We start from the raw sequence: 230,686 nt of genomic DNA on the forward strand, positions 1-230,686 counted from the left end.
GCTTGAACTTGCCCGCGGAATTGAAATTGGCCACGTGTTCCAACTTGGGCGCAAATATGCCGAGGCGCTTGGTCTGCAGGTGCTCGATGAAAACGGCAAACTCATCACAGTGACCATGGGCTCATACGGCATTGGTGTAACTCGTTTGGTGGCCGTGCTTGCCGAAGCTAACCACGATGAAAACGGCCTAATCTGGCCAGCCGCGGTCTCACCGGCAGATGTTTACCTCGTCGCCGCCGGAAAAGACGAGGTGGTTTATGAAACCGCCGAAAAGCTCGCCGCCGAACTAGAAGCAAAAGGCAAGAGCGTGATCTTGGATGACCGCCTCAAAGTGAGCCCGGGAGTGAAGTTTGGCGACGCCGAGCTTATCGGTGTTCCAAATATTGTCATTGTGGGTAAAGGTCTAGAAAACGGTGAGGTGGACCTTTGGAATCGCCGATCTGGAGAGCGCCGGTCTGTGCGACTAGAATCGGCTGTAGCAGAAATTGTAAAAGGCTAAAAAACTTAAGACCCGCCAAGGAGGCAACTAATGGACATCGATCTAAGTGTTCTGAAAGTCCTTGAGCGCGAAGCCGAAATTCCGTTCAATGAACTAGTCAGCGTTATTGAAGACGCGATCCTTGCCGCCTATCACAAGATGGTTGCCAAATCCGAGCCTGCGGCCGGAGCAGCCGCGAAAATTGGACCAAAAACTTTTGATCGCGATGCGCCAAAGGTTCCTGAGGCCAGAGCTGAACTAAACAAAACCACCGGTCACGTAACCATCTACGTTCCAACTTTTGACGAAGAGGGCAACAAGATTGGCGAGACTGAGGCAACTCCAGAAAACTTTGGGCGCGTTGCGGCCGGAGCTGCAAAGCAGGTAATTGCCCAGCGCATCCGCTCAATCAACGATGCGACCTTGCTAGGCGAATTCAAAGGCAAAGAGGGTGACATTGTTGCCGGTGTGATTCAGCAGGGGCAAAAACCTTACATGGTTTACGTTGACCTGGGCACCATTGAGGCGATCATGCCTCCCGAAGAGCAGGTCCCAGGTGAGGACTACTCTCATGGCAAGCGCATTCGTGTTTATGTCACCGCGGTTAACCAGGGTGCCAAAGGTGGTCCAATGGTCACGGTTTCTCGCACCCACCCTTCGTTGGTTCGCAAGTTGTTTGCCATGGAGGTTCCAGAGATTGCCAGTGGCGTAGTTGAGATTGTCTCGCTCGCTCGCGAGGCCGGTCACCGCACCAAGATCGCGGTTCGAGCCCATGAGCCGGGCGTCAACGCCAAGGGCTCTTGCATCGGCGAGTTGGGCCAAAGAGTTCGCGCGGTGCAGACCGAATTAAACGACGAAAAAATCGACATTGTTGATTTTTCTGAGGACCTACCGGCATTTGTGGCCCAGGCGCTATCACCGGCCAAGGTATCCAGTTCATTCATGCTCGATGCCGCTACCAAGTCGGTTCGCGTGCTTGTTCCAGACTTCCAGTTGTCGTTGGCAATCGGAAAAGAGGGCCAAAATGCCCGCTTGGCAGCCAAATTAACCGGTGCCAAGATTGACATTCAGCCGGACAGTATCCTCGAGGACGATTAGCCCTATCGGAGTGGGCTATTCAGGGGTTAGAATGAATCGAACCTGCGTTGGTTGTCGCCAGCGCTCTCAGCGTGCAGAACTCTTGCGAATAGTCTCAAATTCCAATCTTTTGGCTTTTGATCACCTAAAGAATATGCCCGGCAGGGGAGCGTGGATTCATCCAAGTTCAGACTGTTTAGCACTAGCTATTCAACGCAACGCCTTTGGCAGAGCTTTGAAACTTACTAATCAGGTTGATTCATCAGGTCTTGTATTCACTAAAGAACAGGCAGAAACGATGTTGGCAAAAAATGAGTAACTCGAAATGAGTACCCAACAGCTTTAACGGCCTGACCTGTCTAGGGAAGGCCCCAGACAGGAGAAACAAGTGGCGCTTCCACGCGTATACGACATCGCCAAGGAACTTGGAATTGATTCCAAGGTTGCTTTGGCCAAACTTGCAGAACTCGGAGAGTTCGTAAAGAGCGGATCATCAACGATCGCTCCACCGGTTGCAAAAAAACTTCGCGAGGCGTTCCCGGATGCCAAGCCAAAAGAAGAGGCGCCTAAAAAGGCCCCGGCAAAAAAGACAGCCGCAAAAACAGAGGCAAACACCGATGCTCCGGCCGAGGCCGCCGCACCTGGTGCACCGTCACCTAAAGACCCGAACGCTGCTGCGACAGAACCGGTAGCCGCACCGTCGGCACCGGCCGCTCCTGCACCAGCTGCACAAGTACCTAGCGCGCCGGCAGCCAAAGCCTCTCCGGTTTCTCCTTCGCCAACTCCGGGTATTCCACGTCCGGGTAACAACCCGTTCGCGTCTGCACAGGGAATGGGCATTCCTCGCCCGGTATCGCGTCCAGGTAACAATCCTTTCTCACCATCGCAAGGAATGGGTCGCCCAGGTGCACCTCGTCCGGGTGGTCCTCGTCCTGCTGGTGCAGGCGGTCCTGGTGGAGCTGGTCGCCCTGGTGGCGCCGGCCGTCCGGCAGGTGCCGGAGCCCCGGGTCGCCCGGGTGGTTTCTCTGGTGCACCTCGTCCAGGTTTTGGCGGCGGTGCTCCTGGTGGAGCTCCGGGTGCCGGTGGCTTTAGTCGTCCGGGCGGCGGTCCAGGTGGTGGTCGTGGTCGTGGCGTTGGCGGTGGAACCGCTGGTGCTTTCGGTAAGGGTGGTGCTCGCGGTCAGAGCAAGGCTCGTAAGTCAAAGCGCGCAAAACGCGAAGAGTTCGAACAGCGCACCAACGCGCCATCACTTGGTGGTGCAATCGTTCCACGCGGTGACGGTACAACCGTTTTGCGTTTGCGTCGCGGTTCATCGATTCAGGATTTCGCCGACAAGATTGACACCACAGCTGGCCAGCTGATCACCGTGCTTTTCGCACTTGGTCAGATGGCAACCGCAACAGCCTCGCTCGACGAAGAGACTTTTCAGATTCTGGGTGAAGAGCTTGGCTACAAGATTGAAGTTGTCTCTCCAGAAGACGAAGAGCGCGAGCTATTCGAAGGATTTGGCCTTGACGTTTCTACCGATTACGACGACGACGAGGCAGATCTAATTGCTCGACCTCCAGTCGTAACCGTGATGGGTCACGTTGACCACGGTAAGACTCGTTTGCTGGACAGCATTAGAAACTCAAACGTGATCGCTGGCGAAGCCGGTGGAATTACTCAGCACATCGGTGCTTATCAGGTTCACGTTGAGCACGAAGGCGTTGATCGCGCGATTACCTTCATTGATACTCCGGGTCACGAGGCGTTTACCGCCATGCGTGCTCGTGGTGCCCAGGTTACCGACGTAGCAATTCTTGTTGTTGCGGCTGATGACGGCGTGATGCCGCAGACCATTGAAGCATTGAACCACGCTCAGTCTGCCGGTGTGCCAATCGTTGTTGCTGTAAACAAGACCGATAAAGAAGGCGCTAACCCTGCCAAGATTCGTCAGCAACTAACCGAGTTCAACTTGGTTGCTGAAGAATACGGTGGCGATGTGATGTTTGTTGATGTATCCGCGCTCACCGGTAAGGGCATCAAGGATCTTCTTGACGCAGTGCTTTTGACTGCCGATGCAGCTCTAGATATGCGCGCGAACCCAAACAAGGACGCTCGTGGTGTTGCCATTGAAGCCAATCTTGACAAGGGCCGCGGATCGGTTGCAACAGTGCTGATTCAGTCCGGTACCTTGCGCGTTGGTGACTCAATTGTTGCCGGTGCTGCTCACGGTCGCGTGCGTGCAATGTTTGACGAAAACGGTATCGCTGTTGAAGCAGCCGAGCCTAGTCGCCCAGTGCAGGTGCTTGGTCTACAGTCAGTCCCTCGCGCGGGTGACACCTTTGTGGTAACCGAAGACGAGCGTCAGGCGCGTCAGATCGCCGAAAAGCGTGAAGCCGCTGACCGCAACGCATTGCTTGCCAAGACTCGCAAGCGCGTTAGCCTTGAGGACTTCACCAAGGCTCTCGAAGATGGCAAGGTTGAGGCACTCAACCTCATCATCAAGGGTGACGTATCGGGTGCTGTTGAAGCACTTGAAGATTCATTGCTCAAGATTGAGGTTGATGACTCAGTACAGTTGCGCATCATCCACCGAGGTGTTGGTGCAATTACCGAGTCAGATGTAAACCTTGCAACCGTTGACTCAGCAATCATCATTGGATTCAACGTCAAGCCAGATAACAAGGCTAAGGAACGTGCCGACCGCGAGGGCGTGGACATTCGTCAGTACTCAGTTATCTATGCAGCGCTTGACGATATCGAGAAGGCGCTCAAGGGCATGCTCAAGCCAGAGTACGAAGAGTTCCAGTTGGGTACCGCTGAGGTACGCGAGCTGTTCAAGTCTTCAAAGGTTGGCACCATTGCAGGTTCGATTGTTCGTTCAGGTTCAATCAAGCGAAACTCTTCAGCACGCGTTCTTCGCGATGGCAAGGTCATTGCAGACAACCTAAAGATTGAATCGCTAAAGCGCTTCAAAGACGATGCAACCGAAGTCAAGACCGACTTCGAGTGTGGTATCGGTCTGGCTGGTTTCAACGAGCTTGAGCTTGAGGACATCATCGAGACATTTGAAATGCGTGAAAAGCCACGCGTTTAGTTAGCAAACAGGATTAGGTAATGGTTGACGCAGCCCGCGCTAGAAAACTAGCGGAAAGAATTAAGGTACTTGTTGCCGAGGCGCTTGAGCGCGCGGTTAAGGATCCAGATTTGGGCTTCGTCACCATTACCGATGTCAAGGTGACTCCTGATTTGCAGCACTCAACCATTTACTACACCGTTTACGGCAGTGCCGAAGATAAGGCTCGCAGTTCTGAGATCATTGAGCGAAACCGAGGAATTATTCGTCGTGAGGTTGGCCACAAGCTCAACATTCGGCTAACCCCAACCGTTGAATTCGTGCTGGACGAAATTCCAGAAACCGCTGCCCACATGAACGACCTGCTAGCCGAGGCCCGCAACCGCGATGCCGAGGTGGCGCGTCTAGCCGCGGAAGCTAAATTTGCCGGCGATGAAAATCCATATAAAGAACCAAAGATTATCGTTGATCCTGAGGACGCCGACTTGGCAGCCGAAGATGTTTACGATGACGAGGCTGACGAAAAATAAATGATTTCTGGGCTAGCGCTGATTGACAAGCCGCAGGGCTGGACCAGTCATGATGTGGTGGCCAGGCTTCGCAAAGTAGCTGGAACCCGCCGGGTGGGTCACGCCGGAACCCTGGATCCAATGGCAACCGGTCTGCTCTTGATCGGCATCAACTCCGCCACCAAATTGCTGACCTTTCTAGTTGGCGAAGACAAAACATACTTTGCAACCATTCGCTTAGGTGCATCCACTATCACAGATGACAAAGAGTCCGATGTCTTGGTCTACGGTGACGAGACAAAAATTGCTGAATTGAATGAAGCAGCCATTGAGCATGCACTTGAACAGTTTCGCGGTGACATCATGCAGGTTCCCAGTTCCGTAAGTGCAATAAAAGTTGACGGCGAGCGAGCTTATGCAAAGGTTCGCTCTGGTAACGAAGTTAAGTTAGCCGCCCGAGCCGTTGAAATCAAAACTTTTAAAATAATCAAACCGGTTGGACTAACCGAGCAAGACGGACACAAATACTTTGACATAGAGGTTCAGGTTGACTGCTCATCTGGAACCTACATCCGCGCTCTTGCCAGAGATCTTGGTGCAGCGCTTGGCGTTGGCGGTCATCTCACTGGATTACGTCGCACCCGAATCGGGAATTACAAGATTGAGCAGGCACAGGAGTTAGAAGGACTGACCGAGGAAACGCTATCGGTGCTTGATATTTCAATCGCTGCAAAGCAGCAGTTTGAAATCCGAAACCTGAGCGATCAAGAAGTTATTGATTTGCGTCATGGAAAAAGATTGAAAGCTAGCGGAGAGGGAGCGCAACCATTTGCCGGAATTGATGCCGATGGAAAGCTAGTTGCCATGCTTACCGTTTCCGGCAAAGATCTTAAATCCTTGGTTGTGTTTGGAGTGGAATCATGATTGCGTGGCTTTACAGCGCCCAACTCTTCCTGGCGACCGCAGTTGGATTGATGACTATCGTTATGGGGCTTGCCAAGCGCAAGCCCAGTGGTATTTCCATTGGAGCGATTGCGCTGGTTCAGGTGGGTTTGCTGGTGCAACTCGTGGCTTCGATAGTGCTTGTGATTTCAGGGGAGCGGGCCAAGCAGGACACCGTGGAGTTTTTTGCCTACCTAATCGTGGCCCTGATGATTCCCGTGGCGGCGGCCTTCTGGGCGCTGATTGAACGTTCTAGGTGGTCAACCGTGGTGCTTGGGGTAGGGGCGCTCACCGTGGCGGTGATGCTGGTGAGAATGAGCCAGATATGGACCGGAAGCTATTGAATTAGGGCAATTCTAAAAATACTTGGCCAAGTTATTCACCTGCCGTTAACCTCCTGAAAAGGTCTTCTTCATACGGCTTCTTGAAGATTGAGCCATGACCACCGACCTCGCTGATGTGATTCCACCAAAGCGCAAGCTGTCGGTGAAGGCCACCTCAACGCCGGATCGACTCTTCTACGGGATAGCCACGGTGGCCGCATATTCGACCATCGTTTTAGTCGTTGCAATCATGTTCTTCCTTAGCCTGCGGGCATGGCCAACTTTCGAAAAATTTGGTTTCTTTGATTTTGTTTTTGGCTCAGGCTGGGACAACACAATTGACAACCCAACGTTTTCAATCGGTCCGATGCTCTACGGATCATTCCTGATTGCAGCTATCGGTGTGACTCTGGCAGTGCCAATGGCGATTTCTATCGCCTACTTCATTGAATTCATGGCACCAAAGCCTTTGGCTAAATCCACCGCATTGCTAGTTGACTTGTTGGCTGCCATTCCATCGGTGGTGATTGGCCTTTGGGGGCTATCCGTATTTAGCCCGGTTGGTGCACACTGGGGTGAACTTTTGCACAACTCACTTGGCTTTTTGCCAATGTTCGAGAACGACGCCGATAACTTCTTGCGCACTCCGTTCATCGCCGGCTTCATTGTTGCGGTCATGATTGTGCCGATCATCGCGTCTATCACTCGCGAAATTTTCAGTCAGATCGATCAAGACCTCATCAAGGCGTCGCTTGCCCTGGGTGGAAATCGCGAATCAACATTCCGCAAAGTAATTTTGCCAACTGCAGCCGGCGGTATCGTCGGCGGGGTATTACTTGCCCTTGGCCGTGCGGTCGGTGAGACCGTAGCGATTTTCTTCGTGTTGAACTTGGTATTCGATGAAGTCAACTGGTTCCGAATCGTGCTACCTGAGGGTGGTGCAATCGCGTCACTAATCCTCTCCAAGTTCGCCGAGGCAACTGCTGACGAAGTATCTGCGCTTTTAGCCGCCGGTGTCGTGCTATTTGGTTTCACACTGCTGATCAACACTCTCGCCTCGTTCATCGTTGTAAAGGCTCAGCCATGGAGAAAGTAATCGACTTAAACCCGGTTAGCAGACCAAAAACTGCAGCACCGTGGTCAAGAATCAGTGTTCGCTCTAGAATCATTCTCTTTGTCACCAGCGTTATTCCAGCTGCGGTTTTTCTTTTGCTACTAGTGACGCTACAACTGGACTTCATGGCCGGTTTGCTTTTGGCATTTCTGCCAATGCAGGCAGTTTCTTCGGCAATTGCAGGCGTGTTGATTTACGGACGTCGTGGAATTCTAGATGGCCTTCTTGTAGTCGCCACAATGTTCCTTGGTTCTTTCGTATTTGTGTTGCTGGTCTCTGTGCTCTGGTCAGTTGTGCAAGCTGGATTCTCAACACTGAGTCCGCAATTCATCTACCAGAATGACCGATACGTCACTCCGACAACAGGCCTTGAGATAGGTGGTGTTGGCCACGCGATTCTAGGAACCTTGTTGATCGTGGGCTTGAGCACAATCATCACGGTTCCGTTGGCATTGGCAACGGCGGTTTACCTGACTGAGACTCGCGGTAAGAGCCGCGGCCTGATCAGAATGTTGCTTCAGGCCATGTCTGGTTTGCCATCGGTGGTTACTGGATTGTTCATTTATTCAATGCTTATTCTTTCTGGCTTCACCGCCTACGCGGGTTGGACCGGGTCCTTGGCTTTGATTCCGCTCATGCTGCCTACGGTTGCCCGTGTTGCCGAAGAATCCCTCCGCTTGGTGCCGGCCGAACTTAGAAATGGTGCCCTTGGGTTAGGGGCTTCTGCCTGGAGCGCGTTTTCGATGGTGACTCTGCCCGCGGCAAAGTCAGGGTTGGTCACTGCGGTTCTTCTGGGTGTAGCAAGAATCATTGGTGAAACTGCTCCGCTGCTGCTCACCACTTCATTGGCAAATACAACCAACTTGAACTTGCTTGAAGGTGGAATCTCAACAATCCCTACTTACCTATACGGGTACGTCAGCTTGGGATACGACACCAGTATTCAGCGCGCCTGGGGAGCGGCGTTGGTGCTACTGATGTTGGTTGGAATTTTGTTTATTGCTGCCCGAGTTGCTTCAAGCCCAAAATCCGCTAAGAAAACCCCAAGATCAGAAGTTAAAGGAAAGTAGCCCCAATGTCGACTTCAAATTTCTATCTAGAATCCAAGGACATTAACGTCTGGTTTGGGGAACGTCACGTTCTAAAGAATGTATCGCTGCAGTTTCCTTCCAATGAGGTAACAGCACTCATTGGCCCGTCGGGTTGCGGCAAGTCAACCTTTATCCGCACCCTCAATCGCATGCACGAGCTAATTTCGGGAGCTGGGCTTGCCGGCAGTGTTTTGCTTGATGGCCAAGACATCTACGGTGAAGAGGTTGACCCAACCTCAGTGCGCCTTCGTGTGGGCATGGTTTTTCAAAAGCCAAACCCGTTTCCAACTATGTCCATCAAAGAAAACGTACTTTCTGGGCTCAAGCTTTCTGGCCGCAAAAATGAAATCTCTGATGACTTGGTGGAAACATCTTTGAAGCGCGCCTCAATGTGGACAGAGGTAAAAGACCGTTTGAACGATCCCGCGATTTCGCTATCCGGTGGCCAGCAGCAACGTCTATGTATTGCACGATCCCTCGCCATGAATCCAGAGGTGTTGCTTATGGATGAGCCTTGTTCAGCTCTTGACCCTGGCTCTACCCGTCGCATCGAAGAAACCATCTTGGAGCTCAAGGAGTCAATGTCAATCGTCATTGTTACTCACAACATGCAGCAGGCACAGCGAGTCTCAGACAAGACTGCATTTTTCCTTGCGGAAGATGGAAATCCCGGCCGTGTAGTTGAGTTTGGTGACACTGAGGATGTGTTCAACAAACCAATCGATCCACGCACAAACGATTACGTAAACGGCCACTTTGGATAACCAACTGTTAACCTTCGCTTCGCCTGACGTTTCAAAGGTTAAGCGGGTTAGTTAACTTCATAACTCTTGAATAAGAGTGTTCTGAAGCAGAACTTAAACAAGGAGAAAAATACATGCGCAAAGTTAGCGGAATTGTCGCTGCAGCAGCCCTAGTAGCATCGGTTGCTCTAGTTGGACCTGCGGCACACGCGGGCGAGACCATCGCCGGATCAGGATCGTCATACATGGGCGCGATTCAGAAGACCTGTGCGGCTGCCTACACAGCACACACCGTTACTTACTCACCAGATGGTTCTGGCACAGGAAAGACAAAGTACACCGCAGGAACTGTTCAGTTCGCCGGCAGTGACTCTCTATTTGCTGAGGGCAAGGAGCCTTCAAACTTCACCTATGTGCCGCTTGTAGGTGGACCAGTTGGTGTCTTGTTCAACATTCCGGGTGTAAAGAATTTGAACCTCACTCCAAAGTTGATTAGCGACATCTTCCTTGGCAAGATCACCAAGTGGAACCACAAAAACATCGCTGCCGTAAACAAGGCGATTGCAAAGAAGCTTCCGAATGAGACCATTCAGATTACCTACCGTTCTGACGGCTCTGGAACCACAAACAACTTTGCAAACTACATGTCACAGACTGTTGGTAAGCCCTGGGTAGCTAATGACGCCTGGGCAACTGCGTCTGGCAGCTCCAAGGGAACCGGTGGCGCAAAGTCTGCCGGTGTAATCGCAGCGATGAAGTCACTGCCCTACTCAATTGGATACGCCGACCTAGCTGATGCCGCTACTGCTGGACTTAGCTTTGCTGCTGTGCAGAATGGCGCCGGCCAGTTCATCAAGCCATCGGTTAACGCCGCTAAGTTGTTCCTGTCAAAGCAGCTCGTAAACCCTCAGGGTGTTGTGTTGTTTGACTACAACGAAGTTGTAAAGGGTGGCTACAACCTGACTCTTCTTGCTTACGGCATTGCCCCAACTAAGGCTGGCACCGCAAAGGCCAAGGCAACTGGCGAGTACCTAAAGTACTTCTTGAACACCTGTTCACCTAAGGAAGCTGCAAAGTTGAACTATGTTTCACTTTCAGGTGGATTGTTGAAGACCGCAAACTCACTGGTAGCAAAGATCAAGTAACGAGTCTGTTTGCAAAAAAACTGAAAAGCATTTCAGGGGTACGACCTTATTGGGATCGTACCCCTGATTTGCGCATAAAAAGGAAGCACAAATGCAGGTAGTCAAAAAAATTTCGGCAATTGCTGTGGCAATAGGGTTGAGTTTCACCCTAACCGCCTGTGACCCACCCATGCCTGAAGACCTAAAGGTTGCCCTCGCAGAGCAGAATGTGCTTTGTGAGCCTGGGGTTGTAGAACTGCAACTTCCTGAAGCTATTGCCGACTTAGGCCTGGGCTGGGCTGACGCCATGGCTGTTGGCTGCACGGACATGCAACTTTCAGTTGCCGACACTTTGACAAACCAGAGTGGGCTGATGATTACTTCTGAGAAATTGAATTCCCAGCAAGGCGCTTTTCTGAGTGTTCCTTTTGCTCTGGACGCTGCGGTTCTGGTGGTCAACATAAGTGATGCCTATGAAATTTACCTGAGCGCTCAAACGGTGGCAGAGATTTTTGCGGGAACAATCACCAAATGGAATGATCCAAAAATTTTGGCTGACAACTCCGGAATTGATTTGCCAGACCTAAAAATAATTCTGCCAAAGCAAGCTACCCCGGCAGCAAAAGCCAGCCTGTCTAGCTGGATTGAAACTATCACCGGAAGCCCGCTAGAGCTTTCATCGGTTGCAGATTCTAAAGTCACCGATATCGAACTTGCGACTCCCACCGAAAACGGTTCAATTGCAATTGCTGCCTACAGCGCGGCCACCTTCAGCGGTTCAACCATCGCGGCAATCCTGACCGAACCAGGAAACATCGACACCGCGGTGCTACCGGCCACAGAGACTATTTATTCGGCCTCGACTCAGCTGGTTGCAAAAATGGATGGGGACCAACTAAAGATTTCCCTTGATCCAAAGGTGAAGCCCACAGCGCCCGAGGGAAGCATTGAGGCAGCCTTCCCTTATCAGGCAATTTATTCGGTTTACCTTGATTTCATGGGTGAAGAATCTGCTTTAGTTCGCACGGCCGGACGGTATCTGCTCCGTCAGGAGTCCCAGGGCGTAATCACCTCTGGAACCATGCTTCCAACTCCAGAGAGTGTTCGAATTCTGGCCGTGAAAATTGTAGAAAAAGGGCTACCAAAGGCCACTATTCCTGACCCTCAGTAGTTGGGCTTCCGGTCTTGTTAGGCTTGGGGACATGTCAACCCCGCAAAAGAACTTAGGTGTCGGCCGCCTGCTAATCGCGGTTTACGCGGTATTTGCCATATCTTCATCGGCTCGAGCCACCTATCAGTTGGCCACCAAGTTTGAAGAGGCACCGCTAGCGTACTCACTCTCGGCACTTGCGGGTCTGGTTTATATCGTCGCCACAATAGCCTTAGCCCGGCCAAAGTTTCGCCGTCTTGCATTGATCACGATTGTCTTTGAGCTAGCCGGTGTGATCGCAGTTGGCCTTTTGAGCTTTACCCTTCCAGAACTATTCGCACATCCATCGGTGTGGTCAAAGTTTGGTCAAGGATATGGATACGTTCCACTGGTTCTTCCGGTGCTTGGTTTGCTTTGGCTTAGAAAGACGCACAAAAACTGATGCACTCAATCACCGCTCTAGATCAGGTTGCAGGGGGCTTTACCGGTTCCGCCGTAACGATAGGTAAATTTGATGGCATTCACCTGGGCCACCAAAAGTTAATTCAGGAATTATCCTCAGCTGCTCAGGAGCACGCCATTCAATCAGTGGTCGTCACCTTTGATCGTCACCCAGATGCCCTGCTGAAACCAGGACATGCAAAATTACCTTTGATTGGTCCCACACAAAAACACGACTTAATTGAGGCGCAGGGCGCAGACATCTTGGTCACGTTGCCTTTTGACGAGAAGCTGGCTCAGCTTGACCCAAAGCAGTTTGTGCAACTTATTCTGGTTGACAGCCTCAGGGCAAAGATAGTTTTAGTTGGCGAAGACTTTAGATTTGGAAACAAGGGTGCTGGCGATGTTGATCTTTTGCGTGAGTTAGGTCAGCAACTTGGTTTTGAAGTTCGGGTAGTTTCCAGTGAAATGCTTGATGGTGTAAAAATTTCCTCGAGCGCAATAAGAGAAGCGCTAGACAGGGGAGATGTCACCACGGCAAACAAAATGCTGGGGCACGTTCACAGCTGTGTCGGCATGATCGAACACGGACTAAAAATCGGGCGCAGCATCGGCTTTCCAACTGCAAACATGGCGCGCGACTGCGAGGGCTACCTGCCGCTCGATGGCGTTTACGCCGGCTGGCTAGTGGTCGACGAACACCGATACCCCGCCGCCCACTCAGTTGGAATTAATGAGACATTCCAAGCGGTGCCCCGATTAGTTGAATCACACATACTTGATCGTGACGATGTGGATCTCTACGACAAGATTGTGACGCTGGAGTTTATTGAGTTCATTCGCCCGGCGGCAAAGTTCAACGGTGTAGAAGATTTGGTTGAAGAAATAAATCGCGATTTGGCAAAGATTCGAACCGTTCTTGCGGTCTAGTCGACTTATTGATTCACAGGTAAAACTCAGGGCTTTTTGCCACTTCGCTCAAGCTGCGGTGCAAATCTAATGACATGGAAAACAACGACAGCCCATATCTCTACGAGAAGCCAATCCGCACCCGCAAGCAGTCTCGCGGCACTCGAGTCGCCGGCCTAACTGCGCTAGGGCTGGTCGGCGCGGTGGGGCTTTTTGGTGGAACCGCTATTGCCAGCACCATCGTTGCGAACAACCTGACCGCCGATGACCTAACCGCCGGAAATCTTTCTACCCTGAACGGCGGGCAAATTCTTGGTGCTGCAAGTCCACAGGAATATTCGGCCGGGGCACAGTCTGAGTCTTTTGATTCGTCCGATTTGGCTGCTCAAGCAGCGAATCAAGCCGTCATTACTTTTCCTGTAACTGCAACAGAGCCAAAGCCAGATTCGATCAAGGTTCAACTTCCTGATCCCTCTAGCTTGAGTTTTGGAAACACGTCCAGTGCAACCCCATCCGCTGGTTCATATGGATCCAGCTCCAATTCCTGGGACTCAATAGGAAAAGATTCTGCTTACGAGGAACGTGAGGATCATCATGACGAACGCGAGGACGATGATGATGACAACGAAGACGAGGACCATTAGCGACGAGGCTAAAACCCAAATTTCAACAAACCGTCCCCAACCAGCTCTTCCCCCTAGCTGGTTGGGGACTTTTGCGCTCTAAACTATGGACATGAGCTCAGAAAAGATTTCCTTTGCGGCAGCCGTAGGCGTGGCCTTCAAAAAATACTTCAACTTCAGGGGAGTCGCTACAAGACGCGAATACTGGTTTTTCATTCTGTTTTTTGTCTTGCTTAGCCTGGTGACAGGTCAGCTTGATCAAATCCTTTTTCCTGAACTGTCCCGTCGCGCTACCGAGTCAGCCAACGAACTTTTCGCCTACATTGAAACGAATCCCACCGTTGCCGACTGGTCCATGTTTGAAAGGGCCCTGGCTGACGCCACGGCGGCTACTCCAATCGGAAACCTGGCTAGCTTTGCCACATTTTTCCCACTATTGACGGCCACGGTTCGTCGCATGCGAGACGCCGGATTTGGTGGCGCGTGGTTGCTGCTGATTTGGCTACAGCCCTTCGTCTTCATTGTTGCGCTAAGGCCCTCAAAGACCCCAAAATAGTGCGCCCACCTAAGCTTTTAGAGGCCTGGGCTGGCATCGGTGTTTGAATTCCATTAGACTCGTGAGGTTGCCGTGTATCGGCCGCGGATAAAGAGAGCCAAAACAACCCGTTTTGAGCGCCGCGCAGTTAGTTCTTGAAAGGGACCAAATGGCATTAGATGCAGCAGTAAAAACCGCAATTATCAACGAGTATGCAACCAAGCCAGGCGACACTGGTTCTCCTGAGGTTCAGATCGCAGTTCTGACTCAGCGCATCAAGGACCTAACCGAGCACCTAAAGGAGCACAAGCACGACCACCACTCACGCCGTGGTCTATTGATCCTGGTTGGTCAGCGTCGTCGTCTACTTGGCTACCTACAGGGCGTAGACATCAACCGCTACCGTGCTCTAATCGAGCGCCTAGGGCTTCGTCGCTAATTTTGGCTTCGCGCTGTTCAGCTCGTTCGGCTGCGCCAAAACGCCGCTAATTTGAACTTCGGAAGACCCCGCTTCGGCGGGGTTTTTCTTTATCCCTAGCCCTTTTGACGGGTGGCTGATAGCCTAGAGGGGTACCAAGACGGCAGGTTTGCTGGTCTTCGGTTGTAGACCTTGATTCAAGAAAACGCTTCGATTCAAGTTTTATTACTGCAGACCAGGGCATCCCTCAAAAAAATCACGGGCAATCTCTTGCCGTCTTCGTTCGCGCACAATTTTTGTGCAATGAGGATAAAAGAGGAGGGACCATGGAAGGTCCAGAAATCAAAGCAACAGAAGCCGTTATCGATAACGGCAAATTCGGTAAGCGTGTTATTCGCTTCGAAACCGGTCGACTAGCTCAGCAGGCACAGGGTGCGGCTGCGGTTTACATCGACGAAGAGACCATGCTGTTCTCGGCTACCACTGCAAGCAAGCAGCCAAAAGATCAGTTCGACTTCTTCCCACTAACTATCGACGTTGAAGAGCGCATGTATGCAGCTGGTCGAATTCCAGGCAGCTTCTTCCGTCGCGAGGGTCGTCCATCAACTGAGGCAATTCTTGCTTGTCGTTTGATCGACCGTCCACTACGCCCATCATTCGTTGATGGTCTTCGCAACGAAATTCAGGTTGTAGTTACCGTTTGGGCAATTGAGCCTGACGAAATGTATGACGTAGTTGCAATCAACGCAGCTTCAATGTCAACTCAGCTTGCTGGTCTGCCATTCTCTGGTCCTATCGGTGGTGTGCGCGTTGCACTTATCGACGGTCAGTGGGTTGGTTTCCCTAAGCACTCTCAGCTAGAGCGCGCAGTATTCAACATGGTTGTTGCTGGTCGCGTAATCGTTGAGAACGGCGTCGAAGACGTTGCAATCATGATGGTTGAAGCTGAAGCATCTGAAAACGCAATGGACCTAATCGCTGCTGGTGCAAAGGCTCCTTCAGAAGAAGTTGTCTCAGAGGGTCTAGAGGCTGCAAAGCCATTCATCAAGGCTTTGGTTAAAGCTCAGGCCGACCTGGCTGCAGTTGCTGCAAAGCCAACTGCTGACTACCCAACCTTCTTGCCATACACCGATGAAGTTTTCGCTGCGGTTGAGTCATCAGCTGGTGCGGAACTTGCAAAGGTTTACCAGATTGCTGACAAGGTTGAGCGTCAGGATGCCGACGATGCACTGAAGGCTGCAACCAAAGAGAAGTTGGAAGCTCAGCTTTCAGAAGAGCAGATGGCTCAGTTCTCTGCTGCTTACAAGTCAGTAACCAAGAAGATTATGCGTACTCGCGTGCTGAAGGAAAACATCCGTATCGATGGCCGTGGTCTTCGTGACATTCGTACCCTTGATGCAGAAGTTGCAGTTATTCCTCGCGTTCACGGTTCAGCAATCTTCCAGCGCGGTGAGACCCAGATTCTTGGTATCACCACCTTGAACATGTTGAAGATGGAACAGCAGATTGACTCACTGAGCCCAGTGACGTCAAAGCGCTACATGCACAACTACAACTTCCCGCCTTACTCAACAGGTGAAGTTGGCCGCGTGGGTACTCCAAAGCGTCGCGAGATTGGTCACGGTGCTCTTGCTGAGCGCGCGTTGGTTCCAGTTCTGCCAAAGCGCGAGGACTTCCCATACGCAATACGTCAGGTATCTGAGGCTCTTGGTTCAAACGGTTCAACCTCTATGGGTTCTGTTTGTGCTTCGACTCTTGCACTTCTAAACGCTGGTGTGCCACTTCGCGCTCCGGTAGCAGGTATTGCAATGGGTCTGATCTCTGACACCGTTGATGGCAAGGTTCAGTACGCAGCAATCACCGATATCCTTGGCGCCGAAGATGCACTTGGCGACATGGACTTCAAGGTTGCCGGTACTCGCGACTTCATCACAGCGATTCAGCTAGACACCAAGCTTGACGGTATTCCTGCATCAGTTCTTGCTGGCGCACTTACCCAGGCTAAGGAAGCACGTCTAACCATTCTTGACGTAATGGCACAGGCAATTTCTGAGCCAGACGAGATGGCTCCTACTGCTCCTCGCGTTATCGCGGTGAAGATTCCAGTTGACAAGATCGGTGAAGTCATTGGTCCAAAGGGCAAGATGATTAACCAGATCCAGGAAGACACTGGCGCTGACATCTCTATCGAAGACGACGGTACCGTTTACATTGGTGCAACCGATGGCCCATCAGCAGAAGCTGCTAAGGCTGCGGTTAACGCAATTGCAAACCCACACGTCCCTGAGATTGGCGAGCGTTTCCTAGGAACCGTTGTGAAGCTAGCTACCTTTGGTGCTTTCGTTTCACTAGTTCCGGGCAAGGACGGTCTACTACACATCTCTGAACTAAAGAAGATGGCTGGCAAGCGCGTTGAGAATGTTGAAGACGTTCTTGAGGTTGGCCAGAAGCTACAGGTTGAGATCACCAAGATCGATGACCGCGGAAAGCTTTCACTAGCCCCGGTTGTTGAGGGTGATGCAGCCGCATCAGATTCAGACGAAGAGTAAAACGCTTAACAAGAAAGTTCCGGTTTAGCCATGAGTGAAGTTCTATTTCCGCTAGACCAGAGCGACCTTTCGTTCACCGCTTCGGGAGGTAGCACGGTTCGCCGTTCTATCCTCCCAAGCGGTGTTCGCGTTTTAACGGAACACATGCCAGGTGCGCAAAGCGTATCGGTGTCGTTTTCAGTTGCGGTTGGTTCACGAGACGAAACCGATGGCCACTTTGGCTCCACTCACTTTCTTGAGCACCTGTTGTTCAAGGGCACCAAAAAGCGCAGCGCACTAGAAATTGCAGTTGCGTTTGATTCCGTCGGTGGCTCATCCAATGCCTCGACCGGTAAGGAACACACCAGTTACTACGCGCGCGTTCAAGACAAGGCGCTACCGCTGGCGGTTGATGTCATCGGCGACATGCTTGCGTCTTCGCTGATTGACCCCAAAGAATTTGAAAACGAACGCACCGTAATTCTTGAAGAGCTCGCCATGAATGACGACGATCCGCAAGACGTGGCGCACGAAGCTTTTGCCCAGGCCGTACTTGGCGACCACCCGCTGGGCAGGCCTATCGGTGGTACCAACGAAACAATCTCTGCCGTTACTCGCGATGCGGTTTGGGGACACTACCAAGACAACTACCGCCCACAAGATTTGGTAATTGCGGCAGCCGGTGGGGTAGAGCACGGTCAGCTAATTCATTTGGTTGAGACTGCACTAATTGAGGCTGGATGGGACTTGAACAAACAAGCCAACCCGGTAGAGCGCCGGTTGCTGCACCCGGCAAGAATTTCACGCGGAACTGAACTAAAAGTGATTCAGCGTCCAATCGCGCAGGCAAATGTTTTGCTTGGCATGCAGGGGTTGGTTGCTGACGATGAGCGTCGCTACGCCATGGGAATTCTAAACACCGTGCTTGGTGGCGGAATGAGTTCTCGCATGTTCCAAGAAATTCGCGAAAAGCGCGGCCTGGCTTACTCTGTCTACTCTTTCAACCAGGGGTATTCAGATGGCGCATACTTTGGTTTGTACGCGGGTTGTTCACCAGCCAAGACCGCAGAGGTGACCCGTCTAATGGTGGCCGAGCTTGAGAAAATTGCCACCGATGGCATTCGCCAAGACGAACTAGAACTTGCCAAGGGAAACATCTCTGGCAGCCTGGCCCTGAAATATGAGAGCACCATGGCTCGCATGAACCGTTTGATCAGCGCCGAAATCGTAAATGGTGAATTTTTTGATCTTGACGATTCTTTGCTTCACGTAAATGCCGTGACCTTGGCAGACGTTCAAAATCTGGCTACAGATTTGATTAGGCGGGAGCGTTCTATCGTGGCGGTAGGCGATCTAGATGAGTCAACTTTCGCAGAGTTTATCTAGGATTAAGGCATGTCAATCAAAGTAGCTGTAGTCGGTGCAACCGGACGTATGGGCAAGCTTGCCATTGAGCTAATCGATGCCGCCCAGGACCTGCAACTTCACGCTGCTCTAGATTCAAAGAGCGAACTTACCGAGGCGCTTGGTGCCGACGTAATTTTTGAGGTAACTCGCCTTGAAGTAAGTGAACGAGTTGCAGACTTCGCTATTGCAAATGACTTGAAACTAGTCATTGGCACCAGCGGTTGGTCTGCTGCAAAAATTGCAGAACTACAAAGGAAACTTGAGTCAAATTCAAATGCTGCCGTGCTGGTGATTCCAAATTTCTCAATCGGTTCCATGCTGGCTAGTTCTTTCGCGGCACAGGCCGCAAAATTCTTCGACTCAATTGAAATTGTTGAGGCCCACCACGCCGGAAAGATTGATTCGCCTTCTGGTACTGCGGTAAGAACCGCCGAGATGATTGCCGATGCGCGCAAGGGTTTGACTCAACCACTGATTCCAGGTGTAGGTCAGGAGGCACGCGGCGAGGTAGTTGCCGGCGTTCCGATTCACAGCATTCGACTATCCGGAGTTTCAGCCAAGCAAGACGTAGTCTTTGGCGGCGAAAGCGAGGTCCTAACTATCAGTCACGAGGTTTCGTCGATTCGTTCTTACGTTCACGGAATCTTGTTAAGCATTCGTCTCGCAGCTCAAAGTCGCGGCTTGACCGTTGGTTTACAGTCGGTCGTTGACGCAAGCTCGCAGAAATAGCAGCCACGTGTCAAGGGCAAAAATAGGCGCACTTGTAATGACTGCGCTACTGCTTCTCTACGTCGTGCTGTTAGCTAACACCGGCATCACGCTGCTGTTTACCGGTGTCCTGATTGGTCAGGTAATGGGAGCCTTGATTCTTGCTTTTCCACTGCTGGCGGTTTGGGCAACAATTGTTGAGCTCAGGTTTGGCTTGGCCGCAGAAAAACTTGTTGCCCGCATCGAGGCCGAGGGAACCTGGCCTGATCTAGGGATTGAAACTCGTCCCAGTGGTCGCGCTATTCGATCTTCAGCAGACGCGGCTTTTGCAAAGTGGAGCGCCCTTGCCGAAGAAAATGAAGAAGATTTTCACTCGTGGTTCAACTTGAGCCTTGCCTATGACGCCTGCGGTGATCGCAGACGAGCACGCGCAGCCATGCGCAAGGCCATCGGTCTTGCCAAGTAGCTCTATTCCAAAATAAAGCGACGACTAGTGCTTTTTGATTAGCCCAATGCGCTGCAGGCCAACATACATTTGGCAGCCAAGGCAAAAGGCAAATGCAGCGTTAAGAAAGGCTGCAACAAAAGCCGCACCAGCAGCAAATACCAAGGCTCCCTGAGCCCCAGCAATGTAAAGCACAACTCCGGTACCTGCAACTAGCAGGCCAACTAGTTGCGCAAACTGCGGCGGGCGAGGGTCCTCAAGTTCTTTTGGCGCCGCAAGACGCGGACGAATCAGTTTTTTGAAAATCAAACCGTAGGGGTGCTTTGAGTTACCCAAGAAAGCCCCGATAGCAAAAGATACGGTGACTAAGACCAGTAGACCGAAGGCCGCACCAAGGGTTGCTGCATCAAGTGCCAGAAACACAGTGATCAACAGCAACACCGATGTGATGGTTGCTCCAAAGCGCGGACCGCGGGGATCGATTCCTGCAGGGGTGTTATTTGATGTGCTCATTAGATTTCGAAACTTCCTATTTCGTCTTGAATGGTTTGTTGCTTTACGGCGCCACCAATCCTTGAAGTCACGCGACCGCGGGAATCCAGGACCAGAGTGGTTGGTGTTTGAAGAATGTTGAATTTATTGGCCAGGTCAACTCGGTTTGTTATGTCCACCTCGATGTGCAAAATTTCTGGATGAACTTTTTCTAATTCGCTGTAAAGTTTTGCAGTTTGACGACAAGCGGTGCAGAACTCGCTCGAGAACTGAAGAAAGGTGACCTTTTGTCCAAACTTGGTTACAGGTTGTCCGTTTTTGACGGCCCCGATTTCGGCAAGATTAATTATTTCGCCTTTGGTTACCTGCTTTGCCCGGCCCGTTCTGGCTCGCCAGATTAAACCGGCGGCGACAGATAAGGCCAGCAGGCCAATGATCAGGGCGACGCGGGTCTCGATGGGCATGAAATAAGGCTAAACCTGCCGGGCCATGCAGTTTGAACCGTTACCCTCTATTACACGCAATTTTGGCGGTCAATTATCGGTGGTTGAAAAGGGCACAGCGCCTAAACGACTAGGCTGTAGGGGTGTCAGACATCATTTTTCGAAGCGACGTAACCGTTGAACTAGTGCGCTCCAGCGCCTCAGACTCAGACGTGCTCTTTGCAGCTCGTGTTTCGACTCAGGGGGAGCAGACTCTGGAGGCAGCCGCTGCCCACACCGATGCGGCTGAAGACGAAAAGCGCAACAAGGGCCTAATCAACTACTTGATGCGCGATCGCCACGGCTCACCGTTTGAGCACAACTCAATGACTTTTTACGTTCAGGCACCGATTTTTGTGTTCCGCGAGTTCATGCGTCACCGCATTGCCAGCTACAACGAGGAATCTGGCCGTTACAAGGAGCTTTCTCCGGTTTTCTATGTGCCAGCCCCAGACCGCAATTTGGTTCAGGTTGGTAAGACAGGGCACTACGAGTTTTTGCCAGGTTCTGCCGAGCAGATTGCCTTGGTTGAGCAGGAGTCACGCACGGCATCTCAGCACGCGTACGAATCGTATAAGCGCATGCTCGAGGCTGGCGTGGCCCGTGAGGTTGCTCGCATCGTCTTGCCACTCAACATTTACTCCAGCATGTACGTCACCATGAACTCTCGTGCATTGATGAACTTCTTGAGTCTTCGCACCCAGCGTGAAGGTACTCACTTTCCTTCATTCCCTCAGCGTGAAATCGAAATGTGTGCTGAGAAGATGGAAGATTTCTGGGCGCCGTTAATGCCATACACCTACGAGGCATTTAACAAGAATGGCCGCGTAGCTCCTTAGTCGCCAAGAGTCTCGTTCGCATCGACGGGCGGATATCGTCTATCTATTTTTGCAAGCCTTGTTTTGCGCAGGGCAAGGGCAAGTACCAAGCCAATAATTACCGCCGATATTAGATCGATGAAAATCGTGGCCAGAAAAGTGGCCACCAAAACCATGGCATCCAGTCGCGTTTCTTGAGCAAGCTGCACAAGCTCCCGCGGCTTTATCATTCTTGCTGTGGTGGCCAGCAGCACTCCGGCTAGAGCAGCCAAAGGGATCTTCGCCACCCAGGGTGCGAAAAGCAGCACCACCAAGGCAAGAATAATTGCGTGGCTCAGCGCCGCTAGCTTTGATTGTGCGTGAGACTTCACGTTTACCGCGGTTCTTGCCAGTGCTGCAGTGGCTGGTACTCCGCCAAAGAACGGGACAGCCAGATTGGCCAGGCCTTGACCAAATAACTCACGATTGGAATCATGCTTTTCGTTATTGCCGTGCATTTTGTCGGCAACTTTTGCCGAGAGCAAACTCTCCAGCGCTGCGAGTGCGGCAACTGCAAATGCCGACGGCAAAAGTGCCAGGTAATTTTTTGAATTTAGAAAATCAAAACCCAGCAGGCCAATTCGAGCCGGCAACTCGCCAATCGTCTCAACCTCAAGGCCAAACAAATATGCCGCAGCCGCAGCGGTAGCCACGGCAAGGAGCGAGAAAGGGATTCTAGGCCACCGGGCAGAGAACACCAGGATTCCAACCATCACGGCAAAGGCCATGGCCACCGGAGCTGGGTTGAAATCTGCGAGCCCTGAGACGAGGTTTTCAAAAGCTCCAGCCCAGACTTTTTCTGAGTCGCTTGGGCTAACCCCCATTATGAATGGCAGCTGCTGCAGCGAAATAACCACTGCGATTCCCGCGGTGAAACCTTCAATCAGCGAGGTAGGTAATCGGTGTACGTGCTCACCGATTTTTGCAAAGCTAGCGATAATCAAAATCAGACCAGCCAACAGACCAACGAGCAGTACGCCGCTAATTCCAAATTGATGCACTATCGGCACCAGAACAACGGTCATTGCCCCGGTTGGACCTGAAACTTGCAATCGGCTTCCGCCAAATACGGCAGCTATCGCCCCAGCAATAATCGCGGTGGTGAGTCCAGCCTCAGCCCCCATGCCGGAAGCGATTCCAAAGGCAAGGGCCAGTGGCAGGGCAACAATCGCAACCGTAAGACCAGCGACTAGGTCTGTGATTGGAGCTCGCTTAGCATCGAGCCAATCAGCCTTCGTTGGCAACAGGTTCACAGCCCCAGCCTACCGATAGGCTTGTAGCCATGTCTCAGAAGAACATTTTTGGCCAGACCCTGGTAGCTCTTGTCACCCCGATGACCGCCGACGGCGAAGTTGATTGGGCCGATACCGAGAAGCTGATTGACTACGTAATCACCAACGGAGCCGATGGTGTTGTGGTTACCGGAACTACTGGTGAGACAAGCACACTAACCGACGCAGAGAAGATCAAGCTGGTCGAGGTTGGCAAGTCGGTCTCTGGTGGCCGTGCCAAAATCATCACCGGTGGTGGTTCTAACGAAACTGCTCACGCGATGCAACTTTACAAAGCTTCTGAAAAAGCAGGGGCTGACGGCATCATGATTGTGACGCCTTACTACAACAAGCCAACTCAGGCTGGTGTGCTGACCCACTTCCGCATGGTTGCTGATTCAACAGATCTTCCGGTAATCCTTTACGACATTCCTGGCCGAGCTGGAATTGCAATTTCCATGGACACATTCCACCGCGCTTCAAAGCACCCAAATATCGTTGCGGTGAAAGATGCTAAGGGTGATCTTGCGCAGGCGACTCGCATCATGAATGAGACCGGTTTGTTCTATTTCTCTGGTGATGATTCAAATCTTTTGCCTGAGCTTGCGATTGGTGCGGTTGGTTGTATTTCGGTTACTGCAAATATCGCGCCAGCTGCCTATCGCGAAATGATTGACGCAGCAAACCGCAATGATTTCCACCACGCGCTCACCGTGCACAACAGTCTTGATCCACTGCAGCGCGCCGCAATGACTCATGTGCCTGGCACAGTTGCCGCCAAATACATCTTGAACGGCCTTGGAATTATCTCTAGCCCACGTGTTCGCCTGCCGCTGGTTGGCCCCGAAGACGCAGAAGCCGCCCGAATTGAGGCGGACATCGATTTGGTTGGCTCAGTGACGGGAGTAAGTTTTGATAACTTCCGCCCTGATCGCAATGCAGCTGCCGGTGGAGCACTGCCGAAGGTTGCTGGAACCACAAGATAATCGCGTCGTCGCGAAGGATTAAAAAGTGGGCAAGAGCTCACAACAACAGAATAGAAAAGAGAACCTTTGGTTCAGACACTGCCACACCCGGCTCCGTTACGTCCGGGAGTAATGCGCATCATTCCACTTGGTGGAATCGGCGAAATTGGTCGAAACATGACCGTATTCGAAATCGACGGCAAAATCTTGATTGTGGATGTTGGCGTGCTTTTTCCTGAAGAGCACCAGCCTGGCATTGATGTGATCTTGCCGGACTTCAGCTACCTCAAGGATCGTCTTGACGATGTAGTGGGAATCGTTTTGACTCACGGTCACGAGGACCACATCGGTGGTGTTCCTTATCTATTGCGCATGAAGCAGGACATTCCGCTGCTTGGTTCGGCGCTCACCTTGGCCTTCGTTGAGGCAAAGCTAAAAGAGCACCGCATTACGCCGTATTCAATGGTGGTCGCCGAAGGTCGCAAAGAAACACTCGCTGGATTCAACCTTGAATTCATCGCGGTAAACCACTCGATCCCCGATGCGCTTGCTGTGGTAATCAGAAGCAAAGCCGGAAGCATTCTGCACACCGGTGACTTCAAGATGGATCAGCTGCCGCTCGATGGCCGCCTAACCGATCTGCGCGCCTTCGCCAGAGTGGGCGAAGAGGGACTTGACCTTTTCATGAGCGACTCGACCAACGCCGATGTTCCCGGATTTACTCCGCTTGAAAAAGAAATCGGCCCGGTTATTGAGAATGTTATTTCTCGCTCTAAAAAGCGCGTAATTGTTGCGTCGTTTTCTAGCCATGTGCACCGCGTCCAGCAGGTCGTTGATGCCGCTAAAGCCAATCATCGCAAGGTCGCCCTGGTTGGTCGGTCGATGGTCCGAAACATGCAAATTGCAATTGAGATGGGCTATCTAAATGCCGAAACAGAGGATTTTGTAGATCTCAAGCAAGCGGCCAACATGCCCGATGACAAAGTGGTTTACATGTCCACCGGCTCTCAGGGTGAGCCAATGGCGGTGCTTTCGCGCATGGCCAAGCTTGAGCATGACATCGAGATCGGCGAGGGCGACACAGTAATCTTGGCCAGCTCCTTGATACCAGGGAACGAAAACGCCGTTTACCGGGTGATTGACGGGCTTACCAAGTTGGGTGCCAACGTGGTGCACAAGGGCAACGCCAAGGTACACGTTTCAGGTCACGCCGCTGCCGGTGAATTGCTTTACTGCTACAACATTCTGAAACCAAAGAACGTGATGCCGGTTCACGGGGAGTACCGCCACCTAATTGCCAATGGCAAGCTAGCCGAACAAACCGGTGTGCCCCAAGAGCGAGTCTTGATCACTGAAGACGGCTGGGCTATTGATTTGCAAGATGGAATTGCCGAAGTTGTTGGCGCCGTTGAATGCGGTCTGCTTTATGTTGATGGTAAAAATGTTGGCACAATCACCGATGATGACCTACACGATCGCCGCGTTTTGGCTGAGGAGGGTTTCATCTCTATCTTTGCGGTGATTGATAAAGATACCGGTCGAGTAATTAACGGTCCTGAAATTCGCGCTCGAGCATTCGCCGAGGGAGATCATGTCTTTGACAATGTGAAGCCACTTATTGAACGAGCGCTTGCTGAAGCTGCCGGTGAGGGAGTGCGTGACACCTATGCGCTGCAGCAGGTGATTCGTCGCACAATCGGAACCTGGGTCAACAAGGCCCACCGACGTCGCCCCATGATCATCCCGGTGGTCATCGAGGGCTAACTTCGCCGTGCCTAAGGGCATCTGACGGTGCTGGCTGTTAGTTTTGAACCATGGCTACGCGTAAACCAACCCCTCGTAAACCCGCTTCAAGGGCTACGGCAGGTTCGCGCACCCGCACCAATGGGCCTCGCGGGGCCATCACGCCCAAGGCACCCGCATCCCCTCGTGCTCGTCAGGCAAACTCACGCTCAACTGGATCAAGCGAATCAGGCTCGGCCCTAACCGCTATCTACATGTTTTTTGCCCACGCGGTGGGAGCCGGTGCAAGAGCTCTAAGCCCAGACAAAATGGCAAAAGAAGATCGCCGCGATGGCTTGCCATTCTTCCTGTTTTTACTAGGCATTATCGGTGCAATTTTTGGTTGGGTTCTAATCAAGCAAGACTGGGCTCACGGAGTCCACGTCTGGACAATGGGTGCGCTTTTTGGCAGAGTCTCGTTTGCCCTTCCGGTCGTGATGATCATTTTTGCCATTTACCTGATGCGTCACCCTTCCACGATTCGTGACAATGGCCGAATCGGCATTGGCCTTTTCTTGTTTATCGTTTCGATCAGCGGTTTCTTTCACGTCTTTTTCCTGCAGGACGGCAAAGTCGTCCAGCCTTACGACGGTGAATGGACACTCGCCTACAGCGGCGGTATTTTTGGCTGGCTAATATCGGTGCCTTTTTATAACACCATCACAATCTGGGGAACCGTCCCTGTTTTAGCCGCGTTCACATTTGGTTCGCTGCTGATCATGACTAAAACTGCACCCAACCGCATAACCGAGCGACTTCGTGAACTTGCCACCTATTTATTTGGTGAATCTAAGCGGCGCGAGGCCGTTGAAGTTGTGGAAGATGAAATACCCGATGCCTTCGACGGCACCAAGGTTCCCTGGTGGCGACGTGGCAAGGGTGCCGAAGACAGTGCCTTTGACAGTGCGATCGTTCCAGCGGACGACGACGCACTCGATGGCCTATTTGGTGACGCTCTGCAGTCCACCCAGTTGGATATTCCCTCTGTGGACACTGCTAATCAAAACAGCACAGCAGTTGTAGACACCACCGCAACTGCGCCCATAACCATTCCAGCAGCCGAATTCGTAGCACCACCTGCAGCCCAAGTTTCCCCGGCTGCGGCGGCACCGGCTTCAACTCCGGCGGCACCAAGGGTAAATCGACCATACGTGTTGCCGCCGCTAGCGATCCTAGCCCCGGGCACACCACCCAAGGCAAAGTCGGCAGCCAACGATCAGGTGGTTACCTCAATCACCAGCGTGTTCAAAGAGTTTGGCGTAGAGGCTGCGGTAGTTGGTTTCTCACGCGGACCAACCGTGACTCGCTACGAGGTGGAGCTGGCTCCAGGTGTAAAGGTTGAAGCTGTTACGCGTTTGGCCAGCAACATTTCTTATGCTGTTGCGTCAAATGAAGTTCGAATTCTGGCTCCAATTCCAGGCAAGTCACTTATCGGTATTGAAATTCCAAACACCGATCGCGAAACCGTCTCACTGGGTGATGTGCTTCGCTCGGATGTGGCAGCTAAAAGCGCACACCCGCTGACTATTGGAATTGGTAAAGATGTTGAGGGCGGTTACGTAATCGCTAACCTTGCCAAAATGCCTCACCTGCTAGTCGCCGGTGCAACCGGTGCTGGTAAATCAAGTTTTGTAAACTCCATGATCACCTCAATTCTGATGCGGGCAAAGCCAGCAGAAGTTCGCATGGTTTTGATTGACCCCAAGCGAGTAGAGTTGGCCGCGTACCAGGGCGTACCTCACCTCATTACTCCAATCATTACCAACGCAAAAAAGGCCGCCGAGGCTTTGCAGTGGGTCGTTAAAGAAATGGACATGCGCTACGACGACCTTGCCAGTTTTGGTTTCAAGCACATTGATGATTTCAACCGTGCGGTAGTTGCCGGCGAGGTGAAAGTTCCCGAGGGCTCACAGCGCAAGCTGCAGCCTTACCCATACCTATTGGTAGTGGTTGATGAGCTCGCCGACTTGATGATTGTTGCGCCGCGGGATGTTGAAGATTCGATTGTTCGTATTACTCAGTTGGCTCGTGCCTCTGGTATTCACCTTGTGCTCGCAACCCAGCGACCATCGGTTGATGTGGTGACCGGTCTAATTAAAGCGAACGTGCCAAGCCGTTTGGCATTCTCGGTGACCTCGGTAACCGACTCTCGAGTTATCTTGGACCAGCCAGGTGCCGAAAAACTTATCGGTCAGGGTGACGCTCTATTTTCGCCGATGGGAACCAACAAGCCAATGCGTGTTCAGGGTGCCTGGCTGGCCGAGGCGGAACTTCAGCGCATCGTTGATCATGTGAAGCAACAAATGGAGCCTGAGTATCGTCAGGATGTTGATGCCCCGGTTGCTGCAAAGAATATGGTCGATGCTGACATCGGTGATGATCTAGATGTTCTTCTCCAAGCAGCCGAGCTAATCATCAGCTCCCAGTTTGGTTCCACCTCAATGTTGCAACGCAAGCTACGAGTTGGTTTTGCGAAGGCCGGTCGCCTCATGGATCTTCTGGAATCCAGAAATATTGTCGGCCCAAGTGAAGGCTCAAAAGCTAGAGACGTGATGGTAAAACCAGAGGACCTGCCTATGGTGCTGGCTCAGCTAAGGGGTGAGCCAGGCGCATCCGCCTCGCCCGCAGTTGCCGCAGCAGCTGCAGTTATCGATGCTGAACCCGCCGCCAGCAATTTAGCAGCCGGAGATTTTGAAGACTTCATTCCTCGCGAGAACGTGGACCGTTCAATCATCACCGGCGGTAATGGCTTTGGTGATGATGAAGACGGCGACGAAGATGCCTGGAAATTGACGGGTCGTCAATAATGTCTCAAGCAGCTGACAAGTCAAACCTGATTGAAAAATCAGCAAAATCAATTTTCAATCTGCCAAATATCATCACCATGGCCCGCATTCTTTGCGTTCCATTTTTTGTTTGGTCGCTTTTTGCGATTGAGCCAGAGTCAAATGCTCGGTGGTTTTCCGTATTAATTTTTATCGTCATCATGATCAGCGATGGTGTTGATGGTGCTATCGCTCGCAAGCGCGGACTCATCACCAATCTCGGAAAGCTGCTAGACCCAATTGCCGACAAGGCCCTTCTAGGTGGCGCATTAATTGCGCTTTCGATTCACAATGAGTTTCCCTGGTGGGTGACCATCGTTATCTTGGTTCGCGAGCTCGGCATCACCGTCTACCGCTTAGTCGTCGTACAGCGTGAGGTAGTGGCTGCATCATCGGGTGGCAAGTTAAAGACAATCTTGCAGAGCGTGCTAATTGGTTCGCTAGCTTCTCCGCTTGAATTCGCATTTGCACCCTGGTACCTAACGGTCGAGTCCGTCCTCACCGCAGTGGTGCTAGTCATCACCGTTTCCACCGGCCTGCAGTATTTGATCGCCGCCGGCCGCGCTCGTCAACAGAGAATCAAAGAATAAATGTCGGCCGCTGAGATTTTGAAGAATCTGGAATTCAGGGGCTTCAAACTTGCGATTGCAGAATCGCTAACCGGCGGCCTGCTCTCTGCAGAATTTGTGTCCGTTGCCGGGGCTTCCAAAGTTTTACTCGGTTCAATAGTTGCTTATCAAACTTCTTTGAAGCACGAACTCTTGGGCGTCTCACGTACCCTCTTAGAAAATCAAGGTGCGGTAGACCCAGAGGTTGCGGCTCAAATGGCAGCCGGAATCAGAACAAAATTGGCCAACAAAACCAACACCGATGAATCTCAGGTAATAGGAATTGCCACCACTGGAGTTGCCGGTCCGGACTCGCAAGACGGCATTGAAGTGGGAACGGTTTACGTGGCTATTTCTGGTCCCGGGTCAATCGGGGACGCGGTCTTCGCGCACCAGTTTTCGGGTGGCCGCGAGGCGATTCGCACCGCAACCGTGAGCGAAGCTATCGCTGCCCTGGGGGAATGCCTGGCCCAATAATTCAGTTATCTTCTATGTGGCATTCAGGGAATCCTCAGCATCTTGGATTTATGTTTGTCACAACGAACCGGTAGATTACCTGTGAGAAGAAGTTAGGAGGCCAACGTGGTACTAGTCCGCCAAGAAATCGGTGATGTTCTGCGCGACTTCCGTCTGCAAAAGGGTCAGACTTTGCGTCAGGTTGCCAGCCGTGCCAGCGTGGCCCTGGGCTATCTGAGCGAGGTTGAGCGAGGCCAAAAAGAGGCTTCTTCAGAAATTCTTGGCTCGTTAGCCGATGCTCTAGAAGTACCAATTTCGGTGATCATGCGCGAGGTCAGTGACCGCCTGGCCCTGGTTGAGGGTGTGAACCTAGAGGCAGCCTTTGCCAACGAAGGTCTTCAGTCTTACATCCCAGGCCGTGTTGATTTTGTGCCGGAATCTTATATTCCGGACACTATTCCTGCGGCGTTTTTGGCCGACAATGATCCAAGCCTGGCCTCAAGCCGCTAAGGCGAATGCGACTTAGCCAATTCCAAGCCCTAATGACCGATGAATTCGGTCCGGCCTATGCCCAGGTAATCTCCAGAGACCTAGTTCTTGGTGCCCTTGGTGATCAAACCGCTGAAGCCGCCCTGGCTGCCGGCGAAGACCCAAAGGTGGTCTGGTTAGCCTTGTGCGAGGCCAATCATGTGCCCAGAGAGCGCTGGGCAGGAAAACCACAGGCCAAAAAGCCCACACCCAGCTAAATCCACTGCTGAACAAAACACCGAAAATTCGACACGCCGTTTGAATTGACTATCGAAATCTTGTTCGAATGGTGTTAGGTTATTCACAGCAGGAAGTTGAAGGCATTTATCAACAACCTGCTTGACCGAGGGTCGATCGTCGACTGCCTCGAATACGGTCAGCAATAACTAGAGATTCAGAAAGCAGAGGAAAAAATGCCATCTCCATCAGATCGCGAAAAAGCGCTAGACACAGCACTAGCTCAAATTGACCGTCAGTTCGGCAAGGGTGCAATTATGCGCCTGGGTTCAGATGAACGTGCTCCGGTAGAAGTCATTCAGACTGGTTCCATTGCTCTGGATGTTGCTCTAGGTATTGGCGGACTTCCAAAGGGCCGAATCGTTGAGGTTTACGGCCCAGAGTCTTCAGGTAAGACCACCGTGGCGCTTCACGCCATCGCAAACGCTCAGCGCAATGGTGGCATCGCAGCCTTCATCGACGCCGAGCACGCCCTTGACCCTGAATACGCCAAGGCACTTGGTGTAGACACCGATGCCCTTCTCGTCAGCCAGCCTGACACCGGTGAACAAGCTCTTGAAATTGCCGACATGTTGGTTCGCTCAGGTTCAATCGATCTAGTGGTTATTGACTCGGTTGCCGCCTTGGTGCCACGTGCCGAAATCGAAGGTGAGATGGGTGATTCACACGTTGGTCTTCAGGCGCGTCTGATGTCACAGGCCCTTCGCAAACTAACCGGTGCGCTAAACAACACCGGAACCACAATGATTTTCATCAACCAGCTGCGCGAGAAGATCGGTGTGTTCTTTGGTAGCCCAGAGACTACTGCCGGAGGTAAGGCCCTTAAGTTCTACGCATCTGTTCGCCTAGACATTCGCCGCATCGAAACCTTGAAAGACGGCACCGATGCAGTTGGTAACCGTACTCGCGTAAAGGTTGTTAAGAACAAGATGGCTGCACCGTTCAAGCAGGCCGAGTTCGACATCATCTACGGTGTTGGTATTTCACGTGAAGGTAGCTTGCTTGACTTTGGTGTTGAGCAGGAAATCGTAAAGAAGTCTGGCGCCTGGTACACCTACGAAGGTGAACAGCTTGGCCAGGGTAAAGAAAACTCTCGTAAGTACTTGATCGATAACCCTAAGGTTGCCGACGAGATCGAGAAGAAAATCAAGACCAAGCTGGGCATTGGCGTGCCTCGTGCGGTTGCAGACTTACCAATGGATTCAGAAACTGAAGTTTCTGAATCGCCTATTGGCGAAGTGGCTGCTTCGGCAGTCAAGACTCCAAAAGCGGCAAGCGCATAGTTCTTAACTAATGGCTTTCCAACGGGGCAGATCAAAGAGCTCTAGATCATCTTCTCGCCGGCCCATACCCGGTGATGGTGATTCATCTCTTGATCAGCCCCGTTTGCTTTCTCCTGAGAAATTAGAAACCCGTGCCCGCAACGTGCTACTTCACCAGTTGGCACGCAGTGCCAAGTCAACTTCGCAGCTGCGCAAAATTCTTGAGCAACGAGAGATCCCATCCGAGATTGCCGAGAAGGTTCTTGAACGCTTCACCGAGGTTGGTCTGATTGATGACGCCGCCTACGCCGAGACCATCGTCAATAGTCGGCGCAACTACAAGGGCTTAGCCAAGTCGGCCATCAAGCGAGAGCTCAACGAAAAGGGTGTCAGCCAGGAGCTTGTCGAAGAAGCAATCTCTGTCATCACCGCCGAAGACGATTTTGAATCGGCCAAGCAGCTGGCCATTCGTCGATACCGCCAAATGGCCCATCTAGAACGTGATGTTCGCACGCGCCGCCTGGCCGGCTACCTGCAGCGCAAGGGCTACGGCAGCACATCGGTGTTTGCGGCAATCAAGTTCGCTGAAGAGTCCTACAGCCAAGAGGCTGACGCTAATCAATAGCCCTAAGTAAACTGGTTGATTATGACCACCACACAGCAGGCGCCACGCACCTACGAGGTGCGCACCTATGGCTGTGCGATGAACGTCCACGACTCAGAGCGCCTTACCGGCTTGCTCGAGGGTGCCGGATACGTGCCAGGGGAGCCAGGCAACTCCGACATCGTGGTCTTCAACACCTGCGCGGTTCGCGAAAACGCAGATAACAAACTTTACGGAAACCTGGGCATCCTGAATGAAAAGAAGATGGAAAACCCAGACATTTTGGTTGCCGTCGGTGGCTGCCTAGCTCAGAAAGATCGCGAGACCATCGTAAAAAAGGCCCCATGGGTTGATGTAGTTTTCGGAACTCACAACATCGGGTCTCTACCGGCTCTGCTTGAGCGCGCTCGTCACAACAACGAGGCACAGGTGGAAATTCTTGAGGCCCTCGAGACTTTCCCAAGCGATTTGCCAACCAAGCGCGACTCAACTTATTCAGGCATGGTTTCGATTTCCGTTGGTTGCAACAACACTTGCACCTTTTGCATCGTGCCAAGTTTGCGCGGTAAAGAAAAGGATCGTCGCCCCGGAGAAATCCTTGGCGAAATAGAGGCTTTGGTTGCCGAGGGCGTTGTAGAGGTCACACTGCTTGGTCAGAATGTAAATACCTACGGTGTTGAATTTGGCGACAAGGGCGCATTTGCCAAATTGCTTCGCGCGTGTGGGGGCATCAAGGGTCTTGAACGAGTGCGCTTTACCAGTCCGCATCCAGCTGCCTTCACCGATGATGTCATTGACGCCATGGCAGAGACTCACAATGTTATGCCGCAACTACACATGCCGCTGCAATCGGGCAGTGACAAGGTGCTCAAAGATATGCGCCGCAGCTATCGGAGTGAAAAATACCTTGGAATTTTAGATCGTGTTCGTGCGCAGATTCCGAACGCTGCAATTACCACAGACATCATCGTTGGTTTTCCCGGCGAAACTGAAGATGACTTTTTAGATACCATGCGGGTTGTTCGCGAATCTCGTTTCGCGGCTGCCTACACCTATCAGTACTCAAAGCGCCCTGGCACTCCGGCTGCCGAAATGGCAGATCAGATTCCCAAAGAAGTTGTGCAGGAACGATACGAGCGTTTGATGGCTTTGGTCAATGAAGTTGCCTTGCAAGAGAACCAGAAACAAATTGGTACTCAGGTTGAAGTTTTGGTTGCCTACGAGGGCCGCAAAGACGATGCCACGGCCCGAATGAGTGGTCGTACGCCTGAGAATCGTTTGGTTCACTTTGAGGTCCCTGCCGGTGCTGAAACTCCGCGACCAGGTGATATGGTCACCGTGGTCATAACCCAGGCTGCGCCGTACCACCTGCTCGCCGATAATCAAAAGAACTATTCTGTGCGCAGAACCATTGCCGGTGATGCTTGGGATCGCGCCGAAGCCGCAGCCTGCGCCGTGCCAAGTTCAGATAGCGGCGCCAAGTCAGCGGTTTCACTTGGACTGCCCACAATGGGGCAACCTAAGGCCAATCAAGAGCACGCGGGTCACTCGCACCACTAATGCAAAACAAGTTAATTGCGGTTGTTGGGCCCACCGGCGCTGGTAAATCTGATCTTGGGCTGGCCATCGTGGATCAAATTGTGGCTGGTGGTGGCAAGGCCGAAATCGTCAACAGCGATTCCATGCAGTTCTATCGAGGCATGGATATCGGAACGGCAAAACTTTCTGTGGCAGAGCGGCGTGGAATCTACCACCACCTAATTGACTGGTTGGAAATCACCGATGAATCTACCGCTGCCGAGTACCAGACTGTAGCTCGGCCGTTAATTTCTGAACTGCAGCAACAAGGAATTACCCCGGTGTTGGTTGGCGGTTCTATGCTTTACATCGCCGCGGTACTAAACAACTTTGAATTTCCGGCACGTGACGCCGAGCTGCGTCTTCAACTAGAGGCTGATCTAGAGGAATTTGGACCGCACGAAATGCACCGCCGACTAAAAGCTCTAGATCCAATCGCGGCCAGCCGCATCATTCCAGAAAATGGTCGTCGCTCGGTGAGAGCAATAGAAATCATTACGCTCACCGGTGAGCCATTCGCCGCAGCACTTCCAGAGCATCCAGAAGATCGGCAACCGGTGCTAGAAATCGGTGTGAATGGTCCGCGTGAGGATCTGGTTCAGCGACTTGAAAAACGCGTTCACACAATGTGGAATCTGGGTCTGGTTGAAGAGGCGCGGTCGCTGATTCCGCTGGGAATTCGAGAGGGTAAGACTTCAAGTCGCGCGATTGGCTACAGCCAGGCCCTGGCGCAGATTGATGGCGTAAAGACTCAAGACGAGGCCATCGCCGACACCGTTCGACTCACTCAAAAGTATGCCCGCCGACAAATGTCTTGGTTTCGACGAGATAACCGAATTCACTGGCTTGACTATCAAGATCAAGACATGAACTCTAAAGCGGCAAACCTAGTAAGCGCGTGGCTTGGGCTTTAGGCTTGTTGAATGACCAAGATTAATTTCACCAAAGGGCACGGCACGGGCAACGACTTTGTGCTGGTGCTCGATGCTGACGGCGAAATTAATCTGACCCAGGAACAGATTGCACAAATTTGTGATCGTCACTTTGGAATTGGTGCCGATGGATTTATTCGCGTCATCAAGTCGGTAAATCATCCGGATGGTCAGGCAATTCTGGCCGAAGAGCCAAATGCGGTCTGGTTCATGGATTACTACAACGCCGATGGTTCCACAGCAGAGATGTGTGGCAACGGCACACGTGTATTTGCCCGCTACCTCACTCAGCGTGGTCTGGTTGAACTTGCCGATGGCGAAACTCTTTCAATCGGTACTCGAGCCGGCGTCAAAGACCTGCAGCGCAATATGTCTGGCTTTGCAGTTGACATTGGTCGCTGGAAGCTAGACGGCGCAGAGGCATTAATTCACACCGATGGCCTTGAGGTTGCCAGACCGGGTATCGGGATTAATGTTGGCAACCCACACTATGTAGTTGCTTTGGCTTCAGGTCGCGAACTTGCCGATTTAGACCTTCACGAAGCTCCCGGAATTGAACCGGCTCCAGAAAACGGAGCGAACGTTGAATTCGTGGTACCGGCGGAACCAATGATCAAAGATGGCGTTGGTCACATCAACATGCGTGTTTATGAACGCGGAGTGGGTGAGACCCTGTCCTGCGGAACCGGAATTTGTGCAGCTGCTTTGGCAACCCGTCACTGGGCAGGTGCGGGCGCCCCTAACATTTGGCAGGTTCGCGTTCCCGGCGGAGTTCTAGGTGTGCGCATGTTTGCAACGGAAGACGGCGAACATGTTGGACTCAGCGGTGCCGCAGAGTTGGTTTACGACGGTCAGTTAGATCTCAACCAATTGAAGTCGGTAGTTCGCTAACTTTCGTTCAGCAATTATTTATTTCGAACTCGCAAAACCCTGAAAGATTTTGCTGTGTCAACTCGAATGGTTGAAAAATTCTCTGGCAGCTCGGCCTCTAGCCATCGGTGCAATGAATCGGCACCAAGATTCTTTTGCACAACCAGATAGGCGTCAGCCTCTGAACGCAACCTAGGTAGCCAGGTAAGCAAAATTTCGTGCAACACTTCTTTGCCAACGCGAATAGGCGGGTTTGACCAAATTCCGCTGAACTGCAAATCGCTTGGAACATCCTCTGGCTTAACGCATTTGACATTATTAAGACCAAGGCGAGCAGCATTGGCTGCAGTTAATTCCAATGAGCGCTCGTTCACATCAATGGCCCAAATGGTTGCCTTTGGCGAGTTCGAGGCTAGGGAAAGTGCGATAGGGCCCCAGCCACAACCAATGTCAAGAATGTCACCACCTGCCGGTGCCTCATCCAAGTGAGCGAGCAACACATTCGTACCCTGATCAATGTGATCTGGGCTGAAGACTCCGCCTGCAGTGATAACCGTAACATCGTGACCATTGATCGTGACGTTGATTTCTTTTGGCTTGTAATTGCTGCCGGGAGTCTCAGAGAAGTAGTGTTCCGAGGACATAGCGAAACACTATTACAGATAGGCAAACTAGTGTTAGTTGCGTGAAGAACAAAGACAACCACGAGGAGTTCGGCGAGGATGATTCGCCAACTTTCACCCACGGGTCATCCCGCGGTGACGAGGTTGTTGAGCGCATTCTGCGTCGTGGTGAGCGCGCTGCAGCGTTAGGCGCTGTCGAGACTCACGGCTATAGCGACACAGATGGCGATCAATACGATCTTGAGGATCGCTCCGCTCTAAAACGAGTTGCTGGGCTGTCCACCGAACTGCAAGACATCACCGATGTTGAGTATCGCCAGCTGCGCCTTGAGAAAGTAATTCTGATTGGCCTGTGGGGTAACAACACGCTGCTGGATGCCGAAAACTCGCTTCGTGAGCTGGCCGCTCTCGCCGAGACAGCCGGCGCGACTGTGCTGGACGGCCTGTTGCAACGCAGAGCTAACCCAGACCCGGCTACCTTTCTTGGAAAGGGTAAGGCCCAGGAGCTAAAGCAACTGGTGCAGGCCGCAGGCGCCGATACGGTCATCGCCGATACGGAGTTAGCACCCAGTCAGCGTCGAGCCCTTGAAGACGTGATCAATATCAAGGTGATCGACCGCACCGCAGTAATCCTGGATATCTTCGCCCAGCACGCCAAGAGTCGCGAGGGTAAGGCCCAAGTGGAATTGGCGCAGCTTGAGTACCTATTGCCTCGACTTCGTGGTTGGGGTGAGTCAATGTCGCGTCAGGCCGGTGGTCAAGCTGCCGGTGGTGTGGGTATGGGTTCACGTGGTCCAGGTGAAACCAAAATCGAACTTGATCGCCGCCGCATTAATACGCGCATGGCAAAGCTTCGTAAACAAATTTCGGCCATGAAGCCTGCGCGTGAAACCAAACGCGCTAATCGTGAGCGCAACGCGATTCCGGCGGTAGCTATCGCTGGCTACACCAATGCCGGGAAGTCCTCTTTGCTTAACCGAATGACCCAGGCAGGTGTGCTGGTGCAAAATGCTTTGTTCGCCACCCTTGATCCCACGGTGCGAAAAGCAAAAACACCCGATGGTCGGGACTATACGCTGGCAGACACCGTTGGTTTCGTGCGCAACCTTCCTCATCAGCTAGTTGAGGCGTTTCGTTCGACGCTGGAAGAAATTGCTGGCAGTGATTTGATTGTGCACGTGGTTGATGCATCTCATCCGGATCCATCTGGTCAGATTGCCACCGTTCGAAATGTAATTGGTGAAGTTAGTGCGCGAGACATTCCGGAATTGATCGTTTTCAACAAGATTGACCTAGCCGATGAAACTCATCGCATGGCGCTTCGGGGCATGGAACCGAACTCAATCGGTGTTTCAGCGCGCACCGGTGAAGGCATCGAAGAGTTAATGCAAATTATTGCTTCGCTTCTTCCAGAGCCGAACGTTGAAATTGCTGCGCTGATTCCTTACGACAGGGGAGACCTGGTTTCGCGTCTACATTTGAACAGCAGAATTATGGTCTTGGACTATCGCGAGAATGGAACTTTCGTGCGAGCAATGGTCAAACCCGAGATGGCAGCGGAACTAAGTGCCTATCGCGTAGTCGTTTAAGATTTTTTCTCTTTGCGTAGCGCAAGAGCTACGCAACGCAATAAGTTAGACGCTACGCAGTACCGCTACAACCTTTCCAAGAATCACGGCGTGATCACCAAGGATTGGTGCGAACGATGAATTGCGCGGCAGCAACCAAGTGTGACCGTCTTGCTGCTTGAAAGTTTTTACCGTGGCTTCGTCTTCAAGTAATGCGGCAACGATGTCACCATTTTCTGCAGTCTGTTGTTGACGAACCACAACCCAGTCGCCATCGCAAATTGCCGCGTCAATCATCGACTCACCCACAACTTTGAGTAGGAACAGGTCACCCTTGCCGACAAGTTGGCGTGGCAGCGGAAAAATCTCTTCAACGTTTTGCTCCGCGGTGATTGGGCCACCGGCAGCAATGCGGCCAACCATTGGCACCATGGCAGCATCGCCAATCGGTGTTGGATTCTCGGCTACCTGACCGTCCTGACCCTCCCAACCAGCGACCTCGATCAACACATCGATAGTGCGTGGGCGCTTTGGGTCGCGGCTTATGTAGCCGGCAAGTTCAAGCTGGTTGAGCTGGTGGCTAACACTGGCAGGGGAAGACAAGCCAACTTCAAGGCCGATCTCTCGCATGCTCGGCACATAACCGCGTTCAGCCTTAGAGCGCTGAATCGTCTGAAGGATGCGCTCCTGCATTGGGCTCAAACTGGAGGCGCGACGGGTAGGGCGCTTCTCGTCTTTTTCTTCCATTGCGGGCCTTTCCTGGAGTTTTGCCTTTATTGTCGGAGGCCTCTGTTATGGGACCTTTATCGAAACTGTATTCGCTATTTTGGGCAAAATCAAACACATTTTCGAAAAAAAGAGAAATATCTTGACAAAATGTCGGACTATGGGCGTATTCTTGTTCTAAAGACGAACAGTTGTTCGAATAGAAAGGCAAAAAGATGTCTCAGACCCCAGCAGCACGAAAGTTCTTCCGTACCGCCGTCGTTGTGGCCCTTGCTACAACCAGCATCTTTGGTTTTGTAAACACCGCCACCGCAAATGGGCAAGCCAGCAGCTCAGCTGCCAAGTTCGAATACATCACGGTGTCAGCCGGGCAAACTCTTTGGGACCTTGCCGAGCAAGTTGCCCCAAATACCGATCCACAGGACTGGATGCAGGATGTTGTAAACCTAAACGGCCTTACCTCGACTGATCTAAAGCCAGGACAGCGCATTGCCATTCCACAATAATTTTGATTTCAAATGGCAAGCCATTTGAAATGGCATAAATCTCGTTTCAAGGCTCAGGGTAACCTTGGGTGGTGGCTAAACTCGATGACCTCCCAATCCGCGACGACCTAAAAGGTCGTAAACCATATGGCGCGCCTCAGTTGGCAGTGCCAGTTGCGTTGAACGTCAACGAGAACACCCATCGCATCCCAGAAGAGGTAGCCGTAGACATCATCGGTCGCCTAGCGGCAGCAGTACTAGACATCAATCGATATCCAGATCGGGAATTCCTCGCACTGCGCAACGCTCTTGCGAATTACCTAGGCGCCGATCTAAAGGCAGAAAACATTTGGGCCGCAAACGGTTCGAACGAAGTTTTGCAGCACATCTTTCAAGCTTTTGGTGGCCCAGGTCGTAGCTCGCTTGGCTTTGGTCCCACCTATTCCATGTATGCATTAATCGCCCAGGGCACTGGCACAATTTATGTCGATGCCCCCCGGTTGGATCGCTACGAGCTTTCACCTGAACTCATTCGCGAAGCGATTTTGGAACACAAGCCAAATATCGTGATGCTTTGCTCACCAAACAACCCAACCGGAACCCCGCTAAGTCTTAGCTGCATCGAAGCCGCGTATGAGGCAGTTACCGAAGCAACCGGAGGAGTGGTTGTGGTCGATGAGGCTTATGCAGAATTCGGTGGCAACACAGAGGTAAGTGCAATTAATCTGCTTGAGGGTCGCGAGCGCCTATTGATTTCTCGAACCATGAGTAAGGCGTTTGCCTTTGCCGGTGCACGCGTTGGCTACCTTGCCGCCGATCCCGCAGTCATCGACGCTCTTCGCCTAGTGCGCCTTCCGTATCACTTGAGTTCTTTCACTCAGGCGGCTGCTGAGGCAGCACTGGATCACGCAAGCACCATGCTGGCCACCGTGAATGACATTCGTTTCCAGCGTGACCGCATCATGCTTGAACTCAAAGACTTGGGCCTAGATCCTTATCGTTCCGATTCAAACTTTGTCTTGTTCGGTGGACTTGAAGATCCAAACGGGGTATTCGAAGCACTGTTAGCAAAGGGTGTCTTGATTCGCAACGTAGGAATCCCAGGCACACTTCGCGTGAGTGCCGGTACAGAGGCGGAGACCTCAGCTTTCCTTGAGGCGCTTCGTCAGGTGCTCAAAAAGTAGTCCTTCGCTAAGATTGAGTAATCATCCATCGCATTCGCGAAAGGCAACTTCATGAGCCGTACTGCAACTTTGCAGCGCAAGACTTCTGAATCATCGATTGAGCTAACCCTCAGCCTCGATGGCACTGGTCGCGCCGACATTTCTACCTCGGTGCCATTTTTCGACCACATGCTTACCGCCTTTGCAAAGCACTCACTCGTTGACCTAACCGTCAAAGCAACTGGCGACACCGATATCGACGTGCACCACACAGTCGAGGACACCGCGATCGTTTTGGGTCAGGCAATCAGGCAGGCTCTCGGCGACAAGGCAAAGATTGGTCGCTACGGCGATGCAACCGTTCCCCTAGACGACGCTTTGGCTCGTGCGGTAGTTGATGTTTCAGGTCGTCCTTACCTTGTTCACACCGGGGAGCCTGAAGGCTTTGAGTATCACCTAATCGGTGGTCACTTCACCGGTTCGATGGTGCGTCACGTTTTTGAGGCAATCACTTTGAACGCCGGAATCACCGTGCACCTAACCGTGCTCGATGGCCGTGACGCCCACCACATTGCCGAGGCAGAGTTCAAGGCTTTTGCTCGCGCGTTCCGTAAGGCCGTTGAGGTTGATTCACGCGTTGAAGGAATTCCTTCGACCAAGGGTGCACTGTAAGTGGTCGCACCCCGCGTAGTCGTTCTCGATTACGGAAGCGGTAACGTTCACTCGGCTGCAAAGGCGCTCGCCGAAGCCGGAGCCAATGTTGAGTTAACTCGCGATCGTGATTCTGCATTAAAAGCAGACGGGCTTTTGGTCCCGGGGGTTGGAGCATTCGCGGCTGTCATGGAACAGCTAAATGCAATCAACGCGGGTGAATTAATCGACAAGCGTCTAGTGTCTGGAAAACCAGTTCTAGGAATTTGCGTTGGTCTTCAGGTGATGTTCGAACTTGGTGTTGAACACGGTCTAGAAACTCCTGGTCTTGGCCAGTGGCCGGGCACCGTAGAAAAACTTGACGCACCAGTTTTGCCGCACATCGGCTGGAACACAGTTGAGGCTGCAAAGAATTCAAAAATATTTAGCGGCGTTGAGCACGAGCGTTTTTATTTCGTGCACTCATACGGAGTTAAGAAATGGGAGTTGGTTGTTGATGGCCCGCTTGCCGCACCAAAAGTAACCTGGGGTGACTACGGGGGCAAGTTTGTAGCAGCGGTTGAGAACGGACCACTTACCGCAACACAATTTCACCCAGAAAAATCTGGTCAAGCCGGAATAACGTTGCTAGGCAACTGGCTCGGAACTTTTTAAGTAAGGAAACAAAATGTCAAAGTATCTAGAACTTCTCCCTGCAGTAGACGTTGCCGATGGAAAAGCCGTTCGACTCACTCAGGGAGAGGCAGGTTCGGAAACAGATTACGGGAGCCCGCTCGAAGCTGCTCAAACTTGGATCAACGCTGGAGCAGAGTGGATTCACTTGGTAGATCTAGATGCAGCCTTTGGTCGCGGCGACAACCGTGCAATCATTCGCGAAGTTGTTGATTCGGCAAAGACCGAGCTTGGTCGCGGAGTAAAGATTGAACTATCAGGTGGGATTCGTGATGACGCTTCCCTTGAAGCAGCGCTAGAGGCAGGCGCAAGCCGCGTAAACCTTGGCACTGCGGCACTTGAGAACCCAGAGTGGACTGAAAAAGTTATCGCAAAGTTTGGCGATGCCATCGCAGTTGGTCTTGATGTTCGAGGCACCACACTAGCTGCCCGCGGTTGGACTCGAGAGGGTGGCGACCTGTGGGAGGTCCTTGCTCGTCTTGAGGATGCAGGTTGCCCGCGCTACGTCGTGACCGACGTCACCAAAGACGGAACGCTAAAAGGTCCAAACATCCAACTGCTTCGCGAAGTTATGCAGCGCACCAACAAACCAGTTGTTGCATCCGGCGGTATTTCGTCACTTCAAGACATCACCGATCTTCGCGCATTGGTAAATGAAGGCCTGGAGGGTGCGATTCTAGGTAAGTCGCTATACGCGGGCAAGTTCACTCTCGAAGAAGCACTAGCAATCGCAAACGCGTAATTGATGAAGAGCCACAATCACCAACACATCAACAAGAATCCGCTCGCGGATTCTGCTGGTGTTCCCTGGGATGGCCGTGCGTTCAGCGAAAACCCGTTTGCGAATGATGATGGTTCTGCACGCCCAGAACTTGTGAATGCAATTCATGAATTCCACGAAACCGGTGACGCCTCAAAAGTCTTTTCCGAATTTTCGAAATCTCGTTTGCTTATTCCGCTTCTCGCCGATCTTGGCGAATCAGAAGAAGGTGCGCACGGACAAACCGTGGATAAAAGTGCCGACCTTTCAATCGTTAATGTTGAAACTCCCGATGGACAAGTCGGCCTGCCGGTGTTTAGTTCCGTCGAAGCAATGCAGCGTTGGAATGCCACCGCACGACCAGTGCCAAGTGATGCGATCAGGGTTGCGTTAGCAGCTGCAGGCGAAGGCACCACCAGAATTATTTTGGATCCGGGGTCAGAAACTGAATTTGCCTTCAGGCGCGCAGCGATTGCCGCTATGGCTCAGCAGCAGAACTGGAAGCCACCACATCTTTCACCTGAAGTTGTTTCGGCATTTGAGAACGGTGTTGCCGCCGAAGGTGCAATTGCCAAAGTTTTAGTAAGTTCACTAGACCCGCAGTCAAGACTTGCGGGGCCTGAGGTCAAAGTTGAGTTACAAGTTGTAGCCGGGTTATCCAAGGAACAGCTAGAAGAGATTCTTCATCGGGTTACTCAGACCTGGGCCGCGAGCGGTGTCATCTCGAGTTCGGTTGATTCCATGGCCTTAGTGGTAAAGCCAGCGACAAATTGAGTGTTAATTAACCGGGCCGGTGAATTTTTCACCAGGGCCGGCACCAGGAGCATCCTTAATTGCAGATGCTTCGCGGAACGCCAACTGAAGCGACCGCAAACCATCGCGAAGTGGGCGAGCGTGGTGGTCACCAATGTCGGCTGCGGCCGCGGTTACCAAACCAGCGAGCGCAGTAATTAGCTTTCGCGCCTCATCAAGGTCGCCCTTGGCGCCATCTTCACCTAGGCCACATTGAATTGCGGCGGCACTCATCAAGTGCACTGCGGTGGTTGTTATTACCTCCACAGCGGGAACTTCTGCGATGTCACGCACCTGGTCGGCTACATCCTTGAATTCTGCCAAGGGGGTTCTCCTTTTGAATGGTTTCTGCTAGGCTAACCCATGGCTCCAAGGTTCGTCCTTGGTCAGAAGTGGATTCAATTCCCACCCGCGTCTACCGATTCAAATAGGTTGCCGGGTAAAGCTTTGAAACTTACGTTTCTGCACGTAATCAGGCTCCCGCCTGTGATGTGGCCATTCATGTCATGTCCAGAGGAGTAACAGATCAGCGATCCCCGTATCAATGAGCGCATCCGTGTGCCAGAGGTTCGCCTCGTCGGCGCCCAAGGTGAGCAAATTGGCGTTGTAAAAATTGAAGATGCCCTACGTATGGCTCAGGAGCAAGACCTAGACCTAGTCGAGGTAGCTCCAACTTCAAAGCCACCGGTTGCAAAGCTAATGGATTTCGGCAAGTTCAAGTATGAAGCTGCCCAAAAAGTCCGTGAGGCCCGCAAAAACCAGGTCAACACCATTCTCAAGACCGTCCGTTTTGGTCTAAAGATTGATGACCATGACTACGGCACAAAGCGCGCGCAGATCGTAAAGTTCCTCAAGGCCGGTGACAAGGTCAAGGTGATCGTGGTTTTCCGCGGTCGCGAGCAGTCTCGCCCAGAAATGGGCATCAAGTTGCTTCAGAAGCTTGCTGAAGAAGTCGCTGAGTTGGGTGTTGTCGAATCGAATCCTTCGATTGACGGCCGCAACATGGTGATGGTCATCGGTCCGCTGAAGAACAAAGCCGATGCGAAAGCAGAAGCAAAGAAAGCAGCAGACAAGGCTAAAAAAGCCGAATCTGAAGAACAGCCAAAGAAGTCGGCAGCCGTAGAAGCTGCCGAGTAGAAAAACAGGAGATAGCAATGCCAAAGCAGAAGACCCACTCGGGCGCCAAGAAGCGTTTCCGCTTCACCGGTAGCGGCAAGATCATGAAGCAGCAGATCAACATGCGCCACAACCAGGAGCACATGTCAAACCGTCGCAAGCGTCGCCTAAATGTCGACCAGGTGGTTTCACCGGCCGACTACAAGACCCTCAAGACCCTACTCGGCAAGTAAGCCCAATCAAACTTTTTAGGAGCAACAAATGGCAAGAGTAAAAAACGCGGTTAACGGTGCCAAGAAGCGTCGTACCGCTCTAGAGCGCGCCAAGGGCTACCGCGGTCAGCGTTCACGTCTTTACCGCATGGCAAAGCAGCAGATGCTGCACTCGTTGGTTTACGCATACAACGACCGTCGTGCACGCAAGGGTGATTTCCGTCGTCTGTGGATCCAGCGCATTAACGCTGCATCACGTGCAAACGGTATGACCTACAACCGCTTTATCCAGGGTCTAGGCCTTGCAGGTATTGAGGTTGACCGTCGTATCCTTGCTGACCTAGCGGTAAACGACCCTAAGACCTTCACTAGCTTGGTTGCATCTGCAAAGGCAGCTTTGCCAGCAGACACCTCAGCTCCAAAGGCTAAGTAGCTTCAAGTGCTAATCGATCCCAAGGCCGCCAAGGTCCGTGGGGTTGCCAAGCTAACTAAGAAAGACGCCCGGTCATCGACCGGGCTCTTTCTGCTTGAGGGACCTCAGGGCCTAAAAGAAGCTTTAGACCGCCCAAAGTTAATCGTCGAGTTGTACGCAACCGATGACGCGGTCGAGCGCTATCCAGATCTATTCGAGCGCGCCGAAAGCGCCCGTATTCAGGTCCAATTGGTTAGCGAGCCTGTACTGAAGGCCCTAACCGACACCACCACTCCGCAAGGTGTGGTTGCCGTTTGCGAGCAAATAGACGTCACCCTGCAAGACATAATCGACGCCAAACCGCGGCTGGTTGCACTGTTGGCCAATATTCGTGACCCGGGCAATGCCGGCACAGTGCTACGAGCAGCCGACGCAGCGGGTGCCGATGCCGTGATTTTTAGCGCCAACAGCGTCGACGTGTACAACCCAAAGGTTGTCCGCTCAACAACCGGCTCGCTTTTTCACCTGCCTTTTGCCGTGGATGTAGAGATCGAGGATGCCATTTCGGCCCTAAAAGCCGCCGGTTTACAGGTTTTTGCGGCCAACGGCGGGGGAGAGCAAATCCCCGACCTGCCAGCAGAGACCTTGGCTAAACCAACCGCCTGGGTATTTGGGAACGAGGCCTGGGGCTTTGAGCAAAGCACCCTGGACCTGGCAGACCAAGAGGTTGCCGTGCCGATTTACGGTGCTGCCGAGTCGCTGAACCTGGCCACCGCCGCCAGCATCTGCCTTTACGCCTCGGCCTTCGCTCAAAACCGCTAATCACCGCTATTTAGAGCCTTAAAAGGTAGACTTGAGCCCTATGTCTGCCGAAAATCCAATTACCCAGCCGGCCGTCGAAGCAGCAGTTAACGAGGCTTTGGCGGTCATTTCCGCTGCCACGGACCTGGCCAGCCTAAAAGCAGCCCGTCAGAACACCGTTGGCGAGCAGTCGGCTATTGCCAAGCTAAATGCCCAGATGAAGAGCGTTCCAAACGAGTTCAAAGCTGAGGCGGGTGCCCTAATCGGCAAGGCTCGCGGCACCCTAAACGAGGCCTTCACTACCAAAGAAGCAGAATTCTGGGCAGTTGAGCAGGCTGCCAAACTAGCCGCCGAAGCGGTGGACATTACCGCGGCTCCAGAGCCGGCTCGCATCGGTGCTCGACACCCACTTTCACTCTTGCAAGACACCATCGCCGATGTATTCGTAGGTATGGGTTGGGAAATCGAGGAAGGCCCTGAGGTAGAGAGCGAATGGTTCAACTTTGACGCGCTCAACTTTGATGCTGATCACCCAGCGCGAGCGATGCAAGACACTTTCTTTGTCGATCCAGTTGAATCTCATCTAGTCCTGCGTACCCACACATCTCCGGTGCAGGTACGTTCCATGCTGACTCGCGAAGTGCCGATTTACGTGTTGTGCCCTGGTCGCGTTTTCCGCACCGATGAACTTGACGCAACTCACACACCTGTTTTCCACCAGGTTGAGGGACTTGCCGTTGACAAGGGCCTAACCATGGCTGACCTTCGCGGAACGCTGGAACACTTCGCGCGGATCATGTTTGGCCCTGATGCACAAATTCGTTTGCGCCCATCGTTTTTCCCTTTCACTGAACCTTCTGCAGAGCTTGATGTTTGGCACCCGGGTGCCAAGGGTGGCGCTCGCTGGGTTGAGTGGGGCGGTTGTGGCATGGTAAATCCAAACGTGCTGAAGGCCGCTGGAATCGATCCAGAGGTGTATTCCGGGTTCGCATTTGGAATGGGTATCGAACGCACGCTCATGTTCCGCAACGACGTGCGAGACATGCACGACATGGTTGAATCTGATGTTCGATTCAGCGAGCAGTTTGGAGTGTCAATCTAATGCGCGTCCCATTGTCATGGCTGGCCGAGTACGTTGACTTACCAGGTGACGCTACTCCTGAAAGCGTGATGGCCGAACTCGTCAAGGTTGGTCTTGAAGAAGAAGGTTCACACGGCTTCGACGTAACCGGCCCGCTAGTGGTCGGCGAAGTTCTTGAATTTGTTGAAGAGCCACAGACCAACGGAAAAACAATTCGCTGGTGCCAGATTCGTGTTGCCGCTGCCGGTCAAAAGGCGGCTGACGGTGGCGATGACGTTCGCGGAATTGTTTGCGGCGCAAGCAACTTTGAAGTTGGCGACAAGGTTGTCGTGTGCCTGCCAGGTGCCGTCCTTCCTGGAGATTTCAAAATTGCCGCACGCAGCACCTATGGTCACATCAGTGACGGCATGTTGGCTTCAGGTCGTGAGCTAAACCTCAGCGACGACCACTCCGGAATTATTCGTTTGCACGAGTTAGGTCTGGATCCAAAAATTGGCACCGATGCAGTTGAGCTGCTGCAACTTTCTGAACAGGCTGCCGAGGTTAATGTCACCCCTGACCGCGGTTACTGTTTCTCAATTCGCGGAATCGCGCGTGAATTCGCGCACGCAACCGGTGGGGAATTCCGAGACCCAATTGGAAACGCACAGCCCGAGTCAACCAGTGGTTTCAATCTGAAAATTGAAGACCACGCGCCGATTCGCGGAAGTCAAGGCTGTCACCGTTTTGTATTGCGTTCCGTTAAGGGAGTAGACACCAAGCGACCAACTCCGCCTTGGATGGTCGCCCGATTGAAGCTCGCAGGTATGCGTTCAATCTCCCTAATCGTTGACATCACCAATTACGTCATGTTGGAACTCGGTCAACCGCTGCACGCTTATGACGCTGACAAGTTGCAAGGTGGCATCACAGTCCGCCGTGCCAATGCTGGTGAAACTATCAAGACCCTCGATGGCCAAGAGCGCAAGCTGCACCCAGAAGATTTAGTGATTGCCGATGACGCCGGTGCAATTGGTATCGCTGGTGTGATGGGTGGGGAGCGTACTGAGGTTTCTGACACCACAGTCAACGTAATGATCGAAGCTGCAAATTTTGATCCGGTTTCAATTGCACGCTCTGCAAGACGCCACAAACTTCCTTCTGAAGCATCCAAGCGCTACGAGCGCGGGGTAGACAATAACGTTGCTGAGTTTGCCGCGGCTCGAGTTGTCCAGTTGCTTGAAGTACAGGCCCTTGGCACGAGTGAATCATTCGGGGCAGACTTCCGTGAGCACTTTGAGCCAACTCCAATTTGGTTGCCTGCAAATTTTGCCAGCGAGCTCGTTGGTGTTGACTACACTCCTGAAGAAACCGTTTCAATCTTGAATCAGATTGGTTGCGTGGTCGCAACGGTTGATGGCGGCTTCGAGGTTATCGTGCCAAGTTGGCGCCCTGACCTCACCCACAAGACCGATCTAGTCGAAGAGATTGCTCGCATCGGTGGCTACGATCGCATTCCTTCGCGTTTACCGGTAGCTCCTCCTGGTCGTGGTCTAAATCCAAAGCAGAAGCGTCGTCGCGCGGTAGTTAATTCTTTGGCTGGCTCAGGTCACGTTGAGGTGCTGACCTACCCATTTGTATCCGCTGACCAGAACCAGTTGTTTGCCGCCCAGGAAGTCGCAACTGTGAAGTTGGCCAACCCGCTGCAGGGTGATGTCAACGAGATGCGAGTTTCACTGCTGCCTGGCCTGATGGATGCAGCCAAGCGAAACCTGTCGCGCGGTCTTACTGATCTGGCAATTTTTGAAGAGGGTTCCGTCTTCTTGCCCGCAGGAAAAGTTGGTGCTAACCCAGAGCTTCCTGTAGGCAATGCGCGGCCAAGTGAGACTCAGCTCAATGAGTTAAACGCAACCGTTCCAGCGCAGCCGCACCACGTGGCTGGTCTATTTGCTGGCAATCGAATTGCTCAACAAGTGGGAGTGCGTTCCGTTGAGGCTGGCTACGCCGATGCCCTGCACGCGGTTCGAGTCTTGGCAAAATCGGTTGGCGTTGAGGTTGAATTCCAGCAGGCAGCGCCAACTGGTTTCCATCCTGGTCGCACAGCAGAAGTTTTGGCCGAGATCAATGGCGTAAACACCGTTATCGGTGTTGCCGGTGAACTGGATCCAACCTTGGCGACCAACCACGACTTGCCTCGCCGTATCGGCGCCTTCGAAATTAATCTCGAGAAACTTTTCGAAGCGGCTCCGCAGGTAGTCCAGGCAGGCCAGTTATTGACCATGCCAGCTGCAACTCAAGATCTTTCACTGGTGGTACCTGTTGATTTGGCCGCCGCAAAACTTCTTGAAGTGATTCGCGAAGGTGCCGGAGAACTTCTAGAACGAGTCGTTCTAGTTGATGACTACCGCGGGGCAAACGTTGCCGAGGGCCACAAGTCACTTACTTTCGCGCTGAGATTCCGAGCAGCCGATCGCACACTCACCCAGGCGGAAGCATCAACTGCAAGAGATGCAGCGGTAGCTCTCGCCAATCAAAGATTCGGTGCAACCCTCAGGGCTTAGCGGCTCGAGCAATAACGATAGGAACGCAATGACATTTTCAGTTGCCGTAGCCGGCGCCAGCGGCAACGTCGGCGGGGAACTACTGCGTCTTATTGCCGAGCACCCGCAGCTTGAACTCAAGACCGTCACCGCCAGCAGCATGGTTGGTCAAAAAGTTTCTACACTTCACCCGCACGTTCCTAAATTTGCCGACGTAATTTTTCAAGAAAATACAGCAGAGGTATTAGCGGGACACGACATTGTTTTTCTTGCGCTGCCTCATTCAAAGTCCGCCGAAGTTGCTGCCTGGCTTAGCAAAGATTCGCTGGTGCTGGATTGCGGTGCCGACTTCCGTTTGGAGTCAGAGGCTGACTGGAAAAAGTTTTACGGCGGGGAACATGCAGGAACCTGGACATACGGAATGCCTGAGTTGCTTATCGGTGGAAACCGCAAGCAACGCGAACTTTTGAAAAACACCAAGCGCATTGCGGTACCTGGCTGCAACGTCACCGCAATCACCTTGGGTCTTGCTCCTGCGCTTGCAGCCGGGCTGGTTTCAAACACCGATATCGTGAGCGTGCTAACCGTTGGCACATCTGGTGCTGGTCGTGGCGCCACCGAAAAACTTTTTGAAATCGAACCAACCGGTTCTGCTGACGCCTACCAGGTTGGTGGCATTCACCGTCACACTCCAGAGATCGAGCAAAATCTTTCGAAGTCTGCCGGTGCACAAGTGCAGGTTAACTTCACACCTGTTCTTGCGTCAATCGAACGCGGAATCCTGGCGGTGAATACCGCAGTGCTGAAGCCTGGTGTTGATTTGCAAAAGATTCGTGCTGCGTTTGAAGCTGCCTATGTGGGGGAGCAGTTCATCAAGATTTCCGCCACCGGAGAATTCCCAAGCACCGCAGACACCATTGGTGACAATTTTGCGCTGGTTGGACTTGCCGTGGATTCACACGCCAACCGTCTGATTACTGTTTGCGCAATCGACAACCTAGTCAAGGGCACCGGTGGCGCCGCGATCCAGTCAATGAATATTGCTCTCGGACTTCCAGAGCAAACCGGACTCGAGCAAATCAGTCTTGCTAAGAAAGGCGCCCAGTAATGACAGTCACACTCGCTAAGGGTTTCGTTGCTGGCGCGGTTCACGCGGGACTAAAAAAGTCAGGAAAGCTAGACCTTGCTCTGGTTGTAAACCAGGGCCCGCTGAATTCTGCTGCAGTTGTTTTCACCACCAATCGCTGCCAAGCAAACCCAATCATCTGGAGTAAAGAGGTAATCAAAGATGGCCAGGTTTCGGCAATCATTTTGAATTCGGGTGGGGCCAATTGCTACACCGGTGCACAGGGTTTCCAAACCACTCATGCAACTGCCGAAAAGGTTGCCGAGGAGCTTGGCGTTAGCGCTGGCGATGTTCTGGTTTGTTCAACCGGACTTATCGGCGACCAACTTGATCGCGAAAAACTTCTAGCTGGAACATCAGCGGTAGCCGCAAATCTAAACACCACCAACGGTGCAATTGCAGCTCAGGCAATCATGACCACAGACTCAAAACCAAAGACCGCAGAGTTCACTCACGCCGATGGCTGGTCTATCGGTGGTATGGCAAAGGGTGCGGGAATGTTAGCCCCAGGTCTTGCAACAATGCTCGTAGTTATCACCACCGATGCCTCTCTCGACAGCAAGTCGCTCGATCAAGCTCTTCGCGCAGCCACTCGCGTTACTTTTGATCGCCTCGATTCCGACGGCTGCATGTCAACCAACGATCAGGTCACGCTGATGGCTTCTGGCGCCAGCAATGTCACACCAAGTCAAGATGACTTCACTGTCGCCCTAACTCAGATTTGTATTTCTCTCGCAACGCAACTGCAGCAAGACGCAGAGGGTTCATCGCACGACATCACCATCACGGTGCAGGGCGCAGCCTCAGAAGCAGATGCCGAAGAAGTTGGTCGTTCCGTAGCGCGAAACAATTTATTCAAGGCGGCAATCTACGGAAACGATCCAAACTGGGGTCGCATTCTTGCCGCGGTTGGGGTTACTAAGGCACAGTTTGACCCATACAACATCGATGTCTCGATAAACGGAGTTAGTGTTTCTCGTAAGGGGCAGCCAGATCAACCGCGTGAGTTGGTTGATCTGTCGCCACGCGCGGTTGACATCACCATCAACCTAAATTCCGGAACTCACTCAGCTGCCATTTACACCAATGACCTTACTCACGAATACGTGACAGAGAACAGCGAGTACTCAAGCTGATGATTCCCTCAGAACAGCAAGACCAAGCGATTGCAGCCATCAAGGCAAAGACGCTGATTGAGTCTTTGCCTTGGTTGCAAAAGTTTCACGGCAAAGTTGTAGTCGTTAAGTTTGGTGGCAACGCAATGGTTGATGCTGAACTGCAAAAAGCCTTTGCCGAAGATATGGCGTACTTGCGCTGGGTCGGCATTCGTCCGGTAGTGGTTCACGGTGGCGGACCACAAATCTCGGCTCGCCTTGCTGAGCTTGGTATCCAGAGCGAATTCCGCGGCGGCTTTCGCGTCACCACAGACGAAACCATAACCGTGGTGCGTGATGTTTTACGCGAAGAAATTTCTGCGCAACTCGCTGAGCTGATTCAAGACGCAGGTGCAGAGTCTGTCATCATGTCAGGTGAAGACGGAAATCTTTTCCGCGCAGAGAAGACCACCCTTGAAACCGGTGAAGGACCAGTGGACATTGGTCTAGTTGGCGAAGTCACCCAGGTTAACCCGCGCATCGTGCTTGAGGCACTTGAGGCTGGTCGCGTTCCAGTTGTTTCAACTGTCGCACCAACCACCGGAGGCGAATTACTTAACGTGAACGCGGACCTTGCCGCCGCAGCCCTTGCTGTGGCACTTGGTGCCGAAAAACTCATGGTGCTTACCGATGTGCCGGGTCTCTACAGCGACTGGCCAAACCGCGACTCGCTGGTTTCAGAAATCACCGCCCAAGAACTTGATGAACTGCTGCCAACTCTTGAATCAGGCATGATTCCAAAAATGCAATCCTGTCTCAAGGCTGTTCAAGGCGGTGTACCAACCGCGCACGTAATTGACGGTCGAACCCCACACAGCATTCTGCTAGAAATTTTTACAGTTACCGGTGTTGGTACCATCGTGCTTCCCTAATAAAAACCAAGAAACGGATAAAAAATGGTTCGCCACTTTCTGAAAGACGATGATCTGACTCCAAAGGAGCAGGCAGAGATTATTCGTCGCGCAATCGAACTCAAGAAAAATCCGTATTCTGAAAAACCTTTTGCTGGGCCAAAGACTGTCGCCTTGATTTTTGACAAGACATCAACTCGCACCCGAGTGTCATTTGCAGTTGGCGTTGCCGACCTTGGTGGTTCGCCGCTAATTATCGACAGCCAAACGAGTCAAATGGGTGCCAAGGAATCCGTTGCCGACACCGCACGTGTACTAGGTCGTCAGGTAGCGCAGATCGTCTGGCGTACATATGCGCAACTTGGTCTAGAAGAAATGGCCGAGCACGCTGGCGTGCCAGTAATCAACTCGCTTAGCGACATGTACCACCCGTGCCAAATCCTTGCTGACCTAATGACCATTCAGGAACACAAAGGAAAACTTGCTGGCCTGAAGCTCGCCTACGTTGGTGACGCAAGCAACAACATGGCAAACAGTTACCTAATCGGTGGTGCAACGGCTGGAATGCATGTAGCGGTAGCCGGCCCGGCGAACTACCTGCCTGATTCGCACATCGTTGCACGCGCAGAGCTAATCGCAGAGCAAACCGGGGGTTCAATTGCTGTGCACGGCGAACCATTAGCGGCAATCGCAGATGCCGATGTCGTCATCACCGACACTTGGATCTCGATGGGGCAGGAGGACGAGAAAGAACAGCGCCTGCGTGATTTCGCCGGGTACACAATTGATCAAGAACTTTTTGCCAAGGCAAAGCCTGATGCAATATTCATGCACTGTCTTCCTGCGTATCGTGGCTACGAAGTTGCCGCTGAAGTTCTTGACGGTCCCCAATCAGTTATTTGGGACGAGGCAGAGAACAGATTGCACGCACAAAAAGCACTAATGGTTTGGCTCGCCGAACAGGCCTAACCCAAACCCCAAAAAACTCTCGAAAGTAAGATTTATTTCATGAACGCAAACCCCGAATCAGGCACAGGATCAAACGCTCTTTGGGGCAGTCGTTTTGAGGGTGGCCCTTCGGATGCGCTCGTCGCGCTAAGTCGTTCGGTTCACTTTGATTGGCGCCTCGCGGCCTACGACATCGCCGGCACCCGGGCTCACATCAAGGCGCTGCAATCCGCCGGCTACCTATCGGTCGCTGAACTCGAAAAAATCGATCGCAGCCTGGTTGAACTCCTAGATCGAGTAAACAAGGGAAGCTTCCAGGCAAAACCAACCGATGAAGACGTTCATTCAGCTCTCGAGCGTGGACTCATCGAGATTGCCGGTGTCGAACTCGGCGGCAAGGTCCGAGCCGGCAGAAGCCGCAATGACCAAATCGCCACATTAATCCGCACCTACCTCCTCGATCAGGCAGTGATAATTCGCGAACAGGTCACCCAATTGATCGAGGTCCTGGTTTCCCGCGCCGAGGAGCACCTGGGCGTAGCCATGCCAGGTCGCACCCACTTCCAACATGCCCAGCCGGTCCAGCTTTCTCATCACCTGCTCGCTCACGCCTGGCCACTTGTCCGCGACCTAGAGCGCCTCGAGGACTGGCGTAAGCGCGCCAATCTTTCTCCGTACGGCGCCGGAGCCCTAGCTGGAAACACCCTTGGCCTAGATCCAAACCTGGTGGCCCGCGAGCTTGGCCTAGCCGGCCCTACCCAAAACTCGATTGATGCCACAGCCAGCCGAGACGTGGTTGCCGAGTTTTCCTTCATCACCACTTTGATTGGCATCAACCTGTCTCGTTTTTCAGAAGAAATCATCATTTGGGCCAGTGCCGAGTTCGATTACGTAAAACTACACGACGCCTACTCAACCGGCTCGTCGATCATGCCGCAAAAGAAAAACCCCGATATCGCGGAGCTTGCTCGCGGTAAAGCCGGCCGACTGATTGGTGACCTAACCGGGCTGCTGGCAACTCTAAAGGGTCTACCGCTTGCCTACAACCGGGACCTGCAAGAAGACAAAGAGCCGGTTTTTGATGCTGTCGATACCCTTACTGTTCTGCTGCCTGCCTTTACCGGAATGGTCGCGACCCTTCAGTTCAATCGCAACCGCCTAGAGTTGCTGGCCCCGGCTGGATTCTCACTGGCCACCGATGTAGCAGAGTGGTTGGTCAAGCAAAAGGTTGCCTTCCGTGACGCTCACGAAATCACCGGAAAACTAGTTTCTTATTGCGAACAGCACAATCTTGAACTCCACGAGGTACCCGATGCCGAAATGGCGGCGATCTCTCCGGCCTTGACCCCAGATGTCCGCGATGTGCTCACCGTTGGTGGCTCCATTAAGGCCCGCGCTGGTGCCGGCGGTACCGCCTTGCCAAGGGTTCTCGAACAAATTGCGGCTCTGCGCAAAATTGCCCCAAAGCGTGAGGGATAAACCATGTCTAACCAGGCTCTAAAAACTCAAAGCAACGACCCAAGTTTCAAGGATCTGCTCGACGAGCTCAAGTGGCGAGGGCTAGTTGCCCTCAGCACCGATGAAGCTGCCCTCCGCACGGCACTGAATGAGACCAAGATCACCTACTACATTGGCTTCGATCCAACTGCGCCCAGCCTGCACCTCGGCAATTTGGTTCAGTTGCTGATCATGCGTCGCCTCCAGCTCGCCGGGCACAAGCCGCTTGCCCTGATCGGTGGTTCAACCGGTCTGGTTGGCGACCCGCGTCCAACCGCCGAGCGCACCCTAAACACCAAAGAGACAGTTGTCGAGTGGGTAGAGAAGTTGGGCAAACAGGCGTCACGATTCCTATCTTTTGAGGGGGAGAACCCGGCCCGCCTAGTCAACAACCTGGACTGGACCGCCCCGCTAAGCGCTATCGACTTTCTGCGCGACATCGGCAAGTACTTCCGGGTTGGCACCATGCTCAGTAAAGACGCGGTTTCTGCCCGCCTGAACTCAGAGCACGGCATCAGCTACACCGAGTTTAGCTACCAGATCCTGCAGGGCTACGACTACCTAGAGCTCTACCGACGCTACGGCTGCACCCTGCAAATGGGTGGCAGTGACCAGTGGGGCAACCTAACCTCGGGCACCGATTTGATTCGCAAGGTCGAGGGTAAATCTGTACACATTCTTGCCACCCCGCTGATCACCAACAGTGATGGCCAGAAATTCGGAAAGTCAGAGGGCAACGCGGTTTGGCTAGACGCCGAGTTCACCAGCCCTTACGCCTTCTACCAGTTCTGGCTAAATGTAGACGATGCCGATGTGATCGATCGCCTCAAGGTTTTTACCTTTTTAACCAGGGCTGAAATTGAAGATCTTGCCAAGCAGACTGCCGAGGCCCCGCACCTTCGTGCTGCCCAAAAGCGCCTGGCCCTTGAGGTCACCACCCTGGTTCACTCGGCTCAATCTGCCCAGGCAGCAATCGATGCCTCGGCAGCTCTCTTTGGCCAGGGCGACCTAGCTGCACTAGACGCGGATACTTTGGCCTCCGCTCTGGGGGAGTTGCCTAAGACAACGGCTTCCGTTGGCACACCGATAACCCAGCTCCTTATTGAAACCGGGTTGGTTGACAGCATCTCAGCGGGCCGCCGCGCTATTAAAGAGGGCGGCGTTTATCTAAATAACGAGAAAATTATCGACGAAGCAGCCGTTTTGACCGACTTATTGCACTCAAAATTTGCGGTTTTGCGCCGTGGCAAGAAGACCTTAGCGGGCGTATTCAGCGCGTAAACACTGGGTTTCTGGGCCATGGCGCAACTATAGGCCGCAGGCCGAAAAATATTTAAAGTTTTTTCGCAAAAAGGCCCATTTGGATTTGACTTCATCGTTATATGAACGTAATGTAGACACTCGTTGCCCAAAGTTTGGAATCTTCTGATTAGAAGTCCGGCTCAAGAGCAACAAATCCTATGAAATAAAGGCTTTCAGGCCTTGTTTGCCTGAGCTTTTATATCTAAGATTTAAGGCTAATACCACGGAATTTTCATTGTGCCTATTTGACACGCTGGAAATCTATGGTAAGTTTGTGAAGTTGCTCTGTAGACCATCGAAAGAGAAGTCCGCAGAAGCATCCGATCCTTGAGAACTCAACAGTGTGCACTATGTCGATACCAAGAACCTCTTGGTTATTTAGGCTTGCCTAAATAGTCAGAGAAAATATTGGATTAGACAGATTGTCAGACAATCTGATTTAGTCAGATCAAACTAATGCCCCCATTTTCCGGGGGTTTTGTTAAGTTTGTCTCTTGCTTGCAAGTGGCGTTTAACTTTTACGGAGAGTTTGATCCTGGCTCAGGACGAACGCTGGCGGCGTGCTTAACACATGCAAGTCGAACGATGAAGCCGGAGCTTGCTCCGGTGGATTAGTGGCGAACGGGTGAGTAACACGTGAGCAATCTGCCCTTGACTCTGGGATAACTGCGGGAAACTGTAGCTAATACCGGATACGACACCTTGGGGCATCCCAGGGTGTGGAAAGAATTTCGGTCAAGGATGAGCTCGCGGCCTATCAGCTAGTTGGTGAGGTAATGGCTCACCAAGGCGACGACGGGTAGCCGGCCTGAGAGGGTGACCGGCCACACTGGAACTGAGACACGGTCCAGACTCCTACGGGAGGCAGCAGTGGGGAATATTGCACAATGGGCGAAAGCCTGATGCAGCAACGCCGCGTGAGGGATGAAGGCCTTCGGGTTGTAAACCTCTTTTAGCAGGGAAGAAGCGAAAGTGACGGTACCTGCAGAAAAAGCACCGGCTAACTACGTGCCAGCAGCCGCGGTAATACGTAGGGTGCAAGCGTTGTCCGGAATTATTGGGCGTAAAGAGCTCGTAGGCGGTTTGTCGCGTCTGCTGTGAAAATCCGAGGCTCAACCTCGGACCTGCAGTGGGTACGGGCAAGCTAGAGTGCGGTAGGGGAGATGGGAATTCCTGGTGTAGCGGTGGAATGCGCAGATATCAGGAGGAACACCAATGGCGAAGGCACATCTCTGGGCCGTAACTGACGCTGAGGAGCGAAAGCGTGGGGAGCGAACAGGATTAGATACCCTGGTAGTCCACGCCGTAAACGGTGGGTGCTAGTTGTGGGCCACATTCCACGTGGTCTGTGACGAAGTTAACACATTAAGCACCCCGCCTGGGGAGTACGGTCGCAAGACTAAAACTCAAAGGAATTGACGGGGGCCCGCACAAGCGGCGGAGCATGCGGATTAATTCGATGCAACGCGAAGAACCTTACCAAGACTTGACATATAGTAGAAAAGCGTAGAAATACGCTCCCCGCAAGGCTGCTATACAGGTGGTGCATGGTTGTCGTCAGCTCGTGTCGTGAGATGTTGGGTTAAGTCCCGCAACGAGCGCAACCCTCGTCCTATGTTGCCAGCACGTAATGGTGGGAACTCATGGGAGACTGCCGGGGTCAACTCGGAGGAAGGTGGGGATGACGTCAAATCATCATGCCCCTTATGTCTTGGGCTTCACGCATGCTACAATGGCCGATACAAAGGGCTGCGATACCGCAAGGTGGAGCGAATCCCATAAAGTCGGTCTCAGTTCGGATTGGGGTCTGCAACTCGACCCCATGAAGTCGGAGTCGCTAGTAATCGTAGATCAGCAACGCTACGGTGAATACGTTCCCGGGCCTTGTACACACCGCCCGTCAAGTCACGAAAGTCGGTAACACCCGAAGCCGGTGGCCTAACCGTAAGGAAGGAGCCGTCGAAGGTGGGATCGGTGATTGGGACTAAGTCGTAACAAGGTAGCCGTACCGGAAGGTGCGGCTGGATCACCTCCTTTCTAAGGAGCATCTCGAGAAGCTTGCTTCTCATAAGAGATCCAGTTCTAGAACAAACGTTTCTAGCTGGGTAGCTCAAGGGTGGAATATCGAATAGTAAGCAGCCGAGTTTAGCGGCTTAAGTACGACCCTTGTGGTCTGGAACGAGCTTCTCTAGGAAGTTGCTTTTGCACACTGTTGGGTCCTGAAGGATCGGGTAAAACCGCCTTCAAGGCCGATTGCATTTTAAGTAATGCAGCGGACTGGACCACACAAGCTAGTGAACCAGCGCCCAAAAGCGCCAGGCCTAGTCTCTGGAGTGGTACCGCCCGTACTTTGAGAACTACATAGTGGACGCGAGCATCTTAAAAATTAAAGATCTCTGAATCAATTTCATTATTGAAAATGTTCAGTGGTCTCTTAGATATCAAGTTCTTAAGAGTAAACGGTGGATGCCTTGGCATTGGGAGCCGAAGAAGGACGTAGTAATCTGCGATAAGCCTCGGGGAGTCGATAAACAGACTTTGATCCGAGGATCTCCGAATGGGGAAACCCAGCTGGACTCGATCCAGTTATTCCTGCCTGAATATATAGGGCAGGTAAAGGGAACGTGGGGAAGTGAAACATCTCAGTACCCACAGGAAGAGAAAACAAAAGTGATTCCGTTAGTAGTGGCGAGCGAACCCGGAAGAGGCTAAACCGATCATGTGTGATAGCCGGTAGGCGTTGCATGGTCGGGGTTGCGGGACTTTTCAGTTGTTCTACCGAACAGCAACAGTAGAAAGCAATGTAGACGAATGGTCTTGAAAGGCCAGTCATAGAGGGTGCCAACCCCGTAGTCGAAACGTTGTGGACGCTGGAGAAGTATCCCAAGTAGTACGGAACCCGTGAAATTCTGTGCGAATCTGTCGGGACCACCCGATAAGCCTAAATACTACCCAATGACCGATAGCGGACAAGTACCGTGAGGGAAAGGTGAAAAGTACCGCGGGAGCGGAGTGAAATAGTACCTGAAACCGTTTACTTACAAACCGTTGGAGCCAGCTTGTTCTGGTGACAGCGTGCCTTTTGAAGAATGAGCCTGAGAGTTAGCGATATGTGGCGAGGTTAACCCGAGTGGGGTAGCCGTAGCGAAAGCGAGTGTGAATAGCGCGTTGAGTCGCATGTCCTAGACCCGAAGCGAAGTGATCTACCCATGGCCAGGTTGAAGCGACGGTAAGACGTCGTGGAGGACCGAACCCACTTCAGTTGAAAATGGAGGGGATGAGCTGTGGGTAGGGGTGAAAGGCCAATCAAACTTCGTGATAGCTGGTTCTCTCCGAAATGCATTTAGGTGCAGCGTTGCGTGTTTCTTATTGGAGGTAGAGCTACTGGATTGCCGATGGGCCCTACAAGGTTACTGACGTAAGCCAAACTCCGAATGCCAATAAGTGAGAGCGCAGCAGTGAGACTGTGGGGGATAAGCTTCATAGTCGAGAGGGAAACAACCCAGACTACCAACTAAGGTCCCAAAGCGTGTGCTAAGTGGAAAAGGATGTGGAGTTGCATAGACAACCAGGAGGTTGGCTTAGAAGCAGCCACCCTTGAAAGAGTGCGTAATAGCTCACTGGTCAAGTGATTCCGCGCCGACAATGTAACGGGGCTCAAGCACACCACCGAAGTTGTAGCATTTGTACCATTGCCAGGCCGTAAGGTCCAGGCGTACAGATGGGTAGGAGAGCGTCGTGTGGCGAGCGAAGCGGCGGAGTAATCCAGCCGTGGACGCCACACGAGTGAGAATTCAGGCATGAGTAGCGAAAGGCGGGTGAGAAACCCGCCGTCCGAAAGACCAAGGGTTCCAGGGCCAGGTTAATCCGCCCTGGGTAAGTCGGGACCTAAGGCGAGGCCGACAGGCGTAGTCGATGGACAACGGGTTGACATTCCCGTACCGGCGAAGAACCGCCCAAACTAATCAAGTAATGCTAAGGCAATAAAGCAGCTCTGAAGTCCTTCGGGATGGATTTGTTGTGGAGTTTCCGACCCTATGCTTGTGCGGTTAACGTATTAACAGGTGTGACGCAGGAAGGTAGCCTCCGCGGGGCGATGGTTGTCCCCGTTTAAGGATGTAGGGCGAGTCATAGGCAAATCCGTGACTCACATAGCCTGAGATCTGATGATGAGACCGCAAGGTCGAAGTGGGTGATCCTATGCTGCCAAGAAAAGCATCGACGTGAGGTTCTAGCTGCCCGTACCCCAAACCGACTCAGGTGGTCAGGTAGAGAATACTAAGGATATCGAGAGAACCACGGTTAAGGAACTCGGCAAAATGCCCCCGTAACTTCGGGAGAAGGGGGGCCAGAGTGGTGTAGGAATTTACTTCCGAAGCCATGCATGGCCGCAGAGACCAGTTGGAAGCGACTGTTTACTAAAAACACAGGTCCGTGCGAAGTTGCAAAACGATGTATACGGACTGACGCCTGCCCGGTGCTGGAAGGTTAAGAGGAACGGTTAGCCGTAAGGCGAAGCTGAGAATTTAAGCCCCAGTAAACGGCGGTGGTAACTATAACCATCCTAAGGTAGCGAAATTCCTTGTCGGGTAAGTTCCGACCTGCACGAATGGCGTAACGACTTCCAAGCTGTCTCAACCGTGGACTCGGCGAAATTGCATTACGAGTAAAGATGCTCGTTACGCGCAGAAGGACGAAAAGACCCCGTGACCTTTACTATAGTTTGGTATTGGTGATCGGCGTTAGTTGTGTAGGATAGGTGGGAGACTTTGAAGCTTGGACGCTAGTTCAGGTGGAGTCGTTGTTGAAATACCACTCTGCTAACTCTGGTTATCTAACCGCGAACCGTGATCCGGTTCCGGGACAGTGCCTGATGGGTAGTTTAACTGGGGCGGTTGCCTCCCAAAAAGTAACGGAGGCGCCCAAAGGTTCCCTCAACCTGGTTGGTAATCAGGTGTCGAGTGTAAGTGCACAAGGGAGCTTGACTGTGAGACTGACAAGTCGAGCAGGGACGAAAGTCGGGACTAGTGATCCGGCAGTGGCTTGTGGAAGCGCTGTCGCTCAACGGATAAAAGGTACCTCGGGGATAACAGGCTGATCTTGCCCAAGAGTCCATATCGACGGCATGGTTTGGCACCTCGATGTCGGCTCGTCGCATCCTGGGGCTGGAGTAGGTCCCAAGGGTTGGGCTGTTCGCCCATTAAAGCGGCACGCGAGCTGGGTTTAGAACGTCGTGAGACAGTTCGGTCTCTATCCTCTGCGCGCGCAGGAATTTTGAGAAGACCTATCCCTAGTACGAGAGGACCGGGATGGACGAACCTCTGGTGTGTCAGTTGTTCCGCCAGGAGCACCGCTGATTAGCTACGTTCGGGAAAGATAACCGCTGAAAGCATCTAAGCGGGAAGCTTGCTTCAAGATGAGAATTCCATGGCTTAGGCCGAGAGACTCGCAGCTAGATTACTGCGTTGATAGGCTGGATGTGGAAGTGGGGACTAAAGACCCATGGAGCTGACCAGTACTAATAAGTCGATTACTTGATAACTTTTTGCTTGCGTCCACTATGTGGTTCCCGAGGTATGGGAACCAAAAAATCACACTTCAATGTGTGCTTTCGAAACATAACTCAATAGTGTTTCGGCGGCCATAGCGGAGGGGAAACGCCTGGTTACATTCCGAACCCAGAAGCTAAGACCTCCTGCGCCGATGGTACTGCAAGGGTGACCTTGTGGGAGAGTAGGACACCGCCGGACTTAATTTAACAAAATGGCCACCTTTCGAGGTGGCCATTTTGGTTTAACTTTCATTTGTCGAGTAGATAGATGTTGGTTTATCTGGCATTTGTAGAATGCTTACAGGAGATAAATATGCGTGAACGTGATTCGGGACAAGGTTCTGGCCGAGGAGGCCGGGATCGTCGTCAGGATGCACCGAGTGGTCGTGGCAGCAGACCAAACTCAGGGGGTTCACGCCCAGCTTGGCAAGAGCGCGTAGCCAGACCAATTGACTACGACAAACCAAAGAGCCCGCCGATTCCAGACGAGATCACCGAAAAGGATCTTGAACTTGGCATTCGTGTGCAGCTGAAGACTCTTACACCTGAAAATGCCGAAAAGGTAGCCCGCCACTTGGCGATGGTTAGCATTTTGCACGACCAGGACCCAGAACTTGCTCATCGGCACGCACTCGCTGCTGCCGAGCGAGCCGGACGCATCGGTATGGTTCGCGAGACCGTTGGTGTAACTGCCTACGGCATCGGTGATTTTGCACTTGCCCTTCGAGAATTACTTACTTACCGCCGAATTTCTGGCTCGAACGATCAAGTTCCTCTGATGGTGGACTGCGAACGTGGCCTTGGTCGTCCTGAACGCGGGCTGGAGTTGGGTCGCGAGGTTGATCGAACCAAACTGTCGCCCGAAGTGCGGGTTAACCTAGCGATTGTGATGTCTGGCGCCCGTCTTGATCTTGGGCAAAATGAGCTGGCGCTTGCAGAACTTCAGATTCCCGAGCTGAACCCAGAAAAAGTCTTTGACTACTCAGCACCACTTTTCCACGCCTACGCCGAGACTCTATCGGTGTTGGGACGTGATGAAGAATCTAAACGTTGGCGCAGGTTGGCCGAGCGTGCCGAACAGGCATATTCTGGTTACAGTTCCCCTGAGGATGAAGTTTTCTCTGTGCTTGAAGAAATTGAAATTCCAGAATTTGTAGAGAAGCCAGTAGAGCGCGAAGCATGGAAGCGAGAGGCGAGAGATGACCGATAAAGCAAAGGACCAATCAGAAGCCAAGGTGGCAAAACCTGCTGATGAGAAACCAGCGGCAAAAGACCAGGCGGCCTCCGAGTCTGCCGAAAAGAAGCGACCTTCGCTTGATGAGATTCGCAAATCTCGCAACACTTTTGGCGGCGGCGGTGCATTTGGCGGCGGAAAAATCGGTGGCGGAAACAGTCGTGGTAAGGGTGGCGGCTTGAGTCGTCCGGGCGGAAGCGCGCGCGGTCGCTAAGGCGAACGTAGTTTTTGTTCACCCAAGATCTGATACCTACGCGATTAATACGTGATGAATTGAATCTTCTGACTATGTTTGGCAAAAAGAGCGCGACCGTTTGGGGCAAGTACGACACTGTGCTTTGCGACCTGGATGGCGTGATCTATGAGGGAACCGATGCGATAGTTGACTCGGTTGAGACCATCAACACCTTTATTTCGCAGGGAATCCCGGTTGGTTACGTGACAAACAATTCATCCCGCAAGCCAGAAACAATCACAGATCAGCTTGCCGGTTTTGGAATTCACACCGCACCAGAAAACGTGATTGGTTCTGCCAAGACTGGCGTGGATATTTTGGCAACCTTAATTCCGGCCGGGTCAAAAGTTTTGGTGGTTGGCGGCGAAGGCTTGCGTTCACGTGTGGTTGAAGCTGGTTTCGAACTCGTTGGTAGCTCAGACGAAAAGCCAGCCGGTGTAATTCAGGGTTTTGACCCAACCGTTGCTTGGACCGATTTGGCCGAGGCATCGTACTCGATTGCCAACGGCGCCAAGTGGGTGGCGACCAACCAGGATTGGACCATTCCTCGCGAAAAGGGCATTGCACCAGGAAACGGAACTTTGGTGTCGGCGGTGCACACCGCCGTAGGTCAGCTGCCAATCGTAGCTGGCAAACCTGAACCGGCGATTTTTAAAACTGCTGTCGAGCACTTTGGTGCCAAGCAGGCGATTTTCGTTGGTGACCGGATCGACACCGATATCCGCGGTGCAAATCGCGCGGAGATTGCATCGGTGTTGGTAATGACTGGAATCAGCACTCGCAAGGAAGTTTTGGGTGTAAAAAAGGAAGATCGCCCAATTTTTATCATCGAGACAATGGCCGAATTGCTTGCCGACTATGACCAGCCGAAGAAGACCAAACACGGCTACTCGTGCAGGGGAGCCGAGGTTGAGCTGCTCGGTAACAAGGTGATGGTAACTCAGGGCGACCCAAAGAGTATCGGTGCGTTGCGGGCTGCTTGCGCAGTTATTTACAACTCGGAAACTCCAATTTATGCGCTGGATGTAGAACCAGCGCTTTACGAATAGGCTTAACGCATGTCTGAAGATCTAACCCAGCAGGTAAAAGAAGAAGTAGCTCGAGTTTCGGCCTTGCCGCTTGAGGAGCAGCCGGCAGCATTTGCGGCGATTCGTGACCAGCTTGAGCGCACCTTGAATTCAGACGAGGACAGCTCTTCTTCACGCCAGGGCGAATAAGTGCGCATTGACGCAATCACGATTTTTCCGGACTACTTTAAGGCTCTGGATTTATCGCTGCTAGGCAAGGCTCGCGAAAAGAACCTGATTGATCTTCACGTTCGTGACCTTCGTGACTTCACCTTTGACAGACACAAGACCGTTGACGACAGCCCCTACGGTGGTGGTGCCGGAATGCTAATGAAGCCAGAACCCTGGGGATTGGCTTTTGATGAGATTCTTCCGGAAGACGGCGATTGCACCGTAATTTTCACATCACCTGCTGGTGAACAATTCAAGCAGGCAACCGCGCACGAGCTTGCATCGGCCCAGCATCTGGTTTTTGCTTGTGGTCGCTACGAGGGGATTGATCAGCGAGTGGTTGATTACGCGCAAACTAAGGCCAAGGTGCGATTGATCAGTCTTGGTGATTATGTTTTGAATGGTGGCGAAGTTGCCGCGCTGGCGATGATTGAGGCAATTGCCCGTTTGATTCCCGGAGTGATCGGCAATGCCGAGAGCTTGATCGAGGAATCACACTCTGATGGTTTGCTGGAGTATCCCAGTTACACCAAGCCTGCCTCTTGGCGAGGCTTTGATGTTCCAGAGGTTTTGACCAGCGGAAACCATGCGGCAATTGCCGCTTGGCGACGCGAACAGCAAATCGAGCGCACCAAGCGAGTGCGCCCGGATCTGCTATCCGAATAAAACTCTTCCAAAACCCAGATAAATACTGGGTTTCCAGCCTGTTGGCTTGTGGCACAGGTTGCTCACATCGGTGTTTGACAGGTAAACTAAACAGGTTATTCGCCTTAGATGCTCTGCCGCAGGGGAGTTAGGCAAATGAATGACAAAACATCAATTACTTACCCGTTGTTGACCTGCGCGCAGTAACAGAAGGCGATACAAAAATGCACATTCTTGACTCAGTAGACGCAGCCTCTCTTCGCTCAGACATTCCTGAGTTCCGCGTTGGTGACACAGTGAACGTTCACGTAAACATCATCGAAGGTAACCGCAGCCGTGTTCAGGTTTTCAAGGGAATCGTTATTCGTCGTTCAGGCGAATCAGTTCGTGAAACCTTCACCGTTCGCAAGATTTCATTCCAGGTTGGTGTTGAGCGTACTTTCCCAGTCCACTCACCAGTAATCGAGAAGATCGAAGTTGTAACCCGTGGTGCCGTTCGCCGCGCGAAGCTTTACTTCCTACGCGATCTTCGTGGCAAGAAGGCAAAGATTCAGGAAAAGCGCGACAACGCTTAAATCTGGTTAGAAATCCAGTTTTAGCATCTAGCCTTAATACATGACAGACCTAGGGCAGTTTCCAAGCCCAACAAGAAAAGCACCACGCCGCCGCAGCAAATGGCGCAGATTTAGAAAAAACATTTTCGTTTCTTTCTTCATAGATCTGCTGGTAATTGCCGGTACCGCGTTGGTGCTTTCTCTTTTAATAAAGACATTTTTGATTCGGTCATTCTTTATTCCTTCGGGTTCAATGCTCGAAACGCTGCAGATTGATGATCGGATTATCGTGAATCAACTGGTGCCAGATCTCGTTCCGCTTGAGCGCGGTGACGTAGTGGTTTTTAAAGATCCAGGTGGTTGGCTTGGTACTGCAGACGAGACGCAGCTTGATCCAATTACCGCGGCGTCTGACTGGTTACTCTCGGCATTTGGCATCACCGCACCGGACAGTAGTCAACATCTCGTTAAGCGAGTCATCGGTGTTGGTGGTGACCGAGTGATCTGCTGTGATGCAGATGGAAAAATCACCATCAACGGGGTTGCAATAACTGAAAGATATTTGGGAGCAGATAAAAATCCCTCCGATATTGATTTTGACGTGACCGTTCCAGCAAATTCATTTTGGGTCATGGGCGACAACCGTGACGGTTCGGCCGATTCCAGATTCCATACCGATTTACCAAGCAAGGGATTTGTTTCAAAAGAGTTCGTGGTTGGACGCGCGTTTATGGTTTCCTGGCCATTCAGCAACTTCACTTGGTTAGATAACTATCCAGATGTCTTCAAAAACATTCCCAAGCCTTAACCTCGAGCAAGAGTTGTGGGCTGCGGGAGCCCGTTTCGTTATCGGTATGGATGAAGTAGGGCGTGGCGCAATCGCCGGACCGGTGGCCGTGGGAGTTGCCTTACTTGACCGCCAAGATGCCCGAGTTAAAACCAGCTGGCCAGACAAGCTCTGCGATTCAAAATTAATAAGTGAAAAAGTGCGCAATGAAATTGTGGGGCCCGTCACAGAATGGGTCTCAGCTTCGGCCGTTGGAATGGTCTCAGCCGCAGAGATTGATGACCGTGGAATTGTGGCAGCCCTTGCCCAAGCAGGGTCAGGGGCCCTCGCTCAAATCCTTGAGAATCAGGAACTGCGTACACAAATAATCCATGACGGTGCTGTGATTATTCTTGATGGCTCGCACAACTGGCTGGGGCCTAAAGCAAGTGGAATAGATGTCATGGTGCGAACCAAGGCTGACCGCGACTGTGTTTCAGTTGCAGCGGCATCTGTGATTGCCAAGGTTGCCCGGGACGACCTGATGATCGAACTGGGTAAGCGAATTACAGGATACGAGCTTGAGGGGCATAAGGGCTATGCCTCTGCCGCCCACATTGCAGCTGTCCGCAACCTTGGGCCGAGCAGCGAGCACCGGGTGACTTGGCTAGGTAAGATTTTGGCCGACGAATCCACAACCAACGCGGTTTCGGATTAGTTGGTCGGCCTAGGGGAATAGACTTTCAGCAATGGATGAGAACGAATTCGAGGACTACGACAGAGAGGCCGAACTGGCCCTTTATCGCGAGTATCGCGACGTCGTGGGAACCTTCAAATATGTAATTGAGACTGAGCGCCGTTTTTACTTGGCCAATGAGGTCGAGATGCAGCGGATTGATACGGTCAACGACTTTTATTTTGAACTGAACATGAAGGATGTTTGGGTTTGGGACATCTACCGCACCGATAGATTCGTGCAGAGCGTTCGAGTGTTGACCTTCAAGGATGTCAATGTTGAAGAGTTAACTGGGGCCAGCTTCAACCTGCCTAAGGAATTCGCAGTCGGCGAGTAGCTACTTCTCCACAGATTCAGCCAACGCATCGAAGATTGGCAACAGTCATTAGATGCTATCTGCATGGCGCAAAATCAAATTGTTGGAAAATACGGTGAAGACCTTGCTGAGCAGTACCTTCGTGATCGCGGCTACCAAATTGTTGACCGAAACTGGCGTTGTGCTTCAGGTGAGATTGATTTAGTAGCCAGTCATCATGGGCGATACATATTTGTAGAGGTCAAAACTAGAAATGGATCAGGATTTGGCCACCCGTTCGAGGCAATTACGGCGCAAAAAGTTGCAAGGATGCGAAGGTTGGTATCGCAGTGGTGTCTCGCAAATCAAAAATCCGGCGTCGACGTGCGACTTGATGCAATTGCTGTTCTTATCAGTGGCGGACGAGTAGCCGTTGAGCACCTCAAGCAGGTTTTTTGATGCCCGGCAAAAAAATGTTGGCCAAGGCCTATGCCATCAGTTTGATGGGCCTGGCCGGAACTGTTGTAGAGGTTGAGTCAGAGATTTCCAGCACACTGCCGGGATTCATCTTGGTTGGTCTTCCGGACGCCTCACTAAGTGAGGCAAAGGATCGGGTCAGGGCTGCGATTCAAAACTCCAGTTTGAAAATGCCAGATCGCAGGGTCACCGTCAATCTGTCTCCCGCGTCGGTGCGGAAACAGGGTTCTAGCTTTGACCTAGCAATTGCCGTGAGCGTGATGGCTGCGGCCGGGAGCCTTAGGGCCGACTCAGTTTCCCAGTGGATTCACATAGGTGAGCTTGGGTTGGATGGTTCGGTACGTCGAGTAGCGGGTATCCTTCCGGCGTTGCTGGTTGCGAAGGCTGCGGGAATTGAAAATGCAGTTGTGCCATCTTCCAACTTTGCCGAGGCGAGCCTGGTTGATGGCATGAACATAGTTCCGGTGGATCATTTTCTGCAGGTAGCGCAGATGCACGGTTCCATAGCTGTTGGTGATGTTGATGCAATTCCCAAAATGTTGCCTAGAACCCCTGAGCAAAGTGACGAATTGAAAGACCCAAATAATTTTGTGAATCTAGACATTGCGGATGTGCTTGGGCAGGAAGAAGCCATTGAAGCCCTGGTTGTGGCTGCAGCCGGGGGTCATCACCTGTTGATGGTTGGCCCACCGGGTGCGGGAAAAACCATGATGGCTGAGCGGCTGCCTAGTCTTTTGCCGGACCTGAAACTAGATCAGGCATTAGAGACAACCGCAGTGGTTTCTATTGCTGGCAATCGAAGAATTTCCGAAGGTTCGCTACTATTTCGTCCGCCGTTCGAGGCCCCGCATCACACAGCATCGGTTTCGTCGTTGGTAGGCGGCGGCCTTGGCATGCCAAGACCCGGTGTTATTTCTCTGGCAAATCATGGTGTCCTGTTTTTAGATGAAGCTCCCGAATTTCAAAAACCGGTACTGGAAGCTTTGCGGCAGCCACTTGAATCGGGTGAGGTGGTAATAAATCGTTCCGCCGGTACAGCAAAGTTTCCGGCTAGGTTCCAACTCGTCTTGGCGGCTAATCCTTGCCCCTGTGGGTACGCAATTGGATCAGGAAAATCCTGCCGTTGTTCCGAGCAGCAGCGACAAAAGTATCTTGCTAAATTGTCTGGCCCGCTATTAGATCGCGTAGATATTCGACTCCAAATTGAATCGGTTAGCCCAGCACAAATGGCAATTGCGCGAAACAAGGCCAGTGGTGCAACCACCGGGTCGCGACAACTGCGCGATTGCGTGGCGATTGCTCGCCAGCGCGCAGAAGCACGGCTTGCAGGCACACCGTGGCGAACTAACTCTCAGGTTCCTGGTTCGTACCTTCGTAAACACTTTCCTTTATCTACATCTGTCAGCGAAAGGCTAGAGAAGGCATTGGATCATGGCCGAATAAGTATGCGCGGCTACGATCGTTGCCTTCGAGTGGCTTGGTCAGTAGCCGATTTGGCGGGGCGTGATTTACCGAATGAGTTCGACATCGCAAAAGCAATTTTCCTTCGGGGCAGTGATGATCTGGCAGGAGTGAACAATGGCTGAATTAAGAATATCTGAGCAAGAGTTGCATGCTTTGCTTCCTAACGTTGTTGAAGATGAATTAGAGGATAAGTTTTCGCGAAGTGCCTGGAGCGTGATTTGTGAGCCGGGTGACGGATTTGCTGGTTTTTTGATTTCCATGATGGGAGCTTCGGCAGCTTTGGAAGCCGAGATTAATGGGCTCTCTAGTAAGCAACTTAAGCAGAATCTAATTTCGCTCGGCTTTGCTCCGGATAATTTAGATTCGTTTGGTGTCTTTGAGAAATTACATGCTGAGGCACGGGAGCGGTGGCGTCCAAGGTTGAATCTGGAACTAATTCGAACTGCACTATTCAAAATCACTAAAGTAGGTGGTTTTGTGATGACTCCGTCGGACCCGGACTGGCCGGAGCAATTAGGTGATTTAGAAAACCATGCTCCGTTTGCACTTTGGGTTAGGGGCAGTGGCGCGGCACTTCGCAAACTCGAACATTCAATTTCAATCGTTGGATCACGAGGCGCCACAAAATATGGTGAATTTGCAACTGACTCAATGGTGTCAGCACTGGTGCCAAAGGGGTTCTCAATAGTTTCCGGCGGAGCCTACGGAATCGATGGAATGGCTCATCGATCCACGCTTGCGCTAAAAGGCAACACCGTTGCGGTAATGGCTGGCGGGCTCGACCGGTTCTATCCAACGGGAAACAGCGATCTGCTGAGGCGAATCTCGCAGACCGGTGCGGTAATTAGCGAGGTTCCGCCCGGCACGGTACCTAGCAAATGGAGATTCTTACAAAGAAATAGATTAATTTCGGCTCTAGGGCAAAGTACCTTGGTGATTGAAGCCAACTGGCGATCAGGGGCACTAAACACAGTGTCGCATTCCGAACGATTAGAGCGACCGATTTACGCCGTGCCTGGCCCAATAACCTCACCCAAGTCGGCCGGCACGAATAAATTGATTGCCGAAGAACGCGCCAAATTGGTAGTTGACGGTGATGACCTACTTGAGCGATTGGGTGAGACGATTCGAATCACCAGCCAATCGGAACTTGACGGGCTGGGTGCAATCGAAAAACGAGTTTTTGACGCAATTGGTTTTGACGTCTTGGAAATCGCAGAGATTTGCAGTTCAGCAGGCCTCACTCGAGACGAAGCCAGATTTGGGCTTTCCAGTTTGGAATTAGATGGTTTGGTGCTGAGGCGTGCCAACACCTGGACCAAAAGCCAAACTAAAGTTTGATATGTGAGCACAAGTTTTGCAGAGGCGATTGTTGGGTTCGAAACGCACCTAGACGCCGGTCGCGGATACTCGGCAAACACTGTGAAGGCTTACCTAATCGATGTGCAAGACCTTGCCGCTTATCTTGAGAAACAGAAGCTTTCCAATCTTGAGGATCTTGAGTTGGAACATATCCGGGATTGGCTTTGGCAAGTCACCCAAAAGGGCGCCACAAAGGCAACCGTTGCAAGAAAGAGTGCGGCAGTCCGGTCTTTTACCGCATGGGCCCTAAAGAGTGGATTAACTAATTCTGACCCAGGCTTGCGACTGCGGTCTCCGAAGGCTAGCCGCACGCTACCTAAGGTGGTCTCGCGTGAGAGCCTTGCCTTGGTTTTTGATGTCCTTCAAGAAAAAGCCACCGCGGACAATCCGCAAGGGGTGCGGGATCTGCTTGCAGTTGAACTTCTTTACGCCAGCGGCGCGCGTGTGAGCGAACTAGTTGGATTAGATCTGGAAAGTATCGACTACAGCCGGAACATAATGCGTGTGATGGGCAAGGGGGCAAAGCAACGAATGATTCCTTTTGGCCAGCCTGCACGAGATGCTCTGGATACCTGGATTCGAATCTCTCGGCCAATGCTGGCGAATGAAAAGAGTGGCCGAGCTCTGATTCTCAATTCGCGCGGCCAAAGAATCGGTGTGCGTCAGATTTACAGTTTGGTTGCGAATATCTTGGAAGCTACGCCAACCGGTTCCGCAGGCCCCCACTCTCTGAGGCACAGCGCGGCTACTCACTTACTGGATGGCGGTGCGGACTTGAGGGCCGTTCAGGAATTGCTTGGCCACGCGAGCCTGGGAACAACCCAGATTTACACCCATGTTTCGATTGAGCGGCTTCGCGATGGTTACAAAAATGCCCACCCTAGGGCCTAGGCAGTAGCCTGCTTGGGTTGAGGCCTCCGATAAAAATCAGCGGCGAGAGATAAGCCCCAGCACTTCTAAGTGAAAAATGCATACACTGAGCTCCCGGGCAGTGGTTCAAATAACTAACGCCGCCCTGGCAAACCTGTGCCACCGCTTGACCAGCAAAAACTCTCTTGCCGCGAGCAAGATCCGTGCAGACCGGCTCAAATTCCGTCAGGTAGCCACCATCGTGCAACAGGGATAACAAGGGCCGATTTGCCACTCGGCCAGAAAACCAAACCTGCCCGTCCGCGGGCGCCAGTACTGCTTGCCCATCTGAGACCAGATAGTCAACCCCACGATGGCCGGCTGAGTAGTCGCTATTGGGCTGACGATACTGATTTACCAAGCGGATCGGTGCTTCAAGTGGGGGATTCCAGATGCCGACCGGTAGCTGATTTGCCGCCAGAGCTGAGGCCTGGACCCAGACAATCAACCCGATAGCCATCAGGCTGATTAGGGTCGTACTTCGCCGTAAATTTCGCATGGCATTAGGTTGATGTATTGCATTCGGGGCCAGTTAAACATTGGAAAAACGGTGGATAACCCCGATATCCCGCTGCTAGACTGTCAGATAGCGGCAAGCTCGCGAAATCCCCAATTCTGAGGCCTTCAAAAGCATGCCGACTTCGCGTGTCGAATCAGATTTACCTTTCACTCAGTCCAAAGCAATTTGGCGAAAGGGATCCGGCACTAGGTGTGTCAATCAACCGATTGAAACAGTAAAACTGAGTGGCGCCTTCGCGCGCCAAAAAGGAGACACTGCTCATGGCAGTAGTAACAATCCGCCAGCTGCTTGACAGCGGCGTGCACTTCGGGCACCAGACCCGTCGTTGGAACCCAAAGATGCGTCGTTTCATTCTGACCGACCGTTCAGGCATCTACATCATTGACCTTCAGCAGTCACTTGCTTTGATCGACAAAGCGTATGACTTCGTAAAGGAGACTGTTGCTCACGGCGGCAGCATCCTTTTTGTTGGTACCAAGAAGCAGGCTCAGGAGTCAATCGCGACTGAAGCACTTCGAGTAGGTCAGCCATACATTAACCAGCGCTGGTTGGGTGGTCTATTGACCAACTTCCAGACAATCCAGAAGCGTCTTTCACGCCTAAAGGAACTAGAAGTTATGGATTTCACCGGTAAGACCAAGACTGGTCTAACCAAGAAGGAACTTCTTATTCTTCGCCGTGAAAAAGACAAGCTAGAGAAGGCACTGGGCGGTATCCGCAACATCACCAAGACTCCATCAGCGATCTGGGTTGTAGACACCAACAAGGAGCACCTAGCAATTACCGAAGCTAAGAAGCTTGGTATTCCCGTAATCGGTATCTTGGACACCAACTGTGACCCAGATGAAGTAACTATCGGTATTCCTGGAAACGACGACGCTATTCGTTCAGTTCAGCTGCTAACCCGCGTTATCGCAGATGCAGTTGCTGAAGGTCTGATTGCACGTCACTCCAAGCCAGAAGCGGCAGCTGAGCCTCTAGCTGAGTGGGAGCGCGAGCTTCTCGAGCAGGGCAGTGCTACTGGTGAAACCAGTGCAGCAGCGGAAACCGCACCAGCAGCAGAGGCTGCAGTAGAGGAAGCAAAGTAAACATGGCAAACTACACAGCTCAAGATGTAAAGGCCCTGCGCGAGCGCAGCGGCGCTGGAATGATGGACTGCAAGTCAGCCCTTGATGAGGCTGATGGCAACCTAGACAAGGCGATGGAAGTTCTTCGCCTAAAGGGACTAAAGGGTGTTACCAAGCGCGAAGGCCGCACAACCAGCAACGGTTTGATCGTGGCTCGCGTAAACGGTGGCACTGGTTACCTAATCGAACTTGCTTGTGAGACTGACTTCGTGGCTAAGGCTGCAAAGTTTATTGAGCTTGCTGACAAGGTTGCCGATGCAATCGCAGCAGCGGGCGCCACCACACTAGAGGCGGCTCTTGCAGCTGACCTAGGTGGCAAGAGCGTTCAGGATGCAATCAACGACGAAGCGGCAATCATGGGTGAAAAGGTTGAACTCCGCAAGGTTGGTTCACTAAAGGACGCAGCTGTTGACGCTTACATGCACCGCACCAGCAAGGACCTACCACCGCAGGTTGGTGTTTTGGTTGCTTACTCTGGTTCCGATGCAGAAACCGCTCACGACGTTGCTGTGCACATTGCAGCATTCTCACCAAGCGTTCTAAAGCGCGAAGATGTGGATGCAGACGTTGTTGCAACTGAGCGTCGAATTGCAGAAGAGACCGCGCGCAACGAAGGCAAGCCAGAGGCTGCGCTTTCAAAGATCGTTGAGGGTCGCGTGACCGGCTTCTTCAAAGAGAACGTGTTGCTGGAGCAGGACTTCGCGAAGGACACCAAGCAGACCGTGTCTAAGGTGCTTGAGAACGCAGGCGTGACAGTTTCAGGTTTCCTACGCTTCCGCGTGGGGGCCTAAGCTCAAATTTGAGAAAGGCTCGGCCGTTTTCGGCCGGGCCTTTTTTGCTGCCACGCCTAGGATAGAAGCAGTGTCCAGGGACTATTCAGGAGGATCCAAGTGCCACAAAAAAAGCGCCGTGTATTGCTAAAACTTTCGGGTGAAGCATTCGGTGGAGGCACCCTGGGTGTCAATCCTGACATCGTTGCCGAAATGGCGAAAGAAATTGCCGAGGGCGCAAAACACGCAGAGGTCGCTATCGTTGTGGGCGGCGGAAACTTCTTTAGAGGTGCCGAACTCTCACAGCGCGGCATGGAGCGATCACGCGCCGACTACATGGGTATGTTGGGCACCGTTATGAATGCGCTAGCCCTTCAAGACTTTTTGGAGCAAGCAGGTGTTGACGTTCGTGTGCAGTCAGCAATCACTATGTCGCAGGTAACGGAGACCTACATTCCTTTGCGCGCGATTCGTCACCTTGAAAAGGGACGTGTCGTAATTTTTGGAGCCGGTGCCGGTTTGCCTTATTTCTCAACCGATACAGTCTCGGCCCAGCGTGCTCTGGAAATAAAAGCCGACGAGGTCCTTGTTGCGAAAAACGGGGTAGATGGTGTTTACACCGCAGATCCTAAGAAAGATCCAACAGCGACGAAGTTGGAAACAATAACTTATCAGGATGCACTGATTCAAGGCCTAAAAGTGGTGGACTCAACAGCTTTCAGCCTATGCATGGACAACAAGATGCCTATGCGCGTCTTTGGCATGCAGGGCAAGGGTAACATCACCGATGCCATAAAGGGAAAGAAAATCGGTACCTTCGTTACCGCCTAAATTTTTTAGCAAACAGGAGAACAAGAATGATTTCAGGAATTATTGCGACCGCTGAAGAGAAGATGGCAAAGGCAGTTGAGTCTGCTAAGGAAGATTTTGCAGGTGTCCGCACCGGCCGTGCTAATCCTCAGCTATTTCAGAAAGTCATGGTTGATTACTATGGCACCCCAACTCCGCTTGGACAGTTGGGTCAACTAGCAAACCCTGAAGCACGCACGATAGTGATTACCCCTTATGACAAAGGTGCGTTGAAGGCCATCGAGGCGGCATTGCGCGATATGCCGAATTTGGATGCAAACCCACAAAATGACGGAAACCTAATTCGGGTAACCTTGCCGGACCTCACCGAAGAACGTCGTAAAGAGTATGTAAAACTCGTCAAGGCCAAAGCAGAGGATCACCGAGTTGTGGTGCGCAATTTGCGTCGCAAGGGAAACGATGATTTGGCTGCTCTGAAAAAAGATGGCGAGGCGGGCGATGACGACATTGCGCGCGCAGAAAAAGAGCTGGACGCCTTAACTAAGTCACACGTTGATGCAATTGACGAAGCGCTGAAGCGCAAAGAAGCAGAACTACTAGAGGTTTAATTGTCAACACCAGTAACCGGCGGGCGCAGTCTTTCTAAGTCTGTTGCCGTTGGGATTCTGCTCGGAGTAGTTTTTCTGCTGTCGGTTCTTATTTATAAAGAATTGTTTATGGTTTTGGCCGCAGCCGCAGCTGGTGCTGGCGCGTGGGAACTTTCCTCGGCATTGAGGCTCAAGGGCTGGTACGTACCAAGAGTGCCTGCGGTGGTTGGCTCGGTGCTAATCATGCCTGCAGCCTTTTATGGTGGAGCAGAATTACAGTGGCTCGTGTCGCTAAGCATCGTTGCAGCCTTGATTCTGTGGCGCACCGTGCATTTGCTTTGGGAAGCACGCGAAGCGCCAAGGCAGGCGATTGCGCACACATTGCGAGACTTTGCCGCCGCAGCCTTTGTGGTGATTTATCTACCTCTCATGACCAGCTTCACCATGTTGCTGTTGCGCAGACCGGATGGAGCGGAATGGATTATCACCTTCGTGGTGACCGTTTCTCTAATCGATACCGCCGGATACCTGGTGGGTAGAAAGTTAGGCCGCCACAAGCTAGCGCCCGGAGTTAGCCCAAAGAAAACCTGGGAGGGGCTAGTCGCATCAATTTCGGCCGGTGTAATTTCTGCCGTGGTATTCACTCAGATTTTCTGGGGCTTTGATTGGTGGCTTGGTCTAGTTCTCGCCGCAGTGCTATTACTAGCAGCTGTGTTCGGCGATCTAGCTGAGTCTCTGATTAAGCGAGACCTTGGCGTAAAAGACATGAGCAGCCTGCTGCCTGGCCATGGCGGCATCATGGATCGGCTAGATTCAATTTTGCCCTCGGCTTTGATCACCTACCTTTTCGCGCAAATCTTTCTGCCGCTTTAGACTTAGCCCGTGAGTTATTCCTTTCCGGCGGCTGCCCCAAATCAGCCTGGCTATGACAAAAATCAAGTCGACAGCTTTATTAATCACGCAAGGGCTCAGTATTCTGATCCGTCCCTAGAGGTAGTCACTTCAAATCAGCTGAGAAATACCGAATTTGATTTAGTTCACGGCGGATATGACATAACCTCTGTTGACACTGCGATGGATCGTCTTGAGGACGCATTTTCAGCAAGAGAAATTCAGCGACAGAAACAACAGCGTGGTGATGGAGCTGTACAAGACCGGCTTGAGCGTGTCAAAGAAATCGTGGTTGGTCGAATCTTGAGGCCGAAACGAAAGAGATTTTCAAACGTAGGGTATTTGCTTCGTGGTTACGATCGCAAGCAGGTTGATGCCCTATGTGAGCAAGTTTCAGCGCACTTGGCTTCAGGTACTCCACTGCAACTAAATACTGTGCGTAGGGCAATCTTTAAGGCTAAACGCGGCGGATATGTTGAGAGCCAGGTAGATGCCTTCATTGATCGGGTTGTCGAGATTTTGCAGATTGAGAAAAATCGCTAAGCACCGTCTAGTTGCACTTTCATTAATCTTTGCGAGTGCCAGCGCTAGCCTTGCCTTTATCGACACGGCTTTAGCGGCAACCGATACAACCGCCATTGCAGCGGTAGAAAAACTCCAGGTCAAGGGCAAGGCGCCCAAGACTGGTTACGAACGCAGCCTGTTCAGCGACGGCTGGGGAGACATAGGGTCTTGCGACGCCCGGAATTTTATTCTTCGACGTGATTTGAAGTCAGTCACTTTACGAGATTCCTGCAAGGTTGACACCGGAACTCTTAAGGATCCGTACACCGGCAAAATTATCAGATTCAAATATGGAGTGGGAACTTCTAGTTCTGTGCAGATTGACCACGTGGTTGCACTAAGTGATGCCTGGCAAAAGGGCGCGCAGCAACTTAGCGTCGCCAAGCGGTACGCGTTCTACAACGACCCGCTGAACCTGCTTGCCGTAGATGGACCAACCAACGCCATTAAAGGGGACAGCGATGCATCCGCCTGGCTACCGCCAAACAAGGGGTATCGGTGTCCGTACATCGCTCGGCAAGTTGCCGTCAAACTTAAATACAAGATTTGGGTGATTGAGGCGGAAAAAGCGGCCATGAAAAGGGTCCTGAGTGCTTGTCCGAGCCAAAAGTTGCCAATTCGCTAGCTATGGCGCATCAATCTAGCCCAAGGTAAACTGGAGTTTTGCGGGCGATTTCTAGCCCGATATGAAGGGCAGTTATGGGTAGATACGAGGCAGAAAGAACCACTCTTTCGCACCGGCTAGCCGGCGGCATCGACCAAGCCCTCGCTAAGACACCCTTTACCAGGCCCAAATTGCCGCGTCTGAAGCGCCATGCAACCAGGCCAATGTGGGGGTTTATTTTCTCCGTGGGATTCCTGTTGGTGAGTATCGTAGATCCATACTCCGGCACCATGGCAAGTGCAAGCACTATGCAGGTATATGACTACGAGGGTGGGTCCCCGGAGCAGACCTACGGCTATGCAAGTACCCAAAAAATCTCATACTCTCGAGGTGGATTTAACATCGTGACCGGTGATGATGCCGCGGCTATGTTTGTTGAGGCGGCCGGTGCCCCTGAATCCGGTACAGCAAAGGCCTATGCGCTGGAGTTGCTGATGTCAATGAAATACGGCGACGACCAGTATTCATGCCTGGTCAAGTTGTGGGAACGTGAGTCAAACTGGCGTCACACAGCTCGAAATAAATCTTCTGGCGCCTACGGTATTCCTCAGTCTCTTCCTGCTACAAAGATGGCTACCGAGGGGCCCGATTACCTTACCAACCCTGAGACTCAAATTCGCTGGGGTGTGAAATACATCAAGGGTCGCTACGGTTCGCCGTGCGGAGCCTTGGCTCACTCCGACAAACTTGGCTGGTACTAATGCCGCGAAACAATCGCGCAAAACGCACCAAGCGATCAGCAGAGCCTGAAGAACTTGATTTATCTTCACTGAGAATGGGAATTCGCAGGACGGAGATTAAGCGTGGGGTGGAGTACACGACTCAAACCAGCATCGGTGCGAATGCGGAAGAAGACAAATCGTGGATTTGTCCAAATTGCAATTTGCAAATTTCAAAGGGACTCAGTCACATTGTTGCCTGGGATTCGGTGCGCGGCGTTGAAACTCGCAGGCATTTTCACAACGCCTGTTGGAAATCCTTTCAAGGGCAACTGCTTTGAGCGCAGAAATCTCGATTAGGTCCAGTGTTGAGCTTCCGGTGCAGCGCGAGGCCATTGATTTGCATACTGCTGATGGACTGAAACTAGTTGGTGAACTGGCAACACCAATTGGAAAACCACCGGTTGCAACACTGATTACCCTGCATCCCTTGCCTACACATGGTGGTTTCATGGACTCGCATATTTTGCGCAAGGCCTCTAATCGATTGCCTGAGTTAGCCGAGATTGCCGTATTGCGATTCAACACCCGTGGCACGGAATCACCCCACGGAAAAAGCCAGGGAAGCTTTGGCGAAGGGGTAACTGAACAACACGACGTTGAAGCAGCTATTGAATTCGCAAAATCAAGAAACTTACCGAACCTATGGCTGGTGGGCTGGTCATTTGGAACCGAACTGGCTCTTAAGTACGGGCACGATAAAGATATCGTCGGCGCAATTTTGCTGTCACCTCCGCTTCACCGAGCAAATGATGATGATTTAGATCAGTGGGCGGGAAATCATCGAAATCTTATCGCGCTGGTTCCGGAGCATGACGACTACCTGCGACCTGACCAGGCCAGAGAGCGTTTCTCGAGAATCCCGCACATCGACATAGTTGGCGTTGATGGCGCCAAACACCTTTGGGTAGGCGAGAACGCAACCAAACGAGTTCTCGATGAAATTGTGCTGCGGGTGAATCCAAGTCGTTATCCGCTTCCGGATAGTTGGACTCCGGCTTCTGCCTAGAAAGTCGTTAGCGCTGTTCTTGGTACGGAACCAGCACTTGGCGAATGATCAGGATTATTGAAGCGGCAATCGGAATCGCCACCAAGGCGCCAAGAACACCTAGCAATGCGCCACCGGCAAGGGCGGCAACAACTACAACTGCCCCTGGAACCTCTACCGCTCGGCTCATGATTCTTGGGGTAATCACGTATGCCTCAATCTGCATGTAAATCACATAGACGACGGCAACTATCAGGGCGGTCGTCGGCGAGACGCTAAGGGCAACCAGCGAGGCGATGATTGCGGAAGTAACTGAACCCACCAAAGGAATTAGGGCTAGCAAAAAAGCAATAAATGAAATTACTAAAGCGTATGGAACGCCGGTAACCGTCAGCAGGATGAAAACCAGCAGCGATTGAATTACACCGATAGTCACTTGGCTCATAACGTATCGACCCACCGAGCTGGCTATTTGCTCTGCAATGTCTGAGAACTTATCGCGTTTTGATGCGGCTACCAAGTTGTAGAGCCAGTTCTTGAAACTTTTCATCGAAGCCATGAAGTACAGGCTCAGAATTATGACGATTAGGGCTCCAAAGAAACCGTTGAAGATTGATAATCCAACTTGAACAACACCACCAAGCATCTTTGGCCAGTTACTGGAGTCACCAAGGTAAGCTCCAGCATTGCTAAGAGCATCTGAAATTGCGCCACCCAGCTGAGAGTCAAGTTTCACAATGAAAGGAATTTGGTTTACGCCGGTCAAGAAAGCAGGTGCAGTTTTGATGAAATTTGCGGTTTGCGATGCCAGGGTAGGGAATACCGCGGCCACTAGAAATGAAATCACTCCAAGTAGTGAAACCATCACGATCAATATCGCGTATCGCCGGCGAATACCAAGACTCGAAATTTTCGTTACTACCGGCTCTAGTCCTAGAGCGATAAAGATTGATGCTGCAACATAGGTGATGATGTTTGCCAGGGTAGTGACCGCACCGCCAATCACAAGTGCAGTAAGCACGCCTAACCCACCCAGAAGACCTATCTGGAAGGAGTTTGAGATTTTTGTGTTCCCCTGCATGACTACCAACCTATCGGCTATTGGTTAAGCGTTACTGCTTATGTTGCTGGTTGTGCCCTGAAGTACGTTGCGCAAGTTTCGAAGGTAAACCTCCACGGATTCGCGCTCTGCCTTTATTCGATCTAGTTCTGCCTTGGCTTTGTTGATCTGCGCTTCTAGTTCTTGACTAGATTTGACAGCGACAGATCGTGCCTCGGCCTCGGCCGCCGCAATAATCGCATCCGCTTTCTTGCGAGCGGCATCAGTGGTCTGCTGATTGATGGAAATCGCCGCCGCTTCAAGAGTTTCAGCCTCGAGACGAGCAGCATTAGCGCGAGTCAGTGCTGAAGAAAGTTGGGCGTTGGCATCATCAAGGTAGCGCTGGGTTGCTGCCACAGCTTCTTGGTGCTTGCGTAGGTATTCTGCCTCTGCCTCTTGACGACGAGCGGTTAGTTCCAGTTCCAGATCAATGCGCGCTTGCTCAGTTAGCAGGGACGAGGCCATTTCAAAATCAAGATTGCGGGTATTGTCTCTGAATGCCAGCAGTTTGCGCTCGGCTAGGTCGCGCTCGACGGCTGCTTTTTGAGCTTCGATTTCACGCTTGGCGGTAGCCTTCATTCTCGCCACCTCGGTTGAGATTGCGCCTCGGATTGAACCGGCCTCACGTATCGACTCTTCTTTTAGGCGAGTAGCCTCTGAGCGTGCTTGAGAAAGCATGTCGTCATAGTCGCTTCTTGCCGCAATCAAGATTCGATCGGATCGGCGTTGAGCCTCGGCAACTAGGGAGTCGTAGTATCCCTTGGCCTCTCCTCGGAGGTTATCGATTTCCTCGTGGAGGGCCTTTTTTTGCCGTTCAATCTCCCTTTGGGCGTCTTGGATCAGGTTTTGCGCCTGGTCTTCGGCCGTGCTCAAGATAAGGGCTGCTCGAGCCCCTACTCCCGAATATGTGGGATCGGCGGTCTCGGCGAGGGTGGCTTTGGCTTCGTCTAGGGCTTTTGTGGCTTCCTTGAGCTCAAGAGCTAACTGGGAGTTCTGGGCCGATAGCTGCATTAACTCCTTGCGCAGGTCCAAAATGGCGTCATCAACCAAGCCGCGTTCGTAGCCACGCATGACTACGGGGAATTGGGTCTCTTCGCCAGACAAAAGTTGGGCTCCTAGGCACTTGGTTAGAATAGTAAGGGCAATCCTGCCCGTGCCAAGTTTACCCTGATTGGATGTAGCATGCGCTTTCTGATTGCAGCCGCGCTATTCGTGGTCTCGGTATTTACTCTGCTTTTTGGCCTTGCCGAGCGCACAATTTGGGCCCCTCCGGCAAACTTCACTGAATCCATCGAAATCAAGAGCTCAAAACCCCTGGCAATCGTTCCAGCGGAAACTCTGGCAAAGCACCCAGGAAACCCTTTTGTTCAAGCACGGGGATCAAAGCCTATTTTCATAGCCTCCGGCCGCGAATCTGACATTCGAGCATGGGTTGGAGTTTCAGAATACGAAACCATCCAATTCGCTGAAAAAGGCAAAAAACTTGAGAATGTTTCAAGTTTGGGGGCGAAAAACCTTGAGAACCCAATTGGATCCGATTTGTGGCGATCAGAAACTAAAGCCAACTCATTTGGCTCACTGCAAATCTCTCGCTCTGAAGAAGGTGCAGCCCTAATCGCGAGCGACGGCGTGAAGCCCCTTCCGAGCGAAATTGCAATCGTTTGGCCAATTGCCCACGATTTGACTCGATCAAATGTCTTATTGATTGCAGGCTCCGTTTTATTGGCCGCTGCTTTTGTGATGAATTATTTGGCATACAGGCACATGCGGAAGTCGCGCGGCCCTAGGCGTCGCACCCCAACGCCGCCAAAACCGCCGCGTTACAAGGTAAAGCGCAACAAGGCTAATGCTCCTGTGCGGGGTCGCAGATCGGCTAGACGCGCATTTATCTCAATTCCGTTGGCTATTTCTTTGCTTTCCTTCGGTGCGGGCTGTTCTAGCCCTACTCAAGTCGCACCTAGCCCTTCACCCTCTATAAGCGCAATCGACGTTCCACCCGTGGCCTTGAACGACGATCAGGTTGACAAGATTCTTTTGGATGTCGAAAAGATTGCCGCGGATGCAGACTTGGTGAACGACAAGAAAATTTTGGTTTCAAGGTTTGCAGGCCCCGCCCTCGCACAGCGTTCAGCCAACTATATTTTGCGAACTAGATCAGCAAGCGTTGCGAAATTGCCGAAGATCGTGTCAAAACCAATCACCTTCAGTCTTCCTGCTGCCACCGATACATGGCCGCGCAGTCTGATGGTTGTGACCGATGAGGCCGGTGACGAAGCGTTGCCTCAAATTCTGGTATTTGAGCAGGCCACACCGCGAAGCAAATACATGCTTTGGTACAACATTCGCCTAATGCCCGGGGCCAAGATTCCAGAGGTACCGGCGAGCGAGAATGGTGCAATCCCAGTAGACATCAAATCTCTCTTTTTGAAATTAGCTCCGGAGGACATTGCGTCAGCCTATGGTGACGTTCTGAACAGAGGGGCATCGAGTCTCAGTTACGGATTATTTGACCTCGCCAAAGACGAGTTCTTCAAGCAGGTTTCGGAAAGTCAAAAAAGCCAGGTGGCAAATTTGAAGACTGGAACTATAAAGTTCACGCACACGCTGGGCAACAAAAACGTAATTTCTCTTTCAACCACGAAAGCGGGGGCATTGGTAGCTGTGTACATGACTGACACTTACATCATCAAGCCCAAGAAGCGCGGCTCTGCAGTTGCAGTTTCTGGACAGGAGAAGGTTCTGTTAGGCGCTGACGGTTCGACTCGTGGTGTGCGAAGCGTCTACGGAGATATGATGTTGTTCTACGTTCCTGCGCTGAGTGACACCGCTGGAATTCGACTGTTGGGTGTGACTCAGGGTCTAGTCAGCGTAAGGAGCCTATAGTGCCTGACTTCATGTCAAGAGCAAGCCTGGCAGGCGCGGTTGATCTATCAGGCCTTAAGAAGGCAGATCCAATTGCTAAGTCAGCAACCGCCAATCCGGCTGCACCAGTTTCTGCAATCAAGGTTCCTGACGTCACTGCGCAGGGCACCGAGGCAAATCTAAAAAACTTCGTGACCATTTCTGGCACGGTTCCAGTGCTGATCGATTTTTTTGCCGCCGACCTTGAGTCGAGCCAGCAGCTCAGCGAGAAGCTCCTTGCCTTGGTAAGAAAACTTGGCGGCAAAATGTTTTTGCTACGAGTGGACACCCAGGCGTCGCTCAGTGTTGCGCAGGCGTTTGGCGTGAAAGAAGTGCCGAGCGTGGTTGCCTTAATTAAGGGGCAGCCGATTCCGCTTTTTGAAGGCGATCAAACCGCGGACACAATTCAAACCGTGCTGACCAGGTTGCTTCAGGTGGCTGAGGAAAACGGCGTAAATGGCTTGCTTGAAGTGTCTACCGAATTCACCGAAGAGCAAGTTCAAGAGTTACCGCCGAAGCACAAAGCCGCCTACGACGCAATTGATGCCGGTGATTATGAGTCCGCCATTGCTCACTATGAATCGGCTTTGAACGAGAATCCTGCTGATGCGATGGCTGTTGCAGGATTGGCTCAATCGAAATTGTTGCTTCGCACCAAGGGGATTGACTTTGAGGCAGTGCTGGCTAGCTCCCCAACTGACTTTGATGCAACCGTTCTAAAAGCCGATGCCTGCGTTGCCGTTGGGCACCCAGCCGAGGGATACCAGACCATCCTCACTCGCTTCGCTGTCGCAGATAAAGATGAGCGTGAAAAACTACGAAAGCACTTGCTTGAGCTTTTTGCTGTTTCTCCGCCGGATGCCCCTGAGTTAGCGGCAGCACGCCGGTCATTAGCAGCCTTGTTGTACTAGGGGTTAGATTGCTGGCTTGAACCAGACAGCACCAAGCGGCGGAACAGAAATCACCGCTGAATGAGGTTGACCGTGGCTACCTGCATCATTGGCTTTGATTGCCCCAAAGTTTCCCACGCCGGAGCCACCAAACTCAATGGCATCGGTGTTTAGGATTTCAGTCCAGGTGCCACTCTTAGGCAAGCCAAGCCTAAAGTTGTGGTGCGGGTGGCCAGCGAAGTTAATCACTACTGCGATTGGGTTATCGTTTTCATCGAAACGCAGGAAACTCAGCACGTTATCATCTGCGTTGCCGCCATCGATCCAAACGAATCCGCGGTGTTCGTGATCGAGTTGCCACATTGATGCATTTTCAACGTAAAGCTTGTTGAGCATCGAAACTAAAGATTGCAAACCACGGTGACTTGGTTGATCAAGAATCCACCACTCGAGACCACGTTCCTGAGACCACTCCGATTGCTGGCCGAACTCGGAGCCCATAAATAAAAGCTGCTTGCCGGGATGAGACCACATGAATGCCAAGTAGGCACGAACGTTGGCTAATTGTTGCCAACGGTCACCAGGCATCTTGGCCAGAAGTGAACCCTTGCCATGCACAACCTCATCGTGACTTATCGGGAGAATGAATTTTTCGTCGTAGGCATAAAGCATCGAAAAGGTCAGCTCGCCATGATGGTACTTGCGATATGCAGGATCCTTCTCGATGTATTGCAGGGTGTCATTCATCCAACCCATGTTCCATTTGAAGCCGAATCCCAGGCCACCGCCATCGGTTGGTGCGCTCACGCCACCCCAGCTGGTTGATTCCTCGGCGATCATCATGATTCCGGGGTTACGTCTGTAGGCGGTGGCGTTAACCTCTTGCATGAACGCGATTGCATCAAGGTTCTCGCGGCCCCCGTATTGGTTTGGAAGCCAGTCATCACCCTCGCGAGAGTAATCCAGATAGAGCATCGACGCGACCGCATCAACTCGCAAGGCGTCGACATGGAATTCTTCGAGCCAGTAGAGGGCATTGGCCACCAAAAAATTCTTGACTTCGTTGCGACCAAAATCAAAAATGTAGGTTCCCCAGTCTGGGTGCTCACCGCGTCTTGGATCGACGTGTTCGTATAGTGCTTGTCCATCAAAGCGACCAAGCGCCCACTCATCCTTAGGGAAGTGGGCGGGTACCCAGTCAATGATCACACCGATGTTCTCTTCGTGAAGTCTGTCAATCAAAAACTTAAGGTCATCCATGCTGCCGAATCGCGAAGTCGGAGCGTAGTAGCCGGTGACCTGGTAGCCCCAGGATGGGGCGTAGGGATGCTCGGCCAGCGGCATGAATTCAACGTGGGTAAATCCCATTTCTTTTACATATGGGATCAGCTGATCGGCAAGTGTGCGATAGTCAAGACCAAGGCGCCATGAACCAGCATGAAGTTCGTAAATAGACATCGGTGACTTGAGCGCATCACGTTTACTTCTGGCCGCTATCCAATCTGCATCTTTCCACTGGTAAGTGGATTCGGCCACCACTGAGGCCGTTGCAGGTGGTAATTCTGTTGCCCGGGCTAGCGGGTCAATCTTGGTGATCCAGTTTCCCGATTTTGTGAGAATCTCGTACTTGTATTTAGTTCCTGCTCCGATTCCAGGAATGAAGATTTCCCAAACGCCCGAGGCACCCATAACTCGCATTGCGTGTGAGACACCATTCCAGTGGTTGAAATCGCCCACGACCCGCACCGCTTGGGCGTTTGGGGCCCAAACTGCAAACTTGGTTCCAGTGCTTGAACTGGATGCGCCTTGGATGGTTGTGACATGAGAGCCCAATGCCAGCCAAAGTTCTTCGTGGCGGCCCTCACTAATCAGGTGAAGGTCCAGCTCACCGATTGTTGGCAGGTGACGGTAGGGATCGTCAACGCGCCATTCAATCTCATCACCATCGCCCTCGTATTTTGCACTTATTCGGTAGTCCGGAAGCTTCTTAGAGGTTACAAAACCTTGCCAGATTCCATGACTTAGGTGCTCAAGTTGAATTGGTTCGTTGTCATCAATAACAACCGAAACGCTCTTTGCCAGCGGCTTGAGAGTGCGCACTACCCAGCCTTTTTCAAACGGATGGATACCCAGCAGAGAGTGCGGGTCATGGTGTGATCCATTTGCCACCCGGGCAATAAAGTCTTCGGAAATGTTTGGAAGAGTAATAGAAGACTTCTTTCTTAGGATTGCCATAATTATGCCGACTTTACGGTGCTGCCAATTTCAAAAACGTGTACCGGCTCTTTGAAGGCGTCTAGCCGAACGAAATTATCGGTCGTCCAAATATAGGACTCGTTGGTGATGAGATCTTTCACTTCAAAACTCGAGCCTTCGCTAATTCCCAGTTTGGCAAGGTCAAGATGCACGGTGGTTTGACGTACTGCGTGCGGATCCACGTTGGCAACCACAAGAATGGCGTCAGCTTTTCCGGTTGGGCTGTGCTCGGCCGCCAAATACTTTGAGAAAGCCAGAATGGCAGAGTCGTCAGTGTGGTGAAATTCTATGTTTCTCAGCTGTCGAACGGCAGGGTGCGCACCTCTAATTTGATTCAACCTGGCAATGTATCCAGAGATAGTTCTTCCGCTTGCTTCAGCGGCATTCCAATCCCTGGGTCGATACTCGTATTTTTCGCTGTCGATGTGCTCTTCAGCACCAGGTCTGGCAACCGACTCACATAGTTCGTAACCGGCATACATGCCCCAGCTAGGTGAAGCTAGGGCCGCAATTGCAGCACGGATTTTGTGTGCTGCCGGCCCACCAAATTGCAGATATTCGGTGAGAATATCTGGGGTCGTCACCCATAGGTTAGGTCTAAAAAACGCTGCGCTCTCGTGGGCAAGTTCCTTTAGATAAGACTCAAGCTCCCACTTCGTGTTTCTCCACGTGAAGTAGGTATAGGACTGCTGAAAACCAGCCTTGCCAAGGGCGTGCATCATCGCTGGTCGAGTGAAGGCCTCTGCAAGAAATACAACGTCCGGATGCTCTTGATTGACCTGTTGAATTAGCCACTCCCAAAAGGCAACCGGCTTGGTGTGGGGGTTATCAACTCGGAAAATTTTTACACCCATGGAGATCCAGTGATTCACAACCCGCAGAACTTCAAAATAAATACCCTGAGGATCATTGTCAAAATTTATGGGGTATATGTCTTGATATTTTTTTGGCGGATTCTCTGCGTAGGCAATGGTTCCATCTGCGCGCGTGGTGAACCACTCGGGGTTGCTTTTTACCCATGGGTGGTCTGGGGAAGCCTGAAGCGCAAGATCAAGGGCAATCTCTATACCAAGACCATTTGCTGTCTTAACAAACGCCTTGAAATCTTGCTCGCTGCCAAGATCAGGGTGAATTGTGTCGTGCCCGCCATGCGCGGACCCAATCGCCCAAGGGGAACCAGGATCTTGAGGTCCCGCGTTTAGCGTATTGTTTGGGCCCTTACGAAAGGCAACACCGATTGGATGAATCGGTGGCAGGTACAGAACGTTGAAACCCATGGCCGCCACGGCCGGCAAACGCTTTGCTGCGGTTACGAAATTCCCGGAGGCCCAGGTTTTCGTCTTGGCATCAAAAACGGCACCTTCGCTTCGGGGGAAGAATTCATACCAGGCTCCCACGCCAGATCGTTCGCGCTCAGATTTGAGTGTGAAACTTTCGCTAAGGGTCGTGAGGCTTCGAAGTGGTTCAAATTCCATAGTCTGCAGGATGTCATCGGACTCAACCGCAACTAGTTTTGCCTTTGGGGTTATCTTTGGATCTTGCAAAATTGACAGCGCAAGTTCACAAATTTTGCTGCTGTTTTTTGATCGGTCTTTTTCGGCAAGGGCGCGCTTGAATACAGCGACACCCTCCATCATCATCAATTCTTCATCGGAACCTACGGCAATTTTAATTGTGGCGTTGTGGTGCCAAGTGTCGAAGTCATCGGCGAAGGCTCTGATTTGAAAAGAATAGTTTCCCTCTTCCCGAATTAGTACCTTGGTGTGCCAAAGATCCGAGCCCAGACTGCCCGGTTTCATTCGATGCACAGTTGTTTTGCCGGTCGGAGAGTTCAAGAGCAGTTCAACACCAAGCGAATCGTGGCCCTCTCGAAAGACACTCGCGCTAAACGGAATTACTTCGCCAATAAATGCCTTGGCGGCCCAGCGACCGGATTCAACGCTGGGGGAGACATTCAGAATGGGGAGTCGCCCGAACGGCCGATCGTTCTGGTAGCTGATTTCACTGCTTTTGCTCACCCTTCATAACTTACTGATGTTTTTAGGGTCGTTCGGCCCAGACTCAAATGCTTTACCGACTTGTTAGATTGGCGAGGCTAGTTGACGCGCAAAAGTAGCATTGACGTGCCAGATAGTTGTACCTGGTCACCCGCATAGAGTTTTCTTGCTGTAATGGTCGGAGCTTCTTGGGCGCTATTCCAAAGTTCTTCGTACTCGGATGATCCATCAATTTTCGGCAGGGTCACCAAGGAGCTTGATTCATTTCCATGGATGATCAGCAACAGCGAATTCTTGGATCCATCGCCGAATAAACGCTCAGTGAATCTAGAAATGGTGCGGCACTCTGGATCATGCCAATTCTCTTCTGACATGATTTCGCCAGCAGCGTTGTACCACTTTAGAAGGTCGTGATCTTCGGAAGCAGTGTTGAAGTCCCCAAAGGATTTTGGGCGTAAAACCGGGTTTTCACGTCGCAACTTGGTGAGGTACGAAAACGTGTCTTCGAGGTCTTGTTGGTGTCTGGTTAAGTCCCAATTCAGCCAGGTCATCACGCTGTCTTGGCAATAGGCATTGTTGTTTCCATTTTGCGTTTTGCCCCGCTCATCACCAGAGGTGATCATTGGAATTCCCGCGGAGAACAAAACTGTTGCCAGAAGGTTACGAACAGCTTTACGTCGCTGCATTCGAATTTCTTCGCTCGCGCCTTCGCCCTCGTGCCCGTGGTTGAAAGAGCTGTTGTTGTTTGATCCGTCGCGGTTACTTTCACCGTTCGCATTATTGTGCTTGACGTTATAGCTGACTAAATCGTGAAGGCAAAAGCCATCGTGCGCAGTTATAAAGTTGACCCCGCCCAATGGACCAGAGGGCCCATCGACGATGTCCCTAGAGCCTGCAAGCCGAGTAGCCAAATCGGCGACACCGTTCCAGTGGTTGCCGCCATTTCGAGCGGCAGCAATATCACTAAGCCAAAACCTGCGAACACTGTCGCGGAATCGGTCATTCCATTCGCTGAAGCGATCTGGAAAATTACCGGTTTGCCACCCTCCTAAGCCAACATCCCATGGCTCAACAATCATTTTTGTAGCGGCGAATGCAGGCTCATCATTAATAGCCCTCAGCAAGGGGTGGTTTGGATCAAAGTGATTTGCCTCATTGCGGGCAAGTGTGGTTGCCAAGTCGAATCGATATCCATCGACCTGCATCTCTTCCGTCCAATAACGAAGCGACTCAATCACCATTTGAACCACCTGCGGGTTCGCAAAATTCAGGGAATTTCCGCAACCGGTTGTGTCTTGGTAGTGACCGTTATCGTCTTGGCGATAGTAGCTTGAGTTATCGATTCCTCTGTATGAATAGGTGAGTCCACCGGCACCACCCTCGGCGGTGTGGTTGTAGACAACATCCATGATCACTTCGATGCCGTTTCGATGAAGTTCGCGAATAGCGGTCTTTAGCTCAGCGATAATCGCCTCTGGACCCGCTTGAATCGCTGCCGCTGTGGCGTAGCGATGGTGGGGGGTGAAAAAATTAATGGTGTTGTAACCCCAGTAATTAATCAAACCGTTTTTCAGCAGATGCGGTTCCGAAATCAGCATTTGAATCGGCAGAAGTTCCACAGCGTTTACGCCAATTTTCTTTAGGTGCGCGATGGTGCTTTCATGACCCAGTGCAGCATAGGTTCCGCGCAGGTCATCTGGTAAGGCTTTGTTGCCACGGGTTAGTCCCCTGGCATGTGCCTCATAAACTACGAGCTCGTCTAGCGGGATGTTGGGCTTAGCAACCCCCTGCCAATCGAACTTCCCATCGACGACTACGCAGTGATATTCTCGGGCGCTTTCTCGCACCACGGCCTTTGCGTAGGGTTCAATCAAAAATAGCGAGTCATTAAATCTATTTCGAGGCCCTTCTGGCCCGTCGACCCGCAGCGCATATTTGGTGCCGAGTTTTAGATCAGAATCTGTGGCTGACCAAATTCCTTGGTCGCCCCTTTGCAGCGGAATGCTCTTGACGACGCTGCGGGGATCATCGGTGTCTAGAAGGCAGAGCTCGATGGAGGAGGCAGTCTCTGAATAGACGCGAATTGTGCCTAAATCGCCGTTGAGGGTCACTCCCATTTGCCCGGCTTGGATAGCGGGGGCTAGCGACTCTGCTGTAGACATTCAACCATCCTAACCAGAGGGGGGTTTTGGGCAGGCTTATGGACGCGCCTTGAAAGTAGGCTTATCTCATGGCTATTTACCTGGATCACGCCGCTACCACGCCAATGCGGCCGGAGTTGATTGAAGGCTACCTAGCTCAATTGCAGGTAGTCGGTAACCCTTCGTCAGTCCACGGGTCGGGCCAGAAGGCCAGGCGAGCCGTTGAAGATGCCCGAGATCGACTTGCAGTCACCCTTGGCTGTCATCGAAGTGAGGTGCTATTCACCTCTGGGGGAACTGAGAGCAACAATTTGGCCATCAAGGGGCTATTCCTGCAGCGTTTTGGGGAAGACCCAAATCGAAAAATGGTTATTACAGCTGGTACCGAGCATCACGCTGGGATTGACCCGGTTGAATGGCTTGAATCCGCTGAGGGTGCCGAAGCCGTGTGGGCACCCGTCGACACCATGGGTGTTATCGATTTGGATTGGTTGCGGGATTTTTTGGCCAAAAACGCAGAACGCGTTGCCCTTATCTCTTTTATGTGGGTTAACAACGAAACCGGCCTAGTTACCCCCATAGCCGCGATTACCGAAATGGCTGGTAAATACGGCATTCCCGTGCACTCGGACGCAGTGGCAGCCTTTGGCCACGTCCCGATTATTTTTAAAGAAAGTGGCTTAGCAACCATGGCAGTCTCTGGCCACAAGTTGGGAGCACCCGTTGGGGTTGGTGCTTTGATTGCAGCCCGAGCCGCCAAGCTCGCAGTTACCAGCCACGGTGGTGGACAAGAGCGGGGGATTAGGTCAGGAACCCTAAGCTCGCCCTTGGCATACGCCTTTGCAGAGGCAGCAGCGCTCGCCGAAGCCGAGCGAGACGCACTGCATGATCGGCTGGAGTCCTTTAAGCAGCAGATAGTCAAAGCGGTTCTAGAGATTGCACCGAACGCAAACTTTACTCGAGGCGATAAACCTGGTTTTGCCGGAATAATCCACTTCACTTTTCCTGGTTGCAGCGGAGATTCTTTGCTATTTCTACTAGATTCCGCCGGAGTATCGGTCTCTACCGGGTCTGCCTGCCGTGCTGGGGTTGCTCAGGCATCGCACGTGATTATGGCAATGGGTCGGACCGAGGACGAAGCCAGAGGAAGTTTGAGAATTTCGCTGGGATATACGACCACTCAATCGGATGTTGAAGGCTTCATAACAGCATTTTCAGGGGTGTATCAGCGAGCTGTGAAGGCTGGATTGCCATCTCAATAGGCGTTGGGCAAAAGTTAGACTTGTCTCATGAAGGTTTTAGCAGCGATGTCTGGCGGCGTTGACTCGGCCGTTGCCGCTGCCCGCGCGGTTGAGGCTGGTCACGAAGTGGTTGGCGTTCATCTTGCGCTCTCAAGAAATTCAGGAACGCTAAGAACCGGATCGCGCGGTTGCTGCACAATTGAAGACTCGATGGATGCTCAACGAGCGGCAAATGTTTTGGGTATCCCATATTACGTTTGGGATTTCTCAGAAAAATTTAAGACTGATGTTGTCGATGATTTTGTTGCCGAATATCAGGCTGGCAGGACTCCAAACCCATGCATGCGATGCAACGAACGCATCAAGTTTGCCGCTCTGCTTGAGAAAGCTCTGGCTTTGGGCTTTGATGCAGTCTGCACCGGACACTACGCAAGTTTGTTGACCGACTCCGATGGAAATCTTGAATTACACCGGAGCAATGAGGTGGCCAAAGATCAGTCCTACGTTCTTGGAGTGTTGACCGCCGAACAACTAAAACATTCGATGTTCCCGCTGGGGGCGAGTGCGTCAAAGGCCGAGATTCGAAAAGAAGCTGATCGCCGAGGTTTATCGGTTGCCAACAAACCGGACAGCTACGACATCTGCTTTATTCCAGAGGGAGACACCCAGGATTGGCTGACCGATAAGGTTGGCAAAGCCCCGGGTCAAATCGTAGATCGCGAAGGCGCTGTGCTTGGCACGCATGAGGGCACCCACGAATTTACCGTAGGTCAACGAAAGGGTCTCTCTATTGGTCGCCCAGCTGCGGATGGTAAACCGCGCTATGTGCTTGAGATCAGACCTAAAACAAATACCGTTGTCGTTGGACCACAGGCGGCTTTGGCAATTGCCGAAATGGCTGGTTCGCGCTTTACCTGGTGCGGCATGCCACCCAAAGAAACCTCTGAGTGGGCTGAAATTCTGGTCCAGGTTCGAGCACACGGAGACGCACTTGCTGCAAAATTCGCGATAGTCGAGGGCGAGATGGTGATTCGGCTAGAAGAGCCGCTGCTTGGCGTTGCGCCGGGGCAGACAGCGGTGCTTTACGCAGGCACAAGAGTTCTTGGCCAAACGACAATTGATCGCACTGTCAGTGCGATTCCGGTTGGTGCTTGATGGCTAAGGCTTCAAGTTCTTCGCTGAACCATGATGCAGCGGCAAAGCGAGTAGCCGAGTTAGTTGATGAATTAAATCGCCATCGACGCGCTTACTACGAGGGAAACACCGCTCTAATCAGCGATGCCGAATATGACGAACTGCAAAAGGAACTCGAGGCACTCGAGAATCAGTTTCCAGAACTAATCACCGGAGACAGTCCAACGCAAACCGTTGGTGGAGCAGTGAACCAGGCATTTGCACCGGTCGAACATCTGGATCGAATGATGAGCCTAGACAATGTTTTCTCCTTCGATGAATTTCGTGCCTGGGCCGAACGTGTGGGGGACGGACCATATCTCTGTGAATTAAAAATCGATGGCCTGGCGGTCAACCTTCGTTACCTAAATGGAGAACTAGTCTCGGCAGCAACAAGAGGTGACGGAGTCGTTGGCGAGGATGTGACCGCAAATGTTTTGACAATTAAGTCAATTCCAAAAAAATTGAAGGGTAGCGGTCATCCGGCGCAGGTTGAGGTGCGCGGTGAAATCTTCTTTGGTGTCGAAGACTTTGCCAAACTAAATGAAGGTTTAGTAGCCGAGGGTAAGGCGCCCTTTGCGAATCCACGAAATTCTGCCTCGGGATCGCTGCGACAAAAGGATCCAAGAGTAACTGCTAGTCGGCCCTTGCAAATGCTGGTTCACGGCATCGGTGCCTGGGCGGATGCACCAGTCAGGAATCAATCTGACCTATACCACCTACTAGCAAAGTGGGGACTTCCCACCACCGATAAATTTCGCGTGCTGAATTCAGTTGATGAGGTTTTGCAGTACATTGACGAGTTTGAGAAGAAACGTCACAAACTTGAACACGAAATTGATGGTGTCGTTGTAAAAATTGACGCACTGGAAAAGCAAGGCCAACTTGGCTTTACTAGTCGAGCCCCGCGTTGGGCGATTGCATATAAGTATGCTCCCGAGCAAGTTAATACCAAACTGCTCGACATTCGTGTATCCGTTGGAAGAACCGGCCGCGCTACTCCATACGCAGTGGTCCAGCCGGTAAAAGTTGCGGGCTCGGTTGTAGAGTTTGCGACTTTACACAATCAGGACGTGGTGAAGGCAAAGGGTGTTTTGATCGGTGACACGGTTGTGATCAGAAAAGCCGGAGATGTGATTCCTGAAATTCTTGGTCCTGTAGTTGAGTTGCGCGACGGAACAGAAAAACCTTTCGTTATGCCTTCACTCTGCCCGGATTGCGATTCACCGCTTGCCCCTTCGAGCGAGGGGGACGTAGATCTTCGTTGTCAAAACTCCAAAGCTTGCCCAGCCCAGTTACGGGAGCGAGTTGCCTATCTTGGTTCTCGAGGAGTTTTGGACATTGAGGCACTTGGTTACGTTGCTGCTTGCGCCCTAACTCAGCCACTTGACGATGCCGCTGCGCCGTTAAAGTCTGAGGCTGACCTATTTGATTTGACTCTTGAGCAATTACTTCCAATTCGAGCAGCGGTTCTAGATCCCGATACTGGCCTGCCAAAACTTGACGACAGTGGGCAACCCAAAATTGTTGACTTCTTTAGGAAGAAAGATGGATCGCCAGCGGAAGTTGCACTAAAACTTCTTAAGAATCTTGAGGAAGCAAAGACTAAGCCGCTGTGGAGGATCCTGGTTGCACTTTCTATAAGGCACGTTGGGCCAGTAGCCGCAAGATCTTTGACCAGCTACTTCGGCAGCCTTGAAAAAATATTCAACGCAAGTGAAGAAGAGCTTTCTAAAGTCGACGGTGTGGGTCAAACTCTTGCGCAATCAATCAAAGAATGGATCGCAGTTGATTGGCATCGCGAAATTGTTGATCGTTGGCGCAAAGCCGGGGTGCTCTTAGAGGTTCCGGGTCACGCCGGACCAGGCGCGGGCGATTCGGCAGGGGGAGTATTTGCCGGCTTGACTATCGTGGCTACTGGATCGCTAAAGGCGTTTACGCGCGAAGAAATTGAAGAAGCAATTATCTCTAACGGTGGCAAAGCTGCGTCATCTGTTTCAAAGAAGACTTCATTTGTTGTGGCCGGTGAAAATGCCGGGTCAAAGCTAGCCAAAGCTGAGTCGCTTGGCGTTGAAGTAATCTCTGAAGAAGAATTTCAGCGGCGGCTAAATGGTTAGCAAATGGATGTAAAAAATCCTCGAGAAGTCACTTCTCGAGGATCATTTATTTTTTAAGGACTAGTTGTCTTCGAGCTGTTCCACCGCAGAGTTTTCGTCGGCAGCAACCATCGACTCTGTGGTCATCAGGTTTCGCAGGGTACCTAGGAAGTCTTCAATGTCTGCGCGCTCGGCCTTCATGCGGTTTAGGCGTTCTTCGCTGTCCTTGATCACGTTGTTTGCATAGCCTTCGGCCTTGCGACTCAACATGTCTGCGCGGCGACGTGACTGGTTGATCAAGTTAGTGGCGGTGCGGTTTGCGTCTTCAAGCATTTGACTTGAATTTTCTTGCGCGTCGCGCATGATGCTGTCAGCCTCAGAAATGAGCTGCGCTGCTCGGGCCGAGGCTTCAGCAAGCGTTGCGTTGGCTTCATCGGTTACCTGCTGGGCCTGGGAAACGGCATTCTGGTAAAGACGAAGAGCTTCTTGCTCAGTCTCGTCCCGCTTTGCCTTAATTTCTGCTTCAAGTTCAACTCGAGCCTGAGCGGTTTTCTGAGAAAGTTCGGTTGCTAGGGCACGGGCTTCTTCTGTTTCACGGTGCACCTGTGCACGAAGTTCTGCTGCGTATCTTTCACCCTCAGATTTAATTGCTGAAGCTTCGCGCTGCGCGGTACCAATCTTTTCTGCAGCCTCTGACTCACGGGTCTTTGCGCTGCTCAGAATTTCTGCGGCTAGACGTTCCGCGTCGATACGTGCCTCGTTTAGCTTTGCTTCTGCGTCCGCAATTACACGATCTGCTTTGGCCTGTGCCTTACGAGTAAGTTGTTCGCTTTCGGCTTTTGCAGTTTCACGAATGCGGATTGCATCTTGACCGGCATCTGAGACAAGTTTCTTAGCTTGCTCTTCAGCAAGGCGCAGGGTCTGCTCAAATTGAGCACCAAGTTCGGCATAGCCGGGAGCCCCACCCTTTTTAACCTGGCTTTTTAGTGATTCAAGTTCTGCCTTTAGTGACTCAACTTCGCTAGAGGCACTGAAGTTGTACTCGCGAACGTGCTCGAGTTCGGCACGAAGCTCGGCCAAGACGCGGTCGACCTCGTCTTTTTCGTAGCCACGGAACGCAATCGTGAACTGTTCGTTTTCCAAGATATTGGGCCTTCACTACTAAGGGGGCAGCTGGTAGCAACTAGGGGGTAGGCACTACATTTGCTGGTCTGAGTTTACAGGGATTTTGCCTTCAAATGCCCGAAAATCCTAGGCGCTAGCGCGTTTGTTCGGGGAACTCCACATTTGCCCGTTTGGTAGGCTAAAGGTCAATCATCAATTCCCAGTGAGTGGATCTATGTCTGAAATAACCCCTGACCTGGTTCGGCACCTTGCCAACCTGGCCCGAATCGACGTCACCGACCAAGAAGTTGACCTTTTTGCCGGCCAGCTGGGCCTAATAGTTGAATCAATGGCCACCATTAGGGCTGCCGTTGCCGGCGATGTGCCGGCCACTAGCCACCCGATTCCAATGGCAAACGTATTCCGCGAAGACGTGGTTGAGCCTTCCCTGACCCAGGCAGAAGCTCTTTCAGCTGCTCCGGATAGCGCCGATGGCCGTTTCCGCGTTCACGCAATCTTGGACGAGGAGTAAGTCGCATGTCAGAACTAATTCGCAAAAACGCCTCCGAGCTGGTTGCCCTACTAAAAAAAGGCGAGGTTTCGTCTGTTGAGCTAACCCAGGCTCACCTAGATCGCACCGCCCAGGTCGATGGCGCGGTTCACAGCTACCTACACGTTGGCCCAGAGGCTGCTTTGGCGGCCGCGGCCGATATCGACCGTCGTCGTGCTGCCGGCGAAAAACTTCACGACCTTGCCGGTTTGCCGATTGCAGTGAAAGACAACTTGACTACCACCGATGCTCCGACGACATCCGGGTCAAAGATTCTTGAAGGCTGGATTCCGCAGTACGACGCAACCGTGGTCAAGAAATTGCGTGCCGCGGGAATGCCAATTCTTGGAAAAACAAATCTCGACGAATTTGCTATGGGCTCGTCCACCGAATTCTCGGCCTATGGGCCAAGTAAGAACCCATGGGACCTAAGTCGCATACCGGGTGGTTCGGGTGGTGGATCTTCTTCAGTGGTTGCATCCTTCCAGGCGCCTTTGGCAATTGGTTCGGACACCGGTGGGTCCATTCGCTACCCAGCATTCGTAACCGGAACCGTTGGCACCAAGCCAACCTATGGTGCGGTTTCTCGCTACGGACTCGTTGCCTTGGCTAGTTCGCTGGATCAAATTGGTCCGGTATCTCGAAACGTGCTAGATGCAGCTTTGCTGCAAGACGTCATTGCGGGTCACGACCCACACGACAGCACATCACTTCCGGAGTCTCTTGGCTCAATGACAGAGGCTGCAAAAAAGCTAGACGTCAAAGGCATGCGTATCGGGGTAATTAAGCAGCTGACCGGCGAGGGTTTTCAGCCTGAGGTTTCGGCGCGGTTCAACGAAAGCATTGAGTTGTTGAAAAATGCCGGTGCAGAAATCGTAGAGGTTTCATGCCCAAGTTTTGAATATGCAATTGCTGCCTACTACCTGATCTTGCCTGCAGAGGCTTCATCCAACTTGGCAAAGTTTGACTCGGTGCGTTTTGGTATGCGGGTTACTCCTGAGGGTTCACCAACAATTGAGCGCGTGATGGCTGCGACTCGTGAAGCTGGCTTTGGTCCAGAGGTAAAGCGCCGCATAATTCTGGGCACGTATGCGCTATCCAGCGGTTATTACGATGCCTACTACGGTGCAGCGCAAAAGGTTCGCACTCTTATCCAGCGCGACTTTGATGCAGCCTTTGCCAAAGCTGATGTGTTGGTCTCACCGACCGCGCCAACAACTGCGTTCAAATTAGGCGAGAAGCTTGAAGATCCATTGGCGATGTACCTAAACGACATAGCCACCATTCCGGCAAACCTTGCAGGTATTCCGGGCATGGCCATTCCAAATGGTATTGCCGAAAACAACATGCCTTCTGGGATTCAACTGCTGGCTCCGGCACGCGCAGATGCCCGCCTGTATCAGGTTGGTGCCGCCCTAGAAAAGATGCACGAGGAAGTCTGGGGCAAGCGAATGATTGACTTTGCGCCGGAATTGGAGGTGAGCAACTAATGGCTAAAGACGAATTGATGAACTATGAAAAGGCTCTAGAGCAGTTTGAGGTAGTTATTGGTCTTGAGGTTCACGTTGAGTTGAATACCAACACCAAGATGTTCTGCGGTTGCCGCAACGAGTTTGGTGACGAGCCAAACACCAACGTTTGCCCCATCTGCATTGGCCTTCCGGGCTCATTGCCAGCCGTGAATAAGCGCGCAGTTGAATCAAGCATCAAGATTGGTTTGGCACTGGGTTGTGAAATCGCACCTACTGGTCGTTTTGCTCGCAAAAACTACTTTTACCCGGACTTGGCCAAGAACTTTCAAACCTCGCAGTACGACGAACCGATTGCGTTCGAGGGTGCTCTTGAGGTAGAAGTGCCATCCGGTAAATCATTCACCGTGCAGATTGAGCGCGCCCACATGGAAGAAGACGCCGGAAAGCTTACTCACGTTGGTGGTTCTACTGGTCGAATCCAGGGTGCCGAGTATTCACTCGTTGACTACAACCGTGCCGGTGTTCCACTTGTTGAAATTGTGACCAAACCCGTATATGGTGCCGGGGCAGAGGCGCCTGAGCTTGCTGCCGCGTATGTTCGCTACATTCGCGAAATTGTTAAGGGTCTTGGTGTCTCTGACGCAAAGATGGAACGCGGAAACGTACGATGCGATGCCAACGTATCGCTTCGTCCTCACGGTCAAGAAAAGCTTGGTACTCGCACAGAGACCAAGAATGTGAACTCGCTTCGTTCAATCGAGCGCGCAGTGCGATACGAGATTCAGCGCCAGGCGGCTTTGTTGGCTAAAGGCACTGCAATCGTTCAGGAAACTCGTCACTGGCACGAAGACAAGGGGGCTACTTCATCCGGGCGTCCAAAGTCAGATGCAGACGATTACCGCTACTTCCCAGAACCAGATCTAGTTCCGGTACAGCCATCTAAAGAGTGGATAGAAGAACTCCGCGCGGGCCTTCCAGAAAAGCCAGCCGAGCGTCGCAAGCGTGTGCAGGCCGAGTGGGGATTTGCCGATCTTGAGTTCCGTGACGTAGTCAACGCAGGTTTGATGGATCAGATTGAAGAAACGGTTGCTGCTGGAGCAAAGCCACAGGCTGCACGAAAGTGGTGGACCGGTGAGCTGGCTCGTATCGCCAACAGCCAAGACAAAGACGTCATTGATCTAGAAATTTCAGGAGCATACGTTGCCGAGCTTGCTGGTTTGGTTGATGCCGGAAAGATTAACGACCGATTGGCTCGCGAGGTTCTGACCTACGTACTTGCTGGCGAGGGAAGCCCCGCCGAGGTAGTGGCCAAGCGTGGTCTGGAAGTTGTTTCTGATGACGGTGCATTGATTGCCGCCATTGAAGCAGCACTTGAAAAGCAGCCAGATGTGTTAGACGCAATTCGCGAGGGACGCATGCAGGCAGCAGGAGCGGTAATCGGTGCTGTCATGCAGGCCATGAAGGGCTCGGCTGATGCTGGACGTGTGCGCGAGCTGCTAATTGAAATGGCGAATACATAAGACCCCAAAAAATAACCCCCGGGATTGATTCCCGGGGGTTTTTGTATTGGGGTGAGTAACGGGGCTTGAACCCGCGACCCCCTGGACCACAACCAGGTGCTCTACCAGCTGAGCTATACCCACCAAATGTTGAGGCGTCTTGCGCAACAACCAAATAAGCCTATCAGTTTGAGGCTTGTTGTATTCCTAGGAATTGTTTTTTGAGAGGCTTTCGGCCGCAGCCTTGGCCTGTTCGGTGGTTGGGCCCGGGGCCGGAACCATCACCGTCTGGCGGTAGTAGCGCAACTCGTGAATTGACTCAAGGATGTCTGCCAACGCTCGGTGACCGCCATCTTTTTTGGGCATTTGGAAATAAACCCTTGGGTACCAGCGTCTGGACAGTTCTTTGATTGAGCTCACATCAATGTTTCTGTAGTGCAGATGCTGGTCTAATTTCGGCATGTATCGGTTGATAAACATTCGATCTGTTCCGATGGTGTTTCCCGCCAGTGGTGCCTCTTTTGCATTTGGTACGAATCGCTTAATGTAATTCAGAATTAGCTCTTCTGCCTCGGCTAGATCAAGGCCGTTATCAACTTCGTTGATGAGGCCTGACTCGGTGTGCATGTTTCTAACGAAATCATTCATGTTTGCCCAGGAATCAGGGCGAGGTTTAATCACGACGTCAAGACCAGCGTCTAAAATTTCAAGCTCGGAATTGGTGATTACGACCGCAACTTCTACTAGGCAATCTGACTCAGGGTTGAGTCCTGTCATTTCGCAGTCGATCCAGACTAGATTTTCTGAAATTTCAATCACAATCCAAAAATAGGGGAGGTCCGTGACAATTACCACGGACCTCCAATTCTAGACGGACTCGGCCGTGGCCTTCCTGCGCGCGTGGGCTTTCTTGTCTTTTCGGATGGCCTTGCGCTCTTTTCGGCCCTCTACTAACCAATAAAGTACCGGCACAATAACCAGAGTCAGAATGGTTGACGAGAACAGACCACCGATTACAACGACAGCTAGCGGCTGTGAGATGAAACCGCCGCCGCCAGTAATTCCCAGGGCCATGGGAGTAAGCGCAAATATCGTGGCTAATGCAGTCATTAGGATTGGGCGCAAACGCTGTCTTGCTCCGTCCATGATGGCCTGCTGCATTGGTCGACCTTGTTTACGATACTGATTGATCAGGTCGATCAGCACGATTGCATTTGTGACTACGATTCCAACCAACAGCAACATACCGATTAGCGAAGGAACCCCTAGCGGGGTATCGGTTATAAGCAACAATCCAAGGGCACCGGTTGCTGCAAATGGAATTGAAATCAATAGGATGAGCGGTTGAATCAAACTTGAGAAGGTTGCCACCATCACCACAAATACGATCGCTACCGCGGCAAGCAGGGCCAGACCAAGTTGACTGAACGAGTCAGCCTGATCGGCGCTAATTCCACCAAGAGTTGCGGTTGTGCCCAACGGAAGGCTGACTGTCTCTAGTCGCTTGGTAACTTCGGCTGAGATGGCGCCCAGGTTGTCTCCGCTTGGTGTCAGTGAGACTTTTGCGGTGCGATCACCCTTTTCACTTGTGATCGAAACAGGTACCTGAACTTGCTCAATTTTGGCGATTGTCGACAGCTTTACCATTCCGGTTGCACTTGGAATGCTGATGTTTTTGACATCTTCTACAGTCTCAGGAATATCTGTTTGCACCACGTAGATTGCGGTCTCCACATTGTCAATGTTCACTTTGCCAATGCTGCTAGGGCGAAGCTTTGATGCCACAATTCCACCAACGGTAATTTCTGTGAGTCCCTTGGCCGCCGCAGCTTTGCGGTCAACGGTCACACGAAGAGTTCGCTGTGTTTCCGCCAGTGAGTTGGTAATCTCGGACGTGTCTGGCGTTCCAACCATTGCAGCTTGAATCTTTTCGATGGCGTTGAGCAGCTTCTCGTCGTCTGGAGCGAGGACTTTTATGTCGATGGTGCTCGAAGAGCCAAAGCCAGGTCCACCACCGGAGCTGAACTTAACTTCGCCCAAGGAACTGTCCTTGGCAAATTTTGCTTCCAAATCGGACTGAACCGCAACGGCATCAGCATCATCAATTAGAGATACCTGAAGCGATGTCCCTCCGGCAGCGGCACCAAAGGCAACTCGCCCATCACCTGATGAACCAATCGAGGTTTGCACCACCTTGATGGTCTCCTCGGCAAGCAAAATGGTTTCGAGTTTTGCCGCGGCAGCATCTTTTTGTTCAAAAGTAGCCCCAGCGGGGAGGGTTTGATTGATAACAAATCCATTTGCTCCCGAGCTACCGATAAAGTCTGTCTTCAGGAACGGCACAAGTGCAAAGGTGAACACCAAAATTATTAATGAAGAAACAACGGTGATAACCGGGTGTTTTTGAGTGCCGCGAAGAATCGGAAGATATCCGCGCTGCAGCCAGCTCTTGCGTTCTTTTTCTTCCTCTACCTTTCGCGCCTGTTCGGCAAAAACCGAGGCTTCAAACTCGCTTGGCGAGCTGAGTTGACTTGGGTTCTTGAGGAACCAATAGGCAAGCACCGGAACGATGGTGAGCGAAACAAACAATGAGGCAACCAGTGCAATTGTGAAAGTAAATGCGAACGGACGGAAGATTTCTCCAATCAATCCGCTAACCAGTGCAATCGGTAGGAACACCGCAACGGTAGTAATTGTGGCCGCGGTTATAGCCCCCGATACTTCCTTGACGGCATCTAGGATTGCCTGTTTTTTAGGCTCACCGTAGGAGAGGTGGCGGTTGATATTCTCGATGACCACGATGGAATCGTCAACCACTCGGCCAATGGCAATAGTCAAGGCACTCAACGTCAAAATATTGAGTGAGTAGCCAAATTGACCAAGACCGATAAAGGTAATCAGAACCGAGGTAGGAATCGAAATCGCTGTGACCAGAGTAGATCGAACCGACAGCAAGAACACCAAAATAATCAAGATTGCAAATCCAAGACCAAGTAGGCCCTCGGTAGTCAAATTTTCTAGGGACTTCTCCACGAATGGAGCCTGATCAAAAACTGTCACGATTGTCACATCGCCAAGCTTTTTCTTTAGCTCTTCAATTTTGTCTTGAACTCCGTGTGACACAGCAACGGTGTTGCCATCGGGTGTTTTGACAATCGAAATGGAAAGTGCTTCTTTACCATTTGTTCTAGCGATACTGGTGGTCGGAGCATTTTCAAAAGTGACTGTCGCAACATCGGCAATTGTAAGTGCAGTGACTCTTGGAGCACTTGGAATGCTAATGCCGGCGGGCGCCTGATTGCTTCCGGTAAATCCAGGAAAGTTCGGCGATGCCGTAGGCGCAGCAGGTGTTGCCGCACTGCCAATTAGAGCAAGACCTTTAAAACCCTCAAGGCTATTTACGGGTGTGCCGACTTCAACAGAAATGGAACCGTTCTCGTCATCGATGGTTCCTGCCGGAATCACAAAACCATTTGACTGAAGGGCACTTACTACCGATTGTTGGCTAAGCCCATTAGCGGCTAAAACCTGGGACTTAAATTCCAGATTGATTCGCTTTTCCTTAACACCGGCGATGTTCACATCTCGCACGCCTTTTACCTGCGCGAGTATCGGTGTTGCAATGTCGCTGAGTTTTTGCGCTAGGGCTTCGTTATCACCGTTATTCGCTGAAACACCAAGCGCGATGATTGGAACAGAGTCAAAGCTTCCTGAAAGTACGTTGGGTTCAACATCGGCTGGGAGGGCCGTTTTAACCTTTGAGATTGCCGCCGCAATGAGCTCGGAGACCTTTGCTGTGGTTGTTCCATATTCAAATTCGACTCGCACAATTGAGATGTTGCTTTGTGAGGTTGAAGTGGAGTTGACAAGACCATCAATCTTTCGAACTTCGTCTTCTATAACCTTGCTCACCTGGTTATCGACAACTTCAGGTGATGCTCCAGGATATGCCGTTACGATTGCAGCTTGCGGCACCTGAAATGAGGGAATCAACTCCTGCTTCAGCGACCCAAGAGAGATAAATCCGAACACCGCGGTGATGACGGTAATGAGCGCTACAACTGACCGATTAGCAATACTCAGTTTGGCAAGACGAAACACGTTGACCTCTTTCAGGTTGATACCTATAGGCTAACTGCCAAGCAAGAACGGGTATTCCAAACACTAAAACAATCAGGTTTTTCTCAGGAGAGGCTTGAAAAGCCTAAATATTCCGGCAGATTGGCCTAATTTGACTTAGCTTTCTTTCGATTAGCGGTGATAACACTCACAATCGCCGAAACGGCAATCGAAGCCACAATCACAATTAGCGAAGTGTTGCTGCTGATTTCAGGCGCCCATTCAATGTGCTTTCCGCCGTTGATAAAAGGCAGTTCATTTACGTGCATCGCGTGAGCGACGAGCTTAAAGCCGATGAATCCCAAGATGAAGGCAATGCCGTACTTTAGGTACTCGAGTTTGTCTAGCAGACCGCCCAAGAGGAAGTAAAGCTGACGAAGACCCATCAGTGCAAAAACATTGGCGGTAAAGACAATAAAGGGATCAGTGGTGATTCCAAAAATTGCAGGGATTGAATCAAAGGCGAACATGACGTCGGTTAGGGCGATTGCAGCAAAAACCACAATCATGGGGGTAAAGACCTTCTTGCCGTTTACCAAAGTGCGAATTTTGGCGCCATCGAAGCCATCTGACACCTGGATGCGTTTTCTAAGCAGTTGAATCAGCTTGCTTTCAGTTTCTTCCTCATCCTCATGGCTTCTGAAGGCCTGGTGGTATGCGGTGTAAAGCAAGAACGCGCCAAAGATGTAGAAAATCCAGCTGAATTGCTCAATCAGGGATGCGCCAACGACGATAAATATGCCTCGAAGAACCAGGGCCAGTACCACACCAACCATAAGTACTTCCTGCTGATATTTCTTTGGCACTGCGAATCGAGTCATGATGATCACGAACACGAAAAGGTTGTCAATACTTAGGCTGTACTCGGTAAGCCAACCAGCAAAAAATTCCGTTGCTTTGGTAGCTCCAAACAATTGGCCGATAATCAGGCCAAAAATCACCGCCAGAACGGCATAAAAAGCAACCCAAAGCGAAGATTCCTTGGTGCTGGGAATGTGAGGTCGCTTGAAGACAATCAGTAGATCGGCTAGCAGAATGGCGGTAATCGCAACCATAGAAATGGCTTCGAACCAGAAGTAGGAATTTTCGCTCATAGTTAGGTAAGTCTATTTGCTAGTTCTAGCCCATGCTGACGTTGACCACAGCGCCCAAATCATCAAAAGTGGTTGAAAAAGTAGACGAATAGCTCTTGCTTCATCGGTGTTTAATCCAAAGGCATCTGTTTGTGTCAAAAATTGCGAAATGTTCCCTGGAAAAATTGCCAAGAAGAATCCAGCTGTGAGCCAACCAATCTGTTTTCGATACTTCTTAATTGTCAGTAAGCCGATCCCTAAGGCAATCTCCACTGCTCCTGATGCCAGGACAACGAAATCAGCATCAAACGGAATCCACCCTGGCACCTGAGCTTGAAAAGTGGCTCTGGCAAATGTGAAATGACCAAGGCCAGCAAAAATAAGTGCGCTACCCAGCGCTATTCGGGCTATGACTTTGATGATTCGCATGAATGCAAGTTAGCACGTAGCCTCATTTAGACTGGTAGGCGTCGCTTCAAGCAATTTGCCCTCGTAGCTCAGTGGATAGAGCAAGAGCCTTCTAATCTCTTGGTCGCAGGTTCGATTCCTGCCGAGGGCGCCAAATGAGTAAAAACATTGAAGTTGCCTGCAACTACCTGTTGGCCTATGAAGCAAAGGATTTAGCTGCCATAGCCAAGATGATTCGCCCGGATGTCTGGTTGCAAGATTGGAACATTTCAGGCCAAGGGGAATCTTTTTTTCTAGGTGAGACTCGTAAAAACTTTGAGGCAGCTCAGCAGATCAAGATTGAGATCCTCAGCATGCAAGAATCGGCGGATATGGTTGCGGCACAGTTGCAGATCACTATCAATGGGCATGAATTACTTGAAGTGGTTGATGTGATCTCTTTTGATTCAGGAAATTTGATTCGAGGAGTCCGGGCCTACAAAGGTTAGCCAAGCAAAGACTTCATATTTTTGTAAATTAGGTTCGCTGCAAAGTCCGGCGCCAGGCGGATAAGGTTGCCCATTAGCTTGGCATCGCTGCCAACGTAGATTCGTTTGGCATTGGATTCGATCGAGTCAACAATCTTTTTTCCAGCAGCTGCAGGAGCGGTGACCCTTGCAGCAGCTTTCTTTTGGGCAGGGGTTAGTTCGCCTGATCCAAAACTAACTCCTGAGTTTGCCGAGATGTTGGTTCCAATTGCGCCAGGCCAGACTAAGGTCAGGGAAACTTTTGTGTCCTTGAGTTCTGAACGCAGTCCTTCGGTAAGCATGTTTAGCCCAGCCTTTGTGGCGCCGTAGAGAGTTTGGCCGGGAACGGGGGCATAAGATCCCATCGATGAAACGTTGAGAATATGTGCCTCCGGTCTAGAAACCAAACCAGGCAGGAAAGCCTTAATCATGTTAAGCGGGCCAAAGAAATTGACGTTCATTACTCTGTCAATGTGCTCAAAATCCAGTTCGTTTATTTTCACGAATGGCTGAATGATTCCAGCCACATTTAGCAGCGCATCGATTTTTCCAAGCTTGGCTTCAATCTCTGCAGGGAGGGCGGCCACGCGAGATCTATCGGTGATATTGGCATCAAAGGCGTAAAAATTTTTGGCATTCTCAACGGCAAGTTTTTTAGTTTCCTCAAGAAACTCGTGCTTCAGGTCTAGGCCTGCAACTTTTGCGCCGCGGCGAAGTAGTTCTAGAGAAACTTCTCGGCCTATGCCGTTTCCGGCTCCGGTTACCACAAATACTTTTTCCTGAATCTTCATGGCTGTTTCCTTAGGCTAGTTCGAACTGTCCACCATCAATTTGACCTTGCTTTCGGTACAGATCGAGTTTTTGACGGGTGTCTGCGATATCTAGATTGCGCATTGTCAATTGCCCAATACGATCTTCTGGACCAAACGCTGAATCCTCGTTGCGTTCCATTGAAAGTTTTTCTGGGTGATAGCTGAAGTTTTCTCCGCGTGTATCGACGATTGAGTAGTCATCGCCACGACGCAGTCTTAGGGTCACTGAACCGGTGACCGCCGAGGCAACCCAGCGAGTGAGTGATTCACGGAACATCAGTGTTTGCGGGTCAAGCCAGCGACCCTCGTAAAGTAGCCGACCCATTTTGCGGCCTTCGTTGTGGTAGTTCGCAACGGTATCTTCGTTGTGGATTGCAGAAATAAGGCGCTCGTAGGCGATGTAAATCAGAGCCATGCCTGGGGCCTCGTAAATGCCGCGGCTCTTGGCTTCGATGATTCGGTTTTCAATTTGATCTGACATGCCCAGGCCGTGACGACCACCAATCACGTTAGCCTCGTGAAACAGTTCAACCTGGTTCTTGAACTCTTTGCCATTGATTGCAATTGGCTCACCCTGTTTGAAGGAGATGGTTACATCTTCGCTTTCGATTTTCACCGATGAATCCCAGAACTTCACTCCCATAATCGGGTTTACCAGCTCCATTGAAGAACTAAGAAGTTCAAGGTCCTTTGCCTCGTGAGTTGCCCCCAACATGTTGGCGTCTGTTGAGTAAGCCTTTTCAACGGAAGCGCGGTAAGGAAGCTTGCGAGCCTGCAGCCACTCTGACATTTCGTGGCGACCGCCGAGTTCAGACACGAAGGTGCTGTCTAGCCAAGGTTTGTAGATGCGCAAGTTTGGGTTAGCCAACAATCCATAACGGTAGAACCGCTCGATGTCGTTGCCTTTGTAAGTACTTCCATCGCCCCAAATATCCACGCCATCCTCGTGCATGGCGCGCACCAACATTGTTCCGGTTACTGCTCGTCCAAGCGGAGTGGTGTTGAAATAAACCTTGCCCCCGGTGCGGATGTGGAATGCGCCACAAGCTATGGCAGCAAATCCTTCGCGGACCAGAGCGGCGCGGCAGTCAATTAGCCTGCCCTGCTCGGCACCGTACTCTTTGGCTCGATCTGGAATTGACTCGATATCGTCTTCGTCGTATTGGCCCAAATCTGCCGTGTAGGTGTAGGGGATGGCTCCCTTTTCTCGCATCCAGGCAACGGCCACCGAGGTATCTAGACCGCCAGAAAAGGCAATTCCAACTTTTTCACCGACTGGGAGAGATTCAAGAACCTTAGACATGGATACAAGGTTACCCGGAATAAGCGATCCCAATTAGGCATTGATAACACCATGAGCCTAAAAGAAGCCGAATTGACCATGTTGGACGGTCGCAAGACCACTTTTGCCGAATTTGCCGACAAGGCGGTGCTAGTTGTAAACGTGGCTTCCAGATGCGGGTTGAGCCCCCAGTATGAAGCGCTAGAGGCACTTCAGAAGAAATATGGCGGTAAGGGATTCACGGTGCTGGGCATGCCGTCAAATCAATTCATGCAGGAACTTGGCTCGAGCGATGCAATTAGCGACTATTGCTCAACCACCTGGGGAGTGACCTTTCCAATGACAGAGAAGGTCAAGGTTAACGGAAGAGGCAGGCACGAGCTTTACAAGTCTCTGGTTACAGCCAAGGATGGTGCTGGACTTAGTGGGCCCGTGATGTGGAATTTTGAAAAATTCTTAGTGCTGCCCTCTGGTGAAATCAAGCGATTCCGACCAACTACCAAGCCCGATGCGCCGGAGGTAATCGAGGCCATTGAGAGCGCCTTAGAGAAATAGGACGCTAAAGCGCAAATTCTCCTAGGTCGACCCCCAGGTAATCAGCAATCACATCGGTGACTAATTTGTGGTCAAGGCGTTGGGGTAGACCGGAAACTGTGGCGGTTGCCACGATGCCGACACCGTCAACTCGAATCGGGAAGCAACCTCCGTGCCAGGCGTAGTTCTGCTCATCTAAATCACTTACGCGATCCACAGCTCCGGCGAAGTTAATTTCAAGACCAACAAGATACGAACTGGTATGCACAAGATTGACCAGATTGCGTTTGCGACGGGCCCAATCGGTGTTTATTTCCGTGGTACCCGGCATTGCCGAGAAGAAAAGAGGTTCGTCTTCCCGACGAATGTCGATAACCACCCCGGGCTGGTATTTCTCAGCTTCTTCGCGCAGGGCAACACCAAGCGACCAAGCATCGGATTCATCGAAAGACCTAAACACCAGCAGTTCTTCTTGTCGAATTACCTTGGCTATGTCAGATTCGCGTGGTTCATTCATCTTTTTCGCCTGCTTCCCGACGCCTAGGCGACCGGCCCTTTATTGAAATGTTCAAAGACCATGTTGGTTCGGGTTGACGCAACAGTTGCATTGCTCGACAGGTTCTCTAGAACAAACTCACGCACGTGGTCGTTGTCACGAACGGCTAGGTGAACTATGAAATCCTCGCTACCGCCAAGGAAAAACACTTGAATTACCTCAGGCAAGGATCGCATTTCGTTCATGAAGTCAGCTAGGTGAGACCTAGCGCCAGCGCGCAGCGTGACTGAAATAAGCACCTGGCTGGATAACCCTACGGAACTGGGATTTATGTTTGCACTGAAGCCGGTAATGACTCCTCGGCTGACTAGAGAGCGAACTCGGGTGATGCAGGTTGACGGTGCTATGCCCGCCGCTTCGGCAAGATCTGCGTTGGTCATGCGGGCATTTTGGCTCAATAGACGCAAAAGTTCATGGTCAATTTCGTCTAACTCGGTCTGCAGATTATTCAACGCCATGGGCTTGATTCCCTTCAAAAATGAATATATAAGAGTATTTTAGGGTTTTTTCTGAATAAACTTCGGCCTTTACACGATTGTAACGTAATACCTGCAGTATTTACCTCAGAGAAGGAGTAAATCATGCGCGTAGGTATCCCAACTGAAATTAAGAACAACGAAAACCGAGTAGCCATTACCCCGGCAGGAGTTCACGAACTGGTTCGCCGAGGGCATGAGGTATTCATTCAGGTTGGTGCTGGTCTTGGCTCCGGCTTCGAGGATGCTGATTACGTAGCCCAGGGTGCCAAGATGCTTGCCACCGCCGCTGAAGTTTGGGCCGCCGGAGACTTGTTGCTCAAAGTCAAGGAGCCAATCAAAGCGGAATACGAACTGATGCGTCGCGATCAAGTTCTATTTACTTACCTGCACCTTGCCGCATCAAGAGAGTGCACAGATGCACTTATTGCTGCGGGTACCACTGCAATTGCTTATGAGACAGTGCAGTTGCCCAATCGCGCGCTTCCGCTACTGCAGCCGATGAGTGAAGTGGCCGGAAGGCTATCGGCTCAGATTGGCGCCTACCAACTCATGAAGAACGAGGGCGGCCGCGGCGTGCTAATGGGCGGCGTACCGGGAGCACCTAAAGCCAAAGTTGTGGTGATTGGTGGAGGAGTTGCCGGCGAACACGCGGCAACGATGGCACTTGGCATGCAGGCCGAGGTAACGGTCATTGATATTTCGCTACCAAAGCTTCGCGAATTAGACGCTCGCTTTGGTGGACACGTTCGTACTCGAGTTTCGACCGCTCTTGAAATTGCTGAGCAATTGAAGGACGCAGACCTGGTGATTGGGTCGGTGCTAATTCCAGGTGAAAAGGCACCAAAACTAGTTACCGACGAAATGGTCAAAAACATGAAACCAGGATCGGTGTTGGTGGACATTGCCATTGACCAGGGAGGTTGTTTTGAGAACTCCCGAGCAACAACACACGATGACCCTACTTACATGGTTCACAACAGCATTTACTACTGCGTTGCGAACATGCCTGGTGCTGTACCTGCGACTTCAACAAGAGCGCTAACCAACGCAACTTTGCCCTATGTAATCGCTCTTGCGGACAAGGGTTGGAAAGCTGCATTAGCGGCCGACGAATCACTGGCCAAGGGATTGAACGTGCACGACGGAAAGGTAACTTACTCGGGAGTGCTACACGCGTTCCCAGAATTGCCATTCCAGGACCTACACGAGGCTATCGCTTAGCCGGTTCAAGTCTTTAATTAAGCTGGCTGCTGTTGAGTGATGCAATGAATGCCACCGCCACGAGCAAATAACGCCGTGGCATTAACCAAAACTATTTTTCGATCCGGATAAACCTTTTGAAGGGTGTCCACGGCACGTTGATCATTGGCGTCGTTAAACCCGCAGAGGATAACTCCACCGTTTACCAGGTAATGGTTGATATAGCTGTAATCTACAAAACCCTCATCATCACGCAATATTGTTGGAGCGGCAACAGGAACCAGTTCGAATCCGCCGTGCTCCTCGAGCGTTCGCTTCACCTCGTGGCTCACCGAAAAATCTGGGTGTGCTGGATTCTCTTGATTGTGAAAAAGAATTTTGGTTGGGGATGCAAAGCAGGCGACGATGTCTATGTGACCGCGGGTTCCAAATTCGTCATAATCTCTGGTCAATCCTCGACGAATCCAAATTGCTTCACTGGTGCCGAGTTGCTGGTGAATCTCGGCCTCAACTCCAGCGCGTGACCATGTTGAGTTTCGGCCTTCACCGAGTTGCACGGTTTCAGTGAGTAGCACGGCACCGGCACCGTTTACGTGAATGCCGCCACCCTCGTTGATCAGTTTGGAATCAATTCTGATTTTTCCGGCGCGCTCAGTAATTAATCTGGCAACCTGGGAATCTTTGTCCCACTGTGCCCATTCTTGGGCACCCCAACCGTTGAAAATCCAATTAACCCCGGCAATTTCACCCGCAGCATTCTTTACAAAGGTTGGTCCAATGTCTCTCATCCACGCGTCGTTCAGTGGAGCGGGCATTATTTCCACTCGTTCGTCCAAGTATGCCTTTGCTATTGCAATTGCATCTTGCTCACAAAGCATCACTACTGGTTCGAATTCGATAATTGCGTTTGCGACCGCCGCCCAGGTTTCTCTTGCTTCATGCCAATCTGATTCCGCTTCGCCAAGCGTGTACCCAGATGATGGCCAAGCCATCCAGGTGAGCTCGTGCTGCTCCCACTCGGCGGGCATAAACCAAGTTGGAGTTGCCATTTAGTAGCTGACTCCGGCAATGCCGCCGTCTACGCCGTCACCATTATCTGATCTAGGGTTGACAACTGGTTCAATCAGTTTGCCGTAGGTGTCTGGGCGGCGTGTAGCAAGAAAAGGAAAAAGGTCTAACCAGTCGCGGCGTTGGTCCAGATCCAACTCAGCAACAAGCACTTCGTCGCCTTCACGAGCAGCGCGGGCAAGTATTCGTCCGTATGGATCGCAGATGAAACTGCTGCCGTAAAAGTTCAGCGCCCCTTCGTTACCGTATCGGTTTGGGACAACCATGAAGGTTCCGTTTGCAATTGCGTGGCCAATGATTACCTGACGCCAAAGTGGTTCAGTGTCAAAATCTGGGTGGTCCGGTTCTGATCCAATTGCGGTTGGATAAACCAAAATTTCGGCTCCGCGCAAACTGTAGTTTCTGGCTACCTCTGGAAACCACTCGTCCCAGCAAGTGGGTAAACCAAATTTGGCATCTTCGTCGTTGAATTCAAGATCGTAAACCGGATAAGGATCTGCGTCAGCAGGGCCGGGGGCAAAGTATTTGTCCTCGTAGTAGCCAGCAGTAACTGGGATGTGTAATTTTGGTGTGCGAGCCACAATTGCGCCCTGGGGGTCAACGATAATCGCGGTGTTTAAGGCTCGACCATCTTCAAAGTCCTGATACTCATAAAGCGACGCGTGCACGTAAACATTGTTGGCTCTAGCTGCTGCTGCCGCAAAAGCATGAGTTGGTCCACCCTCTAACTTTTCTGCAATTGCGTTGGGAGTTCCCGAGGGCTTTTCGTCAGCTGGGTAACGGCTAAGCGTAAGTTCCTGTAGAAAAACTATCTGTGCGCCGTTTTCTGCTGCCAAACGAATTCCTTCGTTCAGTTTGGCAAGGTGCTCAGCTAAATTTGCGTGCCATTTGGTTTGCACTAACGCGACTCGAATCGGCTTGCGATTAGAAACTTTTACTCTTGAGAGTGCTGCAGGTGCTGGTGCAACGGTTACTTTCACGATCTAACCTTCTTCATCCATGCTGTCGAGAATTTCAATTAGCGCCTTTAGTTGGGTGCGTGGATTCACGATAGCAAATCGTGCGTTCGGCTTTCCCTTGTGCGAGCTGGGAACTACGAATGCCTGACCGCGTGCCAATAGTTTGTTGGACCACGCGTCGTAATCTCTAAGTGACCAGTCAGCCTTGGTGAAAACCACGACCGATAATTCGGGCTCACGCACTAATTCCAGATCTGGTCGGGATCGAATTACATCGGCGATTTCTTTTGCAAGGGAAATATTTTTCTTAACTCCCTCGCGGTACGCGGCAACTCCATGAGTCGCTAGCGAGAACCACAGGGGAAGCCCTCGTGGGCGTCTGGTCAGGTTGTAGGCATAGTCCGAGGGATTCCAGTCACCCGATTCGGTCAGGGTTTCAAGGTATTCGCCGTGCTGGGTGTGGGCTTGTCTTGCTAGCTCTGGATTGCGATAGATCAAAGCACAGGCGTCAAAAGGGGCAAATAGCCACTTGTGCGGATCAACGATGAGGCTGTCTGCTTTCTCAACGCCAATAAACAAGTGCTTACTATCGGGCGACAGGATGCCCGCGAGACCGTAGGCACCATCAACGTGAAACCAGATTTGGTTTTCGTTGGCCACCTGTGCAATTTCGTCAATCCTGTCAACGATTCCAAAATTGGTTGTTCCTGCGGTTGCAACTATCGCAAAGACGCCATCCCCGGCAGCCGCTAGTGCTTGGGAGACTGAGGCGCCGGTTAGGTGCCCAGTCTCATCAACATTGGCCTTAATTATTTCGACATCCATTACGGCCGCCGCCGACTTAAGAGATGAGTGTGCTTCCGCTGAACAAATGAACTTCCATTTACTTGGCAGCTCTTTTCCTGATTCAACCAAACGCTGGCTAGCCGAGTTGCGCGCTGCAACGAGTGCACTCAGGTTTCCTAAGGTTCCACCTTGAACAAAGACTCCACCAGCAGACTTTGGCAGACCTGCTTCCTGAGCGAACCAGGAAAGAACCTCGTTTTCGGCGAATACAGCACCGGCTCCCTCCATCCATGAGCCACCGTAAATAGCTGACGCTGAAACAATCAAATCAAAAAGCTTTGATGCCTCAGTTGGGGCTGAGGGAATAAACGAAAGGTAGTTGGGGTGATCCGTGGAAATTGTTGCCGGCGCTAAAATCTCACTGAATATTTCTAAGGCCTGGGACCCACCCAAGCCCTGCTCGGAAATAGTGATTCCAGCTTTTTCACGCAACCAGCTGGGGGATTGTGGGCCATCAAGCGGTGCGGGATCGTATTCCAGCCTTTTTCTTGCGTAGGCGAATACTTCTTCGCGCAACTTTATAGAGTCTTCATTGACTTCAAGCATTTAAAAAATCCTACTTGCGTTTTTTTTTCTGCGGACGAACGAGACCCCAAAACCTAAGAGCGAAAGCGACAGTAAAACCCAGGATCCGATTTGACGATCACGAGCGATTGATTCACATGAAGTCCAGCCTTCGGTTTGGACATCAACGCAGGTGCTTGGGTCAAAAAGTCCAATGATTGATGCAAACACTCCAACCAATGCGACGGTAGCCACCATTGCCATTGAATTGTTTTGAATTTTTGCCACGGAATTCCCCTAAGTCCTATGCCTGGGGATCAGAGACGTCACCGAATTCTCCGCCCATGGATTCAATTTCCTTTTTTATTTCATCCATATCTAAATCACGTACGGCTTGAATTAGTTCTTCGAGTGCAGGGGCTGGAAGTGCGCCGGCTTGATTGAATAAAAGTACGCCATCGCGAAATACCATCAGGGTTGGAATCGAGGTAATACCAGCTTCTCCAGCAAGTTGCGTTTCGGCTTCGGTGTCAACTTTGCCAAAGCGAATATCGGTGTGTTTCTCTGAAGCAGCCTCGTAAACGGGGGCAAATTGCATGCATGGGCCACACCAGCCTGCCCAGAAATCAACGATTGTGATTCCTTCGTTCACTACGGTGTCGCCAAAGTTAGCTGCGCCTAATTCTATGGTGGCCATTTTTACCTCGTGTGTTTGTGATCTTGAATTACAAGCCTAGGCTAGTTAAATGATGAGTTTTTTCTTGGCCGGGGGCTGCTTTTGGTGCCTCGACAGTTCGTTCATGCAGTTCAAGGGCGTATCCGATGTTGTCGTTGGCTACATGGGTGGCCAGTTGGATAACCCAAGCTATGAAGCGGTTTGCTCCGGCACTACCGGGCACGCCGAAATCGCCGAGGTTATTTTTGACGAAACTGTGATTCCCGCAGAGATCATTCTTGACATTTTCTTCACTCTTCATGACCCAACCCAATTGAATCGCCAAGGGAACGACATTGGCACTCAATATCGCTCTGCGATGTTTTACACCGATGAGGCTCAGCGCGAGATCTTCGCTGCGGCTATTGAAAAAGCCAAAACAATATGGGGTGACGGTGTAGTAACCGAGTTGAACCCCGCGGAAGAATTTTGGGTGGGCGAGGAGTATCACCAAGACTTCTTTGCCAAAAACCCAAATCAGGGATATTGCAACGCGGTTGTGGCACCAAAAATGCTCAAGACACGTAAGGCATTCCTGGATTACATTCGCGACTAATCGCGCTTTTGGATAACCACAGAGTTATCCACAATTTTATCCTTTTCTCGCTCCGGATTTATAAGGCTGGCCAGAATCGAAACACGCCACATTTCGTGGCTTCAAGTTTCGAGAAGGGCAAAAATTGTCAGAAACACTTTCGGTCACCGGTTTAGTGGCCACAACCCCGCGCCACTTAGTGACTCAAGATGGTCTTCCAATCACCTCATTTCGTTTGGCGTCTTCACAGCGACGATTTGATCGAACTCAGAACAAGTGGATTGACGGCGAAACTAACTGGTTCACCGTGACCGCATTTAGGCAGTTGGCCATCAACTCGGCCGGGTCAATCAATAAAGGGGATCGCTTGGTAGTAGCCGGAAAGCTGCGGGTTCGCGATTGGGACAATGGTGAACGTGCAGGCACCTCGGTAGAGGTAGAGGCTGATTCACTTGGTCACGACCTAACCTGGGGCAGTTCCGTTTTCACCCGAACAGTCTTGGTCCGTGAAGCGGATCCAGATCAAGATCCGGATGAACCAGGTGATCTAGAACACGATTTGGTTAGCGCAAAAAAGAAATAATTTCCCAAACTGCTGGGCCGCCGGTCGTCCCCTCGTTGCCAGTGGCCTAGCTCTAAACCTCTTCACGGAGGTCCGGCACCCTCTTCGCATTGCTTGCATTTACAGCCCCAAAAGACGGGCTAATTGGTCGGGTAAACTGATACCCATAGCAAGCCAAGCGTTAGAGGGTGCCATTCTCACGTTTTCGAGGCTGATGCTTTTATATCGAAAGTGATCTAATTCCATGGCTGAATTCATCTATCAGATGATCAAGGCGCGCAAGGCGCACGGTGACAAGGTAATTCTTGACGACGTAACTTTGGCATTCATCCCTGGAGCAAAAATCGGTGTGGTTGGCCCTAACGGAGCGGGAAAGTCTACGGTTCTAAAAATCATGGCTGGCTTGGACACACCTTCGAATGGTGAAGCACGCCTCAGTCCCGAGTACACCGTTGGAATTTTGATGCAAGAGCCACCGCTCGATGAATCGCTAACCGTTCTGGGAAACGTAGAACTTGCTGTGAAAGACACCAAGGCCAAGCTGGATCGGTTCAACGAAATATCTGCGCTCATGTCTGAGCCAGATGCAGATTTTGACACCCTTCTTGCTGAGATGGGAACACTGCAGGAGCAAATCGATCACTTGGACGCCTGGGACTTAGATTCTCAGCTAGAGCAAGCCATGGACGCTCTCCGCTGTCCGCCCAGCGACTCGCCAGTGACCGCACTTTCTGGTGGTGAGCGCCGACGGGTTGCACTCTGCAAGTTGTTGCTAGAAAAACCTGACCTACTCTTACTTGACGAGCCGACTAACCACCTAGATGCTGAATCCGTTTTGTGGCTGGAGCAGCACCTTGCCAAGTACCCGGGTGCGGTGTTGGCTGTTACGCACGACCGATACTTCCTAGACAACGTGGCCGAATGGATTCTTGAGCTTGACCGTGGGCGCGCCTACCCTTACGAGGGAAATTACTCTACCTATCTAGAGAAGAAGCGCGAGCGTCTTGAGGTTGCTGGCAAGAAGGATGCAAAGCTGGCAAAACGCCTGAGCGAAGAATTGGATTGGGTTCGTTCATCTTCTAAAGCTCGTCAGACCAAGTCAAAGGCGCGTCTTGCACGCTACGAAGAAATGGCGGCAGAGGCGGATCGCACCAGAAAACTTGACTTTGAAGAAATTCAAATTCCGATGGGGCCTCGATTGGGTGACATCGTTATTGAGGCTAAGAACATTCAAAAAGGTTTTGATGGGCGTTCGTTGATAAGTGACTTGTCTTTCAGCCTTCCTCGAAACGGCATCGTCGGCGTGATTGGTCCAAACGGTGTTGGTAAGTCAACTTTGTTCAAAACGATCGTTGGTTTAGAAAAGCTTGACGGTGGTGAGCTGAAAATTGGTGAAACCGTAAAGATTTCATACGTTGATCAGTCGCGCGGAGGAATTGACCCAAACAAATCACTGTGGGAAGTGGTTTCAGGGGGACTGGATTTCATTCAGGTTGGCAATCAAGAGATGCCATCGCGGGCATACGTGGCAGCATTTGGTTTCAAAGGTCCAGATCAGCAGAAGCCAGCCGGAGTTCTCTCCGGCGGTGAACGAAACCGCTTGAACCTGGCCCTAACCCTCAAAGAGGGCGGCAACCTTTTGCTTCTAGATGAGCCAACGAATGACTTGGACGTTGAAACCCTGGGATCTCTAGAGAACGCATTGCTGGAGTTTCCGGGCTGCGCCGTGGTCATCACGCACGATCGTTGGTTCCTAGACCGAGTTGCCTCACACATCTTGGCCTATGAGGGCAGCGACGACAATCCAGACCACTGGTATTGGTTCGAGGGAAACTTTGAGGCCTACGAGGAAAACAAGATTGCGCGTCTTGGCCCAGATGCAGCAAAGCCGCACCGGTCAACCTACCGCAGGTTAACCCGCGACTAATTCCTTAATTGCTGCCTCAAACACCTCATGATGTTTTTCAACATCCGCGAGAGTCGTGGTTGGGCACATCAGCGCCATGTTGTGGAACGGTGTCAGCATGATGCCGCGGTTGGCAAGGTAAACGTGAAGGTAATCTTCTAGCTCAGGATCTGCCGCGTGGAATGCATCGGTGCCGGTCTTTGGGTATGGTTTTGCAAAACGATACTCAGCTCGTGCGCCAAGTTGGTTGATTGACCATGGCAAGTTGTATTTTTCGAAGAGCTCGTTCACTCCGTCCGTAAACACTGTTGCCAAATCAATCATGTACTTGAAGTTTTCTTGGGTGAGAATCTTTTCTAGCGTCGCGCGCATGGCCGCAACCTGAAGGGGATTTCCAGCCAAAGTTCCGCCGACTCCACCCATGTCCACCAAATCCAAATCTGTGCGGCTAAGAATTTTTTCAGCGAGATGTGCACTGAGTCCGTAGGTGCCAGTTGGAATTCCGCCGGCTATTGCTTTACCAATCACAAAAACGTCCGGCTCAAGATGATCGCGCATCGTCATACCGCCGTAGCCTGCAGAAAATGTATGTGTCTCGTCAATAATCAGCAGAGCGTCATATTTTCGAGTTAGCTCTCTAACTCCTTCAAGATAGCCCGGCTCTGGAAGTACGATACCGATGTTGGTAAGTGCGGGTTCCATGAGGACCGCCGCAACGTCCCCATTCTTCAGCTGGCGTTCCAGACCTTGAAGGTCGTTAAATTCCGCAACTCTGGAGGTTTGCGTGACGTCAACCGGTGAGCCAACGTTACCTGGGCGACTCATTCCCTCACCGTCCGGGCCAACCACAATTAGCGCCTCATCGACTGAGCCGTGGTAGCAGTAGGCGTTGAATAGGATTTTTGGTTTTCCTGTGATTGCTCGAACCAATCTGATTGCCCATCGGTTCGCGTCCGTCGCGGTTAGCGAGAAACTCCACTTGGCCATACCAAAACGCTCGGTCAGATTCTTGGCAACCCATTCCGCGTCTTCGGTTGGCAACATTGTGGTGAGGCCACCAAGGTCCTTGACTCGATGGGTGATTGCCTCGACGACTGCTGGAGCAGAGTGCCCCGCCATCGCCCCGGTGTCACCCAGCGCAAAGTCGATGTACTCATTTCCGTCGATGTCCCAAATTCTGTTTCCAGATGCGCGATCTAAGTAAATCGGAAAGCCACCGGCTTTCTTGTTCATCCAAGTCATTGGAACTTTGCCGAAAAGGTGGTCAGCTCTTTCGAAAGCTGCTCGAGACTTTGGATTGCGCGCATAAAAAGTTTGCTGCTCGCGCTCGTTTAGTTTTGCAAGTTTTTCTCTGCTGATCATTTTTCTATTTTGCCAGTTCTGGAATGCGAACCATTCCCTCTTGTGCGACTGTTGCAATAAGTTCGCCGCGGCCATTGAATATTTTTCCTAAAGCCAAACCTCGACCACCTTGAGCACTAGGGGACTCTTGTACATAGAGCATCCATTGATCAACTCTTGCAGGCCGATGAAACCACATGGCGTGATCGAGGCTCGCCGACTTTAGACCGGGGTGTGACCAAGCGATTCCATGCCTTCGGTAGATGCTTTCGAGAATTGAATAATCGCTGGCATAGGCCAGTGCTGCAGTGTGGAGTTCTGGCTGATCTGGTAAGTCACCCAAGGCTTTCAACCAAACGGCTTGATGGGCAACCGGCTTGCCTTCTACTTTGAAGTAGATTGGCGAACCTACGTGACGCATGTCAAAGGGTCTTGCTTTGGACCAATATTGCGCAACCGGGTGAGGATTGTCTCCCATCACATCAGCGGCACTGGGCAGGGATTCCGGGTCGGGAACATCCGTGGGGAAATCGTCTTGATGTTCCAGCCCCGGATCATGTACCTGGAATGAAGCGATCATTGAGAAAATCGCTTCATCTTTTTGAAAGGCCTGCACGCGGCGAGTGCTAAAAGACCGGCCGTCTCGAAGCCTGTCCACTGAGAATTTAATTGGCAGATTTATGTCACCCGGACGAAGAAAGTATCCGTGCATTGAATGAACTTTGCGATTTTCAATTGTTCGAGTTGCAGCTACAAGACTCTGAGCCAAAACCTGACCGCCAAAGACTCTTCCGTGCGGCATCCATTGACTTGGCCCTAGAAAGACATCCTCTTTGGAGCTCGGGTCATCGAGTTTTTCTAGATCCAAGGTGCTGATCATTTCTGCTAGCGGATCCACAGGAATCTTAGGATTCAAGATTTTGCTCAATTCTTTAGGGCAACATCGCTCTACACAGGCTAGTTTAGACAGGTCATGATTAACCCATTCTCACTAGCCGATGAACATACTGCGGTGGATCTGCAAGCGTATTTGTCCAGAGCAAAAAGACTTGATCCAGATGGCCTGGTGCGCCTGAGGGCATTTGGCTCGGTATTAGCGGCATACGTCGCACCTATTTACTCGGGAAACCTTATGGATTCAGGACCTACCGTGCTGGGGCTGCGCACTTGCGAGCTTGCCGAACCGGCAGAAGTTGATGTGCTGGTGCCTATCGGTGCCGTTCAAGAGCGACTTGCCCGGTTGGTTGGTCAAGGTGACGAAACCGCAGAATTCAAGATCCAATTGCTCGAAACTCAGCGAGCACCGTGGGCCGGAATTTCTCCGCCCCGACAGGGTTGGCAGCAGGTTGGCACCATTAATGAATCTCGACTCACACAAATTGCGCGCGACGGAATTGCCGAAGTGGCAGCCTCGCTGCCCGAATCAGTGGGCGGGCCAATTGCCGCCAGAATTCGTGGAGAGATCTGGGGTAGGGGCATTGACCTTGAGAGCAAGGTGCCTACCGGTGCAGCATTTGCCGCAGCGGGTTTAGGTTTTCTAACTGAGAATGAAGAGGTGGGTTTGTACGTTGCCGAGGGATGGATTCGACTGTCCAGCGAGCACGGTCACGTACTGGCTAAAGCGGCAACAAAGTTTTAACTATTCGTCAAAGCTATTAAGCATGGCCGTGGCCGCTCGATCAAAGTAAGCCCACATCTCGGCTTGATGCAGGGGGCTCAGTCCCACCGATTCAACTGCAGAGCGCATGTGCATAAGCCAATGCTCACGAGCTTGGGGGTTTATCTTAAAGGGATTGTGTCGCATTCTTAATCTGGGATGCCCACGAAGTTCTTGGTAGGTGGTTGGACCGCCCCAGTACTGTTCTAGAAATAATTGCAACCGTTCGGCAGCAGGCCCTAGGTCTTCCTCTGGGTACATGGGCCGCAAAATCTCATCAGCCGCTACGCCTTCGTAAAATTTCGCCGCGATTTTTCTAAAGGTTTCTTTTCCGCCAACGAGTTCGTAGAAATTTCCCCCTACGGCTTCACCGTTCAAGCCGCGGATGCGGATGGTTTCGACACGGGCGGCGTCTTCGAACTCATTCGACACTTATTTCTTCGCTCTCTTTTTGGTTTCTTTTTGCCCTTCGCTGCCTTTATGAGAAGAGTTTCCAACCCTTAGGATTTCACCATTGCGCACGTACCAAAGCGTGCCATTTGAGTCTCGAACCTGAGTGATGCGCAGGCCCACGTTTTCAACGACTCCACTTGCTTCACCCAGATCTACTGCATCACCAATGCCGTATTGATCCTCGAAGACAATAAAAAGTCCTGACAATAGATCGCGCACAATGTTCTGTGCTCCAAAGCCGAGTGCTGCACCTAAAATTCCGGCTCCGGCGATTAGTGCTCCCACGGCGACGCCCAGTTCGCTCAGAATCATGGTTCCGCTGACTACGTAGATGCTCCAGGTGATGAAGTTACTAAGCACTGAGCCAAGTGTTTTTGCGCGAAGAACCAGTCGTTCTGGATTCATGGCAACAGTGATGCTCTTGGCGCCCGCTTGCCCATTCTTTTTTGCACCTGAGGCTATGCCCTTTACAACCCGCTTCACAGAGACCAGCAGTAGAGCTCGCAAAACAATCGCACCAATCAGGATCAGTGAAATTCGAATAAGCGTGGACCAATCCTGCCAAGCCATTTGAAGCCAATTAGTAAAAGCTGCGTATGAATCCATCGTTATACCTTTTGCTAGCGAATGTTCCTAGTTTTGCAAGTCTCGTTGTTGGGCCCTAAGGGCTCGTTCGACGCTGGAGAGCGATTCAACCAAGATTCTGCGAAGTGCAGGAATCTCTGCGATTTCTGGGTGATCTATCCATTCACGCGTTTTCTCTGCCAGGGAATCACTTGCCAAGGGAAGCGGATACAGATTTTCAATTAGATACTCTGCAATTTTGAAAGTATTGCTGTTCCAGATGCGAACCGAATTTTCAAAGTATTTGTCCACAAATGGCTCAAGTAGCTCAGGATTCAGCACTCTCACGAAGCCAAGGCTTGCAGCATCTACAAGGATGTTCGAAAGATCGTGTGTTTCCGTTAGGGTTTTCCAGGCAACCGCCTTATCGGTTTGAGTTGGGAGCATTGCGCGGGCACCTGCAGCGGCTTTTTGCCCATTGGAAGTGTTGTCTGCCTTGAGCGCCGCTTCAATCTGTTCTGCGTCAGCGCGGCCACCCACGACCAATCCGGAAAGCAGTTCCCAACCAAGATCGGCATCGATGGTTAGGCCAGCTAACTTCTTGATGCCATTTCGAATTGCTGATAGTTCATCGAGTAGGTCCTGAGTATTTGCGAAAAGCGCAAAAAATTTGATGAATTGAAGCTGGGCATCTGAACCTGGCTGGGCATTCTCGGCAAGTCTTAGTAGCCCGGATCCCACCTCGCTGATTATCTGATCACGATGCACAGGGGCAACAAATTGGTAAGCGGCCGTCACCAATTGACGAAGCAACGTCAACATGGTTGTTGATTCTGTTTCAGTAGCAATGTTGCTCAGTACCAGCCGTACAAAATCCCTTGGGCATACTTCGGCGTCTCGGGTGGCGTCCCAGGCGGCTCCCCAAATGAGCGTTCGCGCAAGTGAATCCTCAAAATTTGAAAGATTGTCTAGCGCCGTTGCCCATGACTTTTCATCGAGTCGAATCTTGGCATATGCAAGGTCGTCGTCATTTAGCAACACTAGATCTGGAAGGTGCTGACCAACCAGTTCAGAAATTTTGGTGATTTCGCCATCGATGTCGGTTTCCAATCGGTGAACCCGCTTCAGCGTTTCATCAACTAAATTGTAGAAACCAATTGCCATGCGGTGTGGTCTAAGCGTAGGGTGCTCTTCAATTGCAGTTTGTTCAACCAAGAATTCAGTAATAACCCCTAATTCATCTGTGGCGATGCGTGGTCGAAGGGTGTTCACCCCTGCGGTTTCTAGCCAAAGCTTTGACCAGCTGCGAAGCTCTCTTCCGGAAGTTGCCTCGAGCTCCACCAGCAAGTCATTGAGCTGGGTGTTTTGGTAGGCATGCTTCTTGAAGTAATTGGCTACTCCAGATAAAAATTCTTCTTGGCCCACCCAAGCAACAAGTTGCTTAAGGACCGATGCGCCCTTGGCATAAGTAATTCCATCAAAGTTCACCTGAACATCTTCAAGATCATTTATCTCGGCAACAATTGGATGTGTAGAAGGCAATTGATCTTGCCTGTACGCCCATGATTTTTCCAGTGCTGTAAACGTGGTCCAGGCACCGTGCCACTCTGTTGCTTCTGCGGTGGCAAGCGTGGACGCGTACTCTGCGAAAGACTCGTTAAGCCACAGGTCATTCCACCACTTCATGGTTACTAGGTCACCAAACCACATGTGGGCAAGTTCGTGAAGGATAGTTACCACTCGGCGTTCACGTATGGCATCGGTTACTTTTGACCGGAACACGTAGCTCTCTGTAAAGGTCACTGCGCCAGCGTTTTCCATCGCTCCCGCATTAAATTCCGGAACAAATAATTGGTCATACTTTTCGAATGGGTATGGGTAGTCAAACGCCTTCTCGAAAAACTCAAAACCCTGGCGGGTTTTTTCAAATATGTATTCGGCATCCATGTATTGCGATAGCGAAGCACGGCTGAATACGCCAAGCGGAATGATCCTTCCGTTTGAACTGGTGAGCTGACTGCGGGTTTCAACATACGGTCCCGCAATTAGAGCCGTGATATAGCTAGAAATAATTGGCGTTGGCTCAAACTTCCAAAGCGACTTTTTATCATCTATTGCAACCGGCGTAGGTGTGGTTTGGTTAGAAACCACCTTCCAATAGCTTGGGGCAGTTACGTTGAACTGGAAATTGGCCTTTAGATCTGGCTGCTCAAACACGGCGAAAACGCGACGCGAATCTGGAACTTCGAATTGTGTATATAGGTATACCTCGCCATCAACCGGATCAACAAATCTGTGTAGTCCCTCGCCCGTGTTCATGTAATTTGCCGTTGCTTCCACGAGAAGCTCGTTTTCGGCTGCTAAGTCGTCTAACTGGATCCGCACGCCGTCGGAAACCTGACGAACGTCAAGCTCTCTTCCATTCAGAACAACTTTCTGAACAGAGTGGGTAATTGCATCAATGAATGTACTGCTACCAGTTTTGCTTGCAGAAAATTTCACTTTGGTGGTGGAGCCATAATTGGAATCGTCGCTAGTCAAATCCAGATGAATCTCGTAACTCGAAACTTTGATTAGGGAAGCGCGCTCCTGGGCTTCTTTTCGAGTGAGGTTTTCGCCTGGCATGGATACTCCGTTTATGAAGGGTTTGTTACGGCAAGCCTAATCGTTTGATTTCTAGGGGATAATCGAGAGATGGGGATGGTGTTCACCGCGACAAATTCGACATGGGTCGAAAGTATGGCCCTTGCCGAAATCGGCTTAGTGCTCCTAGGACTAGGTGTGGCTGCATACATCGCTGTTCGAGTAAAGATTTCAGTAGTGCCTTTTTATTTGGTAATCGGCCTCATGCTTGGAAAAGGGGGGCTATACCCACTTGACTTGAGTGAAACATTTCTTGATACCGGCGCTCAACTAGGTGCAATTCTGCTGCTACTGATGCTTGGCCTTGAGCACTCGGGTCCAAATCTGGCCTCGGCGTTCATGGAACGTAAATCCATTGGAGCAATAGATTTCGCTTTGAATGCGGTCCCTGGAGCGCTAATTGGGTTGTTGCTTGGTTGGGGAATACTGGGCGCCGTGGTTTTAGGTGGAATCACTTATGTGAGCTCTTCGGGAATCGCTTCGCAGATGATGAAGGAAACTGGTTGGCAACGCTCCGAGGTTTCTCGAAGGGTCACCACGGTACTGGTGGTTGAAGATTTGACCCTGGCTCCTTACTTACCTCTGCTCACGACCTTGGTCGCTGGTGCAGGAGCAATCGCCGGATTCCTATCGGTCAGTTTTGCGCTTTTAGTCACCGCAATTGCGCTGATTATTTCTTTCAAAGGTGAAAACGCCCTTGGCAAAATACTCAATACCCAAGCCCAAGGTGGCCTACTTCTGACTGTCTTTGGTGCTGCGCTGCTGGCTGCCGGCTCAGCTGAGTTAGTTGGCTTCTCGTCTGCCGTTGCAGCTTTTCTCGTGGGGCTTGCGTTGACGGGAGAGGTTGCCTTGGCGGTTCGACTTAGGCTTTCTCCACTGCGAGATCTTTTTGCAGCAATTTTCTTTTTGTTCTTTGGTCTAAGTGTTTCACCCGTGGAAATGTTGCCGGTATTGCCGCTTGCACTTCTGCTAGCGGTTTTGGGTATTGCTGGAAAGATGTATGTGGGTTGGAACATCGCAAAAGACATGTCTGATGGTTCAGCTTGGAAAAGAGCTGGGGCGTTCCTGATTCCGCGCGGTGAGTTCTCAATTGTCATAGCAGGTCTTGCTGCATCGACTAGCTTTGGTAGTCAGTTACAAGCACTAACCATCACCTACGTGCTGCTAACTTCAATCGCCGCCTCAATTGTGCTTCGAGCAGTTCGCAGTAGCTTCGAACGCGCCAGAGCCAAATCAAAGGCTTAAACTAAGAGCATGCGAATCCACATTGCCACCGATCACGCCGGCTTGGAATTGAGTCACTTTCTGATTCGTGAGTTGACCAAGCAGGGACACGAAGTTTTTGATCATGGGCCAACTTCATACGACCCGCTGGATGATTACCCAAGTTTCTGCATCAATGCCGCTTTAGCAGTAGTTGCCGACGAAAAAGCCGGATCAGAAGCGCTGGGCATTGTCTTGGGTGGGTCTGGAAACGGTGAACAGATTGCTGCCAATAAGGTCAAGGGCATTCGTGCCGCCCTGGCTTGGAATGACTCAACCGCAAAGCTTGCCCGCGAGCACAACAACGCAAATGTTATTGCCGTGGGAGCGCGCCAGCACTCTCAAGAGGAAGTGCTTCACCTAATTGAACTTTTCATTTCAGAGCCATTTAGCAATGATGAGCGCCACGTTCGCCGAATTGGCAAAATTTCCAGCTACGAGCAGACCGGCGACATCCTCTGATAAATGCCTGAAGGACACACGGTTCATCGAACCGCAAACCAGTTCAACAAAATATTTGCGGGCAATTCTGTAGTTGTTGAATCTCCTCAGGGTCGATTTCGCGATGGGGCAGAAAACATCTCTGGCCAAACGCTCGTGAACGCCAGGGCAATTGGCAAGCAAATGTTCCTAGAGTTCAACAACGACCTAACGCTGAGAATCCACCTTGGCATCTATGGCAAGTGGTCATTTATGAATCACGATGGCGAACTACCAGAGCCTATGGGGCAGGTGCGAGCAAGGTTCAGCAACCAGGCCTCGTTTGCTGATCTTCGCGGGCCCACAGTTTGTGAGGTAATTACCCAACACGAGGTGAAGGCCGTAGAACAGCGACTTGGACCAGATCCCCTGAACCCCAACCCCAGGGGTGCGGAAATGAATCGCTTTATTCACAGGGTAACCAAGAGCAAGACACCGATAGGGCTTGCACTAATGAACCAAGAGGTCATCAGTGGCATCGGCAATGTTTACCGGGCCGAAATTCTTTTTAGGGCTGGCATAAATCCGCACACTCCTGGCACTCAGGTAAGCATCGAGCAGTTGACTCAGATCTGGAACGATTCGGTGCAGCTTTTGAAGGTTGGCGTCAAAACGGGTTTTATGATCACGCGTGACGAACTCTTTACCAAACGCCCAAAGAAAGATGAGCGAAATTTCGTCTATAAACGCGAGGGGCTTCCCTGCAGAAAATGTGGCACCAATATCAGCATCGAAATCATGGCTGCCCGGAAACTGTATTGGTGTGTCAGCTGCCAGTCGTGAGGTTTCGTTTCAAAACAAAAAAGAAGACCCTGTATTACTAGGGTCTTCTTTTGGTTTGGAGCGGGCGACGGGAATCGAACCCGCACCATCAGTTTGGAAGACTGAGGCTCTACCATTGAGCTACGCCCGCGGGTATTGGCTGGTTTTTTCACAAAACCGACGCAACCACTCCATTCTATGGGATAGACTCACTGAGGTTGTTCAATCAACCGGGGTGTAGCGTAGTGGCTAGCGCGCCTGCTTTGGGAGCAGGATATCGCAGGTTCGAGTCCTGTCACCCCGACCAATTTATGAAATAAAACCGGCTCGTCTTCATTGTGAAGGCGGGCCCTTTTCAGAGGAAGAGCCCTTGAAAACTGCTGTCGATCGCATCAAACCAACTCGCGCAAAACTTACCATTGAGGTAACTCCTGAGGAGTTCCGCCCGAGTATTGATCACGCTTACGAGCACATTGCTGAGACCGTGAACATTCCCGGTTTCCGCAAGGGCAAAATTCCTGCTGCTATTTTGGATCAGCGCGTGGGACGCCCTGCAATTCTGGCTCACGCGATCAACGACGGTCTAGACAACATTTATCGTCAGGCATTGGAAGAATCAAAGCTGCGCCCACTTGGTCAGCCTGCAGCGGACATTAAGCAGAGCCCTGACGAAAAGACTTTTGCTGGAAACCTGATTGTTGAGATTGAGGTTGAGGTTCGTCCAGAACTAAACCTCAAGGAGTACAAGGGTCTAAAAATAAAGGTTGATGAGGTAAAGGTTGAGGCAAAAGAAGTCGAAGCCGAGCTAGACGCGTTACGCTCACGATTTGGCAGCCTTAAGACCGTGGATCGCCCTGCTAAGAAGGGTGACTTCACCACTATTGACCTAAAGGCAGTTGTTGATGGAAAGACCATTGACTCGGCTGAAAACATTTCGTACGAAATTGGTTCTGGCAACCTGCTTGATGGTATCGATGAGGCGCTTGACACTCTTACTGCCGGTGAAGAAACCACCTTCAAGTCAAAGCTTGTGGGTGGCGACAAAGCCGGAATGGAAGCTGAGATCTCTCTGAAGCTAACTGCGGTCAAAGAGCGCGAGCTTCCGGCAGCTGATGACAAGTTTGCTCAACTGGCCTCTGAATTTGACACCATTAAAGAGTTGAAGGCTGATCTGGAAAAGCAGATTGAACGCTCAAAGGGTTACGGCCAGGGTATTCAGGCTCGCGACCTAGCAACCGATAAATTGCTTGAACTGATCGATGTTCCAGTATCAGAGGAATTAGTCGAGGCAGATGTGCACCGCCACCTTGAGGGTGAGGGTCGACTTGAAGACGCACAGCATCGCGCAGAGGTTCTTGAGCAGAGCACAAAATCTTTCAAGGTCCAAATGGTTCTAGATGCTATTGCAGAAAAAGAAGAAATTAAGGTTGATGAACAGGAACTAATTCAATACTTGGTTCAGGCCTCTCAGCAGTACGGCATGGCACCTAACGACTTCATCAAGACCATCAGTGAGCAGGGTCAGGTTCCGATGTTTGTGGCGGAAGTTTCTCGTCGCAAGGCGCTGGCTCTGGTTGTCGAAGCGGCTGAAGTTACCGACTCCAAAGGTGGCAAGGTTGATCTTTCCGAATTCACCAAGTTAGACGCAGGTTCAGTTGATGACCACGAGGGCCACGACCACGCCTAATTAAACTGTTTTTGAAAACCCCGCCTATTTTGGGCGGGGTTTTCGCTTTAGCCACGGGCGAACACGTCAGGTCTTAAGTGCTTTTTGCGGTTATCTTTGACAGGCAACCTCAAGAACTAGGAGTACTTCAATGGCTGACCAACCAAAAGGACAGAGCAGTACATTCGACCGCCTGCTAAAGGATCGAATCATCTGGCTTGGCACCGAAGTCAGAGATGACATGGCAAATGAGATTTGTGCCAAAATTTTGCTTCTAGCCGCAGAGGATTCGCAGAAGGACATCTACCTGTACATCAACTCCCCGGGTGGTTCAATCACCGCCGGTATGGCGATTTACGACACAATGCAGTACGTGCCAAACGACATCGTGACTGTAGGTATTGGAATGTGTGCCTCGATGGGTCAGTTCTTGCTGTCATCGGGGACTAAGGGCAAGCGCTACGCAACCCCAAACACTCGTGTTCTGCTGCACCAGCCGCATGGTGGCTTTGGCGGTACCGCATCAGACATCCAGACTCAGGCTGAGTTGATCATGTCTATGAAGCGCCAGTTGGCTTCGATAACTGCCGAACAAACCGGAAAAACCGTTGAGCAAATCATGGCCGATGGTGACCGCGATCGTTGGTTTAGCGCAGAAGAGGCCCTTGAGTACGGATTTATTGACCACATTCAAAAGTACGCTGCAAGCGCCACTGGCGTTGGAAACAAATAAGGAATACACCGATGACCAATCCAAACGTTTTCCAGAGTCCAGAAGCTCGCTACATTCTTCCAACTTTCGAAGAGCGCACCTCATATGGTTTTAAGCGCCAAGATCCCTACAACAAGCTGTTTGAGGATCGAATTGTTTTCCTTGGTGTGCAGGTAGATGATGCATCTGCTGACGACATCATGGCCCAATTATTGGTACTTGAGTCGCAGGACCCAGACCGCGACATTACAATGTACATCAACTCGCCTGGTGGTTCATTTACCGCGATGACCGCAATCTATGACACCATGCAGTACATTCGGCCTCAAATTCAGACGGTTTGTCTTGGCCAAGCGGCGTCCGCTGCGGCTGTGTTGTTGGCAGCCGGTGCTCCGGGCAAGAGACTGGCGCTACCAAATGCACGAGTCCTAATCCACCAGCCGTCCTCGGGTGATTCTGGCCGTGGTCAAGCGTCAGACATTGAGATTCAGGCTAAAGAAATCATGCGTTTGCGCGAATGGCTGGAGGCAACTCTCTCCAAGCACACCAAGCGAAGCGTTGCCGAGGTAAACAAAGACATCGACCGCGACAAGATTCTCACCGCCCCAGAGGCACTCGACTACGGTCTAATTGATCAAGTCCTTACTTCGCGCAAGAACGCGCAGTAAAAAGGCTAAAACGGCTTGAAATTGCGGATGGGCGAGGCTCATCCGCTTTTTCGGTTTGAGAGCATAAGGTTTTTACATGACTAAGCTTGGCGAATCGGGTGACCTACTCAAGTGTTCTTTCTGTGGAAAGAGCCAGAAGCAGGTTCGCAAACTTATAGCCGGGCCGGGCGTTTATATCTGCGATGAGTGCATCGAGTTATGCAACGAAATCATTGAAGAGGAACTTGGTGAGGTTGCCAAGACCGTCGAAGACATTGATCTTCCAAAACCCCGCGAAATCAAGGGCTTCTTAGATGAGTACGTCATCGGCCAAGATCAGGCCAAGAAAGCTCTTTCCGTGGCTGTCTACAACCACTACAAGCGCCTCCGCTCACGCGGAACCTTAACTGCAGCGGGTAAAGACCACGATTCAATCGAGATTGCTAAGTCAAATATTTTGATGATTGGCCCAACCGGCTGTGGCAAGACCTACCTAGCTCAGACTTTGGCCAAGCGGCTAAACGTGCCCTTCGCCGTTGCCGATGCGACCGCACTGACCGAGGCAGGTTATGTGGGCGAAGATGTAGAAAACATTCTGCTGAAACTTCTTCAAGCGGCTGACTTTGACGTCAAGCGAGCCGAAACCGGAATTATTTACATCGATGAGATTGACAAGATTTCACGCAAGGCAGAGAACCCATCAATTACTCGCGATGTTTCTGGAGAGGGAGTGCAGCAAGCACTGCTGAAGATTCTTGAGGGTACCGTTGCATCTGTGCCACCTCAGGGTGGACGCAAGCACCCGCAGCAGGAATTTATTCAGCTAGACACCACAAACGTTTTGTTTATCGTTGCCGGGGCATTCGCAGGTCTTGAGGAGATCATTTCTCAGCGTGCCGGCAAGAAGGGCATTGGTTTTGGTGCGCCAATTTCAGGCAAGCACGATGACATTGAAATTTTCACTGAGGTGCAGCCTGAAGATCTTCGTAAGTTTGGCCTGATCCCAGAATTTATTGGTCGCTTGCCTGTGATTGCAACGGTGACTCCACTTGATCGCCCTGCTTTGATGCAGATTCTGACAGAACCAAAAAATGCTTTGGTAAAGCAGTATCAGCGAATGTTTGAACTGGATGGTTTTGAACTTGAATTCGACAAGGCGGCCCTTGAAGCAATCGCCGAAAAGGCGATCGAGCGCGAAACTGGTGCACGAGGCCTGCGCGCGATCATGGAAGAAATTCTTGGGCCGGTGATGTTCGATATTCCTGGCAGCGAGGTCCAGGGAATCGTCAAGATTACAAAGGCTGTAGTTGTCGATGGCGTCGAGCCACAGACTGTTCCATTCAAAAACGTTCGCCAAGAAAAGTCTGCCTAATCTAAATGTCTAAAATCGGCAGCTTTGCTGATCACCGCGCTCCGTTGCTAGCCGGCACAGTTGCCTCAATCACCGGAACTGCAGCGTCACTTGGCATTGCTTTGTCTGCACTTACAGGACTTGGTGCAACAAAAACTCAAACAACATCTGCGGTTGTGGCTAGCACCGTCTTATTCGGTCTGCTCTCAATCCTGCTTAGCCACCGATACAAGATGCCAATCAGCGTCGTCTGGAGCACACCGGGTGCAGCTCTACTGATCTCGTCGGGTGCAATGGGGTTTCCATTTTCAACTGCAGTCGGCGCATTTCTAGTCTCAGGCTTATTGCTTTTACTAACTGGTCTATGGCCGGCCCTTGGCAGAGCTGTAGCGTCGATTCCCAAGCCCATAGCCTCTGCGATGCTAGCCGGAGTAATTTTTAACTTTTGTGTTGCCTCATTTAAAACAGTCGCAACTTTTCCTCTAATTGTTTTGCCGGCACTTTTGGTTTGGTTGGTTCTTTATAAACTGGCCACAGTGTGGGCTACACCTGCGGCGATGCTGATCATCTTCAGCCTGACCGCTATCAATTTGGGAATCACTGTCCCAGCCGACCAGTTGGCGCCAACCATTGAACTGGTAACGCCTACTTTTGATCTAGCAGCAATTTTGGGTATCGGGATTCCGTTGTACTTAGTCACGATGGCTTCACAAAATATCCCAGGTATTGCAATCATGAAGAGCTTTGGATATGAAATTCCATTTCGTCCGGTAATGATTAGTACGGGTCTGGCTACCCTAATAAATAATTTTTTTGGTGGAATTCCACTCAATCTGGCCGCAATCACTGCAGCGTTGAATGCTAATGAGCATGCTCACAAGAATCCTGCGCGGCGATGGCTTGCTTCAGTATGGGGCGGATATGTCTATTTTGTAATCGCAGCACTCGCAGGCGCAGCGGCGGTTTTTGTAATCCAAGCACCGCGAGACTTAATACTTGCCGCGGCTGGAATCGCACTGATTGGAACGATTGTTAGTTCGTTAAGTTCTGCGATGGAAGATACAACTTTGCGAATTCCAGCCATGATCACTTTTCTAGTTGGAGCGTCAGGCTTATCGGTATTCGATATTGGCTCAGCTTTCTGGGCTCTGATTGCCGGTTTGCTGGTTTGGGCGTGGTTAAGCCTGAAGCGTCCTTAGGCTTCGCTTACCTCAGCCAAAATAATCTGCGTCATTGCCACTTCGTCACCTTCGGCATAAGCCAGGCTCTGAATCTTTCCAACTGACTTCAAATCTGCTTCAAGTAAACGCAAGCTGGTCAGTACCGCAGCCGGAGCCTCGATGGTTGCCGACTCAACAGCTGCCTTCATTGAAGCCTTGGCATCTGACTTTGCCTTGCGCACGCCACCAACTGCAATCGAGGCAAGATCCAGCAAGCCAACATTGCCGGCGTCGATGCCTTCGGTAAGTTCTTCGGCAACCGGCCACGATGCACGGTGAATTGAACCGGCATCCTTTTGCCACCAGCCCCAAACTTCCTCGGTAGCAAATGGTAGGAACGGTGCGAACAAACGCAGCATCACGTGCAGTGCTTTACGAAGTGCAATCGCAGCCGATGCTTGTTGTGCCGCAGTTAAGGTGCCCTCAGCGTTGTAAGCGCGCTCCTTAACTAGCTCAAGGTAGTCATCGGTGAAGGTCCAGAAGAACTTCTCGCTTAGTTCAAGTGCCTTGGTGTGATCGTATGCATCGAAGGCAGCGGTTGCTTCGCGCACCACCTCGGCAAGCGCCAGCAGCATTGCCTGATCAAGTGGCTCGGTAACCTCAGTCGCTCCGGCAGGAACTTCAAATGAAAGTGCAAACTTTGCAGCGTTCAAAAGCTTGATGGCTAGACGGCGTCCAACCTTCATCTGACCTTCATCAAAGGCAGCATCGGTGCCTAGGCGGGCAGAGGCAGCCCAGTAACGAACCGCATCGGCGCCGTGGTTATCGATTGGCTCAGCAGGAACAACTACGTTGCCCTTTGACTTAGACATCTTCTTGCGGTCTGGGTCAAGAATCCAACCAGATATTGCAGCGTTCTTCCAAGGCAACTGACCGTGTTCCTGCTCGCCGCGAAGCAGCGACGAGAACAACCAGGTACGAATGATGTCTTGGCCCTGTGGACGAAGATCGTAAGGGAATACCTTGGCAAACTTCTCTGGGTCTTCGATCCAACCACCGGCAAGCTGGGGGGTTAGTGAGGAAGTTGCCCAGGTATCCATGATGTCCATCTCGCCGATGAATCCACCGGCGATTCCGCGCTGTGACTCCGTGTAACCAGCCGGAACATCAGACGAAGGGTCAACCGGAAGAGTTTCGATTGCCGGAACCAACGGGGCATCGTAGTTAGCCTCACCGTTGGCATCAAGCGAATACCAAACCGGAATTGGCACACCAAAGAATCGCTGTCTCGAAATTAGCCAGTCACCGGTTAGTCCGTTGACCCAGTTTTCAAAACGTACGCGCATGAAGTCAGGTACAAAGTTCAAATCTTTGCCAAGGGCAATTAAACGATCACGTAGGTCTGAATCGCGGCCACCGTTGCGGATGTACCACTGACGAGTAGAGACAATTTCAAGCGGCTTGTCACCTTTTTCAAAGAACTTCACGTCGTGGGTGATTGGCTTTGGTTCGCCAATCATGTCGCCAGATTCCTGCAGCAGCTCAACGATGCGCTGCTTAGCCGAGAAGATGGTCTTGCCAACTAGCTCCGCGTAAATTTCCTTACCGCGTGCAGACATGATCGCATCTGGCATTTCTTCCACGATTCGGCCGTCCCAGCCGATGATTGCGCGGTTTGGTAGGTCAAGTTCGCGCCACCAAATAATGTCGGTCACGTCGCCAAAGGTGCAAATCATGGCGATACCGGAGCCCTTGTCGATCTGAGCCAACCGGTGAGCAACTACCGGAACCTCAACTTCAAACAACGGAGTCTTCACGGTCTTGCCAAATAGGTGCTTGTACCGGTCATCATCGGGGTTAGCAACCAGCGCAACACAGGCCGGCAAAAGTTCTGGGCGAGTGGTCTCGATGAAAACTTTGCCATCCGGACCATCAAAACCAACCTTGTGATACGCACCAGGCTGCTCGCGGTCTTCCAGCTCTGCCTGAGCAACCGCGGTGCGGAAGGTGACATCCCATAGTGTCGGCGCCATTGACTGGTATGCCTCGCCACGAGACAGGTTGTTTAAGAATGCCTTTTGTGAAACAGCAATTGCAGCCGGCGAAATGGTTTGGTAGGTCTGAGTCCAGTCAACCGATAACCCAAGCTTGCGCCAAAGATTCTCAAATTGCTTTTCGTCTTCGACGGTCAGCTTGTCGCAAAGCTCAATAAAGTTGCGACGTGAAATCGGCACCTGATCGGCGGCTTTCGAAGACTTGTTGTCGCCGCCTTCGAACGGCGGCTTGAAGCCCTCAACATAAGGAAGGGTTGGGTCGCAGCGAACTCCGTAGTAGTTCTGCACGCGGCGCTCGGTGGGCAGACCGTTGTCGTCCCAGCCCATTGGGTAGTAAACCTCGTAGCCACTCATGCGCTTGAAGCGGGCAACTACATCGGTGTGGGTATAGCTAAAGACGTGACCTACGTGCAGCGAACCCGATGCGGTTGGCGGCGGAGTGTCAATTGAGTAGATGTTTTCGCGATTGGCCTCGCGACGGAAGCGGTAGACGCCATCTTTCTCCCAGACCAGCCCCCACTTATCTTCAAGGCCCTCGACCGACACCTTCTCTGGTGCGTTGGCAGGGGCCAAGATGTTGCTTGAGAAGCTGGTTTGGGCAGTATTCACGCTGAAAGTCTCCAAGAAAGGGGTTTGTAACAGGTTAACATTAGATACGGAAACCCTTTTGCCTGACTGCCTAGAAAGCCGTGCATGTACCCAAAGAACCACGATTCAACTGCGCCAGCGCGCGAGGGCGTCAACCCTAGCCCCAGTTTTCCGGCAGTTGAACAGCAAATTTTGAACTTTTGGGCCAAAGATGGCACTTTTCAGGCCTCAATTGACCAACGCAAGGAATCTGACGCTGAGGAATTCGTCTTTTATGACGGCCCGCCGTTCGCCAATGGCCTGCCGCACTACGGGCACCTACTCACCGGGTACGCCAAAGACATGGTTCCGCGCTTCAAAACCATGCAGGGTTACCGGGTAGAGCGTCGTTTTGGCTGGGATACCCATGGCCTGCCTGCCGAGGTAGAAGCTGAGCGTCAACTTGGTATTTCTGGTCGCCCAGAAATTGAGAAGTACGGCATCGACAAGTTCAACGATTACTGCCGCACATCGGTGTTGAAGTACACAGAGGAGTGGCGCTCGTACATTACCCGCCAGGCTCGCTGGGTTGATTTTGATAATGACTATAAGACCCTTGACACCAGCTACACAGAGAGCGTGCTTTGGGCATTTAGCGAACTGTATAAGAAAGGTCTGATCTACGAGGGATTCAAGGTGCTGGCTTACTGCTGGCGTTGCGAGACCCCGCTGTCAAACCACGAACTTCGTATGGACGACGAGGTCTACAAGAACCGTCAGGATCAAACTCTTACAGTCACTTTCCCGGTGTCGGCTGGGCAGAAGCTCGAAGGCGTTCGCGTCCTGGCGTGGACCACAACGCCATGGACTTTGCCTACTAACTTCGCACTCGCCGTAGGGCCAGAGATTGAGTACGCGATTGTGCCCGCAGGTGCGGCCGGTGCCGGTGACGGCGGAGCGCCGGGAACCAAGTATTTGCTTTCTAAGTCGCTGGTTGGTGGTTACGCCAAGGATCTTGGCTATGAGTCGGCCGAGGACGCGGTTGCCGCAATCGCAGAGACCCACTTGGGTAGCGCGCTCGCCGGAATTAAGTATGAGCGTCTTTTTGATTACTACGTTGATGCCGAGAAATTCAACACCGATAACGCCTGGCAAATTTTGGTTGACGACTATGTAGGCGATGGCGACGGTACCGGAATCGTTCATCAGGCTCCTGCTTATGGTGAGGATGACCAACGTGTTTGCAACGATGCAGGAATTCCAACCTATGTTTCGATTAATGAGCGCGGTGAATTCAATTCAATCGTGAGCGATTTTGTTGGCCAGCACGTGTTTGACGCCAACAAACCAATTTCACAGCACCTTAAGTCGGCTGGGCGAGTGCTTCGCCAGGCTTCTTACGAGCACTCTTACCCACACTGCTATCGCTGCAAGAACCCACTGATCTACAAGGCGGTTTCATCTTGGTTTGTTGAAACCACAAAGTTGCGCGATCGCATGCTTGAACTAAACCAAGAAATTGATTGGACTCCGGATCACACCAAGGACGGATCTTTTGGAAAGTGGCTAGAAAACGTTCGCGACTGGGCAATCAGCCGCAACCGTTTCTGGGGTGCGCCGATTCCAGTCTGGAAATCTGATGACCCAAACTACCCACGCGTTGATGTGTATGGATCTATGGAAGAGCTTGAGCGTGACTTTGGTGTGCGACCAAGTGACTTCCATCGTCCGGTAATTGACGAGTTGACGCGACCAAACCCTGACGACCCAACCGGAAAGTCAACTATGCGTCGCGTGCCTGAGGTGCTGGACTGCTGGTTTGAATCGGGCTCAATGCCTTTTGCTCAGGCGCACTACCCATTTGAAAACCGTGAGTGGTTTGACTCTCACAACCCGGGAGACTACATCGTTGAATACGTTGGGCAGACTCGCGGTTGGTTCTACACCCTGCATGTTCTCTCAACCGCTTTGTTTGACCGCCCAGCTTTTAAGTCTGCGATTTCACACGGAATTATTTTGGGTAATGACGGACAGAAGATGTCTAAGTCGTTGCGAAACTACCCAGATGTAAACGAAGTCTTTGATCGCGACGGCGCCGACGCAATGCGTTGGTTCCTGCTGTCTAGTCCAATTCTTCGCGGCGGAAATCTTATTGTCACTGAGCAGGGTATCCGTGAGGGCGTGCGACAGGTGCTGCTTCCACTTTGGAACACCTGGTACTTCTTCTCGCTTTATGCCAACGCATCAAACTACGAGGCAAAGTGGTCAACCGCAAGTGAAGATTTGCTAGATCGCTACCTGCTTTCAAAGACTCACGACTTGGTCAACGAAGTTGAAGCTCACCTGAACAAGTTTGATTCTTACTCAGCTTCTGCAAGCCTTCGCGACTTTGCCGATGTGCTGACCAACTGGTACGTCCGCCGCTCACGCGATCGCTTCTGGGAGGGCAGTGAAGCCGCATTCGACACTCTCTATACCGTGCTTGAAATCGTTTCTCGTGTTGCTGCTCCGCTTCTGCCAATGATCACCGAAGAAATTTGGCGCGGCCTAACCGGTGGAAGAAGCGTGCACCTTGAATCTTGGCCAGATGCCAGCAAGCTGCCACACGACGCAGCTTTGGTTGAGGCGATGGACCAGGTGCGCACAGTGTCATCTGTGGCTTCGAGTTTGCGCAAGGCTGCCAGCCTTCGCGTGCGTCTACCGCTGGCCAAGCTAACCGTGGTAACCAAGAACGTGGCAGGGCTCAATCAGTTTGCCGAGATCATCGCCGAAGAGTTGAACGTAAAGAACGTTGAACTTGTGGAGATGTCACTTGATTCAACAACCGAGTTTGGTGTGATCAAGCGAGTAACCGTGAACTCCCGTGCTGCTGGTCCGCGAATTGGAAAGAGCGTGCAGGCGGTGATTCAGGCTGCTAAATCCGGAGACTGGTCAGAGGTTGACGGAACAGTTATTGTGGGCGGAATCGCTCTGATCGAAGGCGAATACGAAATTGATTTGGTCGCAGATACTTCAACCAACACCGATGGCCAAGCTACAGACCACATTGGTATTTTGCCAACCGGGGGCTTCTTGATTCTGGATGGAAAAGTTACCGCCGAGCTTGCAGCCGAGGGATTGGCGCGCGATGTTATTCGTGCTGTGCAGTCTGCGCGTAAGGATGCCGACTTTGATGTGAGTGATCGCATTAAGTTGACCCTCAAGGCGGCAGACGACGTCCTGGCGGCTGTTGCCGAGCACTCGGAACTTGTGAAGAGTGAGACCCTAACCGTTGAGCTTGAAACAATTAGCTCTGGAACTTTGGCTAACTCGGTTGCTGTGGGCGAAGGTCAACAGGTTGAAGTGCACGTTGCAGTTGTGGCGGCCAAGTGATCGAAAACCTAAGCGAAGAGCACTACTGGGCTCTGAAAGCTAAAGAGGTTGAAGACGCGCTGCTTGCTCGCGTTCCCGAAAACAAAATTCGCCCGCGCATTGAACCAACCGCGCGATTAGCTGAGTTGCTTGGGGATCCGCAAAAGGCGTATCGGGTTATTCACGTCACGGGAACCAACGGTAAAACCAGCACCAGCAGATTCATTGAACGCCTGCTTCGCGAACACGGTTTGCGCACGGGTCGTTTCACAAGTCCGCATTTGGTGAAGCTCAACGAACGCATTTCACTTGACGGTGAACCGGTGTCTGATGAGCGTCTTTACAACGTGTGGACAGAGATTGCACCAATCGTTGGTTTGGTCGATGCCGAACTGGAAGCTACCGGCGAAGATGCACTAACTTTTTTTGAAGTGCTTGCGGTGCTTGGCTTCGCAATTTTTGCAGACGCCCCAGTAGACGTGTTGGTTCTGGAAGTTGGCATGGGCGGGGAGTGGGACTCCACAAACGTAGCCGATGGAGATGTTGCGGTATTCACGCCAATTTCCCTTGACCACATGGATCGACTTGGCGAAACCATTGAAGAGATTGCAAAAACCAAAGCCGGAATTATTAAGCCCGGTGCAATTGTGTTGAGTGCGGAACAAAAACCTGAAGCACTGAAGGTTCTTGCAGAGCGCGCCGCTGCGGTTGGTGAAAAATTCTTGACCTATGGCAAAGATTTTGGCGTGACCGCTTCTTCGCTAAATAAACTTGGGCAAACCGTATCGGTACGTTCGGTTGCCGGTGAGTACCACGACCTTAATCTTCCGGTGCATGGAGGTTATCAGGCGCACAATGCAGCTCTTGCGGTCGCAGCGGTTGAGGCGTTCTTAGGCGGTGGCGATCAGCGGATTATGGATGACGTCGTTCGGGCCGCGTTTGCAGATTTCTCGTCTCCGGGTCGACTTCAAATCGTAAATCGCGAGCCACTGACAATTCTTGATGCCGCCCATAACGAAGACGGGGCCAGATCCTTAGTGGGTGCCATGAAGGAGTCTTTTGGTGCTCCTTACGCTGTGGCGGTAGTTTCAATTTTGGCCGAGAAGAACGCCCGGGCGCTGCTTGAAATTCTGGATGACACCTTCGTTGAGTTCATCATTACCCAGTCGGAATCGGCGCGCGCAATTCCAGCTGAAACCCTTGCCGAATTGGCTCGCGAAGTGTTTGGCGGCGACCGCGTGCACGTTCAGGCTAACCCGCAGTGGGCGTTAGCCGAGGCTGCAAAGCTATTGCCACCGACCCTTGGTAGCGCAATTGTGGTCACAGGTTCGGTCACTCTAGTTGGACAGGTCTTAAAGTTGAAGCAAATAGAAGCGGAGCAAGATGCGTAACAAGTCCACCAAGCGAATTCTTGGTTCAATGCTGTTGGCCTTTGAATCTTTTGTCGTCTTCTTCGCGATGCTGGTTGCTTTTGGACTCAAAGTTGCAGATGGTCCAACCGTGTGGGCAATTGGGCTCTCGCTTTCTTTTCTTCTGATCCTCACCCCCGCAATTCTTAGAAAGAAATTTTCATACGCCTGGGGATGGTTCCTGCAATTAGTTGTCGTCTCACTTGGTATCTGGGTGCCGCTGATGTACGTGATCGGTGGAATTTTTATCTGCCTGTGGGCTTGGGCGATGATTGCAGGTGGCACAATTGACACAGCACGTGCGGTTCTTGAACGCCAGGCGGCAGAGCAAGCTTCAACGGAGGAGATCTAAATGACCCAGCAGACACTCGTTCTAATTAAGCCTGACGGTGTAAAGCGAAACCTCATCGGTGAAATTATTTCCCGACTCGAGGCCAAGGGGTACGTGGTTGCAGACCTCAAGAAATTCACTCCAACCAAGGACTTACTGCACAAGCACTATGCAGAACACGAGGGCAAGCCGTTCTTTGAGCCTCTAGTTGAATTCATGTCAAGCGGAGACGTTGTTGCAATCAAACTTGAGGGCCACCGCGTCATTGAGGGCTTCCGTTCCCTTGCTGGTGCAACCGATCCGACCGTGGCACTGCCCGGAACTATTCGCGGTGACCTTGGCCGCGACTGGGGGCTAAAAGTTCAGCAGAACTTGGTTCACGGTTCAGACTCTGAGGAGTCAGCTGCGCGCGAGCTTGCGCTTTGGTTTTAAACGCGGTTCGCAAGCAAACCGCTGTGGTTCTAAGTTTCTAAATATCTAGCTCCAGAGTGATGGCCAACTGGTCCAAAATCGAGCGATGATAATCGCGATGATGATTGCCTCCGTCACCACTGTGAAGACCCAGGCTTTGTCGTAAGCGCGGTCGAAAAATCCAACAAATCTCAGTGGCGTGTCGATAAATCCATCTTTGGCGCCAAACAGAATGACTTTCCAGAACAGTGGCACCATCGCGGCCCATGCAACCATGCAGTAGGGGCAAAGCACACCGATAACAAAGGTGCTTTGAATCCAGAGCCAGATCACAAATACGAAACCAGCGGTAATACCCACTGAAAATAGTCGCCAGAACCACGCCGCAAACTGCGCCCCGGCAAGAATTGCCACTCCCACCGCGATGGGGGCAACGAACGATGCCACGCCAATTAGTGGGTTAGGGAAGCCAAAAAGCGAGGCCTGTGCGGTAAGCATCACGGACTTGCAGGAAATAAATGGGTTCAAATCGCAACTCAAGACGGCTTCTGGGTTGGTGGCCACGTGAATTCGCTCTAAAACTAGCGAAAATGCGGCAAACCAGCCCAATATTCCAGTCCAGATGAGGGTGATGGCAAACCCGCGGGTTGGCGCCAATGTAATACCTTTTGGCTGCTTATCAGCCTTGAATTCCATGCTCACTCTTCCAGTATGACACGCTCAATTGGTGACATTTTTAGGGCCAGGTGTCATACTTAGATGAGTTGAACCCGCCACACCGGGATCGACTGAAGATTTAGCGAGTACCAAGCACTTAGAACGCGTAAGGCCAGATCAAGTTTTGATCAATCGGGCAGCGATAGTCGCAAAACGAGTAGCTCGCCGTTAGTTTTGGTTGTTCACAATCGTGGGCAGCAAGGATTTAAGCCTCAGGGCCTAGTGAGTGTGGCCTAGGTGAGGCAGCTTGGAGTACACCAGAAATGGTGAAAAACGAAGATTCAAACGTACCCGCAGAAGTTTTAGAAACTGCTGCAAAAAAAGTCACTCGTGCACGTGCACCTAAAAAGACCGCCGGTGAGGCATCTGAAAAGCCAAAAAAGGCGCTAATCACAAAAGATTCCGCTGCGAAAAGCGGCAAAGCCGAAAAGAAGGCGAAGGCCGAAAAAGAGCCCGCCTCAGTTGATGAAGTGGTTGAAAAAGCGGCTAAGAAGGCCCCTGCTAAACGCGGTGCCAAGGTAAAGGCTGAGGAAGTTGCAGCCCCGATTACTGCGGCTCCGCTTTCTGCAACTTCCCTAATGTTCATGGCCCCTGATTTGCCGACCCCAAAGGTTTCGGCAAAGGGGATAGCCAACGACAAGAATTCAGACGATTCACACCTACGACGCCGTTCACGTCGTCGCGCCGGTGAAGCAGTAGATATTGATCCAAACGCAGCGCCAAACGTTGTAGTAAAGGTGCGCACTCCGCGTGAGCCAAAGGCACCAAGTAACGAGCCAACACGGGTAAAGGGTTCAACGCGTCTTGAGGCAAAGAAGCAGCGCCGCCGCGACGGTCGCGATGCGGGCCGCCGCCGCACAACCATCACAGAATCAGAATTCTTGGCTCGCCGCGAGGCAGTAGACCGAACCATGGTGGTTCGATCAAAAGACGGCAAGATTCAAATCGGGGTGCTTGAAGATGGAATTTTGGTTGAGCACTATGTTGCCAAGGCATCAGAGGCTTCACTAATCGGCAACGTTTACCTGGGTAAGGTTCAAAACGTGCTTCCTTCAATGGAAGCCGCGTTCGTTGATGTTGGTCGCGGTCGCAATGCCGTGCTTTACTCGGGCGAAGTTGACTGGGAACTTGCCGAAACCGGTAACCAGCCTCGTCGCATTGAATTGGCGCTTAAGTCTGGCGACACCGTGCTGGTTCAGGTAACCAAAGACCCAGTTGGGCAAAAGGGTGCTCGACTGACCAGTCAAGTTTCACTGCCTGGCCGCTACTTGGTTTACGTCCCAAACGGTTCAATGAATGGCATCTCTCGTAAGCTTCCGGATTCCGAGCGCGCCCGCCTGAAGAAGATTCTGAAAGAGATTCTTCCTGAAGATGCTGGGGTGATTGTTCGCACGGCAGCGGAAGGTGCAACTGAAGAACAGTTGACTCTTGATGTTCAACGACTGCAGCAGCAGTGGGAAGCCATCAGCAAGAAGGTTGAAAAGGGGCAGGCCCCGGCGCTGCTTCACAGCGAGCCAGACCTTTTGGTCAAGATTGTTCGCGATGTCTTCAACGAAGACTTCCAAAAGATGGTCATTTCTGGCGATGATGCCCGCGAAGTGATCGAGGAGTACCTTGCTTCCGTTGCCCCAGATCTGCTGGAGCGAGTAGTTAAGCACGAGGGCTACAAGGATGTCTTTGACGAGTATCGCGTTGGCGAGCAGATTGCCAAGGCGCTCGAGCGCAAGGTCTATCTGCCATCGGGTGGTTCGCTGGTTATCGACCGCACAGAAGCCATGACCGTGGTTGACGTAAACACCGGTAAGTTCGTTGGCTCTGGTGGAAATCTTGAAGAAACGGTAACCAAGAACAACCTTGAAGCGGCCGAAGAAATCGTTCGTCAGCTGCGCCTTCGCGATATCGGTGGAATTATCGTCGTTGACTTCATCGACATGGTTTTGGAGTCAAACCGCGACCTAGTTCAGCGCCGCTTGATGGAGTGCCTAAGCCGCGACCGCACCAAGCACCAGGTAGCCGAGGTTACCTCGCTTGGTTTGGTGCAGATGACTCGTAAAAAGCTTGGAATTGGTCTACTTGAGGCGTTCAGTGAGCCTTGCGAGGCTTGTGCTAGCCGCGGTGTGATCGTGCACCACGAGCCAATCATGCGCTCCAAGCACAGCGCGCCGGATGACCAGAAGCCCCAGCAAAATCAGGGTGGCAACAAGAAGAAGAACCGCGACCGCAACCAAAAGCAAGAGACCGTCAAAGTTGTAACTGCCGAGCGTGCCGTCGAAATCAACAATGTGATGACCCAGATTGCTGCATCAACCGTGGCGGCTCACGAGGCAGCGGGCGAGAGTTCGCCGATCACCCTGCCAGCTGCCAAGTTGAAGGGGGATTCCGGGGCCAACACCAATGATGCTCCAGCGGCAGAAAAGATGCTTGAGGCCGTGCTGGACGCGTTGCCAGAGCCAAAAGCACCGGGTCAAGGTCGTCGCAAGCCTAGACGCGCAACCAGTGCTGGGAATGTGTCAGTCGGCTAGCAAAATACTGGCCAAAACGGTTTGACCCCAGCAAATTGGCAATGTAGACTAAATCTTTGTTGCCTGCTGGGTTTTCGCAAGAGCAACAAAATAAGACTTTCGAACAAAGGGTAGATCTGTGGTTTACGCAGTAGTCCGCGCAGGCGGCCGTCAAGAGAAGGTGTCAGTAGGCACCATTGTGACTCTGGACCGAATCAAGGCTGATGCCAACGGCAAGATTGAGCTACCAGCTCTTCTTCTAGTTGATGGCGACAAGGTCACAACCGATGCAGCAGCACTGGCAAAGGTAAAGGTAACCGCAGAAGTTCTAAACGATCTACGCGGACCAAAGATCATCATCCAGAAGTACAAGAACAAGACCGGTTACAAGAAGCGCCAGGGTTTCCGTGCGGAACTAACTCGCGTTCAGGTCAAAGAGATTAAGTAAAGGACTGACTCAAAATGGCTTCCAAAAAAGGTGTTAGTTCCACCCGCAACGGCCGCGACTCAAACGCACAGCGCCTAGGCGTAAAGCGTTACGCAGGTCAAGAAGTAAACGCAGGCGAAATCATTGTTCGTCAGCGCGGCACTCACTTCCACCCCGGTGCAAACATTGGCAAGGGCAAGGACGATACCCTGTTCGCGCTTGCAGCCGGCAAGGTTGAGTTCGGCACCAAGGGTGGCCGTCGCGTTGTAAACATCGTTGAGGCCGCGTAAGGGTCAACCAAATTTTGTAGGAAGGCGAGCCTTTGGCTCGCCTTTCCCATTTCTGAAGCACATCAAATAGCAGCAAATACAAAACTAGGAGGGAATCATGATTCAATTCGTTGATCAAGTGACCCTGCACGTGCGCGCCGGTGACGGTGGCGATGGTTGTGTTTCTGTTCACCGCGAGAAGTTCAAGCCACTTGGTGGTCCTGACGGCGCCGATGGCGGCAAGGGCGGAAGTGTCTCGCTAATTTCTGATCCAAACGTCACGACCTTGCTTGATTACCACTTTCACCCTCACCGACAGGGAGGCGACGGTGGCGACGGCGCTGGAGATTACCGAAACGGATTCCAAGGCGAAAGTGTTCAGCTTCCAGTTCCGGTTGGCACGGTTGTTAAAGATTCCAATGGAAAATTCATTGCTGATCTTGATGAACCCGGAATGGAGCTTGTTATCGCCGAAGGCGGTATGGGTGGTTTAGGCAACGCAGCTCTTTCAAGCACTAAGCGCAAGGCTCCTGGCTTTGCACTATTTGGCGTTCCTGGCTGGCGCGGCGACATAATTCTTGAACTCAAGACTGTTGCAGATGTTGCACTTGTTGGTTACCCATCTGCAGGTAAGTCGTCTTTGATTGCAGCACTAAGTGCCGCACGTCCAAAGATTGCCGACTACCCGTTTACAACTTTGCATCCAAACCTTGGCGTGGTTCAGGCTGGAGACACTCGCTTCACCATCGCCGATGTGCCCGGACTCATCGAAGGTGCCAGCGAGGGCAGGGGTCTGGGGCTCGAGTTTTTGCGTCACGTTGAGCGTTGCGCGGCTTTGCTGCACGTGATTGATTGCGCAACTCTTGAGCCAAACCGTGATCCAATCACTGACCTCGACAAGATTCTTAAAGAACTTGATGCCTATGAAGTTCCAGAGGGTCAGGTTCCGCTGACTCAGCGTCCGCAGCTAATCGCCTTGAACAAGGCCGATGTTCCAGATGCCCTTGAACTTGCCGAGTTTGTGAAGCCAGACCTTGAGGCGCGCGGCTACCGAGTATTCATCATCTCGGCAATCAGTCACTCGGGTCTACGCGAGTTGAATTTTGCGCTGGCTCAGTTGGTGGAAGAGGCACGCAAGGCAAAAGAGACAGAGCCGGTCAAGCCACGAATTCAGTTGATGCAGCAGAAGCGCGACGAGAATAAGTTTGAGATCAAAAAGGAACACGTCGGCGATGAGGTTATCTTCCGTGTGCTCGGCGTAAAGCCAGAACGCTGGGTTCAACAAACTAACTTTGCTAATGAGGAAGCTGTGGGATATCTAGCTGACCGCTTAGCCAAGATTGGTTTGGAGGATCAATTGTTCAAGGCCGGCGCCGAAGCTGGTTCAACCGTGGTCATCGGTCCGGGTCAGGGAATTGTTTTTGACTGGGAGCCAACCATCACATCAGCCGGTGAACTAATTGCCGGGCCGCGCGGTACCGATGCTCGTATGGATCAGCGCGAGCGTCGCACTACAAAAGAACGCCGCGCAAGCTATAAAGAACGTATGGATGCAAAAGCCGCCTTGCGTGAAGAAATGGAAAAAGAAGGCAAGGCCGGTATCTGGTCTACGCCTGAAGATTTTGAAAAGGATCAGTAATTGACTCTTAGAGACAAAAGCGAATTGGCTGTTGCCAAGCGAGTCGTCGTTAAGGTCGGCTCGTCATCGATTAGCGGCGCAAACGCAGACAAGATTCAGTCGCTGGTCGATGCGCTGGCCAAGGCTCATTCTCGCGGTGTTGAGATAATCTTGGTCACCTCAGGAGCAATCGCAACGGCGCTACCAATTTTTAATCTGGATTCGCGACCAGATGACCTTGCCACCGTTCAGGCGTTGGCTTCAGTGGGTCAGAGCAAACTGATTGCTCGGTATCAACAGTCTTTAGACAAGTACTCAATCATCGTTGGCCAGGTTTTGCTCACCGCAGGTGACTTTGAAGTTGAAGAGACTCGCAGAAATGCCAAGGCCACTTTGGATCGACTGGTCAAGCTGCGAGCACTTCCAATCGTCAACGAAAATGACACCGTGGCTACCCATGAGATTAAATTTGGCGACAACGATCGTCTTGCAGCTCTGGTGGCAGTTTTAGTTGACGCCGATGCACTAATTTTGCTCAGCGATGTTGATGCCCTTTACGACATGCCACCAACAAAAGCTGGTGCCAAGCGAATAGAAACAGTGCTGTTCGGCGAAGAACTTGCCGGGGTTGAAATTGGTGGCAGCAGCACCAACGTAGGCACCGGCGGAGCCGTGACCAAAGTCTCAGCGGCTAAAGTTGCAACTGAGGCAGGTGTTAGCGTTTTGCTTACCAACACCGATCAAGTTTCTCTTGCCCTAGACGGTGCTGACATTGGTACCTGGTTTCAGGCCAACCCAAATAAATAAATAACCGAGCAGAAGGCGACCATGACAACCGCACTCGACAAAATTAAGCTGGCGAAGGCCGCAACTGGCTCTTTGGCTCAGGCCGCAACATCAACAAAAAACGAGGCTCTTCGTCAGATCTCTCTCTTGCTGAATGCCCGTGCGGATGAAATCATCTTGGCTAATGACCAAGACATAGCTAACGGTCAGGCGGAATCAATGACCGAGAGCCTGCAGGATCGATTGCGTCTAAACCACGATCGAATTTCTGCCATTGCAGAAGCTGTTTTGAAAATCATCAGCCTGCCGGATCCCATCGGCGACGTGATTCGTGGCATGTCTCTGCCAAACGCTCTGAAGCTTACCCAGGTCCGGGTGCCACTTGGATTAATCGGTGTGATCTACGAGGCACGTCCAAACGTGACGATTGATATTGCGGTGCTGGCAATCAAGAGTGGCAACGCTGTAGTTTTGCGCGGGGGGCGTGCTGCCGAGAATACCAATCGCGTGTTGGTCAAAATTCTCCAGGATGCCTTGGCGATTGCTGGTATCAATGCTGATGCCGTCCAGACCGTTGACGAGTTTGGCCGCGATGGCGGCACTGTAATGATGCAGGCAGTGGGTCTGATAGACGTTTTGATTCCGCGCGGGGGCGCCGGATTAATTCAACAGGTCGTGCAAGAAGCCAAAGTGCCTGTTATTCAGACCGGCGATGGCGTGGTTCACATATACATCGATGAAACGGCCCGTTTGGATTGGTCTGTGAACATCGTGCACAACGCCAAAGTTCAACGCCCAAGCGTGTGCAATGCGGCAGAGACCCTGCTAATTCATGAATCGGCAGTTGAGCGAATTTTGCCGGCGGTGCTCGACAAACTTTCTGAATCTGGTGTCACAATTCACGGTGACGAAATTACTCAGGCAAACTTTTTTGCTGCCGTACCTGCGACGGATGAAGACTGGGCAACTGAGTACCACGACCTCGATATTTCGGTCAAGGTTGTCAAGAATATGGATGAGGCGCTGGCCCACATTGCAAAGTACTCCACGAAGCACACCGAGTCGATAATCACAGAAAATGTGGAGAATGCGGAACGTTTCTTGGCAGAGGTTGATGCATCTACAGTCATGGTTAACGCATCGACCCGTTTCACCGACGGCGGGGAATTTGGCTTTGGTGCTGAGGTGGGAATTTCAACCCAGAAGCTGCACGCCCGTGGGCCGATGGGGTTGCCGGAACTTACCACCACAAAATGGTTGGTTCGCGGATCCGGTCAGGTCAGGGGCTAATTCGGCCAATCTGGCTCTTGCCTAGGTTATTCTTGAACTAGTTCTTAGGAGAAATAATGAACGCAATTCTTGCTTCGGTAGCCGAAGGTGAACACGAGGCCTACGTGACGCTTCCGTTCCCTGGAATATTTTTTGGCGTTATCGCCATGGGAGTATTCCTTCTATTGGGTTGGATCACCTGGTCCTACCGTGACGTGGCCAATCGCCACGAGCACAAGGTAGACGACTCCAAGGCGCACCACTAGGAGCCACCTAGGGCTTTTCTCGCATGAGCAAAATTCGTCTCGGCGTGATGGGTGGAACTTTTGACCCAATTCACTTTGGTCACCTAGTAGCTGCTAGCGAAGCTGCTTCTGCGTTTGGCCTAGATGAAGTTATTTTCGTGCCAGCGGGCGAACCTTGGCAAAAGCAAGCTCAAACGAGTTCAAAACACCGATACGCAATGACTCGATTGGCAATCAGGAAAAACAAGCTTTTCTCGATTAGCGACGTTGATGTAAAACGAACTGGGCCGACCTACACGGTGGATACTTTGAGAGATCTTCGGGCAATCCACCCAGATGCGGAATTCTTTTTCATCACCGGCGCAGATGCAATTTCGAACATCCTCACTTGGAAAGATGTCGACAAGATTTGGTCATTGGCGCATTTTGTTGGGGTCACCAGACCTGGTCACGCACTTAAGCCTCCAGCTGTTCAACCCGGGGTGGTTTCAATTTTAGAAATTCCAGCACTGGCTATCTCGTCGACGGATATTCGTGACAGAGTTAGGTCTGGAAAGCCTATCGACTACCTTCTTCCGCAGCGGGTACTCAAGTACATAGCCAAGCATCATCTATACCGGGGGACTGAATGAACGAGGGGCAGTTTAATTTTCCGCCTCTGACCAGAAACCAATTGTTGCAAATGGGGCGAATTGTTGATGATTCGAATTCGGTTAAGGCGCAAACTGTTGTCGAGGCGGCAGATCATAATTCAACTATTCCAAAAACAACTGTTGCACAGATTGCAACTAGTGGCGTTGTAAATCCATACGCACCAAAAATTGATGCACCAAAAATGGACACTTCGGCAGAAGCGGCGCCAAAAGTCGAGCCCCCACAGTTAGAGTCTCTAAAACTCGAACCTGAAAACCAATTTTCGCAAATCCCAGTTGAGGCGACCACTATAGAACCGGTAACCGAGCAGGTTGAAGCGGCAGCCTACGAGCCGGTATTAGGCGAGGCAGAAGAACCACTTACATCCCAGATTCAGCTTTTTGACGTGTCGCCAAACCTAAACATTGAGCCACAGACCGCCTCGATAATCATTGACAACTTTGAGCCCCTGGATGCGATTTCGATTGCAATTTCTGAAACCGGTGAGTTGCTAAAGACCGGCTCAATCGAATTGCCAAATCTTTCAACCAATACCGGTGAAATTGCCACAATTTTGGATGCCGCTCAGGTGGATGAGGCAATCGCCGCGGATAGCGTAAATGGCTATGTGTCAACAATTGCACCGCTTCGAGCAAGTGGCGTTGTAAACACCGCGGGCAAAATTGGAATCATGCCATCAAGGTCTGCAAAGGGGCAGGGTGGTGGATTCGCGATACTGACACTGTCACTTCTGATGATTACCGCCGGCGGTTTGGTACTGGCAGCGTTTATGCTTGGACTCTTGAAGTAAACCTAAGGACCTAATTGCCCGCAACTAAAAAAGCTATCGAGGTGGCCAACATAGCCGCTGCCGCTGCAGCTGAAAAACTTGCCGAAAACATAATCGCGCTGGATGTCACTGAACCCATGCCGCTAACCGATGTCTTTCTTCTGGCTTCAGGCAGAAATGAGCGTCAGGTTGCGGCAATTGCCGATGAAATTGAGCTGAAGCTACATGAGGCTGGAATAAAGTACCTTCGTCGCGAGGGCAAAGAGACTGGCAGATGGATTCTGCTGGATTTTGGTGACGTTATCTGCCACGTGATGCACGAGGAAGATCGGATGTACTATTCGCTTGAGCGGCTCTGGAAGGACTGCCCGGTCGTAAAGCTGGATGCAGTTCCAACCGCCTAGTTTGTTGTAAACTAAGGGAGTTGCTTTGGCAACGAATGGGCCTATGGCGCAGCTGGTAGCGCACCTGCATGGCATGCAGGGGGTCAGGGGTTCAAATCCCCTTAGGTCCACAAGAATCACCCGTCAACACCGCTCAGGTGCTGGCGGGTTTCTCTTTGCTCAACACGGTCTACTTGTTGCGGCGGAATTTGAAGTCAGTTTAGATGTCCAGAGAAATGCGCTTAATTCTTGAGGTAAAACCTGACTCTATTACGACTCGTGATTTTGATATCTGAAAATGCTTTGCGAGAAGTTCGATGAGCCCTTCGTTTGCAGCGCCATCGACAGCACGTTGCAGCAAATAGACGGTGTAACTGCCATCGTCATTTACCTCAACCAGGGGACCTTTTTTAGAACCCGGCTTGACCAGCACTGTAACTCGCACAAAACAAACTTAGACTGAAACCATGAGTAAGACATACCGCGGCTACACCCTTGAGCAAGTAGCTAAAACCATTGATCATTCAATCCTTAAACCCGACTTCACCTATGCTGACGTGGCTGCGGGCGCTGAGCTGGCGCTCAAGTACAACACCGCTTCGTACTGCATCAGGCCAATGGATGTGGTGGCGGCGGCTAAAGCTTTGGCCGGCAGCAGCGTGAATGTCTGCACCGTGATTGGGTTCCCTCACGGTTCTACAACAACCGCAACCAAGGTTTTTGAAACAATTGATGCCATTGGAAATGGAGCAGTTGAAATTGACATGGTCATAAACGTGTCTGCGCTACTTTCGGGTGACTACGACTTCGTCGAGCAAGACATTCGCGCTGTCGTTGATGCGGCTCACGCCAAGGGAGCATCGGTCAAGGTTATTTTTGAAACTGCGTTTTTGAACGACAGCCAAATCGTCAAAGCCTGCGAACTCACGGAGCACGCCGGCGCGGACTACGTAAAAACCTCAACGGGCTTTGCTAGTGAAGGTGCAACAACTCATAACGTTGCGCTGATGAAGCGGACAGTAGGGGACCGACTCAAGGTTAAGTCTTCCGGTGGAGTTCGAACGCTGGATCAATTAATTGACTACATGGACCTAGGAGTGACCAGATCAGGCTGCTCAGCAACTGGCCAGGTACTTGAAGAGTTCATCGCAAAGGCTGTTTAGTCGATTGATAAACCCAAGAGACTCCTCGCGACCACATGTCTGGCAACCGAGCGATGACGTTGCCGGAAATCGAACCCTTTTGCTTTTACACGGTTCAGGTGCCGATGAATTTGACTTACTGAGTCTTGGAAAAGCCCTGGACCCAAGTGCAAACTTGATATCGCCAAGGGGGCTTCGAAAGAGTGACGGTGCTAATCGATTCTTCAAACTTCTTGAGCAAGACAACTACGACGAGAACGAAGTAATTGAAAACTCCTCGGAATTAGCTGATTTTTTGTGGAACACCTCCGGCGAGTATGGATTCAATCCTGACAATGTGGTTGCGGTGGGTTTCTCAAACGGGGCCAACGCCGCAACATCGCTGACTTTGCTTCATCCGGATTCCGTGGCGGGAGTGGTGGCATTTGGAAATAATAAAGTTTTCCAAGAAACTCCATTTCCTAAAGGGCGGCCCAACTTGACTGGCAAGAAAGTTTGGATTGCCAATGGCGCCGCAGACCCCTACTCGCCGAGAGATCGAGTTGAAGCCCTGATTGCCGAGTTTGAATCCCTGGGAGCTGAGGTTAAATATTTTCTTCACTCAGGGGGACACACGATTTCTCCAGAGCACGTTCAGCGAATTCACAGTGATCTTGCGTAACATTTTCTTCACCAGGCAAATAATCGAAAGGTAATTACGTGGCTATTTCGCACAACCCAATCTTCAACCAGGCAATGTCCACCGGCGTCGAGGTCGCTCGAGTTGACCAGGCCGCCGTTGATTCTGAGTTTGCAAAAATCACTTCAGGCCCAAAGATGACCGTCGAAGGAACCGCCGGAAAAGTTTTTGGGATGTTTCTGGTTCTACTAGCAACCGCTGGTGTGACCTGGTTCTTTGGTTTGACCGGGTTAATGTTCCCAGCCATGATCGTTGGTTTGGGCCTAGGTCTTTGGGCCACCTTCGGTAAGAAAGTTCGTCCGGGTGTCGTGATTGCTTACGCGGCAGCAGAGGGTGTTTTTCTTGGTGCGCTAACTAGAATTTTCGAAACCATGTACCCAGGAATTGCCCAGCAGGCAGTGCTTGCAACACTTTGCACCGCCGGCGCTATGTTTGCTGCCTACCGATACGGATGGATCAAAGTAAATGCTCGATTCACTCGAGTAATGACTTTCGCTTTGTTCGGCTACATGGCATTCGCGTTGATCAATCTTGCTGTGGGTCTGTTTACCAATTCATCGGGTGCGTACGGCACCGGATTTGGTTGGTTAATCGCTCTGGTTGGCGTGGGCTTAGCTGCCTTCACTCTAAATCTTGATTTTGAGGCAATCACCGTTGGTGCTCGAGAAGGATTACCGGTTGAGACCGAGTGGCGCGCCGCCTTTGGATTGGTGTCTTCTCTAATCTGGCTTTACGTAGAGATCCTGCGTCTGCTATCGATTTTCAATCGAGACTAATTTATTGGGCTGATTAGGTTGGCAGAGTTGTTACTGACTTTGCCAACCTCAGTTCCAACTTTGTAAAACTCGGCCTCGCCGGCGACTAAATCCGAATCGTTGGCAACAGCCATTAGAAGATCTTCATCGCCCACAATGTGAGGGTCCAGCCACGCCTCAAAGGTGTCTGGCGACAGCAGCACAGGATTGCGATCATGTATGTGGGCAAGCTCCGGGGCAGTGTGCTTAGTCAGAGTTGTGGCTGATAGCAGCCATCGCTGAGGGTCTTTAGTGTCTTTGGTTGGATCAGACCACCACTCGTATAGACCGGCTAGCGCAAACATTCCGTCGGTTCCGGCCGTGATGTAAAAAGGCTGCTTAGATCCATCGGCCGCGACCTGCCATTCGTAATATCCCGATGCCGGTATCACGCAGCGGCGTCTCACAACGGAATCTTTGAAAGACGGTTTTTCCAAGATAGATTCGATGCGTCCGTTGATCAGCGGTGCGTGTTCTGTTGGGCTTTTTGCCCATCTAGGCACCAAACCCCAACGCGCCGCGTGGATTTCGCGGCTGAGCTCACCAATCGGAGAACCATCGTCTGCCTTTTCGAAAGCGCGATCCACAATTATTGCGATTGGCTGCGTTGGGGCAACGTTGTAACTGACCCCAGGCAGCTCACCGATGATTTCATCGACCTCGAAGATGGTTTGAATCTCACCCACGCTGCGGGCAACAACAAAGCGGCCGCACATGGCTTAGCCTTCAAGTCCGGTAAATTGTGCGGCTTTATCGGTTTCGACCATCTTGATGGCTGCCTTCTCGAGTCTCTTTTTAGCGAAGTGAACGATGATGGCAAAGGTAAGAATTATGGCGATGAAAATTACCGCACCAAATTTTAGATTCGCCCCAATTTGCTCATAACTGGCCTGAGCGATGTAGCCAACGCCAACATAAGCAGACGCCCATATCGCGCAGGCAGCTACTGTCCATCGAATGAAGATCCGATACCGCATGGTTGAGGCACCTGCCACCACTGGCACCAAAGAATGAAGCACCGGCAAAAATCTTGATATTGCAACGGCAAGTCCACCCCGGGACTCGATGAATGCGTCAGCCATCTTCCAGTTTTTTTCGCCGATTTTATTACCGAGTTTGCTGTAGCGAATTTTTTCTCCGAATAGGCGGCCAATCCAGAAGCCGAGTGATTCGCCAATTAGCGAGCCAAGCAGCACGGCACCCAGCAAAAAGAAAAAATCAAGCAAGTTTGCAACTCCGGTAGCAGCTACCAGAACAACCGTGTCTCCCGGCATTACTAGGCCCACAAACAGCGACGTCTCCAACATGATTGCAAGGCCTGCCAGAAGATTGCGAGTAAGCGGGTCAACACTCTGCACGGTGGTTAGCAGCCAATTTAGGAGTTCATTCACTCGTCAATCTTCGCATCGAAGAGCCCGTTCTTGACTGTGGAATTGCTAGGAGATTATTTGATGCTGGTAGAAAGCATTCTTAGCCTTTTGTTGAATGCCTCCAGGTGTCTAGGTTGGGCCACTGGACCACCAAGATTCACCCATTCTTCAACTGGTCTGATTCCATGCAACGAACTCAGACCCCAAATCTCCAGATCCACTAGATCGGCAGGCTTTACCTTCTCTGTTCTGGTGGCCAATCCCATTTGTTCCGCGATGGCAAACACCTCCATGCGGGTGATGCTGGGAATCCAAGGCAGGTCATTTCCGGGCGCGCAAAGCACATCATCTCTAAACCAGACCAGCGCACTTAGCGCACCTTCAAGGATGTAGCCATCACTATTCAGAATTACCGCTTCATCAGCCCCATGCATCTGCGCTGCGCGCCGCATTTGCAGACCAAGGCTTAGGTCAGGTCCTTTGACGAGGGGATTGGTTCTGGGGTCCGGCTCGCTGTAGCTCCAAAGCGTCATCGAATCAATTTGATTTGGGGCTTCACGAAGCCGAAACACCAGTTGGCTTTGACCGGTGTCGGTGTTTTTTAGCAGCTCAATGCGCGGAAACCAGCGACCCTCCATTGGAATCAACTCAGTCACCGCGGCGCAAAACGAAGCATAATCTTGTTCAGCGTCTTCGGCCAGGGCCCATTGGGTAAAACGCTCATAGTGTTCGGCCAAGTGTCGAACTCGGCCATTTTCTACTAGCCAGCTATCGGCCACCGCAAGGTGACCATCCAGAAGTTCCTGAGGTGTTTTGCTGGTGAGCACCTGGCGATCGAAAACGTAAAGCTGTTCGTTATCACGCATGAATCTCACTCCTTCCTCAGGCGTTATGAACTGGTTGCCTCTAATCTAGATTAAGAATCATCTTGAAAATAAATTGGCTTCTGCCCTGAGCCTGAAAGGTACGTATCATGCGTCTCTTCAGTCTCAAACTCAGGGGATGGGTGCCGCCCGCAAATGCATTTCTGCAATTCTTTGCCAGCTCGCCAAACTCTTTTTGGCTTGATCGTGAATTCAACATTCAAAGTCCGATCTCCGTAATCGGCGCTGGAGTGCCAAATGAAGAGATTTCGACATTTCCAGATCCAGAAAACCGATACGAGGACGCGGATTTACCCTTTGACTGGCGACCAGGTCTAGTTGGCTTTTTTGAATATGAGGGTCGGGCTCGGTTCTTAGATGTTGATCGCGCAATGGTTTTTGATCACGATAACCGACACATGTACTTAGTTGGATTGTTTGAGACCGAGGACGAATTTCAACATTGGTGCAACGCAGCCTTTCTTCGATTTGGACTAATCGGTGGGGAACTCGCGGCATATAGATTGCGCGCCGAAACTAAAGGCACAAGATCTCACGGGAAACTTCGGCACAGTGCTCAGCAGTATCTGTCAATGATTCAATCGGCGCAGAAGCACATCGCCGCCGGAGACGTATATCAAATTTGCCTGACTAACCGCATTGAAATTGAAACCTCCGCTGATCCGCTTTCGACGTTCCTGGAACTTAGAAATTCAAATCCGGCACCGTATGCTGCTTTCATTCGAATCGGTGATTCAACTTTGGTCTGCAGCTCTCCCGAGCAATTTCTGCAGGTTAGGCCATCTGGTTTGGTAAGTACTAAACCAATTAAGGGCACGCGGCCACGATCAAGTGATCCGGAGACTGATTTGGGGTTCGCTCGTGAACTTCGCGAAAACGAAAAAGAACGTGCTGAAAATCTAATGATTGTAGATTTGATGCGAAACGACATCGGCAGGGTGGCAATACCTGAATCCGTCAAGGTACCTAAATTATTTGAGATTGAGTCTTACGCGACTGTGCACCAGTTAGTTAGCACTGTCGAGGGTCAATTGGCTGAGGGTCAAAGCGCTCTAAGCGCATTGTTAGCGGCCTTTCCTGGAGGATCAATGACGGGGGCGCCAAAGCGTAGGGCCATGGAAATAATTGCCGATCTAGAAGGCGGTGGCCGCGGGGTTTACTCCGGGGCCGTGGGTTACTTTGGCTTCAACGGGGCTGCAGAATTTGGAATGACGATCAGGACAATCGTTTTCGAGAATGGCGGCGCTTATATCGGTGTTGGTGGGGGAATCACCAGTGATTCAGACCCGGTTGCTGAGCTAGAAGAGACGAAACTCAAGGCCCAGGCGCTTTTGAGGGTGCTAAACGCTGCTGACCCTTGGGGCTAGCCCTCTGCGCGGCGACTAATTGGTAACCTTAGAAGAATGACTGACGCAACAAACGAAACCGAATACGACGTATTCGCAATACAAGACAAGTGGCTCCCTATTTGGGATGAGCTGCGCCCATTTGCGTCGGGTAATCCTCAAGACTCGCGCCCTAAAAAGTATGTGCTGGACATGTTTCCTTACCCATCGGGCGACCTACACATGGGGCACGCCGAGGCCTACGCTCTTGGGGATGTTGTGTCTAGGTACTGGGTTCAAAAGGGTTTCAACGTAATGCACCCGATTGGCTGGGACTCTTTTGGTCTACCGGCCGAAAACGCCGCTATCAAGCGTGGATTGGATCCTAAGGTTTGGACTTACGACAACATCGCTCAGCAGAAGGCTTCGATGCGTCGCTACGCGTGTTCCTTCGACTGGGACCGGGTGCTGATTACCTCGGACCCTATTTACTATCGCTGGAACCAGTGGCTTTTCTTGGAGTTCTACAAGAAGGGTCTGGCGTACCGCAAAAACTCAAACGTTAACTGGTGTCCTAGTTGCCAAACTGTTTTGGCGAATGAACAGGTGGTTCAAGGGCTCTGTGAGCGTTGCGACAGCGTGGTCACCAAAAAGGCACTTACCCAGTGGTACTTCAAAGTAACCGACTACGCCGACCGTCTGCTTGACGATCTAGACACTCTTGAGGGCAATTGGCCGGCCAAAGTGTTGTCGATGCAGCGAAACTGGATTGGTCGTTCATACGGTGCCGACGTTCAGTTTGAAATTGAAGGTCGCGAAGAGCCGGTAACAGTTTTCACCACTCGCCCAGATACTCTCTTTGGTGCAACCTTTATGGTGGTCGCTGCCGACAGCGCTCTTGCCGCCGAATTAGCAGCCAACACCGATGCTGAAACTCAGCGAAAGTTCGCCGAGTACCTAGAAATCGTCAAGCAATCAAACGACATTGAGCGGCTGGCAACTGACAGACCAAAAACCGGCGTGCACCTAGGTCGCTTTGCAATAAATCCGGTGAACGGCGAGCGAATTCCAATTCTGGTTTCTGACTATGTGCTTGCTGACTACGGGCACGGTGCCATCATGGCTGTTCCAGCTCATGACCAGCGCGACTTTGACTTTGCCAAGGCATTAGATTTGCCAATCAAGGTTGTAGTCGATACCGGGGAAGAAGATCCAAACCTATCGGGAACAGCGACCGTTGGCGAGGGCACTTTGATAAATTCGGGTCCACTGAATGGACTTGCGAAACAAGAGGCGATTGAAACAGTCATTGCTCTTCTTGAATCGGAGGGCAAGGGAAAGAAAACTAAAAACTTCCGTTTGCGAGACTGGCTAATTTCCCGTCAGCGTTACTGGGGAACTCCAATTCCAATCGTCCACTGTGAGATGTGTGGTGAGGTACCGGTGCCGCAGGATCAGCTTCCGGTTGAATTGCCGTCGGCTGAGGGGCTTGACCTAAAACCAAAGGGAACATCTCCACTTGGCGGTGCAGAAGATTGGGTGAACGTTGCCTGCCCTAAATGTGGCATGCCGGCAAAGCGCGATACCGACACTATGGACACCTTTGTTGACTCGTCCTGGTATTTCTTGCGATTCCTTTCGCCAAACTCAACAACAGAGGCATTCCCAAAGCAGGCCGCAAAGGATTGGGCTCCGGTTGATCAATATGTTGGCGGAGTTACCCACGCAATCTTGCATTTGCTTTACGCACGCTTCTTTACCAAGGTGTTGCACGACCTTGGCTACGTAGATTTCCAGGAGCCATTCACTCGTCTCTTGAACCAGGGCATGGTTTTGATGGGCGGCAGCGCCATGTCTAAGTCGCGCGGTAATCTTGTAGCCCTCAGCGAGCAACTTGATCAGCACGGAGTCGACGCAGTTCGCCTAACCATGTCCTTTGCCGGTCCACCGGAGGAAGACATTGACTGGGCTGATGTTTCGCCATCGGGTTCGGCTAAGTTCTTGGCTCGCGCCTGGCGTGCGGCAAATGATGTCACCAGTGCCGTGAACACCGATGTCGCCACTGGTAATAAAGAACTTCGTAAGGCGACTCACGCTTTCCTTCGTGATTTTGGCCCACTTATTGAGGGCTTCAAATTCAACGTTGGCGTGGCAAAGATCATGGAGTTGGTAAACGCCTTGCGCAAGGCAATTGATGGCGAGGCAGGCGGCGCGGATCCCGCTGTACGTGAGGCAGCCGAAACCGTAGCAAAGGCCCTGTCACTGTTTGCGCCTTACACAGCTGAGGACATGTGGCAAAAGCTCGGACATCAGCCTGGGGTAGCCTTGGCGCAATTGCCAGATGCTGACTTGTCACTCCTAGTTGAGAGCAGTGCTATCGCGGTAGTGCAGGTGGACGGTAAGTTGCGTGACAAGTTTGAGGTGCCGGTTGACATCACCGAGGATGCGCTCAGGGCGCTCGCCTTGGAATCCGAGGCAGTAAAACGAGCAATTGGTGAAAAAAGCATTGTAAACACCATCGTTCGAGCACCAAAGTTAGTCAACATCGCCACCAACTAACGCCAAGCGCTGTGCTGGTTTTCCACAGTTTCAACTAAGGTGCCCTGCAAATTTGCGGGGCAGCTTAGTTTTACCCGGTGGATTGGATTCGACTAAAAATAGCAGCGGCAATTGGCGGTGATCAGCCAATCAACAAAAAACTGGTGCTTGGAGTAGTAGCAGTTATTGCCGCGGCAACATTTCTAATAAATGCAATTACAACTGAATCCATTGAGCCAAAAGCGCTAAATGCTGAAACAAGCATTGAAGAAGTCGAGGTACGGCCGGCAAACATCTACGTTCACATAATTGGCGAAGTTGGGTCGCCGGGAATTTATCAATTAGACGCCGGTTCCCGAGTCGTTGATGCAGTTTTCGCTGCTGGTGGTTTCAGTCCCGCTGCCGATCAGGGAAGTGTGAATCTTGCACGCGAAATCACTGACGGTGAGCAAGTAATTATTTTCAAGATTGGCGCTAACCCACAGCTGCCAGCAGGTTCTGCGGGTTTGAATTCCGCTGGCATATCTTCGAAAACCCAAATAAGCCTTAATCGCGCAAGTCAAGCTGAACTTGAGCAGTTACCCGGAGTAGGTCCGGCTCTTGCCGGCAGAATGATTGACTGGCGAACGGCAAACGGAGGTTTCAAGAAAAAAGAAGATCTACTAAACATCAGTGGAATTGGCGAAAAATTATTTTCCGGCATCAAGAATGATGTGACGCTTTGAGAATCTGGCTGGCTGCCGGTGCGCTATGGCTTTCGCTGATTATTTTGATGTCGATCATGGGCAGACTATGAAGCGCACGCTGCTGCTGGTTCTCGCTGCATTATTTGCCGGAGGTGTTTCATTTGTCATTCAGCACTCAGCCTCAAGGCCCATTGAACTGCAGGCCAGCGTGCATTCCTTCCAGAAAGTAACTGCAACATTCAAGATTTTGGATCAACCAATTAGCGTTGGTCAGTTAGATGACTATTCGACGAACATAAAAATCTTGAGTGCTGATCTGCAGGGCGGTGAGGTATCGCTGGCGGCCAATGGAAAATTAGGCGGTGATAAAACACTGTTGCAAATAACTCGTGGATCAACTTACCGTTGCCTGCTCTCGCTAAGCCCCACTCCAGAGGGGGAGCGTCCTGGATTTAGGGCACGCTGCGTGACTTCGCCAAAATTGATTGCTGAGCCCCCAGCGGCAGCGGCCATAATTCAAAACGTTCGAGCGGCTTTTATGAAAAGCCTTACCGGGCTGAACTCTGATGCGTCGGGTCTGGTGGCGGGTCTGGCTATCGGTGAAGTCTCAAGAATCAGCACTGAACTTATTCAAGATATGAAGCTAGTCGCGCTGACCCACCTAACTGCCGTATCGGGTGCCAACTGCGCAATTGTCCTGGCTATGTTTTACTTTGCTGTTCGACGACTGGGAGGCGGAAGATGGGCTCGGCTGTCGGTTGGTCTAATCGCTTTAGTGGCATACGTAATGCTGGTTGGTGCACAACCCAGCGTGCTTAGAGCGGCAGTAATGTCTGGTGCGGTTTTAGTTGGAATTTCAATAGGCCGAAAGTCATCGGCGCTAAGCGCATTGGCGCTTTCCGTTTTGGTCCTTTTGATTGCAGACCCATGGTTGGCTCTGGATTTTGGGTTTGCGTTGTCTGTGCTGGCAACCTCAGGATTGCTGGTGCTGACCCAACCGCTAACCCAGAAACTTGAAAGTAGATTTCCCAAGTGGCTGGCAATCACGCTCAGCGTTTCTATTGCGGCTCAGGTCTTTTGTCTACCCGTTTTGTTGCAGTTGCAATCAGGTCTGGCTACCTATGCACTGCCAGCGAATATCTTGGCTGAGCCATTGGTGGCTCCGATTACAGTATTGGGAATCCTTGCCTGTGCGGTGGCCTGGTTCTTTCCGCAGCTTGCATCGCTGCTTACTTGGTTTGCATCCATCGCGGCCTGGTTGATTGTTGAGATTGCTCACTACCTTGCCGATTTAAAGAATTCAACCTTGGCTTGGCCAACCGGCCTCGCAGGAGCGTTGGCTGCGACATGCGTGATTCTTGGTTTCGTTCTATGGCTCAAGGCAGAACCGACAAACCTACGCAATCTTGGTATTTCAGTTTTATCAATTATTTTTGCAGCGAGTTTAGGCTCTGTGGGCTTCAAATTGGTGCGCAGTGCACAGTGGCCCATGGTCGATTGGTCAGTTGTGAGTTGCGATGTTGGTCAGGGTGATTCCACCGTGGTCCGCTCGAGCGGCATGGTTGCGCTCATTGACGTTGGTCGCGAAGACCGCAAGATCGATCGGTGTCTGCTCGATCTTGGAGTCAATCGAATCGACCTGCTGGTCCTAACCCATTTTGACATGGATCACATCGGTGGACTGCGTGGAGCATTGAGAGGACGCGAGGTCGGGGTCGCCTTGGTTAGCCCATTTAAGGACGAACGTTGGGGAGCAACGGATACTTTCGAATTACTTGGCCGAGCAAAGGTTAGTGTTCTTCCGGTAGAACGCGGAATGTCTGGCAGCCTTGGAACAATATCCTGGCAAGTGCTTGGACCGAATCGAAATGCTGCTGAGGCAGAAGACTCCAACGATGCAAGCGTGGTGATGCTGTGGAAGGCCCTGGAATTTAATCTCTTGACCATGGCTGATGTTGGCGAGAAAGGGCAGATGCGTTTAGCCCGCGATAAAGCCTGGTGGGGCGATCCAGATTTAGACGCCGTACCGCTCATTCTTAAGGTTTCTCACCATGGTTCGGCTGATCAGTTCGGCGAATTAATCGAAGAGATAGACCCAGACCTAAGCCTGATTTCGGCGGGGAAAAACAACAGTTATGGTCACCCCACCCAGCGCACCCTTACCTTGCTGCAGTCCACTGGTTCGGCGATTTACCGCACTGATCAAATCGGCGCTATTGCGGTGGCCACAGACGGAGGAACACTGAAAGTGGCTAACGCGCCCGGCTAGCAGGTTGGGTTAGCGCTGGTCGCGGTTAGGCTTATCGGGTGAGCAAGGCAAAGCAGATGGAGTGGCGCAAGGCGTCTCCCGCACCTGTACTCTTTGTCTCTGGCCCTGAAGAATATTTTGCCGGGCGGGCAATTCGTTCGGTGCGCGAGCAATTGCGCAAGCAAGATTCCTCACTCGAGATTCACGAGATAGAGGCGGCGGATTATTCAGCGGGGACGCTTACAAACATCACAAGTCCATCGCTATTCGCTGAGCCCAGGTTAGTTATTATTCGAGGGCTGGAAAAATGCAGTGACGACCTGATTTCAGATGGCATTGAATATCTGTCAAATCCAACTGATGACACCACGGTGATTTTGCGCCACAACGGTTCGAGCGTTCGAGGAAAAAAACTTGTGGAAGCCATCAGGGATTCTGAAATCGCGGCCGAGGTTGTTTGCGCCGACATTAAGAAGGACTCTGACCGGCAAGCATTCGTTTTGGGGGAGTTTGCTCACGAAGGACGAAAGATTGCCCCTGCTGCTGTGCGGGCTCTGTTGGACGCTTTTGCTGACGATACCGCCGAGCTTGCCGCCGCCTGCAATCAACTAATGCTTGACAGCGCTGAATCAATAACCGAAGAGATTGTGGATCGTTATTACGGGGGCCGAGTTGAAACCAACGCATTCAAAGTTGCCGATGCCGCTCTTGCTGGTCGTTCTGGTGAGGCCATGGCGCTGTTGCGCCACGCGTTAGCAACCGGGGCGGACCCGGTGCCGCTGGTTGCAGCGATTTCAATGAAGATTCGTCAGATGGCCAAGATTTATGGAAACCGCTCTGCTTCGGCAACGACTTTGGGAATGGCACCTTGGCAACTGGATCGTGCAAGAAAAGACCTAACCGGTTGGACTGATGACGGTTTAGCTGCAGCCATTCAAGCAATGGCCAGCGCCGATGCGGCAGCTAAGGGAGCTGAGCGAGACCCGATCTACTCGCTAGAAAAATTGGTCAACCTAATTTCGAACAAGGGAATCGTGGCGGGAAATCGCCGATGACTAAATCAAAATTTGGCATCACCGGATTCTTGGCAATCGTTTTTATTGCTATTGTCTTGCGCCCTCCGGTTGCATCAATGGGACCTCTCTTACAAGAGATTCAACTTAGTTTGGCAGTGAACGCCGAGCTGATTGGCCTGCTGGCAGCGTCTCCGGTGTTGTGCTTTGGTCTGGGTGCCTTTGCTAGCCCATGGTTAGTAAGCAAGGTGGGCGTTAATCGAGCGATGCTTCTGGTGTTGGTAATTCTTGCTCTTGGTTCGGCTCTTCGGATGATCCTTGGTTATCCCGGGCTTTTGTTGGGCACAATCGCTGCCGGGCTTTCAATTGCAATCGCAAATGTTTTGTTGCCAACGATTGTTCGAATTCAATTTCCAAATCGAGTTGCTTTGGTAACCGGCGCCTACACAACGCTATTAGCCATTTCGGCAAGTCTGGCCGCTGCCGCTGCCGTGCCGTCGAGTTTATGGCTGGGCGGGTGGAATCCTGCTCTTGCGATTTGGATTGTTCCCACCGTGCTTGCAGTTCTGCTGTGGTTGCCGCAAATCAAGGGTCAAGAAGCTCACGTAGCTCAACCGGCTCATGCGGCGGCAGAAGAAAAGGCGGCAGTGCTTCGTTCCCCGATTTCTTGGGCAATAGTGGGCTTTTTTGGAATTCAATCTTTGGGTTTTTACGCGCTACTTGGTTGGATGCCTTCGGCGCTTATCTCCATCGGAGTTTCACCGCAAGCTGCCGGAAATTACTTGGGCTTCGCCAGTGCAATCGGAATTCCGTCTGGCTTAATTATTTCTTCGATGCTTGGGCGGTTTAAGTCGCTGGCTTGGTGGGCAGCCGGAACCAGCGCATTGACACTGCTGGGAAGCATTATCTTCACTCTGGTTTTGAGATCCACAGATACGAGCTTGTTGCTCTTTGCCTGCATTCTCATTGGACTTGGCATGTCGGCTACTTTCCCAATTTCGCTCTCACTAATTAGCACTAGGGCGTCAACCCAGGCGCAAACCACGCAACTCTCGGCAATGGCTCAGGGGTGGGGTTATTTGTTGGCAGCTGCGGGCACCTTCATGGTTGGTGCCGTGGCTAATTTGGTCGCTAACTACGCGCTTAGTTTTGCGCTGATTACTGCTCTTACCCTGATTCAGGCAGGTATTGGTTTCTATGCTGGTCGCCCAGGAGTTATTCCGGCCAAATAAAAAATCCCTCGACTCAGGAGCCGAGGGATTTTTTCAAAGACTTTTTACAGGGCAGAAACCTTCTTGGCCAACGCTGACTTGCGGTTAGCCGCCTGATTCTTGTGAATTACTCCCTTTGAAACTGCCTTGTCTAGCTTCTTACCCGCTAGTGCAAGTGCGGTTGCCGCTGCAGCCTTGTCTCCGGCAGCTGCTGCTTCGCGAGTCGCGCGAATAGCGGTCTTTAGCTCGCTCTTTACAGCCTTGTTGCGCTCAGCAGCCTTTAGGTTGGTGCCAATGCGCTTGATCTGTGACTTGATGTTTGCCATGTTTCACTTTCTTGGATTGTCACCCCGCGCGGGGCAACTAAAAGAGTTTTTATTGGGATTTGGATGGAGACACTCATCCGTATCGAGTTCCAATGCTACCAGCCCAAGCCCTAATTCGGCAACCAATCGGGGCTCAAAGCCCTAGTTCATCGGTGTCTGTGCGAGAATAGGGGAACCGTCCTACGGTCCCTTTCAATCAATCCAGAGGTATCCCTTGTCTCCACGCGCCACCCGCCGACTTGAGCCGGCGAAGACTGATCCGGCGCTGATTCGCAATTTCTGCATTATTGCCCACATTGACCACGGAAAGTCCACTCTCGCCGACCGCATGCTGCAGCTAACCGGTGTAGTTGATGACCGCTCAATGCGCGCCCAGTACCTGGATCGAATGGATATTGAGCGTGAACGAGGCATCACCATCAAGTCTCAGGCGGTTCGAATGCCTTGGGAATCTCAGGGTCAGACTTACGCGCTCAATATGATCGACACCCCGGGCCACGTTGACTTCACATACGAGGTATCTCGCTCCCTAGCCGCCTGCGAGGGCGCAGTGCTTTTGGTCGATGCTGCGCAGGGTATTGAGGCACAGACCTTGGCCAATCTTTATCTTGCGATGGAGAATGATCTGCAAATCATCCCCGTGCTCAACAAGATTGACCTTCCGGCTGCCCAGCCAGAGAAGTACGCCGAGGAACTTGCCAATTTGATTGGAGGAAATCCAGAGGATTGCCTTCGTGTGTCAGGTAAAACCGGTGTTGGCGTTGATGAACTGCTCGACAAAATTGTTGCGACAGTCCCGCACCCGGTTGGCGATCCAAACGCCCCGGCTCGCGCCATGATTTTTGACTCTGTTTATGACAGCTACCGCGGCGTTATCACCTACGTCAGGATGATTGACGGCAATCTAAGCCCTCGCGAAAAAATTCAGATGATGTCTACTCGTGCTGTACACGAACTTCTTGAGATTGGCGTTTCATCGCCTGAGCCTGAACCCACAAAGGGTCTTGGTGTTGGAGAAGTTGGTTATCTGATTACCGGCGTGAAAGATGTTCGCCAGTCAAAAGTTGGTGACACAATAACCAATCAAGCAAAGCCTGCCTCAGAGGCACTGAAGGGTTACAAAGAACCATTGCCGATGGTTTATTCGGGAATCTACCCGATTGACGGCAGTGATTATCCAGTGCTGCGTGAAGCGTTGGATAAATTAAAGCTTTCCGATGCTGCTTTGGTTTACGAACCAGAAACTTCTGTTGCACTTGGTTTTGGCTTCCGCTGTGGTTTCTTGGGTTTGTTGCACTTGGAAATTATTACCGAGCGCCTGGAGCGCGAATTCGGTCTAGATCTAATCGCCACTGCGCCATCGGTGGTTTACGAAGTAACTATGGACGACGGAAAAGAAATCACCGTAACCAATCCAAGCGAATTCCCCGGCGGAAAAATTAAGCAGGTGCTGGAGCCAATGGTAAAGGCAACCATCTTGTTACCAAAGGACTACACCGGAACCGTGATGGAACTTTGCCAGCAAAGACGCGGAACCATGATTGACATGCAATACCTTGGTGAAGATCGAGTGCAGCTGCGCTACAACCTGCCACTAGCCGAGATTGTTTTTGACTTTTTTGATCAGCTAAAAAGCAAGACCGCCGGATACGCTTCGCTTGACTACGAAGAGACCGGGCTTGAAAAGGGTGACCTGGTCAAGGTTGACCTGTTGCTGCAGGGGGAGCAGGTAGACGCGTTCAGTGCCATCGTTCACAAAGACAAGGCCTACGCCTACGGTGTGATGATTACCGGAAAGCTGCGCGAGTTGATTCCGCGTCAGCAATTTGAGGTCCCAATTCAGGCAGCAATCGGTGCCCGAATTATTGCGCGCGAATCCATCCGTGCAATGCGCAAAGACGTTCTGGCCAAGTGTTACGGTGGTGACATTTCTCGAAAGCGCAAACTTCTTGAGAAGCAAAAAGAAGGAAAAAAGCGCATGAAGATGGTTGGCCGCGTTGAGGTTCCTCAAGAGGCATTCATCGCAGCTCTTTCTTCGGACAGCGAGAAAAAGGGCGAAAAGAAGGGCAAGTAGTGGCCGGCCCACTGCCTATCGGCGACCCTGCTCCAGCAGACGGCAGCCTTCCAGCGCAAGCAGCCGTTGGTGCCGCAGATCGAACTTTTCACGCTTACGTGCACATTCCTTTTTGCACGGTTCGCTGCGGTTACTGTGATTTCAATACCTACACAGCCGGTGAACTGGCGGGGGCAAGGCAATCAGATTACGCAGATGTTTTAATTGCAGAAGTAAAGTTCAGCGCTCAGGTGATCATGGATGCTGGACTACCTAAACGAAAACTCAGCACCGTGTTTTTTGGTGGCGGCACACCAACTCTTTTACCTGCTTCCGATCTTGCGAGAATTCTTGAAGCGCTAAGAAATGCTTTTGAAATTGTTGAAGATGCTGAGGTGACCACAGAGGCTAACCCCGATACGGTTGACGCCGATTACCTACGCGAACTAAGAAACGGCGGATTCAATCGAGTGTCCTTCGGCATGCAATCGGCCGTGTCTTCGGTTTTAGCAACGCTGGAACGCTCACACAATCCGGAAAATGTTTCCATCGGAGTTGCGGCGGCTAAAGAACTTGGGTTGAAGACTTCGGTTGACTTAATTTATGGAGCACCAGGAGAGACTCTTGCAGAGTGGCGTCAGAGTGTTGAAACTGCAATCGCAATGCAGCCTGATCACATCTCTGCCTATGCACTAATTGTTGAAGATGGCACCAAACTTGCTCGGCAGATTAAGGCTGGTCAGCTTGCCGAACCGGATGAAGATCTGCAGGCAGACAAATACGAGCTCGCCGATTCACTTTTGGCTGACGCTGGATTCGATTGGTACGAAGTAAGTAACTGGTCACGTGGATCAGAGAATTTATCGGCACACAACATTTCGTACTGGGCATCGCAAGACTGGTGGGGGTATGGTCCAGGAGCACACAGCCACGTTGGTGGCGTGCGTTGGTGGAATGTAAAGCACCCAACCAGCTTCGCTGCGAAACTTGCTGAAGGTAATTCACCAGCGGCCGGTCGCGAGACTCTTAGCGAAAGAACGCGACTAGAAGAGCGCGTACTACTTGAAATAAGAATTAGCGAAGGCTTGAGCGTGGATTTGGCCAAAAAGGTAAATCCTGATGCCGGAAAGTTGATCGCGGGTTTCATCGCCGATGAACTGGTGGATGCCAAGGCGGCTATCGGTGGCGTTTTGAAACTCACGCTCAAAGGGCGGCTTCTAGCCGATTCATTAGTGCGTAAATTGCTGGCTGATTAGAAGCTAGCCGATTAGATTTTAATAAATCGCACCGATGCAGGGTATCTGTAAAACTCGCCGATGCTGGCCTTGTAAGCCGCGATAATTCGAAACACCGTCCAGATAATCGGTGGCACCCAAAACAGCAGCCAGCCAACAATGCTGATTGCAAGTACCACGTATAGCAAAACCATGGTGATGCCAAAGTTCAAGGATTCGGTCACATGGTGACGGATGAACGGCCCACGGTCCTTAAGAAATAGGTAGCCGAGCAGCGGTGCAAAGAATTCCAGAATGATGCCAAAAGCGTGAATTCCAATGGCCCATAGTCTCTGGAGTTCGGGAGACAGTGGCTCTTGAGGCGCTGAATACGGATTTTGCTGTGACATCGGATTCTCCTTCTAGCCCGATTAGCCTACCTATTCAGTATTGCTGAATGTAATATTGGCACTCTGGGACTTAGAGTGCTAAAGGCTTTATTTCTTTGAAAAGAAATTCGTGGCGAGTCAAGAAAGGTGGTGCCAAATGATTCCAGATAGAAGTCTCGAAGTACTTCGGGCCATTGTTCAGGACTACATAGCCAGCAAGGAGCCGGTTGGTTCCAAATCATTGGTTGAGCGTCACTCATTTGGGGTCTCCGCGGCCACAATTCGAAATGACATGGCCCTGCTTGAAGAGGAAGAGCTAATCCACGCGCCACATACATCTGCCGGTCGTGTGCCAACCGATAAGGGTTATCGCCTTTTTGTCGATCGACTCAGCGAGGTCAAGCCGTTGAATACCGCCGAGCGTCAGGCAATTGAAAACTTCATGGTTGGTAGTGCCGACCTAGATGAGACCTTGGGCAGAACCGTCAGGCTCTTATCGCAGTTAACAAATCAAGTCGCGATGGTTCAGTATCCAACTCTTGGTAAGTCATCGGTCCGTCACATTGAGCTCATACCAGCGGCCGATACTCGAGTTCTGATGGTCCTGATTACTGACAGTGGTCGCATTCAACAACACGTTGTTGAACTTGGCGTTGCTCTCGATGAAGCATTCATAGGTGAACTCAGGGCTAAGTTGAATGCCGCAATCTCCGGGGCGGCACTGACTGAGGTTGCCTCAAAGGTAAAAACTATTTCCTCAGGAATGAGTTCTGATAAATCTAAACTCGCCAACGTAATTATTAAGAATCTACTTGAGCAGGTTGACGCGAACAGACAAGAAAAAATAATTCTTTCCGGAACATCCAACCTTGCAAAAAGGGAAGAAGACTTTCCAGGCAGTATCTCCCCAGTCCTTGAGGCAATCGAGGAGCAGGTTGTTTTGCTGAAATTAATCAGTGAGATGCAAGCAGAGCAGCACGGGGTGAGCCTACGAATTGGCCGAGAGAACCAATTTGAAGGTCTTGCCAATGCATCCGTTGTTGTGAGCGGATATGAAAATCAAGGTAGCGAGATTGCAAAGCTTGGAGTAATTGGTCCAACTCGTATGGATTACTCGTCAAACATTTCCGCAGTGCGAGCAGTCGCTCGCTACCTAACTAAAACTTTAGGAAATTAAGGACACATGGCTGATCACTACGAGGCATTGGGAGTTGCGCGAGATGCCAGCGAAGAGCAAATTAAAAAGGCATATCGCAAATTAGCTCGGGAACTGCACCCAGATGTAAATCCTGCGCCTGAGGCCCAAGAACGGTTCAAGGCTGTGACCCACGCCTATGAAGTTCTAAGCGATGCCAATTCCCGTCGTCAATACGACATGGGTGGGCAGGATCCTTTTGGTGGAGCGGGCTTCGGCGGTTTCGGTGACATCTTCGATACCTTTTTTGGCGGCGGTGGTTCTCGTGGTCCACGATCCAGAGCGGAACGCGGACAAGACGCTTTGATACGAATTGACCTAAGTCTTGAAGAAGTAGTCTTTGGTGTGACCAAGAGTGTTGCAGTGGATACGGCGGTGTTGTGTGAAACCTGCCAGGGTTCTTGCTGCCGCCCAGGAAGTTCAATGGCAACCTGTGACATTTGTGGTGGGTCGGGGCAGATTCAGCGCCAAGTTCGTTCATTGCTTGGCAACGTGGTTACGTCGCAACCTTGTGGCACATGCCGCGGCTACGGCCAGGTTATTCCTGAGCCCTGCATCGACTGTCGGGGGCAGGGTCGTGTTCGCGCTCGTCGCAACATTGACTTGAACATCCCGGCTGGCGTCGAAGATGGTTTGCGTCTGCAACTTGCCGGACAGGGTGAAGTTGGATTTGCGGGTGGGCCCAACGGTGATCTTTACGTGGACATGTCAGTCAAAGAAGATGACGTTTTTGGCCGACAGGGTGATGACTTAACCTGTGTGCTTGAGGTTCCGCTTCACGATGCTGTGCTTGGTTCTCTGGCAAAAATTCAAACCTTTGATGGCGAGGTTGAAATTGAAGTGGAGCCCGGTTCACAAACAGGTGAAGTAATTACTGTCCGCGGAAAGGGAGTGCAGCACCTGCGTTCTTCAGGGCGAGGAGATTTGAAAATCAAACTTCAGGTAATTACCCCTAGCAAACTTGATTCCAAGCAGAAGGAACTTTTCCGGTCCTTGGCATCGCTGCGAAAAGATGACGTCATCAGGCTTGCGCGCGCAACTCACGGCAGATTCTCTGGAAAGAAGAAGAATTAGTCGTGGTTGAACCCATGTTTACGCATAACTTTGACAGTCCAGTTAAGGTTGATTCAGTCATTGAACTGACTGGACCAGAGGCAAAGCACGCGGTATCGGTGCGCAGAATGCGGGTTGGCGAGGCGATTCAACTCACAGACAAAATGGGTCTTCGTGTCCGCGGTCTGGTTGATTCAATTGCTGGCAATCATCTTTATGTTCGGGTGCGTTCCGTTGAGCAAGAAGTGCCGCCAAAAATTCAACTCACTTTGATTCAGGCGTTGGCTAAAGGCGATCGTGACGAGTTAGCGATTCAAGCCGCAACCGAGCTTGGGGTCTCAAACGTGATTCCTTGGGAGGCAGATCGCTCGGTTAGCCGTTGGATAGGACTCAAAGAGGCCAAAGGTATTGAACGTTGGCAAAGTATCGTCACTGAGGCTGCTAAACAATCGCTAAGCAGCTGGCATCCATCAGTTGGCACACCGATCAAAGGCATTCGAGTGGCAGAACTTGTGGAGAAGTTTGACCTGGTACTGGTGCTGGATCCAACCGCGGCAAAAGGAATCGGGGCCGCAGATTTGCCTGGCAGTGCCAGCATTGCGTTGGTCGTAGGGCCCGAGGGTGGAATAAGTGATTCAGAGTTGGAGGCACTTCAAAACGCCGGTGCCCTTAGAGTTCAGTTGGGGGCACCCATTCTGAGGACTTCAACAGCGGGAGTGGCTGCAATCTCGGGAATTCTGGCTCTTACTGGCCAGTGGGGCTCAAAGTAGACTCGTTGCTGGAGGAAAGATTGAATAACCAAGACTGCATTTTCTGCAGAATCGCTAGCAAGGATATCCAGGCCAACTTGGTCGAGGAAACCGAGCACTCGCTTGCCTTCTGGGACATTTCACCGCGTCAACCGATTCACATCTTGGTAATTCCAAAGCGGCACCATACAAACATCTTGGAGCTAACAAATAACGCGCCAGATGAGCTCGTTGACCTTATGAGACTTGGCACGAGGATTGCCTCTGACAAATCAAGTGGTTCATTCCGACTGAGTTTCAACACAGGCGCTGAAGCGGGTCAAACCGTCTTTCATGCTCACGGCCACCTAACCAGCAAAACTCCAAAGGATCAGCTTGCCTAGTTCATCCCAAGAGTCATCGGCGAGTAAGGCTCGCACTGAGAAGTTTCAGGTTGTGGGTGTGCCAATGGTGTCCCTGTTTGGCACCGAAGACAAATTACTGAAGACCCTTGAGCAAACCTTTCCAGATGTAGAAGTGCACGCCCGGGGTAACGAAGTGGTGCTTAGCGGACCTGGTGCTCAGGTTACTGAGGCGAAAAATCTTATTGAGGAGATGGTTGCGCTGATAGCCAACGGCCAAGATCTTGCACCTCAGGACCTAACTCGTTCGGCAAAAATGCTTGAAGGAGAGAGTCGTCCAACAGACGTTCTAAGTCAAAGCATTCTTAGTTCACGCGGTAAGAGCATTCGACCAAAAACGTTAGGTCAGAAGAAATATGTCGATGCTATCGACAAAGCAACAATAGTTTTTGGTATTGGCCCTGCTGGAACTGGTAAAACCTATTTAGCCATGGCTAAGGCAGTGCAGGCGCTGCAGCGTAAAGAAGTCAGTCGCATAATTTTGACCAGACCTGCGGTTGAAGCAGGCGAGAGGCTTGGTTTCTTGCCGGGCACTCTGAACGACAAAATTGATCCTTATCTTCGCCCGCTATTTGACGCTCTGCATGAAATGCTTGAACCTGAGTCGATTCCTAAACTCATGGCAGCTGGAACTATTGAGGTTGCACCGCTTGCCTATATGCGTGGCCGAACGCTAAACGATTCGTTCATTATTCTCGATGAGGCGCAGAACACCACGCCGGAGCAAATGAAAATGTTTCTTACCCGGCTTGGATTTAATTCAAAAATGATTGTTACCGGTGACATAACGCAAATTGATTTACCAACAGGAAGCTCGGGATTGCGCACTGCCGTGGATGTTTTGAGCAAGGTAGAGGGTATGCACTTTGCCACGCTTACCTCTGAAGACGTCGTCCGCCACTCGCTCGTTGCCAAAATTGTGGATGCCTACACAAAGTATGAAGACATCAAGAACTCTAAACATTCTAAAAAGGAATCTAAATGAGTATCGAGATCAACAACGAGACACAGATTTCTGTTGATGAACCTCGCGTACTTCGTTTGGCTCAGCATGCACTTGCCGAACTAAATATTCATCCAAAAGCTGAGCTTGCGATTCAATTTATTGATGAGGAGCCGATGGAAGTACTGCACATCCAGTGGATGGACGAGCCTGGCCCCACAGATGTGCTTAGTTTTCCGATGGATGAGCTTCGTCCCGGTGGCGAGGGAGAAGTATCCGCGCCTGGTCTACTTGGCGACATTGTCATTTGTCCCCAGGTTGCGATTCGTCAGGCTGAGGCGGCAGGTCATGAGCCAATTAACGAAGTTTTGCTGCTTACCACACATGGAATTTTGCACCTGCTTGGTTTTGACCACGCAGAGCCTGACGAAGAAAAAGAGATGTTTGCTTTACAAAAGGAAATTCTCGACAACTTCTACGCAAGTGAGGCGAGCGAGTAGGTGACTGGCTTAGCGCTTTGGATAGCCGCGATTTTGGCCGCAGTTACCACTTTGACCGCTGTGGTCAAGGCTGCACTGGAGGTTGAAGAGTCAGCGAAGGCAGAATCCCTGGGTTTTGTTCGTCTAGCTCTTACCGGAGTTTTCGGCGTGGTCGCTGGGCAGGCCTTAGCACCAGTTGCAATGGCTTGGTATTGGTCGGCAAGTATTTCTACCCTAATGATGCTGGTCTTGCTATTTGGCTCCCAATGGGCAGCCAAGCAGCTTGGCCACCACAGCATAGGCCGGCGATTGCTAAAGCTTTTCCAGAAGCCAATTGACTCGATTCATCTCTTATTCACACCGATATCCTTACCAAAACTCGATGAGCCCGAAGAGTTTGAACAGGAGTTGCTGGACTCTGTTGAAGAGTTTGGCGAGACGATTGTTCGAGAAATCATGGTGCCGCGTATAGACATGGCAACCGTGGCTTCCGATTCAAATCTGACCAGGGCGATGAGCGTTTTTCTAAGTCGTGGTTATTCGAGACTTCCCGTTGTGGGCAAAAACATTGATGACATTAGTGGCATCCTCTACGTAAAAGATGTGGCAAGAATTCTGCACGAGTCGCCGGCAAAGATGGATAAGACACTAGCTAGTGAGATTGCTCGCCCGGTAATTTTCGTGCCTGAGTCAAAGCCAGTGGATGACCTATTGCGCGATATGCAACTTAGTTCGACCCACATTGCCATCATCGTTGATGAGTACGGTGGCGTTGCCGGCTTGGCAACTATGGAAGATGTGATCGAGGAAATTGTTGGCGAGATTAGCGACGAATATGATCGTGATGTCCCAGATGTGGATGATCTTGGTGATGGACGATTCAGGGTGAGCGCAGCATTTTCTCTTGCCGAGCTTGGTGAGCAGTTGGATTTGGAACTTGAAGACGAAGACGTCGACAGCGTTGGGGGACTGTTTGCCAAAGAACTTGGTCGATTGCCTGGCCGTGGAGACGAAGTTCGAGTTTCGGGATTGCAAATCGTTGCCGACCGCATTGAGGGTCGTCGTAAGAGATTAATCACAGTCATCTTGAATAAAGATGAAAACTTGGCCGACGCCCAGTCCGCCTTTGAGCAACTGGAGCCGGAGAAATAATGACAACGCAGCACTCATCCAAGCCGATTGAGTCAGAACACAGATCGGGGTTTGCCTCTTTTGTAGGCCGACCAAACGTGGGCAAGTCAACCCTGACAAACGCTCTTGTCGGCGAGAAGATCGCCATCACCAGCGCTAAGCCACAGACCACCCGTAGAGCAATTCGCGGTATCGTGCACCGCGATTATGGACAGCTGATCTTGGTTGACACTCCGGGATTGCACCGCCCAAGAACTTTGCTTGGTCAACGACTGAATGACTTGGTTGAGCAGACCCTTGGTGATGTTGATGTGATTGGATTTTGCATCCCAGCAAATGAAAAGATTGGCCCTGGCGATAACTTCATCAATGAACAACTCAATGAATTCCGCCGCGCAAAGTTAGTCGCGGTTGTCACTAAGTGTGAATTGGTTTCTCCGGAGCAACTTGCCGAGCAGCTAATGGCCGTTTCTGAGCTTCGCGATTGGAAGGCAATCGTTCCAGTTTCTGCCGTGACCGAGGACCAGCTTGAGGTGCTAACCAAGGTCTTGATTGACTTGATGCCCCTCTCGCCGGCACTTTACCCACCTGACGCCATCACCGATGAATCGCTTGAGGCTCGTATTTGCGAGCTCATTCGCGAGGCGACGCTTGAGGGGGTGCGTGACGAACTGCCGCACTCAATTGCTGTGACCATCGATGAGATGTCAAAGCGCAAGGGCAAAGACCTTACTGACATTCACGCGAACATTTTTGTCGAGCGCGATAGTCAAAAGGGAATCATCATCGGTCACCGCGGCGCGCGTTTGATTGATGTCGGAAAGCGCGCTCGTCTAGAGATTGAGAAACTTATCGGTCACAAGGTCTTCCTAGGTCTGCGCGTCAAAGTAGCCTCCGAGTGGCAGAGGGACCCAAAGCAACTTGGCAAGCTGGGTTTCTAGCTGCCATCTTGGGCAAAAATCGATTTGGGCTTTTGCCCTCATCCGGCGTAGTCTAAAAACGTGTTCTTCGGTCTACTACTTAGTGGCCGCGGCGAGGCCTAAACAGGCCCACCTCGTCGCGGGGCCTTCTGCTGGCTGACCACCCACCACACGAAAGACACTTCCAATGAAAAACACCCAAACTCCTTCGGGTATGCCGGTACATAAATATGTACCCTTCCACGAGCAGATCACTGTATCGCTTCCAGACCGCACTTGGCCAAGCAAGGTAATTACCCAGGCTCCGCGCTGGTGTGCCGTTGACCTTCGTGACGGTAACCAGGCGCTGATTGACCCAATGAGCCCTGAGCGCAAGCTAAAGATGTTCAAGCTATTGGTCAATATGGGCTACAAGGAAATCGAAGTAGGTTTTCCATCGGCCAGCCAGACAGATTTCGACTTTGTTCGCCTGCTTATTGAGGATGGTCACATTCCTGCAGACGTGACGATTCAAGTCCTTACCCAGGCTCGCGATGCGCTGATTGAGCGCACCTATGAATCGCTTAGGGGTGCCAAGCAGGCAATCGTTCACTTCTACAACTCAACATCGGTGTTGCAGCGACGAGTGGTTTTTAATCAGGATAAACAAGGAATCATGGACATTGCGCTTTCTGGTGCTCGCAAGTGTCGCGAAATGGAAAAAACAATTCCAGACACCGATATCTACTACGAGTACTCACCGGAGTCTTATACCGGAACAGAGCTTGAGTACGCTGTAGAAGTTTGTAATGCCGTTATCGAGATACTAGATCCGAAGCCGGATCACCAGATGGTGATTAATCTTCCTGCCACTGTTGAAATGGCAACGCCAAATGTTTACGCAGATTCAATCGAATGGATGCATCGAAATATTGCTCGTCGCGATAGCATCTTGATTTCACTACACCCGCACAACGACCGAGGCACTGCAGTTGCGGCAGCAGAACTTGGCTACCTTGCCGGCGCAGACCGCATTGAGGGTTGCCTGTTTGGCAACGGTGAGCGCACCGGAAACGTTGATTTAATTACCCTGGGCCTTAATCTTTTCAGTCAGGGTATTGATCCACACATTGACTTCAGTGACCTCGACGAAATCAAGCGCACTGTAGAGTACTGCAATCAATTGCCGGTGCCAGAACGCAGTCCCTATGGTGGCGACTTGGTGTACACGGCATTCTCTGGTTCGCACCAGGATGCCATCAAAAAGGGCTTTGAACTTATGCAAAAGGATGCCGCTGACCAGGGCGTTTCTGTTGATGATTTAGTTTGGGCTGTTCCTTATCTTCCAATTGATCCCAAAGATGTTGGTCGTTCCTACGAGGCCGTGATTAGAGTAAATTCTCAATCGGGCAAGGGTGGAGTTGCTTACCTACTAAAGACCGATCACTCGCTGGATTTGCCGCGAAAATTGCAGATTGAGTTCTCGCGAGTTGTGCAAAATAAAACTGATCAAGAGGGCGGCGAAGTATCTTCGGCCAAACTTTGGGAAATTTTCACCGATGAGTACTTGCCAGCTGCTGCCGATCGTTCAGATCTGAAGTGGGGCCGCTTTGAACTCAAGAAAATGCGCACCGCAAGCGAGATGGATGGCACCGTTGACCTAGATATTGTGCTGCGAGATGGAGCCGGTGAGCTCGAGGCCCACGGCACTGGAAATGGGCCAATTTCGGCTTTCCTAAACGTCCTCGATAATCAGGGGGTAAACGTTCGCCTTCTTGATTACGTTGAACATACCTTGAGTGCCGGAGGCGATGCACAGGCAGCAGCCTACGTTGAGCTGGAGGTAAATGGTCACACCCTGTGGGGCGTGGGCATAGACGGAGACATTTCAACTGCCTCACTGAAAGCCGTGATTTCATCGGTAAACAGGGCAATTCGCGCCTAGAGCCAAAGACACTTTAAAGTTCGGCCCCGGTTCAAGTGTTTCACTGAGCTAGGGGCCGATACTTATTTAGTGCCTACCTATAAAGATGAAGCAGTCGTACTGCGCACCCACAAGTTGGGTGAGGCTGACCGCATCGTCACTTTGCTGTCTAGGTATAACGGCCAAATTCGGGCTGTTGCCAAGGGCGTGCGCCGTACCGGTTCAAAGTTTGGGGCAAGGCTTGAGCCTTTCATGGTCGTCGAGGCGCAATTCTATGAGGGCCGAAATTTGGATGTAGTGAACCAAGTCGAGACAATCGGCTCCTACGGCCGAGAAATCATAGAGGACTACCGAACCTACACCTCGGCCACCGCCATGGTGGAAACCGCAGAAAAACTCACCGGCGAGGATTCGTCGCCACAGCAGTATTTACTTCTGATTGGTGCGTTGCGTTCATTGGCAAAGAAAGAACACGATGCCTCGTTGGTACTGGACTCATATTTGCTGAGGGCACTTTCGATTGCTGGCTGGGCCCCAAATTTTGGTGATTGTTCAAGATGCGGCGCCGTTGGCCCGCACCAGGCATTTGTAATGCAGCTTGGCGGTGTCGTCTGTCGCGATTGCCGTCCTGCGGGGGCGGCGGTTATCGACCCGCTCACGGGTGAACTTCTGGGGGCGCTGCTGTCTGGTAACTGGCTGGTGGCTGATTCATCGACAGAAAACATTCGCGCATCGGCTTCCGGTATCGTTGCTGCGTATAGTCAGTGGCATATTGAGCGGGGCCTCAAGTCACTTCAGCACGTGGAGCGAGAATGACGAAATTGCAGCCGGTAAAAAAACCCGGCGTCAGGATGCCGAAGTTTCCAACTGGTTCTGTTCCACAGCACGTTGCCATCGTTATGGATGGAAACGGACGATGGGCAAACCAAAGAGGGCTCACGCGCATTGAGGGGCACAAAGCCGGCGAAGCCGCTCTTCTTGATGTCGTGGCCGGGGCAATTGAAGCCGGAGTCAAGTATTTGACCGTGTACGCATTCTCGACTGAAAATTGGAAGCGATCTCCTGAGGAGGTCAAATTTCTAATGGGCTTCAATCGTGAGGTTCTTCGTGCTCGCCGAGACCAACTAAATGCCTGGGATGTTCGCATTCGCTGGGCCGGTCGCAGACCACGACTGTGGCTATCGGTGATTGACGAACTCAAGGCAGCGGAAAAACTAACCGCTAAAAATAAAACGCTGACTCTAACCATGTGTGTCAACTACGGATCGCGCATCGAGATTGTTGATGCAGTCAATGCAATCGCCACCGATGTTGCAGGCGGCAAGCTCAAGCCAGGAGCAATCACTGAGAAGACCATGCAGAAGTATTTGAACACCAATTACCTGCCTGATGTAGACCTCTTTCTACGCAGCTCGGGAGAGCAACGCACCTCAAACTTCTTGCTGTGGCAATCGGCCTATGCCGAGTTCGTTTTTATGGACACACTGTGGCCAGATTTCAACCGAACCTCACTCTGGCAGGCAATTTCTCACTTTCAAGGCCGCTCCAGGCGATTTGGCGGGGCAGTGGACAAGCCAAATCGGGGTTCATCAAAGTAGACTGGGAACTTCGAACAAGTACCAGGCATCCAGCTTGGGCAAGGAGTTTAAGTGGCTACCCCAAATCGTCTAGATTCAGTAATTTCTCTAGCCAAGCGCCGTGGATTTGTTTTCCAGGCCGGCGAGATCTACGGCGGAAGCCGTTCGGCCTGGGACTACGGACCACTTGGTGTTGAACTAAAAGAGAACATCAAGCGTCAGTGGTGGCGCACCATGGTTCAGTCTCGCGAAGACATCGTTGGCCTTGATTCATCGGTGATTCTTCCTCGAAAGGTCTGGGAGGCGTCCGGGCACGTTCGTGAATTTTCCGACCCGCTAATCGAGTGCACCGCCTGTCACAAGCGTTTTCGTCAAGATCACCTAGAAGAGGCCTTTGAAGAAAAGAAGGGTCGCGCTCCTGAGTCGATGAATGATATCGCCTGCCCAAACTGTGGCAGCAAGAGCACCTGGACAGAGCCCAAGGCGTTCAACGGTTTGCTCCAGACCTTCTTGGGTCCGGTTGCCGCTGAAGAGGGCCTGCACTACCTTCGCCCAGAAACTGCTCAGGGCATATTCGTTAACTTTGCCAACGTACTTGGCGCTTCTCGCATGAAGCCGCCGTTTGGCATTGGTCAAATCGGAAAATCATTCCGCAACGAAATCACTCCAGGCAACTTCATTTTCCGTACTCGCGAATTTGAGCAAATGGAAATGGAATTCTTTGTTGAGCCGGGCACCGATGAAGAGTGGCACAACTACTGGATCGAACAGCGCATGAACTGGTATACCGATCTTGGTATCAACCCAGACAACCTTCGAATTTTTGAGCACCCAAAGGAAAAGCTTTCACACTACTCAAAGCGCACCGTGGATATTGAATACAAGTTCGGCTTCCCGGGAAGCGAGTTTGGCGAACTTGAGGGTATCGCAAACCGCACCGACTTCGACCTGACCACTCACTCGCGTGAGTCGGGAACTGACCTTAGTTACTTTGATCAGAACAAGAACGAGCGTTGGACTCCTTACGTGATTGAGCCCGCCGCCGGTCTCACTCGCTCATTGATGGCATTCCTGGTTGATGCGTACGCAGAGGACGAAGCGCCAAACACCAAGGGTGGTGTTGATGTGCGTACCGTACTTCGTCTTGACTATCGTCTGGCGCCAATCAAGGCAGCAGTGCTTCCACTGTCTCGCAACGAAGACTTGTCACCGGTTGCACGCAACTTGGCACAGGAACTTCGTGGCTACTGGAATATCGACTTTGATGATTCAGGAGCTATCGGTCGCCGCTACCGTCGTCAAGATGAAATTGGTACACCGTTCTGCGTGACCGTTGATTTTGAAACTCTTGAAGACCAGGCAGTTACCGTTCGCGAGCGAGATTCCATGCAGCAGGAACGCGTTTCGCTGAGCAAGCTTCGCGAGTACCTAGGCGCAAAACTAGTTTCATAGATAAATGACATTGGCCAGCACTAAACCAGCGTTGCAGTATGGCAAGATCGCCATCGCAACGCCAGTTGTGCTTGCGCCAATGGCGGGAATCACCAACACCGCATTCCGCAGGCTCTGCCGCGAATTCGGCGGCGGGCTATACGTTTCTGAAATGGTGACCTCTCGTGCACTGGTTGAGCGCACAGAGGAATCTTTGCGTTTAGTTGGTCACCACCCATCAGAAGAAGTTCGCTCAGTGCAGCTCTACGGCGTTGACCCAAAAACAATCGCTGAAGCAGTAACCATGTTGGTTGCCGAGAACCGTGCGGACCATATTGATCTGAATTTTGGCTGCCCAGTTCCAAAAGTAACCCGCAAGGGAGGTGGCGCCGCGCTGCCATGGAAACAGGATTTGTTTGGCTCTATTGTGAATGCGGCCGTAAAGGCCGCTGGTGAAATTCCACTGACCATCAAGATGCGCAAGGGAATTGACGCCGATCACCTGACTTACATCGAGGCAGGTAAGGCAGCCCGTGATGCCGGAGTTACAGCAGTAGCGCTGCACGGCAGGACTGCATCTGATTATTACTCTGGTCAGGCTGACTGGTCTGCTATTGCAAAACTTCGTGAAGCTCTTCCTGACGTTCAGGTACTTGGCAATGGGGACATCTGGTCTGCCGGCGATGCAATTCGCATGATGCGCGAAACCGGGGTTGATGGCGTGGTCGTTGGGCGTGGCTGTTTAGGGCGTCCTTGGTTGTTTGGTGATCTTCAAGCAGCATTTGATGAGTACTTGCGTAACCCAAATTCAGATGCGGCAATTAATCCAATTCAGCCAAACCTTGGTGAAGTAGCCGACGCCTTCAAGCGTCACGCAGAGCTACTGGTTGAATTTTTCGAGAGTGAGATGCACGCTTGCCGTGACATTCGCAAGCACGTTGCTTGGTACTTCAAGGGATATCCGGTTGGCGGTGAGTTCCGTGCAGCGCTATCGCAGGTTGAGTCGCTTGACCACATGGATGAAATCCTGGAAACACTTGATCGTTCGCAGCCATACCCGGGTGAAGAAGCCGAGGGCCCTCGAGGCCGACTTGGTGGTGCCAAGGTTTGCGCCCTGCCAGAGAACTGGTTGCAGTCCCGCGAACTCGTGGGCGATCAACGCAAGGTGCTTCAAGAGGCAGAGCTGGGAGTGTCTGGCGGCTAGTGGAAAGAAATTCTTCAGAACTTGGCTACACCGATTTTGATCGCGAACGATTCTTGCCGGAGGCTCGGAGCGGTAAGTCCCAGCGCGGTGAGTTTGCTCGTGACCGAGCTCGCGTGCTGCACTCGTCAGCGCTTCGACGCCTTGGCGCGAAAACCCAGGTGCTGTCGCCTAGTGGCGGCGATTTTGCCCGCACACGCTTAACACACTCGCTGGAGGTTGCCCAGATCGGCCGCGAGATGGCGATCGACCTTGGCTTAAATGCCGACATTGTAGACATGGCCTGTTTGGCACATGACCTTGGTCACCCACCTTTTGGGCACAACGGTGAAAAAGGCCTCAACGATTGGGCGGCGGAAATCGGCGGCTTTGAAGGCAATGCACAAACATTGCGATTGCTTACCCGGATAGAGCCCAAAGTTTTTCTGCAGGATGGAACCAGCATTGGTTTGAATCTAACTCGGGCGAGTTTGGATGCCGCATGTAAGTATCCGTGGTCATTAGGTGAGGCCGGTGAAATGCGCGAGCACTCAATTAAGTTTGGTGTTTACGATGACGACCTAGAGATTTACAACTGGATGCGCATCGGTGCGCCTAGCCGTGCCAAGAGCGTAGAAGCGCAAGTCATGGATTTCTCTGATGACGTTGCTTACTCGGTTCACGATTTTGAAGACGCAATTGTTTCTGGATACATAAAACTGGAAGAACTTGCCGATCCGGGCGCCGAAGCTGAGCTTCTGGACAAAATCAGCGAGTGGAATGTTGACGTCTACTCAAAGCCTGTTCTTGCCGAGGCGCTGAATAATTTGCAAGCGCTGCCTAACTGGCCAACCAAATTTGATCGCACTCCGATAATGCTGGGTGGTCTAAAGAACCTTGCCAGTGATTTGATTGGCCGCTTTGTTAGCCAAACCATCGCTTCGATCGTGGACGCTTCTCCCGCAGTTTCAATGGCCCGATACGGTGCTCGTATCGAAGTTCCGGCAAATGTTAGAGCTGAAATCGCCGTGCTCAAGGGGATCGTTTCTGCATTCTTGATGTCACACGAATCGCGCCGACCAATTTACGAATGGCAGCGCGAACTTCTCGCCGAGCTTGCTGATGCAATTCTTGCTTCGAATGGCCAAAACCTTGACGTCTATTGCACCGACGCATGGGCGAGAGCCAGGACCGATGCTGAGAAGCGTCGAGTGGTAGTTGACCAGGTTGCCTCGCTTACCGACCAGAGCGCCATCACCATGCATAACCGCCTTGTGGTCAAAGGGCCGTCTTTCTGATGGTCCGCCTCGAAAGCCTAGGATAAGAGCCATGGCGGGGAAAATCAGGGCGAGAGATATTGAAGAGGTAAAGTCTCGCGTCAATATCGCCGACGTGGTCGGCGAATATGTGTCACTCAAGAACGCCAGCGTTGGTTCGTTGAAGGGGCTTTGTCCTTTTCATGATGAGAAATCACCATCATTCAATGTTCGCCCCATGCAAGGTTTTTACCACTGCTTTGGCTGCGGCGAAGGCGGCGATGTCTACAAGTTTCTACAGCAAATGGAATCAATCAGTTTTTACGAGGCCGTTGAAAAGTTGGCCGCCCGAGTTGGCTTTGAACTAACCTACGAAGACGGCGGACCAGCGGCAGATCAAGGCCAGCGTTCCCGCATTCTTGAGGCCAATACTGCCGCCGCAACTTTTTATCAGTCGCAACTGATGACCGATGATGCCATACCCGGCAGAGACTTCTTGAAGGGTCGTGGTTTCGATAAGGCTGCTGCAGAGCAGTTTGGGATTGGCTTTGCCCCAAAGGGCTGGAGCAACCTAACTGATCACCTGAAAAAACTTGGCTTCACAATTGACGAGCTGGTAGCTGCTGGGCTGGCAACCAAGAGTGATCGTGGTGCCTACGATAAATTTCGTGGGCGACTGATTTGGCCGATTAGAGATTCAACTAGCCAGGTAATTGGATTTGGGGCTAGGAAATTATTTGAAGACGATCAGGGACCTAAATACCTAAATACCAGTGACACTTTGGTTTATCACAAGTCGGCGGTGCTCTACGGGATTGATTTGGCAAAGAAAGAAATTTCGAAACAGCAACGAGTAGTCGTGGTCGAGGGGTACACCGATGTCATGGCCTGTCATCTTGCCGGAATTACCACGGCAGTTGCAACCTGTGGGACAGCCTTCGGTGATGATCACATTCGACTCCTAAACAGAATGCTTTCGGCTGAGAAAGACACTCCCGCTGAGGTTATATTCACCTTTGACCCCGATGCGGCTGGTCAAAAAGCAGCAATGCGCGCCTTCAATGATTCCCACAAATTTTCCGCTCAGACTTTTGTAGCGGTAGGCCCAGATGGCTTAGACCCCTGCGACCTGCGTAGTGAAAAAGGTGATGACGCTGTTCGGTTGATGATTGAGAATAAGAAACCATTATTTGAATTTGCTATTAAACAAAAGATTGCCAAGTTTGATTTATCGACGATTGAGGGCAGGGTAGGGGCGGCACGCGCGGCCGCGCCGGTTGTATCTGCAATTCGAGATTCGGCGATGCGCCCGGCATATATTCGTGAGTTGGCTGGCTGGGTCAACCTTGATGGCAATGAAGTTGCCTCATTAGTTGATGCCGCCGCAAAAGAATCTAGGTCCGATGCGGTCAAGGAGTTGCGCCGAGATCAGCAAACAATCGAAACAGAATCTGGAACTTCCGGCGAGGGGGCATTTGCGCTGCCCAATCTGAATGATCCGATCACAAGATTCGAGCGTCAGGTGCTTGAAGTATTGGTTCAGGTTCCAAATTCATTCAGCAAAGAGCAATTAATTCGAATAGTTCGGGACGGGTTTAGTGACCCGGCCCACAACGCAATCCTTGAAGCAATTGGAACCAGTCTGGTCTCGCACGGATCTTTGGATTGGCTCAACGTGATTGGGGGAGCTACCCCAGCTGAACTGCATTCTTTGTTGCGCTCTATTGCCGCTCAATCACTTCCGGCCAAAACAGATGCCGAACTGGTGCGTTACGGGCAGGGGGTAGTCTCCCGGGCGCTCACAAACGCTCTAGCCCACGAAAAGGCAGATTTATTGGCGGCGCTTCGTCGAACTGACGCGGTTCAGGATGCCGCTGAGAGCGCAAGAATTCAACGTGCTCTAGTTGATCTAGAAACTGAGCGTCGAAAACTACAGGGTTTGTAGGTGCCAGGTGATTAATGTCGCAATGGAACCCAAGTCTTTTCCTGAATATCTTGAAGCAGTTGCTCAATCCGGCGGACAAGTCGTTCCAATGTCTAAGGATGTTCGCGCAGTAATTTGGCTGGATTATTCAAACCCCAAAGGTTTGGCTGACTTACTAGATCAAAACCCGCAGATCGAGTGGGTGCAACTTCCTTTTGCTGGTGTTGACGCCTTTAGTGAGATCATCAAGCGCCCAATTCGATTTACATCTGCAAAAGGAGCATATCGGGAACCGGTTGCGGAGCACGCGCTGGCTTTGACGTTAGCCCTAATGAGGATCATTCCGGAACGGGTTAGGACCCAAACCTGGGGCCGGCAGTTTGCTGATTCGCTATATGACTGCAGCGTCTTAATTTTCGGTGGCGGTGGCATCTCTGAGGAAATGCTGAAGTTATTAGCGCCTTTCAGGGCGAGGGTTACAGTCATCCGAAAAAACCCGGCTCCGGTTCTGGGCGCATTTCAGACTTTGGGGTTTGAGCAGTTAGAAGCAGAGTTGCCGAAGCAAGATTTGGTTATCCTGGCTGCTGCCCTAACTGATGAGACTTATCAGCTCTTCGACGCGTCCAAGTTCGCACTTATGAAGCCCACCGCTTATTTGGTCAACATCGCCAGAGGCCCCATGGTAAACACCGTCGATCTAGTTGAGGCTCTGAATGGTCAAGTGATTGCCGGAGCCGCGGTGGACGTCACCGACCCTGAACCATTACCTGATGGCCACCCACTTTGGACAGCAAAGAACATAATCATCACACCGCACTCCGCCGATACACGTAAACAGGTGGTTCGGCTCTTCTCCGAGCGAATCAAACAAAACGTTAGAGCGTATGGATCTGGAACCGGCTGGGTGGGTCAGGTGGATCCAATTCTTGGCTATTAAGTTGGGGGTTTAGGCCCTAAATCTGCTGACTGGCGGGAATCTAGGGCAAATGTTTGGTAATGTAATCCAGTTGCTAAATCAACATTCCTCGGTAGCTCAATTGGCAGAGCAATCGGCTGTTAACCGATAGGTTCTTGGTTCGAGTCCAAGCCGGGGAGCCACTCTTTTTCGATGATCTGGAGGCCACGTTGATACGTTGGATCCAAGATCACAGATGGCTCTCCTCATCCATTCTCAGTGCGTTCGCCCTACTGTTTTTTGGCGGAATCGATCTTCTGGTCCAGGGTTATCAGGGTCTACTGGTCGCCGGCATCCTGGCAACCGCTGTTTTATTCGCCGCCCAAATTCCTGCGCTGAGTATTGCTCTGACAGTTGCCGGAACAGTTGTGGAAATTATTCTTGGTCTGTCTCCGGTGGCCAGTGGGCTCAGCGCAGCGATTTCAGTGTTTTTAACCGCGGCTTTTGCGGCTAGGCTTTGGTACTTTATCGCTCTGGCTGTGACCATCGCCTCTGGCCTGGTGATCGCTTGGTTTAACTCTTTTGCGTTGCCCATCGGCGGCGATATTTACGGGCTCTCATTGCAGACCGAGCTGTCAAAAACAACTGCGTTCTTAATTTTGGCTTTGTTGGTTTCGGCGGGAAATATTTTGTTCTGGCTGTTGGGCAGACTCGCCATAACTTATGAAGTGTATGTAGGCACTGAGTTTGACCGGGCTCTTTCGGCGGATACTCAAGCAAAGCTCTCGCTGGAAGTTGCTGAGCAGAACGAGCGCTTTGAAATCGCTCGAGACATAAATGAGTTGATCATACAAAAGGTCACAGCGGTAATCTCACAAGCTGAAGGTGGAGCCTACGCTGCTAAGGCAGATCCAAATTCGGCGCTGCGTTCGCTGGAGCGGGTTGGTCTAAGTGCTCGTGCCGCGCACGCAGAACTTCGAAGATTGTTCGACATGTTGAATAAAACTCACAGCGTCTCAGCCGCTCCACCAGGTATAGATGAGCTAAATGGATTAGCCATTACCTATCGAGAGTTTGGCTACGGCGTTTCGATCTCTCATGAAGGTTCCAGATTCAGCATCGCAGAAGGTGCGGGATTGGCAATTTACAGAATCGTTTTTGATGCCCTAGAGAATGTGAAAAAACACTGCCCGGTCGGCACTGATGTCGCAATAGATTTTTCCTGGGTCGACCAGGGCATGCAGGTGCTCATAAAAGATAACGGTGTTGAAATTGAACGCCGAAGTCAGGTGACATTGGATCTTGAGGATTCCGGATACACGATTGAGGATGATACTCGTTCACTGGTTGAAACAATCAAAGGGGCGGGGTTAACCGCTATGAGGGAGCGTGCGGCTCTGTACGGTGGAAGCGTTGACGCAACCCGAGTTCCCGGTGTGGGTTTCACGGTGTCTGCGATATTCCCTCACCTTCGGGCATTGGCTGGAAGCCAGTAGTTCAAGGAACTACTCGAAAAAATACGATGAACGAAATTATTCGAATCGGTTTGGTAGATGCCGACGCAGACATTCGTTTTGGGCGACGAATGCTGATTGACTCTCAGGAGGACTGCAGAGTAGTTTTCGAAGAAGAAAATGGGTCTGAAGCCCTGGAGCGAGCGCCGCAGGCTCTTATCGATGTGCTGGTTGTTGACCATAGGGTTCGGGGAATTGATGGTCTGCAGTTGGTCGAGAAATTAATTCCTCAGTATCACTCTTCCGAAACAGAAGTTCCGGCAATCATATTGACCGGACCTTATTTCAGCTACGAACTCCTGCTGGCAGCCATCGCGGTCGGTGCAACCGATCTGGTGACTCTGGATTCTGATTCGGGTGAATTGTTGAAGGCGATTAGAACCGCTCGAGCCAAGGAAGACGTTCTGGATTTCGATTCGCTGAAGGCACTGATGACTCGAGCCAAAGGAATTGATTTTGATGTTCCAGACATTCTGGTGAAACTTGGCACCCTTGATCAAAAGGAAACTCAGGTGCTAGAAGCGTTTCGCGAGGGTCTGGATGACGACGAGATTTCCAGAACCATTGATGTACCCAAATACCGTGTTCGTCAGGCTATGAAATCAATTTTGAGTAAGTGTTCTTTGGCGACCAGGGCTCAGTTATTCTTGGCAATTAACGCTACGGATGGAAAAAATGGCTAAGCAGTCGTCTGTCACATCAATCTCCATCGGTGTTGGGTTAGCCACCGGCCTCTACGGCGTTTCCTTTGGCGCACTTTCGGTGGCCGCCGGTTTAGATATTTGGCAAACTCAGGTACTAAGTCTTCTTATGTTCAGCGGGGGATCTCAATTTGCTTTTGTGGGAGTAATTGCTGCTGCCGGAGGTGCCGGCGTTGCCTCGGCCGGTGTGGGCGCCGCAATCATCTCTGCTTGGTTGCTGGGAATCCGCAATGGTTTTTATGCGGTGCGTTTGGCGCCAATCCTCAAAAGAGTCGGCCTAGCGAAACTTATTCCAGCGATGTTGACCATCGATGAATCAACCGCAGTTGCCACCGCGCAGAAAAATGAGGCCGACCAGGTAAAGGGATTTTGGATAACCGGTATCGCAGTATTCGTGTTTTGGAATCTGATGACGCTGGCTGGTGCGATTTTGGGTGACGCACTTGGCGATCCGTCTACATGGGGTTTGGATGCCGCGGCGGCTGCAGCATTCCTGGGTTTGTTGTGGCCACGTTTGGCTGAGCGCCAGGCCCTTGCGGTAGGAGCGGCTGCACTTGTGATTGCAACTGCGGCTACACCGTTTTTGTCCGCGGGCATTCCTGTTCTTTTAGCTGGTATCTCCGCAGTGGTCGTTGGGTTCTTCAACTGGTTTTCCCCTAGGAAGGGGCTGGGCAAATGACCCTGTGGCTTGGAATCTTGATTGCCAGCGCTGCAGTCTACTCGTGGAAACTTCTAGGCTTTTTGGTACCTAGCTCCGTCTTGAACAATCCAAAGATTTCAAGAATCGCAAATCTGCTCACCGTTGCATTATTGGCAGCGCTTTTAGGTGTTCAGGGCCTTACCGGTTCCGGCGAGATTCAGTTTGATGCGCGTATCCCGGCTCTTGGTCTCGCCGCGGTCTTGCTTTACCTTCGAGCACCCTTTGTTGTCATGGTCGCCGCTTCTGCCGCACTAGCCGCGCTGATTAGGTTATTTTTCGGCGGATAGCGCCTAGGCCTCTAGATTGTCTCTGCCCGGGAGCCAGCTGATCCCTGGTTTTCCCCAGCCATTATCTTTAATAATGTCGGTAGAGATTTCTTTCCACGGTTCGGCAAGCCTGTCCACGTAAAGTAGCCCGTTTAGGTGGTCAAATTCATGTTGGAAGATTCTTGCAAACCAGCCCTCCGCTTCGATTCGGACTGGGAGTTTGTCTAGATCCACGCCGGTCAGCACAACTTGTTCTGCCCGCTTCAATGGAAAACGTTCACCAGGCACCGATAGGCACCCCTCAATTTCGGTATCCTCATCGGCCGGTTCGTCAAGAATTGGCCCAAGTTCCAATTCCGGGTTAATGATGACGCCGCGGCGTTCATTTCCATGATCATCGGCGTAGTCGTAGGTAAAGACTCTTAGCCCAACCCCAATTTGCGGAGCGGCTAGGCCCACTCCAGGTGCCTTATCCATGGTTTCAAACATGTCTGCCACTAATTCACGAAGACTTTCGTCAAAAACAGTGACTTCTTTGGCACGCTCGTGCAGGACTGGTTCGCCGGTGATGCAGATGGGTCTAATGGTCATTAGGTAAATTTACCGGTCAGCTTGAGCAGATTCGAGCAACGAGCGAGATATAGTCAGAGTCGTATGTTTATAAGCGGGGCAGAAGAGCTAGCGGTCTATGGGCCGGGGGTAGATGCCCGCGCCTTGGCTATTGCCCTGGCTGTTTTGGCAGCCGTCGCCTTAGCCTTTGGTGCCCAATTCCAGAACGACGCCGTTGTTGACAAGAGCGCCCAGGTCTCTAAAAAGGCAGGCAAGCTAGCCAGAGGATCACTATCGCTAAAGCAACTTTTTAGCCTGCTTAGTAAGCCAAAATGGCTCAGCGGTACCGCATTTATGGCTCTTGGAATCGGGCTTCAGTTGGCCGCACTTTCGCTGGCGCCATTAATTGTGGTTCAGCCGGTGGGCGCCATCGCACTCGTGATTACCTCCCTGCTGAACGCTCGGGTGACTAAGACCCGGCTAAACCGTGGCACTATTTTGGCCATCTCGCTCTGCACCCTGGGCATAGCGGCCTTCGTCGCTATGGCCTCCGGAGTGGCCGATGAGACGGTTTTGAACGACGACCGACTCAGAGAAGTACTGGGCGTGCTTGGGGCGATTCTGGTCGTATTTACGGTGCTTTTCTTTACCCTTGGTCGGCATGCCAAGGCCCTGACCTATGTAATCGGTGCCGGGGTGTTATACGGTTTTGTGGCAACCCTGGCCAAGGTCGTAATTCAACGTATTTATCAGTCGGATTTCGAATGGCTCACAATGCTTTGCCTAGTTGCCTTGATCGGCGCAGTTTCGCTGGGTAGCTGGTTCGTCCAAAACGCCTATTCATCGGGCCCTCCTGACCTTGTCATCGCCGGTTTGACCGTAATTGATCCTCTGGTCGCCGTGAGTATCGGTATCGTCATCCTTGGCGAGGCTACTTCCGCAAGTTTGCCGGTAATCATTGGCTTTGGTCTAAGCGCTGTGGTGGCCGTTATCGGGGTAATTCTTCTCTCGAAGGTACATCCTGAACTAAGCAGGCCAACCTTGAAAACAGAGGGTAAAATTTAGGAGTTGGGTTATCCCAGCCAATTCCCCTAAAAAAGGCACCTTTCTTGACCCCTGGTTCTAATCCGCCGGCCAACGAGCCGCTGACTATTGTTATTGGCTGCGACACGTTCCCGCCCGACATCAATGGTGCCGCTAGATTCGCTGAGCGCCTTGCCGCCGGGCTTGCTCGACACGGGCACGATGTGCACATAGTGGCATCTTCCTTTGATGGCACTCACGGGGCCTTTACTGAAATCCACGATGGCCAAGCCATGACCGTGCACCGAATCAAGAGCTATCGGATTCCCCAGCATAAAACCTTGCGCTACGTCTGGCCGTTTACACTGAAAGCAAAAACCGATGAAATATTGCGTCAGGTCAAACCAGATGCGGTGCACATCCAATCGCACTTAATCATGGGGCGCTACCTAGCCAAGAGTGCAAGGGAGCAAGGGATTCGCCTTTTGGCGACGAACCACATAATGCCTGAGAACCTAATTAAGTACTCGGTGATTGTTCCTAAGTTTTTAGAAAAAACCGCGATGAAACTTGCCTGGGCAGATGCGGGTCGAGTTCTTCGTCAAGCGGATTTTGTGACTACACCAACTCGTCGCGCAGCAAACCTGCTTGAGCAAGCCGCTGGTGTGACAGATGTGTTGGCAATTAGTTGCGGAATTGATGCATCTAAATTCGCCAATGCAACACCGACAACAAATGAGAATCCACGAATTTTGTTTCTTGGTCGCCTGGATTACGAAAAGCACATTCACAACCTTTTGAAGGCTGTGGCGATGCTGCCAAAGAAATTAAACACTCAGGTCGAAATAGTTGGCGATGGTGGTGAACGCAAGCACCTTGAAAACTTGGCGCTTGAGCTTGGCATTTCAAAACAAGTGACGTTCCTCGGTCATATTTCTGAAGAAGAGCTTCCTAAGGCTTATGAGCGGGCCACGCTCTTTGCAATGCCTTCGATTGCAGAATTGCAAAGCATCGCCACCATGGAGGCAATGGCATCGGGTCGACCAGTGGTGGCCGCAAACGCCATGGCTCTTCCGCACCTAGTCCACGACGGCGATAATGGGTATCTTTTTGAGCCAGATGACGTTCAAGAATTCAGCGAAAAGCTTAGGAAGATCCTCACTGCTGATCAGGCAGAACTAGACCGCCTGTCAGAGAATTCACTGCACCTAATCCAGTCGCATGATATTGAAAGAACGCTCTCTATTTTTGAGGGTCTTTACCGCGGCGATCAAGATTCGGATAGAACTTCTGATGACAACAGTGAGACTTACACGCAGGCAATTGGACTATTGCCTGAACAACTTCACAACCGAGTCGTTGAGCTACGAGAAAGGGCCAAAGCATTGCGCGAGGCTGCTGCCGAGTTGCGTGAGGAAGTTGTTGAAGATGTGCGTGAAAAACTTGAGGACATTCGCGACGAGGTGAAGAAGTCCGCAAAAAAGACTGCAATCAAAGCTAAGAAAGTTGTCAAGAACGCCACCGAGCGTCTCAAAAACGACGAGGATTAGAAGATAGCAGCTGGGGGAGTTAGCTCAGCCGGTTAGAGCAGCGGACTCATAATCCGTCGGTCACGGGTTCAAGTCCCGTTACTCCCCACTTGAGAGTTTCATTGAACGGGACTTCGAAAACCACCTGACGGTGCTTTTCCATTACTCCCCACTTGAGAGTTTCATTGAACGGGACTTCGAAAACCACCTGACGGTGCTTTTCCATTACTCCCCACTTGAGAGTTTCATTGAACGGGACTTCGAAAACCACCTGACGGTGCTTTTCCATTACTCCCCACTTGAGAGTTTCATTGAACGGGACTTCGAAAACCACCTGACGGTGCTTTTCCATACTCCCCACTTGAGAGTTTCATTGAACGGGACTTCGAAAACCACCTGACGGTGCTTTTCCATACTCCCCACTTGAGAGTTTCATTGAACGGGACTTCGAAAACCACCTGACGGTGCTTTTCCATACTCCCCACTCCTTCCTTTAGTATGGTGAAACAAGGAAAGGCCCTCATGGCAAACAAGCAGAGCAACGATGACGTTGTAGCCGTGCCTCTCAGGCATCCCTGGCGCTGGGTATCTGCAGTCATTTTGGTGGCAATTCTTGGGCTATTTGTTTATTCCCTCTGGGCTTCGCCAAACATAAATCACGAAATCGTAAGCAAGTATCTTTTCAATGAAAAAGTTATTGCAGCAGCGGGGCTTACTGTTTCGCTCACCGTGATTTCGATGCTGATTGGCACAATCCTCGCCATAATTTTGGCAATCATGAGACTTTCATCAAATCCGGTGCTGAAGCTTGTCTCGATTGGCTACATTGGTTTTTTCCGCGGGACTCCGTTGCTGTTGCAGGTAGTGTTCTGGGGTTACCTAGGCATCATTTACCCAACCATCGACATCGGAATCCCATTTACCGACATGATCTGGTGGTCCGAGAAAACCTCGCTGGTCTTCACATCACTGGTGGCTGGAATTATCGCTCTTTCGCTTAACGAGGCCGCTTACTCCGCGGAAATCGTGCGCGCCGGTATTTTATCGGTGGACTCAGGGCAAGCCGAAGCAGCCAAATCTCTTGGAATGGGCTCTGGTTACACCCTGCGCAGAATTGTTCTGCCTCAGGCCATGAGGGTAATCATTCCTCCGATGGGTAATGAATTCATATCGATGCTAAAAAACACATCTCTCTTGCAGGTGGTTGCCGTCATGGAACTGTACGCCCGTACTTCGCAGATTTCTTCGCAAAACCTTGCTCAGGTTGAATTGCTTGTGGTTGCCGGCTTCTGGTACCTGGTCATGACTACTGTTCTCTCATTCCCGCAAAGCTACCTAGAGAAAAAGTACGGTAGGGGATTCAGCGTTGCGACTCAAAAATCGCGATGGCTTCGAATCGGTATGAAGGGGAACGTATGAGCAATAAGTTAATGGTTGACGCTCGTGCTATCCGAAAAAGTTTTGGTTCAAACGAGGTTCTCAAGGGGATCACCCTGCAGGTAGAACAGGGGCAAGTGTTGTGCCTGCTTGGTCCATCTGGCTCAGGAAAATCCACATTCCTGCGCTGCATTAATCATCTTGAGACAATCAATGGTGGCCGTCTTTATGTCGATGGTGAACTAATGGGATTTCGTGAGAAAAGCGATGCGATATACGAAATGAAGCCGGGTGCCATCGCCAAACAGCGAAGTGAAATCGGCATGGTTTTCCAACGCTTCAATCTTTTCCCGCATTTAACTGCCCTTGAAAATGTGATCGAGGCTCCGGTTGGAGTAAAGGGAATTTCTAAAACCGATGCCGTGATTAAGGCCAAGGAACTTCTGGCCTCAGTCGGACTGAGTGACAAAATTAATCACTATCCTTCGCAACTCTCCGGTGGCCAGCAACAGCGAGTAGCGATTGCCCGAGCGCTTGCCATGGAACCCAAGCTGATGCTTTTTGACGAACCAACCTCTGCGTTAGACCCGGAGCTTGTCGGTGATGTTCTTGATGTGATGCGCAAACTTGCGCTAAGTGGCATGACGATGATTGTCGTGACCCACGAGATTGGGTTTGCTCGAGAGGTTGCCGACCGAGTGGTGTTTATGGATGACGGCATCGTGGTTGAAGATGGCACGCCAAGTCAGGTCATAGATAAACCAAAGAATGAGCGAACCAAGGCCTTTATCAATAGTGTTTTGTGAGGGCCATTTGCCCAGAGGGTGACAGTGGCGCCAATGGCCCATAACGAGCACCTCAAGCGGCATAGCTTGTTTCAAACAGGTAAAGATTCCCCAAATTACCGGCCTTTGGCTTGGCTCTGAACTAGGCTCAATCTGTACCTTCCCGATAGGAGAACAATTGAGTATTTCTAAATTTGCCGGCTTGGCCATGCTGGCCACAGCAAGCGTATTCGCACTAACTGGCTGTGCTTCAGGCACCCCAGCCGCCGAGGAAACCACTGCAGGCACAATCGCGGTTGATGAAGCCGCCGCAGCACTTCTTCCAGCAGAGTTCAAGGATGGCATCAGCGTTGCATCAGACATCCCTTACGCTCCGATGGAGCTTTTCGACGAGAACGACAACCCAACTGGCTTTGATTACGACCTGTCTCAGGCTATTGGCGCAAAGCTTGGTGTGAAGCTTACTTTCAACGACCAGGACTGGGACGGAATTATTCCTTCACTTCAGTCGGGAACCCACGACATCATCATGTCTGGCATGAATGACACAAAGGAGCGTCAAGAGGTTCTTGATTTCGTTGACTACTTCAGTGCAGGTTTCGCTGTTGTTGTTCCAGCCGGAAACCCAGAAATGATCAAATCATTTGCTGATCTCTGTGGCAAAACCGTTGCAATCCAGACCGCAACCGCACAAATTGACTTGGTAAATGCGGTAAACCCTAGCTGTTCCAAGAAGATCGCCGTTCTTGAGTTCCCAACCGATGGTGATGCCCAGAACGCAATCCGTGCCGGCAAGGCATCTGCTGGTGTAAATGACGGTCAGGTAGCGGCATACACCGCACAGACCGCTGGTGAAGGAAAGTACTTTGAAGTTGTAGTACCAACCGACGCTCCTGAGGGATACACCTCAGTGCTCACCGGTATTGGTGTGCTGAAGAAGAACGCAGACCTAACCAAGGCGATTCAGGCTGCGGTACAGTCGCTAATTGACGATGGTACCTATGCGTCACTTCTGGACAAATGGAACCTATCTGCATTTGCTGTAGCAGAAGCAACCATTAACGGCACCAAGTAATTGACCTGTATTTCGGGGGCAAGCTTCGGCTTGCCCCCGATTTCATTTTTAATCTGAAAGAATTGAGTCATGTCCGAAAATCTGCAAATTGTTGAGGTAGAAACTGCCTCCGACGCAGAGTTGATGGCCAACTTCTTTAAGACCATTTGGACTGATGGTGATGAGGTAGTTCCGTTCGACATGGTTCTGGCCGTTCTCCACGTTGGCGGGTATGCCGCCCTTGCAAAATCCGAAAACAGGGTGGTGGGTGCCTCATTTGGTTTCCTTGGTGAGTACGCGTCGCATCGAGTATTGCACTCTCACGTGACCGCCGCATCTGTTCAAGGAGTCGGGTTTCAGCTCAAGCAGCACCAGTTTGCATGGGCTAAGGAGCGTGACCTTGCAGGCATAACCTGGACTTTTGATCCACTGGTTAGAAGAAATTGCGTTTTTAATTTCCAGAAATTGGGCGCTATTGTAGTGGAATATCTTCCAAACTTTTATGGCACTATGACCGACTCCATAAACGCAGGTGATGATTCTGATCGTCTCTTTACGTATTGGCCGGTCCAGGAGCCGATTCATCTAGAGGCTACCAAGACCACGAATTTGGCACTCAAGAATCTGTCTGGCTCGCCGGTTGCTGTGGAATACAACGCCCAGGTAGCTTTCTGGATTGAACTTCCCGAAGACATCGAGGCTTTGCGAAAGACTGACATAGAGCTAGCAAGGCAGTGGCGCCAGAGTGTTCGTGAAATTCTGCAGCCGGCGCTAGACGATGGTTGGTTCGTGGCAGCAGTCAACACCGATAGAACTGCGATTCTGGTTGAGCCGGGCACATCCGATTACGAATTTTCAGAAGATTAGAAAGTAAGGAAAAAATTGAAGTTAGAGGCAGTTGAACTTATCCGATTGAACGTGCCATTGAAATCGGCCTTCAGGACTTCATTCAGTTCTGTGAACATGCATGAGGTGGTTTGGGTTCACGCTGTCACCGATGAGGGTGAGGGATGGGCTGAGTGCGGTGCCAACGATCGCCCTGACTACTCCAGCGAATATCACACCGGGGCCATGGCTGTACTTCGCGAGTTCATTCTTCCCGACCTCTTCAAGCTCGGCAACGATCTAAGTGCCGAGGCCGTAGCCCCGACTTTGCATTGGATCAAGCAGCACCGCATGGCGAAGGCTGCCATTGAAACAGCATTGCTTGATGCACAGCTTCGAGCGAGCACAACTTCTTTTGCTGAGTATTTTGGCGCCACTCGAGACAAGGTTCCTGCGGGTGTTTCAGTGGGAATTATGGATTCTCTGCCCGAGCTAATGGGCTTCGTCGAAGGTTACCTAAATGAGGGTTACGTGCGAATCAAACTCAAAATTGAACCCGGCTGGGACTACGAGCCAGTAAAACTCGTTCGAGAGACTTACGGCCCTGATTTGCTACTTCAGGTTGACGCAAATACCGCTTACACCCGAGATGATTTTGATTTGCTCAAACGTCTTGATGAATTCAATTTGCTGTTAATTGAGCAGCCAATTTATGAAGAAGATCTACTGGGTCACGCAAAGCTGGCCGATTACATTGAGACTCCGGTCTGCTTGGATGAAACAATCATTTCTGCTGACATCGCACGTGATGCAATTGAACTGGGAGCCGCTGAAATTATTAACATCAAGCCGTCACGTGTTGGCGGATACATCGAATCGGTAAAGATTCACGATATCTCAGTAGCCAACAACATTCCGGTCTGGTGCGGGGGAATGCTGGAAACTGGAATTGGTCGCGCTGCGAATCTTGCTCTTGCCGCCATGCCTGGCTTTACCTTGCCGGGCGACACCTCAGCATCATCTCGCTATTTTGAAACCGATTTGACCGAACCATTCGTACTAGTTGATGGCCACATTTCTGTGCCCACAGGTCCTGGAATCGGTGTTGATCCAATTCCTGAGATTATTGAAAGGTTTGCAGTTTCCAGAGAGTGGATTAAGCGTCCAAATTAGTTTTAGGAATTTCCTAAAGACTTCCGCGCTCGCTTAGGTAGCACGAGGGGCAAAGCGACTCGTAAGTTACGTTCACTCCATCGATGGCTACTTGCTCGCCATCAAAAACAAATTGATTGTCCATTTTGCGAGCATTGAACATTGCCTTGCGCCCACAGCGGCAGATTGTCTTCAGCTCCTCGAGGCTGTGGGCAATTTCAAGCAGGCGTAGGCTGCCTGGAAAGCCGTTGGTGAGAAAGTCCGTGCGAATCCCGTATGCGAGCACCGGGATGTTATCTAGGACGGCAATTTCAAGTGCCTGGTCGACTTGGTCGCGGGTTAGAAACTGGGCCTCATCTATCAGTAGGCAGGCTATTCCTTTACCGGTTTCTTTCTTGAATGCTGCGACTCGCGAAGCAAATTCCGCACGTAGGTCAAGTTCGGGAGTGATCAGAAAATCCACCTCGCGATCTACGCCCAGGCGGCTGGTGATGGCTTTTTCACCCTTAATGTCAATAGCCGGCTTGGCTAGCAAGACGTGTTGGTCGCGTTCTTCGTAGTTGTGGGCTGCCTGCAGCAGCGCGGTGCTCTTGCCACTGTTCATGGCACCGTGACGGAAGTAGAGCTTGCTCAAGGCCGATTAGCCCTCGTGGCTGCGGAAGGCAATAACGGCGTTGTGGCCACCAAATCCAAACGAGGTGCTAATCGCAAGAATCGGACCCTCAGGAAGCGAACGAGCTTTCGTGACTACATCCAGTGGAATGGCTGGGTCTTGGTTTTCAAGATTGATAGTCGGCGGTGCGGTGCGTTCGGCAATTGCCAATACTGTAAAAATAGCTTCGATAGCTCCGGCGCCGCCAAGCAGATGACCGGTGGCTGACTTAGTAGCAGAAACCGCAATCTTGCCTAGGTGATCTCCGAAGACTCTCAGTAGGGCCGTGTATTCCGCAATGTCGCCGACCGGCGTAGAGGTGGCGTGAGCATTAATGTGCACAACATCTTCTGGCTTGGCATTTGCCTGCTTGAGCGCGGCAACCACCGCACGAGCGGCTCCGGTACCTTCTGGGTCTGGTGCGGTGATGTGGTGTGCGTCTGAAGTTACTGCACCACCAACTAGTTCGGCATAAATTTTGGCTCCGCGAGCTTTGGCGTGAGCCTCGGTCTCTAGGACCAGCGCTCCAGCGCCTTCACCCATTACAAAGCCGTCGCGATCAACGTCATACGGCCTTGAGGCTGCCGCTGGATTCTCGTTTCGTCGAGAAAGAGCGTGCATGGCAGCAAAAGCGGCAATTGGAAGTGGGTGAATTCCTGCCTCGCAACCACCGGCAACCACAACATCAACTTCACCGGAATGTAAGCGTGCAATTGCATTAGCAACGGCCTCGGTGCTCGAGGCACAGGCAGAAACTGCTGTGCGCACGCCACCACGAGCAGCGATGTCCATGCCAATCGCAGCTGCCGGCCCGTTGGGCATCAACATTGGAATTGTCATTGGCAGCACTCTGCGCGGGCCTTTTTCCTTGAGTGCGTCGTAGGCATCAAGAAGAGTCCACACGCCACCGATTCCAGTGGCATACTCAACCGCTAGGCGCTCGGGCACCACATCAGGCGAACCTGCGTCTGCCCAAGCCTCGCGGGCTGCGATTAGTGCAAACTGACTCGAAGGGTCAAGACGCTTTATCTCCTGCGGAGTGAGCACCTCGGCTGCGTTTACCTTTGCCTGGCCAGCAAATGTGACTGGGAGCTCGTATTGAGCAACCCAATCCTTATCGATAGTCGAGATACCCGACTCTCCGGCTAGCAGCGCCTTCCAGGTTGAACGCGCGTCACCACCGAGTGGGGTAGTAGCGCCCACACCGGTGACAACGATTTTCTGAGTCAATTTGGATAAACCTTAGATTACTGAGCGTTAGTGATGAAGTTAACTGCGTCACCAACGGTAACTAGGTTCTTAACTTCTTCGTCCGGAATCTTTACGCCGAACTTGTCTTCCGCGTTTACAACGATGGTCATCATTGAGATTGAATCGATGTCTAGGTCGTCGGTGAATGACTTGTCTAGCTGAACCGCGTCTGCTGCAATGCCGGTTTCGTCGTTGACGATCTCTGCTAGGCCTGCAAGAACTTCGCTCTGTGAAAGTGCCATTGGGTTTCTCCTTAGGGGTTATTTGACCGAGGTTAAGTTTACGGTAGGACTACTACTTGAGCGCCGAAGGCAAGGCCGGCGCCAAAGCCTATTTCTAGGGCCAATCCACCAGATTTGACCTCTCCAGATTCAAGCAAGGCGTGCATTGCCAGTGGAATCGACGCTGCCGAAGTGTTGCCGGTGTAGATGATGTCTCGCGCAATCACGACGTGCTCGGGAACCTCTAGCTGCTTGGCTAACTCATCGATAATTCGAATGTTTGCCTGATGGGTCACAATGGCAGCCAAGTCTTCAGCCTTGACTCCGGCTACTTCAAGGGCCTGGCGGGCAACTTTTACCATCTCCCAAACTGCCCATTTGAAAACGGTCAGACCTTCTTGACGAAGGGTTGGCCACTGATGGGTGCCATCGCGGAATTCAAGAAGCGAGGCGTCCATTCCAACCGCTCCCCATTGGGAGCCATCAGAACCCCACACCGATGGGCTGATGCCAGGCGTCTCTGATGGGCCGACAATTGCGGCGCCGGCACCATCACCCAGAAGGAATGAGATTGTTCTATCGGTTGGGTCGATAAAGTCGGAAAGCTTTTCGCCTCCGACAACCAGCACGTACTTGGCCACGCCGGAGCGAACCAGAGCGTCTGCTTGAGCTATGCCGTAGCAGTAGCCAGCACAAGCGGCTGAGATGTCATACGCGGGGGCCGGATTAGCGCCGATTTTGTCAGCCAGCAAGGTAGCTGCCGAAGGGGTTTGGTAAGGATGAGTTATGGTCGAAAAGATTACTGCGCCAATTTCGCTTGGTTGAATTCCAGCCTTATTAATTGCCTCGTTCGAGGCGGTAACCGCCATGTCCATCAGGCTTAGTTTTTTGCTTGCGCGCCTGCGCGTGATGATTCCAGTGCGCTGACGAATCCACTCATCGCTCGAATCAATCGGGCCAGCTATGTCATCGTTAGTGACGGTCAGGTCACCGCGAGCGGCGCCAAGGGAGTAGATGCGTGAATACGGAACCGTTTGGTATTGATTTAGAACTGGCTGCGACATCTATCCTCTTTTTCTGACAACTACAAATTTACCGGCGAATTACTACACACCGTTGTTGATAAGTGACAAAGCCGCTTCAAGATTTTCTGGGGTCTTCACAGCCACTGCAGGGATCCCAGGCATTGCCCGCTTTGCTAGCCCGACCAATGTCCCGGCGGGGGCTAACTCAATAATTCCGCTCACTCCCGCGTTGAGCATGGCTTCCATGCACAGATCCCATCGAACTGGGCTAGAGATTTGGTTGACCATTAGCGAAACAAATTCGGCACCCGAGGAAATCTTGCGGCCACCGTTGTTGCTCCACAGTGCTATTTGCGGATCGCTCATTTGGATGCTCTGAGAATAAACTTGCATAGTTTCGACCGCTGGCCTCATGAAACGCGTGTGAAATGCCCCAGCAACCTGCAGGGGAATAACCCTGGTTCCAGCTATTGGGTTCTCTTGCAATTCAGATATCGCGCCGGTGGTGCCAGCAGCAACTATCTGCCCCGAGCCGTTGTAGTTCGCTGGTTCAAGCCCAAGCTGGGCAAGTTTTGCCTCAACATCCGAAGGTTCGCCCCCAATTACTGCCGCCATGCTGGTTTGTTCCAACGCCGCAGCATTAGCCATTGCCCGACCACGCTCGTTGACAAACTTAATGCCCGTTTCCGAATCAAAAACGCCAGCTACCACTGCCGCGGTAATCTCGCCCACTGAGTGCCCGGCAACACCAGCAATTCCTGAATCGGCAGCGGACTTATCGCCTAGTAAGGCGTGTAGTGCTGCCACGCCAGAACCTACAATCAGCGGTTGCGCTACAGCGGTGTCGCGAATGGTGTCGGCGTCACTCACTGTTCCGTATTTCACCAAATCAATTCCAGACGCTTCTTGCATTGCGAGCAGTGAAGATTTAAATGCGGGCAATTCCAACCAAGGGTTTAGGAACCCTGGAGTTTGAGATCCTTGGCCCGGACAGACGACAACAATCATGGTTATTTTCGCTTTCTGATTTCTGTTTCACTCATTGCACCCAAAACCATGGCAACTTGAAGCACGAATGCTTCCCGCGAACCGGTGGCGTCCCAGCCGATAATTTCCGAAATTCTTTTTAGGCGATATCGCACGGTGTTTGGATGAACAAATAATTCTCTTGCTGTGGATTCAAGCGAGCGGCCGGTATCGAGATACGCCGAAAGCGTCTCGAGCAATTCGGGAGAGTTTTGAGAAAGCGGCCGATATATGTTTTCAACCAAGGTTTGTTTGGCAAGCATGTCACCGGCAAGCGACCGTTCGGCGAGTAAATCCTCGGCATTGATGGGCCGAGCTGCTTTTTGCCATGTTTTAACCACTGCAAAACCGGCAAGGGCAGCCTTTGCGGATCGATTTGCCTCGGCCACACTGGCTACCTCTGGTCCCAGCACCATTGGTCCGGTTCCAAAATATGAATCTAAGGACTCAGCGATTTTCATGAAGCTCGGCAATTCGGCTTCGTTTGGAGTCTCGTGTTCTATACGGCCGATTACAACAATCAAACGATTTCCATGAACGCCAATCAAAACATCCGCGCTGTTCTTGCGTGCAATTCTCCTGAGGCCATCTTGATCCACGGGCTCTGTTGCAACACCGATAAGCGCCGCCACGCTTCCGCCAGCACGCCAACCCAATGCCGCGATTCGTGAGGCCAACTCTTCTTCGTGTTCACCGCTCAGGATGGAGTCAACTACTAGAGCTTCGAGTCGCGCATCCCATAGCCCACGCGCTTCAGCTGCGCGAGCGTAAACATCGGCCGCAGAGAATGCGATTTCTCGCGAGTACAGAAGCACGGCCTCGCGAAGTGATTCATCTTCTTGGACAACACGATCCTCGACCACCTGAACCACAACGCGAATGAGCTGCAGCGTTTCCTGCAGAGAGATTGACCTTAGGAGTTCTCTAGGCGCTACACCAAAAACATCTGCGGCAACCCATGGTTGAGACTTTGGATTCTTGTACCAAGAAACAAATGAGGTTATGCCAGCCTGAGCAACCAGTCCAACCGAAGATCTTCTTGATGCAGGCATCGAACGATACCAGGGCAACAATTCATCGAGGCGTTTTAGAGTTGTGGTCGCTAATTCACCTGAGATGGATTTGAGCCACTCAAGGGTGGCCTCTTTAGTTCTCGCCACCGGTTGATCCAGACGTTCCTGCGTTCACATCGTGTAGGCGATACCTGTCAATTGCTTGCTGCGGAACACTTGGGTCCATCTCGCCGCGTTCAACCAATTGTTCAAGTACGCGCACCACAATTGATGGCCCATCAATCTTGAAGAATCGTCTAGCCGCGGCTCGGGTGTCAGAGAAACCGAATCCATCGGCGCCGAGGGTGGCATAGTCACCCGGCACCCAGGCGCGAATTTGATCTTGAACTGCGTGCATGTAGTCGCTCACGCCAAGGAATGGACCCTGGGCATTCTTGAGCTTGGCAGTCAAGTAGGCATCTGGAATTTCATAACTTGGATTAAGGAACTTAGCTTCGTCACGAAGCAATCCATCACGACGCAACTCACTCCATGAAGTAACTGACCAAATATCAGCTGAAACACCCCAGTCATTCTGAAGTAGTTCTTGTGCTTCGTGCGCCCAAGGAACTGCAACACCTGATGCCAAGATTTGAGCCTTTAGACCCTCGCGATCGTTGCGACTAATTTGGTGGATTCCTCGGATAATTCCCTCAACGTCAACACCATCTGGTTCCGCTGGTTGCACGTAGGGTTCGTTGTACACGGTTAGGTAATAAATGCAGTTTGGGTCTTGGTGCTGACCGCCGTACATCCGCTCGATTCCGCTCTTCACGATGTGAGCGATCTCGTAACCGTACGCAGGGTCGTAACTAATCACTGCGTTGTTAGTTGAAGCAATAAGAGGAGAGTGGCCGTCGGCGTGCTGAAGCCCCTCACCGGTCAAAGTTGTGCGGCCCGCGGTTGCCCCAATCAGGAATCCTCTGGATAGTTGGTCAGCTGCTGCCCAGATTGAATCCGCGGTTCGTTGGAAGCCAAACATTGAGTAGAAGACATAGAACGGAATCATTGCCTGGCCCTGAGTTGCATAGCTAGTCGCGGCTGCGGTAAACCCTGCAATCGATCCGGCCTCATTGATTCCAGTGTGCAGAATCTGGCCCGATGCGCTTTCTTTGTATGCCAGAAGCAACTCGCGGTCTACTGAGATGTAGTGCTGTCCGTTCGGGTTGTAAATCTTTGCTGACGGAAAGAATGCGTCCATACCAAAGGTGCGAGCCTCATCGGGAATGATAGGGACAATGCGTGACCCAAAATCAGGTGAACGAAGCAGGTCTTTGAATAGACGAACAAAGGCCATAGTGGTTGCAACCTCTTGGGTCCCTGAGCCTCCCTTGGCTGATTTATAAACATCCTCGGTTGGTAGCGCGAAGTCAACGTACTTACTTCTGCGTTCAGGAAGGTAGCCACCCAATTCTCGGCGACGCTCGTGCATGTACTGGATCTCCGGAGCGTCTTGTCCTGGATGGAAGTAGGGCGGCTGATAAGGGTTCTCTTCGAGCTGCGCATCGGTAATTGGGATTCGAAGTTCATCGCGGAAACCCTTTAGGTTATCTAGCGTCAACTTCTTCATCTGGTGAGTTGCGTTACGACCCTCAAACGATTTACCAAGAGTGAATCCCTTGATGGTCTTCGCCAAAATTACGGTTGGTTGACCCTTGTGTTCGAGTGCAGATTTATAGGCGGCATATACCTTGCGGTAATCGTGCCCACCACGCTTCAATCCCCAAATCTCATCGTCACTCATGTGCTCAACCAACTTCAAAGTGCGAGGATCGCGAGCAAAGAAATTCTCTCGAACGAATGCACCATCTTCAGTCTTGTAAGTCTGGAAGTCGCCATCTGGAGTTTTGTTCATTAGGTCAACGAGCGCCCCATCGGTGTCATTGGCAAGCAGCGAGTCCCACTCGCGACCCCAAACCACCTTGATCACGTTCCAGCCGGCACCGCGGAAGAAAGACTCTAGCTCTTGGATGATTTTTCCATTGCCACGAACTGGTCCATCCAGGCGCTGCAGGTTACAGTTCACAACAAAGGTCAGGTTGTCCAGGTTGTCATTGGCAGCGAGTTGAAGAGCGCCACGTGATTCAACCTCGTCCATCTCGCCGTCGCCCAAAAATGCCCAAACGTGTTGCTGTGAGGTGTCTTTGATTCCGCGGCCTTCAAGGTAGCGGTTGAACTGCGCCTGGTAAATGGCGTTGATAGGACCAATACCCATTGAAACGGTAGGGAATTGCCAGAAGTCAGGCATAAGTCGGGGATGAGGATAGGAGGATAAAGATCCACTTGAGTGTGATTTTTCCTGACGGAATCCGTCAAGTTGTTCGGCGCTTAGGCGCCCTTCAAGAAACGCACGCGCGTAAGGACCGGGCGATGCGTGACCCTGAATAAATATCTGGTCTCCGCCAGATGGGTGATCCTGGCCCTTGAAGAAGTGGTTGAAACCCACTTCGTAAAGCGAAGCTGATGAAGCAAATGTTGAAATGTGTCCACCAACGCCAACACCCGGACGCTGGGCTCGGTGTACGAGCATTGCAGCATTCCATCGCATCCAAGCGCGATAGGTGCGTTCGATCTTTTCGTCACCCGGGAACTCCGCTTCGTTTTCAGGAGCAATCGTGTTCAGGTAATCGGTGGTTGGGACGATCGGAACGTTCAGTTGAAGTTCGTGCGAGCGACGCAACAGATTGAGCATGATTTCGCGTGCTCGACCGCGACCATGAACTCTGGCCACCGCGTCAAGCGATTCAAGCCATTCACTGGTTTCTTGAGGGTCTAGGTCTGGAGTGTTGACCGCATACGCGTCGTTGTTGTTTATCGACAACTGGCATCCTTTTCGTGGGGGATGGACAAAGAAATCTAAAAGGCTTTGTAAAGCCTCATAAGAGTTTATGACGACAAAGGGACGCAAATGTATGTTTTGCTTGTTGATAAGAGCAAACTGAACATTTTTTACAAGGGAGAAATAAATGAGCCTAATTATCGGTGATCCAGCACCAGAGTTTGAACTGTTAAATCAGTACGGCGAGACCGTTAGTTTGGCTGATTTCCGCGGTAAGAAGCCCGTGGTTCTTGTGTTTTACCCACTTTCTTTTTCCGGCATCTGCACCGGCGAACTATGCGAAATTCGCGATAACTTCGCCAAGTTTGAGAATGAAAACGTTGAATTGCTAGCGATTTCTGTGGACTCAAAGTTTGTGCAGAAGCAGTTCGCCGAGCACGAGGGCTACAAGTTCTCTGTTCTGGCCGACTTTTGGCCTCACGGAGGCGTGGCCAAGCAGTATGGCGTGTTTATCGAAGAGGCGGGCATCGCTAACCGGGCAACCTTTGTTATCAACAAGAATGGCGACTTAGTTGCCAAGTTCATCACCGCACCTGGTCAGGCTCGAAGCCTCGATGAGTACGATCGCGCTTTGGCGGCACTTTAGAAAGCTTCCACGAGCTTCAAGAGTTAAATTGGCTTAAATGCCGCTGAATGGGATAGGCTCTTCGAGTTGCAGTTCACTGCAGACCTTGAAAAAGGGGCCTTTAGCTCAGCTGGTAGAGCGCCACGCTTACACCGTGGATGTCATCGGTTCGATCCCGGTAGGGCCCACTGTTTTGAAACCCCAGCCATTGGCTGGGGTTTTCTTTTTCTCGATGCTCCTTACTAGCAAGGCTTTCCATAACCTACCTTCGTGGCTGGATTCGGGCCCGGCATTAGTATTTGGGTATGGATTCATCTAATTACACCCCTCCAGCGCGCCGCTCAATGACCGATGAGGAAATCACCACGGCCCTAGGCAATGCGCAAGCAGACGAAGCTGGAATTACTGCCGCGATGGAGTTGCTGGAGACCCAGGCGCAACTTCGCGACATTGAGAAAATGGAATTCTCAGCTTGGGTCATCGAGATGGAACGAAACGGATCAAAAGAGGCACTTCTTGCTGTTGAGAACGCCAAGCGAGCGCAGCAGGGCCTTGAGCCGCTGAACGAGTTACCAGGAACTGCCCCGGTTCAGCCAATCGAGGATGTGGTGGCCCATCTAAATAATCTCTACGCTAAAGCGCCGCAAACTGAACCGGAACTTTCACCGACCGCGGAAGCTCCAGTAGAAATCGAACTCCCGCCAGCCGTGGAAGCGCAATTTGAACCGGAACTGCCGCCTATTCAGCCACCGCCAGAGCGTCAGCCTGAAGCGATTTTTACAGCTAATCAAACTGAATCTTTCGATGAGTTCGATCGCCTTTTGGCTGCCGACACGGTTGTGGGTGCTGAAGACGAACTGACGGCCCTTGAAGAAGAGTTGGCTGCCGAGGTTTCGGGTGCCCCGGTTTCGGCAATCGAGGGAATAGAAGTCGTCGAGGATGATCCAGGGGTAGTCTTTGATGCCGAGCCGGCGATCGAACCGGTGAAACTTGAATCCGTTCCCAAAATAAGCCGCAGGAGCAGGGCATCGTCCCAATTCTGGGCCTGGCTGGGATTGGGCGGTTCAGTCCTTCCGCTTGGATTGGCCTGGTTCGTTTCCAAGACTGAGGTTTCCTTCAGTCAGTCGGTGGTTGCAATCTTCTTAGGGGCGCTGGCTTCAGCCCTCGTAATTTCTGTCGGTGCCCTTGCTGGTAAGCGCAGCGGTTTGCCTACGCTTTTGCTGTCTCGTGCACCGTTCGGAGTTTTCGCAAACGCGGTACCAGCTTCAATTCTTACGCTCGTTAGATTGTTTTGGTCGGCAGCAATTCTGGCCTCTGTTTTTGCATTTGGAAATGATTTCTTTGCTATTGAATCAAGGGCCAATTTTGCTGCAACGCCAAACATTACGTTGCTGTCATTAGCCTTCGTTGCTATCGCGTCTGCCGTCACGTTAGCAATCTTTGGTGGTCGAGTCTTGTTCCGTGCACAACAAGCGGTCGGTGTGCTTGGGGTGCTTGTTGTCGTCGTGTTCATTGCATTCACCGCCTATTCATTCTCAATCCAAGGGCTTTTGGCAGAACCATCCTCAAGTTGGATTGATGCTTTTGGAATCGCAGTGCTTACTTTTAGTGTGTTTGGTTTAGCTTGGACTTCTGCAGGGGCAGACTTCGCTAGAAAATTGGCCACTACGGCAAGAGGCGCATCGGTAGTTGGTTGGGGAGTTTTGGCTCTTGTGCTGATACCTACCGTGGTTGCTTCATACGGGCTTGCGTTGTTTAGTTCGACTTCAAGCACATCGGCAAAAAATCCACAGAATCTAATTGCTGAACTTGGCAGCTTTGTTGCTCCTTGGTTGGGTTATCTGATGGCTGCATCTGCGATGGTTTCAATAGTTGTTGTTCTGGCTATGTCTCTCTACTCTTCAAACTTGAGCCTTCACTCAATCGGCCTGAAGCTGACTCCAGCTGTGGCTCAGCCGATCATCGGCGTATTGGCTGTTGGCTCTGCATTTATTGGATACCTCTACATAGAAGACCTATGGTCTTTTATCGCCGATTACGCTTTGATGGCTGCGGTTCCCGTTGCGGCTTGGTCGGGGATATTTATTTCAGATGTCCTGATCAGAAGAATTGCGTACCACGAAATTTCTCTGAGTCGTAGCTACGGTTTTTATAAGTCGATCAACTGGGTGAATTTGGTTGGTTGGCTTTTCGCTACTGTGATTGGATTCGGTTTCACATACATTGACCAGCCAGGTTTCGGTTGGACGGGCTTCATTGCTGATCAGCTTATAAATCAAAGTTTCTGGTCAATCACCTTGTTCGGTATCGTAATGGGTTTTGCTTTTGCTTCTTTGCTCCCTGTGCTTTTCGGCATTCCCCGCATAAAAAGGCAGGAAGCTGAAGTGCTTGCAATCGAGGCCCGCCGCGATGATCTTAAAGACATTTTTGGTCTGGTCGATTAATCTTTCCCAGCTTGAATACAGAGGTTTAGGCAATGGCAGTTGAACTAAAGCAGTTAGTGGAGTCTTTTGACCGGCTGTGGCCTGCAACAGGCGCAGAAGATTGGGATAACCCCGGGCTTGTCTGCGGCGATATAAAGCAGAGAGTGTCGCGGGTGCTGCTATCTGTAGACGTGACCACAGACATTATTTCTGAAGCAATCGATGGCGGATTTGATTTGCTGCTAGCTCACCACCCATACCTTCTGCGCGGCATCACATCAGTGCGCGAAGATACCGCAAAGGGAATGAATCTCGCGAGTGCAATCCGCGCTGATCTTTCGATTTTTGCCGCCCACACCAATGCCGACATTGTGGAGTCAGGGGTCTCTCACGTGTTTGCCAATGCTTTGGGTTTGCAAAACGTTGAACCTCTGGTGCCTTCTTCTGATCGTTTAATCGGGCACGGGCGAATTGGGGTGCTCAGCGAACCCATCGCGCTGGGTGAATTTGCTAGACACATCGCAAAAGTTTTGCCTTCCACGGCGACCGGCGTTCGAGTAGCGGGCGATTTCAATCAACTTGTTCAAAGAGTTGCCCTTTGCGGTGGCGCGGGCGATTCTTTCATTCCGGCGGCTATGGAGGCCGCGGTCGATGTTTATGTCACATCTGACCTTCGTCACCACCCTGTTCAAGATGCGCGAGAGCATTCAGCTTTAAGCGGTGGCACTCCAGCAATTATTGACGTTTCGCATTGGGCCAGCGAATGGCTTTGGTTAGATATTGCCGCCGAGCAACTAGGCGTTCTTTTTCCAAACGTTCAATTTGTCGTGAGTCAGCTGCGAACAGATCCATGGGACTTTGTGGTCACTCAATAACTCAGGCATCGACTAGTTTTAATTTGTCAACTAAAAAGAGAGCAACACATGAAAGCTTCAGAGAGCCAGCAAGCCGACCTGCTGTCGCTGAGTAATTTAGATCTAGAGATCACGCGCACTCGTGTTGCTATAGCCGCTCTCACCAGCGGAGAAGCTTTTGCTGCTCTCCGTCAATCGCAGCGCGATGCTGCGGCCAGCCTAATTGAAAGCCGAAACCAACTGGATTCCGTTGAGTTGGAGTTATCTAGGGCTGAGGCTGATCTGAAACTTGTTGAGCAAAGAATTGATAAAGATAATCAAAGACTTAATCAAACTTCCTCAAGCAAAGATGCGCAGGGAATTCAGGCCGAACTAGAGACCCTAAAAAAGAGAAAGTCTGACTTAGAAGACTTTGAGTTGTCCATTCTGGAACGAAAAGAGCAAGCGGAGGCTGCTTACCAAGTAATCATCCACGACAAGAAACTAATCGATGATGAACTGGCGACCAAAGAATCGGAAAATGAAGCCCAGATCATAAAGCTCCGCTCAGGACTTGACCTGTTGACTCAGCAGAGAAATCAACAGGCGTCTCGGATTCAGAGCGATCTGCTGGAGCTCTACGAAAAGAAATCAAGCAGGGGACTTGCGATTGGAAGGTTAGTAAATCGCGAGTGTGGCGCTTGCCGAATTACCATTGGCGCTACCGCGCTTGCAGAGATCTCTGGCTTGGCGCGTGATGAAGTAGCCACCTGTCCAGATTGCCAAGCGATTCTTGTTCGATGAGTAAGCCAAGCAATCTAATCGTGGAGGCCGACGGCGGCTCCAGAGGAAACCCAGGGCCCGCTGGAAGTGGCGCTGTCGTGATCGATGCCGACACCGGCGAAGTGATATTAGAGATCGCGCGATTCATCGGTGTTGCGACAAATAACGTAGCTGAATATCTAGCTCTAAAATCGGGTCTTGAGGGGGCACTTCAAATAAATCCGGAAGCCAGAATCCTGGTTCGTATGGATTCAAAACTAGTAATTGAGCAAATGTCAGGGACTTGGAAAATTAAGCACCCCGACATGATTCAGTTGGCTGCTGAAGTGCAAAACATTTCTCGTGGGCATGACATCAAATTCATGTGGATCCCTAGAGAAGAAAATTCAAGAGCTGACGCACTCGCAAACAAGGCTATGGATGAGTCTGGTGACTCAACCGTTTCCTCAGAAGGTGAAATTCTTCGTTCGCCAGTCGCGGAATTCAATCAGACGGCACCTAGTTCCGTGCGCGCACCAGGGAACGTGACAGCGCCACTTACTACGGTGGTGTTGATAAGGCATGGCCGCACTCATTTGACCGAGTCAAAGAGAATCTCAGGGCGCGGCGGTGAGAATCCAAAACTTAGCGATCTGGGTCGTATTGATGCTCGAATGGCTGCTCAGGCTGTGGCGCAAATTGGTAAGACTGGTCCGTGGTCTTTTCTGAACCCAGTTTCAGCGATTGTCGCTTCGCCGATTCAGCGAACTCTAGATACGGCAAACATAATTGCCAATGAAGTTGGGCTATCGGTGTCAACCAACGACAACATCGCAGAAATATCTTTTGGAGATTGGGATGGTTCGACAAACGACGAGGTAAGGCAAAATTGGCCTGAAGAGTTTGCTGCCTGGCAAGGGTCGTGGGAAGTAGCCCCTCCAAACGGTGAATCACTTGAGGAATTTGATGAGCGAGTAATGAAGGGTCTCTTTGAAATCGTCGAGGCCAATGCTGGCAAAACAGTTGCTGTGGTCAGCCACGTGATGCCCATTCGCGGAATAGCAAGGCGGGCGTTGGATGGCGGCATTTCTGCCTATTGGTCACCTCAGATTTCGCCATGTTCGATTTCAATTCTTCGTTTCTGGGGGACTCAAGCGGCAGAGGTAATTACGCTCAACTCCACGTCCCATCTATAGATGCGCAATCGAGCGATGATTGTTGGTCCACAGGACTTCAAGTAGTCTTAGTGCTGGATGGGTCGGCAAGGCGATCGCGATGGAAACATCGAGGAACGTCCGGGCTCCAAAGAGCAAAACGGTGGCTAATTACCACCCGGGGTAACCCGCGAGAAAGTGCAACAGAAAGTAAACCGCCGAGAGATCGGTAAGGGTGAAACGGTGGTGTAAGAGACCACCAGTGTGGCGTGTGAGCGCCACAGCTAGGTAAACCTCGTTTGGAGCAAGGTCAGATAGGGAACGCATAGAGCTGCTCGCTCTTGTTCTCGGGTAGGCCGCTTGAGGGTGTTGGTAACAGCACTTCTAGATAGATGATCGTCGCCTGGCAACAGGTACAGAACCCGGCGTAACAGCCGGCCCGTCCACTAATTTATTTTGATGCTTTTTTAGCTAGAGCTGCCGCCCCAAGGATTCCAGCGTTGTTTCTTTTTAGGGCTGGAACAATCGGGGTGTTTAGCTTTATTTTTGGTAAAAATTCCTCGTGCTGCTTGGAAACTCCGCCCCCAACGATGATTAGATCGGGCGTGAAAAGCCGCTCAAGCGTCGAATAGTAGGTCTGCAGTCTCTTTGCCCACTCTGTCCAGTTGAGGTTTTCGCGCTCCTTTGCTGCAAACGAGGCTTTGCTCTCATAATCCACCCCTTCAATTTCAAGGTGGCCAAGCTCGGCGTTCGGAAGCAACTTACCGTTCATGAAAAGGGCGCTTCCAATTCCGGTGCCCAGGGTGGTCATGATCACCAGACCATCAAGGTCTTTAGCGGCGCCAAATTTAATTTCTGCAACGCCGGCGGCATCTGCATCGTTGATCACATGAACTGATCGACCAAGTTCTTTCGTGAATAGCGCATCGGCGTCAAGGCCAATCCAGTCCTTTGAAACATTTGCTGCCGACATGGTTATGCCGTTGCGCACGATTGCTGGGAAGCAAATACCAACGATCATGTCCGGCTTGGCATCGGGAAGTTGAGTTATGAGCTGAGCCACCACGCTTGCGATTTCAGCAGGTTTACCACCGGCTGGGGTTTCGTGGCGAACTCGTTCGCCAATCAGTGAGCCATCCTTTAGGTTGACAACTGCTCCCTTGATGCCGGTGCCGCCAATGTCGATACCAATTGCTTTTTTACTCATAGGTTCCTATTTTGCTATGCCAAGGTAAGGATTTCAGGCCCATCCTCGGTGATGGCAATGGTGTGTTCAAATTGCGCGGTGATGCTTTTGTCTCTAGTAACCACGGTCCAATTATCTGGCCACATGTCCCATTCGTGAGTCCCAAGCGTGAGCATCGGTTCGATGGTAAAAACCATACCGACTTTAATTTCGTCGTTGTAAAGCGGGGCAGAGTCGTAGTGCGGAACAATAAGCCCCGAGTGAAATGATTCACCAATTCCGTGGCCGGTAAAGTCGCGAACGACTCCGTAGTCAAAACGTTTGGCGAAAGCCTGAATCGCACGACCAATGATATTAATCTCGCGTCCGGGTAGCGCAGCATTAATGCCGCGCATCATCGCCTCGTGCGTGCGTTCCACAAGGTTCTTAACTGCCGGCTTTACCTCACCGACCATGAAGGTTTGGTTGCTGTCACCATGAAACCCATTTTTGAAGGCGGTGATGTCGATGTTTACGATGTCGCCCTCTTGTAGAACGGTGTCATCGGGTATGCCGTGGCAAATCACTTCATTAACCGAAGAACAGAGCGACTTTGGATAGTTGCGGTAGCCCAGGGTAGATGGATAGGCGCCTTGAGAAATGAGGAATTCGTGACCAATCCGATCGAGCTCATCGGTGGTGATGCCTGGTTTTGCGTGTGAACCCACTAGCTCAATTGCTTGAGCCGCAATTTTTCCAGCCGCTCTAATTTTTTCAATTTCCTCGCGAGTGCGAACGTCACCCTTGGTATTTTTTGCCGGTGCCGGTTTTCCCACATATTCGGGGCGAGCAATTGAAGTTGGCACCGATCTGGTTGGACTGAGTTTCCCCTGCGTCAGAAATCCGGTTTGTGGGTCGCGTGGCATAGAGTTCAGTCTATGCAAGAAGAAAGCGTGCAGTATTGGTTTAATAGCCAGACCGGTCAGGTAGAGGTTGGGCCTCAATCATTGGCGTTGCACCGTTTAGGCCCATTCAAGACTCGCGAGGAAGCCGAACGCGCTCCAGAGATTATTGCTGCCCGTGCTGCAGCCTGGCGCAAAGAAGAGGATGAACGCGACTAGTTCTCGAACGAGTGGTCTTGGGTAGGAAACTCTCCGTTTGACACTTCAGCCGCGTATTGCCTTGCGCTTTCCAAAAGAGTCTCGCGAATGTTTGCGTAACGCTTCACGAATTTGCGGGGCTTTTGAGCGCTCAATCCCGCAAAGTCTGTCCAAACCAGAATCTGTCCATCGGTGTCTGGCCCGGCGCCAATGCCGATAGTGGGAATTGAAATTTCACGAGTGACCTGCGCAGCGATCTCTGCAGGGACCATCTCAAGCACCACTGCAAAAGCTCCAGCTGCCTCAACTGCCTTTGCGTCGGCAATAAGCTGTTCGGCTCCTTCGCCGCGGCCCTGCACTTTGAAACCGCCAAGCGCATTTACGCTCTGCGGAGTGAAGCCAACGTGCCCCATAACTGGAATGCCTGCCTCAACGATTGCAGCAATTTGCGCGCCACTTCGTTCGCCGCCTTCGAGCTTCACTGCCGCGGCACCGCTGGTCTTCATCATCTTGATAGCGTTAGCCAGAGCATCGGCGGCTCCGGTTTCGTACGAGCCAAATGGCATGTCAATCACAACAAGCGAACGCTTAACTGCGGTTGAAACAGCACGACCAAATGAAATCATCTCGTCAACGGTCACTGGCAGTGTGCTGCTATATCCCAAAGAGTTATCTGCCGCGGAATCGCCAACCAAGATCACATCAATTCCAGCTTCGTCAAAAATGCCAGCGGTCATGTGGTCATAACTGGTTAGGCAGCTGAACTTGCGTCCGGTTTGCTTGAATTCCTTTAGGTGCGCGGTGCGAACCAGCTTTGGCGTTAATTCCATTTATTTAGGCACGCTTCCAAGCATCAACTTCAATCTCAACCAGCATGTCTTTGTTGATGAATTGAATACCAGCCAGCATTGTTGCGGCCGGACGAATCTCACCAAAAATTTCACCGTGTGCTTTGCCAACCGCATCCATGTCGTCTGCATTAGCAAGGTAAACGCGACTGCGCACTACGTCTTCTAGACCGTAGCCAACCTGAGCAAGAGCCTTGGCGATAACTTCCTTTAGAGTCACAAGTGTCTGACCGTATGCATCACCCTTGTGCTGCAGCTCACCGTCAACGGTGGCGGTAGAACCAGACACGTGAACGTATTCACCGGCAACGGTTGCACGTGAATAGCCAATTACTGACTCCCATGGGCCGCCGCTTGAAATTAGTTTGTCTGCTGCCACTTGTTGCTCCTTATTTGTGTGATCGGTTGGTAATTGGAAGTCTGCGGTCGCGACCAAAGGCCATGCCGGTAATCTTTGGGCCAATTGCGCCCTGGCGACGCTTCCACTCTGCGCGGTCTACTAATCCGATAATTCGATCGACGATCTCAGCATCAAAACCAAGTGCAACAATCTCGTCACGCCCCAATCGCTTTTCAACATAGTTGTCTAGAAGGTCATCAAGTAACTCGTATTCAGGCAGGCTGTCTTGATCGGTCTGGTCTGGGCGGAGTTCTGCAGACGGCGGTTTTGTAATCGAATTCTCTGGAATCGGGGGAGTTTGCCCATTGGCTGTGGCAAATTCATTGCGCCACTTGGCCAGTTCCCAAACCAAAGTCTTTTCAACGTCCTTGATTGGTGCAAAGCCACCAACTGAATCACCGTAAATAGTTGAGTAGCCAACGGCAAGTTCAGTCTTGTTTCCGGTAGTCAAAGTGAGGTGACCCTCGGCATTGCTTAGACCCATCAGAATCACACCGCGCATGCGCGCCTGTAAGTTTTCAGCGGCAATACCATCAAGCCCAAGCTGGCTTTCGAAAGCATTCACCATTGATTCGATTGGTTCGGTTCTAAAGTGCAGACCAATACGATCCGCCAAATCCTCGGCATCGCTTCTGGAGTGCTTAGAAGAATATCGGCTTGGCATCGAGACACCAAAGACACGTTCTGCACCAATTGCATCGGCGGCGATAGATGCGCAAACCGCAGAGTCAATTCCACCGCTTAAGCCAAGTACTACTGACTTGAAGCCGTTCTTGTTGACGTAATCACGAAGGCAAAGTACCAGGGCATTCCAAACCTGTTCGTTGTCGTCGTTTTTGCTGATGCGAGGTTCGCCAACCATTTCTATCTTGTTTTTTGACTCGATGTCAAAGACAATCAAGTCGGTTTCGAACTGCTTGGCGCGACCAATCAATTTGCCGGCGGCATCCACCAAAAGCGAGTCACCATCAAAAACTAGGTCGTCCTGACCGCCAACCAAGTTCACGTAGGCAACCGCGGCGGTGTTATTGACCGCGAGTTCACGCACTAGTTGCTGGCGCTTGTCATCCTTGTCGATTTCAAAAGGAGAACCATTCAGCACCAAAACGACATCGGTTTTGCTATCTGCAAGTTGTGCCACTGGGCCGCCACTTTGCCAAATGTCCTCGCAAATTAGGGTTGAGAACTTTAGGCCTTGGAATTCAAAGCTCAGCAGATCGTTGCCAGGAACGAAGATGCGGTACTCGTCGAAAACCGAATAATTAGGCAAGTGGTGCTTGGCATAGGTTCCGGTGATCTTTCCTCCAAGCAGAACAGATGCGCAGTTCTGTGCGATGGCCCAACCGTGTGAATCGCGCTCAGGTGCAAGCGCTGGGTGGCCAATGACTACGGCAATTTTGCCGAATCCCGCATGCTCCAGTCGAGTTGCCAAAGTTGTGACTGCCGAGGCAGCGGCCATTATGAACGACTCGCGGGCGGCCAGGTCCTCAATTGGGTACCCGGTGATTGCCATTTCGCCAAACAGCACCAGATTTGCGCCATTTTCGGCGGCTGATTTCACTGCCTCAAACGCCTGATCGGTGTTTGCGCCAATGTCGCCAACAACAGGGTTGGTCTGAGCCAGAGCGAGGCGAACTTTCGGCATAACCATTAGCCTAGTAGGAGCAAGAGAGAGGATTTCCCGATGGAAAGACAGCGCGATTTTGTACTTCGCACCATTGAAGAACGAGGCGTCAAGTTTGTGCGCCTTTGGTTCACCGATGTTGCGGGCACTCTGAAGTCTGTGGCGATTGCCCCGGCAGAGGTTGAGGGCGCGTTTGCCGAGGGATTGGGATTTGACGGCTCAGCTATTGAGGGATTGGCTCGCACCTACGAGGCCGACATGCTGGCCCAGCCAGACCCAAGCACTTTTCAGATTCTTCCTTGGCGCGGTGAGATTGATCCAACCGCTCGCATGTTTTGCGACATTCAGACCCCTGATGGCCAGCCGGCAGCCGCCGATCCGCGCAACGTACTTCGCCGGGCATTGGCAAAGGCCTCTGACCGCGGCTTCTCCTTCTACATCCACCCAGAGATCGAGTTCTACCTTCTAAAGTCAACTCAATTGGATGCCAAGGGTGAGCCGGTTCCGGTAGATAACGCTGGCTACTTCGACAACGTTCCCGGTGGAACCGCTCACGACTTCCGCCGCCGCGCGGTTTCGATGCTCGAGCAGCTTGGAATTTCTGTTGAATTCAGCCACCACGAGGGTGGCCCGGGCCAGAACGAGATTGACCTGCGTTACGCGGATGCGCTCACCATGGCCGACAACATCATGACCTTCCGAACTGTGATCAAGGAAGTGGCAATTGAACAGGGCGTTTACGCAACCTTCATGCCAAAGCCATTCACTCAGCACCCTGGTTCTGGAATGCACACCCACATGTCGCTATTCGAGGGTGACACCAACGCGTTCTTCGACCCAAGTTCTCAGTACCACTTGTCCAAAACAGCAAAGCACTTCATCGCGGGTCTTTTGAAGCACGCTCCAGAGATCACCGCGGTAACCAACCAGTATGTGAACTCATACAAGCGTCTTTGGGGTGGCGGCGAAGCTCCTAGCTTCGTTTGCTGGGGTCACAACAACCGTTCAGCACTGATTCGTGTTCCACTTTACAAGCCAGACAAGGGAAACTCTTCGCGCATCGAGTACCGTGCGATTGATTCTGCTGCCAATCCTTACCTTGCCTACGCGCTGTTGCTGAACGCTGGTCTAAAGGGGATTGAGGAAGAGTACCCACTGCCTGCCGAGACCGAAGACAACGTTTGGTCATTGAACGATGCCGAGCGGCGTGCAATGGGAATTCAGCCGCTGCCACAGAGCTTGGATCACGCGATTCGCAAGCTTGAGGAATCAGAGCTAGTTGCCGAGACCCTCGGCGAAGAAGTTTTCTCATATGTATTGGCTAACAAGCGACGCGAATGGAGTGAATACCGTTCTCAGGTAACTCCGTTCGAGCTAAAGCAAAACCTAGAGACTCTTTAGTCTTTCGGCAAAGGCGTCTCAAAAATGGCCAACGAGCGTTCGCTTGGGTTATCGGAACTCGCGCGCTTTGGTTTCGTTGACCTAAGTGGAACCATCGGCAAACTTGACGAACTGGTCAGGCTGGTGGGAGATTCCGGAAGATCCGCTCTTGCCGCACTTGGTGTTGCCGCCGATCCAGATCAGGCTCTGGTTGCACTTTTGAATCTGGCCACGGCTGAGCCTGCCAAAACAAAGGCGCTTCTCAAAAAAGAAGATTCTGCTCGCAGGCTCTGTGCCCTGTTAGGTGCATCCACGGCACTAACTGACTTCATAATGCGTCACCCGGCGCAACTTGATTTATTCGAAAAACCCCACGCTCTTTCTTCGCAGGATGAGGTAAAGCAAACCCTGATCCAAAGTGTGCAGTCGATGCTTAAGCCAGGCTTTGAGATTGCCGCGGTGTGGAATGCGCTGCGCGTTGCTTATCGCCGTGAGTTGCTAAAGATTGCAGTCTTTGACCTAAGTCAACCGGATGTTCAGGCGGGGCAGCCAGCCGTTGCTGCTGCGCTTGCAGACATTGCGGCTGCAGCAATCGAGGCTGGATTGTTGGTTGCCAGAGCAGAGTTGAAGCTAACTACAGAACACGGTGTCTTTGCCGGGGCTGAGGTTGATTCCACACAGCTTGCTGTTATTGCAATGGGTAAGTGTGGCGCCCGAGAACTCAACTACATCTCCGATGTTGACGTTATCTATGTAGCCGATTCATCATCGCCTGATCTTGAAGCGCAGCGCGCCGTTGAGATTGCCACCAAGCTAGCCACTCGAATGATGCGTGCCATGGACGGTACTGCCAGTGAGCCAATGCTTTGGCAGGTTGATCCGAATCTACGACCGGAGGGAAAGTCTGGTGCGTTAGTGCGCACGTTGGAATCTCACGTTGCCTATTACGACCGCTGGGCACAGAGCTGGGAGTTCCAGGCGCTGCTAAAGGCAAGACCACTGGCCGGCGATCTTGAGCTTGGTCAACGCTACGTTGATGCACTCGCGCCAAAGGTGTGGTCATCTGCCACCCGTGAAAACTTTGTTGAATCGGTTCAGCGCATGCGTGAGCGCGTCACCGAATTCATTCCAGCAAACGAAATCGATCTGCAGTTGAAACTTGGTCCGGGTGGCCTTCGCGACATTGAATTCACTGTGCAGCTTTTGCAGCTGGTTCACGGCCGCACCGACAACACCGTTCACCAGCGGGACACAATCGGTGCCATTCACGCTCTATCGCAGGGTGGATACATTGGCCGAAGCGAGGCCAACGAATTTGCATCGCACTACCGCTTCCTTCGCCTGCTTGAGCACAGAATTCAAATGTCTGAGATGCGTCGCACACACTTGATGCCAACCTCTGATTCAAAGCGTCGTGCACTTGCTCGCGCCGTTGACTTGAAATTGACAGCCGAGACCTTGATAGAGCGCTGGGAGAGCGTGAAGGTTGAAGTGCGCGCGCTGCACCAAAAGATTTTCTATCGCCCACTCTTATCGGCGGTTTCAAAACTTGGAGACGACAGTCTTTCACTCAGCACCGATCAAGTGCGCGATCGACTTCACGCAATTGGTTTCGGTGACCCCAAGGGAGCGCTCGATCACATTTCCGCACTGACTTCTGGTCTATCTCGTCGGGCAGTTATTCAAAAACAGTTGCTTCCGGTTTTGCTGCAGTGGTTCTCTGAGGGAACTGACCCAGACGCAGCGCTGCTTGCCTTCCGCAGATTGAGCGAAGATCTAGGCGAATCGCACTGGTACCTGCGCATGCTGCGTGACTCAAGCGGCGCGGCAGAACGCATGACCCAGGTGCTATCCAACAGCCGTCTGGCGACAAACCTATTTGAAAGAATCCCTGAAGCCGCTGCGTGGTTCGAACGCTCCGAGGATTTGATTCCGATGACCGCGGCTGAACTTGAGGCCGAGTTTGACGCGGTTATCTCGCGTCACGAAGTTGTAGACACGGCGGCTAACTTGATTCGCAATATTCGCCGCCGCGAGACCCTGCGCATCGCAATGGGTGCGGTGTTAGGTGACTTGACTATTGCACAACTGTCGCAGGGCTTAAGCGATCTCACCGCTGGCTACCTGCGCGCGATGCTGGATGTTGCTACCGATCTGAACGGCTCAGATATTGCTGCCGGTGATGTCAACAAAATTCTTGACTTTGGAATCATCGCGATGGGAAGGTTCGGCGGCGAGGAGCTTGGCTTTGGTTCCGATGCCGACGTGATGTTTGTATACAAGACCAAACCAGGCACCGATGGCTCGGTAGCTCAAAAGGTAGCAGAGCGAATCATTTCTGAGCTGCGCAGACTTACCGCCGACCAGGTGCTGGAGTTTGAACTAGACATGGATCTTCGACCAGAAGGTAAGAATGGTCCGGTTGCAAGATCAATTGAGTCATACGCCGCCTACTATGAACGCTGGTCAAACACCTGGGAGGCGCAGGCGCTGCTACGTGCCAGACCAATCGCCGGGAGTGCCGAGCTTCGCAACGAATTCCTCGAACTGATCAACAAGTATCGGTATCCAACTGAACTTACTGATTCCGCAGTAACTGAGATTCGCCGCATCAAAGCGCGAGTTGAAACCGAACGTCTACCTCTGGGTGCCGACCCTAAGCGCCATCTGAAGCTTGGTCGTGGCTCTTTGAGTGACGTGGAGTGGCTAGTGCAACTGTTCCAAATGCAGTTTGGAAACGAACACCCAAGTATTCGCACTCCTCAAACGCTGGCCGCACTAGACGCCATGGTTGCCGAAAAACTGATCGCCGAACACGATGCTCGCGTGTTGAGTGAAGCGTGGTTGCTGGCATCGCGCCTGCGTTCGGCAAGCGTGCTCTGGGCCAACAAACGCAGCGACGTGCTGCCGACCGATCGCCGTCAACTTGAGGGCATGGCACGCATCATGGAGTATCCACGCGGCAGCGCAACGCAGCTAGAAGATGACTACCTGGCCTTTACCAGACGGGCACGTAGCGTTTACGAGCGCCTGTTCTACGGCAGCAAAGAGGACAATCGGTACGAGTAGGTATCGGGTATTAAAAAGGACCCCACCTTGCGGTGAGGTCCTTTCTTAATACTTCCGAACGTATTACACGCCGTAGTAAAGCTCGAACTCGTATGGGTGAGGACGAAGAGCAAGAGGCTTGATTTCCTTCTCACGCTTGTAGTCAATCCATGTCTCGATTAGGTCCTTGGTGAACACGTCGCCCTGAAGTAGGTAGTCGTGGTCTGCCTCAAGAGCCTTCAAGCAGTCCTCTAGGTTGCCAGGAACCTGAGGAATTAGCTTCGCTTCCTCTGGTGGCAACTCGTAGAGGTCCTTGTCAACCGGAGCGTGTGGCTCGATGCGGTTCTTGATACCGTCAAGACCAGCCATCAACATCGCTGCGAAGGCTAGGTATGGGTTTGAAGATGCATCTGGTGCACGGAACTCAATGCGCTTTGCCTTAGGGTTGGTGCCAGTCATTGGGATTCTGATCGCAGCAGAACGGTTACCAGCTGAGTAAACAAGGTTTACGGGTGCTTCGTAGCCCGGAACCAAACGGTGGAAGCTGTTTACGGTTGGGTTGGTGAATGCAAGCAATGAAGAGGCGTGCTTCAAAATTCCACCGATGTACCAGCGAGCGATGTCTGAAAGACCGCCGTAGCCTGATTCGTCATAGAACAAAGGCTTGCCTTCTTTCCACAGCGACATGTGAACGTGCATACCTGAACCGTTGTCACCGAATAGTGGCTTAGGCATGAAGGTAGCAGTCTTGCCCCAACGCTCAGCAACGTTCTTCACGATGTACTTGAACTTCAGGATGTCATCTGCAGATGAAAGTAGGGTGTCGAACTTGTAGTTGATCTCACCCTGACCAGCGGTACCAACTTCGTGGTGGCTGCGCTCAACCTCTAGGCCAACGGCAAGCAACTCAGACACGATGTCGTCACGCATGTCAGCGTGCTTATCGGTTGGTGTTACTGGGAAGTAACCACCCTTGTATGGAGTCTTGTTAGCTAGGTTTCCGCCCATTTCCTCGCGGCCTGAGTTCCAGGCTGCTTCGTCTGAGTCGATGAAATGCATTGACCCGTTTTGCTTGTACTCGTAGCGAACGTCATCGAAGATGAAGAATTCTGCTTCTGGAGCAAAGAACGCGGTGTCTGCGATGCCGGTGGTCGCTAGGTAAGCCTGAGCCTTCTTAGCGGTCTGGCGTGGGTCGCGACCGTAGATCTCACCGTTGCGCGGGTTGTAAACGTCAAACACCATGCATAGAGTCTTCTGAACGCGGAATGCGTCGATGTATGCGGTGGTCACATCTGGAATCAACTGCATGTCTGATTCATTGATTGATGCAAAACCACGGATAGATGAACCGTCAAACAGCTGGCCGTCAACGAAGAATTGCTCGTCGATTTGCTGGGCTGGAAGGTTGAAGTGCTGCTGCACACCAGGTAGGTCTGTGAATCGAACGTCAAGGAACTTTACGTCGTTGTCCTTGATGTACTTGACTACCTCTGAGGCGGTCTTGAACATAGAGATTTTCCCTTCGAAGGTGAAATTGGGCATCCTGGCGCGTCTTTAAGCCATCTCTTGAAGTTTACCGATGGGTATGGGTCAAGAATGTTCACTTAATGTTTCGGCCATGTAAAAACTTTCATTTAGGCTCAATTCATGAGTGAATCAGTCAATTGGGCAGGGAAGCGCCTGGGCCTTCCGGAGTCCGGTTCTGGCTCGCTGGCTAAAATGGGGCGTCGCGCTTTTGCGCTTGGCATTGATTGGTCCATCTCACTGCTGATTTCCGGCGCGTTCTTTGGTGGCGACAACACCGCCACGCTGACCATATTTATGCTTGAGCAGTGGCTGCTGGTGGCAACTACCGGCAACAGCGTTGGCCACCTGATCACAGGCATCAGGGTTCGCAGACTGGATGGCAATTACGTGGGCATACTGCCAGCTCTGGTACGGATTGGTCTAATTCTGTTGGTCATACCCGCTGTGATTTGGGATTCCGATAATCGTGGTTTGCACGATAAAGCGGCTCGGACGGTACTGGTTAGACGCTAAAAGCTAGTTAGCTGAACTAACCGCGGCGCATCTTGCCCAGTTTATTTGGGTCAATTCCCTTTGGGATAGGGATGTTCATACCCAAAGACTCAAGTCGCTTTGCAACCACACTGATTTCAGAGCGGTTCAATGACTTCTTCATCTTGTAGAGCGTGCGCGACAGATCGGCCAATGCCGTTGATTCGGCGTCGTTGGTAACGTAGACAAAATTAACTGGGGCACCAGGAGCTACTCTCAGAACTTTGCGACGCTCATCTTCAAGTAATACCTTCACGCGAGAACGAGATCCTTCACCGATAAGCACTACGCCCGCAGGTCCGATTGCGCGATAGACGGCATCTTGAGAGCGCGGATTAACTGCCACGGGCATTTCTGCTGATCGCCAGCCACGACGAATGTTGCTAAGCACCGCGCCGACAGCACCCAGCTGCCCAGCGATGCGAGAATAGGCCGCGCGTTCTGCTTTACGACCCATCACGATCATCGCAGCGATAATTCCAAACATCACGCCAAGAATTATGAAAATGACCAGGTTGAGAATGTTCCCTGGGAAGGCTATTGAAGTTATTGCAACGAAGCCACCAAGAACCAAGAGAAAAGCCAAAGCTGCCCAAAGCACCGATGTCTTGTCCTGCTGTGCAGTCATTTTGTAAACAGTCCACATTTGGGCTAATTGACCCTGTGGTTTTTTCGATCGGTCTTTGTTTTTAGTTTTCGCTTCTTTAGCCATTGGTAAAGCCTATCGTTTCGAAACTAGTGAACTGCTTGGCCAAAGCCTTCGCGTGCCGCAGCGTCGGCAAGGTGTTGGAGGTTAGCCGGAATTTCAAGTCCCTTTTTTGACATGGATTGAGCCCAGAGTCGCCCGGCACGATAGGAACTGCGCACCAGGGGACCGGATAGCACTCCAAGGAACCCGATCTCAGAGGCTTCCTCCGCCATTTCTGCGAATTCGGTTGGCTTCACCCAACGAGTCACCGGGTGGTGCTTAGGAGTTGGTCGCAAGTACTGGGTGATAGTGAGAATATCGGTGCCAGCGTCATGCAGATCCTGCATGGCTTGGGATATTTCTTCGCGAGTTTCGCCCATGCCCAGAATCAAATTCGATTTGGTTACCAGGCCATAGTTCCTAGCCTGGGTAATTACGTCGAGTGACCTGTCATAGCGGAAAGCAGGACGAATCTCTTTAAAGATTCGTGGAACAGTTTCAACATTGTGGGCAAAAACCTCAGGTCGAGCATCAAAGACTTTCCCAAGAAGTTCGGGTTTGCCGGAAAAGTCTGGAACTAGAATTTCAACGCCTGTGCCCGGTGATTGTTGATGAATCTGTCTAATAGTCTCTGCGTAAAGCCAGGAACCCTCATCTTCGAGGTCGTCACGAGCAACTCCGGTGACGGTGGCGTAGCGAAGTTCCATTCTCTTTACCGAATCTCCAACGCGACGTGGTTCATCAGCATCAAACGCGTCCGGCTTTCCAGTGTCTATTTGGCAGAAGTCACAACGTCTTGTGCACTGTGAGCCACCAATCAAGAATGTTGCTTCTCTGTCTTCCCAGCATTCAAAAATGTTCGGACAACCAGCCTCTTGGCAAACAGTGTGTAAGTTCTCAGTCTTTACCAGAGATTGAAGAGCCTGATATTCCGGACCCATTTTCGCGGTGGTCTTGATCCAATCGGGCTTTTTCTCAATAGGAACCGAGCTGTTTCTAGCCTCGATGCGAAGAAGCTTTCGCTCTGGCTTTTTTTCAGGAACTGAGCTTTCGGTCATTACAGAGAAACCTTGCCTATCTTTTTTAGGTGCTTCTTAACGACTTCTGCCGCCATCGAAGGCGTGACATCTCTACCTAGAAGTTCGCTAATGGTACTGGTCTTAGCATCGCGAATACCGCACGCAACAATCGTGTCATACGGATCCAGCGAATTGTTGCAGTTCAGGGCAAATCCGTGCATTGTCGTGTGCTCGGCAACTCGAATTCCAATGGCGGCTAGCTTAACGTGGGTGTCACCAACTGGAGCCCAAACCCCACTTCTACCCTCAACCCGCTCGGTTTTTAGACCAATCTCAGCGATGGAGTCAATCAGTACCTGCTCAAGCCATCTCACATAACCAACGACGTCGATTGGCATCGGCAGTTTCATGATGGGATAACCAACCAATTGGCCGGGGCCATGCCAGGTAATCTTGCCTCCGCGATCAACATCAATCACGGGAGTCCCATCGGTGGGTCGCTCAGAATCCTCAGTGCGCTTGCCAGCGGTAAAAACGCTCGAGTGCTCAAGCAGAATTACGGTATCGGGTGTTTTGCCGGCCGCCACCTCAGCATGAATTTGACGTTGAAATTCCCAGGCATCTTCGTACCCAATGAAGTCTGGGTCCAATCCAAGGGTGAGGAATTCAGGACCCTCAGGGGTTTCGGCTGAGGTCATAGTTCAATTCTAGTTTTTGCGATGTCGCTCTTATAAACATTCTCCAGACACAACAAAATTCCCGGAACTTAGTCGTAGATGATTTAGGGATGCGAAAACCTAACATTCGTGGAGTACCCAAAAACACCCTTCGATTTCGTCTAGGCGGGTGGCTTGATTTATCTGGAGCGCGAATTTTTGAACACCGATGGTTGCTCAGGAGTTCTTGGATTCACCGCATAGCGAAAGATATTTCGATTCAGCCAATAATCACTCGTTCGGGAATCGTATTAGTGTCTCGATTACATGTGGCAAGGCAATCTAAAACCCGTTTTGTGAAGCCCAAGATTCTGATCTATGCCGTGACGATTTCTGGATTGTTTTTAGGAATTGGACTTTTTGACAATCATGCTCCCTTGACTCAGAGCACGGTTCAGGACATTGCCAAGGGGGAGCGAGAGACTCAAGGTATTACTTGCGCTAATTTGCTGCAAAATCCTAGGCCTGAACTAGATCTTTGGATATCAAAAGGCGCTAGCACTCGCGTGAAGATCCAGGAGGTCGCTGAAACGGTGATCGGTGGGGTCAAATCAAAATCAATCAAGTTTTCGTGCGGCCAGCAAAGTAGCTCGTTTAGATTGTCCCTGGTTAAGAGAGACGAGAAATGGCTTTTAAACAATTTTGCCCGACTAGAAAACTAGCCGGGCAAAATTATGAAGAAATTAGATGCCTAGAACACCGTCAAAATTCGCTTCTTCAAGTCGTGACTTAACATCAACTAGGAAGCGGCTGGCATCCGCACCATCAACCAAGCGGTGATCGTATGACAGAGCCAAGTAGACCATGCTGCGGATAGAGATGGAATCTTGGCCATTCGCGTCAGTGACAACCACCGGGCGCTTGGTGACAACTCCAGTGCCAAGAATCGCTACCTGTGGCAGGAACACTACCGGAGTGTCGAACAAAGCTCCTCGAGAACCAGTGTTGGTGAGCGTGAATGTTCCTCCGCCGAGCTCATCTGGTTTCAGTTGACTTGCACGAGTGCGTGCCGCTAGGTCTGCAATCTGTTTTGCAATCTGGGCGATGTTGAGTGTTGAAGCGTCACGAATTACCGGAGTCAACAAACCCTTCTCGGTGTCAACCGCAAATGAAATGTTTTCAGTGCCGTGGTAAACGATGTTTTCGCCGTCGATTGTTGCATTGAGTTTTGGGTGAACTCGCAGCGCCTCTGCTGCGGCAAGCGCGAAAAACGGCATGAAATTTAATTTTCCACCGGTAGCGGCCACGAACTGTGCCTGAATTCGCGAGCGCAATGCTGCGATTTTTGTGACATCAACTTCCACCACGGTGGTTAATTGAGCCGTTGAAACCATAGACGCTACGGCACGCTCGGCAAGCACTTTGCGAAGGCGGCTCATCGGTTCAGTGGTACCGCGAAGTGGTGATGCTGCCCCTGGAACGAACGTTGCTGCGGGCGCAGAGGCTGCAACTGGTGCGGCAAACGCAATCGGAGCTGCGGCTGGAGCTGATGACGCTGCCAGCACATCATCCTTGCGAATTCTGCCGCCAACTCCGGTACCGGCAATCTTTGAAAGATCAATACCGATTTCTGATGCCAGTTTTCTGACCAGTGGTGTCACATATCCCGCATCAACATTGGTTGGGGTGGGGGAGGTAGTTGGAGTGGAGGGAGCGGCGACCGGGGCTACCGGGGCTACCGGGGCAGCAACTGGTGGAGCCACAGGTGCTGCAGGTGCTGCCACAGGTGCAGGAGTTTCGGCAATCGGTGCCGGAGCTACAGGCGCCTCAGCAACTGGAGCTGCAGCCGGAGCTGCGGCCCCTGAACCACTGCCGATTACTACAAGCACTGCGCCAACCTGAACAGTCTCGTCCTCCTGCACAAGAATCTGTTCGATTACACCGGCTACCGGTGAAGGAATCTCAGTGTCAACTTTGTCGGTTGAAACTTCAACAAGTGGCTCGTCCACAGCAACTGTGTCGCCCACTTTCTTTAGCCAACGTGTGACGGTGCCTTCTGTTACGCTCTCGCCCAGTGCTGGAAGAACTATTTGTTCGCTCATTTACTAATTGCTCCTTGTGGGATTTTTCTGTTTAATTTTTTAGGCGTGTGCGTGCAGAGGCTTGCCAGCGAGGGCCAAGTGCGCCTCGCCAATTGCTTCATTCATTGTTGGGTGCGCGTGAACCAGCGTTGCAACATCTTCTGGGTATGCCTCCCAGTTCACAATCAACTGTCCTTCTCCAATTTGTTCGCCCACTCTTGAGCCGATCATGTGTACACCGATTACTGGGCCGTTGTTGCGACGAATAAGTTTGATGAACCCAGCAGTGCCAAGAATCTGGCTCTTTCCGTTGCCACCCAAGTTGTACTCGTAGGTCGAAATGTTCTCTGCGCCAAATTTCTCTGCGGCCTTTGCCTCACTGAGACCCACGGAGGCAACCTCTGGCTCGCAGTAGGTGACCTTTGGAATTCCGGTCTCGTCAATTGCAGTCGGCTTTAGTCCGGCAATCTCCTCGGCGATGAAAATTCCTTGCTGGAATCCTCGATGAGCAAGCTGTAGGCCAGGAACAATGTCGCCAGCAGCGTAAACGTTTGGCAAATTTGTCTGTAGGCGATCATTAGTCAAAACGTAGCCACGATCCATAGCCACACCTTGTTCCTCGTAACCCAAACCGGCAGTATTCGGACCACGGCCAACGGCAACGAGAAGAAGATCGGCCTCTAGCTGCTCTCCACTCTCGAGTGAAACAACAACGCCAGTCTCGCTCTGAGTCACACCGGCAAATCGGACTCCAAGTTTAAAGTCGATTCCACGCTTGCGGAAGGCACGCTCAAGGCCCTTGCTTAGCGCCTCATCCTCGTTTGGTACCAGGTGAGGTAGGCCTTCAACGATGGTGACATCGGTTCCGAAAGATTTCCAGATTGAAGCAAATTCAACACCGATAACGCCGCCGCCGAGGACGATTGCTTTCTTTGGAACAAAGTTAAGTTGCAAGGCATGTTCAGATGTAATTACTCGGCCACCAATGTCCAAACCCGGAAGGGTTCGGCTGTAGGAGCCTGAGGCAAGAACTACGTTTTCGCCCGTGTAATAGTCTTGGCCGACCTGAATCGTGCGCGGTCCCGCCATGCGACCTTCACCAGCTACAACGGTGATGTTCTTCGAAGAGACTAGGCCGGTTAGACCCTTAAATAGCCGGTCGACGATTTGGTCACGGTAGTTGTTCACCGCAGGCATGTCGATTGATCCGAAGCTTGCTTGCACACCGTAGTGAGCGGCGTCTTTGACGTTGTCGGCTATTTCTGCCGAGTGCAGCAGCGCTTTGGTGGGAATGCAGCCACGGTGAAGGCAAGTGCCGCCGAGTTTGTCTTTCTCGATGAGTGCAACACTTTTTCCAAGTTGTGCCGATCGAAGAGCAGCAGCGTAGCCACCGCTTCCGCCACCAAGGATTACAACGTCAAAGTTGTGGTCAGCCAATTATTTCTCCTCAAAACTTCGTCAATACCTTCAAACTTTACTACTGAAAAACTGCTATTTGGCCTTTGCGAGACCCGATGCAACTTCAACCATGGTGCGCAAAATGGCTCCGGTGCCGCCCTTTGGCGTGTATCCGTAAGCGGCCCCGCCATTGTCAGCCGGCCCTGCGACATCCAAGTGAGCCCAAGCAATTGTTGAGGGCACGAATTCTCGAAGAAAATGACCGCCGATCAGCATGCCGCCGGCTCGGTTTCCGATCTTAACGTTTGCTATGTCAGCCACGTCGGAGTTCAGTAATTGTCTCAGTTCGATTGGCAATGGCATGTGCCAAACCAATTCGCCAGTATTCTTGGCGGCCTGCTGAACCACGCTAACAGCCTTCTCATCTCCCATTAGTCCGGCGTACCTATTACCTAGGGCAATTGTGGCGGCACCGGTTAGCGTTGCAATGTCCAAAATGAGATCGGGCTTGGCCTCAGCAGCCACCGATAGGCCGTCGGCTAAGACGAGGCGCCCTTCGGCATCGGTGTTTAGCACTTCAACGGTCTTGCCATTGCGTATTTTGATCACGTCGTCAGGGCGCTGTGCGGTACCAGAGGGCATGTTCTCGGCGAGGCAGAGCCAAGCTGTGACCCGGACCGGCAGTCCCAGTTTGGCAATTGCGACCACCGACTGAAAAGCCGTTGCAGCCCCGGTCATGTCGTATTTCATTCCAACCATTGACTCGGCTGGCTTCAGGCTCAGGCCGCCTGTATCGAAAGTTATGCCCTTACCCACCAAAGCCAGGTGATTCTTGGCGCCCTTGGGTCGATATTCGATTTTTACCAGGCGAGGAGGCCGGCTTGACCCCATACCAACCGCAAGTATTCCTCCGAATCCATCCTTGGCAAGTGCTTTTTCATCCCATACCGTGATTGAAAGCCCAAGCCCCTTGCTCGCTGATTGAACTTCTTTGACCATCGCTGCCGGGTACATCAAATTAGGGGGAGTATTTACTAGATCTCTAGTTGACTGAACGGCACCGGCGATGATTTGAATTCTAGATAGGTTCGCTGCTGTGACTTTTAGGTCAGTTATGACTGTGACTTTTGAAAATGCTATTGGTTTTACATTCGCCTTGCTCTTGAGGCCGTTGTACTCGTAGTTTCCAAGTTGAATTCCTTCAATCAGTGCCAGTAGGTCATCCTGTTTAGTGATTCCCAGATCAACAACTACTTGAGCGATGCCCTTGAGGTTTCGAGCAATCGCCCCACCCAGAGCGCGATATGCATCCGGATTCAGTTTCTCCACAGCTGAATCACCAAGACCAAGAAGCGCAAAAATGGCTCCATTGGGTGCAGCAACTCGCGACATGCTTTCAAGGTTGAAGTTTGCGCCAAGGTGCTCAAGGTCATGTTTCGAAAGTACGGACACATCTGTCTTGGAGGTTGTCAGACCCATACCTTTAGATGAATTTCTAACACCGATAACGAATGCGGTTCCTTTTTTGAAAGCTGGGACTTTGTTGCTCACATTTATCGCTAGTTTGCTCATGATTCAATGTTAAACGCGTCAAGTTAGGATGGTCACATGAACCACTCAAGAAGACTGTTCGAATTTTTGGACGGGTTTGAAGAAGTGCCAACTGGCTTGCATTTAATCGCGGGTCTAACTGGTTTCACCGATGCGGGCTCGACGCTAAGTCAGGTAGCCGATCAGATCTTTGCAAACCTTGAAACTAAATTGGTCGTCAAGTTCAAAAATGATGAGTTGCTTGACTACCGCTCAAGAAGGCCCGTCATGTTTTTTGAGCGGGATCACATTGAGCACTACGAGCCTCCAGTTTTAGGTCTATATCTCGTCCACGACGAGGTCAATCAGCCATTCCTCTATCTTCACGGCTACGAGCCAGATTTCCGGTGGGAAGAATTTGCCGAGGCGGTGCTTGATCTGGCCGAGGGTCTAGAAGTTTCTGACTTCACCTGGGTACATTCGATTCCATTTCCAATTCCTCATACCAGAGCTGTCGGCGTCACGGTCTCAGGAAATCGAACAGAAATAATCGACGCAGTCTCCGAATGGAAACCTCAAACTCAAGTCCCAGGAAATGTTCTTCACCTTTTGGAGTACACGTTTAGCCAGGTAGATCTGCCTACGGTTGGCTACGTCATGTTGGTGCCGCACTACTTGAGTGAAAGTGAATTTCCGCAGGCTGCCGTTAAGGCCTTCGAACAAATCGCTTCAACTACAGGGCTAATTTTTCCAACCGACGCACTTCGTGATGAGGGAGCGGAATTTGTTTCCAAGCTGCAAGAGCAGATTGAGAAGAATGAAGAACTTGCCAAGATGGTTGCCACTCTTGAGCAGGGTTACGCAAACGAAAAAACCGGCCCTAACCGTGCCCCAATTGCTAAGCCTGAGACAAAAATGCCAACTGCCGAGGAAATTGCAGCTGAACTTGAGGGATACTTAGCAACCCGTCGCAAAAACTCCCTGGATGACTAGATCGCAAAGCTAACTCCGGTTAATCTTTCGCTTTCATTCCAAAAATCCAGAACAGCAGCTGAATCCGTTCTAACTGAGCGTGCCTCGCTCGGGGATCCCCAAAGTTCAAGGAACCTTGGTGCCAAGTATTTTCCGTTTGATGTGTTCGCTGCTTGCCAAATAGACTCCGATCCAGTTACAGCCGAGTGCGCAAAACAGTACTCTGCCGCGCGAATCATCCGGTTTCCGTAATAACTTGCCCTGGCAAATCCAGGATGTGCCGCCACTGATTTATGTCCGGTCCCGCTTAGTCGGCGGGCAAGCTCTTGACTGAATACAAGGTTCATAAGCTTGGAATTTGCATAGGCTTTGCGTTCATCAAAAACTTCTAACTCAAACTCCAAAGTTCCTCGTCGGGCGACTATCGAACTCACGGTCACAATCGTTGCGTTTTCGTTGGCTTTAGACAGCAGGCTTCCGGTTAGTGCAAAGTGACCTAGGTGGTTTACCCCTATGTGCCATTCGTGGCCCTGGCTGGTTTGCTTGAAAGGTTTTTCGATTTTTGCGCCCGCGTTATTTATTAGCAAGTCCCAGTTACCTTCAAATCGTCCGACGAAACTTCTTGCGGATTCCAAATCAGACAAATCCA

At 51.6% G+C, this 230,686-nt stretch carries 221 protein-coding genes, 8 tRNA genes, 3 rRNA genes and 1 other RNA gene (2 of these 233 running past the window's edge); 171 read left to right on the plus strand and 62 right to left on the minus strand.

The genetic code is table 11. The features are described 5' to 3' along the window. The 21 genes from RHOLA_RS02210 to RHOLA_RS02310 all read left to right on the plus strand — a co-directional run. A protein-coding gene (locus RHOLA_RS02210; RefSeq protein WP_038502063.1) for a proline--tRNA ligase crosses the window boundary here: on the plus strand, nt 1-499 show its final stretch. The gene continues 1,271 nt to the left of window position 1, outside the view; 499 of the gene's 1,770 nt are visible here — the last part of the coding sequence; the start codon falls outside the window, past its left edge; its stop codon occupies nt 497-499. Between the two features lie 30 nt (nt 500-529). Next, the gene (nusA, locus tag RHOLA_RS02215; RefSeq protein WP_038502065.1) at nt 530-1,576 is read left to right on the plus strand and encodes a transcription termination factor NusA; all 1,047 of its coding nucleotides are present in this window, start codon (nt 530-532) and stop codon (nt 1,574-1,576) included. A 31-nt stretch (nt 1,577-1,607) separates the two neighbouring features. Then, the gene (locus RHOLA_RS02220) at nt 1,608-1,874 is read left to right on the plus strand and encodes a DUF448 domain-containing protein (RefSeq protein WP_051636201.1); all 267 of its coding nucleotides are present in this window, start codon (nt 1,608-1,610) and stop codon (nt 1,872-1,874) included. Between the two features lie 69 nt (nt 1,875-1,943). Next, nucleotides 1,944-4,637: a translation initiation factor IF-2 gene (infB, locus tag RHOLA_RS02225; RefSeq protein ID WP_038502067.1), complete on the plus strand. Its 2,694-nt coding sequence runs from the start codon at nt 1,944-1,946 to the stop codon at nt 4,635-4,637. Nucleotides 4,638-4,657: 20 nt separating this feature from the next. After that, the gene (gene rbfA / locus RHOLA_RS02230; RefSeq protein WP_038502068.1) at nt 4,658-5,146 is read left to right on the plus strand and encodes a 30S ribosome-binding factor RbfA; all 489 of its coding nucleotides are present in this window, start codon (nt 4,658-4,660) and stop codon (nt 5,144-5,146) included. Next, nucleotides 5,147-6,049: a tRNA pseudouridine(55) synthase TruB gene (gene truB / locus RHOLA_RS02235; protein ID WP_038502069.1), complete on the plus strand. Its 903-nt coding sequence runs from the start codon at nt 5,147-5,149 to the stop codon at nt 6,047-6,049. It begins immediately after the preceding gene. Next, nucleotides 6,046-6,411, plus strand: a complete 366-nt coding sequence (locus tag RHOLA_RS02240) for a hypothetical protein (RefSeq protein ID WP_038502070.1) — start codon at nt 6,046-6,048, stop codon at nt 6,409-6,411. The genes truB and RHOLA_RS02240 overlap by 4 nt, the downstream gene beginning before the upstream one ends. 94 nt (nt 6,412-6,505) lie before the next feature. Beyond that, nucleotides 6,506-7,486, plus strand: coding sequence for a phosphate ABC transporter permease subunit PstC (pstC, locus tag RHOLA_RS02245; protein WP_038502072.1), 981 nt, complete (start codon nt 6,506-6,508; stop codon nt 7,484-7,486). Next, nucleotides 7,474-8,574, plus strand: a complete 1,101-nt coding sequence (gene pstA / locus RHOLA_RS02250) for a phosphate ABC transporter permease PstA (RefSeq protein WP_051636202.1) — start codon at nt 7,474-7,476, stop codon at nt 8,572-8,574. The genes pstC and pstA overlap by 13 nt, the downstream gene beginning before the upstream one ends. A gap of 5 nt (nt 8,575-8,579) precedes the next feature. Further along, the gene (gene pstB / locus RHOLA_RS02255) at nt 8,580-9,359 is read left to right on the plus strand and encodes a phosphate ABC transporter ATP-binding protein PstB (RefSeq protein WP_038502074.1); all 780 of its coding nucleotides are present in this window, start codon (nt 8,580-8,582) and stop codon (nt 9,357-9,359) included. Between the two features lie 113 nt (nt 9,360-9,472). Continuing rightward, entirely contained in the window at nt 9,473-10,483 is a 1,011-nt protein-coding gene (locus RHOLA_RS02260) for a substrate-binding domain-containing protein (RefSeq protein ID WP_051636203.1), read from the plus strand. Between the two features lie 91 nt (nt 10,484-10,574). Beyond that, nucleotides 10,575-11,633 (plus strand): substrate-binding domain-containing protein, encoded by a 1,059-nt coding sequence (locus tag RHOLA_RS02265; protein WP_038502076.1) that lies wholly within the window; start codon nt 10,575-10,577, stop codon nt 11,631-11,633. Between the two features lie 31 nt (nt 11,634-11,664). Further along, nucleotides 11,665-12,054, plus strand: coding sequence for a hypothetical protein (locus RHOLA_RS02270; RefSeq protein WP_038502078.1), 390 nt, complete (start codon nt 11,665-11,667; stop codon nt 12,052-12,054). Continuing rightward, the gene (locus tag RHOLA_RS02275) at nt 12,054-12,983 is read left to right on the plus strand and encodes a bifunctional riboflavin kinase/FAD synthetase (protein ID WP_038502081.1); all 930 of its coding nucleotides are present in this window, start codon (nt 12,054-12,056) and stop codon (nt 12,981-12,983) included. Before RHOLA_RS02270 ends, RHOLA_RS02275 begins: the two co-directional genes overlap by 1 nt. Before the next feature lie 74 nt (nt 12,984-13,057). Then, nucleotides 13,058-13,606, plus strand: a complete 549-nt coding sequence (locus RHOLA_RS02280; protein WP_038502083.1) for a hypothetical protein — start codon at nt 13,058-13,060, stop codon at nt 13,604-13,606. A 91-nt stretch (nt 13,607-13,697) separates the two neighbouring features. Beyond that, nucleotides 13,698-14,141, plus strand: coding sequence for a DUF805 domain-containing protein (locus RHOLA_RS02285; protein ID WP_158384489.1), 444 nt, complete (start codon nt 13,698-13,700; stop codon nt 14,139-14,141). A gap of 148 nt (nt 14,142-14,289) precedes the next feature. Then, nucleotides 14,290-14,559 carry a 30S ribosomal protein S15 gene (gene rpsO / locus RHOLA_RS02290; protein WP_038502087.1) on the plus strand — a complete coding sequence of 90 codons (270 nt, stop codon included), beginning with the start codon at nt 14,290-14,292 and terminating at the stop codon, nt 14,557-14,559. Nucleotides 14,560-14,864: 305 nt separating this feature from the next. Then, the gene (locus RHOLA_RS02295; protein ID WP_038502089.1) at nt 14,865-17,087 is read left to right on the plus strand and encodes a polyribonucleotide nucleotidyltransferase; all 2,223 of its coding nucleotides are present in this window, start codon (nt 14,865-14,867) and stop codon (nt 17,085-17,087) included. A 30-nt stretch (nt 17,088-17,117) separates the two neighbouring features. Next, a complete protein-coding gene (locus tag RHOLA_RS02300; RefSeq protein WP_038502091.1) occupies nt 17,118-18,452 on the plus strand; it encodes a M16 family metallopeptidase in 1,335 nt (444 codons plus the stop codon). A 9-nt stretch (nt 18,453-18,461) separates the two neighbouring features. After that, on the plus strand, nt 18,462-19,202 hold the full coding sequence (dapB, locus tag RHOLA_RS02305) for a 4-hydroxy-tetrahydrodipicolinate reductase (RefSeq protein ID WP_038502093.1): 741 nt from the start codon (nt 18,462-18,464) through the stop codon (nt 19,200-19,202). 37 nt (nt 19,203-19,239) lie between these two features. Next, nucleotides 19,240-19,647, plus strand: coding sequence for a hypothetical protein (locus RHOLA_RS02310; protein ID WP_084321347.1), 408 nt, complete (start codon nt 19,240-19,242; stop codon nt 19,645-19,647). A 24-nt stretch (nt 19,648-19,671) separates the two neighbouring features. Here the strand turns inward: RHOLA_RS02310 and RHOLA_RS02315 are convergent, their stop codons facing one another. Beyond that, complete coding sequence (locus RHOLA_RS02315) at nt 19,672-20,139, minus strand: DUF4395 domain-containing protein (protein WP_038502096.1); 468 nt, start codon at nt 20,137-20,139, stop codon at nt 19,672-19,674. Next, a complete protein-coding gene (locus RHOLA_RS02320) occupies nt 20,139-20,582 on the minus strand; it encodes a TlpA family protein disulfide reductase (RefSeq protein ID WP_038502097.1) in 444 nt (147 codons plus the stop codon). Before RHOLA_RS02320 ends, RHOLA_RS02315 begins: the two co-directional genes overlap by 1 nt. A gap of 122 nt (nt 20,583-20,704) precedes the next feature. Between RHOLA_RS02320 and thyX the strand changes: the two genes are divergently transcribed. After that, a complete protein-coding gene (thyX, locus tag RHOLA_RS02325; protein WP_038502099.1) occupies nt 20,705-21,439 on the plus strand; it encodes an FAD-dependent thymidylate synthase in 735 nt (244 codons plus the stop codon). Here thyX and RHOLA_RS02330 read toward each other — a convergent pair. Next, nucleotides 21,436-22,710 carry a SulP family inorganic anion transporter gene (locus RHOLA_RS02330; protein WP_051636204.1) on the minus strand — a complete coding sequence of 425 codons (1,275 nt, stop codon included), beginning with the start codon at nt 22,708-22,710 and terminating at the stop codon, nt 21,436-21,438. The genes thyX and RHOLA_RS02330 overlap by 4 nt on opposite strands. Before the next feature lie 29 nt (nt 22,711-22,739). Between RHOLA_RS02330 and dapA the strand changes: the two genes are divergently transcribed. The 12 genes from dapA (at nt 22,740) to dapF (ending at nt 35,396) form a co-directional block, all read left to right on the plus strand. Beyond that, nucleotides 22,740-23,714: a 4-hydroxy-tetrahydrodipicolinate synthase gene (gene dapA / locus RHOLA_RS02335; protein WP_038502101.1), complete on the plus strand. Its 975-nt coding sequence runs from the start codon at nt 22,740-22,742 to the stop codon at nt 23,712-23,714. Nucleotides 23,715-23,825: 111 nt separating this feature from the next. Next, the gene (locus RHOLA_RS02340; protein ID WP_051636387.1) at nt 23,826-25,457 is read left to right on the plus strand and encodes a ribonuclease J; all 1,632 of its coding nucleotides are present in this window, start codon (nt 23,826-23,828) and stop codon (nt 25,455-25,457) included. Nucleotides 25,458-25,507: 50 nt separating this feature from the next. Further along, nucleotides 25,508-28,282, plus strand: coding sequence for an FtsK/SpoIIIE family DNA translocase (locus RHOLA_RS02345; protein WP_038502102.1), 2,775 nt, complete (start codon nt 25,508-25,510; stop codon nt 28,280-28,282). Then, on the plus strand, nt 28,282-28,890 hold the full coding sequence (pgsA, locus tag RHOLA_RS02350) for a CDP-diacylglycerol--glycerol-3-phosphate 3-phosphatidyltransferase (RefSeq protein ID WP_051636205.1): 609 nt from the start codon (nt 28,282-28,284) through the stop codon (nt 28,888-28,890). Before RHOLA_RS02345 ends, pgsA begins: the two co-directional genes overlap by 1 nt. Continuing rightward, on the plus strand, nt 28,891-29,385 hold the full coding sequence (locus RHOLA_RS02355; protein ID WP_051636206.1) for a CinA family protein: 495 nt from the start codon (nt 28,891-28,893) through the stop codon (nt 29,383-29,385). 105 nt (nt 29,386-29,490) lie between these two features. After that, complete coding sequence (locus tag RHOLA_RS02360; protein ID WP_038502103.1) at nt 29,491-29,874, plus strand: helix-turn-helix domain-containing protein; 384 nt, start codon at nt 29,491-29,493, stop codon at nt 29,872-29,874. A 5-nt stretch (nt 29,875-29,879) separates the two neighbouring features. Then, complete coding sequence (locus RHOLA_RS02365; RefSeq protein WP_038502104.1) at nt 29,880-30,110, plus strand: DUF3046 domain-containing protein; 231 nt, start codon at nt 29,880-29,882, stop codon at nt 30,108-30,110. A gap of 195 nt (nt 30,111-30,305) precedes the next feature. Then, on the plus strand, nt 30,306-31,412 hold the full coding sequence (gene recA, locus RHOLA_RS02370) for a recombinase RecA (RefSeq protein ID WP_038502105.1): 1,107 nt from the start codon (nt 30,306-30,308) through the stop codon (nt 31,410-31,412). Between the two features lie 10 nt (nt 31,413-31,422). Next, nucleotides 31,423-32,016 (plus strand): regulatory protein RecX, encoded by a 594-nt coding sequence (locus RHOLA_RS02375; RefSeq protein WP_084321349.1) that lies wholly within the window; start codon nt 31,423-31,425, stop codon nt 32,014-32,016. A 21-nt stretch (nt 32,017-32,037) separates the two neighbouring features. Then, complete coding sequence (gene miaB / locus RHOLA_RS02380) at nt 32,038-33,555, plus strand: tRNA (N6-isopentenyl adenosine(37)-C2)-methylthiotransferase MiaB (RefSeq protein WP_038502106.1); 1,518 nt, start codon at nt 32,038-32,040, stop codon at nt 33,553-33,555. Then, nucleotides 33,555-34,487 (plus strand): tRNA (adenosine(37)-N6)-dimethylallyltransferase MiaA, encoded by a 933-nt coding sequence (gene miaA, locus RHOLA_RS02385; protein WP_038502108.1) that lies wholly within the window; start codon nt 33,555-33,557, stop codon nt 34,485-34,487. The genes miaB and miaA overlap by 1 nt, the downstream gene beginning before the upstream one ends. 9 nt (nt 34,488-34,496) lie before the next feature. After that, nucleotides 34,497-35,396 carry a diaminopimelate epimerase gene (gene dapF, locus RHOLA_RS02390; protein ID WP_038502110.1) on the plus strand — a complete coding sequence of 300 codons (900 nt, stop codon included), beginning with the start codon at nt 34,497-34,499 and terminating at the stop codon, nt 35,394-35,396. A 14-nt stretch (nt 35,397-35,410) separates the two neighbouring features. Here the strand turns inward: dapF and RHOLA_RS02395 are convergent, their stop codons facing one another. After that, nucleotides 35,411-36,019: a class I SAM-dependent methyltransferase gene (locus tag RHOLA_RS02395; protein WP_038502111.1), complete on the minus strand. Its 609-nt coding sequence runs from the start codon at nt 36,017-36,019 to the stop codon at nt 35,411-35,413. A 41-nt stretch (nt 36,020-36,060) separates the two neighbouring features. Between RHOLA_RS02395 and hflX the strand changes: the two genes are divergently transcribed. Continuing rightward, complete coding sequence (hflX, locus tag RHOLA_RS02400) at nt 36,061-37,587, plus strand: GTPase HflX (RefSeq protein WP_051636208.1); 1,527 nt, start codon at nt 36,061-36,063, stop codon at nt 37,585-37,587. A gap of 45 nt (nt 37,588-37,632) precedes the next feature. On the opposite strand, the gene lexA is transcribed toward hflX, so the two are convergent. Further along, nucleotides 37,633-38,313 (minus strand): transcriptional repressor LexA, encoded by a 681-nt coding sequence (lexA, locus tag RHOLA_RS02405; RefSeq protein ID WP_038502114.1) that lies wholly within the window; start codon nt 38,311-38,313, stop codon nt 37,633-37,635. A 194-nt stretch (nt 38,314-38,507) separates the two neighbouring features. Between lexA and RHOLA_RS02410 the strand changes: the two genes are divergently transcribed. From RHOLA_RS02410 to RHOLA_RS02435, 6 genes are all read left to right on the plus strand, one after another. Further along, nucleotides 38,508-38,798 (plus strand): LysM peptidoglycan-binding domain-containing protein, encoded by a 291-nt coding sequence (locus RHOLA_RS02410; protein WP_038502115.1) that lies wholly within the window; start codon nt 38,508-38,510, stop codon nt 38,796-38,798. 68 nt (nt 38,799-38,866) lie between these two features. Further along, entirely contained in the window at nt 38,867-39,961 is a 1,095-nt protein-coding gene (locus RHOLA_RS02415) for a histidinol-phosphate transaminase (protein ID WP_038502116.1), read from the plus strand. A gap of 51 nt (nt 39,962-40,012) precedes the next feature. Next, on the plus strand, nt 40,013-40,612 hold the full coding sequence (hisB, locus tag RHOLA_RS02420) for an imidazoleglycerol-phosphate dehydratase HisB (protein WP_038502117.1): 600 nt from the start codon (nt 40,013-40,015) through the stop codon (nt 40,610-40,612). Next, nucleotides 40,613-41,245, plus strand: a complete 633-nt coding sequence (hisH, locus tag RHOLA_RS02425; protein ID WP_038502118.1) for an imidazole glycerol phosphate synthase subunit HisH — start codon at nt 40,613-40,615, stop codon at nt 41,243-41,245. Nucleotides 41,246-41,258: 13 nt separating this feature from the next. Then, a complete protein-coding gene (gene priA / locus RHOLA_RS02430) occupies nt 41,259-42,005 on the plus strand; it encodes a bifunctional 1-(5-phosphoribosyl)-5-((5-phosphoribosylamino)methylideneamino)imidazole-4-carboxamide isomerase/phosphoribosylanthranilate isomerase PriA (protein WP_038502119.1) in 747 nt (248 codons plus the stop codon). A gap of 3 nt (nt 42,006-42,008) precedes the next feature. Beyond that, complete coding sequence (locus RHOLA_RS02435; RefSeq protein ID WP_051636209.1) at nt 42,009-42,797, plus strand: SseB family protein; 789 nt, start codon at nt 42,009-42,011, stop codon at nt 42,795-42,797. 3 nt (nt 42,798-42,800) lie between these two features. Here RHOLA_RS02435 and RHOLA_RS02440 read toward each other — a convergent pair whose 3' ends face one another. Beyond that, the gene (locus RHOLA_RS02440; protein WP_038502120.1) at nt 42,801-43,139 is read right to left on the minus strand and encodes a DUF1844 domain-containing protein; all 339 of its coding nucleotides are present in this window, start codon (nt 43,137-43,139) and stop codon (nt 42,801-42,803) included. Between the two features lie 234 nt (nt 43,140-43,373). Here RHOLA_RS02440 and infC point away from each other — a divergent pair, with 234 nt between their 5' ends. The 28 genes from infC (at nt 43,374) to RHOLA_RS02575 (ending at nt 71,282) form a co-directional block, all read left to right on the plus strand. Then, entirely contained in the window at nt 43,374-43,952 is a 579-nt protein-coding gene (gene infC, locus RHOLA_RS02445) for a translation initiation factor IF-3 (RefSeq protein WP_051636210.1), read from the plus strand. A gap of 17 nt (nt 43,953-43,969) precedes the next feature. Next, nucleotides 43,970-44,164, plus strand: a complete 195-nt coding sequence (gene rpmI / locus RHOLA_RS02450) for a 50S ribosomal protein L35 (protein WP_038502121.1) — start codon at nt 43,970-43,972, stop codon at nt 44,162-44,164. 28 nt (nt 44,165-44,192) lie between these two features. Next, entirely contained in the window at nt 44,193-44,576 is a 384-nt protein-coding gene (rplT, locus tag RHOLA_RS02455; RefSeq protein ID WP_038502124.1) for a 50S ribosomal protein L20, read from the plus strand. Between the two features lie 6 nt (nt 44,577-44,582). Further along, nucleotides 44,583-45,377, plus strand: a complete 795-nt coding sequence (locus tag RHOLA_RS02460) for a TrmH family RNA methyltransferase (protein ID WP_038502126.1) — start codon at nt 44,583-44,585, stop codon at nt 45,375-45,377. A gap of 40 nt (nt 45,378-45,417) precedes the next feature. Then, on the plus strand, nt 45,418-46,458 hold the full coding sequence (gene pheS / locus RHOLA_RS02465) for a phenylalanine--tRNA ligase subunit alpha (protein ID WP_038502128.1): 1,041 nt from the start codon (nt 45,418-45,420) through the stop codon (nt 46,456-46,458). Further along, nucleotides 46,458-48,977 (plus strand): phenylalanine--tRNA ligase subunit beta, encoded by a 2,520-nt coding sequence (gene pheT, locus RHOLA_RS02470; protein WP_038502130.1) that lies wholly within the window; start codon nt 46,458-46,460, stop codon nt 48,975-48,977. Before pheS ends, pheT begins: the two co-directional genes overlap by 1 nt. 28 nt (nt 48,978-49,005) lie before the next feature. After that, complete coding sequence (gene argC / locus RHOLA_RS02475; protein WP_038502132.1) at nt 49,006-50,064, plus strand: N-acetyl-gamma-glutamyl-phosphate reductase; 1,059 nt, start codon at nt 49,006-49,008, stop codon at nt 50,062-50,064. Beyond that, entirely contained in the window at nt 50,064-51,218 is a 1,155-nt protein-coding gene (gene argJ / locus RHOLA_RS02480) for a bifunctional glutamate N-acetyltransferase/amino-acid acetyltransferase ArgJ (RefSeq protein WP_038502133.1), read from the plus strand. The genes argC and argJ overlap by 1 nt, the downstream gene beginning before the upstream one ends. Then, the gene (gene argB, locus RHOLA_RS02485; protein ID WP_038502135.1) at nt 51,218-52,108 is read left to right on the plus strand and encodes an acetylglutamate kinase; all 891 of its coding nucleotides are present in this window, start codon (nt 51,218-51,220) and stop codon (nt 52,106-52,108) included. Before argJ ends, argB begins: the two co-directional genes overlap by 1 nt. A gap of 24 nt (nt 52,109-52,132) precedes the next feature. After that, on the plus strand, nt 52,133-53,056 hold the full coding sequence (argF, locus tag RHOLA_RS02490) for an ornithine carbamoyltransferase (RefSeq protein ID WP_038502137.1): 924 nt from the start codon (nt 52,133-52,135) through the stop codon (nt 53,054-53,056). A 39-nt stretch (nt 53,057-53,095) separates the two neighbouring features. Then, nucleotides 53,096-54,514: an argininosuccinate lyase gene (gene argH, locus RHOLA_RS02495; RefSeq protein WP_038502138.1), complete on the plus strand. Its 1,419-nt coding sequence runs from the start codon at nt 53,096-53,098 to the stop codon at nt 54,512-54,514. Between the two features lie 3 nt (nt 54,515-54,517). After that, the gene (tyrS, locus tag RHOLA_RS02500) at nt 54,518-55,813 is read left to right on the plus strand and encodes a tyrosine--tRNA ligase (protein ID WP_038502141.1); all 1,296 of its coding nucleotides are present in this window, start codon (nt 54,518-54,520) and stop codon (nt 55,811-55,813) included. A gap of 538 nt (nt 55,814-56,351) precedes the next feature. Then, nucleotides 56,352-57,871 (plus strand): 16S ribosomal RNA (locus RHOLA_RS02505). Between the two features lie 402 nt (nt 57,872-58,273). Next, nucleotides 58,274-61,376 (plus strand): 23S ribosomal RNA (locus tag RHOLA_RS02510). Nucleotides 61,377-61,467: 91 nt separating this feature from the next. Further along, nucleotides 61,468-61,584: ribosomal RNA gene (gene rrf, locus RHOLA_RS02515) — 5S ribosomal RNA — on the plus strand. Together the 16S, 23S and 5S rRNA genes form the textbook arrangement of a ribosomal RNA operon. Nucleotides 61,585-61,698: 114 nt before the next feature. After that, on the plus strand, nt 61,699-62,595 hold the full coding sequence (locus tag RHOLA_RS02520) for a hypothetical protein (RefSeq protein ID WP_051636211.1): 897 nt from the start codon (nt 61,699-61,701) through the stop codon (nt 62,593-62,595). After that, nucleotides 62,585-62,833, plus strand: a complete 249-nt coding sequence (locus RHOLA_RS02525; RefSeq protein ID WP_038502143.1) for a hypothetical protein — start codon at nt 62,585-62,587, stop codon at nt 62,831-62,833. Before RHOLA_RS02520 ends, RHOLA_RS02525 begins: the two co-directional genes overlap by 11 nt. Nucleotides 62,834-62,907: 74 nt before the next feature. Beyond that, entirely contained in the window at nt 62,908-63,903 is a 996-nt protein-coding gene (locus RHOLA_RS02530; protein WP_051636212.1) for an HAD-IIA family hydrolase, read from the plus strand. Nucleotides 63,904-63,912: 9 nt separating this feature from the next. Next, nucleotides 63,913-64,071 carry a type II toxin-antitoxin system VapC family toxin gene (locus RHOLA_RS07325; RefSeq protein WP_144239018.1) on the plus strand — a complete coding sequence of 53 codons (159 nt, stop codon included), beginning with the start codon at nt 63,913-63,915 and terminating at the stop codon, nt 64,069-64,071. Further along, the gene (gene trmD, locus RHOLA_RS02535) at nt 64,072-64,758 is read left to right on the plus strand and encodes a tRNA (guanosine(37)-N1)-methyltransferase TrmD (RefSeq protein ID WP_038502146.1); all 687 of its coding nucleotides are present in this window, start codon (nt 64,072-64,074) and stop codon (nt 64,756-64,758) included. It begins immediately after the preceding gene. Nucleotides 64,759-64,961: 203 nt separating this feature from the next. Further along, nucleotides 64,962-65,312 (plus strand): 50S ribosomal protein L19, encoded by a 351-nt coding sequence (gene rplS, locus RHOLA_RS02540; protein ID WP_038502148.1) that lies wholly within the window; start codon nt 64,962-64,964, stop codon nt 65,310-65,312. 40 nt (nt 65,313-65,352) lie between these two features. Beyond that, nucleotides 65,353-66,099, plus strand: a complete 747-nt coding sequence (gene lepB, locus RHOLA_RS02545) for a signal peptidase I (RefSeq protein ID WP_038502150.1) — start codon at nt 65,353-65,355, stop codon at nt 66,097-66,099. Beyond that, nucleotides 66,071-66,775, plus strand: a complete 705-nt coding sequence (locus RHOLA_RS02550) for a ribonuclease HII (protein WP_038502152.1) — start codon at nt 66,071-66,073, stop codon at nt 66,773-66,775. Before lepB ends, RHOLA_RS02550 begins: the two co-directional genes overlap by 29 nt. A gap of 31 nt (nt 66,776-66,806) precedes the next feature. After that, the gene (locus RHOLA_RS02555; RefSeq protein ID WP_038502155.1) at nt 66,807-67,130 is read left to right on the plus strand and encodes a DUF2469 family protein; all 324 of its coding nucleotides are present in this window, start codon (nt 66,807-66,809) and stop codon (nt 67,128-67,130) included. Nucleotides 67,131-67,193: 63 nt separating this feature from the next. Continuing rightward, complete coding sequence (locus tag RHOLA_RS02560; RefSeq protein WP_038502156.1) at nt 67,194-67,547, plus strand: YraN family protein; 354 nt, start codon at nt 67,194-67,196, stop codon at nt 67,545-67,547. Next, the gene (locus RHOLA_RS02565; RefSeq protein WP_227818794.1) at nt 67,547-69,151 is read left to right on the plus strand and encodes a YifB family Mg chelatase-like AAA ATPase; all 1,605 of its coding nucleotides are present in this window, start codon (nt 67,547-67,549) and stop codon (nt 69,149-69,151) included. The genes RHOLA_RS02560 and RHOLA_RS02565 overlap by 1 nt, the downstream gene beginning before the upstream one ends. Further along, the gene (dprA, locus tag RHOLA_RS02570; RefSeq protein ID WP_051636213.1) at nt 69,144-70,370 is read left to right on the plus strand and encodes a DNA-processing protein DprA; all 1,227 of its coding nucleotides are present in this window, start codon (nt 69,144-69,146) and stop codon (nt 70,368-70,370) included. The genes RHOLA_RS02565 and dprA overlap by 8 nt, the downstream gene beginning before the upstream one ends. Nucleotides 70,371-70,373: 3 nt before the next feature. Beyond that, nucleotides 70,374-71,282, plus strand: coding sequence for a tyrosine recombinase XerC (locus tag RHOLA_RS02575; protein WP_038502157.1), 909 nt, complete (start codon nt 70,374-70,376; stop codon nt 71,280-71,282). On the opposite strand, the gene RHOLA_RS02580 is transcribed toward RHOLA_RS02575, so the two are convergent. Next, nucleotides 71,272-71,799, minus strand: coding sequence for a M23 family metallopeptidase (locus RHOLA_RS02580; RefSeq protein ID WP_084321353.1), 528 nt, complete (start codon nt 71,797-71,799; stop codon nt 71,272-71,274). The genes RHOLA_RS02575 and RHOLA_RS02580 overlap by 11 nt on opposite strands. A gap of 281 nt (nt 71,800-72,080) precedes the next feature. Between RHOLA_RS02580 and rpsB the strand changes: the two genes are divergently transcribed. The 10 genes from rpsB (at nt 72,081) to RHOLA_RS02630 (ending at nt 78,961) form a co-directional block, all read left to right on the plus strand. Further along, complete coding sequence (gene rpsB, locus RHOLA_RS02585) at nt 72,081-72,908, plus strand: 30S ribosomal protein S2 (protein WP_038502158.1); 828 nt, start codon at nt 72,081-72,083, stop codon at nt 72,906-72,908. A gap of 2 nt (nt 72,909-72,910) precedes the next feature. Then, nucleotides 72,911-73,738, plus strand: coding sequence for a translation elongation factor Ts (gene tsf / locus RHOLA_RS02590; RefSeq protein ID WP_038502160.1), 828 nt, complete (start codon nt 72,911-72,913; stop codon nt 73,736-73,738). A 99-nt stretch (nt 73,739-73,837) separates the two neighbouring features. Then, nucleotides 73,838-74,548 carry a UMP kinase gene (gene pyrH / locus RHOLA_RS02595; RefSeq protein WP_038502161.1) on the plus strand — a complete coding sequence of 237 codons (711 nt, stop codon included), beginning with the start codon at nt 73,838-73,840 and terminating at the stop codon, nt 74,546-74,548. A gap of 26 nt (nt 74,549-74,574) precedes the next feature. Next, nucleotides 74,575-75,135 carry a ribosome recycling factor gene (gene frr / locus RHOLA_RS02600; protein ID WP_038502162.1) on the plus strand — a complete coding sequence of 187 codons (561 nt, stop codon included), beginning with the start codon at nt 74,575-74,577 and terminating at the stop codon, nt 75,133-75,135. Then, nucleotides 75,136-75,987, plus strand: a complete 852-nt coding sequence (locus tag RHOLA_RS02605) for a phosphatidate cytidylyltransferase (protein ID WP_038502164.1) — start codon at nt 75,136-75,138, stop codon at nt 75,985-75,987. Between the two features lie 9 nt (nt 75,988-75,996). Continuing rightward, on the plus strand, nt 75,997-76,548 hold the full coding sequence (locus RHOLA_RS02610) for a DivIVA domain-containing protein (protein WP_051636215.1): 552 nt from the start codon (nt 75,997-75,999) through the stop codon (nt 76,546-76,548). Beyond that, complete coding sequence (locus RHOLA_RS02615) at nt 76,532-77,194, plus strand: HNH endonuclease family protein (protein ID WP_051636216.1); 663 nt, start codon at nt 76,532-76,534, stop codon at nt 77,192-77,194. Before RHOLA_RS02610 ends, RHOLA_RS02615 begins: the two co-directional genes overlap by 17 nt. A 239-nt stretch (nt 77,195-77,433) precedes the next feature. Then, nucleotides 77,434-77,934 (plus strand): lytic transglycosylase domain-containing protein, encoded by a 501-nt coding sequence (locus RHOLA_RS07055; RefSeq protein WP_227818795.1) that lies wholly within the window; start codon nt 77,434-77,436, stop codon nt 77,932-77,934. Continuing rightward, nucleotides 77,934-78,233: a hypothetical protein gene (locus RHOLA_RS02625; RefSeq protein WP_038502165.1), complete on the plus strand. Its 300-nt coding sequence runs from the start codon at nt 77,934-77,936 to the stop codon at nt 78,231-78,233. Before RHOLA_RS07055 ends, RHOLA_RS02625 begins: the two co-directional genes overlap by 1 nt. Further along, nucleotides 78,230-78,961, plus strand: a complete 732-nt coding sequence (locus RHOLA_RS02630) for an alpha/beta hydrolase (RefSeq protein WP_227818796.1) — start codon at nt 78,230-78,232, stop codon at nt 78,959-78,961. Before RHOLA_RS02625 ends, RHOLA_RS02630 begins: the two co-directional genes overlap by 4 nt. A 7-nt stretch (nt 78,962-78,968) precedes the next feature. Here the strand turns inward: RHOLA_RS02630 and RHOLA_RS02635 are convergent, their stop codons facing one another. Both RHOLA_RS02635 and RHOLA_RS02640 read right to left on the minus strand, forming a co-directional pair. Beyond that, nucleotides 78,969-80,021 (minus strand): AI-2E family transporter, encoded by a 1,053-nt coding sequence (locus tag RHOLA_RS02635; protein ID WP_038502166.1) that lies wholly within the window; start codon nt 80,019-80,021, stop codon nt 78,969-78,971. 24 nt (nt 80,022-80,045) lie between these two features. Next, a complete protein-coding gene (locus RHOLA_RS02640) occupies nt 80,046-81,143 on the minus strand; it encodes a DivIVA domain-containing protein (protein WP_038502173.1) in 1,098 nt (365 codons plus the stop codon). 78 nt (nt 81,144-81,221) lie between these two features. Here RHOLA_RS02640 and RHOLA_RS02645 point away from each other — a divergent pair, with 78 nt between their 5' ends. Together RHOLA_RS02645 and RHOLA_RS02650 are read left to right on the plus strand one after the other, a co-directional pair. Further along, nucleotides 81,222-82,922: a DUF8094 domain-containing protein gene (locus tag RHOLA_RS02645; RefSeq protein WP_038502174.1), complete on the plus strand. Its 1,701-nt coding sequence runs from the start codon at nt 81,222-81,224 to the stop codon at nt 82,920-82,922. Next, nucleotides 82,922-83,851, plus strand: coding sequence for a tetratricopeptide repeat protein (locus tag RHOLA_RS02650; protein ID WP_051636220.1), 930 nt, complete (start codon nt 82,922-82,924; stop codon nt 83,849-83,851). Before RHOLA_RS02645 ends, RHOLA_RS02650 begins: the two co-directional genes overlap by 1 nt. Before the next feature lie 3 nt (nt 83,852-83,854). On the opposite strand, the gene glgB is transcribed toward RHOLA_RS02650, so the two are convergent. The 3 genes from glgB to glgX all read right to left on the minus strand — a co-directional run bounded on the left by glgB (nt 83,855) and on the right by glgX (nt 90,245). Beyond that, nucleotides 83,855-86,065 carry a 1,4-alpha-glucan branching protein GlgB gene (glgB, locus tag RHOLA_RS02655; RefSeq protein WP_038502175.1) on the minus strand — a complete coding sequence of 737 codons (2,211 nt, stop codon included), beginning with the start codon at nt 86,063-86,065 and terminating at the stop codon, nt 83,855-83,857. A gap of 2 nt (nt 86,066-86,067) precedes the next feature. Further along, nucleotides 86,068-88,104: an alpha-1,4-glucan--maltose-1-phosphate maltosyltransferase gene (locus RHOLA_RS02660; RefSeq protein ID WP_227818797.1), complete on the minus strand. Its 2,037-nt coding sequence runs from the start codon at nt 88,102-88,104 to the stop codon at nt 86,068-86,070. Between the two features lie 77 nt (nt 88,105-88,181). Continuing rightward, a complete protein-coding gene (gene glgX, locus RHOLA_RS02665) occupies nt 88,182-90,245 on the minus strand; it encodes a glycogen debranching protein GlgX (RefSeq protein ID WP_038502178.1) in 2,064 nt (687 codons plus the stop codon). Between the two features lie 68 nt (nt 90,246-90,313). On the opposite strand from glgX, the gene RHOLA_RS02670 reads away from it, so the two are divergent. From RHOLA_RS02670 to ligA, 3 genes are read left to right on the plus strand one after another with little or no spacing between them, the layout of a single operon-like run. Then, nucleotides 90,314-91,486, plus strand: coding sequence for a cysteine desulfurase family protein (locus tag RHOLA_RS02670; protein ID WP_051636221.1), 1,173 nt, complete (start codon nt 90,314-90,316; stop codon nt 91,484-91,486). Nucleotides 91,487-91,513: 27 nt separating this feature from the next. Continuing rightward, nucleotides 91,514-92,620, plus strand: a complete 1,107-nt coding sequence (gene mnmA, locus RHOLA_RS02675; protein WP_084321357.1) for a tRNA 2-thiouridine(34) synthase MnmA — start codon at nt 91,514-91,516, stop codon at nt 92,618-92,620. Beyond that, on the plus strand, nt 92,620-94,755 hold the full coding sequence (ligA, locus tag RHOLA_RS02680) for an NAD-dependent DNA ligase LigA (protein ID WP_051636222.1): 2,136 nt from the start codon (nt 92,620-92,622) through the stop codon (nt 94,753-94,755). Before mnmA ends, ligA begins: the two co-directional genes overlap by 1 nt. 60 nt (nt 94,756-94,815) lie before the next feature. Here ligA and RHOLA_RS02685 read toward each other — a convergent pair whose 3' ends face one another. Then, a complete protein-coding gene (locus RHOLA_RS02685; RefSeq protein ID WP_038502180.1) occupies nt 94,816-95,877 on the minus strand; it encodes a DivIVA domain-containing protein in 1,062 nt (353 codons plus the stop codon). A 196-nt stretch (nt 95,878-96,073) separates the two neighbouring features. Between RHOLA_RS02685 and gatC the strand changes: the two genes are divergently transcribed. Genes gatC through gatB form a run of 3 tightly spaced genes read left to right on the plus strand, consistent with a single transcriptional unit; the run spans nt 96,074 to nt 99,380 of the window. Continuing rightward, nucleotides 96,074-96,370: an Asp-tRNA(Asn)/Glu-tRNA(Gln) amidotransferase subunit GatC gene (gene gatC, locus RHOLA_RS02690; protein ID WP_038502182.1), complete on the plus strand. Its 297-nt coding sequence runs from the start codon at nt 96,074-96,076 to the stop codon at nt 96,368-96,370. A 5-nt stretch (nt 96,371-96,375) separates the two neighbouring features. After that, nucleotides 96,376-97,878: an Asp-tRNA(Asn)/Glu-tRNA(Gln) amidotransferase subunit GatA gene (gatA, locus tag RHOLA_RS02695; RefSeq protein WP_038502183.1), complete on the plus strand. Its 1,503-nt coding sequence runs from the start codon at nt 96,376-96,378 to the stop codon at nt 97,876-97,878. Then, complete coding sequence (gene gatB, locus RHOLA_RS02700; RefSeq protein ID WP_038502185.1) at nt 97,878-99,380, plus strand: Asp-tRNA(Asn)/Glu-tRNA(Gln) amidotransferase subunit GatB; 1,503 nt, start codon at nt 97,878-97,880, stop codon at nt 99,378-99,380. The genes gatA and gatB overlap by 1 nt, the downstream gene beginning before the upstream one ends. A gap of 47 nt (nt 99,381-99,427) precedes the next feature. Here the strand turns inward: gatB and RHOLA_RS02705 are convergent. From RHOLA_RS02705 to RHOLA_RS02725, 5 genes are all read right to left on the minus strand, one after another. Next, nucleotides 99,428-99,503 (minus strand) — tRNA-His (locus tag RHOLA_RS02705). 63 nt (nt 99,504-99,566) lie between these two features. After that, nucleotides 99,567-100,178, minus strand: coding sequence for an oligoribonuclease (gene orn / locus RHOLA_RS02710; RefSeq protein WP_038503818.1), 612 nt, complete (start codon nt 100,176-100,178; stop codon nt 99,567-99,569). Between the two features lie 48 nt (nt 100,179-100,226). After that, nucleotides 100,227-103,460 carry an efflux RND transporter permease subunit gene (locus RHOLA_RS02715; protein ID WP_051636223.1) on the minus strand — a complete coding sequence of 1,078 codons (3,234 nt, stop codon included), beginning with the start codon at nt 103,458-103,460 and terminating at the stop codon, nt 100,227-100,229. Nucleotides 103,461-103,585: 125 nt separating this feature from the next. After that, complete coding sequence (locus RHOLA_RS02720; RefSeq protein ID WP_038502186.1) at nt 103,586-104,572, minus strand: TerC family protein; 987 nt, start codon at nt 104,570-104,572, stop codon at nt 103,586-103,588. Between the two features lie 12 nt (nt 104,573-104,584). Continuing rightward, nucleotides 104,585-104,980, minus strand: coding sequence for a DoxX family protein (locus RHOLA_RS02725; protein ID WP_038502188.1), 396 nt, complete (start codon nt 104,978-104,980; stop codon nt 104,585-104,587). A 57-nt stretch (nt 104,981-105,037) separates the two neighbouring features. Here RHOLA_RS02725 and RHOLA_RS02730 point away from each other — a divergent pair. Beyond that, nucleotides 105,038-105,113 (plus strand) — tRNA-Arg (locus RHOLA_RS02730). 1 nt (nt 105,114) lies between these two features. Beyond that, entirely contained in the window at nt 105,115-105,447 is a 333-nt protein-coding gene (locus RHOLA_RS02735; protein WP_038502189.1) for a nuclear transport factor 2-like protein, read from the plus strand. Here the strand turns inward: RHOLA_RS02735 and RHOLA_RS02740 are convergent. Together RHOLA_RS02740 and argG are read right to left on the minus strand one after the other, a co-directional pair. Beyond that, nucleotides 105,444-106,256: an SDR family NAD(P)-dependent oxidoreductase gene (locus RHOLA_RS02740; protein WP_038502190.1), complete on the minus strand. Its 813-nt coding sequence runs from the start codon at nt 106,254-106,256 to the stop codon at nt 105,444-105,446. The genes RHOLA_RS02735 and RHOLA_RS02740 overlap by 4 nt on opposite strands. A 10-nt stretch (nt 106,257-106,266) precedes the next feature. Next, the gene (argG, locus tag RHOLA_RS02745; RefSeq protein WP_038502191.1) at nt 106,267-107,580 is read right to left on the minus strand and encodes an argininosuccinate synthase; all 1,314 of its coding nucleotides are present in this window, start codon (nt 107,578-107,580) and stop codon (nt 106,267-106,269) included. A 51-nt stretch (nt 107,581-107,631) separates the two neighbouring features. Here argG and RHOLA_RS02750 point away from each other — a divergent pair, with 51 nt between their 5' ends. After that, complete coding sequence (locus RHOLA_RS02750; protein WP_038502192.1) at nt 107,632-108,114, plus strand: glutathione peroxidase; 483 nt, start codon at nt 107,632-107,634, stop codon at nt 108,112-108,114. Nucleotides 108,115-108,118: 4 nt separating this feature from the next. Here RHOLA_RS02750 and RHOLA_RS02755 read toward each other — a convergent pair whose 3' ends face one another. Both RHOLA_RS02755 and RHOLA_RS02760 read right to left on the minus strand, forming a co-directional pair. Then, complete coding sequence (locus RHOLA_RS02755; RefSeq protein ID WP_038502193.1) at nt 108,119-108,610, minus strand: heme-degrading domain-containing protein; 492 nt, start codon at nt 108,608-108,610, stop codon at nt 108,119-108,121. A 23-nt stretch (nt 108,611-108,633) separates the two neighbouring features. Beyond that, nucleotides 108,634-109,107 carry an Lrp/AsnC family transcriptional regulator gene (locus RHOLA_RS02760; protein ID WP_038502196.1) on the minus strand — a complete coding sequence of 158 codons (474 nt, stop codon included), beginning with the start codon at nt 109,105-109,107 and terminating at the stop codon, nt 108,634-108,636. Between the two features lie 123 nt (nt 109,108-109,230). Here RHOLA_RS02760 and ald point away from each other — a divergent pair, with 123 nt between their 5' ends. Next, complete coding sequence (gene ald / locus RHOLA_RS02765; protein ID WP_038502198.1) at nt 109,231-110,349, plus strand: alanine dehydrogenase; 1,119 nt, start codon at nt 109,231-109,233, stop codon at nt 110,347-110,349. 17 nt (nt 110,350-110,366) lie between these two features. Here ald and RHOLA_RS02770 read toward each other — a convergent pair whose 3' ends face one another. From RHOLA_RS02770 to RHOLA_RS02790, 5 genes are read right to left on the minus strand one after another with little or no spacing between them, the layout of a single operon-like run. Further along, nucleotides 110,367-111,377: an agmatine deiminase family protein gene (locus RHOLA_RS02770; protein ID WP_038502200.1), complete on the minus strand. Its 1,011-nt coding sequence runs from the start codon at nt 111,375-111,377 to the stop codon at nt 110,367-110,369. After that, nucleotides 111,378-112,379 carry a nitrilase-related carbon-nitrogen hydrolase gene (locus tag RHOLA_RS02775; protein WP_051636224.1) on the minus strand — a complete coding sequence of 334 codons (1,002 nt, stop codon included), beginning with the start codon at nt 112,377-112,379 and terminating at the stop codon, nt 111,378-111,380. Next, on the minus strand, nt 112,380-113,747 hold the full coding sequence (locus RHOLA_RS02780) for a pyridoxal phosphate-dependent decarboxylase family protein (RefSeq protein WP_038502201.1): 1,368 nt from the start codon (nt 113,745-113,747) through the stop codon (nt 112,380-112,382). Continuing rightward, nucleotides 113,748-113,993: a hypothetical protein gene (locus RHOLA_RS02785; RefSeq protein ID WP_038502203.1), complete on the minus strand. Its 246-nt coding sequence runs from the start codon at nt 113,991-113,993 to the stop codon at nt 113,748-113,750. Nucleotides 113,994-114,009: 16 nt separating this feature from the next. Beyond that, nucleotides 114,010-114,402, minus strand: coding sequence for a thioredoxin family protein (locus RHOLA_RS02790; protein ID WP_038502204.1), 393 nt, complete (start codon nt 114,400-114,402; stop codon nt 114,010-114,012). 49 nt (nt 114,403-114,451) lie between these two features. On the opposite strand from RHOLA_RS02790, the gene msrA reads away from it, so the two are divergent. The 3 genes from msrA to ettA all read left to right on the plus strand — a co-directional run bounded on the left by msrA (nt 114,452) and on the right by ettA (nt 117,444). Next, on the plus strand, nt 114,452-114,976 hold the full coding sequence (gene msrA / locus RHOLA_RS02795; RefSeq protein WP_038502206.1) for a peptide-methionine (S)-S-oxide reductase MsrA: 525 nt from the start codon (nt 114,452-114,454) through the stop codon (nt 114,974-114,976). Nucleotides 114,977-115,100: 124 nt separating this feature from the next. After that, a complete protein-coding gene (locus tag RHOLA_RS02800) occupies nt 115,101-115,538 on the plus strand; it encodes a single-stranded DNA-binding protein (protein ID WP_051636225.1) in 438 nt (145 codons plus the stop codon). A gap of 223 nt (nt 115,539-115,761) precedes the next feature. Further along, nucleotides 115,762-117,444, plus strand: a complete 1,683-nt coding sequence (ettA, locus tag RHOLA_RS02805; RefSeq protein WP_038502207.1) for an energy-dependent translational throttle protein EttA — start codon at nt 115,762-115,764, stop codon at nt 117,442-117,444. Here ettA and RHOLA_RS02810 read toward each other — a convergent pair. Then, the gene (locus RHOLA_RS02810; RefSeq protein ID WP_038502209.1) at nt 117,430-118,785 is read right to left on the minus strand and encodes a transaminase; all 1,356 of its coding nucleotides are present in this window, start codon (nt 118,783-118,785) and stop codon (nt 117,430-117,432) included. The genes ettA and RHOLA_RS02810 overlap by 15 nt on opposite strands. Before the next feature lie 4 nt (nt 118,786-118,789). Next, nucleotides 118,790-119,644, minus strand: coding sequence for an acyl-CoA thioesterase (locus RHOLA_RS02815; protein ID WP_038503828.1), 855 nt, complete (start codon nt 119,642-119,644; stop codon nt 118,790-118,792). Between the two features lie 93 nt (nt 119,645-119,737). Between RHOLA_RS02815 and RHOLA_RS02820 the strand changes: the two genes are divergently transcribed. Beyond that, complete coding sequence (locus RHOLA_RS02820; RefSeq protein ID WP_038502211.1) at nt 119,738-120,403, plus strand: DUF8185 domain-containing protein; 666 nt, start codon at nt 119,738-119,740, stop codon at nt 120,401-120,403. Here the strand turns inward: RHOLA_RS02820 and RHOLA_RS02825 are convergent, their stop codons facing one another. From RHOLA_RS02825 to pepN, 3 genes are read right to left on the minus strand one after another with little or no spacing between them, the layout of a single operon-like run. Continuing rightward, nucleotides 120,404-120,799 (minus strand): globin, encoded by a 396-nt coding sequence (locus RHOLA_RS02825; RefSeq protein ID WP_038503832.1) that lies wholly within the window; start codon nt 120,797-120,799, stop codon nt 120,404-120,406. Nucleotides 120,800-120,853: 54 nt separating this feature from the next. Then, nucleotides 120,854-121,480: a mechanosensitive ion channel family protein gene (locus RHOLA_RS02830; RefSeq protein ID WP_051636226.1), complete on the minus strand. Its 627-nt coding sequence runs from the start codon at nt 121,478-121,480 to the stop codon at nt 120,854-120,856. 27 nt (nt 121,481-121,507) lie between these two features. Beyond that, entirely contained in the window at nt 121,508-124,063 is a 2,556-nt protein-coding gene (pepN, locus tag RHOLA_RS02835) for an aminopeptidase N (protein WP_038502212.1), read from the minus strand. A gap of 156 nt (nt 124,064-124,219) precedes the next feature. Between pepN and RHOLA_RS02840 the strand changes: the two genes are divergently transcribed. From RHOLA_RS02840 to RHOLA_RS02850, 3 genes are read left to right on the plus strand one after another with little or no spacing between them, the layout of a single operon-like run. Beyond that, nucleotides 124,220-125,326 carry a cation:proton antiporter gene (locus RHOLA_RS02840; RefSeq protein ID WP_158384491.1) on the plus strand — a complete coding sequence of 369 codons (1,107 nt, stop codon included), beginning with the start codon at nt 124,220-124,222 and terminating at the stop codon, nt 125,324-125,326. Nucleotides 125,327-125,335: 9 nt separating this feature from the next. Continuing rightward, entirely contained in the window at nt 125,336-125,806 is a 471-nt protein-coding gene (locus RHOLA_RS02845; protein ID WP_038502215.1) for a ribose-5-phosphate isomerase, read from the plus strand. 3 nt (nt 125,807-125,809) lie between these two features. Next, entirely contained in the window at nt 125,810-126,607 is a 798-nt protein-coding gene (locus RHOLA_RS02850) for an Fpg/Nei family DNA glycosylase (protein WP_038502217.1), read from the plus strand. Between the two features lie 56 nt (nt 126,608-126,663). On the opposite strand, the gene RHOLA_RS02855 is transcribed toward RHOLA_RS02850, so the two are convergent. Continuing rightward, nucleotides 126,664-126,737 (minus strand) — tRNA-Gly (locus RHOLA_RS02855). 80 nt (nt 126,738-126,817) lie between these two features. Here RHOLA_RS02855 and RHOLA_RS02860 point away from each other — a divergent pair. The 6 genes from RHOLA_RS02860 (at nt 126,818) to RHOLA_RS02885 (ending at nt 132,161) form a co-directional block, all read left to right on the plus strand. Beyond that, a tRNA-Pro gene (locus RHOLA_RS02860) sits at nt 126,818-126,893 on the plus strand. A 63-nt stretch (nt 126,894-126,956) separates the two neighbouring features. Beyond that, the gene (tig, locus tag RHOLA_RS02865) at nt 126,957-128,273 is read left to right on the plus strand and encodes a trigger factor (protein ID WP_038502218.1); all 1,317 of its coding nucleotides are present in this window, start codon (nt 126,957-126,959) and stop codon (nt 128,271-128,273) included. Between the two features lie 130 nt (nt 128,274-128,403). Beyond that, nucleotides 128,404-128,985, plus strand: coding sequence for an ATP-dependent Clp protease proteolytic subunit (locus RHOLA_RS02870; RefSeq protein ID WP_038502220.1), 582 nt, complete (start codon nt 128,404-128,406; stop codon nt 128,983-128,985). An 11-nt stretch (nt 128,986-128,996) separates the two neighbouring features. Further along, a complete protein-coding gene (locus tag RHOLA_RS02875; RefSeq protein ID WP_038502222.1) occupies nt 128,997-129,632 on the plus strand; it encodes an ATP-dependent Clp protease proteolytic subunit in 636 nt (211 codons plus the stop codon). A 76-nt stretch (nt 129,633-129,708) separates the two neighbouring features. Further along, nucleotides 129,709-130,983 (plus strand): ATP-dependent Clp protease ATP-binding subunit ClpX, encoded by a 1,275-nt coding sequence (gene clpX, locus RHOLA_RS02880; protein WP_038502224.1) that lies wholly within the window; start codon nt 129,709-129,711, stop codon nt 130,981-130,983. A gap of 5 nt (nt 130,984-130,988) precedes the next feature. Continuing rightward, nucleotides 130,989-132,161 (plus strand): benzoate/H(+) symporter BenE family transporter, encoded by a 1,173-nt coding sequence (locus RHOLA_RS02885; protein WP_051636227.1) that lies wholly within the window; start codon nt 130,989-130,991, stop codon nt 132,159-132,161. On the opposite strand, the gene valS is transcribed toward RHOLA_RS02885, so the two are convergent. Next, a complete protein-coding gene (valS, locus tag RHOLA_RS02890; protein ID WP_051636228.1) occupies nt 132,158-134,785 on the minus strand; it encodes a valine--tRNA ligase in 2,628 nt (875 codons plus the stop codon). The two genes, RHOLA_RS02885 and valS, sit on opposite strands and share 4 nt — an antisense overlap. Before the next feature lie 84 nt (nt 134,786-134,869). Here valS and ileS point away from each other — a divergent pair, with 84 nt between their 5' ends. From ileS to ndk, 4 genes are read left to right on the plus strand one after another with little or no spacing between them, the layout of a single operon-like run. Continuing rightward, nucleotides 134,870-138,115, plus strand: coding sequence for an isoleucine--tRNA ligase (ileS, locus tag RHOLA_RS02895; protein WP_038502225.1), 3,246 nt, complete (start codon nt 134,870-134,872; stop codon nt 138,113-138,115). Then, nucleotides 138,112-139,485, plus strand: a complete 1,374-nt coding sequence (locus RHOLA_RS02900; protein ID WP_227818799.1) for a bifunctional folylpolyglutamate synthase/dihydrofolate synthase — start codon at nt 138,112-138,114, stop codon at nt 139,483-139,485. Before ileS ends, RHOLA_RS02900 begins: the two co-directional genes overlap by 4 nt. Beyond that, the gene (locus RHOLA_RS02905) at nt 139,478-139,855 is read left to right on the plus strand and encodes a DUF4233 domain-containing protein (protein WP_051636229.1); all 378 of its coding nucleotides are present in this window, start codon (nt 139,478-139,480) and stop codon (nt 139,853-139,855) included. Before RHOLA_RS02900 ends, RHOLA_RS02905 begins: the two co-directional genes overlap by 8 nt. After that, nucleotides 139,856-140,266 carry a nucleoside-diphosphate kinase gene (gene ndk, locus RHOLA_RS02910; RefSeq protein ID WP_038502227.1) on the plus strand — a complete coding sequence of 137 codons (411 nt, stop codon included), beginning with the start codon at nt 139,856-139,858 and terminating at the stop codon, nt 140,264-140,266. Nucleotides 140,267-140,311: 45 nt separating this feature from the next. Here ndk and RHOLA_RS02915 read toward each other — a convergent pair whose 3' ends face one another. Continuing rightward, a complete protein-coding gene (locus tag RHOLA_RS02915) occupies nt 140,312-140,941 on the minus strand; it encodes a vitamin K epoxide reductase family protein (RefSeq protein WP_051636230.1) in 630 nt (209 codons plus the stop codon). A gap of 284 nt (nt 140,942-141,225) precedes the next feature. On the opposite strand from RHOLA_RS02915, the gene RHOLA_RS02920 reads away from it, so the two are divergent. From RHOLA_RS02920 to RHOLA_RS02970, 11 genes are all read left to right on the plus strand, one after another. Further along, complete coding sequence (locus tag RHOLA_RS02920) at nt 141,226-143,484, plus strand: Rne/Rng family ribonuclease (protein ID WP_038502228.1); 2,259 nt, start codon at nt 141,226-141,228, stop codon at nt 143,482-143,484. A gap of 118 nt (nt 143,485-143,602) precedes the next feature. Continuing rightward, the gene (gene rplU / locus RHOLA_RS02925) at nt 143,603-143,911 is read left to right on the plus strand and encodes a 50S ribosomal protein L21 (protein ID WP_038502229.1); all 309 of its coding nucleotides are present in this window, start codon (nt 143,603-143,605) and stop codon (nt 143,909-143,911) included. 14 nt (nt 143,912-143,925) lie between these two features. Further along, the gene (gene rpmA, locus RHOLA_RS02930; RefSeq protein ID WP_038502231.1) at nt 143,926-144,180 is read left to right on the plus strand and encodes a 50S ribosomal protein L27; all 255 of its coding nucleotides are present in this window, start codon (nt 143,926-143,928) and stop codon (nt 144,178-144,180) included. Nucleotides 144,181-144,277: 97 nt separating this feature from the next. After that, nucleotides 144,278-145,798: a GTPase ObgE gene (obgE, locus tag RHOLA_RS02935; protein ID WP_038502232.1), complete on the plus strand. Its 1,521-nt coding sequence runs from the start codon at nt 144,278-144,280 to the stop codon at nt 145,796-145,798. Then, on the plus strand, nt 145,799-146,584 hold the full coding sequence (gene proB, locus RHOLA_RS02940) for a glutamate 5-kinase (RefSeq protein WP_038502233.1): 786 nt from the start codon (nt 145,799-145,801) through the stop codon (nt 146,582-146,584). A 21-nt stretch (nt 146,585-146,605) separates the two neighbouring features. Further along, nucleotides 146,606-147,853: a glutamate-5-semialdehyde dehydrogenase gene (locus RHOLA_RS02945; protein ID WP_038502235.1), complete on the plus strand. Its 1,248-nt coding sequence runs from the start codon at nt 146,606-146,608 to the stop codon at nt 147,851-147,853. Nucleotides 147,854-147,909: 56 nt separating this feature from the next. After that, a complete protein-coding gene (locus RHOLA_RS02950; protein WP_051636231.1) occupies nt 147,910-148,098 on the plus strand; it encodes a hypothetical protein in 189 nt (62 codons plus the stop codon). Nucleotides 148,099-148,121: 23 nt separating this feature from the next. Further along, nucleotides 148,122-148,709 (plus strand): nicotinate-nucleotide adenylyltransferase, encoded by a 588-nt coding sequence (gene nadD, locus RHOLA_RS02955; protein ID WP_038502237.1) that lies wholly within the window; start codon nt 148,122-148,124, stop codon nt 148,707-148,709. Beyond that, entirely contained in the window at nt 148,706-149,521 is an 816-nt protein-coding gene (locus RHOLA_RS02960; protein WP_038502238.1) for a hypothetical protein, read from the plus strand. Before nadD ends, RHOLA_RS02960 begins: the two co-directional genes overlap by 4 nt. Before the next feature lie 14 nt (nt 149,522-149,535). Next, complete coding sequence (gene rsfS, locus RHOLA_RS02965) at nt 149,536-149,904, plus strand: ribosome silencing factor (RefSeq protein ID WP_038502240.1); 369 nt, start codon at nt 149,536-149,538, stop codon at nt 149,902-149,904. A gap of 37 nt (nt 149,905-149,941) precedes the next feature. After that, a tRNA-Ala gene (locus RHOLA_RS02970) sits at nt 149,942-150,014 on the plus strand. Nucleotides 150,015-150,103: 89 nt separating this feature from the next. Here the strand turns inward: RHOLA_RS02970 and RHOLA_RS02975 are convergent. Further along, on the minus strand, nt 150,104-150,328 hold the full coding sequence (locus tag RHOLA_RS02975) for a DUF167 domain-containing protein (protein WP_038502243.1): 225 nt from the start codon (nt 150,326-150,328) through the stop codon (nt 150,104-150,106). A 22-nt stretch (nt 150,329-150,350) separates the two neighbouring features. Here RHOLA_RS02975 and deoC point away from each other — a divergent pair, with 22 nt between their 5' ends. Genes deoC through RHOLA_RS02990 form a run of 3 tightly spaced genes read left to right on the plus strand, consistent with a single transcriptional unit; the run spans nt 150,351 to nt 152,480 of the window. Then, entirely contained in the window at nt 150,351-151,046 is a 696-nt protein-coding gene (gene deoC, locus RHOLA_RS02980) for a deoxyribose-phosphate aldolase (protein WP_038502245.1), read from the plus strand. 4 nt (nt 151,047-151,050) lie between these two features. Continuing rightward, nucleotides 151,051-151,686: an alpha/beta hydrolase gene (locus RHOLA_RS02985; protein WP_038502246.1), complete on the plus strand. Its 636-nt coding sequence runs from the start codon at nt 151,051-151,053 to the stop codon at nt 151,684-151,686. A 38-nt stretch (nt 151,687-151,724) separates the two neighbouring features. Continuing rightward, nucleotides 151,725-152,480, plus strand: a complete 756-nt coding sequence (locus tag RHOLA_RS02990; protein ID WP_051636232.1) for a Bax inhibitor-1/YccA family protein — start codon at nt 151,725-151,727, stop codon at nt 152,478-152,480. On the opposite strand, the gene RHOLA_RS02995 is transcribed toward RHOLA_RS02990, so the two are convergent. From RHOLA_RS02995 to RHOLA_RS03005, 3 genes are read right to left on the minus strand one after another with little or no spacing between them, the layout of a single operon-like run. Further along, nucleotides 152,477-153,214, minus strand: coding sequence for an SOS response-associated peptidase (locus RHOLA_RS02995; protein ID WP_038502247.1), 738 nt, complete (start codon nt 153,212-153,214; stop codon nt 152,477-152,479). The genes RHOLA_RS02990 and RHOLA_RS02995 overlap by 4 nt on opposite strands. Nucleotides 153,215-153,217: 3 nt before the next feature. Then, nucleotides 153,218-153,889, minus strand: coding sequence for a DedA family protein (locus RHOLA_RS03000; protein WP_038502248.1), 672 nt, complete (start codon nt 153,887-153,889; stop codon nt 153,218-153,220). Between the two features lie 53 nt (nt 153,890-153,942). Beyond that, complete coding sequence (locus RHOLA_RS03005) at nt 153,943-154,734, minus strand: aminotransferase class IV (protein ID WP_051636233.1); 792 nt, start codon at nt 154,732-154,734, stop codon at nt 153,943-153,945. A 107-nt stretch (nt 154,735-154,841) separates the two neighbouring features. Here RHOLA_RS03005 and pabB point away from each other — a divergent pair, with 107 nt between their 5' ends. From pabB to RHOLA_RS03035, 6 genes are all read left to right on the plus strand, one after another. Beyond that, entirely contained in the window at nt 154,842-156,119 is a 1,278-nt protein-coding gene (pabB, locus tag RHOLA_RS03010) for an aminodeoxychorismate synthase component I (RefSeq protein ID WP_084321363.1), read from the plus strand. Nucleotides 156,120-156,155: 36 nt separating this feature from the next. Continuing rightward, nucleotides 156,156-158,636 carry a leucine--tRNA ligase gene (gene leuS, locus RHOLA_RS03015; protein WP_038502249.1) on the plus strand — a complete coding sequence of 827 codons (2,481 nt, stop codon included), beginning with the start codon at nt 156,156-156,158 and terminating at the stop codon, nt 158,634-158,636. Between the two features lie 77 nt (nt 158,637-158,713). Then, nucleotides 158,714-159,340, plus strand: a complete 627-nt coding sequence (locus RHOLA_RS03020; protein ID WP_051636235.1) for a helix-hairpin-helix domain-containing protein — start codon at nt 158,714-158,716, stop codon at nt 159,338-159,340. 25 nt (nt 159,341-159,365) lie between these two features. After that, nucleotides 159,366-161,570: a DNA internalization-related competence protein ComEC/Rec2 gene (locus RHOLA_RS03025; protein WP_084321365.1), complete on the plus strand. Its 2,205-nt coding sequence runs from the start codon at nt 159,366-159,368 to the stop codon at nt 161,568-161,570. A gap of 56 nt (nt 161,571-161,626) precedes the next feature. Then, nucleotides 161,627-162,604 carry a DNA polymerase III subunit delta gene (gene holA, locus RHOLA_RS03030; protein ID WP_051636389.1) on the plus strand — a complete coding sequence of 326 codons (978 nt, stop codon included), beginning with the start codon at nt 161,627-161,629 and terminating at the stop codon, nt 162,602-162,604. Next, the gene (locus RHOLA_RS03035; protein ID WP_038502254.1) at nt 162,601-163,794 is read left to right on the plus strand and encodes an MFS transporter; all 1,194 of its coding nucleotides are present in this window, start codon (nt 162,601-162,603) and stop codon (nt 163,792-163,794) included. The genes holA and RHOLA_RS03035 overlap by 4 nt, the downstream gene beginning before the upstream one ends. 44 nt (nt 163,795-163,838) lie before the next feature. Here RHOLA_RS03035 and rpsT read toward each other — a convergent pair whose 3' ends face one another. Further along, nucleotides 163,839-164,099, minus strand: coding sequence for a 30S ribosomal protein S20 (gene rpsT / locus RHOLA_RS03040; RefSeq protein WP_038502255.1), 261 nt, complete (start codon nt 164,097-164,099; stop codon nt 163,839-163,841). A 214-nt stretch (nt 164,100-164,313) separates the two neighbouring features. Here rpsT and lepA point away from each other — a divergent pair, with 214 nt between their 5' ends. Together lepA and hemW are read left to right on the plus strand one after the other, a co-directional pair. After that, nucleotides 164,314-166,173, plus strand: a complete 1,860-nt coding sequence (lepA, locus tag RHOLA_RS03045) for a translation elongation factor 4 (protein ID WP_038502257.1) — start codon at nt 164,314-164,316, stop codon at nt 166,171-166,173. After that, nucleotides 166,173-167,408 (plus strand): radical SAM family heme chaperone HemW, encoded by a 1,236-nt coding sequence (gene hemW, locus RHOLA_RS03050; RefSeq protein WP_038502258.1) that lies wholly within the window; start codon nt 166,173-166,175, stop codon nt 167,406-167,408. Before lepA ends, hemW begins: the two co-directional genes overlap by 1 nt. Nucleotides 167,409-167,419: 11 nt before the next feature. On the opposite strand, the gene RHOLA_RS03055 is transcribed toward hemW, so the two are convergent. Next, the gene (locus RHOLA_RS03055) at nt 167,420-167,776 is read right to left on the minus strand and encodes a DUF4870 domain-containing protein (protein WP_038502259.1); all 357 of its coding nucleotides are present in this window, start codon (nt 167,774-167,776) and stop codon (nt 167,420-167,422) included. 136 nt (nt 167,777-167,912) lie between these two features. Here RHOLA_RS03055 and hrcA point away from each other — a divergent pair, with 136 nt between their 5' ends. The 21 genes from hrcA (at nt 167,913) to RHOLA_RS03160 (ending at nt 187,994) form a co-directional block, all read left to right on the plus strand. Then, on the plus strand, nt 167,913-168,932 hold the full coding sequence (gene hrcA, locus RHOLA_RS03060; RefSeq protein ID WP_038502260.1) for a heat-inducible transcriptional repressor HrcA: 1,020 nt from the start codon (nt 167,913-167,915) through the stop codon (nt 168,930-168,932). Between the two features lie 6 nt (nt 168,933-168,938). Continuing rightward, nucleotides 168,939-170,024 carry a molecular chaperone DnaJ gene (gene dnaJ / locus RHOLA_RS03065; protein ID WP_038502262.1) on the plus strand — a complete coding sequence of 362 codons (1,086 nt, stop codon included), beginning with the start codon at nt 168,939-168,941 and terminating at the stop codon, nt 170,022-170,024. A gap of 2 nt (nt 170,025-170,026) precedes the next feature. Next, on the plus strand, nt 170,027-170,773 hold the full coding sequence (locus RHOLA_RS03070; protein WP_227818800.1) for a 16S rRNA (uracil(1498)-N(3))-methyltransferase: 747 nt from the start codon (nt 170,027-170,029) through the stop codon (nt 170,771-170,773). Next, nucleotides 170,758-171,135, plus strand: a complete 378-nt coding sequence (locus RHOLA_RS03075) for an HIT domain-containing protein (RefSeq protein ID WP_227818801.1) — start codon at nt 170,758-170,760, stop codon at nt 171,133-171,135. Before RHOLA_RS03070 ends, RHOLA_RS03075 begins: the two co-directional genes overlap by 16 nt. After that, on the plus strand, nt 171,128-172,138 hold the full coding sequence (locus RHOLA_RS03080; RefSeq protein WP_051636236.1) for a PhoH family protein: 1,011 nt from the start codon (nt 171,128-171,130) through the stop codon (nt 172,136-172,138). The genes RHOLA_RS03075 and RHOLA_RS03080 overlap by 8 nt, the downstream gene beginning before the upstream one ends. After that, nucleotides 172,135-172,596 (plus strand): rRNA maturation RNase YbeY, encoded by a 462-nt coding sequence (gene ybeY / locus RHOLA_RS03085; protein WP_038502265.1) that lies wholly within the window; start codon nt 172,135-172,137, stop codon nt 172,594-172,596. The genes RHOLA_RS03080 and ybeY overlap by 4 nt, the downstream gene beginning before the upstream one ends. Continuing rightward, nucleotides 172,597-173,727: a hemolysin family protein gene (locus RHOLA_RS03090; RefSeq protein WP_144239020.1), complete on the plus strand. Its 1,131-nt coding sequence runs from the start codon at nt 172,597-172,599 to the stop codon at nt 173,725-173,727. After that, nucleotides 173,727-174,647, plus strand: a complete 921-nt coding sequence (gene era / locus RHOLA_RS03095; protein ID WP_038502266.1) for a GTPase Era — start codon at nt 173,727-173,729, stop codon at nt 174,645-174,647. Before RHOLA_RS03090 ends, era begins: the two co-directional genes overlap by 1 nt. 166 nt (nt 174,648-174,813) lie before the next feature. Then, nucleotides 174,814-176,550 (plus strand): 2-isopropylmalate synthase, encoded by a 1,737-nt coding sequence (leuA, locus tag RHOLA_RS03100; protein ID WP_038502268.1) that lies wholly within the window; start codon nt 174,814-174,816, stop codon nt 176,548-176,550. 69 nt (nt 176,551-176,619) lie between these two features. Next, on the plus strand, nt 176,620-177,345 hold the full coding sequence (gene recO, locus RHOLA_RS03105; RefSeq protein ID WP_038502270.1) for a DNA repair protein RecO: 726 nt from the start codon (nt 176,620-176,622) through the stop codon (nt 177,343-177,345). Further along, nucleotides 177,342-178,127 (plus strand): isoprenyl transferase, encoded by a 786-nt coding sequence (locus tag RHOLA_RS03110; RefSeq protein ID WP_038502272.1) that lies wholly within the window; start codon nt 177,342-177,344, stop codon nt 178,125-178,127. The genes recO and RHOLA_RS03110 overlap by 4 nt, the downstream gene beginning before the upstream one ends. Before the next feature lie 51 nt (nt 178,128-178,178). Beyond that, entirely contained in the window at nt 178,179-179,558 is a 1,380-nt protein-coding gene (locus tag RHOLA_RS03115; RefSeq protein ID WP_038502275.1) for a glycine--tRNA ligase, read from the plus strand. 4 nt (nt 179,559-179,562) lie between these two features. Beyond that, a complete protein-coding gene (dusB, locus tag RHOLA_RS03120) occupies nt 179,563-180,741 on the plus strand; it encodes a tRNA dihydrouridine synthase DusB (protein WP_038502277.1) in 1,179 nt (392 codons plus the stop codon). Next, nucleotides 180,741-182,015, plus strand: coding sequence for a deoxyguanosinetriphosphate triphosphohydrolase (locus RHOLA_RS03125; protein ID WP_038502278.1), 1,275 nt, complete (start codon nt 180,741-180,743; stop codon nt 182,013-182,015). Before dusB ends, RHOLA_RS03125 begins: the two co-directional genes overlap by 1 nt. A 31-nt stretch (nt 182,016-182,046) precedes the next feature. Then, nucleotides 182,047-183,918 (plus strand): DNA primase, encoded by a 1,872-nt coding sequence (dnaG, locus tag RHOLA_RS03130; protein WP_038502281.1) that lies wholly within the window; start codon nt 182,047-182,049, stop codon nt 183,916-183,918. Nucleotides 183,919-183,925: 7 nt separating this feature from the next. Further along, nucleotides 183,926-184,834: a D-isomer specific 2-hydroxyacid dehydrogenase family protein gene (locus tag RHOLA_RS03135; protein WP_227818802.1), complete on the plus strand. Its 909-nt coding sequence runs from the start codon at nt 183,926-183,928 to the stop codon at nt 184,832-184,834. Nucleotides 184,835-184,919: 85 nt separating this feature from the next. After that, a tRNA-Asn gene (locus RHOLA_RS03140) sits at nt 184,920-184,995 on the plus strand. Then, nucleotides 184,969-186,288: a sensor histidine kinase gene (locus tag RHOLA_RS07215; RefSeq protein ID WP_158384493.1), complete on the plus strand. Its 1,320-nt coding sequence runs from the start codon at nt 184,969-184,971 to the stop codon at nt 186,286-186,288. The genes RHOLA_RS03140 and RHOLA_RS07215 overlap by 27 nt, the downstream gene beginning before the upstream one ends. A gap of 26 nt (nt 186,289-186,314) precedes the next feature. Further along, nucleotides 186,315-186,989 (plus strand): response regulator, encoded by a 675-nt coding sequence (locus RHOLA_RS07060; protein ID WP_051636238.1) that lies wholly within the window; start codon nt 186,315-186,317, stop codon nt 186,987-186,989. Next, nucleotides 186,982-187,686 carry an AzlC family ABC transporter permease gene (locus RHOLA_RS03155; RefSeq protein WP_038503875.1) on the plus strand — a complete coding sequence of 235 codons (705 nt, stop codon included), beginning with the start codon at nt 186,982-186,984 and terminating at the stop codon, nt 187,684-187,686. Before RHOLA_RS07060 ends, RHOLA_RS03155 begins: the two co-directional genes overlap by 8 nt. Further along, nucleotides 187,683-187,994: an AzlD domain-containing protein gene (locus RHOLA_RS03160; RefSeq protein ID WP_038502286.1), complete on the plus strand. Its 312-nt coding sequence runs from the start codon at nt 187,683-187,685 to the stop codon at nt 187,992-187,994. The genes RHOLA_RS03155 and RHOLA_RS03160 overlap by 4 nt, the downstream gene beginning before the upstream one ends. A gap of 3 nt (nt 187,995-187,997) precedes the next feature. On the opposite strand, the gene def is transcribed toward RHOLA_RS03160, so the two are convergent. Beyond that, nucleotides 187,998-188,564 carry a peptide deformylase gene (gene def / locus RHOLA_RS03165; RefSeq protein ID WP_038502287.1) on the minus strand — a complete coding sequence of 189 codons (567 nt, stop codon included), beginning with the start codon at nt 188,562-188,564 and terminating at the stop codon, nt 187,998-188,000. 63 nt (nt 188,565-188,627) lie between these two features. On the opposite strand from def, the gene RHOLA_RS03170 reads away from it, so the two are divergent. From RHOLA_RS03170 to menC, 8 genes are all read left to right on the plus strand, one after another. Next, a complete protein-coding gene (locus RHOLA_RS03170) occupies nt 188,628-189,587 on the plus strand; it encodes a DMT family transporter (protein ID WP_038502290.1) in 960 nt (319 codons plus the stop codon). 44 nt (nt 189,588-189,631) lie between these two features. Next, on the plus strand, nt 189,632-191,095 hold the full coding sequence (locus RHOLA_RS03175; RefSeq protein WP_227818803.1) for a glycosyltransferase: 1,464 nt from the start codon (nt 189,632-189,634) through the stop codon (nt 191,093-191,095). Nucleotides 191,096-191,108: 13 nt separating this feature from the next. Beyond that, a tRNA-Ile gene (locus RHOLA_RS03180) sits at nt 191,109-191,183 on the plus strand. Between the two features lie 413 nt (nt 191,184-191,596). Continuing rightward, nucleotides 191,597-192,493 (plus strand): amino acid ABC transporter permease, encoded by an 897-nt coding sequence (locus RHOLA_RS03190; RefSeq protein ID WP_038502293.1) that lies wholly within the window; start codon nt 191,597-191,599, stop codon nt 192,491-192,493. Continuing rightward, nucleotides 192,490-193,257: an amino acid ABC transporter ATP-binding protein gene (locus RHOLA_RS03195; protein ID WP_038502295.1), complete on the plus strand. Its 768-nt coding sequence runs from the start codon at nt 192,490-192,492 to the stop codon at nt 193,255-193,257. The genes RHOLA_RS03190 and RHOLA_RS03195 overlap by 4 nt, the downstream gene beginning before the upstream one ends. Before the next feature lie 157 nt (nt 193,258-193,414). Further along, on the plus strand, nt 193,415-194,311 hold the full coding sequence (locus RHOLA_RS03200) for an ABC transporter substrate-binding protein (protein WP_051636241.1): 897 nt from the start codon (nt 193,415-193,417) through the stop codon (nt 194,309-194,311). Nucleotides 194,312-194,380: 69 nt separating this feature from the next. Beyond that, nucleotides 194,381-195,157, plus strand: a complete 777-nt coding sequence (locus RHOLA_RS03205; protein WP_051636242.1) for a hypothetical protein — start codon at nt 194,381-194,383, stop codon at nt 195,155-195,157. 15 nt (nt 195,158-195,172) lie between these two features. Next, nucleotides 195,173-196,288 carry an o-succinylbenzoate synthase gene (menC, locus tag RHOLA_RS03210; RefSeq protein WP_038502297.1) on the plus strand — a complete coding sequence of 372 codons (1,116 nt, stop codon included), beginning with the start codon at nt 195,173-195,175 and terminating at the stop codon, nt 196,286-196,288. A 13-nt stretch (nt 196,289-196,301) separates the two neighbouring features. On the opposite strand, the gene RHOLA_RS03215 is transcribed toward menC, so the two are convergent. From RHOLA_RS03215 to aceE, 7 genes are read right to left on the minus strand one after another with little or no spacing between them, the layout of a single operon-like run. Beyond that, the gene (locus RHOLA_RS03215) at nt 196,302-196,901 is read right to left on the minus strand and encodes a thymidine kinase (protein WP_038502299.1); all 600 of its coding nucleotides are present in this window, start codon (nt 196,899-196,901) and stop codon (nt 196,302-196,304) included. Nucleotides 196,902-196,907: 6 nt separating this feature from the next. Next, the gene (locus RHOLA_RS03220) at nt 196,908-198,149 is read right to left on the minus strand and encodes a beta-ketoacyl-[acyl-carrier-protein] synthase family protein (protein WP_038502301.1); all 1,242 of its coding nucleotides are present in this window, start codon (nt 198,147-198,149) and stop codon (nt 196,908-196,910) included. A gap of 17 nt (nt 198,150-198,166) precedes the next feature. Then, nucleotides 198,167-198,412, minus strand: a complete 246-nt coding sequence (locus RHOLA_RS03225) for an acyl carrier protein (RefSeq protein ID WP_038502303.1) — start codon at nt 198,410-198,412, stop codon at nt 198,167-198,169. A 38-nt stretch (nt 198,413-198,450) separates the two neighbouring features. Then, on the minus strand, nt 198,451-199,455 hold the full coding sequence (locus RHOLA_RS03230) for a beta-ketoacyl-ACP synthase III (protein ID WP_038502304.1): 1,005 nt from the start codon (nt 199,453-199,455) through the stop codon (nt 198,451-198,453). A gap of 42 nt (nt 199,456-199,497) precedes the next feature. Beyond that, nucleotides 199,498-200,424: an ACP S-malonyltransferase gene (locus tag RHOLA_RS03235; RefSeq protein ID WP_038502306.1), complete on the minus strand. Its 927-nt coding sequence runs from the start codon at nt 200,422-200,424 to the stop codon at nt 199,498-199,500. A 2-nt stretch (nt 200,425-200,426) separates the two neighbouring features. Then, nucleotides 200,427-201,602: a PucR family transcriptional regulator gene (locus tag RHOLA_RS03240; RefSeq protein ID WP_038502308.1), complete on the minus strand. Its 1,176-nt coding sequence runs from the start codon at nt 201,600-201,602 to the stop codon at nt 200,427-200,429. Next, nucleotides 201,589-204,315 carry a pyruvate dehydrogenase (acetyl-transferring), homodimeric type gene (aceE, locus tag RHOLA_RS03245; RefSeq protein ID WP_038502310.1) on the minus strand — a complete coding sequence of 909 codons (2,727 nt, stop codon included), beginning with the start codon at nt 204,313-204,315 and terminating at the stop codon, nt 201,589-201,591. The genes RHOLA_RS03240 and aceE overlap by 14 nt, the downstream gene beginning before the upstream one ends. A gap of 145 nt (nt 204,316-204,460) precedes the next feature. Between aceE and RHOLA_RS03250 the strand changes: the two genes are divergently transcribed. The 7 genes from RHOLA_RS03250 (at nt 204,461) to rnpB (ending at nt 210,516) form a co-directional block, all read left to right on the plus strand. Continuing rightward, nucleotides 204,461-204,919 carry a peroxiredoxin gene (locus RHOLA_RS03250; protein ID WP_038502311.1) on the plus strand — a complete coding sequence of 153 codons (459 nt, stop codon included), beginning with the start codon at nt 204,461-204,463 and terminating at the stop codon, nt 204,917-204,919. 94 nt (nt 204,920-205,013) lie between these two features. Continuing rightward, nucleotides 205,014-205,086 (plus strand) — tRNA-Val (locus RHOLA_RS03255). Between the two features lie 117 nt (nt 205,087-205,203). Beyond that, a complete protein-coding gene (locus RHOLA_RS03260) occupies nt 205,204-207,342 on the plus strand; it encodes a purine-cytosine permease family protein (RefSeq protein ID WP_038502313.1) in 2,139 nt (712 codons plus the stop codon). 32 nt (nt 207,343-207,374) lie between these two features. After that, a complete protein-coding gene (locus RHOLA_RS03265; RefSeq protein WP_038502314.1) occupies nt 207,375-208,196 on the plus strand; it encodes a Nif3-like dinuclear metal center hexameric protein in 822 nt (273 codons plus the stop codon). 48 nt (nt 208,197-208,244) lie between these two features. Further along, a complete protein-coding gene (locus tag RHOLA_RS03270; RefSeq protein ID WP_038502315.1) occupies nt 208,245-208,958 on the plus strand; it encodes a zinc ribbon domain-containing protein in 714 nt (237 codons plus the stop codon). After that, the gene (locus tag RHOLA_RS03275) at nt 208,955-210,112 is read left to right on the plus strand and encodes a bifunctional RNase H/acid phosphatase (protein WP_038502318.1); all 1,158 of its coding nucleotides are present in this window, start codon (nt 208,955-208,957) and stop codon (nt 210,110-210,112) included. The genes RHOLA_RS03270 and RHOLA_RS03275 overlap by 4 nt, the downstream gene beginning before the upstream one ends. 58 nt (nt 210,113-210,170) lie before the next feature. Further along, nucleotides 210,171-210,516: RNase P RNA component class A (rnpB, locus tag RHOLA_RS07170), an RNA gene on the plus strand. A 5-nt stretch (nt 210,517-210,521) separates the two neighbouring features. Here rnpB and ppgK read toward each other — a convergent pair. Together ppgK and map are read right to left on the minus strand one after the other, a co-directional pair. Then, nucleotides 210,522-211,277: a polyphosphate--glucose phosphotransferase gene (gene ppgK / locus RHOLA_RS03280; protein WP_038502320.1), complete on the minus strand. Its 756-nt coding sequence runs from the start codon at nt 211,275-211,277 to the stop codon at nt 210,522-210,524. 14 nt (nt 211,278-211,291) lie between these two features. After that, complete coding sequence (gene map / locus RHOLA_RS03285; RefSeq protein ID WP_038502321.1) at nt 211,292-212,161, minus strand: type I methionyl aminopeptidase; 870 nt, start codon at nt 212,159-212,161, stop codon at nt 211,292-211,294. Between the two features lie 12 nt (nt 212,162-212,173). Here map and RHOLA_RS03290 point away from each other — a divergent pair, with 12 nt between their 5' ends. Beyond that, nucleotides 212,174-212,356 carry a hypothetical protein gene (locus RHOLA_RS03290; protein WP_038502322.1) on the plus strand — a complete coding sequence of 61 codons (183 nt, stop codon included), beginning with the start codon at nt 212,174-212,176 and terminating at the stop codon, nt 212,354-212,356. Here the strand turns inward: RHOLA_RS03290 and panB are convergent. Genes panB through RHOLA_RS03305 form a run of 3 tightly spaced genes read right to left on the minus strand, consistent with a single transcriptional unit; the run spans nt 212,353 to nt 215,228 of the window. Then, entirely contained in the window at nt 212,353-213,165 is an 813-nt protein-coding gene (gene panB, locus RHOLA_RS03295; RefSeq protein WP_038502324.1) for a 3-methyl-2-oxobutanoate hydroxymethyltransferase, read from the minus strand. The two genes, RHOLA_RS03290 and panB, sit on opposite strands and share 4 nt — an antisense overlap. 4 nt (nt 213,166-213,169) lie before the next feature. Next, nucleotides 213,170-213,562, minus strand: a complete 393-nt coding sequence (locus tag RHOLA_RS03300) for a RidA family protein (protein WP_038502325.1) — start codon at nt 213,560-213,562, stop codon at nt 213,170-213,172. 10 nt (nt 213,563-213,572) lie between these two features. Then, a complete protein-coding gene (locus tag RHOLA_RS03305) occupies nt 213,573-215,228 on the minus strand; it encodes an NAD+ synthase (protein ID WP_038502326.1) in 1,656 nt (551 codons plus the stop codon). Between the two features lie 39 nt (nt 215,229-215,267). Here RHOLA_RS03305 and glnA (RHOLA_RS03310) point away from each other — a divergent pair, with 39 nt between their 5' ends. Continuing rightward, nucleotides 215,268-216,608, plus strand: coding sequence for a type I glutamate--ammonia ligase (gene glnA, locus RHOLA_RS03310; protein ID WP_038502327.1), 1,341 nt, complete (start codon nt 215,268-215,270; stop codon nt 216,606-216,608). A gap of 24 nt (nt 216,609-216,632) precedes the next feature. Further along, entirely contained in the window at nt 216,633-219,656 is a 3,024-nt protein-coding gene (locus RHOLA_RS03315; RefSeq protein WP_038502328.1) for a bifunctional [glutamine synthetase] adenylyltransferase/[glutamine synthetase]-adenylyl-L-tyrosine phosphorylase, read from the plus strand. A 63-nt stretch (nt 219,657-219,719) separates the two neighbouring features. Here RHOLA_RS03315 and glnA (RHOLA_RS03320) read toward each other — a convergent pair whose 3' ends face one another. Next, a complete protein-coding gene (gene glnA, locus RHOLA_RS03320; RefSeq protein WP_038502330.1) occupies nt 219,720-221,144 on the minus strand; it encodes a type I glutamate--ammonia ligase in 1,425 nt (474 codons plus the stop codon). A 138-nt stretch (nt 221,145-221,282) separates the two neighbouring features. On the opposite strand from glnA (RHOLA_RS03320), the gene RHOLA_RS03325 reads away from it, so the two are divergent. Further along, on the plus strand, nt 221,283-221,675 hold the full coding sequence (locus RHOLA_RS03325) for an RDD family protein (protein WP_038502331.1): 393 nt from the start codon (nt 221,283-221,285) through the stop codon (nt 221,673-221,675). Between the two features lie 16 nt (nt 221,676-221,691). On the opposite strand, the gene RHOLA_RS03330 is transcribed toward RHOLA_RS03325, so the two are convergent. The 6 genes from RHOLA_RS03330 to RHOLA_RS03360 form a co-directional block, all read right to left on the minus strand. Next, the gene (locus RHOLA_RS03330; RefSeq protein ID WP_038502332.1) at nt 221,692-222,405 is read right to left on the minus strand and encodes a DUF4191 domain-containing protein; all 714 of its coding nucleotides are present in this window, start codon (nt 222,403-222,405) and stop codon (nt 221,692-221,694) included. Nucleotides 222,406-222,428: 23 nt separating this feature from the next. After that, the gene (lipA, locus tag RHOLA_RS03335) at nt 222,429-223,439 is read right to left on the minus strand and encodes a lipoyl synthase (protein WP_038502333.1); all 1,011 of its coding nucleotides are present in this window, start codon (nt 223,437-223,439) and stop codon (nt 222,429-222,431) included. Continuing rightward, a complete protein-coding gene (gene lipB / locus RHOLA_RS03340; protein WP_051636243.1) occupies nt 223,439-224,098 on the minus strand; it encodes a lipoyl(octanoyl) transferase LipB in 660 nt (219 codons plus the stop codon). Before lipB ends, lipA begins: the two co-directional genes overlap by 1 nt. 701 nt (nt 224,099-224,799) lie before the next feature. Continuing rightward, nucleotides 224,800-226,158 (minus strand): 2-oxoglutarate dehydrogenase, E2 component, dihydrolipoamide succinyltransferase, encoded by a 1,359-nt coding sequence (gene sucB / locus RHOLA_RS03350; protein WP_038502337.1) that lies wholly within the window; start codon nt 226,156-226,158, stop codon nt 224,800-224,802. 39 nt (nt 226,159-226,197) lie between these two features. Further along, on the minus strand, nt 226,198-227,574 hold the full coding sequence (gene lpdA / locus RHOLA_RS03355; protein ID WP_038502339.1) for a dihydrolipoyl dehydrogenase: 1,377 nt from the start codon (nt 227,572-227,574) through the stop codon (nt 226,198-226,200). A gap of 54 nt (nt 227,575-227,628) precedes the next feature. After that, nucleotides 227,629-229,107, minus strand: coding sequence for a leucyl aminopeptidase (locus tag RHOLA_RS03360; RefSeq protein ID WP_038502340.1), 1,479 nt, complete (start codon nt 229,105-229,107; stop codon nt 227,629-227,631). Between the two features lie 36 nt (nt 229,108-229,143). On the opposite strand from RHOLA_RS03360, the gene RHOLA_RS03365 reads away from it, so the two are divergent. Next, the gene (locus tag RHOLA_RS03365) at nt 229,144-230,058 is read left to right on the plus strand and encodes a proteasome assembly chaperone family protein (RefSeq protein WP_038502341.1); all 915 of its coding nucleotides are present in this window, start codon (nt 229,144-229,146) and stop codon (nt 230,056-230,058) included. Here RHOLA_RS03365 and RHOLA_RS03370 read toward each other — a convergent pair. Beyond that, on the minus strand, nt 230,055-230,686 hold the 3' portion of the coding sequence (locus RHOLA_RS03370) for an SDR family NAD(P)-dependent oxidoreductase (protein WP_051636244.1). Its footprint extends 178 nt past the window's final position; the window shows 632 of its 810 coding nt (coding positions 179-810); its start codon lies beyond the right edge, outside the window — the gene reads right to left on this strand; it ends in the stop codon at nt 230,055-230,057. The two genes, RHOLA_RS03365 and RHOLA_RS03370, sit on opposite strands and share 4 nt — an antisense overlap.

Origin of the sequence: Rhodoluna lacicola, from assembly GCF_000699505.1 — a bacterium.
GTDB classification, from domain to species: Bacteria; Actinomycetota; Actinomycetes; order Actinomycetales; family Microbacteriaceae; genus Rhodoluna; species Rhodoluna lacicola.

Coding starts and splice junctions, on each gene's coding strand:
- nusA (WP_038502065.1), top strand. CDS start 530: ATGGACATCGATCTAAGTGTTCTGAAAGTCCTTGAGCGCGAAGCCGAA.
- RHOLA_RS02220 (WP_051636201.1), top strand. CDS start 1,608: ATGAATCGAACCTGCGTTGGTTGTCGCCAGCGCTCTCAGCGTGCAGAA.
- rbfA (WP_038502068.1), top strand. CDS start 4,658: ATGGTTGACGCAGCCCGCGCTAGAAAACTAGCGGAAAGAATTAAGGTA.
- truB (WP_038502069.1), top strand. CDS start 5,147: ATGATTTCTGGGCTAGCGCTGATTGACAAGCCGCAGGGCTGGACCAGT.
- RHOLA_RS02240 (WP_038502070.1), top strand. CDS start 6,046: ATGATTGCGTGGCTTTACAGCGCCCAACTCTTCCTGGCGACCGCAGTT.
- pstC (WP_038502072.1), top strand. CDS start 6,506: ATGACCACCGACCTCGCTGATGTGATTCCACCAAAGCGCAAGCTGTCG.
- pstA (WP_051636202.1), top strand. CDS start 7,474: ATGGAGAAAGTAATCGACTTAAACCCGGTTAGCAGACCAAAAACTGCA.
- pstB (WP_038502074.1), top strand. CDS start 8,580: ATGTCGACTTCAAATTTCTATCTAGAATCCAAGGACATTAACGTCTGG.
- RHOLA_RS02260 (WP_051636203.1), top strand. CDS start 9,473: ATGCGCAAAGTTAGCGGAATTGTCGCTGCAGCAGCCCTAGTAGCATCG.
- RHOLA_RS02265 (WP_038502076.1), top strand. CDS start 10,575: ATGCAGGTAGTCAAAAAAATTTCGGCAATTGCTGTGGCAATAGGGTTG.
- RHOLA_RS02270 (WP_038502078.1), top strand. CDS start 11,665: ATGTCAACCCCGCAAAAGAACTTAGGTGTCGGCCGCCTGCTAATCGCG.
- RHOLA_RS02275 (WP_038502081.1), top strand. CDS start 12,054: ATGCACTCAATCACCGCTCTAGATCAGGTTGCAGGGGGCTTTACCGGT.
- RHOLA_RS02280 (WP_038502083.1), top strand. CDS start 13,058: ATGGAAAACAACGACAGCCCATATCTCTACGAGAAGCCAATCCGCACC.
- RHOLA_RS02285 (WP_158384489.1), top strand. CDS start 13,698: ATGAGCTCAGAAAAGATTTCCTTTGCGGCAGCCGTAGGCGTGGCCTTC.
- rpsO (WP_038502087.1), top strand. CDS start 14,290: ATGGCATTAGATGCAGCAGTAAAAACCGCAATTATCAACGAGTATGCA.
- RHOLA_RS02295 (WP_038502089.1), top strand. CDS start 14,865: ATGGAAGGTCCAGAAATCAAAGCAACAGAAGCCGTTATCGATAACGGC.
- RHOLA_RS02300 (WP_038502091.1), top strand. CDS start 17,118: ATGAGTGAAGTTCTATTTCCGCTAGACCAGAGCGACCTTTCGTTCACC.
- dapB (WP_038502093.1), top strand. CDS start 18,462: ATGTCAATCAAAGTAGCTGTAGTCGGTGCAACCGGACGTATGGGCAAG.
- RHOLA_RS02310 (WP_084321347.1), top strand. CDS start 19,240: ATGACTGCGCTACTGCTTCTCTACGTCGTGCTGTTAGCTAACACCGGC.
- RHOLA_RS02315 (WP_038502096.1), bottom strand. CDS start 20,139: ATGAGCACATCAAATAACACCCCTGCAGGAATCGATCCCCGCGGTCCG.
- RHOLA_RS02320 (WP_038502097.1), bottom strand. CDS start 20,582: ATGCCCATCGAGACCCGCGTCGCCCTGATCATTGGCCTGCTGGCCTTA.
- dapA (WP_038502101.1), top strand. CDS start 22,740: ATGTCTCAGAAGAACATTTTTGGCCAGACCCTGGTAGCTCTTGTCACC.
- RHOLA_RS02340 (WP_051636387.1), top strand. CDS start 23,826: ATGCGCATCATTCCACTTGGTGGAATCGGCGAAATTGGTCGAAACATG.
- RHOLA_RS02345 (WP_038502102.1), top strand. CDS start 25,508: ATGGCTACGCGTAAACCAACCCCTCGTAAACCCGCTTCAAGGGCTACG.
- pgsA (WP_051636205.1), top strand. CDS start 28,282: ATGTCTCAAGCAGCTGACAAGTCAAACCTGATTGAAAAATCAGCAAAA.
- RHOLA_RS02355 (WP_051636206.1), top strand. CDS start 28,891: ATGTCGGCCGCTGAGATTTTGAAGAATCTGGAATTCAGGGGCTTCAAA.
- RHOLA_RS02365 (WP_038502104.1), top strand. CDS start 29,880: ATGCGACTTAGCCAATTCCAAGCCCTAATGACCGATGAATTCGGTCCG.
- recA (WP_038502105.1), top strand. CDS start 30,306: ATGCCATCTCCATCAGATCGCGAAAAAGCGCTAGACACAGCACTAGCT.
- RHOLA_RS02375 (WP_084321349.1), top strand. CDS start 31,423: ATGGCTTTCCAACGGGGCAGATCAAAGAGCTCTAGATCATCTTCTCGC.
- miaB (WP_038502106.1), top strand. CDS start 32,038: ATGACCACCACACAGCAGGCGCCACGCACCTACGAGGTGCGCACCTAT.
- miaA (WP_038502108.1), top strand. CDS start 33,555: ATGCAAAACAAGTTAATTGCGGTTGTTGGGCCCACCGGCGCTGGTAAA.
- dapF (WP_038502110.1), top strand. CDS start 34,497: ATGACCAAGATTAATTTCACCAAAGGGCACGGCACGGGCAACGACTTT.
- RHOLA_RS02395 (WP_038502111.1), bottom strand. CDS start 36,019: ATGTCCTCGGAACACTACTTCTCTGAGACTCCCGGCAGCAATTACAAG.
- lexA (WP_038502114.1), bottom strand. CDS start 38,313: ATGGAAGAAAAAGACGAGAAGCGCCCTACCCGTCGCGCCTCCAGTTTG.
- RHOLA_RS02410 (WP_038502115.1), top strand. CDS start 38,508: ATGTCTCAGACCCCAGCAGCACGAAAGTTCTTCCGTACCGCCGTCGTT.
- hisB (WP_038502117.1), top strand. CDS start 40,013: ATGAGCCGTACTGCAACTTTGCAGCGCAAGACTTCTGAATCATCGATT.
- priA (WP_038502119.1), top strand. CDS start 41,259: ATGTCAAAGTATCTAGAACTTCTCCCTGCAGTAGACGTTGCCGATGGA.
- RHOLA_RS02435 (WP_051636209.1), top strand. CDS start 42,009: ATGAAGAGCCACAATCACCAACACATCAACAAGAATCCGCTCGCGGAT.
- rpmI (WP_038502121.1), top strand. CDS start 43,970: ATGCCAAAGCAGAAGACCCACTCGGGCGCCAAGAAGCGTTTCCGCTTC.
- rplT (WP_038502124.1), top strand. CDS start 44,193: ATGGCAAGAGTAAAAAACGCGGTTAACGGTGCCAAGAAGCGTCGTACC.
- pheS (WP_038502128.1), top strand. CDS start 45,418: ATGTCTGCCGAAAATCCAATTACCCAGCCGGCCGTCGAAGCAGCAGTT.
- pheT (WP_038502130.1), top strand. CDS start 46,458: ATGCGCGTCCCATTGTCATGGCTGGCCGAGTACGTTGACTTACCAGGT.
- argC (WP_038502132.1), top strand. CDS start 49,006: ATGACATTTTCAGTTGCCGTAGCCGGCGCCAGCGGCAACGTCGGCGGG.
- argJ (WP_038502133.1), top strand. CDS start 50,064: ATGACAGTCACACTCGCTAAGGGTTTCGTTGCTGGCGCGGTTCACGCG.
- argB (WP_038502135.1), top strand. CDS start 51,218: ATGATTCCCTCAGAACAGCAAGACCAAGCGATTGCAGCCATCAAGGCA.
- argF (WP_038502137.1), top strand. CDS start 52,133: ATGGTTCGCCACTTTCTGAAAGACGATGATCTGACTCCAAAGGAGCAG.
- argH (WP_038502138.1), top strand. CDS start 53,096: ATGAACGCAAACCCCGAATCAGGCACAGGATCAAACGCTCTTTGGGGC.
- tyrS (WP_038502141.1), top strand. CDS start 54,518: ATGTCTAACCAGGCTCTAAAAACTCAAAGCAACGACCCAAGTTTCAAG.
- RHOLA_RS02520 (WP_051636211.1), top strand. CDS start 61,699: ATGCGTGAACGTGATTCGGGACAAGGTTCTGGCCGAGGAGGCCGGGAT.
- RHOLA_RS02525 (WP_038502143.1), top strand. CDS start 62,585: ATGACCGATAAAGCAAAGGACCAATCAGAAGCCAAGGTGGCAAAACCT.
- RHOLA_RS02530 (WP_051636212.1), top strand. CDS start 62,908: ATGTTTGGCAAAAAGAGCGCGACCGTTTGGGGCAAGTACGACACTGTG.
- RHOLA_RS07325 (WP_144239018.1), top strand. CDS start 63,913: ATGTCTGAAGATCTAACCCAGCAGGTAAAAGAAGAAGTAGCTCGAGTT.
- rplS (WP_038502148.1), top strand. CDS start 64,962: ATGCACATTCTTGACTCAGTAGACGCAGCCTCTCTTCGCTCAGACATT.
- lepB (WP_038502150.1), top strand. CDS start 65,353: ATGACAGACCTAGGGCAGTTTCCAAGCCCAACAAGAAAAGCACCACGC.
- RHOLA_RS02550 (WP_038502152.1), top strand. CDS start 66,071: ATGTCTTCAAAAACATTCCCAAGCCTTAACCTCGAGCAAGAGTTGTGG.
- RHOLA_RS02555 (WP_038502155.1), top strand. CDS start 66,807: ATGGATGAGAACGAATTCGAGGACTACGACAGAGAGGCCGAACTGGCC.
- RHOLA_RS02560 (WP_038502156.1), top strand. CDS start 67,194: ATGGCGCAAAATCAAATTGTTGGAAAATACGGTGAAGACCTTGCTGAG.
- RHOLA_RS02565 (WP_227818794.1), top strand. CDS start 67,547: ATGCCCGGCAAAAAAATGTTGGCCAAGGCCTATGCCATCAGTTTGATG.
- dprA (WP_051636213.1), top strand. CDS start 69,144: ATGGCTGAATTAAGAATATCTGAGCAAGAGTTGCATGCTTTGCTTCCT.
- RHOLA_RS02580 (WP_084321353.1), bottom strand. CDS start 71,799: ATGCGAAATTTACGGCGAAGTACGACCCTAATCAGCCTGATGGCTATC.
- rpsB (WP_038502158.1), top strand. CDS start 72,081: ATGGCAGTAGTAACAATCCGCCAGCTGCTTGACAGCGGCGTGCACTTC.
- tsf (WP_038502160.1), top strand. CDS start 72,911: ATGGCAAACTACACAGCTCAAGATGTAAAGGCCCTGCGCGAGCGCAGC.
- frr (WP_038502162.1), top strand. CDS start 74,575: ATGATTTCAGGAATTATTGCGACCGCTGAAGAGAAGATGGCAAAGGCA.
- RHOLA_RS02625 (WP_038502165.1), top strand. CDS start 77,934: ATGCCGCGAAACAATCGCGCAAAACGCACCAAGCGATCAGCAGAGCCT.
- RHOLA_RS02635 (WP_038502166.1), bottom strand. CDS start 80,021: ATGCAGGGGAACACAAAAATCTCAAACTCCTTCCAGATAGGTCTTCTG.
- RHOLA_RS02645 (WP_038502174.1), top strand. CDS start 81,222: ATGCGCTTTCTGATTGCAGCCGCGCTATTCGTGGTCTCGGTATTTACT.
- glgB (WP_038502175.1), bottom strand. CDS start 86,065: ATGGCAATCCTAAGAAAGAAGTCTTCTATTACTCTTCCAAACATTTCC.
- glgX (WP_038502178.1), bottom strand. CDS start 90,245: ATGTCTACAGCAGAGTCGCTAGCCCCCGCTATCCAAGCCGGGCAAATG.
- RHOLA_RS02670 (WP_051636221.1), top strand. CDS start 90,314: ATGGCTATTTACCTGGATCACGCCGCTACCACGCCAATGCGGCCGGAG.
- mnmA (WP_084321357.1), top strand. CDS start 91,514: ATGAAGGTTTTAGCAGCGATGTCTGGCGGCGTTGACTCGGCCGTTGCC.
- ligA (WP_051636222.1), top strand. CDS start 92,620: ATGGCTAAGGCTTCAAGTTCTTCGCTGAACCATGATGCAGCGGCAAAG.
- gatC (WP_038502182.1), top strand. CDS start 96,074: ATGTCTGAAATAACCCCTGACCTGGTTCGGCACCTTGCCAACCTGGCC.
- gatA (WP_038502183.1), top strand. CDS start 96,376: ATGTCAGAACTAATTCGCAAAAACGCCTCCGAGCTGGTTGCCCTACTA.
- gatB (WP_038502185.1), top strand. CDS start 97,878: ATGGCTAAAGACGAATTGATGAACTATGAAAAGGCTCTAGAGCAGTTT.
- RHOLA_RS02720 (WP_038502186.1), bottom strand. CDS start 104,572: ATGAGCGAAAATTCCTACTTCTGGTTCGAAGCCATTTCTATGGTTGCG.
- RHOLA_RS02725 (WP_038502188.1), bottom strand. CDS start 104,980: ATGCGAATCATCAAAGTCATAGCCCGAATAGCGCTGGGTAGCGCACTT.
- RHOLA_RS02735 (WP_038502189.1), top strand. CDS start 105,115: ATGAGTAAAAACATTGAAGTTGCCTGCAACTACCTGTTGGCCTATGAA.
- RHOLA_RS02740 (WP_038502190.1), bottom strand. CDS start 106,256: ATGAAGATTCAGGAAAAAGTATTTGTGGTAACCGGAGCCGGAAACGGC.
- argG (WP_038502191.1), bottom strand. CDS start 107,580: ATGTCTAAGGTTCTTGAATCTCTCCCAGTCGGTGAAAAAGTTGGAATT.
- RHOLA_RS02750 (WP_038502192.1), top strand. CDS start 107,632: ATGAGCCTAAAAGAAGCCGAATTGACCATGTTGGACGGTCGCAAGACC.
- RHOLA_RS02755 (WP_038502193.1), bottom strand. CDS start 108,610: ATGAATGAACCACGCGAATCTGACATAGCCAAGGTAATTCGACAAGAA.
- RHOLA_RS02760 (WP_038502196.1), bottom strand. CDS start 109,107: ATGGCGTTGAATAATCTGCAGACCGAGTTAGACGAAATTGACCATGAA.
- ald (WP_038502198.1), top strand. CDS start 109,231: ATGCGCGTAGGTATCCCAACTGAAATTAAGAACAACGAAAACCGAGTA.
- RHOLA_RS02770 (WP_038502200.1), bottom strand. CDS start 111,377: ATGGCAACTCCAACTTGGTTTATGCCCGCCGAGTGGGAGCAGCACGAG.
- RHOLA_RS02780 (WP_038502201.1), bottom strand. CDS start 113,747: ATGCTTGAAGTCAATGAAGACTCTATAAAGTTGCGCGAAGAAGTATTC.
- RHOLA_RS02790 (WP_038502204.1), bottom strand. CDS start 114,402: ATGGCCACCATAGAATTAGGCGCAGCTAACTTTGGCGACACCGTAGTG.
- msrA (WP_038502206.1), top strand. CDS start 114,452: ATGATGAGTTTTTTCTTGGCCGGGGGCTGCTTTTGGTGCCTCGACAGT.
- ettA (WP_038502207.1), top strand. CDS start 115,762: ATGGCTGAATTCATCTATCAGATGATCAAGGCGCGCAAGGCGCACGGT.
- RHOLA_RS02810 (WP_038502209.1), bottom strand. CDS start 118,785: ATGATCAGCAGAGAAAAACTTGCAAAACTAAACGAGCGCGAGCAGCAA.
- RHOLA_RS02815 (WP_038503828.1), bottom strand. CDS start 119,644: ATGATCAGCACCTTGGATCTAGAAAAACTCGATGACCCGAGCTCCAAA.
- RHOLA_RS02820 (WP_038502211.1), top strand. CDS start 119,738: ATGATTAACCCATTCTCACTAGCCGATGAACATACTGCGGTGGATCTG.
- RHOLA_RS02830 (WP_051636226.1), bottom strand. CDS start 121,480: ATGGATTCATACGCAGCTTTTACTAATTGGCTTCAAATGGCTTGGCAG.
- pepN (WP_038502212.1), bottom strand. CDS start 124,063: ATGCCAGGCGAAAACCTCACTCGAAAAGAAGCCCAGGAGCGCGCTTCC.
- RHOLA_RS02845 (WP_038502215.1), top strand. CDS start 125,336: ATGCGAATCCACATTGCCACCGATCACGCCGGCTTGGAATTGAGTCAC.
- RHOLA_RS02850 (WP_038502217.1), top strand. CDS start 125,810: ATGCCTGAAGGACACACGGTTCATCGAACCGCAAACCAGTTCAACAAA.
- RHOLA_RS02870 (WP_038502220.1), top strand. CDS start 128,404: ATGGCTGACCAACCAAAAGGACAGAGCAGTACATTCGACCGCCTGCTA.
- RHOLA_RS02875 (WP_038502222.1), top strand. CDS start 128,997: ATGACCAATCCAAACGTTTTCCAGAGTCCAGAAGCTCGCTACATTCTT.
- clpX (WP_038502224.1), top strand. CDS start 129,709: ATGACTAAGCTTGGCGAATCGGGTGACCTACTCAAGTGTTCTTTCTGT.
- RHOLA_RS02885 (WP_051636227.1), top strand. CDS start 130,989: ATGTCTAAAATCGGCAGCTTTGCTGATCACCGCGCTCCGTTGCTAGCC.
- ileS (WP_038502225.1), top strand. CDS start 134,870: ATGTACCCAAAGAACCACGATTCAACTGCGCCAGCGCGCGAGGGCGTC.
- RHOLA_RS02905 (WP_051636229.1), top strand. CDS start 139,478: ATGCGTAACAAGTCCACCAAGCGAATTCTTGGTTCAATGCTGTTGGCC.
- ndk (WP_038502227.1), top strand. CDS start 139,856: ATGACCCAGCAGACACTCGTTCTAATTAAGCCTGACGGTGTAAAGCGA.
- RHOLA_RS02915 (WP_051636230.1), bottom strand. CDS start 140,941: ATGGAATTCAAGGCTGATAAGCAGCCAAAAGGTATTACATTGGCGCCA.
- RHOLA_RS02920 (WP_038502228.1), top strand. CDS start 141,226: ATGGTGAAAAACGAAGATTCAAACGTACCCGCAGAAGTTTTAGAAACT.
- rpmA (WP_038502231.1), top strand. CDS start 143,926: ATGGCTTCCAAAAAAGGTGTTAGTTCCACCCGCAACGGCCGCGACTCA.
- obgE (WP_038502232.1), top strand. CDS start 144,278: ATGATTCAATTCGTTGATCAAGTGACCCTGCACGTGCGCGCCGGTGAC.
- RHOLA_RS02945 (WP_038502235.1), top strand. CDS start 146,606: ATGACAACCGCACTCGACAAAATTAAGCTGGCGAAGGCCGCAACTGGC.
- RHOLA_RS02950 (WP_051636231.1), top strand. CDS start 147,910: ATGAACGCAATTCTTGCTTCGGTAGCCGAAGGTGAACACGAGGCCTAC.
- nadD (WP_038502237.1), top strand. CDS start 148,122: ATGAGCAAAATTCGTCTCGGCGTGATGGGTGGAACTTTTGACCCAATT.
- RHOLA_RS02960 (WP_038502238.1), top strand. CDS start 148,706: ATGAACGAGGGGCAGTTTAATTTTCCGCCTCTGACCAGAAACCAATTG.
- deoC (WP_038502245.1), top strand. CDS start 150,351: ATGAGTAAGACATACCGCGGCTACACCCTTGAGCAAGTAGCTAAAACC.
- RHOLA_RS02995 (WP_038502247.1), bottom strand. CDS start 153,214: ATGTGCGGCCGCTTTGTTGTTGCCCGCAGCGTGGGTGAGATTCAAACC.
- RHOLA_RS03005 (WP_051636233.1), bottom strand. CDS start 154,734: ATGCGTGATAACGAACAGCTTTACGTTTTCGATCGCCAGGTGCTCACC.
- pabB (WP_084321363.1), top strand. CDS start 154,842: ATGCGTCTCTTCAGTCTCAAACTCAGGGGATGGGTGCCGCCCGCAAAT.
- leuS (WP_038502249.1), top strand. CDS start 156,156: ATGACTGACGCAACAAACGAAACCGAATACGACGTATTCGCAATACAA.
- RHOLA_RS03025 (WP_084321365.1), top strand. CDS start 159,366: ATGGCTTTCGCTGATTATTTTGATGTCGATCATGGGCAGACTATGAAG.
- holA (WP_051636389.1), top strand. CDS start 161,627: ATGGAGTGGCGCAAGGCGTCTCCCGCACCTGTACTCTTTGTCTCTGGC.
- RHOLA_RS03035 (WP_038502254.1), top strand. CDS start 162,601: ATGACTAAATCAAAATTTGGCATCACCGGATTCTTGGCAATCGTTTTT.
- rpsT (WP_038502255.1), bottom strand. CDS start 164,099: ATGGCAAACATCAAGTCACAGATCAAGCGCATTGGCACCAACCTAAAG.
- RHOLA_RS03055 (WP_038502259.1), bottom strand. CDS start 167,776: ATGTCACAGCAAAATCCGTATTCAGCGCCTCAAGAGCCACTGTCTCCC.
- hrcA (WP_038502260.1), top strand. CDS start 167,913: ATGATTCCAGATAGAAGTCTCGAAGTACTTCGGGCCATTGTTCAGGAC.
- dnaJ (WP_038502262.1), top strand. CDS start 168,939: ATGGCTGATCACTACGAGGCATTGGGAGTTGCGCGAGATGCCAGCGAA.
- ybeY (WP_038502265.1), top strand. CDS start 172,135: ATGAGTATCGAGATCAACAACGAGACACAGATTTCTGTTGATGAACCT.
- era (WP_038502266.1), top strand. CDS start 173,727: ATGACAACGCAGCACTCATCCAAGCCGATTGAGTCAGAACACAGATCG.
- leuA (WP_038502268.1), top strand. CDS start 174,814: ATGAAAAACACCCAAACTCCTTCGGGTATGCCGGTACATAAATATGTA.
- RHOLA_RS03110 (WP_038502272.1), top strand. CDS start 177,342: ATGACGAAATTGCAGCCGGTAAAAAAACCCGGCGTCAGGATGCCGAAG.
- dusB (WP_038502277.1), top strand. CDS start 179,563: ATGACATTGGCCAGCACTAAACCAGCGTTGCAGTATGGCAAGATCGCC.
- dnaG (WP_038502281.1), top strand. CDS start 182,047: ATGGCGGGGAAAATCAGGGCGAGAGATATTGAAGAGGTAAAGTCTCGC.
- RHOLA_RS07060 (WP_051636238.1), top strand. CDS start 186,315: ATGAACGAAATTATTCGAATCGGTTTGGTAGATGCCGACGCAGACATT.
- RHOLA_RS03155 (WP_038503875.1), top strand. CDS start 186,982: ATGGCTAAGCAGTCGTCTGTCACATCAATCTCCATCGGTGTTGGGTTA.
- RHOLA_RS03160 (WP_038502286.1), top strand. CDS start 187,683: ATGACCCTGTGGCTTGGAATCTTGATTGCCAGCGCTGCAGTCTACTCG.
- def (WP_038502287.1), bottom strand. CDS start 188,564: ATGACCATTAGACCCATCTGCATCACCGGCGAACCAGTCCTGCACGAG.
- RHOLA_RS03170 (WP_038502290.1), top strand. CDS start 188,628: ATGTTTATAAGCGGGGCAGAAGAGCTAGCGGTCTATGGGCCGGGGGTA.
- RHOLA_RS03190 (WP_038502293.1), top strand. CDS start 191,597: ATGGCAAACAAGCAGAGCAACGATGACGTTGTAGCCGTGCCTCTCAGG.
- RHOLA_RS03195 (WP_038502295.1), top strand. CDS start 192,490: ATGAGCAATAAGTTAATGGTTGACGCTCGTGCTATCCGAAAAAGTTTT.
- RHOLA_RS03205 (WP_051636242.1), top strand. CDS start 194,381: ATGTCCGAAAATCTGCAAATTGTTGAGGTAGAAACTGCCTCCGACGCA.
- RHOLA_RS03225 (WP_038502303.1), bottom strand. CDS start 198,412: ATGGCACTTTCACAGAGCGAAGTTCTTGCAGGCCTAGCAGAGATCGTC.
- RHOLA_RS03230 (WP_038502304.1), bottom strand. CDS start 199,455: ATGTCGCAGCCAGTTCTAAATCAATACCAAACGGTTCCGTATTCACGC.
- RHOLA_RS03235 (WP_038502306.1), bottom strand. CDS start 200,424: ATGATTGTTGTCGTCTGTCCGGGCCAAGGATCTCAAACTCCAGGGTTC.
- RHOLA_RS03250 (WP_038502311.1), top strand. CDS start 204,461: ATGAGCCTAATTATCGGTGATCCAGCACCAGAGTTTGAACTGTTAAAT.
- RHOLA_RS03260 (WP_038502313.1), top strand. CDS start 205,204: ATGGATTCATCTAATTACACCCCTCCAGCGCGCCGCTCAATGACCGAT.
- RHOLA_RS03265 (WP_038502314.1), top strand. CDS start 207,375: ATGGCAGTTGAACTAAAGCAGTTAGTGGAGTCTTTTGACCGGCTGTGG.
- RHOLA_RS03270 (WP_038502315.1), top strand. CDS start 208,245: ATGAAAGCTTCAGAGAGCCAGCAAGCCGACCTGCTGTCGCTGAGTAAT.
- RHOLA_RS03275 (WP_038502318.1), top strand. CDS start 208,955: ATGAGTAAGCCAAGCAATCTAATCGTGGAGGCCGACGGCGGCTCCAGA.
- ppgK (WP_038502320.1), bottom strand. CDS start 211,277: ATGAGTAAAAAAGCAATTGGTATCGACATTGGCGGCACCGGCATCAAG.
- map (WP_038502321.1), bottom strand. CDS start 212,161: ATGCCACGCGACCCACAAACCGGATTTCTGACGCAGGGGAAACTCAGT.
- RHOLA_RS03290 (WP_038502322.1), top strand. CDS start 212,174: ATGCAAGAAGAAAGCGTGCAGTATTGGTTTAATAGCCAGACCGGTCAG.
- panB (WP_038502324.1), bottom strand. CDS start 213,165: ATGGAATTAACGCCAAAGCTGGTTCGCACCGCGCACCTAAAGGAATTC.
- RHOLA_RS03305 (WP_038502326.1), bottom strand. CDS start 215,228: ATGCCGAAAGTTCGCCTCGCTCTGGCTCAGACCAACCCTGTTGTTGGC.
- glnA (WP_038502327.1), top strand. CDS start 215,268: ATGGAAAGACAGCGCGATTTTGTACTTCGCACCATTGAAGAACGAGGC.
- RHOLA_RS03315 (WP_038502328.1), top strand. CDS start 216,633: ATGGCCAACGAGCGTTCGCTTGGGTTATCGGAACTCGCGCGCTTTGGT.
- glnA (WP_038502330.1), bottom strand. CDS start 221,144: ATGTTCAAGACCGCCTCAGAGGTAGTCAAGTACATCAAGGACAACGAC.
- RHOLA_RS03325 (WP_038502331.1), top strand. CDS start 221,283: ATGAGTGAATCAGTCAATTGGGCAGGGAAGCGCCTGGGCCTTCCGGAG.
- RHOLA_RS03330 (WP_038502332.1), bottom strand. CDS start 222,405: ATGGCTAAAGAAGCGAAAACTAAAAACAAAGACCGATCGAAAAAACCA.
- lipA (WP_038502333.1), bottom strand. CDS start 223,439: ATGACCGAAAGCTCAGTTCCTGAAAAAAAGCCAGAGCGAAAGCTTCTT.
- lipB (WP_051636243.1), bottom strand. CDS start 224,098: ATGACCTCAGCCGAAACCCCTGAGGGTCCTGAATTCCTCACCCTTGGA.
- sucB (WP_038502337.1), bottom strand. CDS start 226,158: ATGAGCGAACAAATAGTTCTTCCAGCACTGGGCGAGAGCGTAACAGAA.
- RHOLA_RS03360 (WP_038502340.1), bottom strand. CDS start 229,107: ATGAGCAAACTAGCGATAAATGTGAGCAACAAAGTCCCAGCTTTCAAA.
- RHOLA_RS03365 (WP_038502341.1), top strand. CDS start 229,144: ATGAACCACTCAAGAAGACTGTTCGAATTTTTGGACGGGTTTGAAGAA.